We start from the raw sequence: 186,636 nt of genomic DNA, 5'->3' as shown, positions 1-186,636 counted from the left end.
AACAGGCCCAGCGAGTCGTGGTCGTTACGGTCACCCAGGTGACCCAGGTTCTCCAGCTTCGACTCCTGCAGACTCGTCGCGATCGAGATCACCGCGGCCCGCTCCGGCAGACCAGCCTTCTTCGTCGCGGCGATGATCGCCTTCACGTTCGCGGTCTGCTCATCGTTCAGCGGAATCCGGGACTGCTCGCCCTGCGGCTTGGCGGTCTGGACCGCGACCGCGGCGGGCTTGCCCTCGGCCGGGGTGGCGGCGTGGGCGGCGATCGGACCGGCGAACACACCACCGGCGAACGCGAGACCAGCAACAGACAGCACACTCTTACGAATAATCGTGTTCATGGGTTAGCTCCTTCGGGGGTAAGAACACCCACCCACCAGGGGACGGTGGCGCGGGTGTGAGCACCTCGTCCGGCGCTGCACAAACGGGGGAAAGTCTTAACGTCGGCGGCCTACGGGCGGGGGGCTCGTGGCGCCGGGTCCATGTGTAACGACCGGCGGGCCAGGCACATTCCGGGGGGCGGCCCATCCACACGCCGAACCGGTGCGGCCGGTCGTGGGGGATGTAACGACCGAGGGGCCGAGGTCATTCCGGGGTGGCCCGTCGAGCCGGTGCGGTCGGTCGTAGGGATTACAACGACCGGGCCCGGCCTGGCATTCCAACCCCGGGTGCGGGGCGGGCCGGCGGCCGGTGGTGCTGCGATCGTCAGGGTATGTAACCCGTCCGGGGCCGCCACCATTCCGGCCTCAGGATGCCACCGGTCACACCCAGAAACCACCCATAATCAGACATCCCGCCCGGCGTGCGTGGTGCGGTTCCGGTCAGACCGGCTGTGCGAGGGGTGATCCACTCGACATCGCCGATATCGGTGTATCGACGGCACCCGGATACCCCGATATCGGCGATGTGGAGTCGATCAACTTTGGGACGGCCCAACCAGACCCGGACGACGGCTGAAGTACTGGGCCACCAACGCCCCACAACTGCCCATACCGGACAAACTTCTGCATCGGGCGCGTGGATCCAGCCCGACAGGCAGGCGACAACTCTGCCCGACGCACGACGCACGACGCACGACGCCCACCCTGACGCCCGACCCCGACCACTCCTGATGCCCGGCACCGACGACCCGACGACCCGATGACGCCCGACGCCCGGAACGCCGGATGTCGGACGCCGACGACGTCTGATGCTGATAGCTGACGTCCCGACCGACCGCCCGGCAACCGGCGCGCTGCGCGGTGCCGCCAGCCGAGATCCTCCCGACTGCCGGCTCTGGGTGACGGTACGGCGTCAGCGTCCGTTCGGGGTCCACCCGCCGCTGCGGTACAGGGTTCCCCGACCGCCCGGGTCGGGCACCCCGCGCTGCCCCAGGCCGGCGGGCTCGGCGGGCTCGGTGGGTTCGGGGTTGCGGGCGGCGCGGCGTGCCCGCACCACGCGGGAGCCGACGAACCAGGCGACGGCCGCCACGCAGGCCACGATCACCAGGTTCTGGAGGACTCCGACGTACCCCTCGACGAGGTGCCAGTTGTCGCCGAGCAGGTAGCCGGCGAGCACGAAGGTGGTGTTCCAGATGAGGCTGCCTAGCGTCGTGTAGAGCAGGAAGATCCGCACCGGCATCCGCTCCACCCCGGCCGGGATGGAGATCAGACTCCGGAAGATCGGAATCATCCGGCCGAAGAAGACGGCCTTCACGCCGTGCCGGAGGAACCACGCCTCGGTCCGGTCCACGTCGCTGAGCTTCACCAGCGGCAACCGCTCCACGATGGCGCGCATCCGGTCCCGCCCCAGGGACGCGCCGATCATGTAGAGCGCCAGTGCGCCCACCACCGAACCCAGCGTCGTCCAGAAGATCGCACCGACCAGGCTGATCCGACCCTGCGCGGCGACGAACCCGGCCAGCGGCAGGATGATCTCGCTGGGGATCGGCGGGAACAGGTTCTCCAACGCCACCGCCAGGCCGGCGCCCGGCCCGCCGAGCCGTTCCACCAGGTCGCTGACGTAGCCGACAAGGCCATCCTGGGGCGGTTCGGCCGCAGCGATGGGGGTTCCGGCGGCGAGCACGGCGTGGGACGTTCGAATCATGCCCCTACGCTACGAAGCGATCCTGAGAGTCGACCATGAGGGCGACAGTCCGGCCGAGCGGGCCGACAGCGCCGTAGGGGGTGCGCAAGACCGTACCCCGCTGCGGATCGCGGTGGCGCAGCCTCCGTGCGTACCCCTGGATGTCGAAGAGAACGCGCGGGCGCACGCCGCCGCGGTCCGCGCGGCGCGCGCCCGGGTGGTGGTCTTTCCGGAGCTGTCACTGACGGGGTACGAGTTGGACGGCCCGGTCGTGTCGGTCGACGATCCCCGGTTGGCGCCGCTGGTCGAGGCGTGCGCCGAGGCGGGCACCCTCGCTCTCGCTGGCGCTCCGGTCGCTGGTGAGCACATCGCGACGCTGGCCGTGACCGGCGACGGCGTGACGGTGGCGTACCGCAAGATGTGGCTGGGGGACGCGGAGGCCCGCCGGTTCCGGCCGGGCGGGGCGCCGGCGGTGCTCGATGTGGACGGTTGGCGGGTGGGCCTGGCGATCTGCAAGGACACCGGCGTCGCCGAGCAGGCGGCGGAGACGGCCGCGTTGGGGATAGACGTGTACGCGGCGGGCGTGCTGGAGTCGGCGCGCGACGCCGCCGTGACCGACGAGCGGGCACGGCGGATCGCCACGACGCACCGGGTCTGGGTGGCGGTGGCGAGCTTCGCGGGGTCGACCGGCGGTGGCTACACCGAGGCGGCCGGCGGGTCCGCGATCTGGTCGCCGGGCGGTGACGTGTACGCCCGGGCGGGCACCGAGCCCGGCGAGCTGACCCGGGCCGACATCGGCTGACCGCTTCGGCGGAGCAGGCGGTCACCCCCTTCGGCGGAGCAGACTGGCCGCCAGCTCGGCTGAGCTGTGGTCGGGCTCGACTCCGTCGACCAGGAGCACGTCGCCGGCGAGGTGCCGGGTCCGCAGGGGCTTGATCTGCTGGTAGTCGCTGGAGTCGTACCAGGATCGGGCGCTGGGCAGGTCCGGAAACTCGATGATCACCAGGTTGCCCGGCCAGTTGCCCTCCAGGACGTCGACGGCGCCGCCGTGGACGAGGAACCGGCCGCCGAAGGGGGCGAGGGTGGCGTCGATGCGGTTCAGGTATTCCAGCACGTCGGGGTGGGTGGATGTGGTGCGCAGGTGAGCAAGCGCGTACGCGGTCATGAGGAGATGATTTCGGGGTCCTGGCGCGCTGTCGATTACCTCGCGGGTAATGGTGGGTGCGCCGCTGCGGTCACTAGGGTCGAGGCGTGACGACGATGGCCCGGCCCACGCGACCAGTCGGGGAGCTGCTGCGCGACTGGCGCCGAACGCGCGGGATGAGTCAGCTCGACCTGTCGATCGAGGCGGGGGTGTCGGCCCGGCATCTGAGCTTCGTGGAGACCGGCCGGTCGCGTCCCAGCCCGGAACTGCTCCTGCGGCTGGCCGAGCAGCTCGACATGCCGCTGGCCGAGCGCAACGCGATGCTGCTCGCCGGGGGCTACGCGCCCGCCTACTCCAGTCACGAGCTGACCGATCCGGAGCTGGGCCCGGTGCGTGCGGCCGTACGGCAGATCCTCGACGGGCACAGCCCGTACCCCGCGCTGCTGGTCGACCAGCACTGGCACCTCGTCGAGGCGAATCCCGCCGTCGCCCTGTTCACCGCCGGCGCCGCGCCCCACCTGCTGAGCCCACCGGTCAACGTGCTGCGGCTCAGCCTGCACCCCGACGGCATGGCCCCGCGCATCCTCAACCTGCCCCAGTGGCGCGCCCACCTGCTCAGCCGGCTGCGCCAGCAGGCCGTGACCACCAACGACCCGATCCTGCACGACCTGCACGAGGAGCTTCGCGGCTATCCCGGCGGCAACTCCCGCACGGCGCCGATCAGCGCGGCGGTGTCGCGCGTCGTCGTCCCGCTCCGGTATCGCCACGACGACCAGGAGATGTCCTTCCTCAGCACCACCACCCTCTTCGGTACGCCGCTGGACGTCACCGTCGCCGGGTTGGCCGTCGAGGCCTTCTTCCCGGCCGACCCGGCGACCACCGAAACACTGCGGGCCCTCGCCGGGTAGCAGGCGGGTGGTCCTAGGCTTCGGGCATGACCTCCTTTCCGCCGACCTTCGCCATCGACGTGGTCAACGCGCCCGATCGGGCGCAGTTCGAGGCGTTCATAGAGGAGCACCGCAGCGCGCTCGACGGCTGTCTGGACGGGTTGACCGAGGAGCAGGCGCGCCGGTCGTTGGTGCCGTCCCGCACGACGCTGCTGGGCCTGGTGAAGCACGCCACGTTCGTCGAGAAGGTGTGGTTCGACGAGGCCGTCACGTGCCGGTCCCGCTCGGAGATCGGCATCCCGGCGAACTCGGAGGATTCGTTCCTCCTCGACGACGGCGACACCATCGCCAGCATTCAGCGGGCACACCGCGAGGCGTGTGCGGCGTCCCGCCTCGCGACGGCCTCCCTGAGCCTGGACGACGTGCTGCGCGGCAACCGGCGAGGGCCGTTGCCGCTGCGCTGGGTCTATCTCCACGTGCTCCGCGAGCTGGCGCAGCACTGCGGGCACGCGGAGATCCTCCGGGAGCAGATCCTGAACGAGTAGGGCGGCCGCGCGTCGATCGTCGAGGACGACCGGACGCGCGCTTCAGGCCACGCCGTGGGTGTCGCCGAAGCGCCGGAGCGTCCAGCGGGCCGGGGGCCAGCCCCCGGTGTCGTGGTCGGTGGTCCATTCGGTGATCGAGGCAGGCGCCACCGCCAGGTCGAAGGGCCGGTGCAGCGGCTGGGCGGCGAGCGCGTGGAAGGCCCCTTCGACGGTCGCGGTGTGGCCGACCAGCAGAACGGTGGAGTCGCGGTGCCGGTGTGCGATCTCCGTGATCGCGCGGCTGACGCGGACGACCAGTTCGGCCCAGCTCTCGTTGCCGTCCTCGAACGGCCGGAACAACCCTCCGCCCACTGTGGCGTGCTCGGCCCGGAAGCGGGTGATCGGCAGCCCGTCGGCGTACGGCGGCGTGTGCCAGGTGCACAGACCGCAGTCGGCCACGGGGCGGACGCCGAACGCCTCGGCGATCGGTTGCGCGGTCTCGACGGTGCGGCGCAGCACCGACGAGTAGACCGCCGCCGGCCGGTCGGCGCCGTAGTCGTCGACGAGCCGCCGAGCCAGCCGATGTGCCTGGTCGTGGCCCAACGCGGTCAGCCCCCGGCAACCGTGCGGGCCGCCCACGACCCCGTCGACCTGGTGGACCGACTCGCCGTGCCGCACGAAGATCAGCCGTGTCCGCATCGGACCATCATGCCAGTGAGGCAGGCAGATGGATCAGTCGTCGGTGCGGCCGGTGGAGACGGTGTTGGCCTGGGTGAGCAGAGCGTCGAGCTGAGCTGCCGTACGCGCTGGCAGCTCACGCCGCTCGACCAGCTCGGCGATGCGTTCCCGCAGGTCGGCGACGTTTCTGGCCCGGTCGCGCGGCCGACGGTCCAACTCGTCGAGGTCGTCACGCAGGTCCTCGGCGGTCCTGCGGTCGATGTCGCCACGCGCCAGGGCCTGGGCGAGCACCGCGGCGAACTCGCTGGTCACCTGCCGCAGGCTGACCGGCACCTGCTGGCCGAAGGCCGGAGTCGGGGTCAGGGTCGGAGTCGGTGCGCTGCTGGTGGAGGGTGGTGCGGACGGTGCTGCCGGCGTCGGCGACTGTGTGGTGGCCGAGGGCGCCGGGGTGGAGGTCGCCGACGGGCCGGCGAGCGGCGGGGAACTGGACGAGTTGAGGCCCTGGGCGAGCAGCGCGCCGAGCCCGACCACGGCCGCGAGGCCGCCAGCGGTCAACACGGCGAGCGGCCGACGGGACCGACGCCGACGGGGTGCGACACCCTCCGGCGCGAGGGCCGGAGGGGCCGCCGAACGGTCGATCAGCGTGGGCGGGTGGGCTGCCTGGGCCGACGGCGGGACGCGCAGCATCTCGGTGGGCGGGTGGGCTGACGGCAGCAGCGCGGTGGGTGGCTCGACCGGCTGGGCGGCGCCGAACCGGCGGGCGAGCCGCGCGGCGCTCGGCCGGCGGGCCGGGTCGGCGGCGAGGCACGCGACGGTCAGCTCGGCGATGTCGGCGGGCAGGCCGGGCACCCGCGGCGGCGTCACCGGGGTGCGCTGGCGGTGCACCTCCAGCGCGTCCTCCCAGCTCTGTACGGGCAGCGGCGCCCGGCCGGTGAGGGTGCGGTAGAGCAGCGCGCCGAGGGCGTACACGTCACTGGCCGGGTCGGGTGGGCCGGCGGCGAGGCGCTCGGGGGCGAAGTAGGCGGGTGTGCCCATCACCGGCTCGCCGGACCGGCTGTCGAGCCCGCCGAGCGCGGCGATGCCGAAGTCGAGCACCTTGGCGCCGGTGTCGGTGAGCATGACGTTGCCGGGCTTGATGTCCCGGTGCACGACGCCGATGCGGTGCGCGGCGGCCAGCGCGGCGGCGATCTGCCCGGCCACCCGGACGGCCTCCGGCCAGGGCATCGGCCCGGAGCGCATCCGGTCGGCCAGGTTGTGCCCCTCGACCAGCTCCATCACCAGGTACGGCACGACGACCCCGCCGGCCAGGGTCGCCTCGGCGTAGTCGTACACCTGGGTCACGTGCGGATGGGTCAGCCGGGCGGCCGCGCGGGCCTCGCGCCGGATGGTGGCCCGCAGGTGCGGGTCGGCGGTGAGTTGCCCGGCGAGCACCTTGACCGCGACGGGCCGGCCGAGCACCTCGTCGTCGGCCCGCCACACCTCGGACATGCCGCCGAGACCGATCCGCTCGTGCAGCACGTAGCGGTCGTGGAGACGGAGAGTGGGCGTGAACGGTGACATGGCCTCACCAGTTTGCCTGGCCATGCCCCGCTCGACCACCCGCGATGCCCGGTGCGTACCCGCTCATCCCGTGCGTACCGAAATATGAGGGGTTATGCGGGTGGCACCGGGCCTGGCGAGCTGGTCAGGAGCAGTGGGTGGTGGCCGGCAGCGGTCGCGGCTGGATCCGGTCGGCCAGCCGGCGCAGGGCGCCGGCGGTGGCCTGGCGGGTCGGGGCGAGCAACGGCCGGCGGGGCCGCTCGACCTGGACCGGGGCGTCCGGTCGGGCCGAGTTGATGTGTCGGTTCATCGCGTCGAGAGCGGTGACGTACCCGGTCGGGAATTCCATGGTCAACTCCTCGGGACAGGTCCGGTGGAGGCCCGGACGACGAGTGCGGTGGGCAGCAGCACATGACCGGCTGCGGGGTCCGTGGGTGGGTCGAGCAGCAGTTCGGCGGCGATCCGGCCCTTTTCTTCGGCCGGTTGCCGGACGGTGGTGAGGCCGGCCGACGCGGCCTCGGGAACGTCGTCGAACCCGGTCACCGAGACCGGCGGGTTGTTGCCGCCCGGCCGCTGGGCCAGCGCGTCGAGCACGCCGAGGGCGAGCACGTCGGAGCCGGCGAGCACGGCGGTCGGCGGCGCGGGCCGGTCGAACAGCCCGGCGACGGCGGCGGCCGCGGCCTGGCGGCTGTTGCCCGGGGCGCTGACCAGGGTCAGCTCGGCCCAGCCGACGCCGACCTCGGCGAACGCGTCGGCGAAGCCGGCGAGCCGGCCGCGGGTGGTGGGGTGCCACACCTCGTGCACCCCGGACAGGGTGAGTGGGCCGGCCGGCGCGTCGGGCAGCACGCCGTCGGCGAGCAGGGCCACCCGGCGGTGACCGAGACCGGCCACGTGCGCGGCGGCGCTGTGCGCCGCGGCTCGCTCGTCGATGCCGACGAACCGCTCGTCTGCGCCGGCGTCGTCGTGGGGAGCCGTGCTGACGTAGGGCAGCCCGCGATCCCGGATCACGTCCAGCGCCCATTCCTCGTCGGCCACGCAGTAGACGCAGAAGCCGTCGACGGCGGCGTTCTCCACCGCCCGTCGGGCGTCGGTCTGCCCCGGCGGCAGCGGCACGAGCAACATGCTGGTGCCGTGCCGCTCGGCGGCACCACTCACGCCAGCGAGGAAGCGAATCGCGAAGGGGTCGGTGAAGGCGTACGACAGCTGCGAGGTGAACAGCACCCCGATCGAGCCGACGAAGCCACGTCGCAGGGATCGGGCGGTGGGGTTGGGACCGGGGTAGCCGAGCTGGCGGGCGGCGTCGAGGATCCGCTCGCGCAGGGCTGCGGAGAGCTGGTCGGGACGGCTGTAGGCGTTGGACACGGTGCTGCGGGAGACACCGACCGCCTCCGCCACGGCTTGCAGTGTTGGCTTCACCCGGCACCTCTCTGCATCGATTCAGAACTGTATCGATCCAGAGACTAGCGTCACGGGTCGGCATCGGTCAATGCCACAGTCCGGCGCGTCACGGCACCAGCACCAGACGGCTACCGGCTGACGCCGCTGGGCGAGAGCCTGTTTCCGGCGCAGCGGGCGATCAGGGCGTGGGCCGAGTCGCACATCGCCGAGGTGCACGAGGCCCGAGCACGCTACGACGGCACGGACGCCTGAGACCGCGGGCCCGCCCCGTCACTCCGGGTAGGCGTCCTTCAGCAGCCGGCCGAGGATCTCCGGGGTGCGCTCCGGCGGCTCGGCCTCGACACAGAGGCGCTCCATGGCCACGGCGTAATAGTCGAGGTCGTCGCGCTTGTCCAGGTAGATGGCGCTGGTGAGCTGTTCGATGTAGACGATGTCGGGCAACTCCTGGTCGCCGAAGCGCAGGATGGTGAAGGCACCGCCGGCCGCCGCGTGGCCGCCGGCCGCGAACGGGATGACCTGGAGCCGGATGTGGGGCGACCGGGTCGCCTCGATGAGCGCCTCGACCTGCCCGCGCATCACCTCGACACCGCCGATCGGACGGCGGAGCGCCGCCTCGTCCACCACGGCCCAGAGCTGCGGTGGATCGTCGCGGCGCAGCAGTTGCTGACGTTGCATCCGCAGCGCCACCCGGCGTTCGATCTCGGCCGCGTCCGCCGTGCCGTGCCCGAGCAGGACGACCGCGCGGGCGTACTCCCGGGTCTGCAACAGGCCGGGTACGAATTGCACCTCGTAGCTGCGGATCAGCGCGGCCGCCGCCTCCAGGCCCAGATAGGACTGGAACCAGCTGGGCAGGACGTCGCCGTAGCGGTGCCACCAGCCGGGGCTGTTGGCATCCCGGGCGAGCTTGAGCAGCGCGTCGCGCTCCTGCCCGTCCGTGACGCCGTACAGGGTGAGCAGGTCAGACACGTCGCGTTCCTTGAAGCCGACGCGACCCAGCTCCATTCGACTGATCTTCGACTCAGAGGACCGGATCTCCCAGCCGGCGCCTTCGCGGGTCACCCCGCTGGCTTCCCGCAGCCGGCGCAGTTGGGCACCGAGCAACATGCGCAGCACGGTTGGCCCGGTTGTCGGGCCGCCCTCGGCGGGAACCATCGTCACGTGCGGACCTCCGCATACCGACCACAGGGTCGGGCATCCGGCCCGGCCGACGTGTAAGCATGCCATGGACCAACAGTGAGATGTACTCCTCCGGGCCGGCGATTCAGTCCCATCCCCGGGACGGCCTGTCCGACCGCTCAGTTGATCAGATGATCGAAGTCTCCGTCGCGGGCGCCGAGCACGAAGGCCGCGATCTCGTCCACTGTGTAGATCAGGGCCGGCCCCTCCGGATGCCGCGAGTTGCGGACGGCGATGCCCGCCCCCCCGGGCAGTTCGGCGATTTCGACGCAGTTGCCGCTCGGGTTGCTGCGACGACTTTTCTGCCAGCTCAGCGGGGGCAACTGATGGATCGGAACGCCATTGGGTGGCTGCTGCATGAGAGGCGTCTTTCTGGTCACGAGCCCGCCGATGCCCGTGGGGAGGAGCGGTGACGGCGAGGGTGCGGTATCAACGACGGACAGTTCTGCACGTGCATCTGCTATTGCATCTGCACCGGACGGCGAGCATGATAACGCACGTGATCGGTGCTTATCCGTTCACTTTGAGTGACCCCAACTGGGGCGCCAACGGGGACAACTGGGCCCGACGCGGCAACCGCGCCGCGTCGACCGACGGCTGGAGGCGGTCGCGGCGATGGGAGGTCTCGTGCCGGATCCGATGAGTGTCGCCTCCGGCATCTGTGCGGCGGGAGCGCTGCTGTCCTCCTGGCAACTGCGTCGACGGGCGCTGCGGGCCGAGGCCGAGATCGAGCACCTCCAGGCCGAGCTCGCCGCGGAACGGCACGCCGCCAGCCACGACCCACTCACCGGGCTACCGAACCGGCGGGCCTTCTACCGGCTCGCGGCCGCTCTCCTCACCGACGCCGCAGGCCAACCGCTGATCGCCATCGTGCTCGACCTCGACGACTTCAAGCAGATCAACGACCGGTACGGGCACGCCGCCGGTGACCAGGTGCTGATCAGCGTCGCCGACCGACTGGCCGGCTTCGCCGGGGACAACCTCGTCGCCCGCCTCGGCGGCGACGAGTTCGCCGGCCTGCTCGCCAGCCCGACCATCGACCGGCGCTGGATCGAGCACGCCACCCGACGGCTCAGCGAGACCGTCGCCGCACCGATCCGGCTCAGCGGGTGCAGCGTCCGGGTGACCGCCTCCGTGGGGCTCGCCCCGGTGACCGGCCCCGCCCAACTCACCGAGGCGCTCAGCCGCGCCGACGCGGCCATGTACCAGGCGAAGAGCCTCTCCGGCGCCCGGCCGGCCCACCAACTCACCGACCGCACCCGCCTGGTGTAGCGCGCTGACCGTCCTGACGTCCCCTACCGGGTCGGCGAGGCACTGCACACGGTGGACTACCGCGACGCCGGCCCCAAGCCCGACACCACCGGTCGCACCACGAATGCCCTGGCCCTCAACAGCGCGCACCTGGCCCGGCTGCTCGCCGAGCAGCCGTACCCCCCGCCGGAGGCCCAGGACGCCGCCGGAGGCCCAGGACGCCGCCGTCGGCCCGAGCCGCGAGACGGCCTGACCGGCTTTCACCGGGGTACGGTCAGCGCCAGCCGTAACCGGCGCGCAGCGCCTGCCCGACCCGGTCGAACCGAGGCCGGTCCAGCACAGCGCCCTCCCGACGGATGCTGTCCTCGCGCATGGTGAGCACCCGGTCCAGCCGGACCCAACTGGGCCGGTTGTCCCGGTCCCACTCGCCGGGGCCGAGCGCGAACCAGTGCCGCTGCCCGTCCCGGTCACTCTGGCTGGACAGCATCAGCCCGAACAGCGTCCGGCTGTGCCTCCCGACCACCAGCACCGGGCGGTCCTTGCCCTGGCGGGGGTCGTCCTCGTACGGCACCCAGGTCCAGACGATTTCCCCGGGGTCGGCCTGACCGTCCTGCTCGGGGGCGTACGTCAGCTCCCGCCGCTGCAACGCGTTGACCTGCCGGGGGCGGGCCACCCGCGCGGGGGCCGGCCCGGACCGTCGGGGCGACGGGATAGCCGCGCCCACCCGGGAGATGCGTTGCGCCATGTTCCTCAACAGACCAGCCACGGCGGGCAGCCTACCGGCCCCGCTGCGGGCGACCGGAGGCGGCGCTACGGGCGACTGGAGGCGGCGCTACGGGCGACTGGAGGCGGCGCTACGGCAGGGCTGGTCGGCGCTACGGCGGAGACGGCGGCGCTGCGGCAGACTGGCCCGATGACCGAGCTGCCCGACGACCTGCCCGCGTGGGAGCGACGCGCGGTGCGCGTGGTGGTCTGTGACGGCGGCGACCGGGTGTTGCTGTTCCACACCCGCGACCCGGACCATCCCCGGCTCGGCACCTGGTGGGAGCTTCCCGGCGGCGGCATGGACCCCGGTGAGACGTACCGCGACACGGCGGTACGGGAACTCCGCGAGGAGACCGGCATCGTGGTCACCGCCGACCAGGTGGGTGCGCCGACCTGGCGACGACGGGCGAGTTTCCTGCACCGCCAGCTGCGCCACGTCCAGGACGAGGTCATCGTCGCGGTACGGCTCGCCGGCCCCGGGCCGGACGTGGACGAGGCGGACCGGCTCGACTACGAGCGGGAGGACTACTTCGGTTTCCGCTGGTGGCCGCTTTCGGAGGTGGTGGCCAGCCGGGAACGCTTCTACCCCGGGCAACTCCCCCAGCTCATCACACCCTTCCTGGCCGGCGAGACCATCGACGAGCCGTTCGAGCTGTGGTCGTGAACCAGGGTCGGTGAGGATGCCGGAGCGGGCGGCGGCGGGCAGAGTGGGGGCATGACGACCGACCTGCACGGGCCGCTCTGCGCGTACGCCGAGCGCCTGCACGCCACGATCGGCGACCGGCACCACGTCGCCTCCCCCCTCGGTGCCTGGCTGCTGCTCGCCCTCAGCGCGGCGGCGTCCAACCCCGACCCGACAGCCGAGCACGCCGGCGTGCCCGACACGGCCGGCGACCCCACGGTGGCCGACGCGCCCACGGTGGCGGGCGAGCGCGAGACGGTGGCTGCGGAGCTGGCGGCGGCCCTGGGCACGGACCTGGCCAGCGCGGCGCAGGTCGCCCGCGCGCTGCTGGACGCGCCGCACCCGCTGGTCGCGTCCGCCACCGCGCTCTGGCACCGACCGGGCCGGGGCCTCGACGGTACCGCCGGGCGGCCGGCGGCCCTGCCCGCGACCCGACCGGGCCGGGGCCTCGACGGTACGGCCGGATGGCGGGCGGCCCTGCCGGCGACGACCGAGGTCGGCGCGCTACCCGACCAGGCCGGGTTGGACGCGTGGGCGCGCGAGCACACCGACGGCCTGATCGACACGTTCCCCCTGAAGGTCAGCCCGGACGTGGTGTTCGCCCTGGCCAGCGCCCTCGCGACCCGGATCTCCTGGGCCGAGCCGTTCGAGGTCACCGACGCCCGCGCGCTCGGCCCGGGCAGCGCCTGGGCGCGCGACCTGCGCCGCGTCCTGCGCAGCCCGAGCCACGGTCACCGCGGCGCCATCGCCACGACCACGCGGGCCGGTGACGTGATCGTGCACGCGGCACCAGCCCAGACGGCCGACGGCTCAGGGCTGGTGGTGCTGTCGGTCGCCGCCGCACCGGACGTGCCGCCGGGCGACGTGCTGGCCACCGCGTACCACCTCAGCGCCGGCGCGGCCGACGGCGCGCAACCGGCCGGCCGGCGGTCGCTGTTCGACCTGCCGCTCGGCGACGCTCCGCTGTGGACGATCCGGGAGGAGCGAGTCCGGACCCGGGCCCGCGACGGCCGCGAGGAGCGGCACAGCGCGGTGCTTCCCTGCTGGTCGGCGCGCAGCGAGCACGACCTCACCGCCGAGTCGCTGGGCTTCCCGGCCGCCACGGCGGCGCTGGCGCGAGCGCTCGCCCAGCCGGCACAGGGCTTCGAGGCGCGGCAGGTGGCGATGGCCCGCTACGACCGGTACGGCTTCGAGGCGGCGGCGGTGACCGGCATGTTCGGGACGGTCAGCCTCCCGCCGGAGGGCGTGGCACGCACCGCCGAGTTGCGCTTCGGCCACCCGTACGCCGTCGTGGCCGTCGCCACCGAACGCCGGCCGGACGGGACCACCGGGCCGTGGCACGGGGTGCCGGTCTTCTCCGCCTGGGTCGCCGAGCCCGAGGAACTCTCCGACGCCGCCCCAGATCCGGACCGACGTCCCGGCTCGGCCTCGCGTCGCGCGTGATCGACTCCAGGTCGCCGACATGGCGGTATCCGATTGCCTGGATGCCGCGACATCGCCGATCTGGAGTGGATCTCGACGCGCCGGCCGCGCCGGCGGCATTCGCGACGAATCAGGGCCCGTACGGGTCGGGCGAAACGGGCGCGGCACCGCCGTCATCGTCGCTGGGCAGTCGCGCGACCATCTGCCGGAACTCCCCCACCGTGACCGCCTCGCGCAGGGTCGCGAAGACCGCGCCGGTGCCGGCCCCTGCCGTAACCGGGTCCACGCCGGCTCGCTGGCCCACCCGGCGAAGAAACTCCGCCGGCCCAGCGTCCACCGGCGGCCGGGTCGCAGCAGGCCCACCGACGTCGAGGCCGACGCCGGTGTCGAGCCCGTCGACGCCGCTGGCCGGGCCCGGAGTCAGGTCCGAAGGCAGGCCGGTCGGGCCCGAAGGCGGGCTCGGCACGGCGCCGTCCAGGTAGCCGTCCACCTCATCGGGGAGGTGCCCGACGAGGTCGTCGGGCACGCCGCCGGTGACTCGTTCGGCCATCGTCTGGAGCACCGCGCGGGCGAGCGCGGCGGCCTGCTCGGTCGGTAGGCCGGACCGTCGGGACACCGCCTCGATGAAGTGCGGGAACCCGTCGCCGCCCAGGCTGTCGGTCACGCCCGGGCGGTTACCCACGGCCGGTGCCGGCAAACGGCACCGGCCGCGCGGGAGTCCGCAGGTTCACGGTTGGGGCTCGTCGGCCAGCAGGTCGAGCAGCAGCGCGGCGGTCCAGCCGAACGCCGGTGAGCCCAGCCCGGCGCCGGTGTCCGGGTGGAAGTACTCGTGGCAGCCCGCCCCGGCGACCAGCCCGATCATCGACCGTCGCAGCCCGGCCGCCAACGCCGGGTGCCCGTGCGCGAGCAGCCCGCGCCGCACCAGCCAGCCGATGTTCAGCCAACTCGGCCCGCGCCAGTAGCGCAGCGGCTCGAAGTCGGGCGCGGTCCGGTCGTGGCTGGGCAGCGGGCGGTCCATCCGCGCGGCCACCCCGAAGCGCGCCGACCGTGCCTCGACGACCAGCGCGTCGGCCTGCCGGGCGGGCAGGTCGGGCAGGATCAGCGGCGTCAGCCCGAGCACGGTACGCGCGCCGAGCAGCCGGCCGGCGCGCACGTCGCGGGGCTGGAAGGTGCCGTTGACCGGGTCGTACAGCCGACGTACCAATGCCTCGGTGATCCGGCCCGCGCGGACCCGGTGCGGCTCGGGGTCGGCGCCGATCAGCGCGGCGATCTCGGCGAGGGCGTGTTCGGCGGCCCCGAAGGCGGCGTTGAACAGCGGGCACTCCACCAGGAACGGATGGCCGTCGGCCAGCGCGCGGTCGGCGTAGCCGTGGTCGCGGTAGGCCGCGACGATCGCCAGGTAACGCGCGTAGTCCAGGTCCGTGGGGCGGTGCGCGGCGTCGGCGTGCGCGGTGTCGTGCCGACGGTACGCGCGCATGACCGCCGCCTCGGCCGGCACCGCGGCCATCGGCTCGTCCCACGCGGGACTGTTGTCCAGGCCCGACTCCCACGGGTGCACGACGCAGATCAGCCCGTCACCGGCCACGTCCCGGTGGTCGGCCAGATAGCGCTGCTGCGCGACCAACGCCGGGTAGAGCCGGTGCAGCGCGGCCAGGCCGGCCTGCCCGGGTGCCCGCCGGTACGCCAGCAACGCGGCGAGCGCGTGCACCGGCGGCTGGACCAGGCCGGAGGTGTGCACGGCCGGCGAGCCCTGCGCGTCGGCGGAGCGCCACAACTCCGGGCCGGGGAAGTACGCCCCGACGCGCAGCGCCGGGTTGAACACGATGTGCGGCACCCGCCCGTCGGCCCACTGCGCCCGGAACAGACTCGCCAGCTCCTGCCAGGCCCGCTCGGGACGGACGTGGGCCAGGCCGATCGCGATGAACGCCGAGTCCCAGCTCCACTGGTGGGGATAGAGGGTGCGCGACGGCACGGTGTGGTCGTGTTCCCAATTGGCGTCGAGGGTGGCGGCGGCGAGTCGGCGCAGCCCGGCGAGATCGGCCGGACCGCCGGTGCGCGCCGGGGCGGCGGTCATGCCGCGGCCCGCCGGGGCAGCGCGTGCCGCAGCACCGTGGCGGCCTGTTGCAGGGCCCGCACCGGGTCGCCGCGCAGCCGGCACTCCAGCGCCAGCCAGCCCCGGTAGTCCAGCTCCAGGAGAGTCCGCACGAGCGCCGGCCAGTCCAGGTGCCCGGCGCCCGGCTGGTAGCGGTTGGAGTCGCTGACCTGCACGTGCCCGAGGTACGGCGCGGCGGCGCGCAGCGCCCGGTGCACGTCGTCCTCCTCGATGTTCATATGAAAGGTGTCGGCGACCACCCGGACCGAGGGCAGGCCGACCGCAGCGCAGAGGGCGACAGCCTCGTCGAGACGGTTGACCATGTGGTCCTCGTACCGGTTGAGGGGTTCGAGAAAGAGGGTGACTCCCTCGGCGCGGGCGTGCGCGCCCAACTCGCCGAGGGCGTCCAGGAGCACCAGCCGGTCGCCGGCGGGCGGGCGCGGTGGCTCGAACGGCGGCAGCCGCCGCGAGAACATCCCCCAGGACGCCGGGGTCATCACCCCGACGCCGCCCAGCTCGGCGATCACCGACAGTTGGGAGCGCAGGTTGCGGACCGCGTCGGCGGAGCGGGCCGGGTCGAAGTCGCCGATGAAGTGGTCCATCTCGACGCAGACGGTGGGCATCACCACCCCGGCGGCGCGGGCCCGGCGTAGCTCGGGAAGCCGGCGGGCGAACGCGCCGTCGCCGCGCCCGCGTAGCTCAATGCCCTGGTAGCCGAGGGCGGTGGCGAGGGCGTACTTCTGGATCAGGTCGGTGCCCGGCAGGAGCTGTTCCTGGCAGGCCAGCGCGATGGTGGTCATCTAGAACCTCAACACCACTTGGAGGACGTCACCGGCGCCGCTGTCGAGCAGCGCGAGGGCGTCGGCGACCGCACTGGCGTCGACGATGTGGCTGACCAGCGGCAACGGGTCGACCCGATGCTCAGCCACCAGCTCCATGAAGGTCTGCGCCACCCGGTCGCCGGTCCACCGGCCGGCCATGCTCGGCGCGGGGGTGGGGCCGGAGACCTGGGCGGCCACCAACTGGATGCGGTTGTGGTGGAACTCCTCACCGAGGCCGAGCCCGTCGGCCTGGCCCTGGTAGAAACCGGCGGCCACGACCCGGCCGGCGTGTGCCGTGGACCGGATCGCCTCGTGCAGCGCCGGGTACGCCCCGGACAGCTCCAGGCAGACGTCCGCGCCTCGGCCGTCGGTGGCCCGGCGCAGAACGGTGGCGGCGGATTCGGCGTCGGCGTCCACTGTGGCCCGTGCGCCGTAGCGGGCCGCGTGCTCCAGTCGGTCGGGCACCCGGTCGACGGCCACCACCCGGGCCCCGGAGAGGACGGCGAGCCGGGTGGCGAGCAGGCCGATGACGCCCTGCCCGAAGACGCCCACCCAGTCGCCGAGGTGCAGGTCGGCGGCGAGCACGGCGGTCAGCGCGATGGCACCCGGCCGGGCGAAGACCGCGGCGAGCGGGTCCAGGTCGGCGGGCAGCGGACGGACCGCGCCGGCGGCGAGCACGGCCTCGGCCCGGTGCCCCCAGATGCCCCACACCAACTGCCCCGGGTGCTGGTCGGTGACCTCCGGTGCCACCTCGACGACCTCGCCGACTTCCTCGTAGCCGAAGCCGATCAGCGGGTAGGGCACCGGGGTCTGCCGGGGGACGAACATCCGGGCGGCGTCGTCCCAGTCTTTGCTGAGCCGGGGATTGCTGCCCCGGTAGAGGGTCAGCTCGGTGCCGGCGGAGATGCCCGAGTAGCAGGTGCGGACCCGGACCTGGCCGGGGCCGAGCGGATCCGGTGGGCAGGGCTCAAGGCTGATCTGCCGAGGCCCGGCGAGGGAGACGACCCAGTTGCCCATGTGTCACATCCCGGTAGCACTGGGCTCCAGGATAGCAAAAAATCGCCATATGTCTTGTCATTGATCAATCGAAGGCGTTGAATCCGGCATGTACCCTTCGAGAGGAGTGCCACCGATGTCAGCACCTCCGAGGCGGATACTCTCCCATTACTCTCCGTCATCCTCTTCTTCGCCAGCGAGCGGCTGCTCACCGAGGGGCTGACCAGCGGCGCCGAGAAGGGCTGAGCCGCCACGGTGGCCGGGCCGGCTGCTCCGGGTCGCCCGTCGCGCCCCGGTCGGCCCGGCTACCGTGACCGTATGGCCAACCCGACCCGCTGGGCGACCGACACCGGCCCCGAGCACTCGCAGTGGTACATCGAGCGGTTCCGCAAACTCGCGGCCGAGGGCGCGGATCTGGCCGGCGAGGCCCGTCTGGTGGACACGCTTGTCGCGCCCGGATCGCGGATCCTCGACGCCGGCAGCGGCACCGGACGCGTCGGCGCGGCCCTGGCCCAGCGAGGGCACACCGTGGTCGGTGTCGATGCCGATCCCGCGCTGGTCGACGCCGCCCGCGCCGACTACCCCGGCCCGCACTGGCTGGTCGCCGACCTGGCCGAGTTGGACCTGCCGGCGCTCGGCGAGGCGGAGCCGTTCGACGCGGCGGTCCTGGCGGGCAACGTGCTCGCCTTCGTGGCCGCCGGCACCGAGCCGGAGGTGCTGCGCCGCATCGCCGGGCACCTGCGCCCGGACGGTGTGCTGGCGGTGGGTTTCGGCACCGAGCGCGGTTACCCGCTGACCGCGTTCGACGCCGACGCGATCGCCGCCGGGCTGCGCCTGGAGCACCGCTTCGCCACCTGGGACCTGCGCCCGTGGCGCGACGACGCGGACTTCGCGGTCAGCGTCCTGCGCCGCCCGGCCGGCTGACACCTGGGTTGGCCTGGGTCACGCCGGAGCGGCCACCGCCCGCGCGGCGGCCGGATCCAGGGTTGCGCCGGCCGGCACGAGGCTGACCAGGCCGGCGGGCAGCCGCACCGGTCGCACGTCGCGGTAGCCGAGCATCGCCAACACCTCCCGGTCGGCCAGCACGTACCGCCGGCCCAGGTCGGTGACCACGGACACCGCGCCGCCGGACGCGCCGGGCGCCGCGGCGGCCTCGACGACCGCGCCGCGGCCCGGCTCCACCACCACGTGGTCGGCCAGCACGGCACCACCGGCCGGCGCGGTCCGCGGCACGGCGGCCAGGTCCGGCAGGTGTACGCCCCAGCGCACCTCGCTGGCCCCGCCGTCGTCGCCGACGCGGGCGCAGACCGCCGCGTCGTCGGCGGCGGCGAGCCGGGGTGGTGCCGGCGGTGGGGCGGTCGGGCCGCTCGGCGCGAGGTCCGGCATGGTGGGCAGCGCGGCGAACCGGCCGAGCGTCATCGGCTCCGGCTCGCCCTGCCCGGTGCGGGCCAGCAGCAGCCCGGCCTGCAACTCGGTGATCCCGGCCAGCCCGTCGTCGAGCGCCACCGCGTGCTGCCGGCCGCCGCCGGAGTTGCGCACCAGGTAGACCTGACCGATCGTGGCGCCCGGCACTCCGGTGGACGGGCTGCCCGCACCGGGCAGCGCGAGCGGGGCCAGGTCGACGCCGGCGGGCAGCGAGTTGAGCAGGGCGGGCGCCACCGGCACCGCCCGAGCGCTGGTGGTCGCCAGCGCCGCCAGCACCCGATTGGGATCGCGGACCAGGTAGCGGCGTTGATGCCACACCAGGTGCAGGCCACCGTCGGGGTGGCGCAGCAGCAACGCGTCGTCGCCCAGCGGCCGGCCGCCACCCGGCTCGGTGCCGATGAGCAGCGCGGACCGGGGCTCATCGCCGCCCGCGCCCGCCGGGGTCGTCGAGCAGACCGTCCAGGGCGACGTCGCCAGCCGGCCCGGCGCGGGCAGCGAATCCGGTGCGTCGGCGATGCCCAGCGGCAACCCGCGCGGCACGCCGTCGATCGAACGGCGGGACACCAGCACGGTCTTGGACCGGTCCGCGCCGACGATCAGCAGTGCCGAGGCGTAGTTGAGCACCGGGTGCAGTCTCTGGTCGCGGTAGACGAACCGGGCACCGGACTCCTTCTCCACGATCACCGCGCCCGGATCGCGCCACCCCTTGCCACCGCCGGCGAACAGGCCGTAGAGCGCCGAACCACCCAGCCCGATCGCCGCGACCAGGACGCTGGCCAGACCCGCGCCGGCGAGTCGCCGAAACGGCGACTGGGCCGGGTCGGTCTCCCGCATGACCAGGGCGGCGACGGCCCGCTGGACGCTGAACTGGTAGGAGTGCAGCTGGTCCTGCCGCGACGGCATCGGGTCCCTTCCGGTGGATTCGGCCGGCCACAGAATATGCGTTGCGTCGATGTCCCGTGGACCCTGCGTGGCCGGGGATCAACCGAGCGGTAGCATCCGGGGACGAATCCGGCGGCGGAAGGGCACCACCCGTGGGCGCGCGTTTCGAGGAGTTGGCCTGGCGGGAGACCCCGATCGGAGCGATCAGCCTGCGTCGACGCCGGGACCCGGCACTTCAGGTCGAGGTGTACGAGGTCAAGCTCGACGACGAGTACCTGATGTCCAGCCTGTTCCCCGTCGCGGAGATCGAGCTGGCCCGCCTGGGGCTGGCCGAACTGACCGGTGACGCGCTCGACGTGGTGGTCGGTGGGCTCGGCCTGGGCTACACCGCCCGCACCGCGCTGGACGACCCGAGGGTGCGGTCGCTGGTGGTGGTGGAGGCCATCGAGGACGTGATCGACTGGCACCAGCGCGGGCTGCTGCCGTTCGCGGCGGGGCTCGCCGAGGATCCACGGACCCGTTTCGTACGCGCCGACTTCTTCGCGGCGGTGGCCGGCGACGCCGGATTCGACGCCGAGGCGCCCGGACGTCGGTTCGACGCCGTGCTGCTCGACGTCGACCACTCACCCCGCAACGTCCTGCACCCCAGCCACGCACCCTTCTACGAGCCGGATGGGCTGCGGCGACTCACCGCGCTGCTGCGCCCGGAGGGTGTCTTCGCGCTCTGGTCGGACGACCCGCCGGACGCCGAGTTCACCGCCGCGCTCGCCGAGGTGTTCGCGACCGCGCGGGCGCACGTCGTGCCGTTCGCCAACCCGCTGACCGGCGGCCAGTCCGCCAACACCGTCTACGTCGCCCGTACCGCGTCCTGAACCGGCTCCTCCGCCCGGTTGGGCATGGTGGCGGCGGGATCGGGAAGGTGACCGGCGGGTCGCCGCACGGGCGGGGCCGTCACGGGAGGTCGAGATGCGTGCCATGCTCTGGGTCGTCGGCGTGGTGGCCGGCGTGCTGATCCTGCTCGGGCTGCTCCTCGAAGCCGTCCGCTGGCTGATCATCATCGGGCTGATCGCGCTCGTCGTGGTGATCGTGCTGGGCGTGGTCAAGGGGCGGCAGGCGATGCAGCACCAGGGCCGGCGACGGTGAGACCGGTCAAGCTCCCGTTCAGAACCAGTCCGCGCGCATGTCGAGCGTGGTCCGGTCGCGGCTGTTCAGCAGGTCGAACTGGGGGCCGGTGCGGGGCAGTTCGACAGTGAAGAAGTAGCGAGCCGCCTGCCGCTTGCCGGCGTGGAACGCGTCCCCGGACCCCTCCGGCGGCAGCGCCAGCCACTGCTCCAGCCACATCCACGCGATCACCACGTGCCCGACCGCCTCCAGGTAGGCGCTGGCGTTGGCCAGGGCGAGCACCGGGTCACCGTCGGCCCAGAGTCGACGGGTGACCGCGACGATCCGGTCCACCGCGGCGGCCAGTCGGTCGGCCAACTCGGCGGCCTCCCCGCCGGCCTTGCGTCCCCGGGTGGCGGCGTCCCCCATCGTCTCGGTCAGCAGGAGCAGACCCGCGCCGTCGTGCATGGTCATCTTGCGTCCCAGCAGGTCCAGCGCCTGGATGCCGTGGGTGCCCTCATGGATCGGGTTGAGCCGGTTGTCCCGGTAGTGCTGCTCCACGTCGTGATCGCGGGTGTAGCCGGCGCCGCCGAGCACCTGGATCGCCAGGTCGTTGGCGGCCAGGCACCACTGCGACGGCCAGCTCTTCGTGATCGGGGTGAGCACCTCCAGCAGCAGGTGCGCGCGTTCGCGGTCGACCTGTTCCGGGGCGGTCTTCTCCTCGTCGAGCAGCCGGGCGCAGTAGAGCACCAGGGCCAGCGCTCCCTCCACGTAGCTCTTCTGCGCCAGCAGCATCCGTCGTACGTCCGGGTGATCGATGATCGGCACCTGCGGCGCGGACGGATCCTTCGCACCAACCGGCCGGCCCTGCGGTCGCTCCCGGGCGTACTCCAGGCTCTTGAGATAGCCGGTGTAGCCCAGCGCGGTGGCGCCGGCGCCGACGCCGATGCGGGCCTCGTTCATCATGTGGAACATCTGGGCGAGCCCCTGGTGCGGCGTACCGACCAGGTGGCCCACGGCGCCGGCGCGACCGCCCGGGGCGTGCCCGCCGTCGCCGAAGCTGAGCAGGGTGTTGGTGGTCCCCCGGAAGCCCATCTTGTGGTTGAGCCCGACCAGCACCACGTCGTTGCGGTCGCCGAGCGACCCGCCCGGCCCGACGAGCACCTTCGGTACGACGAACAGCGAGATGCCCTTCACCCCGGGCGGTCCGCCGGGGATCCGCGCCAGCACCAGGTGGACGATGTTCTCGGCCAGCTCGTGATCACCGCCGGAGATCCACATCTTGGTGCCGAAGATCCGGTACGTGCCGTCCGGCTGCGGCTCGGCCCGGGTGGTGATGTCGGCCAGGGAACTGCCCGCGTGCGGCTCGGACAGGCACATGGTGCCGAAGAACCGACCCTCCAGCATCGGCCGGACATAGGTGTCGACCTGCTCCGCGCTGCCGTGTGCCAGCAACAGGTTCGCGTTGCCCAGGGTGAGCATCGGGTACGCCGAGGTGGCCACGTTGGCCGCCTGGAACCAGGCGAAGCAGGCGGCGGCGACGGCGTGCGGCAGTTGCAGACCGCCGACCGAGGCGTCCAGCCCGGCGCTGAGCAGACCGGTCTCGGCGAAGCTGTCCAACGCCGCGCGGACCTGCGGGATCAGCCGTACCTGCTGCCCGTCGAACGTCGGCTCGGCGAGGTCGGCGGCCCGGTTGTGCGAGGCGAACTGCTCGGTGGCCACCCGCTCGGCGAGGTCCAGCGCGTCGTCGAACGTCTCCCGAGAATGCTCGGCGTAGCGAGGACGCTCGACGAGCTGCGACACCCGCAACCATTCGTGCAGCAGGAAGTCCAGGTCGCGGCGTGAGAGCAGGGTGGACACGGCACTCCTCGGTGGGCGGGGGCGGCGGGTGGGTGCGGCGGTCGGGGCGGTCGTCGGGCGTGTGCCGCTCCGGCCTCATCCTGTCGGATCGGTCGGACGGGCACCACACCGACGGGACCGGACTGACGCCCATCGACGGACGAGAATTGTCACACCGGGCGGCTAGGGTCGCTGGCCGTGACCGAACCCGGAGACGTCCCTCCCGAGGTCCTCGACCGGCTGCGGCCGATCTGCCGTGTGCTGCCGGAGAGCTACGAGGAGCCGGCCTGGGTGGGCACCCGTTGGCGGATCCGCAAACGGACCTTCGCCCACGTGCTCACCGTCGACCCGGCCCGCCAACCGGCCCACCCGCGCGCCGCCGAAATGGATCGGCCGGCCTGCCTGCTGATCTTCCGCTCGCCACCCGACGAGATCGCGGGCCTGGTGGCGAGCGGCCACCCGTTCTACAAGCCCGAGTGGGGCCCGACCGTGCTGGGCATGGTCGTGGACGACGACACGGCCTGGGACGAGGTGGCCGAGTTGCTCACCGAGAGCTACTGCCTCCTCGCGCCGAAACGGCTCGCGGCCCTGGTCGACCGCCCCGGTCCGCCACCCGCTTGAATCCAGGTCCCAGCCGCCCAGCGGCCAGCGGCCAGCGGCCAGCGGCCAGCGGCCAGCGGCCAGCGGCCATGATCGACACGAGGTCGGCGATGTCGGGGTATCCGGGTGCCGTGGATACCCCGACATCGCCGATCCCGAGTGGATCATCCGCCTGACCTCGGCCGGGCCGCTCTGAACTGCGGCGAGCGCCCACCAACGACGGCCGTGACCCGCCGGGCTGCGGCCATCGGTCGCCGGACTGTCGCAGGTCGGCGTTAGGGTCCCGGGCATGGCTGATTTCGTGCTGGTAGCGGGGGCGTGGCTGGGGTCGTGGGCGTGGGACGAGGTGGTGCCGCCGCTGCGAGCGGCCGGCCACGAGACGCACCCGCTGACCCTGTCCGGTCTCGCCGAGAGGCGGGGTGTGCCCGCCGGGCAGCAGACCCACGTGCAGGACATTGTCGGCGAGATCGAGCGCCGCGACCTGCGTGACGTGGTGCTGGTCGGGCACAGCTACTCGGGCATCCCGGTGGGTCAGGCCGCCGAGCGGATCGGTGACCGGTTGACCCGGGTGGTCTTCGTCGACTCGGACGTGCCGGTCGACGGTGAGTCGTTCGTGTCCGGCTGGTGGCAGGGGCCCGCGGCACTGGAGTCGGTGCTCGCCGACAACGGCGGCTACTGGCCGCCGCTCGGCGCGGCCGACTTCGACGGTCAGGGGCTCACCGACGAGCAGGTCGCGCGGCTGGTCGAGGGTTCCACCCCGCACCCTGGTGCCACGCTGGCCGAGCCGGCCGTGCTGACCCGGCCGCTGAGCGAGCTGCCGGCGACGTACATCAAGTGTCTGCTCGACGGGCCCGAGCCCAACGCCACCGTGACCGGGCTGCTGACCAGCGACCACTGGCGGCTGGTCACGATGGACACCGGCCACTGGCCGATGTTCTCGCAACCCGCCGAGCTGGCCCAGCTGCTGCTGGAGCAGGCCGGCTGACCTGCGCGGTCGCGGCCGGCGGGCCAGCCGGCGCCCGCCCTCCCCCGAGCCAGGGCCAGGACGGTCAGCGGCCAGGGTCAGGGTCAGGACGGCCGGGGTCAGGGCCGATGCCGGTCAGGGCATCGGGTCGTCGATGGTCGTGATGTGGCGCACCGGCGACGCCAGCAGCCAGAGCACCGCGAGTGTCCCGCCCAGGCCGGCGACGACCAGTGTCGGCCGCAGCCCGATGGTGGTGCCCAGAGCGCCGCCGACCAGCGCGCCGAGCGGCCGGATGCCGTAGTTGACGGCGCTGTACGCACCGGCCCGACGGCCCCGCGCGTCGTCGGGCGTGACGGCGGTGAGGAGGGCGTTGAGGTTGACGTCCATCAGCATCACCCCGACGCTGGAGACCAGCTCGATGGCCGCCAGCAGGGTCACCTTCGCCCAGGTAGGGCCACTGATCAGCGCGGTCAGGGCCAGCGGCGCGGGAAAGAGCACCACGCCGATCATCGCGGTGCGGCCCAGTCCGATGGCGCGCGACACCCGGGGGGCGAGCGCCGCTCCGGCCAGTCCACCGAGCGCGCCGCCGCCGAGCGCGATGCCGATGGCGCCGGCCGACAGGCCGAGCTCACGGTTGGCGTAGAGCACCAGCAGCGCGGTGGCAATGAAGGTGAAGAAGTTGACGGTGCTGGTGCAGCCGAGCGCGGCGCGCAGCACGGGGTGGCGCAGCACCAGCACGAGCCCTTCGCGGACGAGGGCGAGGGTGGACGTTCGGCGCGGCGGCGGGGGCGCCTCGGTGACCGGGATGCGGCCGATCAGCAGGGCGGAGCCGAGAAAGGACACCGCGTCGACGACGACCGCGATCGGCGCGGTGAAAGCCTGGACGAGCCCTCCGCCGACGGCCGGTCCGGCGATGAACGACAGGGAGCGGCTCATGCTCATCTTGCTTGTCGCGTCCACGTACGCCGATCTCGGCACCAGCGCCACGAAGAAGGCCTGGCGCGCCATCGCGAACAACACCGCCCCGGCGCCGGTGAGCAGTGCCACAAGGTAGAGGTGGGTGAGGGTCACCGCGTCGAAGAGGTACGCCACCGGCAGGCTGAGCAGCACCGCCGCGCGGATCAGGTCGGCGATGATCAGCAGCCGTCGCTTGTGGGTGCGCTGGTCCACCCACGCGCCCAGGAACAGGCCCAGCAGGTTGGGCAGCCAGATCAACGCGGTGAGGACGCTGACCTGCGCGGGGGTGACCACGAGGAGGGAGACGGCGATCAGCGGCAGCGCCAACTCGCTGATCCGGTCGCCGAACTGGGAGACCGTCTCGCCGATCCAGAAGGTGCGGAACCGCCGGTCGCGGTGCAGAGCCGGCGCGGCCTCGACGGTGGTCATGACGCGGCGGGGCCGTCGCCGGGCTCGGACGACAACGCGCCGGGCTCGGACGATAGCGCGCCGGGCTCGGACGATAGCGCGCCGGGCTCGGGCAGCAGGTAGCGCAGCATCCGGACGACCTGCGCGCCGGCGGGTTGCGTGTCGTCGTCCTTGCGACGTACGTACGGGGCGAGCAGTTCCTCGATCGTCTGTTCCAACTGCCGCAGCTCGTCGGCGGTGGCCACGAACCGGGTGTCGGCGAGGCCGGCCAGCCCGCGCCATTCGTCGTCGAGCCGGGGCTCGTCGTGCAGCAGCCACTGTTGCGGCGCCTCGGCGGCGCGCGCGAACGTCTCGCCGCGCAGTTGCCGGGCGGCGGCCTGACCCTCGGCGTCATCGGGCAGCTCGAAGCGGAAGCCCCGGGCGGCGGCCTGCCACCAGCGTTCCCGCTTGCTGGTGGCACCGGTGGCACTGTGCGCGTCGGTGACCAGGCCGAACGTCGCGAGGTGGCGCAGGTGCCAGCTGACCACCGACGGTGTGGCGCCGACGTGCGGCGACAGCCCGGTGGCGGTTGCCGGGCCGTGCAGCTGGAGCCGGTCGAGGATGGCCAGCCGGACGGGGTGCGCCAGCGCCCGGAGCGCCTGCGGCTCCGTGATCTCGAAATCCCCGTACGGGTTCTTGAGAGACATGTTTCGAAAGTAGTCTCTCAGATCTTCCGGGCGCAAGCCGTTGTCAGCTCACCCCCAGCCGGGCCAGCGGCTCGACCAGCTCACGCTCCTCGTAGCTGAGGTGCGACAGCAGGGCGTCGGTCAGCAGGTTCACCGCGGCGCGCAGCTCCACCAACCCGTCCGGCGCCCCGACGTACGCGACGAGCGCCTTGTCGACGCCCTCCAGCACCTCGTGGATGACGTGGTGCTCCTGCTCCAGCCGATCGACGACCGGCCGCAGGCGGGGGTCGGCCTGCCGCAGCCGCGGAAAGAGGGCCTGGTCCTCGATGGTGTGGTGGGTGGTGACGATGCGGCAGTAGGACTCGCAGTAGGCGCCGAGGGTCCAGCGGTTCTGCCGCATGGTCATCGTGTTGATCTGGGAGCGGGCCGCGCCGGCGTCGATCTCGCCCGCCGCGACCTGCTCGATCAGGTCGTGGATCTGGGCCAGTTCGCCGCGCAGGCCGTCGTGGACCTGCACGAGATGCTGGCCGTTGGCCTGCTCGTGCGCGGTGTAGGTGCGCGTCGGGTCGGGCGTGGGGCCGGTCGGGCGGGCCGACTCGTCCCAGACCTGCCGATCACTGAGCCGCCGACCGTCGTCGGGCGTCGGCACCACCGCGAAGGCACCGCTTGTCACCCTCGCGCGGGCCGGCCGCGCCGACGGCGCGGCGACCGCCAGAGGTTCGGTGACCGGGGTACGCGCCGACGAGGCGTCGCGTTCGGCGGCGACCAGTTCGCGCACGGCGGGCGCCACCTCACCGGCGAAGCGGCGCAGGTCGTCAGGGTCGTCGCTGGCGAGGATGAACGCGCTGATGCCGTCGTTGAGCGCGAGCTCGGCCAGCTCCCGCACCCACTGCTCGGCCGGACCGTGCAGGGGGCCACGTTCGGCGGTCGCGAACTGACCGGAGATGTTGAGCAGCCGGCGGACGTCCCGGGGCGACCGGTCGGCCCGCCGTGCGGCGTCGTCGATCAACTCGTTGCCCTTGGCCAGGTCACCGGGCTGGAGGTAGGCCAGCGAGGGCAGCCAACCGTCGGCCCGGCGACCGGTCAGCTCCAGCATCCGCGGCTTGTACGCGCCGAGCCAGATCGGCACCGCGTGGGCGGGGGCCGGGCCACGTTTGGCGCCGAGCACGCGGTGGAACTCGCCGTCGACGCGTACGCCGCCGCGCGCCTCGGAGTCCCAGAGCTGGCGGATGACGTCGATGGCCTCCTCCAGCGCCCGCACTCCCTGCCCGGGGGTCAGTCGTCGGCCGCCCATCGCCTCGATGGCCTCCCAGAACGCGCCCGCGCCGAGGCCGAGCTCGATCCGGCCGCCGCTGAGCAGGTCCAGGCTGGCGACGCTGCGGGCGAGCACGGTGGGCGTGCGCAGCGGCAGGTTCGTGACGTTCGCCGACAGGTGCACCCGGCTGGTCCGCGCGGCGACATAGCTCAGCAGCGTCCAGGTGTCGAGGAATCTCGGCTGGTACGGGTGATCCTGGAAGGTGACCAGGTCAAGCCCGACCTGCTCGGCCAGGACGGCGAGGCCAACGGTGCGCTCCGGGTCGTCGCTGCCTGGCGTGGTGAACGATCCGAAGATCAGGTCGTGACCGTAGTCGCCCATGGGTGAGCCTCCCGTTTCCCCGACGCCCTGGAACGGTGCGTCATGACATCAACCTTATGCCAGACAGAACATCTGTCGCCAACAAGGTATGCCGAGCCGCGCTATTGTCGGGGCATGACGGGAGCCACTGACGTACGGGACAGGCCCGATCCGCTCGACGACGACCTGGGCTGGATGCTCGGCGTCGTCTTCCGTGGCTACGTCCGGGCCGCCGAGCACACGCTCGCCGACTTTCCCGGTGGCCCGCGCGGCTACCAGGTGCTCACCGCCGCAGTCAACGGGCCGGCCCGCAACCAGGGAGCGATCGCCGAGGAGCTCGGCATCGACCGCACCGTGCTGACGTACCTGATCGACGATCTGGAACGCCCCGGCTACGTCGCGCGCCGGGCGGACCCGGCGGACCGGCGCAACCGGCTGGTGGATGTCACCGACGCCGGCCGGGCGGCCTGGGAGCAACGGCGGCGGGCGCTGCGCGGGGTCGAGTCCCATCTGTTGGGGGCCCTCGCTCCCGAGGAGTCGGCGAGTCTGCGGGTCCTGCTCCAGCGGGTCGCCTGCTCGACCCAGGCCGTCGACCCGCTGCGGGACCTGTGTGAGGTGGTGACGCAGGTCCGGCCCGAGTCGGACGAGCCGTCCCGCGACAGCCGCTCCAAGACCGCCTGAGCGACCAGCCGGACAACGAACGCGGGCCCGCCGGCACCCCCGACCGTCGTGCGTCGTGAGGTGCCGGCGGGCCCGAAGTGCCGCTCCGACGCAGGTCAGCGCACGTGCACGAACACCGGGTTCGAGTAGAACCAGAGGTCCTGCCACGGGCTCTCCAGCCCGTCCGCGAGCGGCTCGGCCTCGTCGGTGCTGGTGCCGCGGACCCGCGCGTAGGTGTCGGCCTCGACGTTGCGCAGGGTGTGGCGGATGACGTAGTCCTCGCCCTGGCGGCGCCAGTCGCGCGGGCCGAACCGGGCCACGACCTTCGTGGTGGGGTTGGTGTCGGCGTCCAGGCTGGCGCTCGGGCCGGTGATCTGCCCGACGATCAGGTCGACCCGGCGGACCTCGGGCCGGTCACCGTTGGCGTTCACGCCGTCCAGCGGGCGGAACCTGATCTCGATCTCGACGTCGGTGCGGTTGCGGCGGCTGACCGTGATGGTCTCGCCCATCCCGGCGGTCTGGCCCTGGGACGTGGCCGTGACGTCGAGGTTGCGGATCAGGTCGCCGGTGGTGACCCAGATCCGGCCGTTGCGCAGACCGTCCATGATGTCGCCGTAGTCCTGGCGTGCGTGCACGTAGGTCTTGCTGTACTCGCCCGGCCAGAAGTCGGAGCCGCCACGCGTCCAGTGCACGTGCGAGTCCGAGGTCGCGGTGATCCACCAGCGCCGGCCCTCACCGAGCAGCGAGTCCCAGAGCCCACCGACCCGCGCGGTCATCTGGTCGAAGCCGCCGTAGGTGGGGTGGTTGCCGTACCCGCCCCGCGCCCCGCCGTTGAGCGGGCCGGCCTGGTGACCGGGCGCACCCTCGAACCCGATGTAGACGTCCGGCGCGGCGTTGTTGCCGTTGCGGAACTCGCGCGGGGTGTCCTGGCCGTACACGCCGAGCCCGGGAGCCGAGCGGGACGCGTGGTGGGCGATCACCAGCGGCTTGTGCGGCATGCCCCGGGCGACCTTCAGGAACTCCACCATCTTCGCCTCGGTGTCGCGGGCCGGGTCGGTGGGGAACGCGTCGTACTTGGCGAACCGGCTCTCCAGCTCGAAGAGCTGCTTCGCCTCGTCGTCGTGGCGCGGGATCATCAGCGTGTGGTGGTCCAGCGAGGGCGCGTCGAACTCCATGCCCCAGAACTGGAGCACCTCGGGGACCAGCTTGCGCGAGCGCAGCAGGTCGGGGTACGCCTGCTCGATGTTGACCTTGGAGTGCGTCGGTCCACCGTGGTCGGTGCACATCGCCCAGGTCAGACCGAAGTTCTTGGCCATGATGGCGTTGGTGACGATCGGGTAGACCGCGTCCGCGCCCTTGTGGAACACCACAGGGGATTTCGTGGTGTCGAACTCGCCGCTGTACTCGGAGTGAACGTGGTGGTCACCAGCGCGCCACGCCCGGTTCTTCGTGTTGCCCCGGTCGGGCTTGTCGTTGCCGGGCCGACGCTCCTCGCCGGCCCAGGCCGCACCGCCGCCCACCAGCGGGCTGGCCGCGGCCAGCGTCGCGCCGACGCCCGCGTACTTGACCAGCTTGCGCCGAGACAGCTGCGCGCGCTCGACCTCTTCGGGTTGCTTGTCCCTCACGTGAGAGCCTCTCCTCGATCAAGCGAATGCTCTTTCGATCAAGGAGCCTTGGAGAGCATCGTGAACTCCCCCCGTACGGGGAGCGGGCGCACGATGAACACCCTCGCCGTACCCGTTGAAAGGCTCGGCCAGGGCGGCGGTCGGTCACGCGGCGACCGCGTTGGGTGCCGGCAGGCCAGCGGGTGGCCGACGCGGCCGGTGCTTTCTCGGGCGCGTGTCGTCGTCAGATCCGGGCGCGGGGCAGCCAGCCCAGGAATCGGAGCTGGGCACGGGGCAGGGGCAGGGTCGGCAGGTCCTGGGCGGCGGCGACGAGGCAGGAGCCGAGGTAGACGGCGAGGGCGGCGCGCGCCCCACCGAACTCGGCGAGCAGTTGGCTCTGCTTCGTGGCGCAGGGCCACTCCCGACCGCATCCGGTGCAGGTCCAACTCGGCGGGCTCGGCAGGTGCTCGGGCAGTTTCGGCCGCCGGTACCGGCCCACGACGCTGTTGTCCGCGCGTACGTCCCGTCGCCGCGTCTCCGGGCCGGCGTTGTGGCGCGCGGGCGTGCGGGGTGCGGGCAGGTAGCGCCGGACGGTGCCGAGGAGCACCCCGACGCGGATCAGGGCATCCGGCCCGACGTGGTGCGCCAGCAACGCCGTGAGCAGGTAGTGCCCCAACAGGTCGAGAGAGTCACGGTTCAGACGCAGGTCGCGGCACAGGTCGACGAACCCGGGTGTGGCCAGCGGGACGCGGTCGTCGAGCGCACGGCGCAGCACCTCGCGCAGCGCTTCCCCGAGGCTCTCCAGCGCGTCACCCTCACCCAGTCCGAGGCTGTCCTCGTCCGCCACCCGTGCCAGCGCCTCGGCAACCGCCAGTCGAACGACGCGGTCAGGATGGATGCTGTCCAACGTTCACCTCCGCCTGTTGGCCGGACCTCCGGCAGCGACCCGGACGTCCTCGGACATCCGGGGAGATCATGAACAGGGTTTCGTCGCCGCTACCGAGACCGCTAGGACAGCAGGCGCAGGATCGTGCCGCGCGGTAGCCGGAAAGCGAAGTCGACTCACTGAATCGCGGAAATCCAGCGGCACGCCGCTCGCCTGCCGTAGGGTGGGAATCCCATCAGTGGCAGTCCACATTGGTGGGAATACCTGAGGCCCTACGGTCAGTCCCCTGGCCGCGCCCCCGCCGCAGCGCCAGGCGGGACCTGGTGCCACCGCCGTACCGCCGGGTCAGCAACGGGCGAACACCGGCCCCTCGCGCCCAGACGCGTCCCGACCATGCCGCCGGCTCTGGTCCACCATCCGGCGACACTTCCCCGGACGGAGCCAGCGGATGACCTCGACCGCGCAGTTCCAACGATTCGACAGCCGCGACCCAGCGGCCATCCACCGCTTCCTGGCCACCACGTACGACACCGACCTGCGCATCCGTGCCGGCGACACCGGGTACCACCTCGTCCACCAGCGGGTCGACGCCGGGCCGTTCGCCGTCGGCGCCACGAGTCAGACGGGGCAGCTCGACATCGTGGTGGGCGGCATGGACGCCCTGGTCGTCTGCCGCGCCCGCACCGCCCTGGTCGACCGCACCTGCGACGGGTCCGCCCACCGGTTCGGCCCGGGTGACGTCTTCCTCGCCACCCGACCCAACCGACCGTTCAGCCTGCGCTGGCAGCCTGGGGCGGTGGGACTCTGTGTCCTGGACCACGCGGTCCTGGCACAGGTGGCGGCCGCGGCGCCGGCCCGGCGACCCGGCCAGATCCGGTTCACCGACCTCGGCGCCGCCACCGCGCTTCGCGCCCGGCAGTGGCGAAAGACCACCAGCTACATCAGCGATGTCGTGCTGAGCAATCCGGACGCCAGCGCCCAACCACTGGTGATCGGCAACGCCGCGCGGATGCTCGCCGCGGCGGCACTCGCGGTCTTTCCCAACACCGCGTTCAGCGACGAGACCATCGAGGATCGCCGCGACGCCAGCACGGCCACCGTGCGCCGCGCCATCGCCTTCATGGAGGACAACGCCGACCGGGACATCAGCGCGACCGACATCGCCAACGCCGCCGCCGTCTCCCTGCGGGCGGTGCAACTGGCCTTCCGCCGCCATCTCGGGACCACCCCGATGGCGTACCTGCGCCGGATCCGCCTCGATCGGGCCCACCGCGACCTGGTGCGGGCCGACCCGAGCCGCGACACCGTGTCGGCGATCGCCAGCCGCTGGGGGTTCGCCAGCCACAGCAGGTTCACGGCCCGGTACCACGCCAGCTACGGCGTACCGCCGCGCGAGACGCTGAACGCCTGAACCGGCCGCGCCGCCCGGGTCGTCACGGCACGTCGGTGCCGCAGGTCGCGGCGCTCGGCCCCACCAGCCCGAACCCGCGAGGGCTAGCCCCGGGCGCGCTCGTGAGCGTCACGTGCGGACTGCAACTCGGGCACCGCGCTCTCCAGGAGGTCGGCGAGACCCCGTAGCCGCTCGGCGACGCGGGCGCCGAGCGGGGTGAGCGAATATTCGACACGCGGCGGAATCGTGGTGAGGACCTCCCGGGTCAGCATGCCGTCGCGTTCGAGAGCCTGCAGGGTCTGGGAGAGCATCCGCTCGCTGACCCCGTCGACACGGCGGCGCAGCGCGTTGAACCGGTACCGGCCCTCGCCCAGCGCCAGCAGGACCAGCGACGCCCACTTCGAGGTGACGTCCTCGAAGACGGCGCGGGAGGTGCAGCCGCGCGCGAAGACATCGCTGACGAGTTCCTGGGTAGGCCCTGCGGGGTCCGGGGACGGCCGGTCGGTCACGGCACCAGCCTACCTCGTGCTTACTCCTGGCCTGGTGCTATAGATTAGTAAGTGCTTTCAGATCGTCACCGCCCCATGGAGGTTGCCGTGCCCACCTATGCCGTCACCGGTGCCACCGGCCGACTGGGCCGTCTGGTGATCGAGCGTCTGCTCGACACCGGCGTGCCCGCTGCCGAGATCGCCGCCGTCGTCCGCACTCCGGAGAAGGCCGCCGACCTGGCAGCGCGCGGTGTGGAGATCCGCCAGGCCAACTACAACGATCCGGCCACGCTGCCCGGTGCCGTGGCCGGTGTACGCCGTCTGCTGCTGATCTCCGGCGACACTCCCGGTCAGCGCGTCGCCCAGCACACGGCGGTCATCGACGCGGCCAAGCTCGCCGGCGTCGAGCGCCTGATCTACACCAGCATCCTCAAGGCCGACACCACGACAAACCCGCTGGCGCCCGAGCACCGGGCCACCGAGGAGGTGCTCGCCGCCTCGGGCCTGTCCCACACCGTGCTGCGCAACAGCTGGTACACGGAGAACTACACCGACCAACTGGCGCAGTACCTGCAGACCGGCACGATCCTCGGTGCCACCGGCGGCAGCAAGGTCTCGGCCGCGACCCGCGCCGACTACGCGGCCGCAGCGGCGGCGGCGCTCACCCGCGACGAGCACGGCGACACCGTCTACGAGTTGGGCGGCACCGCGTTCACCTTCGACGAACTGGCCGCGGCCGTCAGCGAGGTCACCGGCACCACGGTCGTCCACCGGGACCTCTCCCCCGCCGAACTGGCCTCGACGCTGGAGACCGTCGGCCTCGACGCCGGCACCGCCGGGTTCGTCGCCGCCCTCGACCACTCGATCGCCATCGGCGAACTGGCGACCGACAGCGACGACCTCAGCCTACTGATCGGCCGCCCGAGTACCCCGCTGCGCGACGCCATCCGGGCCGCGCACGCGTAACCGGCGACCGCCGGTCACGTCGGCGAGCACCGACGGGCGGCGGGTTTGATCGTGCCGCCGACGCGCCTTCCGGAAATCCGGGCTGGCGCTTACGCCCGCAGCGGTCGGAAGAAGTCTCGCAGGTCGGCGGCGAGCAGGTCGGGCTCCTCCAGGGGCAGGAAGTGGCCTCCCCGGGTCGGGCCGCGCCACTGGCGCAGGTCACGGTAAACGCGCTCGGCGTACTCGCGGGGGTAGTCCCGGTCCTCCGGGGTGAGCCGGACTCCTGCTGGCACGTCGACAGCCCCGAGAGGCGGAGTCCGGGAGTCGTCGTAGTAGGGCCTGAAGGACGAGCCGATCGTCCCGGTCGCCCAGTAAAGAGTGGCGACGGTGAGGAGGAAGTCTTTGCTGAAACGGGATTCGAGGTCTCCGTGGCAGTCGCTCCAGGCCCGGTACTTCTCCACGATCCAGGCGACCAGGCCGGCGGGAGAGTCGAGCAGGGCCGCGGCGAGGGTGTCCGGTCGGGTGCTCTGGATGGCGGCGTAGCCGTCGTCGCTGCCATCGTGCTCGTTCGATCGCGCTTTCAGGTAGGCATCCTCGGCTACGGACAAGGGGTGGGCGTCGTCGAGAACCGGGTGCAGGTTCGGATGGTGGGTGTGGATCCCGACCACCTGTTGCCGGTGCCGGGCGCCGAGAAAGCCGGTGACGTGAGAGCCGATGTCACCGCCGTACGCGCCGAACGTGGAGTAGCCCAGGACATCCGTCATCAGCCGTGCCCATAGGTCAGCAACCACCGGAGGGGTCACCAGGCCGTGAGTCGGCAGGTCCGAGAACACGAAGCCGGGTAGGGACGGAACGACGACGTCGAAGGCGTCGGCCTGCTCACCGCCGTAGGCAGCGGGATCGGCCAGCCGCGCCGCGAGCGGCAACATCTCCACGAAGCTGCTGGGCCAGCCGTGGGTGAGCACCAGCGGCAGCGGGGAGCGGGTGTCGCCGGAGGCCGCGGCGCGCAGGTGCACGAAGTGCACGCTCCGGTCGTCCAGGGTGGCAATGTAGTGCGGCACCGCGTTGAGTTCGCGTTCCCTGGCACGCCAGTCGAAGTCGCCGCGCCAGTACGTCACCAACTCGCGGAGGTAGTCCGGATCCGTGCCTGCACGCCACCCGCTCGCGGTGGGGCGGGGGAAACGAGTGCGCGCCAACCGCTCGGCCAGGTCGGCGAGCAGGTCGTCGGGGACGTCGATGGTGAATGGCACCGCTTGTGGCAGGGACGACATGAGGGCCTCCGTGACCTGGGACGGATGAGATCCACATTCCCCAGGTCAGCTCGCCAGATCGGCTCGCCCGATGGCTGCAAGGGAAGCGACTCGCATGTTACCGGCCACGGCACTGCCTGAGAAGTGCTCACCACGAGGGGGTTGATCTTGGCCTAGTCTGGCAGACATGCCCGGACGCCCCTCGCACCGCCGTCATGACGGCCACGGGTGTGCCCGCCCAACGGCCTCCGAACACGCCACCCGGTCGGCCGGCTGGTGAGTGGAGCACCCGCGCCCGCGCAGCGGGGCACGCCGGCCTCGTCCCCGCACCACCGGCCCCGATGGGCTGACCGCTGCGACCGGCTCGCCCGGTCGCGCCCCTTCGAGATCGTCATCGTCATCGTCATCCTCGCCAACGGGATCGTCCTCGGCCTGGAGACGTACGACGAACTGACCTCGGCGAGCACCCTGCTGCACTCGCTGGAGCTGGCCTTCCGCGCTTTCTTCGTCGTCGAGATCGGCATTCGGGTGGCCGCCTACGGCCGCCGACCACAGGACTTCTTCCGGCACGGCTGGAACATCTTCGACTTCGTGGTGATCGCGGCGATCTTCATTCCGGGCCTGCACGGCGACTCCGCACTGCTGCGTGTGGTGCGGGTCGCCCGAATGCTGCGGCTGGTGCGGTTCTCGCCGGGCCTTCGTACCATCGTCTCCGCCCTGTGGCGCAGCCTTCCGGGCGTCGCCGGGTTCCTCGCCCTGGCCGTGGTGACGCTCTACGTGTACGGCATGGCCGGCTGGCTGATCTTCGGCAGCACCTACCCCGACGCGTACGGCGACATCGGCCGGTCGCTGCTCACGCTGTTCGTGCTGCTGTCGCTGGAGACCCTGCCGGACCTGATCTCGCAGGGCATGGCCCTCTCGCCGTGGACGCTTGTCTACTACGTCAGCTATGTGCTCATCACCGTCAACCTGCTGCTCAACATCCTCATCGCGGTCATCGTCAACTCGATGGAGGAGGCGCGCCGGTTGGAGATGACCGAGCGGCTGGCCCCCGACTACGACGAGGACGGCGACGGCGTACCGGACGAGGTCGACCGCATCGCGCTCACCCAGCGGCTGGACGACCTGCGGGCGGTCATCGCCGAGTTGGAGCGGGAGTTGCGCATCGACCGAGAGGACGGGCCCGTCCGCCCGCACCGCGACGGCAGCCACACCAGACGGTGATCCGACACTCTCGCGCAGTAGCCGTCAGGTTGGATAGTCTCAGCGTCGGTCCCACCGGTTGAGCTGAAGGGACACCCGCATGACGGCCCCTGTCGACGCCACCCACTCCACGACCGACACCACGGCCACCCTCGGCGCTCTGATCGACGACGTGATCCGACCCCAGGCAGCGACCGTCGACCGGGATGGGGTCTTTCCCCGCCAGGGCGTCGACGCCCTCGGCGCGGCCGGCCTGCTCGGCCTGGCGTCCTCGACCGACGTCGGCGGCGGCGGGCAGGGCATGCGCGCGGTCGCCGGGGTCATCGAACGGCTGGCCGCCGAGTGCGGGTCCACGGCGATGGTGGTGCTCATGCACTACGCGGCCACCGCCGTCATCGAGGCGCACGGTCCCCGCGACGTGCGTACGGCCATCGCCGGAGGCGGTCACCTGAGCACGTTGGCCTTCTCCGAGTTCGGCTCGCGCAGCCACTTCTGGTCGCCGACCGGCAGCGCGACAGCGGCCGACGACGGCACCGTCCGGCTCGACGCCCGCAAGAGCTGGGTCACCTCGGCCGGCGAGGTCAACAGCTACGTGTGGTCGAGCCTCCCCCTGGCCCCCGGGGCGGGTCCGATGACCCTGTGGCTCGTACCGGCCGACCGCGCCGGCCTCAGCGTCACCGGCGACTTCGACGGGCTCGGCCTGCGCGGCAACGGATCCCGACCGATGACCGCGGACGGCCTCCACGTCCCGGCTGACGCGATGCTGGCCGCCGACGGCGCCGGCCTCGACACCGCGCTGAGCGTGGTCCTGCCCTGGTTCCTGGTGCTCAACGCCGCGTTCTGCCTCGGCCTCGCCAGCAGCGCGGTCACCGAGGCCGGCCGGCACCTCACCCGGACCACGCTCACGCACACCGGGGCGGCCCTGCGCGACGCGCCCGTGACGCGGCGCGCCTTCGCCCAGCTGATGATCCGCACCGACGCCCTGCGCGCGTTCCTCGGCGACACCCTCACCGCGCTGGAGACCGGCCGCGACGACGCGATGCTGCGGGTGTTGCAGGTCAAGGCGCTCGCCGGTGAGACGGCCGCCGACGTGACCGACGGCGCCATGCAGCTCTGCGGCGGCAGCGCGTTCCGCAAGGAGCTGGGCCTGGAGCGCCGGTTCCGCGACTCCCGCGCGGCCCGGGTGATGGCGCCGACCACCGACGCGCTGTACGACTTCGTCGGTCGCGTCGCCACCGGGCTGCCGCTGCTCGACGAGGTCAACCGCTGATGCCCGCGCCGACGGTCCTGATGGGCGCGGTCGCGTACGACCCCAAGGTGGTGACCATCTGGGAGGGTTTCCGCACCTGGCTGCGCGGGCAGGGCCTGGACTTCGACTTCGTCCTCTACTCGCACTACGAGCGCCAGGTCGAGGACCTCGTCGCCGGCCGGATCGACGCGGCGTGGAACTCGCCGCTCGCCTGGCTGCGGGCCGAGCGGATGGCGAGGGCCGGCGGCACCGCCGTCCGCGCGCTCGCCATGCGCGACACCGACCGGGATCTCACCTCGGTCGTGGTGGTGCGCGCCGAGTCGCCCGTGCGGCAGGTCGCGGATCTCGCCGGCCGGGTGGTCGCCGTCGGAGCCGTGGACAGCCCACAGGCGACGCTGATCCCGCTGGGCCACCTTGCCGCCGCCGGGGTCCAGGTCGACGTGCGCGGCTTCGACGTCGGCGTCGGTTTGCACGGCGACCACATCGGAGGGGAACGCGACGCCGCGCGGGCGCTGATGGCCGGGGAGGTCGACGCCGCCTGCATGATCGACGCCAACCACCTGGTCTTCGTCCAGGAGGGCACGCTCGCGCCCGACGGCACCCGGATCGTCGCGCAGACCGCCCGCTACGACCACTGCAACATGACGGTCCGCGAGCCGGTGTCCGCCGGGGTCGCGCTCTTCGGCAGGCTGCTGCGTGGCATGTCGTACGCCGACCCGCAGGTACGGCCACTGCTCGACCTCGAAGGGCTGACCGCCTGGGAGGACGGCCGCACCACGGGATATGACGCCCTCGCCAGGGCGGTCGACGCGAGCGGGTTCTACGCCCCGGACGGACGGGTGACGGCCACGGGCTATCGGCCGTGAGCACCGCACCGCCCGCCGACGCCGAGCTTCACCTGGGCGGTCTGGGCTTCGGTCAGGGAGCGCACCTGCTCGTGCAACGCGCCCTGGGCGGGCTCGCACCGGGTGGTCGGCTGGCGGTCTCCGGGCACGACCCGACCCTGGCCGTCCATCTGCCGCCCTGGTGCCGGCAGCGGGGGCACCGGGTCGAGTGGCCTGCTCCAGCCGACCGGAGCGAACTGGTCGCGGTGGTCGTACGCGGCTCGGCTGTCGACGACCGCTGGTTCGGCGCGGAACGGGCCGGGCCGGCCCTGCCCTCGGCGCTCAGCAGCCACCCACCGCCACGGTGGGGTCTTGGTGCCCGCGGCGCGCTGCTCGAAGCCGGCGGCCCGGAGGCGCGCTTCGACCTGGACGACCGGGATCTGGTCTGGGCCGACGTCGCGCCCAAGCTCTACGCGCAGGCCGCCGCGCGGCAGTGGGACCCGGAGACCGCGGTGCCCTGGGACGACACGTTCGCGCTGCCGCCCGACGTCGAGGCAGCGGTGGTGCAGGTGATGACCTACCTGGTCGAGAACGAGCAGGCCGCACTCGTCGTGCCGGCGCGATTCGTCGGTCGCATCCACCCACACTTCCGCGAAGTGATGCAGCTCCTCGCCGTGCAGATGGCCGACGAGGCTCGACACATGGAGGTGTTCAGCCGCCGGGCGCTGCTGCGCGGCGCCGAGTTGGGCACGTCGTCGGCCGGCGGCCGGCAGTCGCTCTTCACCCTCGTCGCCGAGTCGGACTTCGCGCTTGCCTCGTTCCTGCTGTCCGTGCTCGGCGAGGGCAGTTTCGTCGACCTGCTCTCGTTCCTGGAACAGCACGCACCGGACCCGGTGACCCGCCGGATCTGCTGGCTGGCGATGCAGGACGAACGCCGGCACGTGGTGTTCGGCATGGCGCATCTGGAGCACCAGGCGACCGTGGACCCGCTGCTGCGTGACCGGCTGCGCGCGGCGATCCACCGCCGCCACGACGCGCTGGTGGACACCGCCGGGCTCAACGCGGACGTCTTTGACGCGTTGGTGCTGCTCGCGGCCGGCGGGTGGAGCCCGGAGGAAATAGCCGTCGGCTTCGGCCGGGTGCGGGACCTGCAGGCCGCGATGGACCAGGGCCGCCAGCGTCGGCTGGTGCGGCTGGGCTTCCGGCCCGACGAGGCGGCGGCGCTCTCCGTCCTGCACACCCGCAACTTCATGTAGCCGCGTACCAGACGGGGCAGGCGTACCGTGGACTGGCCATGAACAGGGATTTCTCCGCGACCCGCGCGGAACTGCTGGGCCTGCGCGACGCCACCGAGGCTCAGGTGCGTGCGCTCAACGGCGACCTGCGGGCCCTCTTCGAGGCGTCCCGGTCGTCCAACGCCGACGACGAGCACGACCCCGAGGGCAGCACGATCGCGTTCGAACGGGCACAACTCACCGCGGTCCTGGCCGCGGCCCGTCAACGCCTGGCCGAACTCGACGTCGCGGTGCAACGCCTCGACGCCGGCAGCTATGGCGTGTGCGAGCGCTGTTCCCGCCCGATTCCTGACGAACGCCTCGCCGCCCGCCCTTCGGCGCGTACCTGCGTGGCCTGTGCCAGCCGGCGGTGACGGCGCGCGGCCGACGGCAACGCCCCAGCCGGCGGCAACGCCCCAGCCGACGGCAACGCCCCAGCCGACGGTGACGGCGCGCGGCCGACGACGCCCGGCGGCGGCGGGACCCTCGGTGCCCGCCGGGTCGGCGGGCACCGAGGGGGGTGTCAGCTGGCGCAGCAGCCGCCGGCCTGGGCGTCGGTGGGTACAGCGACGAGCGTGAGCGGGGTGGCCAGCAGACCACCGGAAATCCCGGTGGCCAGCCCGCGTCCGGTCGGCTCGGCGGACGGCGCCGGCCCGCAGCAGCCGCCGTCGGTCGCCGAGTCGACGGGGTTGCTGTTGCAGACGCCGGTCTCGGGCAGGTCGAGCTGGACGTCCCGGGCGGCGGCCCAGTCCCCGGCGAGGGCGGCGACGACGCTGCGGGCCTGTTCGTAACCGGTGGCCATGAGGAACGTCGGCGCTCGACCGTAGGACTTCGCGCCGACCGCGTAGTAGCCGGGTTCGGGGTGGGTGAGCTGGTCGACGCCGTGCGGCGGGACGGTGCCGCAGGAGTGCTCGTTCGGGTCGATCAGTGGGGCCAGCGCCCGGGTGGCGCCCATGATCGGGTCCAGGTCGAGGCGCAGTTCGGCGGCGATCGAGTGGTCGGGACGGAAGCCGGTGGCCGCGACGACGCGATCGGCGAGCACCGTCTCCTCGCCGCCGTCGGCGTGCCGGACGACCACGGCGACGCGCCCGTCGGCCGGGGTGAGCGCGTGCACCGAGAACCCGGTGAGCAGCCGGATCCGGCCGGCGTCGACGTGCTCGCGCAGGCGCGATCCGAGGGCGCCGCGCGCCGGGAGGGCGTCGGCGCTCCCGCCGCCGTACGTCCGCGTCGGCGAGTCGGTCCGGATCGCCCAGCTCACCTGCGTACCCGGCTGCTGGGCGGCCAGGTCCGCCAGGGCCAGCAGGGTGTTGGCCGCCGAGTGGCCGGCGCCCACGACCAGGGTGTGCCGCCCGGCGAACCGGTCCCGGTCGACGCCGAGCACGTCCGGAAGCGCGTGTTCCAGGTACGCGGCCACGTCGGCCTCGCCCCGGGCGGGCAGGCCGGACGCGCCAAGGACGTTCGGGGTGCGCCAGGTGCCGGAGGCGTCGATGACGGCGCGGGCCAGCAGTTCGTCGCCGTCGGCGAGGCGGATGAGGAACGGGGTGGTGTCGCGCCCGGCGCTGCGCAGCCGGTCCAGGCCGAGGCGGCTGATGGCCTCGACCCGGGCGCCGTAGCGCAGGTGCGGTTTGAGCTGTGGTGACTGCGCGAGCGGCTGGAGGTAGTCGTCGGCCAGTTCCGCACCGGTCGGCAGGGCCTCGGGGTCGGGGGCGATCCATCCGGCCTCGTCCAGGATTCCGCGGGCGGCCGGGTCGATGTTGTAGCGCCACGGGGAGAACACCCGTACGTGCCCCCACTGCCGCACGGCGGCACCGGCGGCGTGCCCGGCGTCCAGGACGAGGAACGGCAGGTCGCGCTCGTGCAGGTGGGCGGCGGCGGCCAGGCCGACGGGGCCGGCGCCGATGACCACGACGGGCAGGTTGTCCAGGGCACTCATCAGGAACTCCTTCACGGGAAGCTGTCAGGTCGGGCAGGTGCAGGCTGGCGCGTCAGGTGACGGTGGGGCTGCGGCGTTCGAGCAGGACGACGTCCCGCCAGCGGTCGTGGTGACGGCCGACGCGTTCGCGGACGCCGACGACGCGGAACCCGGCCCGCTGGTGCAGGCGCAGGCTGGCGGCGTTCTCGGGAAAGACGCCGGACTGGATCGTCCAGATGCCGGCGGCCTCGGTCGAGGCGATGAGCGTGTCGAGCAGCAGCCGGGCGATTCCCCGCCCCTGGGCGGCCGGGTCGACGTAGACCGAGTGTTCGACCACGCCCGCGTAGACCGCGCGGGTCGAGGTCGGCGACACGGCGACCCAACCGCACACGGTGCCGACGCGGTCGACCGCCACGAAGCGGTACGCGGTCAGCCTGGTGGCGTCGAACGCGGCCCAGGTCGGCGCGGTGACCTCGAAGCTGGCGTTGCCCGCGTCCAACCCGGCCTGATAGATCGCCAGGACACGGTCGGCGTCGGCGTCGGCCATGGGACGCACGCTGATGTCGGCCATCGGCAGGCTCCGTTCGGGTCGGCCACGATCGGACACCTGTCTTGACGTCCGTCGAATCAAACACTTGCACACTGTTTAGATAACCGTCAAGCTAGAGGAATGTCGAAACAGTCGACCCCCCTCGCACCCGTCGACCCGGCCGTGGACGCGCCGTGCTGCCCGCCCCTGACCGAGCGCCGCGTGCCGGCCGAGACCGCGGCCGTGCTCGCCCCCGCGTTCAAGGCCCTGGGCGACCCGGTACGGCTACAGCTCATGTCGATGATCGCCTCCGCCGAGGGCGGGGAGATCTGCGTCTGCGACCTCACCCCGGCGTTCGACCTGACCGGTCCGACCATCTCGCACCACCTCAGGACGCTGCGCGAGGCGGGGCTCGTCGACGCCGAGCGTCGGGGCACCTGGGTCTACTACCGGGCACGGCCGGCCCTCCTGCGCCAGCTCGCCGCACTGCTCGCCATCGAGCCGACGCAGTCGTGACCGACGACCGTCGCACACCAGCCGACCGACCGGAGCACCCGTGAACACCACCCTGCGGCCCCAACCGACCGAGAGCGTGGTGGTCGGCCGACTCTCCCGGCTCGACCGGCTCCTGCCAGTCTGGATCGGGTTGGCCATGCTCGCCGGGCTCCTGCTCGGCCGCCTGGTTCCCGGCCTGAACAGCGCCCTGGACGCGGTGGCGGTCGGCGGGATCTCACTGCCGATCGCGATCGGTCTGCTGATCATGATGTATCCGGTGCTGGCCAAGGTCCGCTACGACCGGCTCGACACCGTCACCGGCGACCGTCGACTGCTGATCTCCTCGCTGGCCCTCAACTGGCTCGTCGGCCCCGCCGTGATGTTCGCCCTGGCCTGGATCTTCCTGGCCGACCAGCCGGCGTACCGGACCGGCTTGATCATCGTCGGCCTGGCCCGCTGCATCGCCATGGTCATCATCTGGAACGACCTCGCCTGCGGCGACCGCGAGGCCGCCGCCGTCCTGGTGGCGCTCAACTCGGTCTTCCAGGTCCTCGCCTTCGGCCTGCTGGGTTGGTTCTACCTGTCCGCGCTTCCCGGCTGGTTGGGCTTGCCCGGCGCCGAACTGACCATCTCGGCCTGGGACCTCGCCGGCAACGTGCTCGTCTTCCTCGGCATCCCACTGCTCGCCGGCTACCTCACCCGCCGCCTCGGCGAACGCGCCAGGGGCCGTGACTGGTACGAGAACCGCCTCCTGCCGAGGATCGGCCCCGCCGCCCTATACGGACTGCTGTTCACCATCGTGATCCTGTTCGCCCTACAGGGTGAGGCCATCACCAGCCGGCCCGTCGACGTGGTCCGCATCGCCCTGCCCCTGCTGGTCTACTTCGCCCTCATGTGGGCCGGCTCCTTCGCGCTCGGCCGGGCCATCGGTCTCGGCTACGCGCGGACCACCACCCTCGCGTTCACCGCCGCGGGCAACAACTTCGAACTCGCCATCGCCGTCGCGATCGGCACCTTCGGCGTCGCCTCCGGCGAGGCGCTCGCCGGGGTCGTCGGCCCGCTGATCGAGGTGCCCGTCCTGGTCGGGCTCGTCTACGTCGCCCTGTGGGCGCGCCGCCGCTACTTCAACACCGACTCCGAGACACCCCTGACCGGAAAGGCAACCCCGTGAGCGACAAGCCCAGCGTCCTGTTCGTCTGCGTGCACAACGCCGGCCGTTCGCAGATGGCCGCCGGGTGGCTGCGCCACCTCGCCGGCGACAGCATCGAGGTCCGCTCGGCCGGCTCAGCCCCGGCCGAGACGGTCAACCCCGCCGTCGTGCAGGCCATGCGGGAGGTCGGCATCGACATCGCCGACCAGACCCCCACGATCCTGGAGTACGCCACCGCCGAGTCGTCCGACATCATCGTGACCATGGGCTGCGGCGACGCCTGCCCGGTCTTTCCCGGCAAGCGCTACGAGGACTGGAAGCTCGACGACCCGGCCGGCAGGGGCGTCGATGCCGTCCGCCCGATCCGCGACGAGATCCGTGCCCGGGTGCAGCGACTCATCGTCGACCTGCGCCCGACCGCCTGATCGGCAGGAGGGGCCGGCACGCCGCTTCGGCGATACGGGGTGCCGGCCGGCTCCGCCTCCGGATGACCACCGGCGTCTGGGCAACGTGGCGGCCCGCAGCCCAGGTCGGCGGCCGCACGTGCTGAGAAATCTACAAAGATGTGATGTATCGAGTCAATGATCGTAACGAATGGCTCCCATAATCTGCGCTCCTCATGGGTCCGGGAGTGGTCAAGTGCCGTTGACGCCCGGATCAACGCGTCCGTATACTCCGGTTGATCATCCGATCTTTTGTCGAGTCGGGCGAGGAGCGCATGCCGCAGATCACCGCCGTCACCGTCGACGACGTCCGCTTCCCCACCTCGCTGACCGCCGACGGGTCCGACGCCATGAACAAGGACGGCGACTACTCGGCGGCCTACGTCACCCTGCACACCGACGGCGTCGACAGCGCGGGTGCGCCGCTGGCGGGTCACGGGCTGACCTTCACCATCGGCCGGGGCAACGACATCGTCGCCGCGGCGGCGGTGCACCAGGCCAACCGACTGGTGGGCATGGACGTGGCCGCGATGGCCGCCGACATGGGGGCGGTCTACCGTCACCTCACCTCCGACTCGCAGTTGCGATGGCTCGGCCCGGAGAAGGGCGTCATCCACCTCTCGTTGGCGGCCGTGTTGAACGCGGCGTGGGACCTGGTCGCCCGGGTCGCCGACAAGCCACTGTGGAGACTGCTCGCCGACATGTCCCCCGAGCAGCTCGTCGACATCGCCGACCTGCGCTATCTCTCCGACGCGCTGACCCGGGACGAGGCCCTGTCCATCCTCCGCGCCCAGGAGAGCACGAAGGCCGATCGGCTGGCCGAGCTGGCCCGCACCGGATACCCCGCGTACACGACGTCGGCGGGTTGGCTCGGCTACGGCGACGACAAGCTGCGTCGGCTGTGCCAGGAGGCGGTCGACTCGGGCTACGGGTACGTCAAGCTCAAGGTGGGCGCCGACCTCGACGACGACATCCGCCGGTGCGGGATCGCCCGGGAAATCCTCGGCCCGCACCGCCACCTGATGATCGACGCCAACCAGGTGTGGGACGTCGGGCAGGCCATCGAGTGGGTCACGGCACTCGCCCGCTTCGAACCACTGTGGATCGAGGAGCCGACCAGCCCTGACGACATCCTGGGGCACGCGGCCGTCCGCCGTGCCGTGGCCCCCATCGGCGTCGCCACCGGGGAGCACTGCCACAACAGGGTGATGTTCAAGCAGCTGTTCCAGGCCGGGGCGATCGACTTCTGCCAGTTGGACACCGGCCGGCTGGCCAGCATCAACGAGATCGTCGCCGTGCTGCTGCTCGCCGCGAAGTTCGGCGTCCCCGTGTGTCCGCACGCCGGCGGTGTCGGGCTGTGCGAGATGGTCCAACACATCTCGGTGCTCGACTACGTCGCGATCTCCGGTGATCTCACCGGGCGGGTCACCGAGTTCGTCGACCACCTGCACGAGCACTTCACCGACCCGTGTGTCGTGCGGGACACCGGCTCGGGCAGCGGCTACGTCCTGCCCGGCACGCCCGGCTACTCCACCCGGATGCGCCCGGAGTCGGTCGCCCTCTACCGCTACCCCGACGGCCACTACTGGGCGGCGACGGACCCGGCTACCGTGTCATCTCCGGAGCCGTACGTCGTCGCGGGTGGAGCAGCCACCCCGGCCGCCCGCTAGGAGGTGCCATGTCTCGCACCGACGAGGTGGTGAACGGCATCAAGCGGATGATCCTTGAGGGGTCGTTCAAGCCTGGTGACCGGCTGCCCATCGAGAAGGACCTCGCCGAGTCGCTCGGTGTCTCGCGCGGGTCGCTGCGCGAGGGCATGTCGGCGCTGTCGATCCTCGGCATCGTCAACATCCGCCAGGGCGACGGCACGTACGTCACGAACCTCGACGCGCCGCAACTGCTGGCCCCGATGGGTTTCGTGGTCGACTTCCAGGGCCAGGGCGACCCTCGGCACATCCACACCGTTCGCCGCCTGTTGGAGTGCGAGGCGGCCCGCCTGGCGGCGACCAGGATCACCGACGAGGCACTGGCCCAGGCCGAGGAACTGCTCGACGAGGCGGCCCGGATCGTCGGTCAGTCGCCGCAGGACCACGAGCGGATCATCGAGATCGACATCGCCTTCCACCGGATCATCGCGGTGCACGCCGACAACCCGGTGCTCACCGGTCTGATCGAGGCGTTCGCCGGGCGCACCGTGCGGGGGCGGCTCTGGCGGAGCCTGCACGAGGAGGGCGCCGACCGCCGTACCCACGACGAGCACGTGGCGATCCTGAAGGCCCTCGTGGCACGCGACCCGGAGCGGGCGCGCATCCGGATGGCCAACCATCTGATCGGGGTGGAGGAGTCGTTGCAGGGGTTGCCCGAGGAGTGAGGCGGGCGTCGAGCCGCCGGGTGCCCGCCCCCTCCCGGCTGCGTTCTTCACCGTTCGTCCCGCTCGACGCTCGTGCTCCCGGTCATCGCCGCGACCAGGTCGTCGGTGGAGACCTCGTCGGCGCGTAGCCGGGCGGCCCGCCGCCCCAGACGCAGCACCTCCACCCGGTCGGCGATCTCCAGCACCTGCGGCATGTTGTGACTGACCAGCACCACCGACATGCCGGCGTCGCGGGCATGCCGGACGACATCGAGCACCCGGGCGGTCTGGACGACGCCGAGCGCCGCGGTGGGCTCGTCGAGGATGACCACGTTGGTCGCCCAGATGATCGCCCGGGCGACAGCGACACACTGCCGCTGCCCACCGGACAACATCGCGATGGGGGTGGTGACCCGCGGGATCCGTACGCCAAGTTGGTCGAGGGCCGCAGCGGCGCCCTGCCGCATGGCGCGCTTGTCGAGCAGCCCCAGCCGGCCCAGCGGCCCGGAGCGCAGGATCTCCCGGCCGAGGTAGAGGTTGGCGGCGACGCTGAGGTCGTCGGCGACCGCGAGATCCTGGTAGACGGTCTCCACGCCGGCGCGGCGGGCGTCGACGGGGGTGGCGAACCGGACCGGAACGCCGCCCACCCGGATTTCGCCCTCGTCGGGTGTGTGCACTCCGGACAGCGTCTTGATCAGTGTGCTCTTGCCGGCGCCGTTGTCGCCGATGAGCGCGACGACCTCGCCCCTGCCGACGGTGAAGTCAGCGCCGCGCAACGCTTCGACGTGGCCGAACCGCTTGACGATGCCACGGGCTTCGAGCACCGGCGGCTCGTCGGGGATCCGCCGGTGCTCGCCGTCGGTGACCGCCGAGGGACTGGTCGCCATCACTGCACCGGCGGGTTGGCGCAGCTGGGTTCGAGTACGGCCTTGACCTCCGCGGAGTCGATGTTGGCCTTGGTGACGAACGTGACGCCGGTGTCCGCCGACGCCAGCGGCGCCTCGTCGCGCAGGTGCTTGACCATCTTGTCGACGCCGAAGTAACCCATCTTGAACGGGTTCTGCACGACCAGCGCCGAGATCTGGCCGCTGCGCAGCCCGGCGATCTCGTCGGGCGCGGCGTCCCAACCGATGATGACGACCTTGCCGGACTTGTTCGCCGCCTGGATGGCCTGGGCGGCGCCGAGCACGCTCTGCTCGTTGGCCGCGAAGACCCCGGCGAGGTTCGGGTTGGCGGTCAGGATGTTCTCGGTCACCCGACGTGCCTCGTTGACGTCGCTGCGGCTGGGCTGCTGCCCGACCAGCTTCAGGTTGGGATATCCGGCCAGGCCGCTCTTGAAGCCCTCGACCCGCTCGGTGTTGGTCTGCGACCCCGGCTGGAACTCGACAAGCGCCACCTCGTGGTTGCCGGGGCCCAACTCTGTTGCGAGCAACTTCGCCGCCTCACCGGCTGCGGCGCGGTTGTCGGTGGCGAACAGCGGCACCGTGGGCGGCTGCGGGCTGGTGCCGGAGTCGATCATCGCGACCGGGATGTCCGCGCCGAGCGCCTTTTCGGTGGCCGGTGCCAGCGCCCGGGAGTCGGTGGCCGCGTAGACGATGCCGTCGACCTTCCTGGTGACGAAGTTCTGGATCAGGTTGACCTGGCCCTCGACGTCCGTCTCGGTCGTCACGCCGTCCCACAGCACAGTGACGTCACCGGCGCGCTGGGCGGCACACTCGGCGCCGGCCTTCACTGTGTTCCAGTAGTCGGCGCCGACGGCCTTGGGCACGACGGCGAGCTTCAGCGGACCGCTGGCGTCGGTCGACGCGCCGTCGCCGCCGTCGCGGACCTCGACCCCGCCGCAGGCGCCGAGCAGGGCGACGACCGCAGCGGCGGCGAGCAGGGCCGGCGCGCGCAGGCGCCGTCCTCGGGTCCGCCGGCTGGTGGTGGTGTGTGCCATGGTGTGCGTCCTCCCTCTGTCGGACTGCGGGAAAAGCGGGTCAGCCCCGGGACTCCAGCCGCCCGCGGCGGTACTGGTCGAAGTAGACGGCGGCCCAGATGATCACGCCGACGATCACCTGCTGGTAGTGAATGCTGATGTCGAGCAGGACGGCGCCGTTGCGGACCAGCGCGATGAGGAAGGCGCCGATGATGGTTCCGACGATCCGACCCTGGCCTCCGAAGAGGCTGGCGCCACCGATGACCGCGGCGGCGATGACGTCGAGTTCCAGCGAGATGCCGTAGTTCGGCTGGCCGGAGTTGACCCGGGAGGCGGCGATCATGCCACCCAGCCCGACCAGGACGCCCGCCAGGACGTAAACGCCGGTCAGGTGGCGGCCCACGCGGATGCCCGAGCGCCGGGCCGCTTCCAGGTTGGAGCCCATCGCGTACGTGTACTGGCCGAAGCGCGTCTGGGACAGCAGGAACGCGACCCCCACGGCGACGACGGCGGTGATCACCACGGCGAACGGGATGCCGGCGATCTCACCGTTGCCGAGCAGTTGGAAGGACCGGGGCAGTCCGTACACCCCGACGGCTCCGGTGATGATGAAGACCAGGCCACGACCGGCGGACATCGTTCCCAGCGTCGCGATGAACGGGGGAATCCGGGCCACGGTCACCAGCAGGCCGTTGACCAGCCCGGCCAGCGCACCGACGCCGATTGCGACGGCTGTCGCCGCCAGCAGCGGGAAACCCAGGTCACGGACGACCATCGCCCCGGTCACACCGGCGAGCGCGGCGACCGATCCGACCGACAGGTCGATGCCCCCGGTGATGATGACCATGGTCTGGGCCGCGGCGATGATGGCGATCACCGCCGTCTGCGCGCCGATGTTGAACAGGTTGTCCGCCGTCAGGAAGTACGGGCTCGCGACGCTCAGCGCGACGAACAGGACGACGAGCGCGGTGGCGGCGGTGAACTCGGCGACGGCGTGGGAGACCCACTCACGGAGCCGGTCGGTGAGCACGCCGCCCCGTGCCGACGGGGTTGCCTCGGCGGCGCTCATCGTCGGGACCGACCTTTCCCGACCGACTCGCCGACGCCGGGCACGGCCTCGCCGGTGAACCGAGCACTCATCAGCAACCGGACCTCCTCAGGAAGTCACGCACGGCCCCACACCTACGCGATAGATCAGATGTTTCGGTTGATCAGGCGTTACCATGCCACGGATTCGTCGGCATTGCCAAGGTGCTGCCGCCATGTTTTGCCGCCGCCGCTCGCGTTTCGGAGCGCATACGTCTGATCAAACTCGCTCAGCCCTTGTCGGCGGGCAGCACGCGACCGCCTGATGCGCCGGGCAGCCCACGTCGGACGCACCGGCATCGCCGTGCAGCGACTCCCGGCAGCCCTGTTAGCGGTAACGCCTCATGCCCGAACCCGTCGCAGGGCGGCCGGCCCGGCGACTCCCAGTGCGCATTTTATCGATAACAGGCGATGTTCCGCCACGGCATGCCGTCGGCGTCCCCGCTCGATGCCCGACAACCCGGCGCGTCGCGGCCGTCGCACTCTCGGAGACGGCGGCAGCCGAGGGCCGGGGGCGCCGATTTCCGGCTCGGTATTGACTCTCACCCGGAGCGGCAATCATGCTCTGCTAAATCAGTTTAGCGGGCACTCGCCCGTCCCCCTCTCGATGTCGAACACCAGAGGCGGGTGCCCGCTCGAGAAAGGACTCGCATGAGACTGCGAAGAGGACTGGTCCCGCTTCTCGCCGCCCTCGTCCTGACCGTCGCCTCCGGCACCGCCTACGCCGCCACGGGCGGTGGCACCGGCCCGGCCCACGGCAGCGGAGACGGGATCCGCAGCATCACCCCCATCACCACGGTCTACACGTACGGCCAGAAGGTCTCCGCCGTGGCCATCGAGTACGGCGCGACGGTCAACCCCCGCACCCTCGACAACACCACCTTCACGGTCGCCGACACCATCTACAACTTCCGCTTCAACCCGATCGAGGACCTGCCGAAGCTCGCCGACCGGACCATCACCCACACCTACACGAACGACGCGCCGAACACCCGGACCGACCAGCGGTCGGCACCCGGCCGGTACGTCATCGTGGAGCTGAACCCCGCCGACACCGGCGGCTGGACGGTCATCGTCTCCAAGTGCCCCACCTTCCTGTGCACAGTGAAGGTCAATCCCGAGCTGCCCACCCGCGTCGTGCAGCGCAAGGACGTGCACGCGCAGCCCGGTAAGGGCGCCGGAAAGGGGCCGGTGCTCGCCAGGGCCACACCGCGCGAGTCCCGCCCGGTCACCGAGCAGCCGGTCAACAAGCTGGTCGACGAGTTCACCTACGGCTCGTTCCTCAGTGGTGGAATGGTGCTGCCCTACCACTACCACCTGCCGAAGAACTACCAGCCCGGCCGCACGTACCCGCTGATGGTCGTCCTACCCGGGCACGGCATGGGTTGGGACGGCGACAACCTCGGCGTCCAGCTCGCCGCCGACATCCCGGCGACGGCGTGGCTGCAGTCCAGCTGGACCGGCAGCTCCGAGGACGTGATCGTCCTGGCGCCGCAGCATCAGCGGGTGGGTGGGGCCGCCGAGGCCGACCTGTTGGTGAAGCTGCTCGACCAGTTCGTCCGTCAGTTCCCCGTGGACACCCGCCGGGTGTACGCCACCACCGTCTCGTACGGCTCCCAGCTGCTGTGGGAGGCGTTCGCCAAGCGTCCGGGCCTGTTCGCGGGCGGGTTGGTGACGGGCGGCTTCCCCGTCAACGCCACGCAGGCCAACGCGATCGCCGCGGGCGAGGTGCCGGTCTGGATCACCCACGGTGAGCACGACCACCTGCTCAACGTCACTGGCGCGCGGAACTCCTCCATGCTGCTGCGGCAGGCGTACCAGGCCCGGGGCAAGAGCCCGGAGCAGGCCGCGAACCTTGTCCGCTACACCGAGTACGCCGACTCGGCGTTCTCGTTGCCGGACTACCACGCCGCGTTCGGGCCGACCTACGAGGACAGCAGCATCCTGCGCTGGCTGCTCGGCCAGGCCAAGCCCGCCGGGGCTGGCGGCTGACACCCCGACAGGCGATGTGCGGCTCCCCGGGCGACGTCGCCCGGGGAGCCGCTGTCGTCGCGATCGGCGTGCGTCGTGCGCGCAACGGCCGGTGGCTCGGATGGGCTCGGGCGCGGGTCACGGCACCTGCGCGCTGATCGTCACCGGCAGCTCGGGCTGGGCGCGGTGGCCGCCTCGAAGGCCCAGGAGTCGATCTCGAAGAGTTCGGCTCCGGCCGGGCCGCTGAAGGTGAAGTAGACGTCGTGCACGCCGCTGACGCCCGTCAACTCCGCGCGTACCTCGGCCCACTGACCGGCCGGGCTGTCGACCGCGATCGTGCCGACCACCGGACCGTCGACACCATCCAGCCGGACCTGGATCCGGGCGCCGGTGGCGAGGGCCCGCACCGTGGCCGTGACGCTGCGTGCACCGTCATCGCCGAAGTCCACTGACGACAGCGCCGTCCAGTCGCCGTCGTGGATGTCGCGGACCACCAGGTTCGGTGCCGCGGCGTCGAACTGCGCGGAGGGGCGGTCGGCCTTCGCGGTCGCGACACCCTTGCTCCAGCCGAAGGTCTCGGCCTCGAAGACGCGGTATGGGTCGAAGTGGCGGACCTGGTCCACACCGGCGTACGTGCCGACGACCTGCTCGATGGTGCCGTCCGAGCGGAAGGTCAACTCCTGGATGTGCGGGCTGCGGTAGCCCTGCGTGGTGTCGCCGTTGATGCGCTTGTTCAGCGTCGGGGCGTGGTAGGTGAAGTAGTACCGCCCCTCGAACTCGAACACCGACTGGTGGTTGTTGCCACCGGTGCCGGCGCCGAAGAACTGGGACTGGTTGGGGAACAGGACGCCAGCGTAGGTCTCCTTCGGCCACGACATCGGGTCGTCGGAGATCAGGTAGCCGATCTGGCCGGCATCGGGGTAGCCGGGAAGCGGCTGCTGGCTGCCGCCGAAGTCGCTCCCGCCGAAGTGCGACGAGTACGAGAAGTAGTACCTGCCCTCGCGCGTGAACACATGGCCCGCCTCGAAGGCGACGGGGGCGTCGACCACCACTGCCGCCCCTTCGGTGGAGACCATGTCGTCGCCGAGTGCGATGACCCGGAGGTTCTTCGGGTTGTTGAAACGTTCGGCCGGCGGCATGCCCGTCGACGCGGGGCCGCCGCCGAAGTAGAGGTAGGGCCGGCCGTCGTCGTCCACGAAGGGCGTCGGGTCGAACTTCCACGCGACGTCCTCGGCACCGGGGGTGCTGTCGTTGATCAACGTGCTCGTCCGCTCGCTGGTCCACGGGCCGAGCGGGGTGCTACCCGTGATCACGTTGGTGGAGTCGCCACTGTTGGCGTAGTAGAGGAAGAACTTCTCCTCGCCGTCGACCATCGTCCTGGCGATGCCGGGCGCCCACGAGTTCGCGGTGAAGGGTGCCACCCCGTCCGGGCCCGCGACCTGGATCTCGCCGTGGTCCGTCCAGTTCACGAGATCCTCGGAGGAGATCACCGTGACCTGGTTGATGTCGCCGTAGTTGATTGCCGGCGAGACGCCGGTGACCGGATCCGGGGCGTAGCCCTGGGTGTCGTTGGTCAGGTACAGGTACACCCGGCCGTCGTGCACGAAGCCGAAGCCGTCGGCACCGAACTTGTGCCCGATCAACGGGTTGTGCTCGCCCGGCAGTTTGCCGACGACCTCGATCGTCTTCGATCGGGGTGGTGGCACGGCACCGGCCACCGCCACGTCATCCAGTGTCAAGTCCATAGGTGCGGCTCCGGGTCGGTCGAGGGGTGCTCGTTAACGGGGTCTCGCCGAACAGCCGCGCCGTGGGCGCGTTCTGCCCAGCCGGGATCGCGAACGTGAAGGCCATCGTGTTATCGCTCACATCGGCTGTCAAGGGGACCGATGACACGTGCCCGAAGTATCCCCGCAACACCAGCGCGCCATCGCGCCAGAGCCATAGCCGACAATCTTTATGGACGAATGTCTATATTCGTGACGGCGTCATCGGGTGAGGATCTTGGCACCACCACCGCGATGCCTCTGGGAGGCGCCATGAACCGTCCCCTCCTGCGGGCAGCCCTCCGGCTGACCGCACTCGCCGCGGCGACCGCCGGCGTGCTGCTCACCGCCGCCGCACCCGCCACCGCCGCCGCACCCACCGGCCGCTACGTCGCACTCGGCGACTCGTACACCTCCGGCCCGCTGATCCCCACCCAGGTCGACCTGAACTGCCTACGGTCCAACCGCAACTATCCGTCGCTTGTCGCCGCCTCCGCGGGCTCGTCGTCGTTCGTCGACGTGAGCTGCTCCGGGGCCACGACCGACGACATCCTCTACGGCGGCAGCGGCCAGTTGGGCATCGCGACCCCACCGCAGATCAACGCGGTCACCTCGAACACCGCCCTGGTGACCGTGCAGATCGGCGGCAACGACATCGGCTTCGCGGGCATCATCGGGGACTGCGCGGAGGCGAGCCTCAGCAGCCCACTCGGGTCGCCGTGCCGGGACCGCTACACGGCCGGAGGCACCGACCAACTCCAGGCCAGGATCGCCGCCACGGCGCCGAAGGTGACGGCCGTGCTCCAGGCGGCCCGCCGGGCCGCTCCCGGCGCGCGGGTCGTGGTGCTCGGCTACCCGGCGATCGTGCCGGACACCGGCTACGGCTGCTGGCCCGTCGTGCCGATCGCCTACCAGGACGTGCCATACCTGCGGACCATCGAGAAGTCGCTCAACTCCATGCTGGCCCGCACGGCCGCCGCGAACGGCGCCACCTACTCCGACGTCTACACCCCGTCGATCGGCCGGGACGCGTGCAAGGGCAGCGGCACCCGCTGGGTCGAGGGCCTCGTGCCACAGAACTCGGCGGCCCCGTTCCACCCCAACGCCCGTGGCGAGCAGGGCATGGCCACCGCCCTGCTGGGCACCCTGAACAGCTGACCGCACACGCCGCCACCGGCCCCGCCCACGCGGGGCCGGTGGCGTGTTGTCGACGCGCGAGGGCGTCAGACCTCCAGGCAGGAGCGGACGGCAGCGGTCAGCCGGTTGGCGCGCTCGTCGCCCGCCCCGTACATCTGGTTGACCACGTAGCCGAAACCCACCTCGTGCCGCGCATCGCCGAAGGCGAGGTTCCCGCCGGCGCCGTCGTGGCCGAAGCTGGCCTCGCCGAGCAGCGGCCGGGCCGGCGGCGAGTGCAGCAGGAAGCCGGTCCCCCAACGCTGCCCGGTGTCCGGCGGGCCGTGGCGCTGCTGGCCCCGCGAGCGGACGACGATCGCGTCGTCCACGGACGCGGCACTCAGCAGCGGCCCGCCCCTAACGTCGGACACGCAGGCCGCGTAGAGGCGCGCGAGGCCGTCGGCGGTGCTCACCGCGCCCGCGCCGGGGATGCCGGCGGCCTGGATGGCGGGGTCGTTGAAGCTGACCAGGCCGTCGGCGTCGGCGGGAAAGGCGAAGGCGCCGCCCATGGTGATGCCGCGTTCGGCGACGGGGTCGACGAACGGGTCGGCCTCCGGCGGTGGGGCCAGGTTCCAGGCGACGGTGTCGCGCTCGGACGCAGGCAGCCCGAGCCAGGTACGCAGGGCCAGCGGCTCCGCGACGGCGTCGCGGAAGAACGCGCCGGGCAGTTGCCCGGTGACACGGTGGATCACCTCGCCGACGAGCCACCCGTACGTCATCGCGTGGTAGCCGTGTGCCGTTCCCGGCTGCCACAGCGGGGCCTGCGCCTCGATCGCCTTGATGACCGGATCCCAGGCGAGGGTCTCGTCGAGGGTCAGTGGTCGGTCCAGGGCGGGCAGGCCGGCCTGGTGCGTGAGCAGCCAGCGAACCGGAATGTGGTCCTTGCCGTGCTGGCCGAACTCCGGCCAGTACCGCGTCACGGGCGCGTCGAGGTCGAGCCGGCCCTGCTGCGCCAACAGGTAGGCGCAGATCGCCAGGATCCCCTTGGTGCAGGAGAAGACGACGACCGGAGTGTCCGCCTCCCAGGGCCGTCCGGTACGGGTGTCGGCCAACCCGCCGTACAGGTCGACGACCTTGCGTCCCCGCACGTAGAGGGTGACTGCGGCGCCGACCTCACCCCGGGAGGCGAAGTTGTCGCGGAAGACGTCGGCGACGCGCCCGTAGCGGTCGTCGACGTCGCCGTGGATCTGCGGCTGCGTGGCCACTGCCTATCCCTTCACTGAGCCCTGGATCAGGGCCTTGATGAACTGTCGCTGGAAGATCAGGAACACGATGAGCGTCGGGGTGAGGATGAGCAGCGAGCCAGCGCACAGCAGCACCAGGTCGGTCCCCCACTGACCCTGGAACGCCCCCAGCGCGCCGGCCATCGTGCGTTTGGTGGCGTCGTCGACGAGGACGATGGCGAGCAGGAACTGGTTCCACGTCCAGAGGAACATCAGGATCGTCAGCGAGGCGATGGCCGGGCGGGCGAGCGGCACCTGGACCCGCCAGAACATCTGCCACGTGCTGGCGCCGTCCACCCTGGCCGCCTCGGACAACTCGACCGGCACGTTGGTGAAGTGCGCGCGCATCCAGAACACGGCGAACGGCATGTAGAGGCCGATCAGCGGCAGGATGATCGCCCATCGGGTGTTGAGCAGACCGAGGTCCTGCATCTGGTAGTAGAGCGGCGTGACCACGGCCTCGAAGGGCAGGGTCAGGCCGAGCAGGAACAGGCCGAAGACGAACCGGCCGCCGGGCACCCGCAACTGGCCGAGCCCGAACCCGGCCATCGTGGCGATGAGCACCGACACCGGCACGACACCCGCCACGATGAGCAGGCTGGAGCGCAGCAGAGCGCCCATGTTGGCGGCGGTGAAGGCGTCGGCGAAGTTCCCCCACTGCGGGTCGGACGGCCACGCCAGGCCGCTGGGCACGGTGCCGCGCGGCTGCAACGCCGCCGACAGCATGCTCACGAACGGCAGCAGGGTGACGAGAATGAGGGCGATCAGGAACAGCCGGCCCGTCACCTGTTCACGTCGGCTCAGGTTCACGGCTTGTCCTCCCGGGTCAGGCGCTGGATCGGCAGCACGAACGCCAGCACCAGCGCCATCAGCACGACGGCCAGAGCCGAGGCCAGCCCGACCTGACGCTGTGAGAAGGCGAGGCGGTAGATCTCCAGACCGGGAACGGTGGTCTGGAGGCCGGGGCCGCCGCTGGTGGAGATGTAGACGATGTCGAAGCTGGCGAGCGCGGCGATGATCGTCACGGTGAGGCAGACGCCGATCTCCTGCCGCAGGCTGGGGAGGGTGACCGCGAGGAACTCACGGACCGGCCCGGCGCCGTCGAGGCGGGCGGCCTCGTAGAGCGCAGGATCGATCTTGCTCATGCCGGTGACCAGCAGGATCGTGCAGAGACCGAGCAGGACCCAGGCGCCGATCACGCCCACGGCCGGCAGCGCCGTGTCGAAGTCGCCGAGCCAGGCGCGGGCGAGGCCGCCCAGACCGACCGCGCGCAGCACCTGGTTGATCAGCCCGTTCGACGAGAGCAGCCAGCTCCACGCGATGCCGGCCGCCACGAGCGGGATGACCTGTGGCAGGAACAGGATCGTCCGGACCACGGTCCCGAACGCCCCGGTGGTGATCCGCCGAACCATGCTCGCCACCAGCAGGCCGAGCGCGACGGGGATGAAGCTGAAGAAGACGATCAGGATGATCGCGTTTCCGATGATCTTCAGCAGGTCGCTGTCGGTGAACACGGTGAGGTAGTTGTCCAGCCCCGCCCAGCGGGCCACGCCGATCCCGTTCCAGTCGTACAGCGAGTACTGGACGGTCAGGGCGAGGGGGCGCAGCACGAAGATCGCGTACATCACCAGGGCGGGCAGGACGTACAACCAGCCGGTCCCGGCCGCGCGGGCCCACCGACGTCGGTGGGCCCGCGTGGACGTGGGGTGGGCGGGACGATCCGGCGACGACACCGCGTCGTCCCGCCCGGTTGGTGCGCTGCCGAGGGCAGACGTCATCGGGACAGTTCCTTCTCGTACTCGGCCTGGACCGCCTTCACGTACCCCTCGGGCGTCTGCTGACCGGCGATCAGCTTCTGCATCTCGGGCGTGATCGCGGCGGCGAAGATGCCACCGGTCGCGTTCGCGGTGAAGTCGACCGCGCCGTTCTCGGCCCCGAGCTGCTGCGACGCCTTGAGCGTCTCGGCCAGGACGGTGTTCGGGGCGGCGGCCGGCACCGGAAGGTCGCTCGGGCCGCCCGGGCTGGAGCCGCCGACCGTGACCGCGATCTCGCGGGCCTTGGCGTTGGTGTGGACCCAGTTCAGGAAGTACGCGGCGGCGTCCGGGTTCTTGGCCTTGGCGGAGACGCCGAAGGTGTTCGGTGCGGACATCGCCACGTGCTTGCCGCCGGCGGACTCGGTGGGGAACAGGAAGAAGCCGACGTTGCCGGGCATCGCCTTGTCGAGGTTGGCCGACTCCCAGTCACCGTTGAACATGAACAGGCCATTGCCCTTCTGGAACTCCCCCACCATGCCCGCGTAGTCCAGGGCGTTGGCGTCCTTCGGGAAGTAGCCGGCCTGGGCCCACTTCTGGATGGTCTGGGTGGCCTTCAGCGCGGCCGGGGTGTCGAAGGTGGCCCCCGGCTTCTGGAAGATCCAGTCGGCGACCTGGGTCGGGTCGCCGAACTGGTTCTGCAGCGCCTGGTGCGGGAAGTTGATGCCCGCGGTGTTCTTGTTGAACTGCATGATCGGCTGGACGCCGCCGGTCTTGGCCTTGGCGAGCAGCTCCTCGAACTCGGCCACCGTTGCCGGCGGCTGGGTCATGCCGACCTGCTCGGCCAGCTTCTTGTTGTAGAACACGCCGGTGACGCTGTAGCCGAGCCCCATCCCGTACAGCGACCCGGAGCCCCGGATGTTCTCGCCGACACGCAACTGCATCAGCTGCGAGGCCGGGAACTTGTCCCAGCCGTACGCGGTGAAGTACGGGTCGAGGTTCTTGAGCAGGCTGTCCTTCACCAGGTCGACCATCGTGGGCAGCCGGATGATGTCGGGCGAGTTGTCCGAGGCCATCACCCGCGGCGCGTTCTCCACGATCACCGTGAACTGGTCCTCGCGAATGTTGAACGTGACGTTCGAGTGCTGCTTGGAGAACTCGTCGGCCAGCGCCTTGGCCAGGGGGAAGCCGGTCTCCGCGTACATCTCCAGGGTGATCGGCGCGGTGCCGAGCTCGGTCTTGACGGCGGCGTCGGGTTCGGCGTTCGACGACCGGTCCGTGCCCGGTGCGCTACAGGCCGTCGCGGCCAGCCCGATGGCCAGCAGCGGCGCGAGGATCACCGCTCGACGTCGCGACAATTTTGTCAGCATTACTGCCATCTCATGACTCCTTGATTCCTCCGCGCGTCCCGCGACCGAGGCCGCGCGACGGCTCCACCGGGACCGCCGCGGCCGGAGGGACCGACACGACGCGCACGTCGCGACCGGTCGCCCCGCGGCAGCACGCGTACCGTCACCAATGACCCCTCAGTGCGGCGACCGAGAGCGCCTGCCGGCGCGCTGAAAGTGGTCGCTAAACTGATTTAGCAGAGCATGCGCGTGGCGCGGGGAGCTGTCAAGGACAACCCTGCAACGGTCTGGAAACATCGAGTTCACACCACTGCGGGCATGACCGGGGCTGGCGCTCGGAGGCGGACGCATCATGATGGGCAGGAGCGGTGCCCGTGGCGCCGCGCCTGATTCGGAGGACTGATGGGCCGCAACAGAGCAACCCTGGCCGACGTCGCGCGGCGGGCCGGGCTGTCCAAGACCGCCGCGTCGATGGTGCTCAACGGCCGGGAGGGCACCCGACTGTCGGCCGAGGCGCACCAGCGCGTGTTCGCCGCCGCCGAGGAACTCGGCTACCGGCCCAACCTCGCCGCGCGCAGCCTGCGTACCCGCAAGACGGCCACCATCGCCTTCGTCTCCGACATCGTCGCCACCACCCGCTTCGCCGGCGGCCTCATCCGCGGCGCCCTCGACGCGGCCCGGGAGCGGGACCACGTGCTGCTCATCACCGAGACGCAGGGCGACGCCACCTTCGAGCAGTACGCCATCGAGGCCATGCTCGACCGGCAGGTCGACGGGGTGATCTACGCGGCGATGGCCACCCGACGGCTCACGGTGCCGCCGGCCATCCTCGGCGGCCCGGTGGTGCTGCTCAACGCCACCAGCTCCGACACCCTGCCCTGCGTGCTTCCCGACGACGAACGGGCCGGCCGTTCCGTCGCCACCGCTCTGCTGGAGCACGGCCACCGCGACGCGATCGCGCTCATCGGCCGCAACCGGCTCAAGGAGGGCGACCCCGAGGTCTCCCTCGCCGCCCGCGCCCGGCTGCGCGGCATCCACCAGGCGCTCGGCGACGCGGGCGTCACCCTCCTGGCCGAGTGCTTCTGCACCGACTGGCTGCCCGAGCACGGCTACGCCGCGATGCGCGGGCTTCTGAACAGGCAGCAGCGGCCCAGCGCGGTCATCTGCATGAACGACCGGCTGGCCTTCGGCGCGTACCAGGCGCTCGGCGAGGCGGGGCTGACCGTCCCGGACGACATCTCGGTGATCTCGTTCGACGACGACCCGATCGCCGCCTGGCTGCGTCCCAGCCTCGCCACGACCGCGCTGCCCCACGAGCAGATGGGGCGGCGCGCGGTCGAGCTGCTCCTGGACGGCGGGGCCGCCGAGCCGACACTGGTCGGCATGCCCCTGCGCCGCCGCAAATCCCTCGCGCCTCCCGCCGGGTAATCCGGACAGTCGCTCCGGAAGCCCGCCGACGATTCCCAGCTAAAACGGTTTAGTGCTAGGTTTCCGGCCATGCTTCGTCTAGCCGACCACTGGGTGTGGGACAGCTGGTACGCGCAGGACGACAACGGCCTCTGGCACATGTTCTTCCTGCGCGCGTCCCGCGCCCTGCACGACCCGCACCGCCGCCACCACCGCGCCACGATCGGCCACGCCGTTTCGACGGACCTGCGCTCCTGGCACCTGGTCGCCGACGCCGTGGTCCCCGCCGACGCCCCCGCGTGGGACGACCTGGCGACGTGGACCGGGTGCACGGTCCGTGGCCCGGACGGGCGGTGGTACCTCTACTACACCGGGGTGGGTCGTGCCGAGAACGGGCTCGTCCAACGCATCGGCCTGGCCGTCTCCGACGACCTCACCACCTGGCACCGGTACGGCACCGAGCCGCTCGTGCGGGCCGACCCGACCTGGTACGAGCTCCTCGACAAGAACCTGTGGTACGAGCAGGCCTGGCGCGACCCGTGGGTGTTCCCCGACCCCGACGGCGAGGGCTGGCACATGCTCATCACGGCCCGCGCCAACACCGGGCCGGCGGACACCCGTGGCGTCGTCGGCCACGCCACCTCCGCCGACCTGGTCACCTGGAGCGTCCAACCACCGTTGTCGACACCGGCCGGGTTCGGCCACCTGGAGGTCCCCCAGGTGGCGGTCGTGGACGGGCAGCCCCTGCTGCTGTTCTCCACCGACGCCACCTCCAGCGCCCGGCGCGACGACCACCGGATCTGGGTGGCCCCCGGCACGAGCGTGCGCGGCCCGTGGGACATCGAGGCCGCCCAGCCGTTCACGCACCCGCACCTGTACGCGCCCCGACTGGTGCCCGGGCCCGCCGGCGACTGGTCACTCATCGGCTTCCTCGACCACGTCGACGGAACGTTCGTCGGCGAGATCACCGACCCCATTCCGGTGCGCTACCGCGCGTCGGTCGGGCTGACCGTGGACCCGGTGGGGACCGCCGCGCCACGGTGACGCCCGCGCCCGGCGTGCCAGTCTGACCAGCTGACGCACGCGTGCGGGAGCGGGCACCCACAGTGATGTGCGTGATGTCTCTCCGACATATTGATGTCGGAGAGACATCACACCTGGGACAGTGGCCGGCCCCCACCGCGTCCGCGACGCACTGAAGCCCTGCCCCGACCCCGCTGTTCGGCCGGCTCACCCGCGACCCGGGCAGTTGCGGTCGCGGCTACCTCACCCACGGGGTCGGGGCCGCTCGTCTAGCGCTGGGTCCAGCGCTGGTTGGCCGCCCCTGTGCACGTCCAGAGGATCACCGGCGTGCCGTTTGCGGTTGCGGCGTTCGACACGTCGAGGCACAGGCCCGACTGGGCGTTGCTGATGGTGCCGTTCGCGTTGACGGTCCAGCGTTGGTTGGCCCCGCCGTTGCAGTCCCAGATCTGGACCTTCGCGCCCGCCGAGGCGTTCAGCGGCGCGTCCAGGCACTTCCCAAGCGACTGCAGGGTCTGGCCGTTCGCCGTCCAGCGCTGGTTGGCGGCACCGTTGCAGTCCCAGATCACCGGCTGGGTGCCGTTGGCGGTGTTGCTGTTCGGGACGTCCAGACAACGGCCCGAGGCGGCGCTGGCCAGCGCGCTCGAGGTCGTCGGCGGCGGGGTGGTGGTGCCGCCGCCACTGACCCGGTACACCACCGTGCCGTGCGCCGGGACGCTGGCGGAGATGGTGCCGCTGCTGCTGGTGGTGGCGTTGCTCCAGGCGTCCACCAGCGTGAAGGAGTTGCCCGACTTGCCGATGGCGGCGGCCGTCGTCGAGATCGTCGTCGCCGAGCCGCCCTGGTTGAACAGGGCGACGGCCACGTCACCGTTGGCCAGCCGCTTGGCGAGCACGCGACGGGTGCCGTCGAACGAGACCTGCGTGGCCTGCAGACCGAGCGAGTCCTGGTTGATGGCGACCAGGTTGCGGTTGGTCAGGATGGTCTGGGTCGCCGACGACATGGACCGGACGTCGTTGCCGGCGATCAGCGGCGACGCCATGACCGCCCACATCGCGAAGTGGCTGCGCATCTCGGTGTCGTTCATGCCGCCCCGACCGACCTCCATCATGTCCGGGTCGGTGAACCCGCCGGGTCGGGCGTACCGGGCCAGCGGGACGTTGACGTTGATGATGTTCTGGATCCCCATCGGGTAGCCGTTGGTCTGGCCGGTGTCCCACGCGTTGGTGATGTCCTCGGTGGTCCGCCACATGTTGGACACATCGCCCCAGTCGCGCTGCGGGCCGGTCTTCGCGTGGATGCTGTTGGGGTTGATGCTGTAGACGATCGGGCGGCCGGTCGCGGCCAGCGCGTCACGCATCTTCGCGAACGTGGCCACCTGCTCGTCGATGCTGCCGTTGGGCGAGCACCAGTCGTACTTGAGGAAGTCGACGCCCCAGGCGGCGAACTGCCGGGCGTCCTGTGCCTCGTGGCCCTGGCTGCCGGTCGCACCGGGGTAGGCGCCGAAGTACTGGGCGCAGGTCTTGTCGACCGGCACCTGGTAGAGGCCGAACTTCAGCCCTCGGGCGTGCAGGTAGTCGCCGAGCGCCTTCATTCCGCTGGGAAAGCGGGTCGGGTCGCCCTGGAGATTGCCGGACGCGTCCCGGTTCGGGTTGAACCAGCAGTCGTCGACCACGACGTACTGGTAGCCGAGGTCGCGCATCCCGCTGTTGACGATGGCGTCGGCCGACTGCCGGATCAGCGTCTCGTTGATGTTGCAGCCGAACGAGTTCCAGGTGTTCCACCCCATCGGCGGTGTCCGGGCCACCCCGTTCTCCAGCGCCTGGGCCACCGGGGCGCGGATGCCCACCAGGACGGCGGCGAGCAGCAGCGCCGCTGCCGCTGCCCGCCCCCATGTGCGGGCTCGGATGATTCGCTTCATGCGCAGGCCATCCTTTCGGTGATGTCGTCCACCACGGACGGGTGCCGAACCAGGCGGACGGGGCCTTGCTGTTAGCGTTAACAGAAGCGCAGGTCATGTTACGGAGACGTTTCCAGGAATTCAACTATTTCCATGTGTTGGACCGGGTGGACGGCCCACGGCGTCGCCGTCGACCGTCCACCCGTTCACGTCACGAGAACTGCGCGAAGAACCGCCACACCTCACCCTTGGTCCAGGTGGTGATGCCACTCTCGGCGTACGTGCCGTCCACCGGGCCGGGCATGTGGCCGTTGTCGAACGCGGCCCACTGCACCGGATAGCCGGCCCGGCATCCCGAGTAGGCGGTGGTGACGTGCGTCCGACTGCCCGCGGCGGGCTCACGCGAGCTCTGCGCGGCGCAGCCGTTGTTGCGGACGAACGTGTCCCGCAACGAGCGGCCCGCCGAGATGGCGAGCACCGAGTCGCTGAGGCCGTGCAGTCCGAAGTACGCGATCGGCTGGGTCCCGCCGCTGCACCCGCTGAGCTGGGCGCCGCTGAAGACCGCAACCGCCCGGAACACGGTCGCCCGCGCGCAGGCGAGCGCGTAGCTCATGCCACCGCCATAGCTGAAGCCGAGCGCGAAACGCTGCGCCGGGTTGACGCAGAGGTCACCCTCGATCAGCCGGATCATGTCGTCGACGAACGTGACGTCCTCACCACCGGAGTTGGCCCAGCCGTTGCCGAGGCCCTGCGGCGCGACCAGGATCGCGGTGTTGTTCGACTGCTCCTGCTGCCCGTAGTAGGACCACGGTGTCGCGCTGGTGCCACCCGAGCTGACGTCGCCCGCGGTGCCACCCCGCCAGTGGAACGCGAACATCAACCGGTAGCGGGTGCCGCTGTTGTAGTTGGCGGGGATCCGCAGGATGAAGCTGCGACTCTTGCCGTTGCTCTGGATCGTGTGGTTGCCGCTGTAGAGCGTGGGGTTCTTGCCGCAGCCCCCGCCCGTCCCGCTGTCGCCGGAAACCTTGACCAACTGCCACTGCTGGTTGGCGCCGTTGAAATCCGAGTACTGCACGACGTTGGCGCCGTCGGCGGTCGAGGCGCCCTGCACCTCCACGACCTTGCCGCTGAGCCGGCTGACCAGTCGTACGTTGCCGGCGTCCGAGTCGGCCAGCCGGAACTGCTGGTTGGTGGCGTTGTTGTCGGTCCACTGCACGATCGCCGCCCCGTCGGCGGTCGACCGGTTGCTGACGTCGAGGACCTTGCCCGAGTGCCGGGACTTCAGCCGGTAGAAGCCCTCACCGGAGTCCACGAACTGCCACTGCTGGTTGGCACCGTTGTGGCGCGTCCACTGGGTCGCCCGCGCGCCGTCATTGGTGGCCTGGCCGTACACGTCCAACGCCTTGCCGCTGTTGCGGTTGACCAGGACGTACCAGGCGGTGGTGTCCACCGTCGCCGCCGAGGCCGGCGCCGGGTTGGCCGCGACGAGCGCGCCGGCGGCGAGCAGGGCCGTCGCCGCGGCGGCCAGGCCGGACCGCCAGCGACGTCGCGGTTGCGGGGTGGGACGAGCCGCACCGTTTGTTCTCATGATTCACTCCCTGGATAGGGTCGCGCGTGCGGTGCGCCGCGATGGCGCGGCCGGCCCACATTCACGGCCGCGCGTTAGCGCTAACACGCCTACTTATCAATGACGGGTATCAATTGCCTGGTGTGGACCGTGCCGACAGACGGTCCACGGCGTACGGTGTGCCCCGGCCGACCGTGAGCGACGGCCGACCGGGGCGAGCCGGATCAGCTCCGCAGTTGCCACTGCTGGTTCGCGCCGCCGTTGCACGACCAGAGGATGAGCTTGGTGCCGTTCGCCGTCGCGGCGCCGTTCGCGTCCAGGCAGAGACCCGACTGCACACCGGTGATCGTGCCGTTGGCGTTGAGGTTCCACTGCTGGTTGGCCTGGCCGTTGCAGTCCCAGATCACCACCGTGGTCCCGTTGCTGGTCCCCTGCCCGGTGGCGTCCAGGCACTTGGTGCCGTACACCATAAGTTGTCGACTGGCGGTGGCCGTCCACCGTTGGTTGGTGGCACCGATGCAGTCCCACAGCTGGGCCTGCGTGCCATTGGTCGTGCTGGAGCCGCCGATCTCGGCACAGCGCCCCGACTGGACGCCCACGATCTGCGTGTTCTGCGGGTTGGTGCCGCCGCCACTCTGGACACCGGCCGCGTTGATCACCGTCTGCGCGCCCGACGGCCAGTTGCCGTTCGAGACAGTGACGTTGCCGGAGACGACATTGCCGCGATCACCGTTGGTCACGTTCGTGCTGTTGTTGGTCGACCAGTTGTTGGTGACGGTGAAGTTGCCCATGTTCTCCGCGTACCAGTAGTTGGCGGTGGCCCAGGTGCCGGTGGAGGAGAACACGTTGTTGCGGGCGGTGTAGTAACGCGAGCCCTCGTCGAAGTAGAGGCCGAACCAGCCGTTGGTCCGCAGGCAGTGGTTCTCGTTGACGACACCGCCCGGGTTGGCCGAGAGCGTGTAGATACAACCGCCGTCGGTCATCTGCTGCATGACGTCGTGCACGTAGTTACCGATGACCTGGTTGTTGGCGGCGGTGGTGGCCGTCGTGTACCGCGGCTGGTAGTTGTACAGGCCCCGGTTCGCGTAGTGCTGGCTGCCGCCGGCATCGTTGGCGCCCCAGCCGTAGCCGACCGACAGGCCGGTGTACGGCATGTTGTAGACCTCGTTGTGCGAGATCAACGCGGTGTTCACGTAGGTGGTCAGGATCGACACGACGCCCCGGTACTCCAGGCCGAGATCGTGCACCCGGTTGTTGCTGACGGTGATGTTCCGGTTGACCATCCGCTGGTCGCTCGGGTGGTGGGCGTCGGCGCGTACGCCGCCGACCACGATGCCACCGGCCGAGTTGCGGGCGATCTCCGAGCGGGTGACCGTGATGTTGCTGGCCCCCAGGCCGACGCCGCTGGCGTGGGCGTTGGCGTCGTTGCCGATACCGATCGCGGTCTGCCCCAGGTTGACGAACTGGGAGTCGCTGAAGGTGATGGTGTTGGCGGCGGAGACCTGCACGGCGGCGGGCATCTGGTTCCAGTTGGGCCGGGTGGCCTCGAACTGGGGGCAACCCGCCTGGCAGGAGGTCAGCGCGTCCGACGGGCGGGCCCAGGTGCCGGTGATGTGCGCGCCGGTCTGCTGGTCGGCGAAGCCGTTGCTGCTGCTGGGGCCGAGCCAGCTGGTGCCGGTGAAGGTGATCCCGCTGAACGAGATGTGGTGCGCGGGCGCGTCGTAGGTGCCGCCGACGTTCACCAGGGACTGCAACTGCGGCAGTTCCACGCTGACGGTGCTCATGTTCTGCCCGGCCAGGGGGATGTAGTTGAGCTGGCCGTTGCCGGGGTTGAGATACCACTCCCCCGCTGAGTCCAGGAACTCGTACGCGTTGGTGAGGTAGAACGGGCCCGCGCGGTGCGGGCTGGAGAGGGTGTCGAACCCGAAGGTGTTGTTGTTCCACGCGGGCTGCTGCATCGTGAGGAAGTTCCCGCTGATGCTCTGCACCGGCGAGTACCGGTCGGTGAACGAGCCGACACTCTCCACCTCGACCCGGCTCTGGTTGCCGAGGTTGTTCAGGTAGTTCAGCGCGCTGTTGCTGAACCGCATGCCGCTGGTGGTGAAGGTGAAGTCGGACCGGTTCACAGCGGTACGCGCCCGCGTCGCGACGGCCCCGTTGACGTAGAGCTGACGGCTGTCGAGCCCGGCTCCGACGTTGGCTCGCCAGATGTTGCGGCCGGAGTCGACGAGCGACCAACCGGTGACCGCCCGGGCGCCGGTGATCGTCGGGCGCGCGGACGCGGCCGCCCGCCAGATCACCTGGTAGCCGTTGTTGCCGGAGTCGGCGGCGGTCAGTCGCAGCGGCGACGAGAGCCGGTACGCGCCGTCGGCCAACTCCACGACGATGTCACCGGTCATCGCGGTGTTGAGGCTGCGCACCGCGGTCTGCGCGGCCGTCAGCGAGCACGGTTGGCTGGCGGAGCAGGTGGTGCCGGTGCCGGAGGGGGACGCGTAGAGGGTGGTGGTGGCCGCGAGGGCCGGGGATGCCGAGGCGGTCACCGCGACCAGAGCGGTCAACGCTGTCGCGGCGGCGCCGGCCAGCAGTCGGCGCAGTGGCGGACTGGACGAGACGGACACGGGACGGTCTCCTGACACGAGGGGGTGTGGAGGCGACGGATCGCCTCAACGAGGTGGGGTTGGCGCGCGGCGGGGGGCCCCGAGGATCTCCCGGAGATAGCGCAGGCCATCGGTGGCGAGACGGTCCTGCGAGGGTGCCAGGGGACGCCAGATCGACGCGGCGGTCGCGATGGTCTCGTTCTCCGCCGTGAACGACTCGATGCAGACCGGGCCGCGGTATCCGGTGGCCCGCAGGACGGTGAAGAAGCGGGGCCAGTCGAAGTGGTCCGCGCCGGGCGCGCCGCGGTCGGTGCCGCTGACCTGGACATGCTTGACGTACGGGCCGGCGGCGGCGAGGGCGGCGTAGGGATCGGCCTCCTCGATGTTCATGTGGTACGTGTCGATCATGATGCCGACGTTCGGGGGCAGCCCGTCGATCAACTCGACCGTCTGCTCGACGGTGTTGACGACACTTGTCTCGTAGCGGTTCAGCGCCTCGACCCCGATGCTCACGCCGCACTCACCGGCCCGCTCGGCCACCGGGGCCAGGGCGCGCCGGAAGTCCGCGTGGCACGCCGCGCGGGCCGCCGCCGACATCCGCCAGGTGCGACCGACGGCCGCGTACACCGGCCCGCCGACGCACGGCGCGCCCACGGCCGCCGCGCTCGCCACGCACCCCATGAGGTACGCCACTGTCGACTCGACGACGGCCGGCGCGGCGTTCACCAGGTCCCGCCCGGGCGGGGTGACCGCGCAGACGCCGGCCGCGACGAGGCCGTGTGCCGCCAGCAGGTCCCGCGTGCGGACCGGATCCCAGTCGCCGGGCTGCTCGATCGGCAGCTCCACCGCGTCGAACCCGAACGAGGCGATCCGTGGGATCAGCTCGGCGAGGGCCGCGTCGTCGACCGGTGAGGCCCACACCCAGGGGTTGACGCCGACGGCGTACACCGGGCGCTACTTCCAGCGCTGCGGATAGCCGGGCAGGTCGGTGCAGCCGCACATCGCGTAGTGCAGCGGCGGCATGCTCGGGTCGAGATACCGGTCCAGGTTGTCCTGCGTGATCGTCGGCTGCGGCAGCTTCCACGGGTTGGAGACGGAGGTGCCGCCGAGGATGTTCAGCGCGGCGATGATCGGCGTACGCCACTGGTAGGTCGGGTAGGTCGGGGCGATGGCCGTGAGGTTCTTGTCCTTCCACAGCTTCAGGAAGTCGAGCTGGTCCTCGCCGTTCATCGGCGGTACGGGTTTGCCCGCGTCCTGGAACGCCTCGACCACCGCCACGGCCACCGCTCCGGCGTCCATCCAGACACCGTCGATCGTGCCGTACCGCTGGATGTAGTCGTTGACGATCTTCTTGGTCTTGGCGGGGTCGCCGTCGGTGAACTCGACGCCGACGACGTCGACCTTCGCCTTGTCGAACGCCACCTTCGCCGCCGACCAGCGGGTCTCCAGGACGTCGACACCGGGCAGGATCCGCAGGGCGAGGACCTTGCCGCCGGGCTTCATCCGTTGACTGACGAACGCGGCTCCGACGTGACCGAAGCCGTACCCGCCGATGGGGTTGATGAACGTCACCGGGCACTTCGTGTTGACACCACGATCGAAGACCACGACCGGCAGCCCCGCCGCGCAGGCCGCCTCGACAGCCGGGGTGAGCGTGGCGGTGGTGTTCGGGGAGACGATCAGGGCGTCGCAGTTCTTGCCGAGCAGGTCGTTGATGTCCGCGATCTGCTTCTGGTCCTTGCCCTCGGCGTCGACGTGCACGAACTCGCTGATCCGACTGCGCTGCGCCTCGACCTCGGCCTGCATGGTCTTGAACCCGACCTGCCGCCAGGGGTTGTTCAACGCGGCGTTCGAGAAGCAGATCTTGTGTGGACCCTTCTTCTTGAACTTGGCGGTGTCCACCATCGTCGGGTTGAGCACCTGCTCCCACGGTTTGTCGGCGGGCCCGGTCGGGGCGACGTCGAGCAGTGCCAACTCGTTGTCGTAGTCGGCCTGCACGAAGAACTTCGACTGCTCCCCCGTGCCCGCCCCCGCAGCCGCGGAGGTGGTGGCCGACGGGGACGCGGTCGGCTCGTCGGTGGCGCAACCGGCGAGCACCAGCAGGCTCACGGCTGCCAGCGCGGTTATGGAACGTCTCATCGATTTTCCTTCATCTGGAGGAAGAACGCAGGGCCGAGACCGCCACGGCAAGCAGGATGATCGCGCCCTGGACGGTTGATCTGAGGGCGCCGGAGACGCCGGTGAAGTTCATCAGCGCGAAGAGCGTCTCGAGCGTCAGTGCGCCGAGCATGGCGCCGACGACCGAGCCGCGACCGCCGCCGAGCACGACCCCGCCGAGCACGACGGCGGTGATCGCCCCGAACTCCAGGCCGACGCCGGCCTGGAACGACACCCCGCTGTACCCGCCGAGGAGGATCGCCGCGACCGCCGCCACGAGCCCGCTGAGGACGAACGCGATCGTCCTGGTACGTCCGACCCGTACCCCGCTCAGCTCTGCGGTGCGCGGGTTGTCGCCGACGGCGACCAGCGTGCGGCCGAAGTCGGAGCGCATCAGCAGCACGGCGACCACCGCAACGGCCACCAGGACGAGCAGGGCGTACGGGATGCGGCCGAGCAGCGGCACGTCCTCGATGGCCCGCCGGCCGAAGCGGCGGAAGTCCTCGGAGAGGCCGCCCTTCGGGGCGCCGTCGGACCACAGGTACACCGCGCCGACGAGGATCAGGAACATGCCGAGGGTCGTGATGAACGACGGCACCCGCAGCACGGTGGTGACGAGGCCGTTGACCAGCCCGACGAGCGCGCCGCCGACGAGCAGCAGCACGACCACCGGCCAGGTGCGCGACGGGTCGCTGTCGATGAGCCGGGCGGCGACGACGACCTGCGCCGTGACCAGGGACCCCACGGAGAGGTCGAACTCCCCGCAGACGATCACGAAGTACTGGCCGGCGGCGAGCAGGATGATCGGCGCGGAGCGGCCGAGGAACGACATCAGCGACGGCGGGGCGAGGAAGTCGGGCTGCACGGCCGCGACCAGGATCAGCAGCACCGCCAGGATCGCGGCGATCGGCACGACCCCGTCGGTGCGGATCCGCAGTGGCAGCGCACGGCGCTCGGCGATCCGCATGGCTACGATCCCGCCTTTCTCAGAGCCCGTCGGGCGTAGACGGCGACCGCCGCGATGATGATCACGCCTCGGACCACCTGCTTGAAGAAGGCGTCGACCTCGAGCTGGTTGAAGATGGCGTCGATGCTCGCGAGCAGCAGCACACCGCCGACCGTGCCGAGAACACCGCCGCGCCCACCGGCGAGGGCGGTGCCGCCGAGCACCACCGCCGCGATCGACTCCAGGTCGTAGAGGCCCTCGGTGCCGACCCGGGGTGCGCCGGAGCCGAGCCGGCTCGCGAGGTAGACCCCGGCGAGGCCCGCGCAGAGCGAACACAGCACGTGGGCGGTGACGAGGACCCGGTCGTTGCGGACACCCGACAGCCGGGCCACCTCCGGGTCGCCGCCCACGGCGACCAGGTGATGGCCGAAACGGGTACGCGTGAGCGCGAACCACGCCGCCCCGGTCACGGCGAGCAGCAGCAGGAACGACACCGGCACCGGCCCGATGCGCTGGTAGCCGAGGGTCCGCACGAGGGCGGGGGCGCTCTCGCCGGCCGGGCCGTCGTAGCCGTTGTCGAGGTAGCCCTTGAGCAGCAGCCCGACGCCGAGGGTCGCGATGAACGCGTTGATCCGCAGCTTGGTGACCAGCAGCCCGTTGAGCAGGCCGACGGCGGCACTGACCGTGAGCGCCAGGCCGATCGCCGGGAGCATCGCGCCGTCGCTGCCGCTCATCGCCTCCGCGCCGACGAGGGTGCTGAGGCTGATCACGTACGCCACCGAGAGGTCGAGCGAGCCGCCGAGAATGACCAGGGTCTGACCGACCGCGACGAGCCCCAGGCCGGCGGCGACGTGCAGCAGGCTCACCGTCGTCGACTGGTTGAAGAGCTGGCCCCCGTCGACCAGGACGACCAGCCAGCCGACCACCAGGGTGAGGGTCAGAGCCACGAACACGCCCGGGACGGGACGTCGCGCCGGCAGGAGGGATAGCGCGCTCACGGTGCCACCTCGGTTCGCGACTGCGGGGCTCGCAACCCCGGCTCACTCCTCGCGCTCACGGTGCTACCTCGGTTCGCGACTGCGGGGCTCGCAACCCCGGCTCGCTCCTCGCGCTCACTGGACAACTTCCCGGACGGTCCCGACCGCCAGGGCCACCACGTCCTCCTCGGTCGCTCCGGCGGGCAGCTCGCCAGCGACGCGGCCGTCGCGCAGGACGATGATCCGGTCGCTCATTCCCAGCAGCTCGGGCAACTCCGACGAGATCATCAGGACGGCCGCGCCGTCGCGGGCGAGACTGCGCACGAGGTCGTGGATGGCCGACTTCGCGCCGACGTCGATGCCCCGGGTGGGTTCGTCGAAGAGCAGGATCCGCGGGTTGATCGCGAGCCAGCGGGCCAGGACGACCTTCTGCTGGTTGCCGCCGGACAGGAACCGGATCTCCTGGTCGTCGCCGGCCGCGCGGACCTGGACGGCGGCGAGCAGCTCGCGGACCCGGACGGCACGGGCGGCATGGCCGGACCGGGTCGCGAAGACGGCACGGCTGGCGAGCAGCGCGTTGTCGAGCACCGACTGCCGGGCGACGATCCCCTCCCCCTTGCGGTCCTCGGTGACGTAGGCGATGCCCGCCCGCATCGCGGCGCGCGTCGACCGCAGCCGGACCGGTCTGCCGTCGAGCGTGACCTCGCCGGTCGTGAACGGGGACACGCCGAACAGCGCGCGGGCCAGCGCCGACCGCCCGGCGCCCTGGAGGCCGCCGACACCGAGCACCTCACCGGCGCGCAACTCGAGGTTGACGCCCCGCAGTTTGCGGTTCCCCGCGTCGCGGACGGTGAGCCGGACCGGACCGACATCGGCGGGGTCGGCCCGGTCCGGGTAATAGCTGGACAGCTCCCGGCCGACCATGTGCCGCACCAACTCGTCGGCGGTGGTCGTCGCGGTATCCACCGTGGTCACCCGGCGGCCGTCCTTCAAAACCGTGATCCGGCTGGACAGGTCGAAGACCTCCGTGAGCCGGTGTGAGACGTACAGCAGGCCGATGCCCCGCTCCTGGAGCCGGCGTACCAGCCCGTAGAGCAACTCGACCTCGTGGTCGGCCAGCGCCGCCGTCGGCTCGTCCATGATGAGCAGCCGCGCGTCCAGGGCGAGCGCCTTGGCGATCTCGACGACCTGTTGTTGCGCGACGCCGAGCCTCCCCACCCGGGCGTCGGCCGGCAGCGCCGTCTCCCCGATCGAGGCGAGCAGCTCGGTGGTGCGGTCGAGCATCGCCCGGCGATCGACGAGCCCGCGGCGGACCGGCTCGTGCCCGAGGTAGACGTTCTCCGCGACCGTGCGTTCCGGCAGCAGGTTGAACTCCTGGTGGATGATGCCGACGCCGGCCCGCTGGGCGTCACGGGGCCCACGGAACGCGCGCGCGACGCCGGCGAACTCGACGGTGCCCTCGTCCGGGGCGTACCCGCCCGAGACGATCTTCATGAGGGTCGACTTGCCGGCGCCGTTCTCACCGACGACGGCGTGCACCTCGCCCGGCGCGACGTCGAGGTCGACACCGTCGAGGACGCGGACGCCGAGGAAGGACTTGCCGATGCGTCGAAGGGCGAGCAGCGGTGCCGGACGCGGATCTGACATCCCGGTAGCCCTTTACAGATAGTAGTCATGGACGACATCGGTAACCGACTCGGAAGCGGCTCGGCGCACATGGGCGACGCACTTTCGTTGCCCGCCATGGATGCTTACGTCTTTATGGCGCAAACATTCTCTTGACATCGACGAAACATCACACGTATGAAGATAGATGTTTGGATGCGACCGCGCAATCCTCGGTCCGCGACAACAGCCAGGTCCACCCCTCGCATCGCCAGTGGCGTCGACACGGGGGAACCGGGGGTGCCCCCGCCACCCCGGGCAAGATCAGATGTTAACCATCCGATTGACAGATGTCGATGGCAGGCTCATTCTGGCGTCGACACCCGCAGGACCTCACACCGCCCACCTCACGCTGTGTGACGTCCTGCGGGCCTGACTGCCGTTTCGGCGGACGGCACGACGACCGGTCAGCACTCGTGCCCACACGTGTCCACACACAACCTGACGCGCTGTCCGGCACGTGGTCGCACACCCCGTTGCCCGCCCGACCTAGGAGACGGCATGCGTCGCAACACACTGATCATCGGCATGATCGCCAGCCTGTTACTCGTGCTCGGCCTCGCCCCACCACCAGCGGCGGCGGCCCCGGCCTTCCGCGCCCTGCTGTTCACCAAGACCGCCGGCTACCGGCACGACTCGATCCCCGCCGGGATCAGCATGTTCCAGCAGCAGGCGGCCGCCAACAACTTCGAGCTGGTGCAGACCGAGGACGCCAGCGTCTTCACGTCCGCCAACCTGGCCACCTTCGATGTCATCATCATGTTCCAGACCTCGGGCATGGTCTGGACCTCGGCGTCCCAGCGCCAGGCCGTGGAGGGCTACCTCGCCAGCGGCAAGGGCATCGTCGGCGTCCACAACGCCACCGACATGGGCATCGAGTCCGAGTACCCGTGGTGGGACCAGACCATCAACGGCGGCGCGCACATGCCCGAGCACTCCCCCGGCGTGCTGCCCGGCACCGCCATCGTCGCCGACAAACAGCACCCGTCGACCGTCGGCCTGCCGGACCGCTGGAACCGCAGCGAGGAGTGGTACAACTTCGACACCAACCCGCGCGGCAACGTCCACGTCCTGGTGACCGCCGACGAACGCACGTACAACCCGGGCTCCCGCGCAATGGGCCCGGACCACCCGATCTCCTGGTGCCGCAACACCGGCGGCGGCCGGGTGTGGGCCACCGCGATGGGCCACGCCATCGACTCCTACAGCGAGACGAACTTCCGCAACCACGTCCTCGGTGGCGTGAAGTGGGCCGCCGGCAACGTACCCGGCGACTGCGGTGGCACCGTCTGGGGCAACTTCGAGAAGCGCACCCTCGACGACAACACCGTCGACCCGATGGCGCTGGCCGTGGCACCCGACGGCCGCGTGATCTACGTCCAGCGCGGTGGGCAGGTGAAGATCTTCAAGCCCTCCACCAACAGCACCGTGACCGCCGCCACGCTGAGTGTCTACACCGGAGGGGAAGACGGCCTCACCGGGCTGGCGCTGGACCCGAACTTCGCGAGCAACGGCTACGTGTACCTGTACCACTCACCGGCGAGCAGCAGCACCGACGTCAACCGCGTCTCCCGCTACACGCTCACCGGCGACACGCTCAACCTGTCCAGCGAGGCCCGGATCATCGACATCCCGGCGTACCGTGACCGCACCTTCCCCGAGCCCGGCCACACCGGTGGATACATCGATTTCGGCCCGGACGGGAACCTCTACATCGCCACCGGTGACGACACGCCGCCGAATCTCGACCCCAACTGGCAGGGCTACGCCCCGCTGGACTGGCGATCGGGCAAGGCCAACCTCGACGCCGCCCGGTCCGCCGGCAACACCAACGACCTGCGCGGCAAGCTGCTGCACGTCCGACCCCAGGCCAGCGGCGGCTACACCATCCCGTCGGGCAACCTCTACGCCCAGGGCACCGCGCAGACCAAGCCGGAAATCTACGCGATGGGCTTCCGCAACCCGTTCCGCTTCTCGATCGACCCGGCCAACGGTTGGGTCTACCTGGCCGACTACGGACCGGACCGCAACCCGCCCACCACCAACCGTGGCCCCGAGGGCCTGGTCGAGCTCAACGTGATCAAGTCAGCCGGCAACTACGGTTGGCCGTTCTGCCACGGCGACAACCAGCCCTACGCGCCGTTCAACCCGGACACCGGAGTGGTCGGGGCGAAGTTCAACTGCTCTGCGCCGGTCAACAACTCGCCCAACAACACCGGCCTGACCAGCCTGCGACCGGTCGTCGCACCCAACATGTGGTACGGCTACGGCACCTCGCCGACGTTCCCGGAGCTCGGCTCCGGCGGCTCCGCGCCGATGGGCGGCCCGGTCTACCGCTACGACGCGGCGAACCCGTCCGCGACGAAGTTCCCGCCCTACTACGACGGTGTGCACTTCTTCTACGAGTGGTCGCGCAGCTACATCAAGGAGGTGCACTTCGACTCCGCCACGGCGGTGACCCGCACCAACCCGTTCCTGCCGACCGCGCGGTTCAACAAGCCGATGGACATGGAGTTCGGCAAGGACGGCTCGCTCTACCTGCTGGAGTGGGGCACCAACTTCGGCGGCGGCAACAGCGACTCCGGGCTCTACCGGATCGACTACATCCAGGGCGGCCGGTCGCCGATCGTCAAGGCCGTCGGCACGCCCACCAGTGGCAGCGCACCGCTGACCGTGCAGTTCAGCAGCGCCGGCACGACCGACCCGGACCCCGGCAACACGCTCAGCTACCAGTGGACGTTCGGCGACGGCACCACCTCCACGGCGGCCAACCCGTCGAAGGTGTACACCACCAACGGCAACTACACGGCGCAGTTGAAGGTCACCGACAACACCGGTAAGACGGGCTTCGCCAACGTCCAGATCACCGTCGGCAACAGCGCGCCGGTCGTCACCATCACCACCCCGCCCAACGGAGGCATGCTCACCTTCGGCGACAAGGTGTCGTACCAGATCAGCGTCTCGGACCCGGATGGCGGAACCATCGACTGCTCGAAGGTGATCCTCAACCCCGCGCTCGGTCACGACGACCACGCGCACGAGACCACGGAGTACCCGGGTTGCTCGGGCACCATCTCCACCGACCTGCTCGGTGGTCACCCCGATGGCGCCAACCTGTTCTACGTGCTGAACGCCCGGTACACCGACAACGGCGGCGCGGGGGGCGCGGCCCCGCTCACCGGGACCGCGCAGGTGATCCTCCAACCCAAGCAGAAGCAGGCCGAGTACTACAGCAGCCAGTCCGGGACCCGGGTCGTCGATCAGTCCGGCGCGGAGAGTGGCAAGCGCGTCGGCGACATCTCCAACAACGACTGGATCGCGTTCAGCCCGATGAGCCTGTCGGGTATCACGAGCGTCAGCTACCGGCTGTCGTCGCCGTCCGGTGGCGGCTCGATCGAGCTGCGAGCCGGCTCGCCGACCGGCACCCTGCTGGCCACGACAACGGTGCCCAGCACCGGTGGCTGGGACAACTACCAGTCCACCGCGCCGGTGAGCGTTGCCGCCACGAGCGGGACGCAGACGCTCTACCTGGTGTTCAAGGGCAGCGGCAACAACTGGTTCGATCTCGACTCGCACACCTTCGGGGGCTCCGGCGTCGGCGTCCCCAGCAGCGGCGGTGGCGTGGCGGGCAAGACCTGGACGCTCACCGCGCAGCACAGCGGCAAGCTGATGGACGTCAGCGGTGTCTCCACCGCCGACGGCGCCCAGATCACCCAGTGGGCGGCCACGGGAGGCAACAACCAGAAGTGGCAGGCCGTGGACGCCGGCAGCGGCGCCGTCTACCTGAAGGCGGTGCACAGCGGTAAGTGCCTCGACGTCGTCGGCGGGTCCACCGCGCAGGGCGCCTTCCTACAGCAGAGCACCTGCACGAACGCCAACCAGCAGAAGTTCCTCGTCACGGCGACGACCACCACCGGTGTTTACACGGTCAAGAGTGTGCCGAGCGGGCTCTGCATCGATGTCAACGGCGCGTCCACGGCCGACGGGGCCCGGCTGTTGCAGTGGGGCTGCCACAGCGCCACCAACCAGCAGTGGCGGTTCAGCGCGGTATAGCGGCAAACGCCGGCCACCTGATCGTGAAGGATCGGGTGGCCGGCGCGCCGGGGTTCAGCCGGGTGTCGGCGCCCCGAGCAGCCCGGCCGCGCGCAACGCCGGCCAGAGCTCGTTCGGGACGTCGACCTCGGACCGGCGTAGGGTCTCGGTCACCTGGGCGGCGTCGCGCAGGCCGACCACCGTCGAGACCACGGCCGGGTGCTGGCGGACGTACGCCAGCGCGGCCTGCGGCAGGGTGACGCCGTACGCCGCACACACGTCGGCGATCCGCCGGGCCCGCTCGATCAGCTCCGGTGGGGCCTGCTCGTAGTTGTAGACCGCGTCGGCCGGCGGCCGGTCCCGGGCCAGCAGCCCCGAGTTGTAGACCCCCGCGATCACCACGCCGACCCCGCGGGCCTGCGCGGCGGGCAGCAGGTCGGCCAGCGCACCCTGCTCCAGCAGCGTGTACCGGCCGGCGCACATCAACACGTCGACGTCGGTCTCCTCGACGAACCGGGCCAGCATCGCCGACTGGTTCATGCCGGCGCCGATCGCGCCGATGACGCCCTGGTCGCGCAGTTCGACGAGCGCGGGAACCGCCTCGGTCGCCGCCTGCTCCCAGTGCTCGTCCGGGTCGTGCAGGTAGACCACGTCGACGCGGTCCAGGCCCGTGCGCTCCAGGCTGGCCTCCAACGACCGGCGTACGCCGTCGCGGCTGAAGTCCCAGACCCGCCGGTGGTCGGCCGGCACGTCGAATCCCTCGGTGTCCCGCTGGTGTGCGGTCTCCGGCGACGGTACGAGCAGCCGCCCCACCTTGGTCGACACCACGTACTCGTCGCGGGGGCGGGATCGCAGCGCGGCGCCGAGGCGCCGTTCGGACAGCCCGAGCCCGTAGTGCGGCGCGGTGTCGAAGTAGCGGATGCCCGCCGCCCACGCGGCGTCCACGGCCGCCGCGAACTCGTCATCGGTCGTCGCCCGGAACAGGTTGCCGCCCTGTGCGGCGCCGAGGCCCAGGGCGGTGAGACCGACCGCCGGCCGGCGCGGCAGCGCCCGGGGGGTCACCACTCCCCCAGCCGGTAGGCGCGGCGGGCGGTGTCCCGCCAGATCGCCGCCCGCTCGGCGTCGCCGAGCGGTGCCAGCAGTTCGGCGAGCACCCTGACCCACCCGGTGTACGAGCTGGCGAGCAGGCACACCGGCCAGTCGGAGCCGAACATGAGGCGCTCCGGGCCGAACGCGTCGAGGGCGTGGTCGACGGCGGGCCGCAAATCCGCGGCCGACCAGGATGGCACGTCCACCTCGGTCACCAGGCCGGAGAGCTTCGCGGTGACATTCGGCTGGGCCGCCAACGCCCGCAGGTCGCCGGGCCAGTCGCCGAGGCTGCGCCGCCCGAGCGCGGGCTTGCCGAGATGGTCGAGGACGAACGGCACCTCGGGCAGGCCGCGGACGAGTCGGGTGGCCGCGGGCAGTTGACGGTCGCGGACCAGCAGGTCGAAGGTGAGGCCGGCGGCGCCGACCGCCGCGATGCCCCGCCGAACGTCGCGCCGGTCGAGGTACGCCGGGTCGGGTTCGGACTGGACCAGGTGACGGATGCCGACCAACCGGTGCCCGCCGCGTGCGGCGCGGAGCCGGTCGAGGCGCTCGTCGATGTCGTCGGCGGTGAGGTCGACCCACCCGACGACACCGCCGATGAGGGGGTCGTCGGCCGCGACGCCCAGCAGATGCTCGGTCTCGGCCACGGAGGCGATCGACTGCACGACGACGGTTTCGGTGACGCCGGCAGCGCGGGCCGCCGGGGCGAGGTCCGCCGCCGTGAAGTCGTTGTCGATCACCGCCATGGTGTCCGGGTCGATCCACGGTTGCGGGTGCCGCGCGCGGATCCAGAGGTGGTGATGGGCGTCGACGATGCCGGATCGTCCGGCCTGCTGGGTCGCGGTCATCGGCCGAGCCAGCCGCCGTCGACGGGCAGGACGGTGCCGTGCACGTAGTCTGAGGCCGGGGCGGCCAGGAAGACGACGGCACCGGCCAGGTCGTCGGCCCGTCCCCACCGGCCGGCCGGAATTCGGCCCAGGATGGCCTCGTTGCGGTCGGGGTCGTCGCGGAGCGCCTGGGTGTTGTCGGTGGCGACGTAACCGGGTGCGATGGCGTTGACGTTCACTCCGCGCCCCGCCCACTCGTTGGCCAGGGCCCTGGTCAGCCCGGCCAGGCCCGACTTCGCTGCGGTGTAGCTCGCGACGTTGACGCCGCCCTGGAAACTGAGCAGCGACGCGGTGAAAATGATCTTGCCGCGACCTCGGTCGACCATCTGCCGACCGATCTCCCGGCTCAACACGAACTGGCTGGACAGGTTCACCTGCACCACCCGGTCCCACATCTCGTCGGGGTGATCCACCGCCGGTGCGCGGGCGATCGTGCCGCCGTTGTTGACCAGGATGTCCACCGACCCGAGCGCGGCGACCTCCTCGGCCAGCCGGTACACCGCCGCCCGGTCACCCAGGTCCGTGCGGAAGCCGGTGAACCGGCGACCGGCCGCCCGGACCCGCTGCTCCACCTCGCTGCCCTCGGGCTCCAACTGCGCCGACACCCCGATGATGTCCGCGCCAGCCAGCGCCAGGGCCTGCGCCATCGCCAGGCCGATGCCCCGCCGGGCGCCGGTCACCAGCGCGGTGCGTCCGGACAGGTCGAACAGCGCGCTCATCGGCCCTCCTCCCGCCAGTCCAGCAGCACCTTGAGTACGCCCCCGCCACCCTCCAACGCCGTGAACGCGTCGGTGACACCCTCGACCGGCAGCACCCGGGAAATCAACTCCCGGGCCGGAACGACGCCCTCCGCGACGAGCCGGATCGCTTCGGCCACATCGGCGCGCTGGTACAACCGCGCACCGACCAACTCCAACTCGCGCCAGAAGAACCGGTGCAGGTTCACCGCACGGGGCTGCGGGTGGATCGCCACCAGCACCAACCGGCCCCGGGTCGTCAGCACGTCGACGGCCGTACCAACCCCGCCGGCCGAACCGGACACCTCGAACGACACATCCGCGCCCGCACCGCCGGTCCGTTCGTTCACCAGCGCCACCACGTCGGTCGGCCCCGGATCGACCGTCTCGATCCCGATGCCCGACGCCACCGACCGGCGGAAGCCGTCCGGCTCGACGAGGAGGACCTCCGCGCCGCGCGCCCGGGCCACGGAGGCGATGAGCACACCGACCGGCCCACCGCCCACCACCACGACCTGCTCGCCCGGCGCCACCCGGCCCCGGCCGACGTCGTGCACGGCGACCGCCACCGGCTCGACGAGTGCCGCCTGGTCCAGCGGCAGGTCGTCGGGGAGCGCGAGCACCAGATCCGCCGGGACCGTCCACGACGACTGCATGGCGCCGGGCGAGTCGATGCCCAGGAAATCCATGGCGTGACAGATGTGCGAGTCGCCCCGGCGGCACGCCGCGCACCGCCCGCAGGCGCGCGTCGGCATCACCGTGACGGCCTGCCCGACCGACCAGCCGGTCACACCAGCGCCGAGCGCGGCGATCCGGCCCGACATCTCGTGCCCGAGCACCGCCGACGCGCCCACCCGCGCGTCCATGTCGCCGTGGAAGATGTGCAGGTCCGTACCACAGATCCCGGTGTACGCCACCGCGATGCGTACCTCCCCGGGACCCGGCGCCTGCGGGGTGCGCTCCTCGATCGCGAGGTCCCGCGCCCTCCGGTAGACGACTGCCTTCACCGCTGCTCCGTCTCGACGTGGCGGGTTTCCGCCGCTGCGTACGGTCGCGGGTGCGTCGTCGACCGGCGTACCCGTGAGCTGAGGTTCGCCGTCCCGGCCCGGGCGGTGCCGGGGTGGCTCGGCCGGGTGGCCCCGGCCGGCGTGGCGGGCGGCCGGGCGTCGGCGACCGCCGCCGCTGATGTCCGTCTGGAGGCTACGCGCGTGGGTGGCACTCAAGATCCTTTCGGGTACGGGTGGCACGGGTCCAAGAGGTGTGGCCCGGTGCGGTCAGTGCCGGACAGGTGCGGCGCCCTGGCGGGCCGCGACGGAGTTGGTGAGCAGGGATTCGACCCTCAGCTCCGGCACGGTGTGGTCGGCCTCCGCCAGCAGCCGGAGGCCGGCCCGCTCCGGGCGGACGTTCGGGCTCTGGGCGGTCGGGCTGCCCGGTCGGTGTCCGGCCGCCACGATCGCCGCCTCGTCGACCCGGACACCGAGGCCGGGTGTGTCGCCGAGGACAAACGCGCCGTCCTCGATGTGCAGATCGACGCCCAGGCCGACCGGCGGCCTCAGGTCCTGCAACTCGCTGACCAGGTGGTTGGGGACCGAGGTCGCGGCGTGCAGCAGGCCGATCGGGATGTTGCCGATGGGGCTGACCGGCAGGTCGTGGGCGTGCGCCAGGGCCGCCACCCGCAGGAAGTGGGTGACGCCCCAGACGGCGGCCATCTGCACGATGTCGACCGCGCCCGCGCCGATCAACGGCCGGTACTGCTCCAGCCCGGTGAGGTTCTCACCGGTGGCGACGGCGGCCCGGACTCCCCGACCGACGGCGGACAGACCCTCGGCGTCCCACCGCCGGACCGGCTCCTCGATCCAGACCAGATCCAGGGTGCGCTCCAGTTCGCAGACGTGCCGGACGGCCTGCTTGCGCGACCACGCCTCGTTGACGTCGAGCATCAGGCCGGGTCGACGGCCGTGGCCCGCCTCGGTGAGCACGTCGCGCACCAGGGCGAGCCGCTGCCGGTCCCGCTCGATGTCGAGGCCACCCTTGAGCTTTGCGGCACGCAGGCCGTACCCGGCGTAGACCTCGTACTCCGCGACGAGTTCGTCGTCGGTCAGGCCGATGTCGAGACCCGAGGCGTACGCGGGGACGTGCCGGTCCCGGCCGCCGAGCAGCCGCCAGAGCGGCTCACCGGCAGCCTGCGCCTTGATGTCCCACAGGGCGGTGTCCAGGGCGCCGATGGTCCCGAACACCAGGCCCCCGTGGCCGGCCTTAAAGCTCTGCCGCAGCATCCGGTCGTACAGGGTGGTCACCGCGCGGGGATCCTCCCCGTCGATCGCCGCGAAGATCGTGTCGATCTCCACGTGCGGCCCCAGGCCGACGCCGGTGATCCCCTCGTCGGTCTCGACGATGACGATCGATACCGGTGTGACACCGTGCGGAAGGATGCCGTTGGCGTCGCCGACGGGCCGACCCCACTGCTGGACGGTGGTCAGGGTTCGATACCCGGTGATGCGCATATCAGCCTTTCGTGGAACCAGCGGCGACGCCGTCGGCGATCTGGCGCTGAAGGAACAGGTAGACCGCCAGGACGGGAATCGCGGCGATGAGCACCCCGGAGGCGAACGTGGGGATGTCCTCGGAGTACTGCCCGCGCAGCGAGGTCACCCCGACCATCAGGGTGCGGTGGTCGGCCGAGGGCATCATCAGCAGTGCGATGAGCACGTCGTTCCAGCAGAACAGGGTGTTGAGGATGCCGACCGACAGCAGCGCCGGAGCGCCCAACGGCAGCATGATCCGGCGGTACACGCCGTACACGCTGTTGCCGTCGATCCGGGCCGCGTCCACGATCTCCGCCGGGATGGTCCGGTAGTAGCTGGTCATCAGGAAGATCGTGAACGGCAGGAACTGCGCGACGTACGCGAGGACCAGCCCCGGGTACGTGTCGACGAGACCGCTGTCGGCCATGATCCGGGCCAGCGGCACCATGATCACCTGGAAGGGCACGAAGAGCGCGGCGAGACAGCCGATGAACAGCGCCGACGAGCCGCGGAACCGCAGTTGGCTCAGCGCGAAGCCGGCCATCGACCCGAACAGCAGCAGCAGGAACACCGAGCAGGCCACCACGAGAACCGAGTTGGCGGCGTATCGGGCCATGCCGACGCTGCTCCACGCCGTGGCGATGTTCTCCCAGCGCAGGGAGCCCGCCAGTGCGAAACGGTCGAGAATGTACTCCCGCCGGGTCTTCATCGCGACGTTGGCGGTGAACAGCAGAGGGTAGATGGTCGCGAGGGCGAGGAGCCCCATCGGGATGACGAGCAACCAACCGCCCAGTCGGACGCGGGACATCAGTCCTCCCTCCCCGCTCGGCGGAGCAGTTTGAGTTGCAGCAGCCCGACGACGAGCATGATGACGAAGAGCACCGTCGACGCGGCCGACGCGAGCGCGGGACGGTTCATCTGGCCCTGCTGGATCCAGATGTAGTACTCCGGCAGGTACGTCGACCCCTCCGGCCCACCGCTGGTCATGACGTACAGCAGGCCGAACATGGAGGTCAGCATCCCGATCATCGTGGTCACGAAGACGAACTGGATGGTGCGGGTGAGGCTGGGAATGATCACGTGCCAGATGACCTGGCGCAGTGACGCGCCGTCCACCCGGGCGGCGTCCAGCAGCGCGGCGTCCAGGGTCGCGAAGCCGGCGAGGAACACCACCAGGGCCATCCCGAACGTCGCCCAGATGTGCACGCCGACGACGGCGAACATGGCGACGTCCGGGTCGCCGAGCCAGTCCACCGGGCCGATGCCGACGGCGCCGAGCACGGTGTTGACCGGGCCGTCGTAGGAGAGCAGCAGGTTGAAGATCGCGCCGACGATGACCGGGGACAGCACGGCCGGGAAGAAGTAGACGCTGCGGTAGAACCGGTGCCCCGGTACGCGCAGGTAGATGAAGGTGGCGAGGATGCCTGGGATCGCCACCGCCACCGGCAGGAGCAGCACCAGCAACCCGACGTTGCGCAGCGCTCCCCGGAACAGCGGGTCGTGGAACAGGTCGACGTAGTTGTCGAAGCCGACGGCCGCGCCGTCGCGCTCGCCGTCGCCGGTGAAGGAGAAGTTGACGCCGAGCAGCAGCGGCCACAGCCGCAGCAGCACGAGGATCAGAACGGCCGGGGCGACCAGCACGAACGGCGCGAGCAGTTCGGCGCGGCGACCACCGGCGACGCGGCGGGCAGCGGTACGACCGCGGGGTGCCGGCGGTGGTGTGGGCTGCACCCCGCCGGTCCGTCCGGTCGAAACCGGACGGACCGACGGGAGCGACTTTCCGATCGGCACGAGATCAGCCCGCCGCGTCGGAAGCGGCCATCTGCTTCGCGACCTCGTCGACGGTGACCGAACCGCTCAACAGCTGCTGGGACAGCCGCCCCATCAGGTCGATGGTCTTGGAGGAGAGCGCCACGTGCGGCGCGGGCTTGCCGGTCTTGATCTCGGAGACGAGCGTGGTCACGGCCGGCCCGCCCTGCGACACGTCGATGGTGGTGTCGGCGGTGATCGCGCCGGCGTTGGCGTAGAACGCCGTCAGCGCGTCGGTGGAGGTCAGCGAGCGCACCAGGTCGGCGGCCATCTTCGGGTCCTTGGTCCACTTGGCGACCGCGTAACCGATACCGCCGTCGTACGGCAGGCTCGGGGTGGTGCCGGCGGTCACGACCGGGGCCGCCATGACGCCGAGCTTCTCGGGCGTGACGAACTCGTTGAAGTCCTTCCAGTGCCCGATGTCGGACATCAGGCCGATGATGTGCGCGGCCTTGGCGGACTGGAAGACGGCGAACGCGTCGTTGAACATCGCCGTGGAGTTCGCCCCGTCGTTGTTCAGCCCCGCCGTGCCGGTGTCCTTCCACAGCTGGAAGATCCGCTTGACGTTGGGCGAGTTCCAGTCCCGCTTACCGGCGATCCAGTTGTCGTACTCCTGGGCGGTGAGGATGCCCGACGCCATGGCGGACAGGAAGAACTGGATGCCGATGCCCTCCTTGTTGCCGACGGCGAAGCACTTGGCACCTGTCGCCTTGGTGATGGTGGAGCAGTTGGCGAGGAAGTCCTGCCAGGTCGTGGCCGGTTTCGCCGGGTCGAGGCCGGCCTTCTCGTAGAGCGCCTTGTTGTAGTAGATCGGGTGCCCCTGCAGGGTCACCGGGGCGGCGTAGGTCTTGCTGTCCTTGGCGAACGCGTCCCAGCCGGCCAGTCGCTGCCGGTCCTCGGCCACGTACTCGTCCAGCGGCAGGAGCGAGCCGACCCGGTCGCGGATCTGGCCGCCGCCGTTGAACAGGATGACGTCCGGCCCCTTGCCGGACTGGATGGCCGCGCCCAGCAACGTGTAGTACTGGTCGAACGGCTGGGCGACGAACTCGACCTTGACGTCCTTGTGCTTCTTGGCGAAGTCGGCCTTGGCCTTCTCCACGTACGCGGCGGCGTTGGCCTCGCCGGACTTCCAGTCCCAGACGACCAGTTTGTCGGCCGAGCCCGAGGATGACGAGCCCGATCCGGTCGCGCTGCCACAGCCCGTCAGGGCCAGCCCCGCAACGAGGACTGCGGCCCACACTGCTCGTTGCTTCATCGTTGCTCACCTTCATATGGAGAGTGGCCGCAGAACCGGCCATCGATGCAAGATTGACCGAGAACGTAACTCGTATGACGTATCACGTCAACGTTTACCCGTACACTGGGGCGGAATCGTGGCTCCGGGCGGCCACGCGGAGGTGGACATGGCGGCATCGAACGAGACGACCGTGAACGGATCGGCGACACGCACGTGGGCGCGCCGACCGACCAACCTGGCACGGGCGATCACCGCCGAGTTGGTGAACCGAATCGTCCAGGGGGTTCACCCCTCGGGCACCCCGCTGCCCCCCGAGCCGGTGCTCTGCGAGACCTTCTCGGTGAGCCGGACCGTCATCCGGGAGGCGGTGAAGATCCTCCAGGAGAAGGGCCTCGTGCAGGTCCGCCAGGGCAGCGGCACGCTTGTCACGCCACCATCGTCGTGGGACATGCTCGACGAACTCGTCCTCGCGGCGACCATCGCCGAGGACGACAGCCTGGCGATCCTCGACGACCTGGTGGTCACCCGACGGGTGCTGGAGTCCGACATGGCCAATGTGGCCGCCCGACTCGCCGACCAGGAGACCATCGACCGGCTGCGCGCCCTGGTCGACCGGATGGACGAACTCGTCGACGACCACCTCACCTACCAGGAGCACGACCGCGCCTTCCACGACACCGTCATGCAGGCATCCGGAAACCGGATCGCGCGGGGCGTCGTCCGGTCGTTGGAGAGCCAGGTCGTCAACACCGCGCGGTACATGGGCCAGCCCGAGCGGGCCCTGTGCGTGGCATCGAACCAGGGGCACCGGCGGATCTACGAACGCATCGCCGCCCACGACCCGGACGGCGCCGCCCAGGCGATGTTCACCCACATCACCGAGGCCTGGCTCGTGCGTCGCAGCGGGCCGGGCAGCCCGACGCGGCTGCAGCGCTGACGACAGGGCGCGACTGGCGGTTCGGGCCGTCACGACCGTGACGTGAGCGGTCGACAACCGGGCGGGTACGGATTCAATGCCGTCCATGTCTTGTGAATGTTAGCGATAACAGACTACCCTCGGGCCGCAGAGGCGAAGGGCACGCTTCACCGCTCCAGCCGACCCCCGGGCCGGTGGAGCCGAGCACGAGCAACGCCCCGCTGGCGGGTGTCCGGGCCTCTCCACAGGACGTTGAGCACCGCCGTCGACACCTGCGGCCCGCCCCGCGCGGGAGCCACGGTGGGCATCCGACCAACCCCGTGTCGATCCGCGACACCGCCACGCGCCGAGTCGAGCACCGTCCCGACGACCGGCCTCCGGGCGGTGCCGTCACCGCCCGCCTACCGCCCGGGCGGTCCCCCGCCGTGTGAGTGGCGGACCTGTGCGCTGAGCCAATCCCGATCAGTCAGGTGAGCGTCCCATCCCTGGGAGGTACCGATGCAATCCACACCCACACCGCCGACGAGGACCCGACTCCGGCGCACGGCCGCCTGGCTGGTGAGCCTGCTGCTCGTCTCGACGTTGCTGCCGGCCACCGCGGCGCGTGCGGACAATCCCATCGTCCAGCACATCTACACGGCCGACCCGGCACCGCTGGTGCACGACGGCCGGGTGTACCTCTACACCGGCCACGACGAGGACGGCTCCACGTACTTCACCATGAAGGACTGGCGGGTGTGGTCCTCCGCCGACATGGTCAACTGGACCGACCACGGCTCACCGCTGAGTGTCAGCACCTTCAGTTGGGCCAGCGCCAACGCGTGGGCCGGCCAGGTCATCGCCCGCAACGGAAAGTTCTACTGGTACGTCCCGGTGACCGCCCGGGCCACCAACTCGATGGCCATCGGCGTGGCGGTGGCCGACAGCCCCACCGGGCCGTTCCGGGACGCCATCGGACGGCCGCTGGTGGGCAACGGCGAGATCGACCCCACCGTCTTCGTCGACGACGACGGCCAGGCGTACCTGTACTGGGGAAACCCCAACCTGTGGTACGTGAAGCTGAACGCGGACATGATCTCGTACAGCGGCAGCGCCACCAAGATCCCGCTCACCACCGCCGGCTTCGGCGCCCGGTCCGGCAACGCGAACCGGCCGACGCTGTACGAGGAAGGCCCGTGGGTCTACAAGCGCAACGGCGTCTACTACAACGTGTTCGCGGCGGAGTGCTGCTCCGAGTTCATCGGCTACTCGACCGCGACCGGCCCGACCGGCCCGTGGACGTACCGGGGAACGATCATGCCTCGGCAGGGTGCGAGCTTCACCAATCACGCCGGGGTCATCGACTTCAACGGCGGCTCGTACTTCTTCTACCACAACGGCGCGTTGCCCGGCGGCAGCGGCTACACCCGCTCGGTGGCCGTGGAGAAGTTCACCTACAACGCCAACGGCACCATCCCGACGATCAACATGACCACGACTGGCGCACCGCAGATCGGCACGTTGAATCCCTACGTGCGGCAGGAGGCCGAGACGATCGCCTGGGGTTCCGGCATCGAGACGGAGCCGGCCAGCGAGGGCGGGATGAACGTCGGGTTCATCGAGAACGGCGACTACATCAAGGTCAAGGGAGTGGGCTTCGGCGCCGGCGCGACGTCGTTCAGCGCCCGGGTGGCCTCGGCGACGTCCGGCGGCACCATCGAGCTGCGCCTCGGCAGCCCCACCGGCACGCGGGTGGGCAGCTGTGCCGTGCCGGGCACGGGCGGGTGGCAGAGCTGGCAGACCGTCTCCTGCGCGGTCACCGGCGCCAGCGGCAACCAGGACCTGTACCTGCGCTTCACCGGGGGCAGCGGCAATCTGTTCAACGTCAACTGGTGGCAGTTCCAGACCGGCGGCAACCCGACGCCCACCCCGACGCCCACGCTGTCCCCGACTGCGGCCCCGACGCCAACCCCGATCCCGACGCCAACCCCGACTCCCCCGCCCACGCCCACGCCGACGAGCCCGGGTGGACAGTCCTGCGCCGCGACCCACACGGTGGTCAACTCCTGGCAGGGCGGCTTCGAGGGACGGGTGACGGTCACCAACGCCGGGTCCATCCCGATCAACGGCTGGCGGGTCACCTTCACCCTCGCCAGCGGGCAGACGGTGGCGCAGAGCTGGAACGGCACCTTCACCCAACAGGGCAACCAGGTGACCCTGGCGAACGCGACCTACAACGGTCAACTCGCGGCGGGATCGTCGACCACGGTGGGCTATCTCAGCGCGAGCACCGGCGGTAACCAAGCGCCGAGCAACGTGGCCTGCACGCCGGCCTGACGTCGGCGGCGCTGGCCCGCCGCGTCGGGGCAACGACGAGGCGGGCCAGCCCCCGTCGGCCACTCAGGCCCGTAAGCATCATATCTTTTCCATTGAAATTGCTCTATGGTTTCGTCATTGTGACGAGCGCATGACGAGGCTCCACCCATGCACACCTGCGCAGATAGCCAACGGGGAGCCCATCAGCCCCGACGAGCCCCGCCCTGAGGAGGCCCGAGATGTCAGATGTAACGCGTAGGCAGGCGCTCACGATCGGGGCAGCGGGCGCCACCGGAGCGCTGCTGCCGCTCTCCCTGCTCGCCGACGACCCGGCCCCCGCGTCGGCCCAGGCGGTGGCCGCCAACGAGCTGGTGCTGTGGTACGACGAATCGGCCGGCACCGAGTGGCTGCGAGCGTTGCCGATCGGCAACGGTCGCCTCGGCGCCATGGTCTTCGGCAACGTCGACCGCGAAACGCTCCAGCTCAACGAGGACACCGTCTGGGCCGGCGGGCCACACGACCCCAGCAACACCCGGGGCGCCGGATCGATCGCGGAGATCCGCCGACGGGTCTTCGCCAACCAGTGGACACAGGCGCAGGATCTGATCAACCAGACGATGCTCGGCAACCCGGTCGGGCAGTTGGCGTACCAGCCGGTGGGGAACCTGCGCCTGACGTTCGGCACCTCGGGCAGCGCGTCGCAGTACACCCGACGGCTCGACCTCGCCACGGCGATCACCTCGGTGGCGTACGTGCTCAACGGCGTACGCCACGAGCGGGAGGTCTTCGCCAGCGCGCCGGACCAGGTCATCGTGGTGCGTCTGACCGCCGACCGGGCGGCCTCCCTCACCTTCTCGGCCACGTTCGACAGCCCGCAGCGCACCACGGTGTCCAGCCCGGACGGCGCCACGATCGCCCTCGACGGCACGTCCGGCAGCCAGGAGGGTGTCACCGGGACGGTCCGCTTCTACGCCCTGACCCACGCCACCGTCACCGGTGGCACCGTCACCAGCTCCGGCGGAACGCTGCGGGTCTCCGGCGCCACCAGTGCGACGCTGCTGATCTCGATCGCCTCCAGCTACGTCACCTACCGCAACGTCGGTGGCGACTACCAGGGCATCGCCCGCCGGCACCTCACCGCCGCCCGCGCTCGCGGTTACGACGAACTCCGCGGCCGGCACGTCGCCGACTACCAGACGCTGTTCGGGCGGGTGAGCCTCGACCTGGGTCGCACCGCCGCCGCCGACCGGACGACCGACGAACGGATCGCGCAGCACAGCACCGCCACCGACCCGCACTTCTCCGCGCTGCTGTTCCAGTACGGCCGGTACCTCTTGATCTCGTCGTCGCGCCCCGGCAGCCAGCCGGCGAACCTCCAGGGCATCTGGAACGACCAGATGGCCCCCTCGTGGGACTCGAAGTACACGATCAACGTCAACCTGCCGATGAACTACTGGCCGGCGAACTCGACGAACCTGGCCGAGTGCCACCGACCGGTCTTCGAGATGATCAAGGATCTCGCGGTGGCCGGCGCGCGAACCGCCCAGGTGCAGTACGGCGCCGGTGGATGGGTCACCCACCACAACACCGACGCGTGGCGGGCCACCTCGGTCGTCGACGGCGCGTTCTGGGGCATGTGGCAGACCGGCGGCGCCTGGCTGAGCACGCTGATCTGGGACCACTACCTGTTCACCGGTGACGTCGAGTTCCTGCGGTCGTACTACCCGGCGATGAAGGGCGCCGCGCAGTTCTTCCTGGACACCCTGCAGACGGAGCCGACCCTGGGTTGGCTCGTCACCAACCCGTCGAACTCACCGGAGCTGTCGCACCACTCGAACGCCAGCGTCTGCGCCGGACCGACGATGGACAACCAGATCCTGCGTGACCTGTTCGACGGCTGCGCCCGGGCCAGCGAGATCCTCGACGTGGACCCCACGTTCCGGGCACAGGTCCGGGCGACCCGCGACCGGCTCGCGCCGACCCGGGTGGGCTCGCGCGGCAACGTCATGGAGTGGCTGTACGACTGGGTGGAGACCGAGCCCTACCACCGGCACGTCTCACACCTGTACGGCCTGCACCCCAGCAACCAGATCACCCGCCGGGGCACCCCGCAACTGTTCGAGGCCGCGCGGCGGACCCTGGAGCTGCGCGGCGACGACGGCACCGGCTGGTCGCTGGCCTGGAAAATCAACTTCTGGGCCCGGCTGGAGGACGGCGCGCGGGCACACAAACTCCTGCGCGACCTCGTCACCACGGCGAGGCTGGCGCCGAACATGTTCGACCTGCACCCGCCGTTCCAGATCGACGGCAACTTCGGCGCGACGGCGGGCATCGCCGAGATGCTGCTGCACAGTCACAACGGTGAGCTGCACCTGCTGCCGGCGCTGCCCGCCGCCTGGGGGCAGGGCCGGGTCAGCGGCCTGCGGGGGCGCGGCGGGTACACCGTCGGCATCGCGTGGAGCGGGGGCCAGGCACAGGAGCTCCTGATCGGCGCCGACCGTGGCGGCACGATCCGGCTGCGCTCGCGTCTGTTCACGGCGACCCACTCGGTCGTCGACGCGGCCACCGGCGCGCCGGCCCGCACCACGCGGATCGAGTCCGACGTCATCGAACTCACCGTGCAGGCGGGACAGTCCTACCGGGCGTACGCCGGGACCGCGCCGACACCGACGGCCACGCCGACACCGACGCCCACCCCCACTCCCACCCCGACGCCGTCCGCCACCACTCCCCCGCCGTCCGGGTCGGCGACCGCCGCCTACGCCATCGTCAACTCGTGGGCCGGCGGCTTCCAGGCCACCGTGACCGTCACCGCCGGTTCCACGTCGATCAACGGGTGGACCGTCTCCTGGACCTTCCCCAACGGGCAGACCATCGGCCAGCTCTGGAGCGGCACCCACACCCAGAACGGATCGGCCGTCCGCGTGACAAACGCCGCCTACAACGGCGCGCTCGCCGCCGGCGCCTCGACCACCTTCGGGTTCACCGGCGCCTGGAACGGCACCAACAACCCGCCGACCAGCCTCACCTGCACCACGAGCTGAGTCGCCGATACCCCCGCGCGGGAGCCGGGGCTCGGCCACCCGCCGACCGGGCGGCGGGTGGCCGAGCCCCACGCGCAGACCGCCGGCTAGAAGTCGTCGTCGAAGGCGACCGCGCCCGTCACCCCGACCTGGTACGCCGACACCCGCCGCTCGAAGAAGTTGGACAGCTCCTGCACGTCCTGCAACTCCATGAAGGCGAACGGGTTGGACGACCCGTAGTGCGGCGCGATGCCGAGCTGGGCGAGGCGGCGGTCGGCGACGTGCTGGAGATACTCCCGCATGTCGGCCAGGGTCAGGCCGGGCACGCCGTGGCCCACCAGGTCCTCGGCGAACTGCACCTCACACTCGACGGCCTCGGTGAGCATCTGACGGACCTGGTCGGCGAGGTCGTCGTCGAACAGGTCCGGCTCCTCGGCGCGGACGGTGTCCACGACGTCGAACGCGAACGCCATGTGCATGGACTCGTCGCGGAACACCCAGTTGGTGCCGGAGGCCAGGCCGTGCAGCAGACCCCGGGAGCGCAGGAAGTAGACGTAGGCGAACGCGCCGTAGAAGAACAGCCCCTCGATGCAGGCGGCGAAGCAGATCAGGTTGAGCAGGAACGTGCGCCGGTCCTGGCGGGTTCGCAGCTCCCGTAGGTCGCTGAGGGAGTCGATCCAGCGGAAACAGAACTCGGCCTTGCGTCGGATCGAGGGGATGTTCTCGATGGCGGCGAAGGCCTCGAACCGCTCGGTCTCGTCGGGGACGTACGTGTCGAGCAGGTTGAGATAGAACTGGACGTGCACGGCCTCCTCGAACAGTTGCCGGGACAGGTAGAGCCGGCCCTCCGGGCTGTTGACGTGCTGGTACAGGTTGAGCACCAGGTTGTTGGCGACGATCGTGTCGCCGGTGGCGAAGAACGCGACCAGGCGGCTGACCAGGTGCCGCTCGGCCGGCGAGAGCCTGTCGAGGTCGGCGAGGTCGGCGTGCAGGTCGACCTCCTCCACCGTCCAGGTGTTGCGGATGGCGTCGCGGAACCTGTCGAAGAAGTGCGGGTAGCGCATCGGGCGGAGGGTGAGGTCCATCCCGGGGTCGAGCAGCATGTGCGTGGTCCTCGTGTCGGTGACGGTGTCGGTAGTGGTGTCGGCGGCGGTCACTGGCAGGCCTCGCACGACTCGGGGTTCTCCAACGAGCAGGCCAGCGCGTCCGCGTCGGTCGTCGACGGCGCGAGGACCGCGACGGTGGCCTGCTGGATCCGCGTGGCGGGGCGGGAACGCAGGTAGTAGGTGGTCTTCAGCCCGGCCTTCCAGGCGTACAGGTACATCGAGGAGAGCTTGCCGATGGTCGGCGAGGCCAGGAACAGGTTCAGCGACTGGGACTGGTCGATGAACGGGGCACGAGCGGCGGCCAGGTCGATCAGCGCCCGCTGCGGCAGCTCCCACGCGGTGCGGAACAGCTCCCGGACGTCGGCCGGCAGCTCGGTGATGCCCTGCACCGACCCCTCGGCTCGCTTGATCGCCGACCGGGTCCGGTCGGTCCACAGGCCACGGGCCTTGAGCTCGCGTACCAGAGCGGTGTTGACCTGGAGGAACTCACCCGACAGGGTCTCGCGCTTGAACAGGTTGGACACCTGCGGCTCGACGCACTCGTAGCACCCGGCGATCGAGGCGATGGTCGCCGTCGGGGCGACCGCCACGAGCAGCGAGTTGCGCAGCCCGTTCGCCCGCACCCGCTCGCGCAGCGCGGCCCAGCGCGCGGTCTGCGTACCCTCGATGCCCCACAGGTCGGGTTGCAGGTTGCCCCGCGCGGCCCGGGTCTGCCCGAACGCCGGGTGCGCGCCGAAGCGGTGCGCCAGGTCGGCGGAGGTCTCCAGCGCGGTCAGGTACAGCTCCTCGCTGATCCGGGTGGACAGCTCCCGCGCGGCCGGCGAGTCGAACGGCAGCCGCAGCGCGAAGAACACGTCCTGGAGGCCCATCAGCCCGAGCCCGACCGGCCGCCAGCGGGGGTTGCTCGCCGCCGCCTGCGGGGTCGGGTAGTAGTTGATGTCGATGACCCGGTCGAGGAACGTCACGGCGGTGCGGACCGTGGCGCGCAGCCGATGCCAGTCGATGCCGTCGGCGGTGAGGTGCGCGGCGACGTTCACCGAGCCCAGGTTGCACACCGCAGTCTCGGCGTCGCTGGACACCTCGATGATCTCGGTGCAGAGGTTGGACAGGTGCACGACGTTGCCCGGCTCGGCCGTCTGGTTGCACAGCCGGTTGGCGGCGTCCTTGAACGTCATCCACCCGTTGCCGGTCTGGGCGAGGGTCCGCATCATCTTCCCGTACAGCTCCCGCGCGGGGACCTGCCGCACGTAGCGGCCCTGCGCCTCGGCCTCCCGGTACGCGGCGTCGAACCGCTCCCCCCACAGGTCGGGCAGCTCCGGCACCTCGTGCGGGTCGAACAGCGACCACATCTCGTCGGCCTCGACCCGGCGCATGAACTCGTCCGGGATCCAGTTGGCGAGGTTCAGGTTGTGGGTACGCCGGGCGTCCTCGCCGGTGTTGTCCCGCAGTTGCAGGAACTCCTCGACGTCCGGGTGCCACGGCTCCAGGTAGACGCAGGCCGCGCCCTTGCGCCGGCCGCCCTGGTTGACCGCGGCGACGCTCGCGTCCAGCGTGCGCAGCCACGGCACGATCCCGTTGGACTGCCCGTTGGTGCCACGGATCAGCGCGCCCCGGGACCGGACCCGGGAGTACGCGATGCCGATGCCACCGGCGAACTTGGACAGGTTGGCGACCTGCGCGTACCGCTGGTAGATCGAGTCCAGCTCGTCGCGCGGCGAGTCGACCAGGTAGCAGGAGGACATCTGCGTGTGCCGGGTGCCGGAGTTGAACAACGTCGGGGAGCTGGGCAGATAGGCCAGGCTGGACATCAGCCGGTAGAAGCCGACCGCCTCGTCCGGCGTACGGGACAGGCCGCAGGCCACCCGCAGCAGCCAGTACTGCGGGGTCTCCAGCACCAGCCGGCTGGTGGGGTGACGCAACAGGTACCGGTCGTACACCGTGCGCAGGCCGAAGTACTCGAACCTCCGGTCGCCGTCCGGGTCGATCGCGTCGTCGAGCATCTCGGCGTGCGTCGCGACGAACGCGGCGGTGCCGTCGCCGATCAGGCCCTCGGCGTGGCCGATCCGGATCGACGCGCTGAACGAGGTGACGCCCTGCCGACGCACCTCCTTGTCGACGTAGCCGGACAGCAGCCGGGCGGCCAGGCGCGAGTACTGCGGTTCCTCGCCGATCATCTCGGCCGCGGTCTGGATGGACAGCCGGTCCAGCTCGGCCGTGGTCGCGCCGTCGTACAGGCCGCTGATCGTGCGGGTCGCCACGCGCATCGGGTCGACGTCGGCCAGGTCGTCGGCCCACCGCTCGACCGCCCGGACGATCCTGTTCACGTCCACGGGCTCGGTGGCGCCGTCGCGCTTGCGGACCTGCATCGGCGTCCGTCGCAGCGCCGTCTCGCCGCTGACCGGGGCTACCTCGGTGACTGTCACCACTCACTCCTCGCGAGTTCGAGACCAGATGGCCCTCGGACGCGAGGAGACAGACACCGGCGGACGCCACGCTGGGCGTGGGTCAGGTGGCGTCAGCCGTCCCACGCGGCCTCGGACCGCCGCGCACCCGGGTGCGGGTACGCGGCGCGCTGGCAGGTCTTCGGACTCGTGGGCACGACCGGGCTCGCCGGTCTCCTACTGGCCGTCGCTTCCCGGGCCGATTGGTGGCCCAGTGCCGATGACGGCTGTCGTTCCCACTCACCGCTGCGGGACAGTCCCGGATTCCCACCGGGTTCCCTCTTGCCTCGACCACTCCGAACGAGCGGCCGAACCAGCTGCGCTCGACACCATATATAGGGGCAGCAGCGTTTGTCACACCCCACATGTCGACGTCGGCGTGTCGGCGGCACCGACGCCCACCACCATCGATCGACGGGTCAGCCCGCGAGTGCGACTGTCTCCGCGGCCCGCGTGCGTCGCTCGACCGAGAAGCTGATCCCCGCCAGGCCCAGGCCGGCAATCGCAAGGACCACGCCCACCCAGGCCGGCGCGAGGTAGCCGAAGCCCGCGGCGATGACGACGCTGCCCAGCCCGGCACCGAGGCTGTTGGCGATGTTCATGGCGGACTGGCTCATCGCCGCGCCCATCAACTGCGCGCCCGGCGCGACAGTGATCAGGCGCGCCTGCAGGACCGGCCCCAGGTAGAGGCTTGTCGCGCCCACCAGGAACGCACCGACGAACAGGCCGACGCCGTTCGATGCGACGAGGCCGAAGACGGCGATGCTGACGATCATGGCGACGAAACCGACGTACATGCTCCGGCGCAGGTCCCGGTCCGCGAGCCAACCGCCCAGGGCGTTGCCGACTGTCATGCCCAGGCCCACCGCAACGAGCACCCACGGCACGGTCGTGGCCGAAAGGCCGGCGACGTCGGTAGTGACCGGCGCGAGGTAGGTGTTGACAGCGAAGAGACCGGCGAGGCCCACCGAGCCGGTGGCCGCCACGAGCCACACCTGCGAGGTCCGCAGGGCCCGCAACTCGGCGGCCGGCGAGGCGTCGACGGCCGCCACGACCTCCGGAACGACAGCCAGCACCGCCAGCAGCGTGAGCACGAACACACCGGCGATGACCAGGTACGCGGCTCGCCAGCCGACCGCCTGCCCGAGCCGCGTGACCGCCGGCACGCCCACCAGGTTGCTCACGGTCAGACCACCGAGCACGGCGGCGAAACCCCGGGCCTCGTTGCCGGGGCCGAGCAGGGCCGCCGCGAGCAGACCCGCCGCGCCGAAGTACGCGCCGTGCGGCAGTGCCGCGACGAACCGGGCCACCAGCACCAGGTCGAACGTCGGCGCGATCGCCGAGGCGACGGTGCCGACGATGAAGAGGACGAGCAGACCGAGCACCAGTTTCTTGCGCGGCAGTCGGGCGGTCAGCGCGGCGATCAGGGGCGCGCCCACCACCACGCCGAGCGCGTAGGCGCTGATCGTCCACCCGGCGCGGGCCACCGCGTCCGACGACGACTCGGCGTACTGCTGCGGGAGCAGGCCGCGTGCGATGTCGGGCAGCAGGCCCATCGCCGCGAACTCGGTGAGGCCGACCGCCACACCGCCCAGCGCCAACGCGAGAACCGCCCCCAGGCGTCGATTTCTGCTCAGTGCATGCACCGAGCGAATTTAGCAACAGCGTTGCGTAATAGGGTGGTGAGATGACGCGCACCACAGCCGACGTCACCTTCCTGCGCGGCTACAACCAGGCGTTGGTCATGGCCGTGGGACGTACCGTGCGGACGTTCGAGCGGTCGACCGTGGTCGACGCCACCGGCCTGACACCCCAGGCGGTCTCCAAGGTCATCGCCCGCCTGACCGCCGACGGCCTGATCCGTCCCGCCGGCGTCCGCCGCCCCGGCATCGGCAAGCCGGCGATCGTCTACGAACTCGTCCCCGACAGCCGGTACGCGATCGGCGCCCACGTCGCCCGCCGTACGCTGCGGCTGGTCCTGGTCGACCTGGCCGGCACCGTGCACCACTCGACGGTCAGCCCACTGCCCGGCGACTTCACCCCGGCGCAGCTCCTCGACGCGCTGAGTTCCGGCATCGACGCGATACCCGGCAGCACCGACCTGCGGGGCAGGCTGACCGGCGTGGGCATCGGCATGATCGGCCCGCTGGACCACGCGCGGGGCCTGGTCCGGGACGCCCACGGGCTGCGGCACTGGCACGACATCCCGCTGCGCGAACTCGCCGAGGCGCACCTGGGCCTGCCCGTGCATCTCGACAAGGACGTCACCGCGGGGATCACCGCCGAGGCATGGCGGCACGGCGGGACGTTCGGCGACGCGGTCCTCATCATGGTCGAGTCCGGCATCGGCGGGGGCTTCTGGCTGGGCGGCACGGCCCACCGGGGCGCGCACACCAACGCCGGGGAGTTCGGCCACACCGTCGTCGCCCTGGACGGGCCGCCATGTGTCTGCGGGCGGCACGGATGCCTGGAGATCGTGCACCACCACGCCGCCGAGGCCGGCGACATCGAGCGGGCGGCCCGCGTCCTGGCGGTCGGCGTGGTCAACCTGCTCCAGACCCTCGACCTCTCCCGCGTGGTGCTGGCCGGCGCCGACCTCCTGCGGCACGCGGATACCTACCTCGCGGCGGTCGAGGAGGCCGTGCACACCGACGTGCCCCGCGCGGACTGGCTCACCACGGACGTGACCCTGTCCAGCCTCGGCGCGGACGTGATCGCCGCAGGCGCCGCCATGCAGGTCCTCGACCAGCACTACGGCGTTCCGGATCTCGCCCCGCTCTAGAGCTGTTCTGCCCGCGGCGAGCCGCGTGGGGCAGGCCGTGGTCACGGCCCGCCCCACGCGGCTGCGCTACCCCCGGCTCAGTTCGCGCCGGTGACGGTGAACGGCCGGGACACCGTCGTCGCCGACGTGGCGCCGCTGAGCGTGACGCTTGTCGCGCCCGCCTTCGCCGCACCCGGGACGACGACAGTCGCGCCGGAGATCACACCGTCGCCGTTCGCCCGCACGGTGGTGCCCGCGAGGCCGTCGCCGAAGGTGATGGTGACCGTCTCGTTCGGCGCGAACCCGAAGCCGTCGACCGTGATCGACGTCCCGCGCGGAGCCGCAGTGCTCAGCAGCGCCACCCGAGGCTGGTAGCTCGGCGCCTCCGCCCGCCCGGTCACCTGGACGGTGGCCGTGGCCGGCGTACGAGTGGACGCGCCCGTCGCGGTGACGGCGTACCGTCCGGGTTGCGCGTCGCCCGAGGTCGGGACCGAGGCGCGGACCGTTCCCGTCGCGGAGGCCGCGACAGTCGTGGTCCGGGACGGGTCGGTGCCGACGCTGACGGTCACCTGCTCGCCGGCGGCGAACCCGCTGCCGTCGACGGTGATCGCGTCGCCGGTGGTGACGGTGCCGGCCTTCGACAGCGCGATCGTCGGCTGGGATCCGCCCCGGGCGACGGTCACGGTGAAGGCCGTGGTGCTGCTCGCCAGCGTGTCCCACGCCGTGACGTGCACCGTGTAGGTGCCCTCCCGCGCGTAGGTGTGCTGCCCGCTCATCGCGCCGGACGACCCGATCGTGACGTCCTCCGGAGCCGTGCCGTCACCCCACTGGACGCGGGCGCGGTAGCCCGTCGTGCCGGGAACGCCGCCGCTCACCGAACCGAGGTTCGCCGCGAGGGCCTGCCCGGCGTTCGCCGTCTGGTCGGCCGGGGCGACGGTCGCCAGCGCGGGGGCCTGCGTGCCGTCGTTGGCGACGGCGAACACGTGGATCCGGCCCGCCGAACGGGGGTCACCGGTCTGCGTCGGCAGGGTCACCGACACCAGCGTCTTGCCCGCCGGGATCTGGTACGGCGCGGTGGCGAACAGGAACGGCTGGGCGCCGTCCCGGCTCGTGCCGGACAGCCGGTACGCCGTCTTGGCGACGACGATGTTGCCGTAGGACGGGGTGCCGTTGGCGTTGCCGCCCAGCGTCCAGTCACTCATCTGGATCGGGATGCTGGCGGTGCTGCCGTCGCTGAACCTCGCCGTGCCGGTGGTGCTCTGGTTGCCCTGCGTTCCGGCGCCGATGAACGAGATGCTCGTGGCGTCGTCCGGCAGGTCGAGCACGACCGTCGCCCCGTTGCCGGTGGCGTTGTCCGGCTGCCCGGCGGGGATCACCGGCAACGTGAACCGCAGCGCCGTGCCGGGGACCTGCTGCTGCTGGCCCTGGACCGCGCCGCCCTCCCTCAGGGCTGCCCGCGAGTACGCCCACGACTTCGCGTCGCAGTCCGCCGCGAGGACGCCTTCGTCACCGATGCAGACGCTGTCGAACGCGGCGGTGAGGCCGGACTTCGGCACGTACGCCACGTCGACGCCGACCGTCGCGGAGCTCTGACTCGTGCCGTCGCTCACCGTGACGTTCGCCTGGTGGTAGCCCGGCGTGGCGTACGTGTGCGACCCACCGATGCGGTAGACGGCCCGCGAGTTCAGCGTGATGGTGCCCTCGGTGACGGGTGTGCCGTCACCCCAGTCGATCGTGGCCCGGTAGCCGTCGGCGTTGCCGCCGGTGACGGTCGCCAGGGGCACCGACGCGGGTACGCCGGCCGTCGCGTGCGCGCTGTCCGCGGCCGTCACCGCGATGTCACCGCCCCCGAGTTCGACGTCACCCCCGGCGAGCAGTTCGACCTCGGCGAGGGTGGTCTGCGCGGCGCCCACGGTCTTCGTCACGGCGAGACGGAACTGGGCGAACCGTCCCGGCTTGTCGATCGTGTACGGGCGGGTCTGGTTGCGCCACGGGAACACCTGGTCCTTACGGGAGTCCACAGTGGTCCAGGTGATGCCGTCGTTGGAGCCCTGCAACCGCCAGTCCGCCGGATCGCCCGCGCCCGCACCGGACGTGACGGTGTAGAAGGTCGGCTTCTGCTTGCCACCACGGAACGCCCAGGTGATCTGCGGCGTCGCCGAGGCGAAGGTCAGCTGCGTGGTCGACGAGTCGTCGAACAGCTTCGACGCGTCCTGACCGCCGGTGGCGGTCGCGGTGCCCAGACCTGGGCCGGTGGTGTCCTGCAACGGCTTCGGCGCCTTGTCGCCCTTGGTCAGCGACGGCGGGGCGTCGTTCTTGCCGCTGCCCCACGACGACGGGTTCGGGCCCATCTGGAAGTCGATGGTGCCGCCCTTGGCGAGCGCGGTCACGTCCAGGGACAGCCCGCGTTGCTTCTTGCCGTTGACCTTCACGTCCTGCACGTAGACGTTGCGGGTGCTGTTGTTCGGCGCGTTGACCACGATGTCGCCGCTGGTGCGACGAACCGTCATCTTGGTGAACTGCGGCGAGCCGATGGTCCACTGGGTCGACCCGGCCTGCAGCGGGTAGATGCCCAGCGAGCTGAGGACGTACCACGCCGACATCTCGCCGTTGTCCTCGTCACCCAGGTAGCCCTGGCCGATTTCGCTGCCCACGTAGAGGCGCCGCAGGATCTCGCGTACCGCCGACTGGGTCTTGGCCGGCGCGCCCGCGAAGTTGTACATGTACGGGATGTGGTGCGACGGCTGGTTGCTCATGCCGAGCTGACCCATCCGCACCGCCCGCGCCTCGACCATCTCGTGGATGATGCCGCCGTACCCACCGGGGCGGTCGGCGTTCTCCGGGGTGGCGAAGAACTCGTCGAGCTTGTCCCGCAGCGCCTTCTGACCGCCGTACAGGTTGGCCAGGCCCTGCCCGTCCTGCTGCGCGGTGAACGCGAAGTTCCACCCGTTGGTCTCGGTGTAGACGCCACCCCAGTCCAGCGGGTCACCGGCGAGGAAGTTGCCGGAGTCGTCGCGGCCCTGGAAGAGCTTGGTCTTCGGGTCGAACAGGTGCACGTAGTTGCGGGCACGCTCCAGGAAGTAGCGCGACTCCTCCTTGAGCCGGTCACGCTGCGACTTCGGCGTGGCCGGGTCCTTGGCGAGAGCTGCGGCCATGTTGCCGATGCCGTAGTCGTTGATGAACCCCTCCAGCGCCCACGACACCGACTCATGGGTGGAGGTCGGGGTGTAGCCGAGGAACAGGGAGGTCTCGATGCCCTTGCGGCCGACCGCGCTGCGTCCGGACGCGACGGTCGCGTCCTTGACCGCCGCGTCGTAGGCCGCCAGCGGGTCGGGCAGCTTGACCCCGCTGAGGTACGCCTGCGCCAGCGCCACGTTCGCGCTGGTGCCGGTCATCAGGTCGGCGTAGCCGGGGGACGACCAGCGGGCGATCCAGCCGCCGTCGCGGTAGTGCTGGACGAACCCGTCGGAGATCTTCGCGGCGACGTCCGGGTACAGCAGCGCGTAGGCGGGCCACACGGTGCGGTAGGTGTCCCAGAAGCCGTTGTTGACGTAGATCTGCCCGTCGACGATCTTCGCGCCGGTCCGGGTGGCGGTCGACGTGCCGGTCGGCGCCGACACCGGGCTCGCGTACTGCCAGCGCGGCTTGGCGGCGGTGCCGGTGTTCTCCGACTGCGAGTTCGGGTAGAGGTTGAGCCGGTACAGATTGGAGTACATGGTCACGAGCTGCGACTCGGTGGCGCCGCGCAGTTCAACCCGGCCGAGCCGGTCCTTCCACGCGGCGGTGGCGGCGGCGCGGATCTGGTCGAAGCTCCGGCCGGTCGCCTCCAGGTCGAGGTTGCGGCGGGCCTGGTCGACGGAGAGGAACGACGTCGCGAGACGCATCGTCACCTGGCGGTTCGCCGCGACGTCGAAGGTCGCCGAGGTCGCCGACGACGCCGTGGGCGCGCGGTCGAAGGCGCCGGACACGAACATGCGGCTGCGTCCGGCCGACAGGCCACTTCCGTTGTCGACCCAGCCGGTGAACGTGCCGTCCGTACCGATGGTGAAGGTGCCGTTGTGGAAGACGAGGCTTCCGGTCGTCGGCCCGGACGGGAAGGTGAACCGCATGATGCCGGCGTGGTCGGTGGGCGACATCTCCGCGACCAGGCCGTTCTCCAGCGCGACCCGGTAGAGGTCGGGCTGTGCGGTCTCGTCGGCGTGCCGGAAGGCGAGCGCCCGGCTGGCGGGTGCCCCGGTCAGCGGACCGTCGCCGGCCACCGGCATGACCGACATTTGGTTGCGGTCACCCATCCACGGGCTGGGCTCGTGGGAGATCGCGAGGCCCTGCAACGTGGGCAGGTTCGCCGCGTTGTTGGTCCGGTGGTAGTGGTACTCCCACGAGTCGGACGTCGCGTCGGTCACCGGCGTGAAGAAGTTGAAGCCGTTCGGCACGGCGGTGATCGGCAGGTTGTTGCCGCGCGAGAAACCGCTCGTCGAGTTGGTGCCCCGGCGGGTGTCGACGTAGTTGGTCAGCCGGGAGCCGTCGATCGGCGCCGGCGCGGCCGTCACCTCGATGTCGTCGAGCCAACCGGTGAACCGGGTGTCCCCGGTGGCCTGCGGGTTGTCGTAGGCGAGCAGGATGCGGTCGATGGTCTTGCCCCGGGCGACCGCGCCGATGTCGGCCCGCACCGCGTTCCACTGGTCGGCGAAGAGCGCCTTCGAGGTGCCCTGGCCGGCGGCCGTCAGCGGGTTGCCGTGCTGGTCGACGATCGCGCGACCACTCAGGTAACTGCCGTCAGTGAAGTGCAGGTCGAGGGCCGCGAAGGTGGACGGGTACTGGGCGTCCGAGCCGGTGAACTCGGGGAAGATCTTGTAGGACAGGCGGGTGTTCGGACCGACCGGGATGGCGACGTCGAACAACTTGTTTGTCGCGTACGAGCGGCCGTCGTCCTCGGCGCCGCCCGCGTACCGCAGGGCGGCGAGCCCGGTGAAGCCGACGCCCGGCTTCGTGGTGTACCCGCCGGCCGGGCCGGTGCCCACGACGCTGACCATGGGCGGGGCCGGCGGCCGGACGTCCGAGCCGTCGCTGATGTCCCAGCCGGCGAGCTGCACGATGGTGGCGCCGGAGTTCGCGGAGATGGCCAGCCGGTAGTACGCGTAGGCGGTCGTGTTCGCGACGGCGTACGTCTTCGTGGCGAACCGCTTGGCGAAGCTCTGCCCCGCCTGCCGGTCGAGGTCGGTCCAGGTGTTGCCGTCGGTGGACCCCTGGAGGGTGAAGTCCCGGGGGTCGCGGGTCGGCTCGTCGTCGGCCGAGGTCAGCGCGTACCGCTTGACGACCGTCGGCTTGCTGAGCTGGTACGTCACCGAGCCGATCCGCGCGAACGCCAGCCACTTGGTCGCGGGGTCGCCGTCGGTGAGCTTCACGGCGGTCTCGTTCGGAGGGTTCTCGGCGCTCGCGGTCACCGCCGCGACCTGGCCGAGCAGGCTGCCGGGCAGCATCCGGCGGTTCGATCCGGTCAGGTTCGACTGGATCGGCTTGCCCTTCGCGTCGACCTCGACGGTGGTCGCGGCGGGCTGCGGGTCGGCCGACTCGAACGACGAACTGAAGGCGCCGGGCGGCGCGGCGCCGGGTGCGGCGCTGGCCAGGGGCGCGGCGACGACCAGCCCCACCGGCAGTAGGGCGACGGTTGTCGCCGCGACCAGCCGGAGGGACACGGTGCGCGCACGGGGGAGATACGGCATGGGGGCGGGGCCTTTCGACTCGAACTGGTCGAGCAGGTCGTACGTCTGGGTTGAGGGACTGTCGAGGGTGGTCGGTCCCGGCCTGACATCGTTGTCATCGGGCTCGACGACAAGCGACAGCAGGACCAGCGGATGGTGGCAGATGTTTCCGGCAGACCCTTGCCGTGTCAATGGGTTGACCGGAAGGAAACTTAACGAACCCGCCCCTTGTGGATGTCAGCGCCGCGTCCCGGCGCCTCACCGGCCGCCCGCGGCCAACTCGGCGAGCATCCCCTCGCAACTGCGGACGACCACCTCCGCGCCACGACGCTGGGCCAGCGGGAGCCCCGGGTCCTGGGCCCGGTCCCGCCACCGCCACTGCGCGTCGGAGGCGACCTCCCAGAGCCGCCGCACGGTCGCCTCGTGCTCCACACCGAGCCGGGCCGCCAGGCCAACCCCGTCGCCGCCGATCAGCCGTCGCGCCTCGGCGGCCAACTCGGCGTCGAACCCGAGGCGGCTGTTGCGCAGCGCCACCAGCAGGCGCAACTCCCGGAACTCGTGCGCGCCCGCCAGGATCTGCTCGATCGCGCCCACCAAGTCGTCGGCGCCCCGGACGGGCTCCGCCCGCAGCAGGGCCTCCACGGCGGACAGCGCGGAGCGCGCCTTGAGCGCGTCGCGCCGGTCGATGAAACAGCGGGTCACCGACTCGCGCAGCTCGGTGAGCCCACTGCGCCGGATCAGCTCGGCGGACAACGCCACCCGACTGTCGAACCCGCCACGGACCAGCGTCGTCGCCAGCCGGATCCCGAAGAGCCCGAACCGGTCCAGCAGCGCGGCACGCACCTCGGAGTCCAGGCGTACCGGAAGGCCGCCACCGACGAAGCGATCGGCGGAGAGCAGGTGGGCCTCCAGCTCCGCGCGGGGCACCCCGGCCAGCGTCGCGAGCGCGGCGAAGTCCGACTCGCTGAGCAGCCGGCCCGCCAGGCCGACCGATCCGCTGCACGCCACCACGGTCACGGCCACGGCACCCACCCGAGGATCACGCTGGTGCCGTCGGGCCAGTTGGCGGGCCGTGAGCAGCCCGTCGATCCGGCCACCGCCGACCTCGTCCGCCCGGGACAGCACCATGATCACATTCACCGGTGCGGCCTGCCCGACGGCACCGTCGCGGCCGGACTCCAGCACCCGCAGATCGCTGTCGCGGCCGTCGCGGGTCAGAAACAACACGGCGTCGGAATCCCGCAGGACCCGGTCCATCACCGGCACACGGCCCTGCTCGCCGGCACCGCTGAGCGCCGGGGTGTCGATAAGCGTGACCTGCCGCAGCGCCCGCGTCGGCCACCGCACCACGATGTCCCGCACCTCCCCGGCCCGCCAGCCGAGATCCACCCGCATCCCGGTCGCCGACTTGACCACCGCCAACTCCTGTGGAGGCTGGCCCGCCGGGTAGGCGGTGGCACCCGGGTGCGCGCCGTCCTCGTACCAGGTGACGATGCCGTCGGCGCCCTCGACCGGCGCGACCTCCTCCCCCATCAACGCGTTCAGCACCGTCGACTTGCCGGCCCGCCAGGGGCCAGCCACCGCGATGCGCAGGGGCTGCTCCAACCGCGCCACCTGGTGCCGCAACTGGTCGACGGCCCGAGGGTTGTGCTGGTACAGGTCGATGGCCTGGTGCAACAACCCCCACGCCGCCTCGTCCAGCCGCACGCCGACGGTCATGCCCGGGGCTCCAGCAACGCCGGGGTACGGGCGTCGGTCAGCTGTTGAGCCTGCTCGTGCAGCGCGGCAAGGCGGGTCATCCTCAGCCGGATCTCCCGTTGCCGCTGCTCCCGCAGGGCGGCATCGGTGTCGGCCTCCTGCTTCGCGCTGCGGAACGACTGGACGATCGCCTCCTGCAACTCCTCGGTCAGCCCCGTGAAGTGGTCCCGCAGCATCCGCTGCACCTGCCGGGCGGCATCCCGGCAGTCTCTGATCATCCGGACGAAGAAGTCGTCGACATGCCGCTGGATGGCCGTCTTGACGGTCGCCTGCCGACGGCGGAGCAACTGCTTGCTCTCGTCGCGGATGCTCTTGCCGCCGAAGAGCGCGCCGATACCCACCGAGACCGGATTGATCATCGGCATCCCGGCCAGCGTGGTCGCCAGACCGAACATCAGCATGCCGCCGTAGGAGCCCTTCATGCCGGTGAGCAGCTTCTGGCCGGTGGTGAACCGGTCGATCCTCGGACGTTCCAGCTCCGGCAGCCGGTCGCCGAGATCGTCCGGCATGGTCATCGACCAGGGCGGCAGCACGTCGTAGCCGTACCGGGTGAAGTTGGCGGCCACCCGGCGGGCGACCCAGTCGCACCGCTGGATCAGCCACTCGTGGTTCGCCTCCGCAGCCTCGGTGAGGCTGCGCTCCAGCCAGTCCTGGAACGCGTCCCAGGCCACCAGCGGGTCGGACGCGTCGAACGCCTCGTCCACCGTGCGCAGGATCTGCCGGGTCCGGTCACGCAGGTCGTACTCGATGTCCGAGAGCAGGTCGGCCATCTCGTCGGTGAGGGTGTTCTGCCAGCGGGTGGTACAGCGGCGCAGCTCGTCGACCTCGCGCTGCGCCGCGTGCAGCCGGGAGATCGGCCCGGACTGCTCCTCGGCCTCGTACGTCGCCAACTCGGCACGCAGCGGCGCGGCCAACTGCTCCACCACCGTCCGGGCCACCGCCTGCACCGACGCCCGAGCCAACTGGTCGGCCTTGCCGGCCAGGTCCCGCCGCAGACGGGCGATCAGCGCCGGGAAGCCGGACTCGGCGTTCACCGCCCGATCGTCGGCCGTGGCCGCGCGCAGCCGCAGCGTCGCCGAGACCGGGATCAGCGGCGCCGGCACACCCGCGTCGGCGAGGTGCTGCCGGTTGCGCTCGGCGACCGTACGCCAGCCCGCCACGAGGTCGGTCTTGCTCTGCACCACGACCACGTTCGGTTGCGACCGCATGACGTGCAGCAGCACGTTCAACTCGGCGACCGAGAGTTCGCGGGTCGAGTCGGAGACCAGCAGCACGGTGTCCGCGCGGGTGGCGGCGGCCACCTCCACGCCACCGCCGACCGTCGCGACCTCGTCGGTGCCGGGGGTGTCCACCAGCACCAGTCCGGCACCGAGCAGCGCGCGGGGCACACCCACCTCGACGTACGCCGGCCCGCCCCCCGGTCGACGACCGACCGTGCCGGACACGCCGGCCGCGACCTGGTCGAGCGGCAAGGGGGTCCGCTCGACCAGAGTCGCCGCGGTGTCGGCGGGCCGGCCCGGGGTAGGTGGCGGCGCCTGGACGACGGCGGCGGTCGCCGCCTCGGCGTGCCGCACCACGGTCGGCAGGACGGTGGTGCGACCGTCACCAACCGGGCAGGCCGGCGCGTTGATGATCGCGTTGACGAGCTGGCTCTTGCCCTGGTTTGGCTCGCCGAGGACGAGCACGCGCAGCGTCGGGTCCAGCAGTTGGGCCCGCTTCTGCCGCACCGTCTGGAGCAGGTCACCGCGATCGTGTGCGGCGCACGTCCGGGCGATCTCGTCCAGCACGTCCAACCAGATCCCCGCCATCACCGCACCAAGTGTGCGGATTTCGGCTCAATTATCAAGAGGGACCGGCCGGACCGCCCGAGGCGGGCCGGCCTCCCCCTCCCGCCGGGCGTCCCCGTCAGAGCAGACCGCCGGTGATGCCGCCCAGCAGCCCGTGGTCCGACGAGGCAGGCCCCCCGTCGTGCGCGTCGCCGGTCACCCCATGGGTGAGCCCACCGGTCACGTCACCGACCGTGCCGGTCACACCGGGGACGAGACCGTCCACCTGGTGCGTGACACCGCCCACCACCGACGGAACGTCCAGCGGCGGGACCACGCCGCTGCCGTGACCCAGGCCCAACCCGCCCAGCGTGTCGTCCACGCCGAGGGAGCCGACGAGGCCGCCGACCTGACCGTGTGCTCCGGAGAGGACACCGCCGGTCAGGTCGCCGCCGAGCAGGCTCGGATCGGTGCCGCCGAGCAGACCGGTCGGGTCGCCGACGGTGCCGGTGACGTCACCGAGCAGCGGGTCCGCGATGCCGTCCACCGGCTGCACCACGTCGGCGTCGAGGGTGTGCGCCACGTCGGCCACACCGGTGAGGTCGGTGTCGAGGCCGCTCGGTCCGACACCCAGGCCGATGCCCGGCAGCACGCTCACGCCGGCGGCCACGGTCGACGGGTCGACGGCGAGCGCGCCAAGCACGCCGGCCTTGACGTCCACCCCGGTGGGCGAGCTGGTGAGGCTGATCTGCTGCGCCACGCTCTGCAGCTGACCGACCACGTCCGTGGTGTCGGTCACCAGTGGGTCGAAGCCGAGCTGCCCGACGGGCGGGGCCAGCGGCGCGAGGCCCTGCCCCGGGGCGTAGTCGACGACGAGCGGGACCACGTCCTGCACGTCGGCGGCGGTGATGTCGGTGAGCCCGGCGGCGTGCAGCGCACCCTCCGGGTCGAGGTCGAAGGCCGACCGCGCGTCCGGGTTGGTCAGCAGGTCGAGCACGAAGTCGTGGAGGGTCTGGTGCGAGTCCATGTGCCGGTTTCTCCTCGGATTGGCATCGGCGACCGTCGTTCGTCGACAGTGACGCTAGGGCCGGGTTCACCCCCGGACATCGGGGCTCGACCCGCATTCGAACCCGCCACGCTAGGGTGTTCGCCGCCTCGTACGTTAGGGGGATTGGGGGAAACCGTCCCGGTCAGATTAGGGTCCCGACCAGGGAGCGATCTCTGGTACGAACGTAGGAGCCCGCGGGGTTCGCCGGGGGTGGGGCGCCGGGCAGCGCCGACGCCATCGCCACCGGCCGGACAGCTCACGGGGAGAGACGAGACGGATGCCGTACGTCCTGGGGATAGACATCGGAAGCACCAACACGGCTGCCGCCGTCGCGCGACGCCACGGCGGCACCTGGACGCGCCCGGAGGCTGTCCCCCTCAACGGCGGCTCCCCTCTCGTGCCGTCGGTGCTGCACCTGGCGGCCGACGGCGCGCTGCACATCGGCGGGCCGGCCACCGACGACGGCAGCCGCACCACCCGGGACTTCGTGCGCCGCATCGGCGACGACGTGCCCCTGCTGCTCGGCGGCGAGGCGTGCGCGCCACAGACCCTCACGGCGGAACTGGCCGCCTGGGTGGTGGAGCAGGTGCACGCCCAGGAGGGCGGCCCGGCTCAGGCGATCGTCCTCAGCCACCCGGCGGGCTGGCGCCCGTACCGGCGGGAGTTGCTGCACCGCGCGCTCGTCGACCTCGGCCTGCGCACCGTGACGCTGCTGCCCCGCACGGTCACGGTGGCCGAGAGCCACGCGGCCCGTGGGTTCGCCGGCGCCACCGCCGCCGTCTACGCGCTGGGCGGCGCCAGTTTCGAAGCGGCCCTGGTACGCCGCACCCCACGGGGCACCTTCGAGAGCTTCGGCACCTCGCAGGGTCTCGACCCGGTTGGCGGCGCCGACTTCGATGAACTGCTGGCCGGCCACGTACGGACCGTGCTGTCCCGCGAGCTGGCCGCCACCGCGCGCCGGGACCGCGACGCCGCCCTGCGCGGGCTGCTCGCCGAGTGCGAGCGGGTCAAACGGGCGCTGACCGTCGATCTGGCCGCCGACGTGGTGCTGACCCTGCCCACCGGCCCGGCGCGGGTGCCAGTCACCCGGGCCCGGTTCGAGGCCATGATCCGACCGACCGTGCAGGCCACTGTCGACCTCCTGCTCCGCACCGTGCACGGCGCCGGCCGGGCGTCGACACGGCTCGACGGCGTCCTGCTGACCGGCGGTTCCGCCCGCATCCCGCTGGTCACCGAGCTGATCACGGCGGCCCTTCCGGTCCCCGTCGAGGTGGAGCCCGACGCCCAACTGACCACCGCCACCGGGGCGGCGATGGCCGCCTGCCAGGTGGTGTCACCGCGCCCCCGCCCGCCGGCCAGGCTCGCCGACCCGGTGCCGGCCACCGGCCGGGCCACCCTCCCGGCGCCACGCCGCCCCCGACACGACACCGCCGTCCCGGGCGACCCGCCACCCCGCCCCCCGGTCCGGATCCTCCCCCTGGACCTGCCGAAGGCGTCCCGCCTGGCACTGACGCTCAGCCGGGGACGCGAAGGATGACCACAATGATCATGAATGACGTCGGCGCGTCCACGCTGGTGCTGGGCCGAGGGCCGAAGGCCCTGCTGGACCGGGTCACCGAGGACCCGACCGGCCCGCTGACCGTCGGTCTGTCCGGTCCCGCCGGCCACGGCAAGACCGCACTGCTCACGGAGTTGGCGCGGACCCACCAGAGGGCCGGCGTGACCGTCCGGACGGGCGCCCCGGACCCGGGTGAACCGATCGACCCGGCCACGCTGCTGCTGGTGGACGACGCGCACCTGCTCGACGACGACCGGCTCGCGGCGCTGCTGCGACTGGCCGCCACCCGCGACCACCGGCTGGTGGTCGCCCACCGCCCGTGGCCCCGGTCGGCGGCCCTCACGGAGCTGGCCGACGCGCTCCGGCGCGACGGTCAGGCCGTGCTGCTCACCCCGTTCACCCGGGAACAGACCGCCGCCCACCTCGCCACTGCACCCGAGCTGGCCCGGCGCGCCGACCTGGTCGACTTCGTACACACGCAGACCGGTGGCGTGCCCCGCGACGTCGAACGGCTCGCCCGCGGCCTGCGCGCGGCCCCGACCGACGCCCCGACCGAGGCACCCCGGTCCGTCATCGTCGAGTTCCTACCGGACCTGGAGGCCCAGCCCGCCGACATCCGCCGCCTGCTCCTCGCGCTCGCGGCGGGCGTGCCGCTGCCGGTGAGCCTGCTCGGCGCGCTGCTGGGTCGGGAGCCGGAGGCGGTCGACGAGCTGATCGCCACGACCAGGGCGGCCGGGTTGATCGGCGCCGACGGCCGACTCGCGCCGATCGTCCGCCGGGCCGTCACCGCGCTCAGCCCCGCCGCAGATCGCAACGCGGTGTGGCGCCGCCTCGGCGAGTTGCAGCTCGCGCGGGGCGGCGCGGTGCTGCCGCTGGTCCGCTCACTGCTCGGGCTGGGCATGGCCGGCGACTGTCCACCCTCGACCCTCGCCGCCGCCGCACAGGAGGCGCTGGCCGACGAGCCGGCCCTCGCCGCCGACCTGTTCGCCGCCGCCACCGTGGCCGGGCACCCCGCGAGCGCCCGGCAGGCCCTCGCCACCGCGCTCGCCGGCAACCTCGACGACGCGCTACGCCTGGCGGACCGGCTGCTGGCCACGGCCGACCCGAGCGACCGCGCCAGGGCCGCCGCGGTGGCCGCGAGCGCCCTGGCGCACCGCGGCCAGGTCGGGCGCAGTGTGGAGCTGTTCACGTGGTCGGGCAGCGCCTCGGCGGTGGCGTTCGCCACCGTCGGCAAACTCGCCACCGGCGACCTGACCGCCGTCGCCGCGCCGCCGGTGGACGACCCGCGCGGTGCACCACCCACCCTGCACGCCAGCGCCGCCCGACTGATGGCCGAGGGGGTACGGGAGAGCGTCGTCGGCACACCGACCGCCGCGCTCTCCGCGCTCGTACAGGCCGCCGCGCTGCTGGAGCCGGACGGGCGGGCGGCGCTGCTGCCGGACAGCCCCGCCGCGCTGGCCGCCCTGACCGCTGTGCACTGCGGCGAGTTGGACATCGCCGAGCGGGTGCTGCACCGAGCCCAGGCGGCCGGTGTCGGTGGCCCGCTGCTGGCGCGCCGGCACCGGCTGTTGCAGGCGTGGATCCTGATGGTCCGGGGCCAGACGCTCGCGGCGGCCGAACGCCTCGCCTCGGTGACCGCCGACGGACGACCGCTGGAGTCGCGGGACCTGCTCTTCGCCGCCGCCCTACGGATGGGCATCGGCCGACGCACCAGCGACCTCGGCGCGCTCAAGCGCGGGTGGGGGCAGGCGCTGGAGGCGGTGGTTCGGCATCCCGTCGACCTGTTCACGCTGCTGCCGCTGGGCGAACTCGCCATCGCCGGCGCACGCCTCGGTGACCTGGCCCGGTTGGAGCCGTACCTGCGGGAGGGCTGGGCACTGCTCGGCCGGCTCGACACCCCGGCACTGTGGAGCGTCCCGCTGCACTGGAGCGGGCTGCACGCCGCGATCCTGACCGACGAGCCGACGGCCGCCGACGACCACGTGGCCGCCCTGCTGGCCGTCGCGGACCACAGCCGTTACGCCGCCGTCGTCGCCGCGGCCGCCGAGAGTTGGGTCGAGGTGCTCCGGGGCGTCGTCGACCCGGTCCGGGTGCAGGCCGCCGCCCGGGGACTGCACGACACCGGGCTGTGCTGGGACGGTGCCCGCCTCGCCGGGCAGGCCGCCATCCGCACCGCTGACCGGCGGGCGATGACCACCCTGCTGGAATGCGCCAGGGTGCTCCAGGGCCGGCCGGCCGGCGTCACCGGCGGGCCGCGACCGACACCCGGCGAGAGCACCACGCAGGTCGCCGACGCCATCGCCGGCCCCGCGCAGCAGGGGCTCAGCGACCGCGAGTACGAGGTGGCCGAGCTGGTGCTGGCCGGGCTGACCTACCGGGAGATCGGTGCTCGGCTCTTCATCTCGGCGAAGACCGTGGAGCATCACGTGGCCCGCATGCGCAACCGACTGAACTGCGCCAACCGGGCGGAGCTGCTCGCCCTGCTGCGAACCGTCGTCGCCGACCGGGCCAGCAACGCGGCCGGGCAGCCGTGGCCGCAGCGGTCGGCCCGATGAGCCGGCGGCACGACGGATGGCGGCTGACGGCGCGGAGCCGACCGTGACGCGACCCGAGGAGCGGCATCTGCGCGCGAGGCTTGTCGCGGTGGCGGCCGTGCTGGTCACCCTGTGGTCGTACGCGGCCTATCTGACCTGCCAGGACGCGGCCGACCTGCTGCGGGTGCGAGCCCTGGCCGACACCCTCGGCCAGCCCATCGACCGGCTGATCCTGGGCCTGCAGACCGAGCGCCGGTTGACCGTCGACACGATCGCCGGGGCCGCGCCGACGGCGACCGGGCTGGGTGGGGCACGCGAGGTCACCGACCGGGCGGCGGCCGACGTCCGCGCGTTCACGGCGGGCAGCGACCTGCGCCTGCTCAGCGCGGGAGCGGTCCGCGACCGGGCCGACGAGCTGGTCCGGCGGCTGAACGGCCTCGGCACCGTCCGGTCCCAGGTGGACGGCGACCGGCTCGACAGCGCCGGGGCGGTCGACCGGTACGACCAGCTCGTCGACGCCGCCTTCGACGTGTACGGCCCGGAGTGGGGCGCGTACGAGAGCAGGCTGGCCGCCGACACCCGCGCGGTGATCGCGCTGGCCCGCGCCCGCGAGGTGCTCGCCCGGGAGGACACGCTGGTCACCGCCGCCCTGGCCGGCGAGCGGATCACGGCCGAGCAGCGGCGGCGGCTGGTCGACGTGGTCACCATCGGCCGGTACACGCGGGCCGCGGCGGTGACCGGGCTGCCCGCCGACGGCCGGGCGGCGCACCAGCGGCTCCTGGCCGGCCCCGCGTTCACGGGCGTACTCGCCGTGGAGGACGCGCTGCTCGGGACGGACCGGGCCGACGCCCTGCGCGGCGTCAGCGCGGCGGACTGGCGGGCGGACGCGGACGCGGCCCTCGGCGCGCTGCACGCCCTGGTGACCACGACCGCCCGCGACAGTGTCGAGCGGGCCACGCCGGGCGCCGCGGTGCTCGTCGCGCGTACCGGCGCCGTGGTGGGGCTCGGGCTGATCGCCATCCTGGTGGTCCTGCTCGGCTGGGCCGGCGCCGTGCGCCGGCTGACCGGCGCGCTGGCGAACGCCGGCGTCGGCCAACCGGCCCGCGTGGACGCCCGGCAACCGGACGGCCCGGTCGCCGAGCAGCCGGCCTACCCGGACGCCGGCCAACCGGCTCCTGTGGACGCCGACCTCGACCGGTGGGGGTCGCCGGGCGACGTGGCGTCGGCCGGCGCGGCCGTCACCCCGACGGTCGGCGAACCGGACCGGGACCGCGCCGGCCGGGAGTTGCTCCTGCGGGTCACCCGACGCAACCAGGTCCTGCTCCGCGAGCAACTCGACCTGCTGGACGGGATGCAGCGGCGGGAGCGCCCCGACGACGAGACCGACGAGCTGTTCCGGCTCGACCACCTCGCCACCCGAATCCGCCGCAACGTGGAGAAGGTGATCGCGCTGGCCGGCGCGACGCCGGCACGTCGCTGGCGGCGTCCGGTGCCCCTGCTCGACGTCGCGCGCGGCGCGGTCGCCGAGGTGCCGGACTACCACCGGGTCCTGGTCGCGCCGCACTGGCCGTGGTCGCTCGCCGGCCCGGCCGTCACCGATGTCGTGCACCTGCTGGCCGAGCTGATCGAGAACGCTCTGGTCGTCTCGCCGACGGGCACGACCGTCCGCGTCGCCGGTGAGCACCGACCGCAGGGCTGCGCGGTGATCATCGTCGACGACGGCCCGGGCCTCGACGCGGCAGCGCTGACCGAGGCGAACCACCTGCTCGACAACCCGCCGCCGGACGGGCCGCCGGCCGGCGCGGCCGGGCTTTACACGGTCGCCCTGCTGGCCGCCCGCTGCGGCGCCCAGGTCGCGCTGCGGCCCAGCCAGCGCGGCGGGACGGCGGCGATCGTGCTCCTGCCACCGGAGCTGGTCACGGTGACCGGCGACGGGTCGGGCACGCCCGCTCCCGGTCCCGCGTCCCCGCCCGGCCGGAGTCGGTCCGGAGCGCCCGAGGCGGGCGGTCACGGCGGGTTGCCGATGCGGATCCGCCAACCCGGGCCCGAACCCGGCATCGCCGGCCCCGACACCGTAGAACTGCCGGTCGCGAGAGCAACGAGGAGACATCCATGACGCATGCAGTGGTGACCGGAGACAGCCTGACCGGCGCGCTGGACCGGCTGGTCGACCGGGTACGCGGCGCGGAGTTCGCCGTGGTGCTCTCCCCGGACGGGCTTCCGCTCGGCAGTTCCCGGCAGGTGGAGGCGAAGCTGGCCGAACAACTCTCGGGCGTGGTCGCCGGTCTGCTGGCGTTGGGGTCGGCCGCCACCCGGACGTGTGACGCGGGCGGGCTGCGTCAGATCGTGGTGCAGATGTCGCGGGCGTTCCTGTTCGTCGCCACCATCGGAAACGGGACGATCCTCACCGTCCGCATCGCCGGCGACGAGGTTGAGGTGGGCGACATGGCGTACGAGGTGGCGCTCTTCGTGGGGCAGGCCGAACGGCACCTGCCGGTCAGTCTGGAACCGGCCTCCTCGGCGATGAGCGGGGACGCGGGTGCACACCGCCGACTCGGCTGACGAGGCGTGGTACGACGACGACGCCGGCCCGGTGGCCCGTCCGTACACGATGACCGGTGGGCGTACCGCACCCGAGCGCGGCCGGTTCGACCTGATCTCGCTGGTCGTCGCCCGGCGGGCGGTCACACCGCGCACACCGCTCTTCCCCGAGCAGGCGCGGATCGTGCAACTGTGCCACGATCCAGTGTCGGTGGCCGAGGTCGGCGCCGAGTTGGACCTGCCCCTGGGGACGGTCCGGGTCCTCCTCGGTGACCTGCTCGCGGCAGGGCTGATCGAGACGCACGAACCGCCGGCGCTGTCGGAGCTGCCGTCGCAGGAACTGCTCGAGTCGATACTCGTCGGGCTGCGCGCCCTGTGACCGGTCGGGTGCCACCCGCGAGGTCGCGAGCGGGTGTCCGGTGACGAAGTGAAGGGGAGACAGGCAGTGCCGGCAACACCGCCCCAGCCACGGCGAACTGTGGCGATCATTCTGCTGGACCGGATCGTGGCCGTCGCCGCGGCCGTACGGCGGGTGTTCACCGGTCGTGGTGACGTCTCGCGGGCGACCTGGGTTGCCGTGATCGCGGCGGTCGGGGTGCTTGTCGCGACGGCGGTCTCCGTCATCGGCGTGCTGCGGACGCCGGAGGGGTTGGCTCCGGTGACGCTCAACCCGCCCCCGTCGGCCGATCAGGTGGGCACCCCGGCGGCCGGTACGCCCCGAGGTCAGGCGCAGCCGGCGGCGACCAGCCCGACGCCGTCGGCGCCGTCGACGGTCACGACGGCGCCGCCACCGGTCGAGCCGCCGTCCAGCGCGCCCGCGTCGAGCGCCTCGACGGCCCCGCAGACGCCGTCCGCCCTCGCCGCCGATTTCGCCGTCGAGGACAACGCCCTGCTCAGCTATGGCGCCGCCGTGACGGTCCGCAATCCGGGCCCGGTGCCGTCGGCGCGGTGGACGCTGGCCATCACGCTGCCCCGGGAGTCGCTGCGGGTCAGCTCGGTCGAGGGCGCGCAGGTCACCCACGATGGTCCGGTGTGGACGTTCGTGCCGGACGGCGGCACCGGCCAGGTGCCCGGCGGCGCGTCGGTGCGCGTGACGTTCCGGGTGAACGGCTCGACGGTCGGCGCCGCCCCCACGGCGTGCACGATCGACGGGGTCTCGTGCGGCGGGCTACCGGGCTGATCCAGCGCGGTACACCAGGCGTTCCGACGGTAGCTGCGGAGTCCCCGCCATCGGCCCGGGCGGCCGGGCTCCGGTTGCGAGCATCGCTCATGATTGGGGGGTGATTCGCTTCGTGCTCAACGTGCTCTGGCTCATCTTCGGTGGTGGCATCGTGCTGGCGTTCGGCTACGGCCTCGCCGCGCTGATCTGCTTCGTCCTCGTCGTCACCATCCCCTTCGGCGTCGCGTCGCTGCGCCTGGCCGTCTACTCGCTGTGGCCCTTCGGCCGCACCCTGGTGCCCAAACCGGGCGCCGGCGTCGGCTCCGGGCTGGCGAACGTCCTGTGGGTGGTCCTGGCGGGCTGGTGGCTCGCCCTCGCCCACGTCCTCGCCGGCATCGCCCTCTGCGTCACGATCATCGGCATCCCGTTCGGCATCGCCAACTTCAAGCTCGTCCCGGCCGCCTTCTGGCCGCTGGGACGCGAGGTGGTCGACGCACCCTGACCGCCCGCCGCCACTGAGCGCCACCGCGTGACCGCGCCGCGCGGCATCGACGGACGTCGCTTCCCCACGGGCGGCCCGGCGTCCACGAACGCCGTCGATAGTGGACAATCCGTGGGGCGGTCCCGATCCGCCGCGGTGGTGACCGCCACCGATGCCCCACTCGATAGGAGCCTGGCATGGCCGGCCCGGATGCCGAACTCACCGCGAAGCTTCAGCCCGACGTGCCGCACGCGGCGCGGATCTGGAACTACTGGATGGGTGGCAAGGACAACTTCCAGTCGGACCGGGCGGCCGGCGACGCCGTGGCCGAGGTCTACCCGGAGATCGTCGTGATGGCGCAGCAGTCCCGCGGGTTCCTGGTGCGGGTCGTGCGCCACCTAGCCGCCGAGGCGGGCATCCGGCAGTTCCTGGACATCGGCACCGGCCTGCCCACCATGCAGAACACCCACGCGGTCGCCCAGGGCATCGCGCCCGAGTCGCGGATCGTCTACGTGGACAACGACCCGATGGTTCTCGTGCACGCCCGGGCACTGCTGGCCAGCACGACGTCGCAGGGCGTCACCACGTACGTACCCGCCGACTACCACGACCCGGAGAAGATCCTCGCCGAGGCCGCGCAGACGCTCGACTTCGACCAGCCGATCGCCGTGATGTACATGGGCGTGCTCGGCTACGAGCCGGATCTGGACGTGGTGCGCTCGATCATCGGGCGGACGATGGACGCGACCGCCTCCGGCAGCCACCTGGTCTTCTGGGACGGCACGAACACCAGCCCGGCGGTGGTCGCCGGCGCGCAGCGGCTGGCCGACAACGGCGGCGTCCCGTACATCCTGCGCAGCCCGGAGGATCTCGCCAGCTGCTTCGCGGGGCTGACGATGGTAGATCCCGGTCTGGTGCCGATCCCGCTGTGGCGTCCGGACGACGCCGACGCGAAGGGGATCGACGCCTACGGCGCGGTGGCCCGCAAGCCCTGACCGACGCCGGCCCCCGGCGTCCTGTCGCATCCGAGCCACGGCACGTAGCCTGCTCGGATGCGGCACACCCTCACCCCCGGTGACGAGACCCTGCACGGTCACTTCCGCGCGGACGCCACGCCGGTGCTCACCGTCGACCCCGGCGACACCGTCACCTATCGCACCCTGGACTGCTGGTGGTCGGCCGGCCCGTACCCCGGCGGGCACAACCGGGACCGACCCCGGGTCCCGCAGCGCCAGCCCGACCACGGGCACGCGCTGATCGGCCCGGTCGCGGTCCGCGGCGCTCGCGCCGGTCAGACCCTTGAGGTACGCCTCGACGCGATCGTTCCCGGCACCTGGGGAACGACGGTGGCCGGTGGTTGGCAGAGCGGCTTCAACCAGCGCTACGGCGTCGAGGAGGAGGGTGTGGTGCACGCCTGGGAGCTGGACCCGGCGTCGATGACCGGCCGCAACCAGTACGGCCACACGGTGGCGCTGCGCCCGTTCATGGGGGTGCTCGGGATGCCGCCGGCCGAGCCGGGACGCCACTCGACGGTCCCGCCCCGAGCCTGCGGCGGCAACCTGGACTGCAAGGACCTGACCGCCGGCAGCACGCTGCTGCTGCCGATCCCGGTGGACGGTGCGCTGTTCTCGGTCGGGGACGGGCACGCCGCGCAGGGCGACGGGGAGGTCGGCGGCACGGCGATCGAGTGCCCGATGGACGAGGTGACGCTGACCCTCGACGTACGCGACGACTTTCCGGTGACCGGCCCGGTGGCCCGCACCGCGGACGCCTGGCTGACCCTCGGCGTCGGCGCGTCCCTCGACGACGCCACGTTCATGGCCCTCGACTCGATGCTGACCCTGATGCAGCGGCTGCACGGCCTCAGTCGCCCGGAGGCCGTGGCGCTGGCCAGCGTCCTGGTCGACGTACGGGTGACGCAGATCGTCAACGAAACCGTCGGCGCGCACGCGGTGCTGCGCCACGACGCCCTACGCTGACCGGCGCGGCGGGGTGGCCGGGACCAGGGCCGGAAGCGGGGTTTGGTCAGCGGAGTTGGCGGGCGGTGAACCGGGTCGGCGGCACGGCGATCGCCTCCTGCGCGGCGACCAGCTGGATCTCCCGGGTGCCCGCCGCGAGGGTCGCTTCGAGGACGGCGAAGATGGAGGCGATGGTGTGCTCCAGCGCCGTCGCGGGTGAACCGGTCGTCCACAGGTGGGCGAGGTACAGCGCCGCGGTGACGTCGCCCCCGCCGTTCGGGTTGATCGGCAGCAGCGGGGTGGTCACCGCCCAGGCACCCTCGTCCGAGACGGCCACCACCTCCAGGGAGCCCTCCGGCACCTCGTCGTGCAGGACGCTGGTGACCAGGACGTGCCGGGGCCCGGTCGCGCGGACGACGTCGACCGCCTCCAGCACCTGCGCCAGCGAGTTCGTCGTGCGACCGGCCAGGAAGTCCAGCTCGAAGTGGTTCGGTGTGATGATGTCGGCGCGCGGCACGACGGTGTCGCGCAGGTACTCCGGGATGCCCGGCCGGACGAACATGCCGCGCCCGGCGTCGCCCATCACCGGGTCGCAGCAGTAGACCGCCTTCGGGTTGGCGGCCTTGACCCGGTCCACCGCCGCCAGGATCACCGCGCCCATCGCCGGGTCACCCTGGTAGCCCGACAGGACGGCGTCGGCGCTGCCGAGGACCTCCCGGTCCGCGATGCCGGCGATCACGTCGGCCACGTCCTCCGGTGCCAGCATCGGCCCGCGCCACGCGCCGTACCCGGTGTGGTTGGAGAAGTGGACTGTGAGGACCGGCCACACCTCGTGCCCGAGCCGTTGCAGGGGGAAGACGGCCGCCGAGTTGCCGACGTGACCGTAGGCGACCGACGACTGGATGGACAGGATCTTCACCGGCCCATCATGGCGGTTCCCGCCGGTGCCGCACGTCCGGCCCGCCGAATCTGTCGGATGACCCACTCCGGGCCGCTGGGCCCGACACCGGCCTACACGTCACTGGGGGCGTCGTGCTGGACGTACTCCTGGCTCTGGCGTTCCTTCGGGACCACGAGATCGGGCGTGCTCCAGGACCGCCACAGCTGGCTGTACCCTCCCCCGGTCTGCAGCAACTCGTCATGGGTGCCCTGCTCGGCGACGCGTCCGTGCTCCAGCACGACGACGCGGTCCGCGGTTGCCGCCTGGCTGAGCCGATGGGCGACGATCAGGGTGGTACGGCCCTCGGTGGCCGCCACGGCGGCACGGTCGAGGTCCCGCGCGCCCGCGCTGCCGGCCTCCGCGGTGGCCTCGTCGAGGATCGCGACGGAGGGGTCGGCGAGGACGAGGCGGGCGAGGGCGAGTTGCTGGGCCTGGGCGGCGGTGAGGTGCCGACCGCCCTCCCCCACGCCGGTGTCGAGGCCGTCCGGCAGGGTACGCAGCCAGGAGGTGGCGCCGACGAGGTCGAGCGCGGAGGTCATCTCGGCGTCGGTGGCGTCCGGGTCGGCGAGGCGCAGGTCGTCACGCAGCGGCCCGGCGAAGACGTGCACCTCTTGGCTGATCAGGGCGATCTCCCGGCGGACGCGGTGCTCACCCAGATGCGCCAGGGGCACGCCGCGCAGGCGTACCGAGCCGTCGGCGGGCGCGATGATGCCGGCGGTGATGCCGGCGAGCGTGCTCTTGCCCGCTCCGCTCGCTCCGACGAGGGCGACGCGTTCGCCGGGCGCGAGTCGCAGGGCGATGTCCCGCAGCACGACGGGCCCGTCGTCATAGTGGTGCCCGGCGATGATCACCTCCAGCGCCGCGGGCTCGGTCTCGGCCGCCACCTCGGACGCCTCGGACCGGGCGGGCTCGGAGCCGTCGGAGGCGGCGGGCAGTGACGTGACGCCGACGAGCCGGGCGAGGCTCGCCCCGGCCTGCAACACGGAGTCCGACTGGAGCAACAGCAGGCCGATCGGGTTGAACAGCCGGTGGAAGTAGAGCGCGGCGGTGGTGGCGGCACCCACCGTGGACAGGCCGTCGCGCACCAGCAGGAAGCCGACGAGCAGCACGGCGGCGAGCCCCACGAACTCCGACCGGTTGATCCGCAGCCCGAATCGCGTGTGCAGGTTGAAGATCTCCAGCGACAGGTCGCGGGCGGTGGCGGAGCGGTCGGCGATGCGGGCGACGTGGGCGTCCTCCATCCGGTACGCGCGCACGGTCGCCGCGCCGCGAAGCGCCCCGGCCATGGCCTGTGCCCGCTCGCCGGTCGCCACCCGCTCACGCGCGTAGTACGGCACCGACCGCTTCAGGTACCAGCGCAGCGCCACCGCGTACGCCGGGGCCGCGGCCAGCCCGGCGAGGCCGAGCCGCCAGTCGAGGACGAACAGCCCCGCCGCGGTCAGCACGATGGACAGCAGCGCGCCGAGAAAGGCCGGGCCGCTGGTGGTGATCACGTTCGTCACCACTGCCACGTCGTCGCCGGCCCGTGCGATCAGGTCCCCGGTGCCGGCCCGTTCCAGGGTGGCCGATGGCAGGTGCAGGGCGCGGTCGAGGACCCGCTCCCGCAGCCGCGCGAGCACGGTCTCGCCGAGGCGGGCGGCGACGGCGGCCCCGGCGGCGGTGAGCAGGCCGGCGAGCACCGCGGCGCCCGCGATCACACCCGCCCAGGCCACGATCCGTGCCGTGCCGGAACCGGCGATGACGTCGTCGACGAGCCGGCCGAGCACCCAGGGGGCCACGAGCCCGGTCGCGGACGCGGCTACCAGCAGCGTGACGGCGATGGCGCTGAGCCCGGGCAGCCGGGCGAACTCGGCGCGCAGAGCGGCCCAGGTCTGCCCGGAGGTGGCCGTCGGCAGCAGTCGCCGGGATTGCGTGTCGGTCATGGTCGGCTCGTCGGTCACCGCAGGACCTCCTCCCGGTAGCGGGCGTCGCTGGCGAGCAACTGCTCGTGCGGGCCCTCGGCGATGACCCGCCCACCGTCGATCACGGCCACCCGGTGGGTGACCCGCAGCAGGGCCGGACTGTTGGTGATCAGCAGCGTGCCCCGGCCGGCCGCCGTCCGGGCGGCGGCGAGCCCCTCGGCGAGCAGCACCTCGGTCACCGCGTCGACCGCCGTGGTGGGGTTGTGCAGCACCAGCACCGGCGGGTCGGCGACGAGCGCCCGGGCGAGCCCGATCCGCTGTCGTTGCCCGCCGGACAGGTTCGCCCCCCGCTCGGTGAGCACGCGGTCGATGCCGTGCGGGTGCGCGGCCAGCACGTCCTGCGCCGCCGCGGCCCGCACGGCGGCGTGCAGGACGGTCTCGTCGACGCTGGAGCCGGCGGCGAGGTTGGCACGCAGTGTCCCCTCGAACAACGCCACGTCGTGCTGCTCGACCAGGACCGTGCCGCGTACGGCGTCGATGTCCAACTCCTCGGCGGGCACGCCGTCGACGTACACCGTGCCCTGGTACTCCTCGCGGGACACCCGGCCGGACAGCAACGCGACGAGCGCCTCGGCCTCGCTCGGGTCGTAGGCCAGCACGCCGAGGACCTCACCCGCGTTGACCTGCACGCAGACGCCGTCGAGCCCGGCGTACCCGACCTTGTCGAGGGTGAGCCGTGCCGGGCTCGGCGCGGGCTGCCCGGCGGTGCCCGGCCGGATCACCGGCGCGGCGCCGAGGATCCGGGCGACCCGTCCCGCCGACGCGCGTGCCATGGCGAACAACTGCACGCAGTAGCCGAGTGTCTGCACGGGTTCGGCGACGAACTGGGCCAACCCGACGACAGCGACCAGCTCACCGATGGTGAGCCGGCCCTGCAACGCGAGCCAGCCGGCGACGCCGGCGACCGCCGCGAGGAAGAGACCGTTGACCATGGTGGTGAGGCCGAGGTGCAGGCCCTTGGTGGTGGCCGCCCGCAGGGTGACGTCGAGGGCGTGGCGGCTGGACGCCGCGTACTGGCCGGCGGCGTGGTGCTGCGCGCCGATGCCGCGCAGCACCCGTAGACCGGTGACGAGGTCGACGGCGAGCGCGGTCGTCGCGGCGAGAGCCTCCTGCTGGGACGCGCTGCGCCGGGTGAGCAGCGGCGCCATCCGCTGCAGGACGACGACCACCAGGGGTACGCCGATGAGCACCCCGAGCCCGAGCGGAACGTCGACGACGAGCAGCGCGACAGCGGAGACGACGAGGGCGGTCACCGCCGCGGCGGAGAGCCCCGCGACCCGTACCACGAGCGCCGACAACTCGGCGTCGGAGGCGGTGACGGCGAGCAGGTCGCCGTCGCGCATGCCGGATCGGTGTCCGCGCGGGTCCAGGGCGCTCCGGGCGATCTCGACGCGGACGGCGTGCGCCTCCCTCTCCACGGCGGCGTAGGTCAGGCGGGCGCCGGATCGGTAGGCGTAGGCGAGAACGGTGAACAGCACGGCGAGACCGGCGAGCGAGAGCAGCAGCGCGGGCACGTCCCCGGTGGCGACCGCCCGGTCGATGATCACGCCGATGGCGACCGGGACGAGAGCCTCGGTGGCCTGGTGGGTGCAGAGCAGCGCGGTGCCGGCCAGCACCCGGCCGCGCTGACGGCGCAGGGCGCGGCGCAGCACCACACCACCGCCGTTGTCGTCGCCCGCCATGACGTCAGGACCCGGCGGACGGGGAGAGCGCGTCCGCCGACCGGTCGGCGGACGGGATGACGTGGTGGCGGCCGATCGGCAGCATGAGCGGCTTCTCCGACGTCGGATCGATGATGACCTGGCTTTCGAGACCGAACACGGCGCGGACGCACTCCTGAGTCAGGACCCGCGTCGGCTCTCCCGCGGCGTGCAGCTTACCGGCGGCCAGCGCGATGAGGTGATCCGCGTACCGGGCGGCGAGGTTGAGATCGTGCAGCACCATGACGATCGTCGTGCCGCGGGTCAGGTTGAGGTCGGTGAGCAGGTCAAGCACCTCGACCTGATGGCTGACGTCGAGGAACGTCGTCGGCTCGTCGAGCAGCAGCAGGTCCGTCTGCTGGGCCAGGGCCATGGCGATCCAGACCCGCTGCCGCTGGCCGCCGGAGAGTTCGTCGACCGAGCGGTCGGCGAGGTCCGCGGTCTGTGTCGCGTCCAGGGCCGCCGCCACAGCGGCGTCGTCCTGTTTGCTCCAGCGCGAGAGCACGCGCTGGTGCGGGTTGCGCCCGCGTCCGACCAGGTCGGCCACGGTGATCCCCTCGGGCGCCGTGGGTGACTGGGGAAGCAGGCCGAGGGTACGGGCCAACTGCTTGGCCGGCAGCCGGTGCACCTCCTTGCCGTCGAGCAGGACGTGGCCGGCGCGCGGCGCGAGAAGGCGCGACATCGACCGCAGCAGCGTCGACTTGCCGCACGCGTTGGCGCCGACGATCGCCGTGATCTTCCCCGGTGGCACGACGAGGTCGAGCGAGGAGATGACGACACGATCCTTGTAGCCGAGCATGAGACTCTCGACCGCGAGCGTATGAGTGGTGGTCACAGCGAGCCTCCCGCGCGGTTCGTCCGGATGAGCAGGTAGATGAGGTACGGGGCGCCGAGCACACCGGTGACGACACCCACCGGATAGCGCGTGTCGAAGGCGAACTGGCCGACGAAGTCCGCGACCAGCACCAGCAGAGCGCCGACCAGGGCGGACGGCACCAGCAGCGACCCGGCCGGACCGATGAGCCGGGCGGCGATCGGCCCGGACAGGAAGGCCACGAAGGCGATCGGCCCGGTTGCCGCCGTGGCGAAGGCGATCAGGCCGACGGCCGCGACGATGACCAGGATCCGGGTGCGTTCGAGGCGGACCCCGAGCGCCGCCGCCGTGTCGTCACCCAGCTGCATCGTGGACAGGTTGCGGGCCTGGCTCAGCAGCACCGGCGCCAGGACGGCCACGGCGAGGGCCACCGGAGCGGCCTGCTTCCAGGTCGCGCCGTTGAGGCTGCCGGTGAGCCAGCGCAGGGCCTCCTGCAGGTCCCACTCGGCGGCCTGGGTCAGGACGTACGCGGTGAGGCTGTCGAGCATGGCGGCCATGCCGATGCCGATGAGGACGAGGCGGGTGCCGGCGACACCGTCCTTGAACGACAGCACGTAGATGACCAGCGCCACCGCCAGCCCGAGCACGATCGCGAAGGCGGACACCCCCGCCTCGCCGAGATTCAGCACCACGATCGCGAAGGCGGCCGCGGCGCTCGCGCCGGAGCTGATGCCGATCATGTCGGGGCTGGCGAGCGGGTTGCGCAGCATCGTCTGGAAGGTGACGCCGCCGAGCCCGAAGCAGGCGCCGGCCAGGATCGCGAGGACCGCCCTCGGCAGGCGGAGCGTGCCCACCGTGAAGGAGGCCCCGGGGACGTCCTCGCCGGCGATCACCGCCAGGACGTCGGCCGGCGGGTAGAAGGTGCGCCCCGCCATCAGCGAGCCGGCGAACGCCGCGACGACGAGCACGGCGAGGATGGCGAGGACGCCACGCCGTCGACGCGTACGGCGGACCCGGCCCTGGGTGACGGCCTGGAGAGTCGCAGTGCTCACAGCTCGCGCACCTTCTGCCGCCGGACGATGTAGATGAAGAACGGGGCGCCGATCAGCGCCGTCACGATGCCCACGTCGATCTCGGCCGGGCGGGCCACCACCCGGCCGACGACGTCGGCGGCGGTCAGCAGCGACGCGCCCAGCAGCGCGGAGAACGGCAGCAGCCACCGGTGGTCGAGCCCGATGAGCAGGCGGCACACGTGCGGCACGACGAGACCGACGAACCCGATGGGCCCGGCGACCGCCGTGGCGGCGCCACAGAGCAGCACCGAACCGGCGCCCGCGACGCCCCGCACCACGGCGACCCGCTCGCCGAGCCCCGCCGCGAGGTCGTCGCCGAGGGCGAGCGAGTTCAGGGCCCGGCCCGACAGGAGGCAGACCACGAGACCCACGGCCAAAAACGGCAGGGCATGCCGGATGCTGTCGTAGGTGGCGCCGCCGACCCCGCCGATCTGCCACGAGCGGAAGTTGCCGGCGACGTCGTTGCGGGGCAGCACGAAGGCTCTGATCAACGAGGCCAGCGCGGCGGAGGTGGCGGCGCCGGCGAGCGCGAGTTTGAGCGGCGTCGCGCCACCGCGTCCGAGGGAGCCGACGGCGTACACGAAGACCGCCGCGAGAGCGGCACCGAGGATCGCCACCCACAGGTAGCTGGTCGGCGCGGAGAGGCCGAACATGACCATTCCGGTGACCACGGCGAGCGACGCCCCCATGTTCACGCCCAGGATTCCGGGGTCGGCCAGCGGGTTGCGGGTCACGCCCTGCATCGCCGCGCCGGCAAGGCCGAGCGCCGCGCCGACGAGCACGGCGAGCAGGGTGCGCGGGATCCGTTTGGTGACGGCGGCCTGCTCCATGGTGTCGTCCGCGCCCTCGAACGCGGCGAGGATGTCGGACAGGCCGACGCTGCGGGAACCCAGCGCGACCGACGCCGCCATCAGCGCCAGCAGCACCGCGACGGCGACGAGAAACCACAGCAGGCGTACCCGTGCCGGACGCCGCACCACGGCGGCGTCCGGCACGGCACGCGTGTCCAGCGTGGTCATGACACCTGATCGGCAGCCTTGGCGAGCATCGCGACGTAGTCGTCCAGCACGAACGGGATGGCCAGCGGGGTCGGGTTCGCGGCGGTGCCGAGCGGGGTGGCGCCGGAGAGCATGACCACCGAGCCGCGCTTGATCGCGGGGATCTTCGACAGCAGCGGGTCGGCCTGCGCGGCGGCGAGGAGCTTGTCGTCACCGTAGGCGACGATGACGTCCACGTCGTTGAAGACCTGGATCTGCTCGGCGCTCTGGGTCAGGCTGAACTTGTCGGTGCCGGCGGAGAGCGTGGCGATGCTGGCCGGCACCTTCAACCCGAGGTCGGCGAAGAACTGGGCCCGGGTGTCGTGCGTCGTGTAGAAGCCGATCTTGCTCAGGTCGGTCGGGTCGATGTGCGTCATGAACATCGCCGACTTCCCGGCCAACTGCGGGTGCTTCGCGGCGGCGTCGGTCATCTGCTTCTCGAAGTCGGCGATCAGCGCGTCGCCCTCCTTGGCGAGGCCGAGCGCCTGGCTCTCCAGCTTGATGGTGTCGCGCCACGCCGTGGCCCAGGGCGCCTCGGGGTAGGCGACGACCGGGGCGATCTTGCTGAGGGTGTCGTAGTCCTGCGCCGTCAGGCCCGAGTACGCGGCGAGGATGACGTCCGGCCGGGTGTCCGCGACGGCCTCGAAGTTGATGCCGTCGTTCTCGTCGAACAGCACCGGCGGGGTCCCGCCGAGGGTCTTGAGCTTCTCGGCGACCCACGGCAGGATGCCGTCGCCGTCGTCGTCGCCGAAGTTGGCCTTCGCCATGCCCACCGGGACGATGCCGAGGGCGAGCGGCACCTCATGGTTGGCCCAGGCCACGGTCGCGACCCGCTTCGGCTGCTCCTTGATCGTCGTGGTGCCGAGCGCGTGCTTGATCGTGACCGGGAACGTGGCGGAACCGCTGGCGGCGGAGGCGTCCTCCGGCTCGGTCGAGTCGCCACAGGCGGCCAGCGCCAAGGTCGCGGCCAGGGCGACGAACCCAGCCAGGAAGCGGTGTGAGCGCATGCCTCTAAACTCCATCGTTTGGTTAGGGGAGGCTAACCTAACATAACGATGTGAGTCGTTCTCGCAACCCGGGGTCACCGGCCGATTTTGCCGGAAGAGCCGGCAAGCAGGGCACGCGCCGGCGGGCGGCCCGGACAGTCGTCCGGGCCGCCCGTGGGACCAGCGTCGAGGGGGCCGCTGACCCGTCGATCAGGTCACTGTCGCGGTCAGCCGCCGAGGCTCGCCGCGGCGGAGGCGATCGACGAGGCGAAGTAGCTCACCTGCGTGTAGACGCCCGGGTAGTTGGGTCGGGCGCAGCCGTTGCCCCAACTGACGATGCCGACCTGGATCCAGGCGTTGGCGGCGTCGCGGCGGAACATCGGGCCACCGGAGTCTCCCTGGCAGGTGTCCACCCCGCCGCTGGCATAGCCGGCGCAGATCTCCTGGGCGGCGATGACCTGACCGCGGTAGTAGGAGTTGCAGGTGGAGTCGCTGACGAACGGGACGGTCGCCTTGAGCAGGTACCGCTGCTGCGCGCCGCCCTCCCGCGCGGCGCCCCAGCCGGCGACGGTGAAGGTGCCGCTGTCGTACGCGGTGGTGGTGGCGATCTTCAGCGTGCTCAGCCCGGTGACGGGGGTGGCCAGCCGGATCAGCGCCCAGTCCCGGCCGCTGCCGTTGTAGCCGGGCGCCCGGTAGACGTAGTTCGACCGGACGGTGATCCGGCTGGACGACTGAAGGTCGACCGTGCCGAGCGTGGCGGTGATGCTGGTGTTGGTGCCGGTGGCGCCCACGCAGTGTGCGGCGGTGAGCACCAACTGGGGGCTGTACAGGGCGCCGCCGCAGCCCATCGAGAGTCGCACCATGAACGGGAACTCGCCCTGGGCGGCGCGGCTGCCACCGACGACGTTCGGCGTGATCGGGCTGTCAGCCGCGGCCGGGGCGGCGAGGGTGAGGCTGGCCGCGGCCAGCGCGGCGGCCAACAGGCCGGTGAGGGTACGCCAGCGAACCATGATTCCTCCGCATCAGGACGGCACGCCTCGTGAGCGCACCCCATTCGAGATAGCGGTCATCATATTGAAGTGCATGGATTTTCTACGTCATCTTCTCTTGGTCGTACCCCGGCGTTATGACACCGTCCGGCGCCGCAGCGGGCACCGCCGGGCCGGTGTCCGGGCTCACCGGGGATAGGACTCCTGGCCGGCCAGTACGACCAGCTCCTCGGCGCGGACCGACAGCGGCGCTGTCGCCCCGTCGAGCCACACCAGATAGCCCGCCGGCGGACCTGGCGCACCCCACCTGGCGCCGACGATCGTGGCCAACCGAGCCTCGTCCGGCCCGGTGAGCAGGCGTACCCGGGTGCCCGGCGCATGTCCGTCGTCGGCGACGATGCGCAGCGCGTCGAGGATCTGCCGGACACCGGCGATCGGCAGGCCCTGGACCTCCGGCTCACCCGCGTACCCGACACGCGGCGTCATCATCGCGCGGACGTGGGCGGTCTGCCGGATCGCTTCCTGGCGGATCCGCCGGTCCGCGCCGCGTTCGGCGATGGCCAGCGCCTCCTCGATGACCGGCCAGAGCATCAGCGGCTCCCGGTCGAGCAGCCGGCGGGCCTCGCGGTCGACTTCGGCGCAGGCCGTGTCGAGCGCGGTGTCCTCGCCCAGCTCCGCGATCCAGGCAAGGTCGCCCACGTCGGGCAGCAGCCCTGGCGACTCGACCGCCACCACGAGGTACACCATCGCGAGCAGGTCCTCGCGGCCCTCGCCGTGGTAGAGCGCGCCCACACCGGTGCCCGCGCGCCCACGGCTGGGCGGGAAGCGCTCGGCGAGGTGCCGGGCGCGGCCGTCCGGCAGCACCGAGGCTCGCCGCGTGTCCGCCACCCGCTCCTGGAACGAACGCCGCTCACGGCGTTCGACGAGCAGCTGACGGTGTGGGTCGAAGCCGATCGGATAGATCGTCCGCCCGTACGCGGAGAGGGTCTCGCCGGGTTGCAGACCGACCGACTCGATGTGCCGGGCGGCCACAGAGTAGGCGACGCCGGCGCGGGCAGCCTGCTCGCGGATCGCGCGCTTACGGGCACGGCCCGGGGTCGGGGTGCGACGGGGGTTGTGATCAGACATGGCGCCTCCGGTGCAGCCCCACGCACTCCACCGAACAGGCGGCGTGGTCGGCACGCCGGACGTCGACACGACGGCGCGGAGTCGGAGACTCTTGGCCCCAGCATGCGGTCGGGCGTGGGCCACCACATCGGGCGCTGGCAGGCGCTCTGCCGTGGCCAGCATATCGCGAACCGCGCTGTCAGCCGCCCCGCCCGCACCCCGGTGTCAGGTCGTGTCGGTGGTCGTGTCGGTGGCGTGTCGGCGCGGTGTCAGGCGACCCGCGCACGCTGTGCGGCATGACAGTTGACCTGGTGATCGAGGCCGAGGGCCTCGTCAAGACCTTCGGGAAGACGAGGGCGCTACAGGGCGTGAACCTCGCCGTCCCCCGCGGCACGGTGCTGGGGGTGCTCGGCCCCAACGGCGCCGGCAAGACCACCGCCGTCCGCATTCTCTCCACGCTCCTGACCCCGGACGCCGGAACCGCCCGGATCGGCGGCTTCGACGTGGTCCGCGACGCCGAGCGGGTCCGGCAGAGCATCGGCCTCACCGGCCAGTACGCCTCGGTCGACGAGGACCTGACCGGGCGGCAGAACCTGGAGTTGTTCGGCACGTTGCTGGAGTTGGGGCGCACCGGCGCCCGACGGCGGGCCGCCGAACTGCTCGACTGGTTCGACCTGACCGACGCCGCGAACCGGCAGGCCAAGACGTACTCCGGTGGTATGCGGCGGCGGCTGGACCTGGCCGCCAGCCTGGTCGGCTCCCCCGACGTGATCTTCCTGGACGAGCCGACGACCGGCCTCGACCCGGCCAAGCGCGAGGACATGTGGGGCGTGGTCCGGTCGCTGGTGTCGAACGGCTCGACCGTGCTGCTCACCACGCAGTACCTGGAGGAGGCCGACGCGCTCGCCGACGCGATCACGGTGATCGACCACGGGCGGGTCATCGCGCACAACACACCAGAGGGGCTCAAGCGGGTGGTGGGCGGCCAGACGCTGGAGGTCCGGCCGAGCGACCCAGCGCAGCTGCCCCGGATCGCGGCGATCCTGTCCGAGGTCGGCTCCGGCGCGCAGGCCGACGAGATCCGCAAGGGCGTCCTGGCGGTGCCGGTCACCGACGACGCGGCCCTGACCGAGAGCGTCGCGCGATTCGCCACCGCCGGCATCGCGGTCACCGAACTCTCCCTGCACCTGCCGAGCCTCGACGAGGTGTTCCTCACCCTCACCGGGCGTACGGCATCCGACGACGACACCACCAACCGCACGGAGGTCGCGGCATGAGCACCCTTGTCGACACCGCACCCACGGCAGGGCCAGCGTTCTCGGCGGCCGTGCCGCGACCACGCCCGTTCCGGCTCCTGCGGCACTCCCTGGCGCTGACCAAGCGGAGCCTCATCAAGACCTGGCGTACGCCCGAGGCGCTCGTCGACGTCACGGTGCAGCCGGTGCTGTTCCTGCTCATCTTCGTCTACATCTTCGGCGGCGCGGTCGCCGGCTCCACCCACGACTACCTGCAGTTCCTGCTGCCCGGCATCCTGGCGCAGACCATCGCCACCGGCGCAATCGCGATCGGCGTCAACCTCAACACCGACATCGCCAAGGGCGTCTTCGACCGGTTCCGGTCGCTGCCGATCCCCCGCTCCGCGCCTCTGGTGGGCGCGGTCCTGGGCGACGTCGTCCGGTACGTGATCGTCACGGTCTCGACCCTCGGAATCGGCTACCTGATGGGCTTCCGGATCGACACCGACGTGTTCCGGGCGGTCGCCGGGTGTCTGCTCGCGGTGCTGTTCGCGCTCTGCCTGAGCTGGCTGCCGGTCTACGTGTCGATGAAGGTACGCACCCCGGGCGCCGTGCAGGGCCTGATGTTCGCCCTGATCATGCCGTTGAGCTTCGCGTCCAACGTGTTCGTCGACGCCGACACCCTGCCGGGCTGGATGCGGGCGTTCGTCGACGTCAACCCGATGACCCACCTGGTGGCGTCGGTACGCGGCCTGTTCCTCGGCACCCCGCTCGGCTCGCACGTGTGGTGGACGCTCGCCTGGTGCGCCGCCTTCGTGGCGATGTTCATGCCGCTGGCGCTGCGGGCGTACCGCAGGAAGATCTGACCTCAGGCGAGCAGGTCGCCCATCAGCTCGCGGATCCGGCCGGTGGCCACGGCCACCGGCCGATCCCGCCACACGGCCAGCAACGGCTCACGCTGCTCCTCGTCCCCGAGGGTGGCGATGAGCCGTTCGCCGTATCCGGGCGGGAAGAAGGACTCGACGTGGCTGCCGATCCGCGTGGCGAGCGCGGCCAGTTCGCGGGCGACGCCCACGTCACCCCGGTACGCCGCGAGTTCGGCGCCACCCAGCGCCCACGCCCCGAACACCGGCAGGTCGCGCGAGGCCAGCGCGTCGTCGCGGGCGAGCGCCAGCAGGGCGACCGCCCGGGAGTCGACGTCACCGGCCGACTCCGGTCGCACCTCGGCGATCCGCAGGTGCAGACCGGCCAACCCGACCCGGAGCATGACACGCGGCTGCGGCGGCGGCCCGACCCACTCGGCGAGTGTCCGGTTCACCTCGTCGGCGTGCGCGAGCGCCTCGTCGTAGCGGGCCTGCTGCCAGGCGAGATGCGCCAGGCCGAGACGCGCCTGCGCGATGTCGCCCTGCTCGGCCTGGCCCGATGTCGCGGTCTCGCGCAACCGCCGCGTCGCCTCCGGATCCCCGCCGAGGGCAAGGTGCATGTCCAGCCGCACCCGGATCGACCGCGCGTCCTGCGTGGCGCCGACGAGTTCCATGTGCCGGACGCTGCGCGCCAGCCATTCGGCCGACCGGGCCTCCCCGGCCGGGATCAGGAACTGCCCGACGGCCCCGGCCGCCATCGCCATACCCCAGTGGTCACCGACGGCCTCGAAGCGGAGGTACGCCTGCTCGGCGTCGACCATCGACGCCTGCGGCATGCCGCCGTTCTCCCGTACCGCCGCGCGGGCGAACAGGCCGAGCCCCTGCACGTACGGGTCCGAGTGCGCGACCAACTGGGTCGCGCTCGTCAGGCTCTTGTCCAGATCGGACTCGTCGAAGCCGGGCAACGCCGTCGCGAGCGCGGTCAGCCGGGACGACATCTCGGGGGACCGCTCGGCCAGGAGCCGCCGCAGGGCCCGGCGGCTCAACCCGGCGAGGCGCAGCTCGCCACTGATGCCGGCGTTCAGGCCGATCACGAGGCACATCCAGGCGAGCCGGTCGGCGTCGGGCAGTGGTCGGCCGGCGACCCGGCCCGACTGGATCGCCGAGTGCCGCCGCCGCTGCGGATCGTCGACGTGCAGCAGACCCCGCGCCCACCCGACGACCTCAAGGTGCAGGCCGCGCACCGTCCAGAGGTGCAGCAACGCGGTCGCGACATCGACCGCCGCCGGCTCGTCGTCGTGCCCGAGCGCCCAGCGCAGGCCCGCCATCAGGTTGTCCTGATCGGTGGCGCAGCCGTCGAGCGCCTCGACCTGGCCGGGGCCGATGAACCGCTCGCCGAGGGCGACGGCCCGCTCCCGGGCCCAGTCGACCAGGCCGACCATGGCCCGGTCCCGCTCGCCGGCCGCGTCGAGGCGGGCTTCGCCGTACTCGCGGACCGTTTCGAGCATCCGGTAGCGGGGCGGGCTCTCGCCCTCGACCAGGGTCAGCAGGGACTGTTCGACGAGCGTCGCCAGGCCGCGTCGGACGTCGGCGCTCTGTGCGACGGCGGCGGCGAGGTTCGCGGTGAACGGCGCGGGGATGACCGCGAGCCGCTGGAGCAGCGCCTGGTCGTCGGGGGCGAGCAGTTCGCGGCTCCAGTCGACCATCGCCCACAGGCTGGCGTGGCGTTCGGGCAGGCCCCGCAGGGCGTCGTCGAGCAGCGCGAACCGGTCGGTCAGCCCCGCGAGCACATCGTCGATCGGCATGTGGCGCAGTCGCGCGGCGGCCAGTTCGAGCGCCAGCGGCAGGTTGTCGAGCCGATGGCACAGCGCGAGCGCCCGCTCGGTGTCCCAGGTCGGCACGGCGCCGCCGGCCCGCGCCCGGGACTCGATCAGCCCGAGCGCGTCGGCGTCGGGCAGGACGGACAGTCGGTGGACCGTCTCGCCGGCCAGGCCCAGCGGGGCCCGGCTCGTCGCGAGCACCGCGACCTCCGACGAGGTGACGGCCAGCAGATCCGCGACGACGGTGGCCGCCGCACCGAGGACGTGCTCGCAGTTGTCCAGCACGATCAGCCCGTCGACGTCGGGCGCCAGGGCGCGCAGCCGCTCCTGCGGGCTGAGCACCCGCCGTTCGAGGCCCAGGGTGCCGCCGCCGGTGGTCGAGGTGTCCGCGCCACCGAGCACGGCGAGCACCGTGGGCAGCACCTCGTGGGGCGAGCGGAGGCCGGCGAGTTCGACCACCCGTACCGGCTGCCCGGCCGTCACCGCGCGCCGCGCCACCTCGGCGGCGAGCCGGGTCTTGCCGGCACCGCCGGTCGCCACCACCGTCACCAGGGCCGCCTCGGTGAGGGCGGCGCGCACGGCCTCGACGTCCCGCTCCCGACCGACGAGGGCGGTCACCGGGCGCCGCCACGCGGCGGGCAGGGTGACCCGTGCCGGCTGCCGGTGCGGCGTCGCGGCGGCCGGCGCGGTGAGTTCGCCGCGCAGCAACTCCAGGTGGACCTGTGCGATCACCGGTGACGGGTCGGTGCCGTACCGGTCGGCCAGATCGTCGCGGAGCCGCTCGACCACCTCCAGCGCCTCGGCCTCGCGCCCCTGTGCGGCGAGCACCCGCACGAGCAGGGCGGCGGACGGCTCGTGCGGGGGCGTACGCGCCACGAGCCGACGCAGGTCGACCTCGTCGAACGGCCCCGCGCCGGCGAGTGCCGTCTGGGCGCGCAGCGCGGCGATGTCCGCGAACAGGTGTGCGTCCTCGGCGCTGACGAGTTCGGGCACCTCGGGGAAGAGGGCGCGGGCCTCGTCGGCAAAGGCGCGGGCGGCGCGGACGTCACCGCCCCGCAGCGCGGCATGCGCCTGGTCGGCGAGCGTTCGCGCCCGCACCGCGTCGACGGTGACCTCCTCGGCGGGCAGCCGGTAGCCGCCCGGCACCGCGAGCACGGGCAGCCCGAGGCGGCGTACTCGGGACACGAGCGCCTGGACCGCGCCGGTGGCGTCGTCGGGTGGCGTGCCGTCCCAGACGGCCTCCACGAGCAGGCTGCTGGAGACCGCCCGGCCCCGCGCGTCGACGAGCGCGCGGACCACCGCCGCGAGCCGTTCACCCCGGACCGGCCGGCCGTCGACCGCGAGCGCGCCGAGGATCGTGATCTGCACGGACACAGCATCCCTCACCCGTTCGAGGGGCGGGGCGGGGCCAGGTCAGGGAAGGGCTTGACAGTTCATCATCAAGTTAGGTTAGCCTCTCCTCATGCCAGGCACTCTGACCCAGACCCTGCCCGTTGCGCCGTGGCGCGCGTTTGCCGTCACCGTGCGCGCGGTACGCCGGCTCAGCCCGTCCTTCACCCGGGTGACCTTCACCGGGGCGGACCTCGACCGCTTCGCCGACAACGGTAACGACCAGCGAATCAAGCTGGTGCTGCCGCTGCCCGGCCAGCGTGGGGTGCACCTGCCGCAGGGGCCGGACTGGTACGCGGACTGGCGAGCCCTACCCGAGCACCAGCGCAACCCCATACGCACCTACACCGTGCGGGCGGTCCGGTCGCACCTGGCCGAAGTCGACGTCGACCTGGTGCTGCACGGCGACAGCGGGCCGGCGACGCGCTGGGCCCGACGGGTGAGCGTCGGTGACGAGATCGCCCTCGTCGGGCCGAACGCCGGCTACGACGGTGACCACGGCGGCGTCGAGTTCCGGCCGGCGGGGACGGGATGCCTGCTGCTGGCCGGCGACGAGACGGCCGTGCCGGCGATCAGCGCCATCTGCGAGCGGCTCGCGCCCCACACCCGGGGCGTCGTCCTGCTGGAGGTGCCGGACGCCGACGACGTGCTGCCACTGACGACTCCGCCCCGCGTCGAGGTCCGCTGGCTGCCCCGGGGTGCGGGTGGGCACGGCAGCCGACTGGTGCCCGCCGTCGCCGCCGCGGCGGAGGAACTGCTGGCCGTCGGCACGGCCGGGACCGCCCAGCCGGTCGTGGACGTGGACGTGGACACCGAGATCCTGTGGGAGGTGCCCACCGAGGTGCCGACGACGCCGCTGTACGCGTGGTTGGCCGGAGAGGCCGGGGTCATCCGTGCCCTGCGCCGGCACCTGGTCGCCGAGCGGGGTGTGGACCGGCGGGCGGTGGCCTTCATGGGCTACTGGCGACTCGGCCGCGCCGCCTGAGGCCGCCGCTCGTATCCGCAACCGCCCTGCCGGATGTTTCGGCATCGCCCCCCGGCCGCGTGCTCTCCGGGCGGTAGCGGAGCGCCGGGTGCGTCCGACGGCGGGTGGTGCGTACAGTTTCGGGTCGGTAGTTGGGGTGGGGCCGGCTGACCCGGCACCGGAAACGGGACGAGACACAGACGCATGACGGCGGACACACAACCGGAAAACGGTCAGCACGCGATCGACCGAAGCCGACTGGAGACCTGTCTCAGCGTCTTTGCGGCGTTGGAGGCGCTGCCTCCGGATCACCCCGACGTGGTGCGGGTGCAGCGGGCCACCGCCCGGCTCTACAAGGTGATCAAGCAGCGGCGACGTGAGGAGCGGCGCGACGCCATCCTGGCCGCCGACCGGGCCGTGACCGAGGCCACCGCCACCGGCGCCCCCGGCCGGATCGACGACGAGACCCAGGGCATCCCGCTGGCCTCGCCCACCTCCGGCACCACGGCGGGCGTCCTGCACAACCCGCGCGGCTGCTACGTCTGCAAGCAGCGCTACCGCGAGGTGGACGCCTTCTACCACCAGCTCTGCCCGTCCTGTGCCGCGCTCAACCGGGAGCGCCGGGACGCCCGCACCGACCTGACCGGCCGCCGCGCGCTGCTCACCGGCGGCCGGGCGAAGATCGGCATGTACATCGCGCTGCGGCTGCTGCGCGACGGCGCGCACACGACGGTGACCACGCGGTTCCCGCACGACGCGGTGCGCCGGTTCGCGGCGATGCCGGACAGCGCGGACTGGCTGCACCGCCTGCGGATCGTCGGGATCGACCTGCGCGACCCCGCTCAGGTGATCGCCCTGGCCGACTCGGTCAGCGAGCAGGGCCCCCTCGACATCCTGATCAACAACGCGGCGCAGACGGTCCGCCGCTCACCCGGGGCGTACGCGCAGCTCGTCGCCGCCGAGGCCGCGGCCCTGCCGGACGGTCCCCTGCCGGAGCTGATCACGTTCGCCAAGCCGGCCGGTGGTCCGGCCGGGAGCCTGACCGTGGGCCCGGAGTCGACCGCGCTCAGCCCGCACGCGCTCACCGCGTTGGCGTTGACCAGTGGCTCCGCCTCACCGGAGCGGATCGCGGCGTCCACCGCCATCGACGCCGGCGGCCTGGTGCCGGACCTCGACTCGGTCAACAGCTGGGTGCAGCGGGTGGACGAGGTCGATCCGGTCGAGCTGCTCGAGGTGCAGTTGTGCAACGTGACCGCGCCGTTCGTGCTGGTCAGCCGCTTGCGGCCGGCGATGGCCGCGGCGACGGCCCGCCGCAAGTACATCGTCAACGTCTCGGCGATGGAGGGCCAGTTCGGGCGCGGTTACAAGGGCCCCGGGCACCCGCACACCAACATGGCCAAGGCCGCGCTGAACATGCTGACCCGCACCAGCGCCGAGGAGATGCTGACCGACGGCATCCTGATGACCAGCGTCGACACCGGCTGGATCACCGACGAGCGGCCCCACCCGACCAAGATGCGGCTGGCGGACGAGGGATTCCACGCGCCGCTGGACCTGGTCGACGGCGCGGCCCGGGTGTACGACCCGATTGTGCGCGGCGAGCAGGGCGAGGACCTGTACGGCTGCTTCCTGAAGGACTACGCGCCCTGCGCCTGGTGACCGACGTCCCCACCCATACGACGAGGAGAAGACCAGATGGCATCTGACCAGGACCCGTGGCCGACGCTGGACGAGCTGCTGCGCGAGGAGTCGGAGCTGGAGCTCGCGGGCCTGTCCGAGACCGACGCGTACGAGCTGGGTATGCGTGCCGTCGCCGCCGCGAGTGAGCAGCGGCTGCCGGTCGCGGTCGGTGTGTGGCGTGCCGGGCGTCAGCTGTTCCACTGCGGCCTGCCCGGCTCGACCCAGGACAACGACGCGTGGCTGCGCCGCAAGGGACGCGTGGTGATGCGGTTCGAGCACTCGTCGCTGTACATGGCTCGGCTGTGCCGGGACCGGGACGTGACGCTGACGCAGAAGTACGGCCTGCCGGCCGCCCGGTACGCCGCGGCCGGGGGCGCGGTGCCGTTGCGGGTGCGGGGAACCGGCGTCGTCGGCTGGATGGGGATCTCCGGGCTCCCGCAACTGGACGACCACCGCTTCGTCGTCGACATCCTCCGCGAGACCCCGCGCTAGCCGGCGGTCAGCGCGCACGCCGGTTCGCGCGGACCGCGCCCAGGATCACCCCCGGGGTGACCAGCGAGAACGGGTGCTCCTGCATGGAGACGACCCCGTTGAACCGACGCGCGATGGCCACGTCCGTGATGGTCGCCTCGATGATCTGCCGGCTGGCCCAGCTGGAGATCCGGTACCCGCGCGGGTAGGGCCCGTCGACGTGCGGCAGCGCCAGGTCGGCGGAGGTCGATGTCGACCAGGCGGCGTCGACCACGACCTTCTGCAGGTCGAGAAAGCGGCGGGCGGGCACGGTCAGGTCCGGGTTCGACCGCAGGTACGTCGACAGGCAGGCGGCGTGCAGGGCCGCCGCCGTCATTCCCTGCCCGTAGACCGGGTTGAACGAGGCGACGGCGTCACCGACGCTGACGAGCCGCGCCGGAAACCTCCGCAGCGCGTGGAAGTCCCGCCGCCGGCTGTCGGCGTGACGGTAGGTCTGCACGTCGCCGAGCATCTCGTTGGCGGTGATCTCGCCGAACTCCGGCGGGAACTGCTCCCGCAGCCGGCGGACGAAGTCCTGGGCGGTGCCCCCCGGTCGGTCGTCGCCGTAACCGGCCATCATGGCCATCCAGCGACCATCCTCGATGGCGAAGAACGCCGCGCCGGCCACGTCCGTCATCGTCTGCGGGGTGTTCAGCGCCAGGACGACCTTCGACGCGGGATTCTCCTCGGTACGGCGGAACAGGGCGGTCGCGTAGTTGAGGTGCACGGGCATCCGCCGCGTGACGGGCCGTTCCCAGCCGGCCCGCTCCAGCCAGTCGGAGAGCCGGCTCGACCGCCCCATGGCGTCCACCACCAGGTCACCGCACTCGACGCCGGGCACCCCGTCGACCTCGCAACGGATGCCGGTGACCGCGTCGCCGTCGAAGACCAGGCCCGTGGCACGGGCGGTGACCGTCTTGACGTTGGGCAGTCGAAGAACCTGCTGACGGATCAGCCCCTCCAACAGGGGCCGGCTGCCCGCCAGGCTGTCGGCGTCGTCCGGGACGAGCACCTTCAGGCGGCCGTCGAGGTAGCTCCGCCGGGAGGCGGGTGGCGCCTCGACCGCGCCCTGGGCCACCGCCCGCGCACGGAACCCGGGAAACAGGCGTTCGAACTGGAAGAGACCGCCGGGCAGCAGCGCGTGCAGCTGCGTCCCCTGCGGCACGCCGGGCCGCGCGCCGCTCACCTGCGGGTCGTCCCGGTCCACGATGACCACGCTCTCCGCGTGGTCGGACAGGACCCGGGCGGCCAGCAGGCCGGCGACACTGCCGCCGAGCACCACCGCCTTACCCAGGACCGGAGATGGCTGGTCGGGCGGTCGCACGGCGTTCAGCGCGGCAAAGACCCGAACCGGGGAGAGGGACATCTTGCTCTCCAAGGGGTACGTGGTGTGCCCTCCCCGTGTCTGCCAGCGAACGGTGCGGGACAGGCCGGTGGACGGTCGTTCGGCGTGAAGCCCGTCGATCGTCGCACAACCGCCGAAGGCCCACTGACCGTGTCCACAAGGCGACATCCGGCGAGCCGATCGGGCGCGTGCGGTCGACGCTCGGGCACGTCGATTGGATTGCGCCCGGTCCAACTGTCACGATCTCCGGCATGCCCGTCGCTCGTCGTACTCTGCTCGGGGTCGGCCTGGCCGCCGCGACCTCCGCCCTCGCCGGCTGCGGCGACAACGGCGCGCCAGCCCTCGGTTCGGCCGATCCCAGCGACGCGGTGACCTCGACCGACGCCGCCGGGAACAGGGTGGGGTTCGGCTCGGCCGGAAACACGCCGCCGCCGTCCGGCGCACCGAGCGCCACCGCGTCCCCGAGCGGTGGTGCCGCGCCAGCCGGCCAGGCCCGGTACGCGCAGGACGTGACCGCGCTGCTCCGCAAGCACCTGCCCGCCACACCGCAGACCGTCCAGCACAAGGGCTTCCCCGGTGCCGTCGCTGTCGTCCTGGTCGATGGGAAGACGACGGTGCACACCGCTGTCGGGGAGGCGCTGCGCTACGGGGCGGGCCCGAAGCTGCTCGCGGCGGGCCAACGCGTCGCGATGCGCCCCGACTCCATCTTCGACCTCGCCTCGGTCACGAAGGTGTACACGGCCATCCTGCTGCTCCAGCAGGTCGACAAGGGGCGTGTCGACCTGACCGCCCCGGTCCGCGACTACCTGCCCGCCTTCACCAGTGCGGGCAAGGACCGGATCACCGTCGAGATGCTGCTCACCCACACCAGCGGCCTCCCCGTCGGCGCGAAGGTCACCGGCCTTCCCGACAACGCGGCACGGTGGAACGCCGTGCTCAGCACGGGGCTGGTCTCCGGTGCCGTGCCCGGGGACACGTTCCGCTATTCCAGCGTCGGGCTCATGGTCGCCGGCAAGATCGTCGAGAAGGTCACCGGTCAGCGGCTCGACCAGGCGCTCAAGAGCAACCTCACCGGCCCGCTCGGCCTGCGCGACACCGGCTTCAACCCCAATACCTGGCTGTCGAGCAGCGCGAAGGCCAGTCGCCTCGTCGCCACCGACGCCCGCTCGTCCCGGGGGCTGCTCCGGGGCACCGTCCACGACGACGTCGCCAACCACCTCGGCGGCGTCGCCGGTCACGCGGGCATCTTCGCCACCGCCACCGACCTCGCGGCCATCGGTCAGATGCTCCTCAACGGGGGCACTCACCAGGGCAGACGGATCCTCGCCGCGGCGACCGTGCGGCGGATGCTCACCAACCTCAACGCCGGCAAACCGGCCGTCGACCCCGAACGGCCCAACCGCACCGCCGCGCACGGCCTCGGGGTCGTCCTCAACCAGAGCTGGTTCATGGGCAGGCTCGCCTCCACCCGGACCTTCGGCCACACCGGCTTCGCCGGCCCGTCGCTCCTGGTCGACCCCCACCGCAAACTCGTCCTCGCCCTGCTCACCAACCGCGCGCACCCCAACTGGAGCTGGGCGAACCCCGATCCGGTCCGCGCCGCCGTCGGCGACCTGCTCGCCAAAGAGGTCAACTAACCACAGTGCCAGTGCACCATCGATCCGCACCGGCCCCCGAATTTCGGCAGGACGGGCCGGAAGCTGTGGACCACCACGCCCCACCCTGACACGATGCTTGCGCTAGTAGTGCAAATACTTCGTCGCTCAAGGTGGAGGATCGATGCACACGTCTCGCCGGAGATTGCTCTCCCTGACGGCCGGGGTCGCCCTCGCGGTCGGCCTGTCCGTCGCACCCGTGCCACGCCCCGCCGAAGCCGCCGCCCCACCGGCGTACCGGCCGGTGATCTTCGTACACGGCAGCGCCGGGTCGGCCTCGCAGTTCCAGTCCCAGGCCAGGCGTCTCGCCAGCAACGGCTACCCGATCGACATCATCGAGGCCCATGAGTACGACTCACCGAACATCGCGACGATCCTGCCCCAGGTGTACGCGGGGCTCGACGCGAGGATCTCCCGCCTGCTGGAGGCGACCGGCGCGGATCGGGTCGACCTGCTCGCGCACTCCCTGGGCACCTTCGTCATGCAGGGCTATCTCACCAGCTCACCGACGCGCGCCGCCCGGGTCGCGCACTACGTCAACCTGGACGGGCGCACCGCGACCTCCCCGCCGGGCGGTGTGCCGACCCTCGCCATCTGGGGTGAGGGCGACCCGGCCCGCGCCATCGTGGGCGCGACAAACGTGCACCTGCCGGACCAGTCCCACACCCAGACCGTGTCGTCGCCGGAGTCGTTCGGCGAGATCTTCCGGTTCCTCCAGGGCCGCGCGCCGCACACGACGCGGATCGTGCCGCAGATCCTCGGCACCGCCCGGGTCTCCGGCCGCGCGGTCCTCTTCCCGAGCAACGTCGGCGTCACCGACGCGACCCTTGAGGTCTACCCGGTCAGCCACCTGACCGGTGGTCGGCTCTCGTCCTGGCCCGCGCATCGGGTGCCGCTGGCGGGCGACGGCTCGTTCGGCCCCTTCCCGGTGCTCGCCACGGCCCGCTACGAGTTCGCGATCGTGCGCTCCGGCGCCCCGACGCACCACTTCTACTTCCAGCCGTTCCTCCGCTCGGACTCGTTCGTACGCCTGGCGACGAGCGTGCCGGGGGAAGGTCTCGGCGCGCTGGTCGACACCAGCGACCGACACACGGCGCTGACCATCCAACGCCAGAAGGAGTGGTGGGGCGACCAGGGCGATGCCGGCGACAACCTCTGGATCAACGGCCGGGATGTCCTGAACCCAGCGAACGCGCCGCGCGCCAAGAGGACGATCGCCATCTTCGCGTTCGACGACGGCAGCGACGGCGTGACCGACCTGACCGCCCCGTTGCCGGAGTTCTTCAGCCAGACCTTCATCACCGGCATGGACCTGTTCATCCCTGCCACGCCGGCACACCTCGGCGTCGTACGCGTCACCGTCGGTCAACGCGGCGGCGGGTACGACGTGGTCAACGTGCCCAACTGGCGGTCGAGCGCCCACCGCGTGACGGTAAACGTCGACGACTTCTGACCGCCCGCCGAGCGGCCCGGCCACCTGACCTCGTGACGGTGGCCGGGCCGTCGCGCGTTGAGGGTTGATCCTGGCCGGCACCCTCGTGCGGCCTGCGACACCAGCTGGTCGGCATCCGCGCGGGCGTGTCCCCATGTCGACGCCGGAGTGTTCCGTTCTGCCGGCGAGACCGGCGGGGCCGGCGGCGCTGTTCGGGCGCGCACAACACCGCCCACGCCCTTCTCGACGTCGGCCGACCCAGCCGCCGGTTCACGCTCGTCCGAACGCGATGACCGCGCTCCGGACATCGATCATCGCCGAACGGTCGGCGGCCAACCGTTTCGCCACCCGATCCGCCTGAACAGCCCTCCACGATGGCCGAACCGCCGAAAGTGCGGCATCGCACGCCCTGAATGTTCGTCCATTGAAATGCGTCTAGCGCATGGCGAACATTTCGGCTAGGTTTCGCGACATCGCCTCCCCGCCGAGGACGGCGATGTGAATGTGCCCGACACCCTCACCCGAGGGGTCCGCGAACCGACGGCAACGGATTGGGTGTGAGCATGAGACGTGTGACCGGTTTGGCTACGGCGCTACTCCTGATAGCCGGTGTGGGCATCAACCCACCGGCAGCATTGGCACAACCCGCACGCACGGCCACGAACGCGGCCGTGTCGACGACGACGATCAACACGTTGGCCCGCGATGTCCAACGGGTCGAGTCCCTGCGCGAGGTCAAGGACGTCCAGCGCACCTACACCCACCTGGCCCAGTTCGGGCGGTGGGCCGAGATGTCCGAACTCTTCGCCACCGATGGCACGTTGCAATGGGGCGACCAGACCACCGCCGGACGCGACGCGATCGCGGCGTGGCTCGAGGCCGACGCCGGTGCCATGAACGGCATCCGGCCAGGCTCGCTGCACACCGTGGTCATCGACCAGCCACTGGTGAACCTCTCGGCCGACGGCACCACGGCCAAGGGCCGCTGGTCGGGCCTGCGCTTCCTGGGTGACGGCCAGGGCGAGGCGCGGATCGAGGGCGGCATCTACGAGAACGAGTACGTCCTCAAGGACGGCCGCTGGCAGATCGAGCTTCTTCGCTACTACCCGCAGTACGCCGGCGCGTACGCCACCGGCTGGCGAAACGTCGGTGGGGCCCTGCCGATCGTTCCCTACCACTTCACCCCCGACCAGGCCGGCGTACCCATTCCGCCGCCCTCGGGCGCCGCTCCGGCCACGACGGCGACCGCCGCCGAGCTGGCGGCCAGGATCAGCCGACTCAACGACGAGGACGCGGTCCGCAACCTCCAACACTCCTACGGCTACTACGTCGACCGCCGCATGTGGTCCGACGTGGTCGATCTCTTCGCCCCGAACGGCAAGGTCCAGATCGACGGCGTGGGCGTCTACAACGGCAGCGCCGGCGTTCGCCAGGCGATGGAGCGGATGGGGCCGGAGAACCTCTCCCAGGGCATCCTCAACGAGCGACCGCTGTTCGACACGATCGTCGAGGTCAACCCCAACGGGCAGGAGGCCATCGCCCGCGGCATCGAGTTCGCCATGGTGGGCGATGCCAACACCCGCGCGGCCTCGTGGGAGTTCTCCGTCTTCCGCAACTCGTTCGTCAAGGACGGCGGGCTGTGGAAGCTCAAGGACATGACGATCACTCCCCTGATCGTCGCCACCTACGCCGAGGGTTGGGGCAATGGCGGCGTCGCCGCGCCAGCCACCGTCGTACCGGCGTTCCTCGACGTCGCCGGGCGTAGCGCGAAGCCGGCGGGTACCGCGGCGTCGAACACCGACCTCGTCGACCTCAAGCGTCGGCTCGACCGGTCGCAGGCGTTCGACGGCGCCGAGAACGTCTCGATGGCCTACACCGCCTACCTCGACGATCTGCGGATCGTGGAGATGTCGCAGATCCACGCGGCGAGCGGCCACAAGCTCTCGCCGTTCGCGGGGTACTTCAGCGGGCCCGAGCGCATCGCGCAGGCTGGGCTCACCGTCTACGGGAGCAACCCGTCGACGATGCGGAACAGTCTGTCCATGCACTGGCGTCCGCAGCCGGTGGTCATCGTGTCGGAGGACGGCCGGTCGGCGAGCCTGCGTGCGCGGCTGCTCCAGCCCCGCACGTCGATCAACAACCCGGGCACCTTCAACGGCGCCATGTACAACGACGAGTTCGTGCTGGAGAACGGCATCTGGCGGGTGTGGAGCCTGACCATCGACGAGTTCTACTGGCAGTCGGTCAACTGGGCCGGCGGCTGGGCGGCCGCGAACCCGCGCAACCCCGCCCTGGCGGACCCGGCGCCGAGCACTCTGGTGACCAGGTACCGGCCGGATGTCCTGCTCAGCGAGATGGGCGTACGCGGGGAAGGGTTCCAGGGCGGCACCGGCAAGTTCATCACCTGGCCGGCGATCGTGCCCATGTGGTTCCACTACCGCAACCCGGTGAGTGGGCGGCAGCCGGCGCACTACTGGCCCGACTGCGCTCCGTGTGAGGTCCGGCCCGACTGGCGGATGACGGCGCACGGCTACCAGAAGCCGCCGACCGGGCCGCAGATCGACGGATGGGACCTGGACGCGCCGGCGCTCAACAAGGTCGCGCCCAGCGTCAGCGGCTCCGCATTGTGGGGGCAGCGCCTCACCTCCTCCCCGGGCACCTGGAACGTCAGCGGGCTGTCGTTCGCCTACCAGTGGCTGCGCGACGGCGAGCCGATCAGCGGCGCGAGCACGGCCACCTACACCGTGCAGCACGCCGACATCGGGCACGAGGTGCGGGTGCGGGTCACCGCGACCGCCGATGGACGTCCAGCGGCGACCGCCACGAGCGGCCCGGTGAACTCCGCCTACCCGGCGTGGGATTCCCGAACGATCTACACCGGGGGTGAGTACGTCACCCACGGCGGCGCCGTGCACGTGGCGCAGTGGTGGACGCAGAACCAGGCGCCGGGAGCCTCACCGTGGGGCTCGTGGATGCAGGTCGGCGTGTCGACGACATGCGCGACAGGCACCCACCTGAGCTGGACCACGTCGTGGGTCTACACCGGTGGCGAGACCGTCGCCCACGGCGGCAAGCTCTGGAAGGCCCAGTGGTGGACGCGCAACCAACTGCCCGGCACCCCGAACGGGCCGTGGCAGCAGGTCGGCACCTGCTGATCTGATCCCGTCAAGACGAAACCGCACCGGGTTGGCCGAAGCTCCAGCCAACCCGGTGCGGTTTCGCACTGTTGTCACGCGGTCAGTGCGATGTACTTCTCCTCAAGGAACTCCAGGATCCCCTCGGAGCCGCCCTCCCGGCCGAGGCCACTCTGCTTGACTCCCCCGAACGGGGCAGCCGGATCGCTGACGACGCCCCGGTTGACCGCCACCATTCCGGCTTCGAGACGGCGGGCGACGGCGACGGCCTCCCGCTCCTCGCCGAAGACGTACGCCATGAGGCCGTAGACGGTGTCGTTCGCCATCCGGACGGCCTCGTCGACGTCGTCGAAGCGGACCACCGCGGTCACCGGCCCGAAGATCTCCGTGGCGGTGATCGTCGAGCCGTGGGTGACGTCGGTGAGCAACGTCGCGTCGTAGAACGCGCCGTCGGGCGACGACTGGCCACCGCGCACCAGCGTCGCCCCCTGCGACACGGCGGTCTGCACGAGGGCCGCGACCTTGTCCCGCTCGTGCACAGAGACCAGAGCGCCGAGGTCGTTGCGGCGGTCGAGCCCACGCCCCACCGAGATGGTGGCGAGCGCGGCGTCCATCCGCGCCACGAACTCGTCGTGTACGGAGCTGTGCACGTAGAAGCGATTGGCCGCGGTACAGGCCGAGCCGCCGTTGCGCATCTTCGCCAGCAGGGCACCCGCGACAGTCGACTCCAGATCGGCGCCGGGCAGCACGATGACCGGCGCGTTCCCGCCGAGCTCCATCGAGGCGCTCACCACACTGTCGGCGCAGGCGTGCAGCAGTTCGCGGCCGACCTCGGTCGAGCCGGTGAACGACAGCTTCCGGACCTCGGGGCGGTCGATCATCCGCTTCACGAGTGGGCCGGTCGGGACCGGGGTGACCAGGTTGACGACGCCGCGTGGCACCCCGGCCCGGCGCAGAACCTCGACGATGTACGCCGCGGTCAGGGGTGTCTCCCGAGCGGGCTTGAGGATCGTGGTGCAGCCCGCGGCGAGGGCGGGGCCGAGCTTGCGGGTGGCCATCGCGGCGGGAAAGTTCCACGGGGTGATGAGCAGCGAGACACCGATCGGCTGCCGGTCCACGATGATCCGCTTGTCGCCGCCGGGCGAGAGCCGGTAGTCGCCCGACACCCGCACGGCCTCCTCCGCGAACCAGCGGAAGAACTCCTTCGCGTAGTTGGCCTCCCCGATCGCGTCCGCCCAGGACTTGCCGTTCTCGCGCACCATCAGCTCGGCGAAGACGTCGACCTCGGCGGTGAGGATCTCGTAGGCGGCGCGGAGCAGCTCGCCCCGCTCGCGCGGAGCGGTCGCCGCCCAGGCGTCCTGCGCGGCGGCCGCCGCGTCGACGGCGTCCATGCAGTCCTGTTCGGAGGCGACCGCGAAGCGGGCGATCGTCGACAGGTCGGCGGGGTCGATGACGTCGAAACGCTCACCGCCCGAGCCGGCCCGCCACTGCCCGTCGATGAACAGGTCCGTGTGCAGGGTCATTGGACACTCCGATCCGCCAGGGCTCCCGCGTGGGCTCGTTCGAGGATGTCGAGCAGCAGGTCGCGCGACGGCGCGACCGGGGCTATCGCGATCAGGCGTGTCGACCCGAGCGCCAGGTCGACGAGGCCCGGCAGGTGGGCACGCTCGACGCCGATCTCGGCGAGGCTGGCGGGTACGCCGATCTCGCGGTTGATCCGCGCGATTCGGGCGATGGTCCGCTCGGCCGAGGCCGCGCCGGACGGGATCCCCTCGATCGCGGCGCCCAGCGTCGCGATCCGCTCGGCGACGTCCGCCTCGGCCCGCAGCGCGTCGAGGACGTACGGGAGCATCAGGCCCGTGCCGAGGCCGTGGGGGGTCTTGGTGAGCGCGCCGATCGGATACTGCAGGGCGTGACACAGGTGGGTGCCGGTCGAGCCGAAGGCGACCCCCCCGAGGAGCGCGCCCATGGCGACCTCCTGGCGCGCCCGCCGATCGGTGGGTTCCCGCACCGCGATCGGCAGCCACGGGCCGAGGTGCCCCGCAGCCCGCAGCGCGATGGCCTCGGTGAGGGCGTTGCGACCGGTGAACACCGGCAGTTGAGCGGACCAGTCGAGGTCGAACGGCCGCGCCGTGTACGACTCGACCGCGTGCACGAGCGCGTCGATGCCGGAGTACGCGGTCACCGTCGCGGGCGTCCCGATGGTGAACTCCGGGTCGACGATGGCCGCGACCGGCACCAGGAAGGGGCTGGAGATGCCCACCTTGAGCTCTCTGGTCGGGTCCGAGACGACCGCGACGGGTGTCACCTCCGAGCCGGTCCCGGCGGTCGTCGGCACCGCCACGACCGGGACCACCGGGCCGGGCACGAGGTTCTCGCCGTAGTACCGGCTGAGCGGGCCGTCGTGGGCGCAGAGCAGCGCGATCAGCTTGGCCGCGTCGAGCGCGCTGCCCCCGCCGATCGCCAGGATGACGTCCGCGCCGTACGCCCGGGCAGTCGCGCCGGCGGCGTCCAGGGTGTCGACGGGCAACTCCGGTGTGATGTCGGAGTAGACGCGCACGTCGAGCCCGGCCGCGGTCAGGGCGCCGATCGTCTCGTCGAAGAACGGGGTCCGCACGAGGAAGGGATCGACGACGGCGAGCACCCGCCGGCCGTGCACGCCGACGGTCTCCGGCAGTTGGGTCCGGGCTCCGTACCCGAAGTGCACCCGTGGCGGGAGCCGGAGGGTCCCGACGACGTCTGTTCCCGGGTCAGGCACTGAAACCGCCGTCGACGGGCAGCACGACGCCGCTGAGGTGACTGGCCCGGTCGCTGAGCAGGAACGCGGCCGTGACGCCGACCTCGGTGCCTGTTCCCACCTTGCGCAGCGGTGTCGCGGCGACCCGCGCCTCCACACCACCGGGGATGGCCAACCGGGTCTTCGCGAGCATGGGAGTCTCGGTGGGGCCGGGCGCGATCACGTTCACCCTGATGCCGAGCGGACCGAAGTCGTGCGCGGCGGTGCGGGTCAGACCGATGACGGCGTGCTTGGTGGCCTGGTAGCCGCCCATGCCGGAGCTGCCGCGCAGGCCGCCGATGCTGCTGACGTTGACGATCGAACCCGCGCCCTGTCGCCGCATCACCCGCACCTCCTCGCGGATGCACAGCCACGTGCCCTTCACGTTGACCGCCAGGATCCGGTCGAAGTCCGACTCGGAGACCTCGTCCAGGCGGCCGGACTGCGTCATCGCCGCGTTGTTGAAGGCGCCGTCGAGCCGGCCGAAGCGCTCGACCGTGGCGTCGACGAACCGGGCCACGTCCCGCGCGTCCGACACGTCACCTGTCGCGTACGCGACGTCGTGCCCCGCCGAGGTGAGCTCGGCGGCGATCACGGCCAGCGGTTCCTCGGTGCGCGCCACCAGCATCAGCGCCGCGCCGTCGGCCGCCAGGACACGCGCCGTGTCGGCGCCGATCCCCGCGCTCGCGCCGACCACGAGGACGACCTTGCCGCTCAGCGGCGGTCGGATCGTTGGTGCGTCAGTCATGGACCCTCCAATTCGTATGTCACGGTCCTGGCCGCGTCGACGGCTGCCTTCGCGGCGGCGCCGAACAAACTCGCGTCGTTGCTCAAGGCCGTGAACCGGAAACCCGCGTCCACGGCCGCACGGACGGACTCCACAGTGGCGCCGCCCGCATTGCCCACCGGAACTCCCGCCACGCGCCCGTGCGCGACAGCCACCGCGATCAGGGCGGTGATGTCCGGGTCGGACTCCGTCTTGCCCTCGCTCACCGAGAGGTCCGCGGCGCCGACGAGCAGCGCGTCGACACCCTCGACCGCGGCGATCGCACCGGCGTTGCGTACTCCGACGGCGCTCTCGATCTGCGCGATGAGCACGACCTCCTGCTGGCCGTACCGGAGGTAGTCCGCGCGGGAGCGGGCACCCCACGCGCCGGCCCGGCTCGTCGAGCCGACCCCCCGCGACCCGAGCGGCGGGAAGCGTACGAGCGACACCGCCGCTCGGGCCTGCTCGACCGTGTCGACGTGCGGCATCATGATTCCCTCAGCGCCGGCGTCGAGCATCCGCTGCACGACACCCGCGTCGGCCGCCGGCACCCGGACGAGGGGCGCGACGCCCAGATAGAGCGCGGTGCCGATGAGCTGGTACGCCGACTCCAGGGTGATCGGCGAGTGTTCGAGGTCGATGATGGCGAAGTCGAAACCGGCCAGCGCGACCAACTCCATGATCTCCATCGCCGGGATCTTGACCCAGGTGCCGAGGGCCGGCGCGTGGACGTCGGCGAGGGCTTCGCGGAATCGGCTCGACTGCCCCGACAGACCGGTCACCTCATCGGGTAGTCGTCGGCGTTCAACACCCATCCCGAGACGGAGAAGTCCTCGCGCGGCGGGGAGAAGATGTCGATGAGCTGCTGGTGCGGGCCGATCCCCTGGGTCGTGTGCACGGTCGGCGGCGGGATGACGCAGATCGACGGAGTGGCGATCTCGCGGCTCTCGTCGGGCCGCCAGCGCGTCGAGTCGGGCCCCCACGGGTAGCGGATGTGGTGCATGAACCTGCCCTTGACCGCGAGCGAGACCTGCTCGAAGTCGTCGTGGTGGTGCGGCGACAGCTTGTGGACGTCGCGGGGCTTCGGCTCCTCGGCGAGGAAGTTGACCATGAGGTTGGTGGTGCGGAAGATCCGCCCGAACCGGCCCTCCGCGATCGGCGTGTCCGCCAACCGGTAGACGCGCAGCGCGAACCCGCCGACCGGGTCGGGCCACGGCTGAAGTGGGGTCACCCGCTCGTCGGGTTCGGCGTAGGCCGCCGCGTTGATTGCGCTCGCGCTCAGGTCCTCCGCGCGGGTGGAGAACAGCCGGATGAGGATGCCGTCGCCGTCGACACGGATCTCGCTGTCGCCCGGCGGCACGACCACGAACGCCTCCTCGGAGACGGATGCCGTGCTGCCGGCGGCGGACACCGTGACGGGAGCGCTGGACGAGTACATGAGGACGGCGTACTCGTCCGGTTGCGCGGTGCGGACGAACACGTCGCCCGCCCTGGCCTCGGTGTAGGCGATCACCACGTTGGCGGCGCGGGCGATCCAGGTTCTGCTTCCGTTCGGCCCGACCATGGACGGGGCGAACGTGAGGAACTCGATCCACTGCGCGGGCCGGATGGGCGTGGAGACGTCCACCGCCCGGGTGGGGGCCGAGGTCGTCAGTCGCGACCGGATGTCGTCTGCGGCGTACGTACTCATGTGCGTGCGCTCCCTTCGGAGGTCTCGATGCCGCGCAGCGCGAGCATGGCGCGGGCATCGGCTGGCGTGGCGATCTCCTTGCCGAGATCCTCGATCACGTCGCGGATCTTGCGGACCTGCTGCGCGTTGCTCTCCGCGAGCCGTCCCTTGCCGATCCAGAGGCTGTCCTCAAGACCCACCCGCACGTGCCCGCCGAGCCAGGCGCTGTGCGTGCCGAACTGCATCTGGTCGCGCCCCGCGGCGAACGCGGAGAACGAGTAGTCGTCGCCGAACAGCTTGTCGGCGATACGCACCATGTGTTCGAGGTTCTCGTGGTCGGCGCCGATGCCGCCCAGGATGCCGAAGACACCCTGGATCAGCAGCGGCGGCGTCGCCAGGCCCCGGTCGACGAAGTGGGCGAGCGAGTACAGGTGACCGATGTCGTAGCACTCGTACTCGAACCGGGTTCCGTTGGCGCCGAGCGTGCGCAGCGTGTGCTCGATGCGGTCGAACGAGTTGATGAACGGCTGGGAGTAGGTGTTCAGCACGTAGGGCTTCTCCCACGCGTACCTCCACTCGGTCACCCTGTCGGCGATCCCGGAGTACACGAAGTTCATCGATCCCATGTTCATCGAGGCGAGTTCGGGGCGGAACCGGACGGCCGCCGTGAGCCGCTGCTCCATCGTCATCGCCGACGAACCGCCGGTGGTGATGTTGATGACGGCGTCGGTGCGCTCGGTGATGCGCGGAATGATCTGCTCGAAGATCTCGGGTTCGAAGGCAGGTCGTCCGTCCGGATGCCGAGCGTGGATGTGGACGATGGCCGAGCCGGCCTCCACCGCCTCGACGGCGGCCTGCGCCACGTCCGCCGCGGACAGCGGCAGGTAAGGGCTCTGCGAGGGTACGTTGACCGAGCCTGTCACCGCCGTCGTGATGATGACCTTCTCAGCCGTACGCATCAGTTGGTCTCCTCAAGACCGAGCAGGTAGGCGGTGTTGCGGCAGATCATCTGGCGGATGGCGTCGGCGGAGATGCCGTGGTCGAGCAACTGCTGGACGATCAGGATGTAGGCGTCCACCGGCAGCGGGTTGCCCTGCTGGCCGAGGTCCGAGTCGAGCACCGTGCGCTCCGGGCCGATCTTGTTGATCCAGTCGACGAGTCGCTGGATCGGCCAGCGGGGAGCGGGCACCTGCGGGTGGTACATCGAGAGTTCGTGCTCGACGAACGCGCCGTAGCCGAGCATCGCCTCGATGTCGGGTTCGGAGACGTCGACGATGAAGTCGGGGTGGTGCAGCAGGATGCGCTTGACCCCGTTCGCGCTGGCCGTCTTGAAGTAGGCCTTCATCGACTCGCCGTCGAGGTGGCCCCCGGTCAGCAGGATTCCGGCGTCGGCGACCAGGCGGGTGACGAGGTCCGCCTCCTCGGACACGTCACCGGCGGCGTTGAAGATCGACACCTCCGATTCGTAGAGGTTGCCGGTGGCGCTCGGGAAACCGTCGTCGTGGCTGTGGGCGCGGATGTGCTGGCCCGCCGACACGGTCGGCCCCCACACGCAGCGGCCACCCATGTTGATCGCCACCGCCACCGCCGAGGGGTTGACTCCACCGACCTCGGAGTTGAGCGCGACTCCGCCGTACATGGGGGTGGGTGCGCTCGCCAGTGGCGTTCGCATGGCGAGCAGATCCATCACGGTGTTGTGGTGGTGGGACTTGCACAGAATGGCGCGCATGTTGATCCGGGCCGCGTCGTAGGACGCCTCCACGTGGTCGAACCGCCGGGGGAAGGGGCTCGGGCCGGAGTGGCAGTGGAGGTCGACGGCGCCGTCCAGCACCTTCAGTAGCGCGGGCGTCGGCGTGAGCGTCTCCTCGGACATCCGAGTACCTCCTTGGGTCGGTGGTGCGTGTTCGGAATGCGTAATGAAAGTTCAATATACGGATCACGTTCATGTGTGTCCACAGCGTCAAGCGCCTGCGGAGGCTCGGCGGCAGCCGTTTGGTGTTCACAATACGAAGCCGAGGGTTGCCCTATGAACTTTCGGCTGCTCTACTTGCACGACACAGACCGGACACATGCACGACACGGGCCCGAAGTGGCTCTCGGAGGCGGTGTGAGATGAGAGGTGAGCGGCACGGACATCGCGCACGCCGCGCCGGCAGTCAGGGTGCCGCGGCCGCTCCAGCGCGGGCAGGCACAATCCAGTCGATCGATCGCGCCGCCAGCGTGCTCGCGCTCCTCGACCAGGACACGTCCAGCCTCACGCCAGCGCTCGTGGCGGATCGGCTCGGCCTGAACCGGACGACCGCACACCGGTATCTGCAGTCGTTGCAGAGCGCCGGCTTCCTCAGCGCCTCATTCGGGCCGGGACCGCTGCTCGACCAACTCTCCGCGCTGGTGTCGGTACGCCAGCAGATCCTCACCCTCGCGCCAGCGGTCATGCGTCAGCTCTCGGAAGCGACGGGACTCACCACGGTACTGAGCTTCCTGGGCCGCTCGGGGGCGGTGGTGACCCTCGTCGAGGAGGCCAACCAGGGCACCATCCTGCTCACCGTGCGCATCGGCACGGTGCTCGAACACCGGGCGGCGCAGACCCGTGTCCTGCTGGCGTTCCAGTCCGATCCGGCCGCGGTGGCCCGCGCACACGAGCGGCTCACCCCGGCGGAGGCCGCCGTGGAGCAGCACGCGCTGGTCGGCGTACGGCGACACCGGGTCGCCTGGGCGGATCTGGATCGCGAGGGTTTCGCATCGGTCGCGGTGCCGATCTTCGCCACCCGCAACGTCCAGGCCGCCATGGCGCTGCTCGGCACGACCGCGATGCTGCGCCCCGCGGACCAGTCGAACGAGCGCGTTCACGCGCTCGAACAGGCGGCGCAGACCCTGGGCTCGCTGGTCGCGAGCTGACCCATGCATGACAGGCGAGCCCGACATGACGGGCGGAAGGCGGATGTGAAGATGCCAGGTACCGCGAAACGGCGCACCCCGAGCCCTCAGTGGCTCCTGCTGGTGCCGGCGTTCGCACTGATCACCGTGATCCTGCTCGTCCCGCTCGGCCAGAGCCTGGTCCGCAGTGCCGGAAGTCCCGACTGGACGCTCCAGCACTACCAGACGCTCTTCACCGACGGGGTGACGCTGCGGGTGCTCGCCCGCACCGCGATGACGGCGGCCATGGTCACCGTCATCGCCTTTCTGCTCGGCTACCCGTACGCGTACCTGATGACCCGGGTCGGGCCGCGCCTGCGCGGCGTCCTCCTGGTGATCGTCCTGATCCCGTTCTGGACCTCGGTGATGGCCCGCAACTTCGCGTGGATCATCATCTTGCAGCGCAACGGGCCCGTGCACTCGTTCCTGGAGCAGTTCGGCCTGGACATCGTGCTCTACGGCACGGTCGGCGGGGTGACCATCGCGATGAGCCAGGTGCTGCTCCCGTTCATGGTGCTGCCACTGTTCAGCGCGCTCAGCGGCATCGACCGGCGACTGCTGCTGGCGGCGCGCGGTCTCGGCTCCCATCCGCTCGCGGCCTTCTGGAAGGTGTACTGGCCGCTGTCGCGGGGCGGTGTCGTGGCCGGGCTGATCCTCGTCTTCACGCTGAGCCTCGGCTTCTACGTCACGCCGGCCCTGCTGGGCTCACCGCAGCAGTCGCTCGTCGCGCAACTGCTCGGCCAGCGCACGACCCAGCTCCTCGACTTCGCCGGGGCCAGCGCGCTGGGAATGCTCGTGCTCGTCGTCACCCTCGTCCTCGTGGCCTGGGCGAACCGCCTCGGGGGCACGATCTCGGCTATCGGCGTCGTCGCCGCCACTCGTACGAAGGACCAGCCATGACCCGCGCGTTGAGTGACATCGAGACGGAGGCGGGCGAGCCGCCGGCGCCTCGCCCGCGCCGCACCCGCCGAAGCACGCGTGGGGTGGACCCGATCCCGTGGTGGCTGTTCGTCATCGTGTTCCTCGTCGGGCTGTACTTCATCCTCCCCACCCTGATCGTCATCCCGATGAGCTTCAGCTCCGCGACGACGTTCCAGTTCCCGCCGAAGGGCTTCTCGCTCAAGCTGTACGAGAACTTCTTCACCAACCCGGTGTGGCTGACCTCGCTGCGCAACTCGGTGCTGGTGGCCGTGCTCTCGGCCACGCTCGCGACAGTGGTCGGGACCGCCGCCGCACTGGGCCTGCACAACCTGACCGGGCGGCTGGCGCGTTTCGCGCGGACCGTCCTGATGATCTCGATCGTCACGCCGGCGATCGTCATCGCGGTGGCGGTCTACATCTCCTTCCTCAAGTGGCAACTCGTCGGGACCATCACCGGCTATGTGCTCGCGCACGCCGCGATCGCCGTGCCGTTCGTGCTGGTGTCGGTGACCAGCGCTCTCGGTGGGTTCGACCCGAAGCTGCTGCGCGCGTCCGCGTCGCTGGGCGCCCCGCCGCACCGGACCTTCCTGCGGGTGACGATGCCGCTGATCAGCCGGGGAATCATCACGGGCGCCATCTTCGCCTTCGTGACATCGTTCGACGAGGTCGTGATCGCCCTCTTCCTGCGCTCGCCGCTCTTTCAGACGCTGCCCGTGCAGATGTACAACAGCGTCACCGTCGAGATCGACCCGACGATCGCCGCGTCATCCAGCCTCGTGGTCACCGCGGTCACCATCATCTGCCTCGTCCTGCAGTTCGTGGGCAACCGAGGAAAGACCCGATAGGAGTTCGCATGCCTGCAACGCCGTCCCCCACTGTCGCGCACGCGCCCGCGTCCATCCCACCGCGGGCCGGTACGCAGATCCGCCTCAACGGTGTGACCAAGGACTACGGCCTGGCTATCCCCGCCGTGGCGGACGTCTCGCTCACCATCGAACCGGGCGAGTTCATGACGCTGCTCGGGCCGAGTGGCTCCGGCAAGACCACGACGCTCAACCTCATCGCGGGATTCGAGACGCTCACCGCGGGAACGATCTCGTTCAACGGGGCCGACGTCAGCGCTCTGCCCCCGCACAAGCGCAACCTGGGAATGCTCTTCCAGAACTACGCGCTCTTTCCCCACATGACGATCGCGCAGAACGTCGCCTACCCGCTGCGCGAACGCCGGGTGCCCCGGGCCGAGATAGCGCGCAAGGTCGCCGAGGTGCTCGAACTCGTCCAGCTGACCGGCCGGGACGACAACTATCCCGCCCAGTTGTCGGGGGGTCAGCAGCAGCGGGTCGCGCTCGCCCGCGCTATCGTCTTCGGCCCGACCGCGCTGCTCCTCGACGAGCCGCTGGGGGCGCTCGATCGCAACCTGCGGTCCTCGTTGCAGATGGAGATCCAGCGGATCCACCGCGAGGTGGGCTCGACCTTCGTGTTCGTCACCCACGACCAGGAGGAGGCGATGAACCTGTCGGACCGCATCGCCCTCTTCAACGACGGCCACATCGAGCAGGTGGGCACGCCCGAATCGCTCTACGAGGCCCCGGAAACTCTCTTCACCGCGCGCTTCCTCGGCGACTCGAACGTCTTCGAGCTGTCGCAGGGCGTGGGCGACACCGCGGTGTGGGAGAGCAACGTCTGGGCGCTCGATCCCCGCACCGTGTCGGCGCGGGCGAGTGCCGGCGGGCGGGTCGCGCTGGTGGTACGGCCGGAGGACGTCCGCGTTGTCACCGATGCCGGCGCGGTGCCGGCCGGGGCGAACTCGGTGACCGCCATCATCCGGGATGTCGGCTACATGGGCTCCTACCGCACCGCCGTCCTCTCGCTCGGCCGGGGCGGGACTGTCGGACGCGCGAGGTTCGACGCGGCGCAGACGGACCTGAGCGTCGGCCAGTCGGTCGTCGCCTGGTGGCGTGTCGAGAAGCAGCGCGTCGTAGCCGCCTGATCGTTCACTAGGCGAACAGCGATCGACGTATTCCAAACATCTCGCCTGAACGGCCCTTGCAAACCCGCGCTCGCCCCGCCTAGCGTTCATATTACGAAGTCAAGACCCACACTTTGAACAATCACGGCTGACGAACGAACCTATTACCGAAGGAAGTGACGATGGTGACCAGAACTAGTCGCGGCCTCGCGGCCATCAGCGCGATCACCGCCGTGGCCCTGCTGGCCGCCTGTGGCGGCGAGACGGCCGCCACGACGGACCCCAATGGGCCGGTGAAGCTGACCTTCGTCGCCTACGGCGGCGTCGGCCAGGAGGCGATGATCGAGCACTACCAGAAGCCCTACACCGCTGCGAACCCCAACGTCACGTTCGTCAACTCGTCACCCCCGGACGTCTCCCAGGTCAAGGCCCAGGTGCAGAGCAACTCCGTGCTGTGGGACGTGGTCGCGGTCGCCCCCGCGGCCGCCACCCAGAACTGCGGGACGCTCTTCGAGAAGCTGGACTTCTCCGCGGTCGACAAGAAGGACCTCGTCGAGGGGACCATCGGCGAGTGCTACATCGGCAACTTCATCAACGCGTCGCCGTTCGCGTACCGCACCGACGCGTTCCCGGACGCCGCCACGGCGCCGAAGACGATCGAGGACTTCTTCGACGTCCAGAAGTTCCCGGGCCGGCGCGGCATCCTCACCAACATCCAGAACGGCATCCTCGAATATCCGCTGCTCGCCGACGGCGTGGCCCCGAAGGACCTCTACCCGCTCGACGTCGACCGCGCGCTCAAGAAGCTCGACACCATCCGCAAGGTCACGACGTTCGCCCCGAACGTCGGTGCCCTGCAACAGGCGGTCGGCTCGAAGCAGGTCGACATGTTCCTGCTGGCCGACTCGCGACTCGTGCCACTGATGGAGGACGGCACGGACGTCACCGTCGTCTGGGACGTGACAGTCACCTCCATCAACGCCTTCGCCGTCCCGAAGGGTTCGTCGAACGTCGAGGCCGCACAACGGTTCCTGCCGCAGGTCGTGACCCCAGAAGCGGTCGCCGGCATCTCCGAGGCCCTCGGCACCGCGCCGGTGAACAAGGCCGCCAAGTCGAACCTGTCGCCGAACGCGAAAAAGGTCGAGGTCTATGGCCCCGCCAACACCGGCGAGACCGTCCTGCAGGACGTCGACTGGTACGCTGCCAACTTCAATGAGGTGACCACGAAGCTCACCAACTGGTTGGCGGGATGAAGCCGCTCCCCCACGGCTCACACTGAACCCTGAACGTTCCCCCTGTGAACTACGATTCAGCGATGGTGAACTTTGATCCGACCGATGCATCGAGCTCCGACATCCGGGCCGTTGCACGTGTCGGCCAGATCCTCGCGCTGTTCGGCCCTCGGGTCCTCGAGCTCACAGCGGCGGACGTTGCCGAACGCACCGGACTGAACCGCACCACGGCCTACCGGTACTGCGCGTCCATGGTGGCCGCCGGCATCCTCGAACGAGGCACCCGTCGAGGGACGTTCGCGCTCGGCGGGCTGATGCTGGAGTTGGGAATTCAGGCTCTGGGACGCCAGCGCATCGTCGAGATCGCCGGCCCCCACCTGCGGAAGCTGCGCACCGCCGTCCGCATGACGGCGGTGCTCAGCATCCGCGGCGCACAGGAGCCGGTGGTCGCCCTCGTCGAGGAGGACACGAGTCGGATGGTCGTGGTGACGGTGCACGCCGGCTCGAAACTCGACATGACCGCAGCCCAGACCCACCTGTTCCTCGCGTACGCCGACCCGTCCGCGCTGGACGCCGCCGCCGCGGGAATGTCGGCGGTCGACCGCGCCCGGCTGGAGTCCGAGATCTACTCCGCCCGCCGGCAGGGGTTCAGCATCGCCCGGCACAGCGGCGGCCTGTTCGCCATGGCGGCGCCGGTCTTCGACGAGCAGGGAATGTGCGCCACCGTGGCAATCCTCGGGGCCGGGGAACTCGACCTGGCCACCGCACTCGAGCAACTCCTGGCAACCGCCACCGCGCTCAGCGACGAACTGAAGGCTCCAGGTGAAGGGCCACATGCCGACCTATGACGAACTCTCCTCCGCCGACCCACCCCACTCAAGTTGGGACGTCTTCGGCCGTGACGACGAACTGGGCACCATCAACCTCCTGACGCCGGAGCGCGTCGCGGCGGCCGCGCGACTGGTCCGCAGCGGCCGGAGGTTCAACCTCGACTACCCCGTCAACGCGTTCGACCCGTACCCCACCGGCACCCGTCCCGCCACCGCGCACCACGTGTTCGCCAACAACGAGTTCCACCGCGACGACTGGCTCGACTCGTTCTACCTCCAGTCGACGTCCCAGGTGGACGCGCTGCGCCACATCGGCCACCCGCGACACGGTTTCTACAACGGGCTCGCGGCCACCGACAACACGAGTGACTCGACCCGGCTGGGCATCCACAACTGGGCCGAGTCGGGCATCGCGGGACGGGGCGTGCTGCTGGACGTACCGCGCTTCTTCGCCGCGCACCGCCGCGAGTACGACTGCGAGACGACCGTCGTCCTCGACGCGCCCACCCTGGACGCCATCGCGGCGGACCAGGGCGTCCAGTGGCAGGGCGGTGACATCCTGCTGCTGCGCACCGGCTGGGCCGAGAACTACGTGTCGAAGTCGCGCCCGCAGCGCATCGAGTTCAACACCCGCAACAGGTCCCCCGGGCTGGCCCAACGCGAACAGACGCTGCGCTGGCTGTGGGACCACGAGATCGCGCTCGTCGCGAGTGACACGCCCGCCGTCGAGGCCGATCCCGTCATCGACTCGGATTTCCGGATGGCCGACGAACGCGCACCCGAGCGCGGAGTGAACCACAGCGGCATGCTGCACCGACCGTTGATCGCCCTGCTCGGCATGGCCATGGGCGAGCTGTGGAAGCTCGACCAGCTCGCCGCGAGCTGCGCGCAGGACGGCCGCTACGACTTCTTCCTGACCTGCAAGCCACTCAACATCCCGGGTGGGGTCGGCTCCCCGCCCAACGCGCTCGCCATCAAGTGAGTCGGCAACGGCGGGCGGGAAGCCGGGGGGTGACCTGCTCGGCGGTCAGGAGAGCCCCGCCGGCACCCGGGCCGCCATCGGCCGACCTGCCAGGCGGCGCAGAGCGAGGTAGCCGACGCAGCCGAGGCAGAGGTCGAAGGCCGCGTTGAGGAACGCGGCGGCCAGTGCCGCACCGGTCGCGGCGAGACCGAGCGCCGGCACGCCGGCCAGGAACCCGATCGCCGCGACCACCACGAAGACCAGCCCGACGAGCTGCGCGAAGCGCACCGGGGCCGCCGGTTCGAACTCGGTGGGCGCAGCGATCCGGGGTGCGACGACGGCGCGGTACAGCAGACCGTACAGGCCGAAGCGGGGATTGGCCGCCGTCACCGCGAAGATCACCGCCTGGACGGTCAGCAGCAGGGTCGAGCCGGTGATGAGGGCGACGGCGAGGACAGCGGTGGTGATGGCCGCGGCGAACCGGGGCGCACGAGGGTCGAGCAGCATGGGTGGGTTCCGTTCGGCGAGGACGCCGGGGCACGCGAGGGTGGGCCCGGCGGAGGCGAGAGGCGGCTCAGGCGGAAGGGAACGCCGGACAGAGGCTCGCCGACAGCCGACCGTGGTCCACGATCCGCCGACGGATCAACGCGGTGCGCGTCAACGCGGTGCCGGTCAACGCGGTGCCGGTGGACACGGTGCCGGTCATCGCGCGGCTCCGCTGAGCAGCGGCCGGAGCCCGGCCATCAACTCGTCGCGGCCCGGCACCCCGGACACGCGCTGAACGATGCGGCCCTCGGCGTCCACCACCAGAACCGTCGGCGTACGCCAGATCGCGAGCTCGCGGACCTCGTCGAGGTGCCGCTCGGCGTCGATCTCCACGACGTGGACCCCGTCGACGCGGCCCTCGACCTCGGTCAGGAGGCGGCGGGTGGCCCGGCAGGGGGCGCAGAACGCGGACGAGAACTGCATCAGGGTGACCGCACCGGGGCGTGCCCCGAGCGCGGCGAGCACCGGCGACGCGGGATCGGGGCCGGAGTCGGCGAGCTGGTCTTCGCGGGCGACCGGGCGGATCCGGCCGTCGCGTCGGCGCCACCACCAGCCGAGGGCGGTCGCGAGGGTGAGCACGCCGACGACCACCAGGAGGCCGGTCAGGTTGGTGTGCTGCACCGCCCAAGCCTGCCACAGTCCGAGGGCGGTCAGCCTCCGCCGTGTGGATGACCACACCACGTCGACCTGCCCACCGCCGGGAGCCGCCAACCAGCACCGGGAACCGCCAACCAGCGCCCGGAGTCGCCGACCAACGCCGGGAGCCCCCGACGAGCGCCGGGAGCCCGCCGACGAGCGCCGGGCCGGACGCCTGATGACGTCCGGCCCGGCGTGACCACCCGGCGTCTACAGCCGGGCGGCGCCCGCCTCGCTGGCCTCCCGCTCGGCCGAGGTACGCCGAACCTCCGCCCGCTGCTCGCCGGCTTCCTCGCGGTCCGGGTTCGCCACCCGGGCGGCTCGGTTGGTGGTCGCGGTCGCCTGGTCACCGGTCACGCCGCCACGGATCCGGTTGTTCTCGGCCACCTGGGCCGCCGGGTTGTTGGACGTCACCGTCAACTGGCCGTTGATGATGTTGTCGTCGACGGTGACGCCACCGGTGGTGCTGGTGATGCTGACGTCCCCGCCCCAGTAGCCGCCGGAGGCGCAGCTGTCGAGGCCGCCGTTCGGGCCGAGTTGCACACCGCCCAGGTTGCCGGCGAAGGTGGCCCGGCCCCGGACCGCACTGCCGCACACCACACTGCCGGTGGCGCTGTTCAGCACCGACAGCGTGCCGTCGACGAACGAGTCGTGCACGTCGGTGTAGTAGGTGCCGGTGCTGCTGACGTTGCGCTGCACCTGGGTTCCACGGTCGAGCCGGACCTCACCGGCGCTCGCGTTGACATGCCCGGCGATCGTCGACTCCTCCACGAACAGGAAGCTGTCGATGGTCGCGGAACCCTTCGGTCGTACGGTCACGGTGCCGGTCTGGGCGTCGGAGAGGAAGACGCCGTACCCGCCGGCGGCCAGCACCACTGGGCCGTCGACGGTCGTGTCGGTGGCGTCGAGGTAGCCGTCGGCGGCGACGCGTACCTCACCGCTGACGCGGCCACCGGTGACCACCAGGTTGCCGCCGGCCGCGACGGTGACGTTGCCGGTGATCGTGGTGCCGGTCAGCGAGCAGGACTTGCCGGCCGGCACGAGCAGGTCGTTGGGGACGGTCACCGCGCCGCCGGTGCCGACGCAGTGGGTGACCAGGTCGGCGTGCGCGGTGGGCGCCACCGCGAACACCGAGGCGGCGACGACGGCGCTGACGGTGGCCAGCTTGACGACGGTACGTCTGGGCATCGTTGTACTCCCTGTCGGTGAGGTTCGGGGACTCATGCGCCGACGTCCGATCGGGCCGCGGCCCGGACGATGGCGCCCTGCTGCCGCCGGTCGAGCGTGCCGCCGGTCACGAGCGCGGCGGTGACCGCTTCGACGTGCCGGACGAACTGGGCGTGGCCGGGGTAGTCGGCGTGTTCGTCGATCAGATCGTTGATGGTGCAGCCGTCGCCGGTGTCGACGTTGGCCACCCCGGTGTCGTCGCCGTCGATGATCACCGTGGCCCGGGTGTCGGACTCGGGGCAGGCGTCGGTGCCGTCGGCCACCACGGTGAACGTCGTCGACTGCTCGGTGGAGGTGTTTCCGGCGGTGTCGGTCGCCCGGTACCGCACGGTGTGTGCGCCGGGGGCACGGACGACGACCGGGCTGGTGTACGCGGTCCAGGCCCCGGTGCCGAGCGCGTACTCGACCTTTGCCACGCCCGATTCGTCGTCGCTGGCGGTGACGGTGACTGTCGCGCCGCCGACGTACGCGCCGTCGTCGTTCTGGTCGCCGGCCACCGTGGCGGAGACCGTGGGTGGCGTGGTGTCCTCGGCTGGCGGCTCGACGACGGTGAAGTGCGCCATCTGCTCGGCCGACGTGTTGCCGGCTACGTCGGTCGCCCGGTAGTGCAGCATGTGCATCCCCACCGCGTTCACCACGATCGGATTCGCGTACGTGGTGAAGGCGCCCCCGTCCAGCGAGTACTCGATGCTCGCGACACCGGACTCCGCGTCGGTGGCGGTGAGCGTGGCGGTGGCCGTACCGATGTAGTTGCCGTCGCCGTCGCGGTCGCCGGACAGCGCGGCCGTGACCACCGGCGCGGTGGTGTCCTCCTCGGTCGGCTCGACGATCCGGAACGACACCGAGCCGACCGCACTGGTGTTGCCGGCCTGGTCGGTGGCGCGGAACTGCACCGCGTGGTCGCCGATCGCGGTGACGCGCACCGGCTGCGTGTACGGGTGGAAGCTGGTGTCGTCGACCTGGTATTCGATCGTGTCCACCCCCGAGTCGGCGTCGGTGGCCGTCACGGTCACCGTCGCCGCACCGAGGTAGCTGCCGGCCTGGTCGCGGTCGCCCGACACGGCGGCGGTGACCGTCGGCGGCGTGGTGTCGCCGCCACCTCCCCCGTCGGTGACCACCAGTTCACCGACCATCTGGCCGTGGCCCGGAATGGAGCAGAAGTAGCGGTAGCGGCCCGGGGTCAGCGTCACGGTCGCCTGGTGTCGCCCGTCGTTGGCGTCGAACGGGCTGGCCAGGATGTTCAGCGTGACGTCGTGGTTGTAGCCGTCGGTGGTGGTGTCGAAGGTCAGGGTGTGCGGCATCCCGGTGGTGTTGCCGGTGGCCGCGCTGTTCTCCCAGATGATCGTCGTCTGGCCGGCCGCCGCCTGGGCGGGCGCGGACTTGTAGCGGGTGATGTCGTCGTCGGCGGTCCAGGTCAGCACCTGTTCCGCGGCGCGTGGCGCGGCGGTGGCGGGCGTCGCGGCCCACGGGATCACCGTGAGCAGGAGCGCCGCCAGCGCGGCCGTCAGTCGTCGGGGCATCGTCTCTCCTAGAGTTCGCGCACGCGGATATTGCGGAACTCGGTCAGGTCGTTGTCACCGTGGTTCTGCAGGCCGATGAAGCCGCGCAGGAACTGCCGCAGATCGGTCGGTGGGTCGCCGGCGCGGGAGGACTGTTTGCCCGGCGTGTTGTCGAACTCGTTGATCACCACACCGTTGCGGATCATGGTGTAGTGCTGGCCGACCGCGCGGATCTCGTAGTCGTTCCACTGGTTCTTCGGGGTGACGCCGGCCTGGGCCAGCGGCACGGGGTCGAAGTTGTAGACCGAGCCGGTCTTCTGCGGCTCACCGGTCTCACCGTCATAGATCTGGATCTCGTGTCCGCAGTAGATCGCCATCCACGCCGGCGAGGTCCGGGCCGATCCGACAGTGCCGCAGCTGCCCGGCGGGCGCTGCTCCAGGGGGGTCCGCAGGTCGGGGAACCGGATGAAGACGCCGGTGTTGGCCCGACCCGCGCCGGGCGCGATGTCGCGGAACTGCACCTTCAGGGAGAAGTCGCCGAGTTCCTTGGTGTGCCAGAGCATGCCCAGGCCACCGCTGGAGCGCAGCGCCCCGTCCGGCTGGATGCCGAACGACCCGGTCGGCGCCTGTTGCCACCCGCGGAGCGACTCCGCGGTGCCGTCGTAGAGTGGCTCGTACCCGGTGTGTCCGTCCCGACCGATCTCCGACGCGGCGGCCAGGCGGGTGAGGGTGCCGGACTCGCGGGCATTGAGCAGCTCGTCGTCCTGAAGCGCGCGGGTCACGGCTGTCACGTGTCGGACGAAGCTGTTGTGGTCGGCCCAGGTGCTCTCGTCGTCGATCAGGTCGTTGATGGTGCAGCCCTGCCCGACCGTGCGGTTGGGCACCTTGCTGTCGGTGTCGTCGAGCCACACGGTTTGCCGACCGTCCGGCACCGCGCAGCCCACCGTGACCGTGGACTGCACCGTCGCCGTCTCACCGTCGGCGTACGTGACGGTCAGTTTGGCGGTGTAGGTGCCGACCTTGGCGTACGTGTGCCGGGGGTTCGCCTCGGTCGACGTGGTGCCGTCGCCGAACTCCCAGCGGTGGCTGACGCCGCCGGAGCGGGAGCCGTCGAAGGCGATGGTCAGGGGCTTGTTCTGCACGGCGACCGAGTTGGCCGTCGGTGCCGGAGTGGGCGCGCCACCGGTGTAGGTGATCCGGATCAGCTTCTGGTTGGGGTGCAGGCTGAAGAACCCGCCTCCGTAGTCCAGCAGGTAGAGCGCGCCGTCCGGGCCGAACGTGGCGTCCATCCAGCTCTGTAGACGGGTGTCGCCGTTGCCGCTGGGAATGATGGCCCGCAGCGTCTCGGCGTACACCGGCGGGGTTGCCTGCGGCACGCCGGCGGGGTCGACGGTGACGGCGACCCGGTTGTTGGCGTTCGACTGGTCGCCGATGAACCACTTCTCGTCCCAGTACTCCGGCCAGGCCACGCCGCTGTTGGTGTCGACGCGGTCGCGGTGGTAGGTCGGGCCGGACATGATGGCCTGCCCGCCGCCGCGCAGGTAGGGCTGGGTGTAGGTGGCGTCGGCCGCGACGTAGGTCGGCAGGCCACTGCCGTCTGTCCTCTTCGGGAAGACCGGTCCCCCGCCGTCGGGCGAATACCAGATCATGTTGTCCCGGGCCGCCGGGATGTCCACCAGACCGGTGTTGCGGGGAGACTCGTTCTTCAGGTTGTCGCAGTCGTACCAGCCGGTCAGCACTGTCGCGTCGGTGTTGCTGCGGTCCCGGTACGGCTGCCGGTTGCCCATGCAGTACGGCCAACCGTGGTTGCCGGCCGAGGTGATGATGGTGGCGGTCTCGTACTTGGCCGGGCCGAGGGTGGGGCTGGGCGACGAGGCGTCCGGGCCGACCCAGCCGGCCGTCAGCCACTGGTGCTCCGGGTCGACCTGCAGTCGGGCGATGTTGCGCACGCCCATCACGTAGATCTCCGGACGGGTCTTCTCGGTGCCCGGTGGGAACAGGTTGCCCTCCGGGATGGTGTACGTGCCGTCCGCCTCCGGGTGAATCCGGATGATCTTGCCGGCGAGGTCGTTGGTGTTACCCGACGTACGACGGGCGTCCTGGAACGAGATCCCCTGGTACTCCTGGGTCCAGTTGTTGCCGGAGTAGCCCTGCGACCCCTCGGAGGAGTTGTTGTCGCCGGAGCCCACGTAGAGGTTGCCCTTGGCGTCGAACGCCATGCCGCCACCGGCGTGGCAGCAGCTGTGGATCTGCACCGGGAACTCCAGCAGATCCTTGCGGGTGCCCTGGTCGATGGTCTGCGCCTCGCGGTCGTAGGTGAACCGCGAGATGGTGCGCTGCCCGACCCGCTTCACCCGGTCGATCGAGTCGTGCGGCATCCAGTAGACGTAGAGCCAGTCGTTCTCGGCGAACTTCGGGTCGGGCACGATGCCGAGCAGACCCTCCTCGTTCTTCACCAACTCGGAGCCACTGCCCCGGTTGCCCATCACCTCCAGGGTGGTGAGCAGCTTGGCCTGCTTGGTGCGCGGGTCCCACGAGTGGATGGTGCCGCAGCCCTTACCGACGTTCGGGTTGTTCCAGTCCGCGATCGGGCCACTCGGGCAGGCCGCCTTGCCGACGTAGAAGACCGTGCCGTCGGGGGCGGTGGTCAGCCCGTGCGGCTCACCGATCTGGTCCAGCTGACCGGTCTGGTTGGCCGCGGTGAGTCGCTCCACCTTGTAGTTCGACGCGATCGTGGCCTGGCAGTCGCCGCGGACGCGGCCGGTGGTCCAGTTGAGGGCGCCGGTCAGGTGCGCGCGGAACGCCTCCTCGCCGTAGCTGCCCTCGGTGTGGCCCATGCCGGTGTAGAACGACCGGCCTCCGTCGTAGTCCCGGCACCAGGACACCGGGTGGAACGGGCCGTTGGCGCCCGGTCCCGGGTTGTAGTGCCGCTCCTCGACCTGGGCGAGGGTGTGCACGGTGCCGATCGGGTTCGGGTCCCAGTTGTCCCAACGGTCCGACCGGGTGATCGTCATCGGCAGGGACTCGGTGGCCGGGTGCTGGCGGTCCAGGATGTTGACCACCGCCTGGTTCACCGGTGGGATCTGCGGCGCGCTGGTGTCGCCGGTGAAGAGCCGCAGGTCGGCGAGCTGGATCAACGGCTCCCCGCTGTTCGCGGTGATGTTCAGCCGGAAGTGCGTGAACTCCCGCGGGGTGGTGATGTCGAAGCGGCGGGTCTGGAACCGCTCCGGGAAGACCTGACCGGTGCGCCGGTCCAGGTCGGTCCAGCTCTGGCCGTCCGCCGAGCCCTGGAGCGTCCAGTCCTTCGGGTCGCGGCCGGTGAAGTCGTTGGCCGACGTCAGCGCGTACCCGGTGATGCGCTTGGGCGCGCTCAGCTCGTAGGCCACCCAGGCCGTCGGGGTGCGGACCAGCCACTTGGTGTTGGAGTCGCCGTCGGTCAGCTTCTCCTTGGTCTCGGTCGGTGGGTTCTCGCCGCTGGCGGTCACCCGGGCGACCGGCTCGGCCACCGGGATGGCACCCGCCGGGCGGGTGCCGATCAGGCCGGTGAACCAGGCCGAGTCGACCTGCGCGCGGGCGGCGTCGGCGATGCCGACGAAGCCGCCGCCGGCCTTCATGTAGCTCTGTAGCGCCGACTCCTGGTCGCGGTTGAGCGCGGCGCCCGTCGCGGAGAGAAAGACCACGCTGCGGTACGCGGACAGCCCGGCCGCAGTGAAGACGCTCGGGTCGGTGGTGGTGATGACATCGATGTCATGACCGGCGCCAAGTTGCCGGATGGTGTCCGCGGCGCGTGCCACCGGGTCCTGCTGCTCGGCCACCGGCCCGTGGAACACGAGGACCGCGGTCTTCGGTGACTGCGCCGCCTGCGGTGCCGCCGCCGTTCGCGGTGCGGCTGCCGCCGTCGTCGCCGGGATCAGTGTCACGATGGCCGCTACCGCGGCGAGTGCTCGTCGAATGTGTCTGGTCATGCCCGTCCCCACTCTCGGTTTCGGTCAGCTGCCATGCGTGTGGGTGTGGCCCTGGAACCGGTGGATCGCCTCCTCGGCGCCCGGCGGCATGCTGCCGTCGGCGTTGCGCACCAGGAAGATGCCGGCCATGCCGCCGTCGGAGTGGGACTGCACGTGGCAGTGGTACATCCACGCGCCGGGCCCGACGCCCTCTCCGGCGAGGACCTGGAAGCCGAAGGAGCTGCCCGGGTTGAGGTCCTTGTTGTCGATCACGAGGCTCGGATCGGCCGGGCCTTCCAGCATGCCGGTGCGGTTGTCCGCCCAGCGGTGGGCATGCAGGTGGAAGGTGTGGAACAGGTTTCCGTGCCCGATGGCGATCCACTCCACCCGCTGGCCCAGGTTCGCCTCGAACATGGGCGTGGCCGGCGCCATCCTGTTGTTGATCGTCATGTCGTGGAACACGGCGGTGAACTGCTTGTCCGGCAGGATGTCGCCGCGCCGCCGGACGATCAGCGCCCCGTACAGGCCCTTCGCCACCCCGGCGGTGCCGTGGTCGGTGCCCATGGCGTGATCGTGGTAGTGCCAGTAGCCGGCGCTGCCCGGCATGAACCGCCGGCCCGTCGCGGCGAACATCTCCCGCGAGCGCCAGACGTACGTGCGCGTCTCACCCGGGTTGTTGAACGAGGCGTTGAGCGGGCTGCCGTCCGAGTCGGTGCTGTAGTCCACCCCGTGTGGATGGATGGACAACCGCTGGTTGGTGGTGTTGACCAGCGTGATCTCCAGGGTGTCACCCTCGTAGATCTCCAGCACCGGCCCCGGCACGGTGGCCTGACCGGGTGCCAGCCCGTACCCGAACAGGTTGCCGGGCAACTGCTCGGCGTAGATGGTGACCTTCTTCGTGACGCCGGAGGCGGCCTGTGCGGGGCTACCTCCGAACGCGGTGCCGATCGCTGGCGCGGACGCGCCCAGCGCCCCGGCGGCCAGCGCCCCGGTGGCGATCAGCGATCGGCGGGACAGTTGGCGGTGGGAGCCAACGGCATGATCGTCCATGGGTCTCCGTTCCCGACCGGGCGAAGACGCGACGAGGGCAGGGTGCAGCAACCGCCGAGCACAGGGCGGAGGCACGACTGAGGTGAGGCTCGTCGCGGGCTTTGCTCGGAAGACTCAGAACTTTCGGTGGATGACAGCAACTTATGTAATCCATCGACGAAAGTACAGGGTCTGATTGCAAAAAGATTACCTTGACATCACGGCAACCATCGATTGACAGAAACCTGCGACGCAGGCCGGGGCACGCCTCAGCCCGTCACGCCGCGCGTGATCCGCTCAACATCGCCGATGTGGCGGCATCCCGAAGGCGCGGCACACCACTTCGGCGATGTGGCGGCATCCCGAGCGCGCGATACCCCCACATCGGCGATGTGGGGGATCCGGAGCGCGCGATACCCCCACATCGGCGATGTCGTGTCGATCATGGGGGCGACGGCCGAGCGGCCCGACCGGGGTCCGGCCGAGGGCGGTCCGGGGCGGCCCGGCGTGGGCGTCAGAGGTTCCGGCGTGGGCGTCAGAGGTTGTGGCGGTTGTCGGCCGGGAGGCTGGGAGCCGCGGGCGGCTCGGGCGACTGGGCGGGCTGGCCAAGCTGCGCGACGTGGGTCGGGTCGAGGACCCGGGAGAGGAACGCGCGGGTCCGTTCGTGCTTCGGCGCGCCGAGCACCTCGTGCGGCGGGCCCTGCTCGACCACCACACCGCCGTCCATGAAGACGACCCGGTCGGCGACGTCGCGGGCGAACGCCATCTCGTGGGTGACCACCATCATCGTCATGCCGTCCTCGGCCAGCTTGCGCATGACGGTGAGCACGTCGCCGACCAGTTCCGGGTCGAGCGCGGAGGTCGGCTCGTCGAAGAGCATCAGCTTGGGCTCCATCGACAACGACCGGGCGATCGCCGCCCGCTGCTGCTGCCCGCCCGAGAGCTGCGCCGGGAACGCGTCGGCCTTGTCGGTCAGCCCGACCCGCTCCAGGTTGGCCCGCGCGATCCGCTCGGCCTCGGCGCGACCGCGCCGCAGCACCCGCCGCTGCGCGATGGTGAGGTTGTTCAGCACGGTCAGGTGCGGGAACAGGTTGAACGACTGGAACACCATGCCGATGCCACGGCGTACCGCGTCGATCTCGACATCCGGGTCGGTCATCTCGACGCCGTTCACCCAGATCTTGCCGGCGGTCGGCTCCTCCAGGAGGTCGACGCAGCGCAGCAGCGTCGACTTGCCGGACCCGGACGGCCCGATGACGCAGACCACCTCACCCTGGCCGACCTCGAAGTCGATGCCCTTGAGCACTTCCAGTGGCCCGAAGGATTTGTGCAGGTCGCGGATCTCGACGGCGGGGCGGGGCGGCGTGGTCATCATGCGGGTCACCGGGCCTTGGCGTAGCGGAGTTCGAGGCGTCGTACCACCTGGGACAGGGGCAGGGTGATGACCAGGTAGGCGAGACCGGCCACCAGCAGCGGAGTGGCGTTCACCCGGTCGTTCAGCATGTCCCGGCCGAACTTGGTGATCTCGATGGTCTGTGCCGTCACGCCCAGCACGTAGGCCAGCGACGAGTCCTTGGTGAGCAGGATGAGTTCGTTGGTCAGCGGCGGGATGACGATCCGGAACGCCTGCGGGATGACGATCGTTCGCATGGCGGTGAAGTGCGACATGCCGAGGGTGCGGGCCGCCTCCATCTGCCCCTTCGGCACTGCCTGGATGCCGGCCCGGATGGTCTCGGCCATGTAGGCCGCCGCGGTCAGACCGAGGCCGATCGCGATCGAACCGAACACGCCTCCCGGAATCTCGCGCTCCGGAAAGGCGATCGGGATGCCGTACCCGACGAGGAAGAGCACCAGCAGCGCCGGCAGACCCCGGAACAGCTCGATGTACGCCGTCGCCACCCAGCGGTACGGCGCCACCCGGGACAGCCGCATCAGCGCGAGGATGGTGCCGAACACGAGGCCGAAGGCGAACGCGCCAAGCGTGTAGAGGACGGTGTTTCGCAGCGCGACGGTGATGATCGTCGGGAACATCGACTCGATGATGTCGACGCGGAAGAACGCGTCCTTCAGCCTGCCCCAGTCGGCGGCGTAGGCCACCGCGGCGATGATGGCGATGAAGACCAGGTACTGGAGCCCGAGGGACAACCGCTCCCGCTGGCGGCGTCGCAGCTTCACGTTCGCTCGTTGCCTTCCCGGAGGTTATCGACGAGGAGGGCGCGCGGGACGCGCACCCTCCTGCACTGCGCTTCGATCAGGCGCTCGGACGCTTGCCGATCCACTTCTCGTAGACGGTGTCGTACGTGCCGTCCTGCTTGGCCTTGGCCAGCGTCTCGTTGATCTTCTTGAGCAGCTCCGGGTTGCTGTCCTTCTTCACCGAGAACCCGTACTGCTCGCCGGTGTCGAACTCGGCGGCCACCTCGAACCCACCCGGGTTCTTCTTCAGGTACTCGGTCCAGACCGGCAGGTCGTTGATGGCGGCCTCGACCTGACCGTTGGCGACGGCCTGCTGCAGGGCGGCGAGATCCTCGAACTCGACGAGCTGCAGGCCCTTCTCCTTCTCGAACTTGCGGGCGTAGTCCCGGCCCGTGGTGGACGCCTGGACGCCGAGCTTGCGGTCCTTGAGGTCGTCGAGCGACTTGTACGGCTTCCCGGTCTTGACCAGCAGCGCCTGAGTGGCGTCGAAGTACGGGTCGGAGAAGTTCATCACCTTCTGCCGTTCCTCGGTGATGGTCATGCCGGCGGCCGCCGCGTCGCACTTGCCGGTGTTCAGGTCCTGGCCGGACTTGATCCCCTCGAACGGGGTGTCGACGATCGTCTGCTCGACGCCCAGCTCCTTGGCGACGAGGTCCATCACCTCGACGTCGAACCCGGTCACCTTGCCGCTGGCGTCCTTCGACTGGAACGGCGGGTACGGCAGGTGGGTGCAGACGGTCAGCTTGCCGGCCTGGACCAGCTTGACCCCGCTCGCCTGGACCTCGCTGTCGTCCTTCTTGGCGCAGCCCGCGCTCAGGGCGAGGGCGGTGATCGCCACGACGAGGCCGGCCTGCCGGACTGCGCTCTGGAACCTCACGACGGTGTCCCTCCGGTTCGGCTGCCCCTGTGACAGGCAGCCAGGTTGGTGCGAAGACGAGTTTCGACACGGGGACGGTACTCGCCTCGACGAGGCGTATCCAAGATCACACCGGACGGGTGAGGCAACCGTCACAGCAGCGGGCCCGGCACCCGGACGGCGGCGCCCCGGGGTACGTCGGCCATCGGCGATCAGCGGTTGAGTAACCGCCCAACCTCGAACGAGTAAGGGAGTGGGGCCGGACGACACGGCACGACGCCATCAGCTGCGAGAAGATCACATCAGGGCCGAGCGCCGCACGCGGAGCACCACAGGACCGAGGGGGGCACCTCCGATGTCGGACACTACTCCCACGACGCCCCAGATGGCGTTCGCGCAGTTCGTTCGCCAGGCCGTCGAGGACGCGCGGGATCAACGCGGTTGGACGGTGGGCGACATCGCGCGACACACCGGCATCAGCCGCTCGACGCTGTTCCGCTGGCTCGCCGGCGACTGGCAGCGCTATCCGGAGCTGGCGAAGGTACGCAGCCTGTGCGCCACGCTCGGGCTCTCCATCGCCGCCGCGATCCGGCCGCTCGCGATGGCGGGCACCGCCGCCCCAGCCAGCCCTCCGGCGGCGCTCAGGCAGGTCGAGGCGGACATGGGCAGCATCCGCGAACGGCTGCTGGACGAGTCCGTCCCCGCCGCGGACAAGCGCCAGATCCGCGCCCTGCTGCACCGCCTGGCCCGCCGAGACGTACCGCTGAACGCTCGGCCGTCATCGGCGGCGCAGGTCGTCCGCCGCAACGCCCCGCCCCAGCCTCGGGTGTCACGTCTGTAACCTCCGGGTGCCGCGGGCCGCACGGGTCAGTGGGCGGTGCCGCCCGCCCGAGCGGGGCCGGCCCCGGAGGGCCGGTGACCGATGCGGGGCGCCCGCACCACCGAGTTGTTGCCCGACGCCGGGCGGAAGTCCCGTGCCGCCGAGGCCACCATCTCGTCCGGATCACGCTCCAGTGCCTGGCGGATGTGCGGCGGGACGACCTCGGAGGTCGCCATCGCCAGTCGGACCTGCACCGAACGGTCGTCGACGAGGCGTTCCAGATCCGCCTCGTCGAGTTCCACCGAGCGGACCAGCGCGGCACGGACGTCGACCACCGGGTCCGTGGCCAGTGCGCTGCGCTGCGCGGCGGTGGTCCGCCGGTTGCGAGCGAGCCCCTTGCGGACGCGTCCGGTGCGGTCGGCCATCAGCGCGGTGATGACGTCCGGGTCGTGGGTGTGGGTGGCGAGTCGCTCCCGCACCTCGGGTGAGACGTCGTCGACCAGCCGGGCCGCCAGGTCGGGCTCCAACTCGCGGCTCTCGGCGAGGAGGCCACGAAGCTCCTTGTCGGGTGCCTCGGCCATGGCCCGGCGTACCGACTCGTCGCACGCCGGGTTGCCGGCCACTGCCCAGCGGACCCACCGGTCCGCGTCCTTGACGAGACGCAGGAGGTTGCCGACCGACGTCGACGGGTTCCTCGCCACCGCCTCCCGGACATGACGATCATGGTCCCGGGCCAGTGGTCGCAGGGCCTGCGCGGGCGCGTCGCTCCGACCGGCGACCGCCTTGCGGACCACGGGCGACGGGTCGGACGCCAGGTCGATGAGGGTCATCTGTGACGTCGCCGGGTCCTGCGCCACGCCGAGGCGCGCATCACCACCGGTCGCACCGGGGGCGCTACCGCCCGGCTCGTTGTGCCGGTCGGATCCGCCGACGTGCTGCTGCTTGCCCATGCGCGCAATCATGGCACGAGCCGATCGGGGCACCGTCGCTCAGTGATCCTCGCCGCTGAACAGCCCAGGATGACCGAAGAGCCCCGGCAGACCGCCGGTGTGCAGAAAGACCACCCTGCCGCCGCGCGGGAAGCTGCCGGCCAGCAGCGCCGCCATCGCCCGGCCCGTGTACGTCGGATCCAGGAAGACCCCCTCCGCCCGGGCGGTCGTCGCCAGCGCCGCCCGCACCCCGTCGGTGAGGGTGGCGTAACCCGCACCCACCTGCGAGCCGTCGATCCGCAGCGCTGCCGGCTCGACCTCGCCGGCGAGCAGGCCGGCGACTGTCGCCCGAGGGTCGGGCAGGGCACCGACGTCCACCCCGACCACCCGCTCTGCGCCCAGTTCGCGTACGAGCCCGGCCATCGTCCCGCCCGAGCCGAGCGCCACCACGACCTCCGCCCCGTCGATGTCCGGCAGCTGGGCGCGCAGCTCCCGGCCGCAGTCCACGTACCCCTGGACCGATGCGGGTGAGGTGCCACCGAAGGGGATGGCCCACGCCGACCGCCGCTGCGCCTCGACCGCCAACACCTCGGCGAGCGGGCTGTCGCCGGCCCAGACGATGTCGGCACCCGCCAGTTCGTCGAGCAGCAGGTTCCCCCGCCGGTCGGTCGGGGGCGAGCCGGCGAGCACCAGCACGCAGGCCAGGCCGAGCCGCGCGGCCGCCGCGGCGGTCAGCCGTGCGTGGTTGCTCTGCGGCGCGCCCGGCGTGATCACCGTGGTGGCGCCGGCGGCGACCGCCTCGGCGCAGGTGTAGCGCAGCTTGCGGACCTTGTTGCCGCCGCCGCCGAGCCCGCCGAGGTCGTCACGCTTGAACCACAGCTCGTCCAGCCCCAGCCGGGCCGCGAGCCGGGGCGCGGCCTCCAGCGGAGTCGGCCACGTGCCGAGGGAAACAGGTGCGATCATGCCGACAGCTAATCACCGCGCCGGCCCTCGGGGGACGCCCCCCGCCCTCAGCGCGGACGCGGGGCCACCAGGCCGCACTCGTACGCGATGACGACGAGTTGGGCGCGGTCCCGCGCGTGCAGCTTGGCCATGGCCCGGTTGACGTGTGTCTTCGCGGTTAGCGGGCTGATCACCATGCGGTCGGCGATCTCGTCGTTGGAGAGGCCCCGCGCGACGAGGGCGACGGTTTCCCGTTCCCGGTTGGTCAGCCCGGCCAGACCGGCGTGGGCACGCAGGTGGAGCGGCTCGGTGACGTACCTGTCGATGAGCCTGCGGGTGATCGACGGTGCGAGCAGCGCGTCGCCGCGTGCGGCGACGCGGACGGCGTGCAGGAAGTCCTCCGGCTCGATGTCCTTGACGAGGAACCCTGCGGCACCGGCGCGCAGCGCGTGGAAGACATGTTCGTCCAGGCCGTAGTTGGTCAGGATGACGACGTGCACCCCGACCAGGGCCGGGTCCGCGGCGATGAGCCGGGTCGCCTCGATGCCGTCCATGACCGGCATCTGGATGTCGACGAGCGCGATGTCGGGCAGGTGCTCCCTGGCCAGGGCCAGGCCCTGCCGGCCGTCGGCGGCCTCGCCCACCACCTCGATGTCGTCCTCGACGTCGAGGAGCGCGCGGAAGCCGCTGCGCAGGAGCGGCTGGTCGTCGACCAGCAGGACGCGGATCACGAGGTCGGCCCGACCGGGAGTTCGGCGTGGACGGTGAAGCCGCCTTCGTCACGGGGTTCGGCGCGGAGCCGACCGCCGAGGGCGGTGACCCGTTCGCGCATTCCGAGCAGCCCCACGCCGGGCGTCGGCGTCGTGCCGACCGTGGCCGTGCCGTCGTCGTCGACGCGGATGGCGAGAGCGTCCGGACGGTAGTCGACGCGGACCGACGCCGTCGCGGCAGCGGCGTGCCGGGCGATGTTGGTGAGGGACTCCTGAACGATCCGGTAGGCGGTCCGGTCCACCGCGGCCGGTACGTCGTGTCGCTGCCCCTCGATCGTCAACGTCGCGTCCAGGCCGGCCATCCGGGCCCGCTCCACCAGCTCCGAGAGGTGGTCGAGCCCGCGCTGCGGGTTGCCGCCATCCTCGCGCAGCGCCTCCAGGGTCGCCCGCAGCTCACGGCTCGCCTCACGGCCGGCCTCCCGGATGGCGAGCAGCGCCTCCGGCACCGCCTCACCCCGCCTGCGGGCCAGGTGGACGGCCACCTCGGCCTGCACTTTGATGATCGAGATCTGGTGGGTGAGCGAGTCGTGCAGCTCCCGCGCGATGTGCAGCCGCTCTTCGTCGGCGCGGCGGCGCGCGGCCTGCTCCCGGGTGCGTTCGGCTTCGTCGGCCCGCCGCTCGGCCTGCCGCAGCGCCTCGCCCGCGGCGGCGGCGGCGACCAGCCACGCGAGCTCAAGCGCGCCCCTGGCCCGCGTGAGTGCCTCGCCCACCGGCAGGTGGTGCGGTGGGGCCAGGGCCGCGAGCGGCAGGGCGACCAGCATCAGCACGGCCGCGACGATCGTGACGGCGCGATGCCCGGCCCGTACGGCGGCGTACACCGCGAACAGGAAGGCGACGGTGGGCACATCGAACCCGACCGCCTGGTAACCCACCCCGCACATCCCGCTGACCGCCAGGACGGCGACGGGAGCGTGACGGCGCGCGGCCAGAGCCAGACCGCTGGCTGCCAGCAGCGCGAGACCGAGCAGGTCCAGGGAGATGCGGGAGCGGTCCTCGGAGAGCCCGGCGGCCAGCAGCGCCGCCGCCACGCACACGGCGATTCCGATGTCCCGGACGCCTGGCCGTCCCGTGCTCATGCCGGAACGGTAGCCCCGGGCACGTCACCCGCGACTCCCCCTGGCGGACGAGCCACCACTACCGCGCCTGCGGTAGCGCGTGCGGCGCCCGCCCCGTCCGCAGCAGCCGGGTACGCCCTCGGCGGCAGCCGAAAGCGCGTCCGGCTGCCGGACGACCGGCGGCCTGCCCGGCGACAGGATCAGACCACAACGCCGTACGACGAAGGAGTGGAACATGAACGCGCCAAGGAACCCGAAGTCCGCCCGGCTGGTGGTCGCCGCCGTCGCGTCCGCGCTGTCCGGCGTGGTCGTGCTCGCCGCTCCGGTGGCCGCGTACGCGTCGGACCAGCAGGCCGCCGCCAGCGTCACCACCATGAGCGGCGGGCGCGTCGGCGCCTCCGTGGCAGCGGTGCTGGGCCTGGCCGGCGTCATCGTCGGCGCGCTGTCACTGGCCCGTCCCGGAAGTCGCCTCGGCACCGGCAACGGCCGGCTCGGTGCCACCATGGCCCTGGCGGCGGGGCTGATCGGCATGGCGCTCGGTGCCCTGGTGGTGGTCACCTCGGACAGCGGGATCGGCACCGGCAACGGGCGAGGCGGGGCCTACGTCGCCCTGGTGGTGGGCGTGCTCGCCCTGGGCCTCGGTGTTCTCGCGCTCAACCGCTCCCGGCGCACCGGCTGACGTGCCAGGCGCCGGGTGTGGTCATGGGCGGGCCTGGTTCTGCCGCAGGGCCTCCTCGAGCTGGTCCTCCAGGATGATGATGCGGCAGGCGGCTTCCAGCGCCGTGCCCTGGTCGACCATCTCCCTGGCCCTCGCGGCCAGCCGCAGTTGATAGCGGGAGTAGCGGCGGTGCCCGCCGGCCGAGCGTTGCGGGTCGATCAGCTTCGCCTCGTCCAACCTGCGTAGGAACTCCTGGGTGGTGCCGACGATCTCGGCGGCACGGCCGATCGTGTACGCGGGGAAGTCCTCGTCGCCGAACATGTCCTCGGGTCCTTGGCCCATCTGACCTCCATGTCGAGGGCCCCGGCGCTGATGCGCCGGGGCCCAGGGTTATGGGTTTGAACACCATCTACCGACGAGAACGTCGGCTTGTCCTTTCCGCACCAGCCTGCTGTGCAGGCAACGGGTGCGAGGATCGCATAAGCGTGACCGGAGACCACCTCTCGTTCGATGGAAACTGCGGTGTCCGCCCGGCCCGAACAGCGGCCGGTAGCGGGCGATCCAACGGTGTGGAACCCTCCCTTTCCTCTGCTTCCATTGCCTGAACTGCTCGCCCGCGTGGAGGCCCCACGCAACTTCGTGGCCCCACACGTCGGCGACGAACTGTCAGCTGGAGCCCTGAACGTGCCTCGGCCCCACCTGCGACGCCCCGTCACATCGACCGGAGCTTGCCTATCCGCACTGCCGTGCGGGCGAAAGCGGCGATGTGCGCCGGCTCTCAGCCCGCTGCCCGTCTCGTGCGACGAGCCCGTCCGCGTCTTTACGTTCCTCTGCTGTCAACGAGAGATACCTTAACCGACCCTGCCGAGAATATCTACGACAACGGGCACAAGTTTTTTTTCTTCCTGTTGCGCGCTGCGGCGGGTGGTGACGTCGCACCGGCAGCAGCGCTATCACGGCCGCGCCGTCGCCCGGTCCGGACCGGTGTCCTATGGTCTGGCGGGGAGGTGCGGTGGCGATCGAGGACTGGGCCGGTGGCAGGCGTTTCCACGCCGGCCGGCGTTACCTGAACGACCGGATACGTCTCGCGGTCGATGCCCTGGAACACCTCGTCGGCGGGCTGAGCACGTCACTCCTGGCGCTCGGTGGGCTTGCCCATGTCATCGGCATCGGATTCCTCCTCCCGTCGCCCACCCTGCGGATGGTGCGGGCGGTCGCCAACCGTGAACGGGACCGCCTGTCCCGCTGGGGTCCGAGGGTCATCGATCCCGGGCCGGTGCCGGCCGGACTGCGCGTGGCGTTGCGGGACTACGCCGTGCGGCGGGAGTTGGGCTGGCTGGCGGTACACGCCTTCGCCGGCTTCCTGATCGGCCTGCTCGCCCTCGTCATCGCCCTGTACGCGCTGCAGGGCGTCACGTTCCCATTGTGGTTCTGGCTGCTGCCGCCCGGCTCCACCGGGCCAGGGTTGCTGACCTGGCGGATCGACGGGTTCCTGGACGCGCTCGGGGCGGGAGTTCTGGGCATCGGCTGGCTGGCCGTCGGCCTGGCCGTCGGGCCGGGAATGGCCCGCCTCCAGGCGTGGCCCGGCCGTCGTCTGCTGGCGCCACCCCCCGGCGCCGACCTGTCGCTGCGGGTGGCGCAACTGACCGCCACCCGCGCTGCCGCGCTGGACGCCCACGCCGCGGAGCTGCGCCGCATCGAACGGTCACTGCACGACGGGACACAGAACCGGCTGGTGGCGGTCAACGTGCTGATCGGCGCGGCCCGTCGGGCGCTGACCCGGGATCCGGACTCGGCGGCGGCCGTTCTGGAGCGTGCCCAGGACGCCGCCGAGCAGGCGCTGGCCGAGTTGCGTACCGTCGTGCGCGGCATCCTGCCGCCGGTGCTGGCCGACCGTGGCCTGGCCGACGCTCTCGGCGGCCTGGCCGCCGGCAGCGCCGTGCCGTGCCGGCTCGACATCGACGTGCCCGGCCGGTGCGCAGCCTCCGTCGAGGCCACCGCCTACTTCGTCGTAGCCGAGGCGCTGACCAACGTGAACAAGCACAGCGGCGCCACGTCCGTCACCGTCACGGCCCGGCGGGAGAGCGCACAGATCCTGCTGCGGGTGAGCGACGACGGCCACGGTGGCGCCGCTGAGCGCGACGGTTCCGGGATCGCCGGCATCCGCCGGCGGGTCGAGGCGTACGACGGACGGTTCTCGCTGATCAGCCCGCCCGGCGGGCCGACGACGATACAGGTGGAGCTGCCATGCGGATCGTGATCGCCGAAGACGATCCCCTGCTGCGCGAAGGGCTGGCCCTACTGCTGCGGGCCGAGTCGCTCGACGTGGTCGCCACCACCGACTCGCCGGGCCCGTTCCTGGCAGCCGTCTGCTCGTACGCCCCGGACGTCGCCCACTTCCTGTCCACGGCGCACTGATCGCCGGCCTGGCCGGCTGCTGTTGGTGACGCCCCGGCTTCACCAACAGCAGCCGGGGCTCAGGGCCGCTCGACCTCCGCGGACGCACCGGTGATCATCGAGACGATCTCGTTGCGGCTGGTCTCCTCGATGTTGCGCACTCCGACCTGGCGCCCTCGGCGCAGCACGGCCACCCGGTCGGCGATCCGGAAGACCTGGTCGAGGTTGTGGCTGACGATCAGCACGGCGGCGCCCCGTTCCCGCAACTTCATGATCAGTTGCTCCACCTTGGCGGTCTCGGCCACCCCGAGCGCGGCGGTCGGCTCGTCCATCAGCACCAGGCCGCTGGCCCAGTGGGTGGCACGGCAGATCGCCACCGCCTGCCGCTGCCCACCGGAGAGGTCCCTGATCGTCGCCTTCGCGCTGGGGATGCGGACGTCCAGGGCATCCACCAGCTCCTGGGTCTCCCGCGCCATCCGGCGCCGGTCCAGCAGCCGCAGCGGGCCGCGGACCAACTCCCGTCCGAGGAACATGTTCATGTAGACCGGCTGTGAGTCGGCCAGGGCGAGGTCCTGGTAGACCACCTCGACACCCTGCTTGCGGGCATCGGAGGCGTCCCGGAACGACACCGGCCGGCCGTGCATCCGCAGTTCGCCCTCGGTCGGCTGGTACACCCCAGAAATGATCTTCACGAGGGTGGACTTGCCGGCGCCGTTGTCGCCGACCAGTGCGGTGATCTGGCCGGCGGCCAACTCCAGGTCGAAGCGCTCGATCGCGACGACCCCGCCGAACTGCTTACGGATGTCGCGCAACTGCAACGGCGGTGCGCCGGTTGCGGCCTCGCCACCGGCCGGGACGGTGTTCCGGGTGACCGTGCTCATGATTGCCTCCCTGTGCCAGCCGAGTGGGTGCTCGCGTCGGTGTCGTCGATCCGGATCGGCGTCGAACCGTCGGCGGCGTAGACGCCGGTCACGGCCGGGGCACCGGACCGGACGCCGGTCACGCCCGCGGTCAGTGCCCGGGTGACGAAGACCTGCGGCCGGAATCCGAACAGGACCGTGTCGCCGGGCGCGACGGACGGCACGGCGGAGACGTCGGCCATCGCGTAGTAGTCGATCGCCTCCGGTGCGGGCATCTCCACGTCGACCAGGTGCGCGTCGTCGAGACCGCCGCCCCGGGGCACGATCAGGGCGCGGGTGCCGCCCAGACCGAGCACGGGGTCGACGTAGAGCCCGCCACCGAAGACGTAGGCCCGGCCGCCCCACAGGTGGGACACCTCGCTGACGTAGAGCACCGCCGGCTCCTCGACCAGGTCGGTGACCGCGTGCCAGGGCGTCGTGCCGGTCAGCCCGTGACCGGGCTCGACCTGGGTGGCGCCAGCCTCGGCGAGCATGCCCAGGATCGCGGCGGACGTCGTACCCGGGGCGTTGATCTCGACGTGCGACCGCCCGGCGGCGCGCAGCGCGGCGGCGGCGGTCCGCAGGGTGTCGAGGTTGGGCGTCGGCACCACCCGACCGGCGGCCGGGTCGAACAGTTGGGTCGGGAAGCTGGTGACACCCGCGAACCGCGCACCGGCGAGGGCGTCGAGCCGGTCGGCGACCGCGACGATCTCGTCGGCCGGGTAGCCGCCCTCGTGACCCCGGTAGAAGCGGTCGCCGGGGGCGCTGACCCGGGCGAGCAGCGCCTGCTCCCGGCCGGTCGCGGCGTTCGCGGCCGCCGCCTCGCCGGCCTTGGTGTCGTCGAACACCGTCCAGTGCTTCGGGGCGAGCGCGGCGGCGGTGGCCGCCTCGTGCCGGGGAATCTGCACCAGGTGACCGAGGTGACCGATGCCGAGCCCGCCGCGCCGGTCGGCGAGCGCGCACTGCAGGTCGACGCCGACCGCCTCGGTGATGCCGGCGTCGCGGACCGTCCGGCAGAAGTCGGGATTCCGCCCGACCTGCTTGGTCATCGCGTAGGCGGTCAGCCCGAGCCGGTCGGCCTCGCGCCGGATGGCGACGGCGTTGGTCGCCACGGTGTCCAGGTCCAGCGCGTAGCAGTTGGCCGGCAGGTCGCCCTTCTGGTGCAGGTCCGCGGCAGCGGTCAGGAGGCCCGGGTTGCGGCGTCGCAGCAGATCCAGAAACATGCGTGTGCTTCCTTCCGGGTCAGCTGCGCCGCTCGCGCAGCGAGAGGGAGACGGCCACGAGGATGATCGCGCCGCGCGCCATCATCTGCTGGGACACGGACAGCCCGGCCAGGATCAGGCCGTTGTTGAGCATGCCCATCAGCAGGCTGCCCAGCAGCGCCCCGACGATGGAGCCCTTGCCGCCGAACAGGCTGGTCCCGCCGACGATCACGGCGGCGATCACGGACATCAGGTCGGCCTCGCCGAGGGTGTACCGGGCGCCCTGGAGGCGGCCGGCGTACAGCAGGCCGGCCATGGCGGCGCACATCGCGCTGCCCATCATCACCATGATCTTGACGCGGACCACCTTGATGCCGCTGACCCGGGCCGCGGCGACGTTGTCGCCGATCGCGAGGGTGTGCGCCCCGTACCGAGTCTGCCGCAGCACGATGTAGCCGACGACCGCGGCCGCCACCGACCAGAGCACCAGGCCGGGGATGCCGAGGATCTCGCCCTGGCCGAAGAGCGAGAGGAACGCCTCGTTGCTGACCGGCACCGACTGCAGGCCGGTGACCTCGCGGGCCAGGCCGGCCACCGCGCCCATCGTGGCGAGGGTGACCAGGAAGGAGGGCAGCCGCACGAGGGTGACGAAGACACCGTTGACCAGGCCGACCGCCGCACCGGCGAGCAGTCCGGCAGCCGCGCCGAGCAGCATGCTGTCGGTCTCCCGCAGCGTCACCGCGCCGACCAGCGCGGAGAGCGCGACGACCGAGCCGATCGACAGGTCGATCTCACCGGCCGCCAGCACGAAGACCAGCCCGACGGCCATGACCGTGATCGGCGCGGTCTGGATGACGATGTTGGTGAGGTTGCTGGTGGTCAGGAAGCCGTTGCTGCCCTGCGTGATGGCGAAGAACAGGAACACGACGGCGAAGCCGATGTAGACCACATAGTCACGCCAGTTGAACCTGCTCCAGGTCGGCCCGCTTCTGGCCTTGACCGCCGCATCGGTCTGGGTCATCTATCGTCCCTCCGCTGATTCGAAAGAGGCGTTCCTGCCGGGCTGGGCCGCGACGAGCCGCGCCGGCGCATCGGGGTGGACGCCGGCCTCTTGGCGGGCGACCGCGACGGCACCAAGTACGCCGGCCCGGTCGCCGAGCTGGCTGGTCTTGATCTCCGGGGCATCCGCGCTCAGCGCGGCGACCCAGCGCCGGACCGGCTCGACCAACTCGGTCCGGGAGCCGATCCCGCCGCCGAGGACGACCGCCTCCGGGTCGAGGACGGCGGTGACCGCGACGATGGCCAACGCGATGAAGCGGGCCTCCTCGTCGATGGCCGTCCGGGCCCCCTGATCGCCGGCAGCGGCGCGGGCGAAGACGTCGGGCACGCTGGCCTGCTCGCCGCTCACCGCTCGATAGCGGGCGGCCAGGGCGGCACCGGCGACGGCCTGCTCCAGCGCGCCGTGGATCTGGTTGGCCGGGTCGAACGGGTCGGTGCCCAGCGGCAGGTAGGAGATCTCCCCCGCCGCGCCACGGGCGCCGCGGACCAGTTCCCCGTTCAACACGATGCCCATGCCGATCCCGGTGCCGACGGCCACGAACACGAAGTGCCGGTGGGTACGTCCGCTGCCCAGCCACCGCTCCCCGGCGGCCGCCATGTTGACGTCGTTGTCCAGCACCACCGGGTGTCCCAGACGGCTGGTCAGCTCGGTCCGGATGTCGAAGGCCCCGAGTTCGGAGACGTTCGGGGAGAGGTCGACGGTGCCGGTCGCCGGGTCCGGGGCGCCGGGCAGGCCGATCGCGCTGACCCGGATGTCGGACCACCGCACACCGGACCGGAGAGCCAGGTCGCGGAGCAGCGTGTCGATCTGCGCGGCGACCGCCACCCCGCCACGGGGGTCGGTGGCCTGCACGTCCTCGGCCACGATGTGACCGGCGAGATCCGCGAGCGCGGCCCGGAGCTTGGTGCCGCCGAGGTCCACACCGGCGACGTACCCGGCCGGGACGGACGGCGAATGCGCGGCCATCAGCCGACCGTCAGGAGTCGGGCCGGGTTGGCCACCAGCATCTGGTCGAGCGCCTCCGGCGGCACGCCGCGCCGGGCGAGACCCGGCACGATCTCCTGGCCCAGGTACGAGTACCCGAGGCGACCGTGCGTGCCCGGGTTCAGGTACGCCTCGGCGCCGGTCAGGTCCATCGAGAGCAGGATCCGGTCGGCGTAGCCGTCCCGAACCAACCCGGCGAGCATGTCCAGCCGGGCGTGGTCGGGCCGGTGGTACGCCCGTTTGCCGAACTCGCCCTCCGGCGGGTCCTCGGGCAGCGGGGCGAGCACGAAGTCCCAGAACTGCTTGCCGAGCGTGTCGAAGGCGATGTTGACGCCGGTCGCCAGCACCGCCCGCAGGTAGGCCGGGTCGGGGTTGATGTCCAGGTGGCCGATGACGACCCGGGAGAGGTCGGCCTTCTCCTCGCGGAGGATCTCGACCTGCTCCAGCGCCATCGTGCCGTGCGTGGTGTGGGTGTTGACCGACAGGCCGGTGGCGACGTGGGCGCGGGCGGCGGCCCGCAGGCACTTCTCCTCGTGCGGGGTGATCTCGTTCAGCCCGGTGGCCTGCTCGCCGAAGATGCCGACCTTGACGCCGGTGTCCCCCACGCCGATGGTGGCGTCGGCGACGAACCGCTCCCGCATCTCGTCCACGCTGGCCTTCAGGGCCCAGCCCGGCGAGTACGGCTCCAGGTAGATCGCCGACCCGGCGACGACGTGCAGGCCGGTGCGTTGGGCCACCTCGCGCAGCAGGGTGACGTCGTGACCCACCACTTCGTACGGGGACAGGTCCACGATCGTGCCGAAGCCCAGCTCCGGCAGGCCCCGTACCGCGTCGACGGCGAGGTCCGCGCGGTCGTCGCCGGCACCGCCGGACAGCCACGGCCCGGGCACCAGCGCGCCGAGGTGCTCGTGACTCAGCACCCGGCCGAGCGACTCGGGGGACACCGGCCCGAGGACTGTCTGGACGTACCCCATCTGGCTTTCCTTCCATCGCTTCGCCCAGGCCGAGGCCCGTGTGGCGTGGCCCAGGTGAGGTCCGGGGTCTCTCTGGAGAGGCCCCGGACCTCGTTGCCTGCTGTCAGTTGCCGCGCACCTCGGCCGGGGGCTCCTGGCCGTAGTCGTCGCGCCAGGCCTCGGCGATGTTCTCCTTGGTGGCGGCCATCGGCGATCCGACGACCAGCTCCGGGGCCTTCTTGTCGAGCAGCCCGTAGGCGGCGACGATGCCCAGGCTCTGGCCGAGCCGGGTGGAGCCGTTGGCGACGACGCCGACGATGTTGCCGCCCTTGACCAGGTCGGCGGCGAGGTTCGCCTCCAGGTCGTTGGTGACGATCTTGACGTCGGTACGTCCCTGCTGCCGGGTCGCGGCGAGCACGCCCTCGGCGGCGGTGGCCCAGGCGACGTAGACGCCGTTCAGGTCGGAGTGGCGGGTCAGCATCGCGGTGGCGATGTCCTCGGTCCGCGCCGGGTCGGAGAAGCCGGTCTCCTCGACGATCTTGATGTCCGGGTAGAGGAAGTTCAGCCAGTCCTTGAACGCCTTGTCCCGCTGGTTGGTGAACCAGAAGTCGGCGTCGTGGTAGATGTAGCCGACCTTGCCCTTGCCGCCGAGCGCCTTGCCGAGCATCTCCGCGTTGGCCTTGCCGAACGCGGTCAGGTCGGCGGTGACGATCCCGACGATCTGCTCCCCGGCCTTGTAACCCTTCGGCGGGGTGGTCATCACGACGAGCTTGACGCCGGCGTCCACGGCGGGCTTGAAGGCCGCGGCCGCCGCGGTGGGGTCGACCGCGATGGTGACGATCAGGTCGGGCTTGAGCGCCAGCACGGTCTGCACGTTGTTGGCCTGCCGGGCCGCGTCGAACTCGGCGCTGGTGCTGGCGAGCACCTTGATGCCGAGCTGGTCGAACTCCTTGCGGACCCCGGACTCCACCGCCTTGGTCAGCGCGGAACCCTCGTGCCAGACGAAGGCGGCCGAGAAGTTGCCGTCCTTGACCTTCTGCTGCTCCTCGGGGGTCAGCGACAGCTGGTCGGCGGCGGTGGGCGTCTCCCCGCCGGGGCCGACGAACGACAGGCTCGGTTCGGTGCGGGGGCCGCTCGACGCGCCGCCGTCGTCGCCGGACGTCTCGTTCGAGCAGGCGCTGACCATGAGCGCCAGGGCGCAGATTGCGCCCAGGACGGCCCCACGTCTACGGGTGAGATTCATAGCTCTTCCCTCCACAGGCAACGGGCCCGGAACCGGTGGCTCCGGACTGAGACGGGGTTCCGACGCGACCAGCACGGCACGTGACAAGGGACCCGTGCCGTCACCCCGGGATCCGGTGCGTACCGGTGGGGCGGCGGCCTCTATTTCCGTTCAGGGTGAAAGTATTACTGCGCTGGTCAGGCCCGTCAAGAGGGTTGATCAAAGATTCCACCCACTCGCTTCGACCCGAAAATCCGTTTCTGGTGAGGCGGCGTGGTGGCGCCGGTGACAGATTCGGTGCGGGCCAACCACCAAGCGGCAGAAGCAACTCGCCGATCCGACACGCGATCGGTGGTTGCCCCGACAGCACCCTGCCCTTAACATTCGGACGGAAAAGAAATAGGGGGTGGACGTGGAAGCACAAGCGCCCCGGCGCGCGAACCGGTCGACCGTGCTGGCTCACGTCCTGACACACGGGCCGGTGACCCGCACCGCCATCGGCCAGGAGACCGACCTCTCCCCCGCCACCGTCTCGCGCATCGTCGAGGTGCTGCTCGACGAGGGGCTGCTGACCGAGACCGACGGCACCCCGACCACCACCCGGGGCCGGCGGGCGACCCGCGTGGCGATCGCCACCGGACGGGGCGTGGTCTGCGGGGTCGACGTCGGCGGTTCCAACGTCCGGTTGGTGGTGGCCGACCTCGCCGCCACGCCGCTGGTCGGCCGCACCGTCCCCACACCGGCCGACTATGACGCCCCCCGGCTGGCCCGTTGGCTGGCCGACCTGATCCGGCAGACCGTCGGCGACAACCTGGCCCGGCTCGACTGCGTGGCGGTGGGGCTGCCCGGAGCCGTCCGGCAGCACGACCGCACAGTGTGCAACGCGCCGAACCTTCCTCAGGTCGAGGACCCGGAGTTCCTCCGACTGTTGGAGAAGCGGCTGGCGGTCGGGGTCGAAGTGGACAACGACTCCAACTACGCGCTCCTCGGCGAGCTGCGCTTCGGCGCCGCCCGCGACGCGCAGACCGCGGTGATGTTCACCATCGGGGCCGGGCTCGGCGCCGGCGTCGCCATCGAACGGCGGCTGTTCCGCGGCCGCAGCGGGATGGTCGGCGAGTTCGGGCATCTGCCGGCCGGCCCGCTGGGCGGCGCACTCGAACAGATCATCAGCGGGCACGGCATCCTCGCCCGCGCCCGCGATCTCGGCCTACCGTTCGACAACGCGGCCGACGTGTTCCACTCCACCGACTCCCGCCTGATCCCGGTCAAGCAGTACGTCGAGCAGGCGCTGCTGATCATCCTCACCGCCGCGGTGGTCGCCTACGAGCCCGAGGTGATCGTCCTCGGCGGCGGCATCTCCCACGCCCTCAAGCCCGACCTCGGTCGACTGGGCAGTCGGCTGCGGGAGATCGTGCCCGCCACGGCGGCAGCCGTGCAGAGCGCGGAACTCGGGGACCTCTCCGGCGCGTTGGGTGCCGTGGTGGCGGCGTTGCACAGCGCGTACGGCCGACTCGGGCTCGCCGAGGCCGACCTCGCCCACGTGCCCCAGTCGGACGCCCTCGCCGGCTGCGACCTGGGCGCGTTGTCCGCCACAGTGATCGCGTAATCCGTCCGCCGCCCTTCTGCCCGACGGCGCCGCTCGTGGGGGGGGGGCGCCCGGGGGGGGGGGGCGCCCCCCCCCCCCCCCCAAAACAAAACCCAGCGCGGGGAGTGCGCGGCGGGCGCGGGGGGGGGGGCGGCAGACGGCGAGTCAGACGGCGGCAAGC

At 71.4% G+C, this 186,636-nt stretch carries 153 protein-coding genes, 4 pseudogenes and 1 riboswitch; of the genes and pseudogenes, 62 read left to right on the top strand and 95 right to left on the bottom strand.

Going from position 1 to position 186,636, the window contains the following annotated elements:
* Positions 1-338: pseudogene (locus tag ABZ780_RS23745) on the bottom strand (hypothetical protein); the annotation flags it as partial.
* Between the two features lie 952 nt (positions 339-1,290).
* Positions 1,291-2,082: a DedA family protein gene (locus ABZ780_RS23740; RefSeq protein WP_357002023.1), complete on the bottom strand. Its 792-nt coding sequence runs from the start codon at positions 2,080-2,082 to the stop codon at positions 1,291-1,293.
* Between ABZ780_RS23740 and ABZ780_RS23735 the strand changes: the two genes are divergently transcribed.
* On the top strand, positions 2,081-2,863 hold the full coding sequence (locus tag ABZ780_RS23735; protein WP_357487534.1) for a carbon-nitrogen hydrolase family protein: 783 nt from the start codon (positions 2,081-2,083) through the stop codon (positions 2,861-2,863). The genes ABZ780_RS23740 and ABZ780_RS23735 overlap by 2 nt on opposite strands.
* A gap of 21 nt (positions 2,864-2,884) precedes the next feature.
* Here ABZ780_RS23735 and ABZ780_RS23730 read toward each other — a convergent pair whose 3' ends face one another.
* Complete coding sequence (locus ABZ780_RS23730) at positions 2,885-3,226, bottom strand: DUF1330 domain-containing protein (RefSeq protein ID WP_357002027.1); 342 nt, start codon at positions 3,224-3,226, stop codon at positions 2,885-2,887.
* Between the two features lie 95 nt (positions 3,227-3,321).
* Here ABZ780_RS23730 and ABZ780_RS23725 point away from each other — a divergent pair, with 95 nt between their 5' ends.
* Complete coding sequence (locus ABZ780_RS23725; protein ID WP_357002812.1) at positions 3,322-4,113, top strand: helix-turn-helix transcriptional regulator; 792 nt, start codon at positions 3,322-3,324, stop codon at positions 4,111-4,113.
* Positions 4,114-4,139: 26 nt separating this feature from the next.
* Positions 4,140-4,637, top strand: coding sequence for a DinB family protein (locus ABZ780_RS23720; RefSeq protein WP_357002029.1), 498 nt, complete (start codon positions 4,140-4,142; stop codon positions 4,635-4,637).
* A gap of 42 nt (positions 4,638-4,679) precedes the next feature.
* On the opposite strand, the gene ABZ780_RS23715 is transcribed toward ABZ780_RS23720, so the two are convergent.
* The 6 genes from ABZ780_RS23715 to ABZ780_RS23690 all read right to left on the bottom strand — a co-directional run bounded on the left by ABZ780_RS23715 (position 4,680) and on the right by ABZ780_RS23690 (position 9,766).
* Positions 4,680-5,315: a histidine phosphatase family protein gene (locus ABZ780_RS23715; protein WP_357002031.1), complete on the bottom strand. Its 636-nt coding sequence runs from the start codon at positions 5,313-5,315 to the stop codon at positions 4,680-4,682.
* 33 nt (positions 5,316-5,348) lie between these two features.
* On the bottom strand, positions 5,349-6,854 hold the full coding sequence (locus ABZ780_RS23710) for a protein kinase (protein WP_357002033.1): 1,506 nt from the start codon (positions 6,852-6,854) through the stop codon (positions 5,349-5,351).
* Between the two features lie 124 nt (positions 6,855-6,978).
* A complete protein-coding gene (locus tag ABZ780_RS23705; RefSeq protein ID WP_357002036.1) occupies positions 6,979-7,182 on the bottom strand; it encodes a hypothetical protein in 204 nt (67 codons plus the stop codon).
* A gap of 2 nt (positions 7,183-7,184) precedes the next feature.
* Complete coding sequence (locus tag ABZ780_RS23700) at positions 7,185-8,249, bottom strand: LacI family DNA-binding transcriptional regulator (RefSeq protein WP_357002039.1); 1,065 nt, start codon at positions 8,247-8,249, stop codon at positions 7,185-7,187.
* 252 nt (positions 8,250-8,501) lie between these two features.
* Positions 8,502-9,389, bottom strand: a complete 888-nt coding sequence (locus ABZ780_RS23695) for a helix-turn-helix transcriptional regulator (RefSeq protein WP_357002042.1) — start codon at positions 9,387-9,389, stop codon at positions 8,502-8,504.
* Between the two features lie 137 nt (positions 9,390-9,526).
* Positions 9,527-9,766, bottom strand: a complete 240-nt coding sequence (locus ABZ780_RS23690; protein WP_357002044.1) for a DUF397 domain-containing protein — start codon at positions 9,764-9,766, stop codon at positions 9,527-9,529.
* 268 nt (positions 9,767-10,034) lie between these two features.
* Here ABZ780_RS23690 and ABZ780_RS23685 point away from each other — a divergent pair, with 268 nt between their 5' ends.
* Entirely contained in the window at positions 10,035-10,679 is a 645-nt protein-coding gene (locus tag ABZ780_RS23685) for a GGDEF domain-containing protein (protein WP_357002047.1), read from the top strand.
* Between the two features lie 253 nt (positions 10,680-10,932).
* Here the strand turns inward: ABZ780_RS23685 and ABZ780_RS23680 are convergent, their stop codons facing one another.
* A complete protein-coding gene (locus ABZ780_RS23680) occupies positions 10,933-11,424 on the bottom strand; it encodes a type II toxin-antitoxin system PemK/MazF family toxin (protein WP_357002049.1) in 492 nt (163 codons plus the stop codon).
* A gap of 147 nt (positions 11,425-11,571) precedes the next feature.
* Here ABZ780_RS23680 and ABZ780_RS23675 point away from each other — a divergent pair, with 147 nt between their 5' ends.
* Positions 11,572-12,087, top strand: coding sequence for an NUDIX domain-containing protein (locus ABZ780_RS23675; RefSeq protein ID WP_357487533.1), 516 nt, complete (start codon positions 11,572-11,574; stop codon positions 12,085-12,087).
* Positions 12,088-12,138: 51 nt separating this feature from the next.
* On the top strand, positions 12,139-13,548 hold the full coding sequence (locus ABZ780_RS23670; protein WP_357487532.1) for a hypothetical protein: 1,410 nt from the start codon (positions 12,139-12,141) through the stop codon (positions 13,546-13,548).
* A gap of 109 nt (positions 13,549-13,657) precedes the next feature.
* Here ABZ780_RS23670 and ABZ780_RS23665 read toward each other — a convergent pair whose 3' ends face one another.
* From ABZ780_RS23665 to ABZ780_RS23650, 4 genes are all read right to left on the bottom strand, one after another.
* Positions 13,658-14,191 (bottom strand): DUF2267 domain-containing protein, encoded by a 534-nt coding sequence (locus ABZ780_RS23665; RefSeq protein WP_357487531.1) that lies wholly within the window; start codon positions 14,189-14,191, stop codon positions 13,658-13,660.
* 63 nt (positions 14,192-14,254) lie between these two features.
* Positions 14,255-15,601, bottom strand: coding sequence for a hypothetical protein (locus ABZ780_RS23660; protein ID WP_357487530.1), 1,347 nt, complete (start codon positions 15,599-15,601; stop codon positions 14,255-14,257).
* Entirely contained in the window at positions 15,598-16,419 is an 822-nt protein-coding gene (locus ABZ780_RS23655; protein WP_357002060.1) for a sugar phosphate isomerase/epimerase family protein, read from the bottom strand. Before ABZ780_RS23655 ends, ABZ780_RS23660 begins: the two co-directional genes overlap by 4 nt.
* Positions 16,420-17,457 (bottom strand): zinc-binding alcohol dehydrogenase, encoded by a 1,038-nt coding sequence (locus ABZ780_RS23650; protein ID WP_357487529.1) that lies wholly within the window; start codon positions 17,455-17,457, stop codon positions 16,420-16,422. It abuts the gene before it with no gap.
* A 297-nt stretch (positions 17,458-17,754) separates the two neighbouring features.
* Between ABZ780_RS23650 and ABZ780_RS23645 the strand changes: the two genes are divergently transcribed.
* On the top strand, positions 17,755-18,360 hold the full coding sequence (locus ABZ780_RS23645) for a class I SAM-dependent methyltransferase (RefSeq protein ID WP_357487528.1): 606 nt from the start codon (positions 17,755-17,757) through the stop codon (positions 18,358-18,360).
* An 18-nt stretch (positions 18,361-18,378) separates the two neighbouring features.
* On the opposite strand, the gene eccB is transcribed toward ABZ780_RS23645, so the two are convergent.
* Entirely contained in the window at positions 18,379-19,764 is a 1,386-nt protein-coding gene (gene eccB / locus ABZ780_RS23640) for a type VII secretion protein EccB (RefSeq protein WP_357487527.1), read from the bottom strand.
* Between the two features lie 131 nt (positions 19,765-19,895).
* Between eccB and ABZ780_RS23635 the strand changes: the two genes are divergently transcribed.
* Together ABZ780_RS23635 and ABZ780_RS23630 are read left to right on the top strand one after the other, a co-directional pair.
* A complete protein-coding gene (locus tag ABZ780_RS23635) occupies positions 19,896-20,615 on the top strand; it encodes a spermidine synthase (RefSeq protein WP_357002069.1) in 720 nt (239 codons plus the stop codon).
* Positions 20,616-20,709: 94 nt separating this feature from the next.
* Positions 20,710-20,886, top strand: a complete 177-nt coding sequence (locus ABZ780_RS23630) for a hypothetical protein (RefSeq protein ID WP_357487526.1) — start codon at positions 20,710-20,712, stop codon at positions 20,884-20,886.
* Between the two features lie 18 nt (positions 20,887-20,904).
* Here the strand turns inward: ABZ780_RS23630 and ABZ780_RS23625 are convergent, their stop codons facing one another.
* Positions 20,905-22,704: an acyl-CoA dehydrogenase gene (locus ABZ780_RS23625; RefSeq protein WP_357487525.1), complete on the bottom strand. Its 1,800-nt coding sequence runs from the start codon at positions 22,702-22,704 to the stop codon at positions 20,905-20,907.
* Positions 22,705-22,881: 177 nt separating this feature from the next.
* Between ABZ780_RS23625 and ABZ780_RS23620 the strand changes: the two genes are divergently transcribed.
* On the top strand, positions 22,882-23,304 hold the full coding sequence (locus tag ABZ780_RS23620; RefSeq protein WP_357002076.1) for an MmcQ/YjbR family DNA-binding protein: 423 nt from the start codon (positions 22,882-22,884) through the stop codon (positions 23,302-23,304).
* 268 nt (positions 23,305-23,572) lie between these two features.
* Entirely contained in the window at positions 23,573-24,268 is a 696-nt protein-coding gene (locus ABZ780_RS23615) for an alpha/beta hydrolase (RefSeq protein WP_357002078.1), read from the top strand.
* A gap of 114 nt (positions 24,269-24,382) precedes the next feature.
* Here the strand turns inward: ABZ780_RS23615 and ABZ780_RS23610 are convergent, their stop codons facing one another.
* The 3 genes from ABZ780_RS23610 to ABZ780_RS23600 are packed head-to-tail and all read right to left on the bottom strand — an operon-like array spanning position 24,383 to position 27,913.
* Entirely contained in the window at positions 24,383-25,633 is a 1,251-nt protein-coding gene (locus tag ABZ780_RS23610; protein ID WP_357002081.1) for an MFS transporter, read from the bottom strand.
* Entirely contained in the window at positions 25,630-26,298 is a 669-nt protein-coding gene (locus tag ABZ780_RS23605; protein ID WP_357002083.1) for a helix-turn-helix domain-containing protein, read from the bottom strand. Before ABZ780_RS23605 ends, ABZ780_RS23610 begins: the two co-directional genes overlap by 4 nt.
* A gap of 43 nt (positions 26,299-26,341) precedes the next feature.
* Complete coding sequence (locus tag ABZ780_RS23600) at positions 26,342-27,913, bottom strand: LLM class flavin-dependent oxidoreductase (RefSeq protein ID WP_357487524.1); 1,572 nt, start codon at positions 27,911-27,913, stop codon at positions 26,342-26,344.
* A 114-nt stretch (positions 27,914-28,027) separates the two neighbouring features.
* On the opposite strand from ABZ780_RS23600, the gene ABZ780_RS23595 reads away from it, so the two are divergent.
* Complete coding sequence (locus ABZ780_RS23595; RefSeq protein WP_357487523.1) at positions 28,028-28,573, top strand: MarR family winged helix-turn-helix transcriptional regulator; 546 nt, start codon at positions 28,028-28,030, stop codon at positions 28,571-28,573.
* Between the two features lie 95 nt (positions 28,574-28,668).
* Here the strand turns inward: ABZ780_RS23595 and ABZ780_RS23590 are convergent, their stop codons facing one another.
* Entirely contained in the window at positions 28,669-30,177 is a 1,509-nt protein-coding gene (locus ABZ780_RS23590) for a phosphoesterase (RefSeq protein WP_357487522.1), read from the bottom strand.
* A 223-nt stretch (positions 30,178-30,400) separates the two neighbouring features.
* Complete coding sequence (locus ABZ780_RS23585; RefSeq protein ID WP_357487521.1) at positions 30,401-31,063, bottom strand: hypothetical protein; 663 nt, start codon at positions 31,061-31,063, stop codon at positions 30,401-30,403.
* Between the two features lie 427 nt (positions 31,064-31,490).
* On the opposite strand from ABZ780_RS23585, the gene ABZ780_RS23580 reads away from it, so the two are divergent.
* On the top strand, positions 31,491-32,453 hold the full coding sequence (locus ABZ780_RS23580) for a helix-turn-helix transcriptional regulator (protein ID WP_357487520.1): 963 nt from the start codon (positions 31,491-31,493) through the stop codon (positions 32,451-32,453).
* 83 nt (positions 32,454-32,536) lie between these two features.
* On the opposite strand, the gene ABZ780_RS23575 is transcribed toward ABZ780_RS23580, so the two are convergent.
* Positions 32,537-32,941 carry a helix-turn-helix domain-containing protein gene (locus tag ABZ780_RS23575; protein WP_357002095.1) on the bottom strand — a complete coding sequence of 135 codons (405 nt, stop codon included), beginning with the start codon at positions 32,939-32,941 and terminating at the stop codon, positions 32,537-32,539.
* An 87-nt stretch (positions 32,942-33,028) separates the two neighbouring features.
* Here ABZ780_RS23575 and ABZ780_RS23570 point away from each other — a divergent pair, with 87 nt between their 5' ends.
* Complete coding sequence (locus ABZ780_RS23570) at positions 33,029-33,886, top strand: SDR family oxidoreductase (protein WP_357487519.1); 858 nt, start codon at positions 33,029-33,031, stop codon at positions 33,884-33,886.
* A gap of 89 nt (positions 33,887-33,975) precedes the next feature.
* Here the strand turns inward: ABZ780_RS23570 and ABZ780_RS23565 are convergent, their stop codons facing one another.
* Positions 33,976-35,136, bottom strand: a complete 1,161-nt coding sequence (locus tag ABZ780_RS23565; protein WP_357487518.1) for an epoxide hydrolase family protein — start codon at positions 35,134-35,136, stop codon at positions 33,976-33,978.
* A 255-nt stretch (positions 35,137-35,391) separates the two neighbouring features.
* Here ABZ780_RS23565 and ABZ780_RS23560 point away from each other — a divergent pair, with 255 nt between their 5' ends.
* The 5 genes from ABZ780_RS23560 (at position 35,392) to ABZ780_RS23540 (ending at position 40,039) form a co-directional block, all read left to right on the top strand.
* Positions 35,392-36,339, top strand: a complete 948-nt coding sequence (locus ABZ780_RS23560; protein WP_357002104.1) for an ion transporter — start codon at positions 35,392-35,394, stop codon at positions 36,337-36,339.
* Between the two features lie 79 nt (positions 36,340-36,418).
* The gene (locus ABZ780_RS23555) at positions 36,419-37,588 is read left to right on the top strand and encodes an acyl-CoA dehydrogenase family protein (RefSeq protein WP_357002106.1); all 1,170 of its coding nucleotides are present in this window, start codon (positions 36,419-36,421) and stop codon (positions 37,586-37,588) included.
* Complete coding sequence (locus ABZ780_RS23550; RefSeq protein ID WP_357487517.1) at positions 37,588-38,433, top strand: PhnD/SsuA/transferrin family substrate-binding protein; 846 nt, start codon at positions 37,588-37,590, stop codon at positions 38,431-38,433. Before ABZ780_RS23555 ends, ABZ780_RS23550 begins: the two co-directional genes overlap by 1 nt.
* Positions 38,430-39,647 carry a ferritin-like domain-containing protein gene (locus ABZ780_RS23545; protein WP_357002111.1) on the top strand — a complete coding sequence of 406 codons (1,218 nt, stop codon included), beginning with the start codon at positions 38,430-38,432 and terminating at the stop codon, positions 39,645-39,647. The genes ABZ780_RS23550 and ABZ780_RS23545 overlap by 4 nt, the downstream gene beginning before the upstream one ends.
* A gap of 38 nt (positions 39,648-39,685) precedes the next feature.
* A complete protein-coding gene (locus tag ABZ780_RS23540; protein WP_357002114.1) occupies positions 39,686-40,039 on the top strand; it encodes a TraR/DksA C4-type zinc finger protein in 354 nt (117 codons plus the stop codon).
* Positions 40,040-40,188: 149 nt separating this feature from the next.
* Here the strand turns inward: ABZ780_RS23540 and ABZ780_RS23535 are convergent, their stop codons facing one another.
* Together ABZ780_RS23535 and ABZ780_RS23530 are read right to left on the bottom strand one after the other, a co-directional pair.
* Complete coding sequence (locus ABZ780_RS23535; protein ID WP_357487516.1) at positions 40,189-41,598, bottom strand: NAD(P)-binding domain-containing protein; 1,410 nt, start codon at positions 41,596-41,598, stop codon at positions 40,189-40,191.
* A gap of 52 nt (positions 41,599-41,650) precedes the next feature.
* Complete coding sequence (locus ABZ780_RS23530; protein ID WP_357487515.1) at positions 41,651-42,148, bottom strand: N-acetyltransferase family protein; 498 nt, start codon at positions 42,146-42,148, stop codon at positions 41,651-41,653.
* A 99-nt stretch (positions 42,149-42,247) separates the two neighbouring features.
* Between ABZ780_RS23530 and ABZ780_RS23525 the strand changes: the two genes are divergently transcribed.
* The 5 genes from ABZ780_RS23525 to ABZ780_RS23505 all read left to right on the top strand — a co-directional run bounded on the left by ABZ780_RS23525 (position 42,248) and on the right by ABZ780_RS23505 (position 46,565).
* Positions 42,248-42,622, top strand: coding sequence for a metalloregulator ArsR/SmtB family transcription factor (locus tag ABZ780_RS23525; protein WP_357487514.1), 375 nt, complete (start codon positions 42,248-42,250; stop codon positions 42,620-42,622).
* Positions 42,623-42,662: 40 nt separating this feature from the next.
* A complete protein-coding gene (gene arsB, locus ABZ780_RS23520; protein ID WP_357487513.1) occupies positions 42,663-43,772 on the top strand; it encodes an ACR3 family arsenite efflux transporter in 1,110 nt (369 codons plus the stop codon).
* On the top strand, positions 43,769-44,176 hold the full coding sequence (locus tag ABZ780_RS23515; protein WP_357487512.1) for an arsenate reductase ArsC: 408 nt from the start codon (positions 43,769-43,771) through the stop codon (positions 44,174-44,176). Before arsB ends, ABZ780_RS23515 begins: the two co-directional genes overlap by 4 nt.
* 293 nt (positions 44,177-44,469) lie before the next feature.
* Positions 44,470-45,864 (top strand): enolase C-terminal domain-like protein, encoded by a 1,395-nt coding sequence (locus ABZ780_RS23510; RefSeq protein ID WP_357487511.1) that lies wholly within the window; start codon positions 44,470-44,472, stop codon positions 45,862-45,864.
* 8 nt (positions 45,865-45,872) lie between these two features.
* Positions 45,873-46,565, top strand: coding sequence for a FadR/GntR family transcriptional regulator (locus tag ABZ780_RS23505; RefSeq protein WP_357002135.1), 693 nt, complete (start codon positions 45,873-45,875; stop codon positions 46,563-46,565).
* Between the two features lie 47 nt (positions 46,566-46,612).
* On the opposite strand, the gene ABZ780_RS23500 is transcribed toward ABZ780_RS23505, so the two are convergent.
* The 3 genes from ABZ780_RS23500 to ABZ780_RS23490 are packed head-to-tail and all read right to left on the bottom strand — an operon-like array spanning position 46,613 to position 49,531.
* Complete coding sequence (locus ABZ780_RS23500) at positions 46,613-47,431, bottom strand: ATP-binding cassette domain-containing protein (protein WP_357487510.1); 819 nt, start codon at positions 47,429-47,431, stop codon at positions 46,613-46,615.
* A complete protein-coding gene (locus tag ABZ780_RS23495; RefSeq protein WP_357002140.1) occupies positions 47,431-48,483 on the bottom strand; it encodes an ABC transporter substrate-binding protein in 1,053 nt (350 codons plus the stop codon). Before ABZ780_RS23495 ends, ABZ780_RS23500 begins: the two co-directional genes overlap by 1 nt.
* A gap of 40 nt (positions 48,484-48,523) precedes the next feature.
* Positions 48,524-49,531 carry an ABC transporter permease gene (locus ABZ780_RS23490; protein ID WP_357487509.1) on the bottom strand — a complete coding sequence of 336 codons (1,008 nt, stop codon included), beginning with the start codon at positions 49,529-49,531 and terminating at the stop codon, positions 48,524-48,526.
* Between the two features lie 668 nt (positions 49,532-50,199).
* Here ABZ780_RS23490 and ABZ780_RS23485 point away from each other — a divergent pair.
* Positions 50,200-51,540, top strand: coding sequence for a hypothetical protein (locus ABZ780_RS23485; protein ID WP_357487508.1), 1,341 nt, complete (start codon positions 50,200-50,202; stop codon positions 51,538-51,540).
* Positions 51,541-51,680: 140 nt separating this feature from the next.
* Here the strand turns inward: ABZ780_RS23485 and ABZ780_RS23480 are convergent, their stop codons facing one another.
* Positions 51,681-53,264, bottom strand: coding sequence for a glycoside hydrolase family 43 protein (locus ABZ780_RS23480; protein ID WP_357487507.1), 1,584 nt, complete (start codon positions 53,262-53,264; stop codon positions 51,681-51,683).
* A 291-nt stretch (positions 53,265-53,555) separates the two neighbouring features.
* On the opposite strand from ABZ780_RS23480, the gene ABZ780_RS23475 reads away from it, so the two are divergent.
* Complete coding sequence (locus tag ABZ780_RS23475) at positions 53,556-54,440, top strand: SGNH/GDSL hydrolase family protein (RefSeq protein WP_357002152.1); 885 nt, start codon at positions 53,556-53,558, stop codon at positions 54,438-54,440.
* A gap of 65 nt (positions 54,441-54,505) precedes the next feature.
* Here the strand turns inward: ABZ780_RS23475 and ABZ780_RS23470 are convergent, their stop codons facing one another.
* The 4 genes from ABZ780_RS23470 to ABZ780_RS23455 are packed head-to-tail and all read right to left on the bottom strand — an operon-like array spanning position 54,506 to position 58,808.
* A complete protein-coding gene (locus ABZ780_RS23470) occupies positions 54,506-55,660 on the bottom strand; it encodes a serine hydrolase domain-containing protein (RefSeq protein ID WP_357487506.1) in 1,155 nt (384 codons plus the stop codon).
* Between the two features lie 3 nt (positions 55,661-55,663).
* The gene (locus tag ABZ780_RS23465) at positions 55,664-56,488 is read right to left on the bottom strand and encodes a carbohydrate ABC transporter permease (protein ID WP_357002157.1); all 825 of its coding nucleotides are present in this window, start codon (positions 56,486-56,488) and stop codon (positions 55,664-55,666) included.
* The gene (locus tag ABZ780_RS23460; RefSeq protein ID WP_357002159.1) at positions 56,485-57,456 is read right to left on the bottom strand and encodes a sugar ABC transporter permease; all 972 of its coding nucleotides are present in this window, start codon (positions 57,454-57,456) and stop codon (positions 56,485-56,487) included. Before ABZ780_RS23460 ends, ABZ780_RS23465 begins: the two co-directional genes overlap by 4 nt.
* A complete protein-coding gene (locus ABZ780_RS23455) occupies positions 57,453-58,808 on the bottom strand; it encodes an extracellular solute-binding protein (RefSeq protein WP_357002161.1) in 1,356 nt (451 codons plus the stop codon). Before ABZ780_RS23455 ends, ABZ780_RS23460 begins: the two co-directional genes overlap by 4 nt.
* A 372-nt stretch (positions 58,809-59,180) precedes the next feature.
* On the opposite strand from ABZ780_RS23455, the gene ABZ780_RS23450 reads away from it, so the two are divergent.
* Both ABZ780_RS23450 and ABZ780_RS23445 read left to right on the top strand, forming a co-directional pair.
* A complete protein-coding gene (locus tag ABZ780_RS23450; protein WP_357002163.1) occupies positions 59,181-60,206 on the top strand; it encodes a LacI family DNA-binding transcriptional regulator in 1,026 nt (341 codons plus the stop codon).
* 39 nt (positions 60,207-60,245) lie between these two features.
* Positions 60,246-61,229: pseudogene (locus ABZ780_RS23445) on the top strand (family 43 glycosylhydrolase); the annotation flags it as partial.
* 248 nt (positions 61,230-61,477) lie between these two features.
* Here the strand turns inward: ABZ780_RS23445 and ABZ780_RS23440 are convergent.
* The 8 genes from ABZ780_RS23440 to ABZ780_RS23405 all read right to left on the bottom strand — a co-directional run bounded on the left by ABZ780_RS23440 (position 61,478) and on the right by ABZ780_RS23405 (position 72,994).
* Positions 61,478-63,124, bottom strand: a complete 1,647-nt coding sequence (locus tag ABZ780_RS23440; protein ID WP_357487505.1) for an alpha-galactosidase — start codon at positions 63,122-63,124, stop codon at positions 61,478-61,480.
* A gap of 190 nt (positions 63,125-63,314) precedes the next feature.
* The gene (locus ABZ780_RS23435) at positions 63,315-64,691 is read right to left on the bottom strand and encodes an RICIN domain-containing protein (RefSeq protein WP_357487504.1); all 1,377 of its coding nucleotides are present in this window, start codon (positions 64,689-64,691) and stop codon (positions 63,315-63,317) included.
* Positions 64,692-64,894: 203 nt separating this feature from the next.
* Complete coding sequence (locus ABZ780_RS23430) at positions 64,895-67,288, bottom strand: RICIN domain-containing protein (protein WP_357487503.1); 2,394 nt, start codon at positions 67,286-67,288, stop codon at positions 64,895-64,897.
* A 45-nt stretch (positions 67,289-67,333) separates the two neighbouring features.
* Positions 67,334-68,215 (bottom strand): sugar phosphate isomerase/epimerase family protein, encoded by an 882-nt coding sequence (locus ABZ780_RS23425; RefSeq protein WP_357487502.1) that lies wholly within the window; start codon positions 68,213-68,215, stop codon positions 67,334-67,336.
* A 6-nt stretch (positions 68,216-68,221) separates the two neighbouring features.
* Positions 68,222-69,406 carry a substrate-binding domain-containing protein gene (locus ABZ780_RS23420; RefSeq protein WP_357487501.1) on the bottom strand — a complete coding sequence of 395 codons (1,185 nt, stop codon included), beginning with the start codon at positions 69,404-69,406 and terminating at the stop codon, positions 68,222-68,224.
* 10 nt (positions 69,407-69,416) lie between these two features.
* Complete coding sequence (locus tag ABZ780_RS23415; RefSeq protein ID WP_357002181.1) at positions 69,417-70,391, bottom strand: ABC transporter permease; 975 nt, start codon at positions 70,389-70,391, stop codon at positions 69,417-69,419.
* Positions 70,392-70,393: 2 nt separating this feature from the next.
* Positions 70,394-71,368: an ABC transporter permease gene (locus tag ABZ780_RS23410; protein WP_357002183.1), complete on the bottom strand. Its 975-nt coding sequence runs from the start codon at positions 71,366-71,368 to the stop codon at positions 70,394-70,396.
* A 114-nt stretch (positions 71,369-71,482) separates the two neighbouring features.
* Positions 71,483-72,994 carry a sugar ABC transporter ATP-binding protein gene (locus tag ABZ780_RS23405; RefSeq protein ID WP_357487500.1) on the bottom strand — a complete coding sequence of 504 codons (1,512 nt, stop codon included), beginning with the start codon at positions 72,992-72,994 and terminating at the stop codon, positions 71,483-71,485.
* A gap of 519 nt (positions 72,995-73,513) precedes the next feature.
* Here ABZ780_RS23405 and ABZ780_RS23400 point away from each other — a divergent pair.
* The gene (locus tag ABZ780_RS23400; RefSeq protein ID WP_357487499.1) at positions 73,514-77,065 is read left to right on the top strand and encodes a ThuA domain-containing protein; all 3,552 of its coding nucleotides are present in this window, start codon (positions 73,514-73,516) and stop codon (positions 77,063-77,065) included.
* 54 nt (positions 77,066-77,119) lie between these two features.
* Here the strand turns inward: ABZ780_RS23400 and ABZ780_RS23395 are convergent, their stop codons facing one another.
* The 8 genes from ABZ780_RS23395 to ABZ780_RS23360 form a co-directional block, all read right to left on the bottom strand.
* Positions 77,120-78,109: an aldo/keto reductase gene (locus tag ABZ780_RS23395; RefSeq protein WP_357002192.1), complete on the bottom strand. Its 990-nt coding sequence runs from the start codon at positions 78,107-78,109 to the stop codon at positions 77,120-77,122.
* Positions 78,103-78,981 carry an amidohydrolase family protein gene (locus tag ABZ780_RS23390; protein ID WP_357487498.1) on the bottom strand — a complete coding sequence of 293 codons (879 nt, stop codon included), beginning with the start codon at positions 78,979-78,981 and terminating at the stop codon, positions 78,103-78,105. Before ABZ780_RS23390 ends, ABZ780_RS23395 begins: the two co-directional genes overlap by 7 nt.
* Positions 78,978-79,739, bottom strand: coding sequence for an SDR family oxidoreductase (locus ABZ780_RS23385; RefSeq protein ID WP_357002196.1), 762 nt, complete (start codon positions 79,737-79,739; stop codon positions 78,978-78,980). Before ABZ780_RS23385 ends, ABZ780_RS23390 begins: the two co-directional genes overlap by 4 nt.
* The gene (locus tag ABZ780_RS23380; RefSeq protein WP_357487497.1) at positions 79,736-80,764 is read right to left on the bottom strand and encodes an alcohol dehydrogenase catalytic domain-containing protein; all 1,029 of its coding nucleotides are present in this window, start codon (positions 80,762-80,764) and stop codon (positions 79,736-79,738) included. The genes ABZ780_RS23385 and ABZ780_RS23380 overlap by 4 nt, the downstream gene beginning before the upstream one ends.
* 267 nt (positions 80,765-81,031) lie before the next feature.
* A complete protein-coding gene (locus ABZ780_RS23375; protein ID WP_357487496.1) occupies positions 81,032-82,261 on the bottom strand; it encodes a mandelate racemase/muconate lactonizing enzyme family protein in 1,230 nt (409 codons plus the stop codon).
* Position 82,262: 1 nt separating this feature from the next.
* Positions 82,263-83,090 (bottom strand): carbohydrate ABC transporter permease, encoded by an 828-nt coding sequence (locus tag ABZ780_RS23370; protein ID WP_357002213.1) that lies wholly within the window; start codon positions 83,088-83,090, stop codon positions 82,263-82,265.
* Entirely contained in the window at positions 83,090-84,013 is a 924-nt protein-coding gene (locus ABZ780_RS23365) for a sugar ABC transporter permease (protein ID WP_357002215.1), read from the bottom strand. Before ABZ780_RS23365 ends, ABZ780_RS23370 begins: the two co-directional genes overlap by 1 nt.
* A 64-nt stretch (positions 84,014-84,077) precedes the next feature.
* Positions 84,078-85,346, bottom strand: coding sequence for an extracellular solute-binding protein (locus tag ABZ780_RS23360; protein ID WP_357002218.1), 1,269 nt, complete (start codon positions 85,344-85,346; stop codon positions 84,078-84,080).
* Between the two features lie 148 nt (positions 85,347-85,494).
* Here ABZ780_RS23360 and ABZ780_RS23355 point away from each other — a divergent pair, with 148 nt between their 5' ends.
* From ABZ780_RS23355 to ABZ780_RS23345, 3 genes are all read left to right on the top strand, one after another.
* Positions 85,495-86,265 carry a FadR/GntR family transcriptional regulator gene (locus ABZ780_RS23355; protein WP_357002221.1) on the top strand — a complete coding sequence of 257 codons (771 nt, stop codon included), beginning with the start codon at positions 85,495-85,497 and terminating at the stop codon, positions 86,263-86,265.
* 477 nt (positions 86,266-86,742) lie between these two features.
* Entirely contained in the window at positions 86,743-88,560 is a 1,818-nt protein-coding gene (locus ABZ780_RS23350) for a family 43 glycosylhydrolase (RefSeq protein WP_357487495.1), read from the top strand.
* Between the two features lie 218 nt (positions 88,561-88,778).
* The gene (locus ABZ780_RS23345) at positions 88,779-91,583 is read left to right on the top strand and encodes a glycoside hydrolase N-terminal domain-containing protein (protein ID WP_357487494.1); all 2,805 of its coding nucleotides are present in this window, start codon (positions 88,779-88,781) and stop codon (positions 91,581-91,583) included.
* An 86-nt stretch (positions 91,584-91,669) separates the two neighbouring features.
* Here ABZ780_RS23345 and ABZ780_RS23340 read toward each other — a convergent pair whose 3' ends face one another.
* From ABZ780_RS23340 to ABZ780_RS23330, 3 genes are all read right to left on the bottom strand, one after another.
* Positions 91,670-92,665 carry a ribonucleotide-diphosphate reductase subunit beta gene (locus ABZ780_RS23340; protein ID WP_357002814.1) on the bottom strand — a complete coding sequence of 332 codons (996 nt, stop codon included), beginning with the start codon at positions 92,663-92,665 and terminating at the stop codon, positions 91,670-91,672.
* 50 nt (positions 92,666-92,715) lie between these two features.
* Positions 92,716-95,034: a ribonucleoside-diphosphate reductase subunit alpha gene (locus ABZ780_RS23335; protein WP_357002816.1), complete on the bottom strand. Its 2,319-nt coding sequence runs from the start codon at positions 95,032-95,034 to the stop codon at positions 92,716-92,718.
* Positions 95,035-95,224: 190 nt separating this feature from the next.
* Positions 95,225-95,442: riboswitch (cobalamin riboswitch) on the bottom strand.
* Between the two features lie 86 nt (positions 95,443-95,528).
* Positions 95,529-96,755: an MFS transporter gene (locus ABZ780_RS23330; protein ID WP_357002230.1), complete on the bottom strand. Its 1,227-nt coding sequence runs from the start codon at positions 96,753-96,755 to the stop codon at positions 95,529-95,531.
* Positions 96,756-96,796: 41 nt separating this feature from the next.
* Between ABZ780_RS23330 and ABZ780_RS23325 the strand changes: the two genes are divergently transcribed.
* On the top strand, positions 96,797-97,891 hold the full coding sequence (locus ABZ780_RS23325; protein ID WP_357002233.1) for an ROK family protein: 1,095 nt from the start codon (positions 96,797-96,799) through the stop codon (positions 97,889-97,891).
* A gap of 77 nt (positions 97,892-97,968) precedes the next feature.
* Here the strand turns inward: ABZ780_RS23325 and ABZ780_RS23320 are convergent, their stop codons facing one another.
* From ABZ780_RS23320 to ABZ780_RS23305, 4 genes are all read right to left on the bottom strand, one after another.
* Positions 97,969-103,593, bottom strand: a complete 5,625-nt coding sequence (locus tag ABZ780_RS23320) for a GH92 family glycosyl hydrolase (RefSeq protein ID WP_357487493.1) — start codon at positions 103,591-103,593, stop codon at positions 97,969-97,971.
* A 237-nt stretch (positions 103,594-103,830) separates the two neighbouring features.
* Positions 103,831-105,291 (bottom strand): GTP-binding protein, encoded by a 1,461-nt coding sequence (locus ABZ780_RS23315; protein ID WP_357002237.1) that lies wholly within the window; start codon positions 105,289-105,291, stop codon positions 103,831-103,833.
* A complete protein-coding gene (locus ABZ780_RS23310; protein WP_357487492.1) occupies positions 105,288-107,138 on the bottom strand; it encodes a dynamin family protein in 1,851 nt (616 codons plus the stop codon). Before ABZ780_RS23310 ends, ABZ780_RS23315 begins: the two co-directional genes overlap by 4 nt.
* A gap of 97 nt (positions 107,139-107,235) precedes the next feature.
* Positions 107,236-108,123, bottom strand: coding sequence for an IniB N-terminal domain-containing protein (locus ABZ780_RS23305; RefSeq protein WP_357487491.1), 888 nt, complete (start codon positions 108,121-108,123; stop codon positions 107,236-107,238).
* Positions 108,124-108,421: 298 nt separating this feature from the next.
* Between ABZ780_RS23305 and ABZ780_RS23300 the strand changes: the two genes are divergently transcribed.
* The 9 genes from ABZ780_RS23300 to ABZ780_RS23260 all read left to right on the top strand — a co-directional run bounded on the left by ABZ780_RS23300 (position 108,422) and on the right by ABZ780_RS23260 (position 118,396).
* On the top strand, positions 108,422-109,681 hold the full coding sequence (locus tag ABZ780_RS23300; protein ID WP_357487490.1) for an Hsp70 family protein: 1,260 nt from the start codon (positions 108,422-108,424) through the stop codon (positions 109,679-109,681).
* Positions 109,682-109,686: 5 nt separating this feature from the next.
* Complete coding sequence (locus ABZ780_RS23295) at positions 109,687-112,257, top strand: LuxR C-terminal-related transcriptional regulator (protein ID WP_357487489.1); 2,571 nt, start codon at positions 109,687-109,689, stop codon at positions 112,255-112,257.
* Positions 112,258-112,300: 43 nt separating this feature from the next.
* Positions 112,301-114,352, top strand: coding sequence for a nitrate- and nitrite sensing domain-containing protein (locus tag ABZ780_RS23290; RefSeq protein ID WP_357487488.1), 2,052 nt, complete (start codon positions 112,301-112,303; stop codon positions 114,350-114,352).
* The gene (locus ABZ780_RS23285; protein ID WP_357487487.1) at positions 114,349-114,798 is read left to right on the top strand and encodes a roadblock/LC7 domain-containing protein; all 450 of its coding nucleotides are present in this window, start codon (positions 114,349-114,351) and stop codon (positions 114,796-114,798) included. The genes ABZ780_RS23290 and ABZ780_RS23285 overlap by 4 nt, the downstream gene beginning before the upstream one ends.
* A complete protein-coding gene (locus tag ABZ780_RS23280) occupies positions 114,776-115,156 on the top strand; it encodes a DUF742 domain-containing protein (protein WP_357002251.1) in 381 nt (126 codons plus the stop codon). Before ABZ780_RS23285 ends, ABZ780_RS23280 begins: the two co-directional genes overlap by 23 nt.
* A gap of 99 nt (positions 115,157-115,255) precedes the next feature.
* Positions 115,256-115,957, top strand: coding sequence for a cellulose binding domain-containing protein (locus ABZ780_RS23275; protein ID WP_357487486.1), 702 nt, complete (start codon positions 115,256-115,258; stop codon positions 115,955-115,957).
* 100 nt (positions 115,958-116,057) lie between these two features.
* Complete coding sequence (locus tag ABZ780_RS23270) at positions 116,058-116,438, top strand: YccF domain-containing protein (protein WP_357487485.1); 381 nt, start codon at positions 116,058-116,060, stop codon at positions 116,436-116,438.
* A gap of 176 nt (positions 116,439-116,614) precedes the next feature.
* Positions 116,615-117,412 carry an SAM-dependent methyltransferase gene (locus ABZ780_RS23265; RefSeq protein WP_357002257.1) on the top strand — a complete coding sequence of 266 codons (798 nt, stop codon included), beginning with the start codon at positions 116,615-116,617 and terminating at the stop codon, positions 117,410-117,412.
* 57 nt (positions 117,413-117,469) lie between these two features.
* Entirely contained in the window at positions 117,470-118,396 is a 927-nt protein-coding gene (locus tag ABZ780_RS23260; protein ID WP_357487484.1) for an acetamidase/formamidase family protein, read from the top strand.
* 46 nt (positions 118,397-118,442) lie between these two features.
* On the opposite strand, the gene pdxY is transcribed toward ABZ780_RS23260, so the two are convergent.
* The 9 genes from pdxY to ABZ780_RS23215 all read right to left on the bottom strand — a co-directional run bounded on the left by pdxY (position 118,443) and on the right by ABZ780_RS23215 (position 129,003).
* Positions 118,443-119,294 carry a pyridoxal kinase PdxY gene (gene pdxY, locus ABZ780_RS23255; protein ID WP_357002261.1) on the bottom strand — a complete coding sequence of 284 codons (852 nt, stop codon included), beginning with the start codon at positions 119,292-119,294 and terminating at the stop codon, positions 118,443-118,445.
* Positions 119,295-119,386: 92 nt separating this feature from the next.
* Complete coding sequence (locus ABZ780_RS23250) at positions 119,387-121,237, bottom strand: ABC transporter ATP-binding protein (RefSeq protein ID WP_357487483.1); 1,851 nt, start codon at positions 121,235-121,237, stop codon at positions 119,387-119,389.
* A gap of 14 nt (positions 121,238-121,251) precedes the next feature.
* On the bottom strand, positions 121,252-122,958 hold the full coding sequence (locus tag ABZ780_RS23245) for an ABC transporter ATP-binding protein (RefSeq protein WP_357487481.1): 1,707 nt from the start codon (positions 122,956-122,958) through the stop codon (positions 121,252-121,254).
* 4 nt (positions 122,959-122,962) lie between these two features.
* Complete coding sequence (locus ABZ780_RS23240) at positions 122,963-123,811, bottom strand: ABC transporter ATP-binding protein (RefSeq protein WP_357002267.1); 849 nt, start codon at positions 123,809-123,811, stop codon at positions 122,963-122,965.
* Positions 123,808-124,842 carry an iron chelate uptake ABC transporter family permease subunit gene (locus ABZ780_RS23235; RefSeq protein WP_357002269.1) on the bottom strand — a complete coding sequence of 345 codons (1,035 nt, stop codon included), beginning with the start codon at positions 124,840-124,842 and terminating at the stop codon, positions 123,808-123,810. Before ABZ780_RS23235 ends, ABZ780_RS23240 begins: the two co-directional genes overlap by 4 nt.
* Positions 124,839-125,882: an iron ABC transporter permease gene (locus ABZ780_RS23230; RefSeq protein ID WP_357487479.1), complete on the bottom strand. Its 1,044-nt coding sequence runs from the start codon at positions 125,880-125,882 to the stop codon at positions 124,839-124,841. The genes ABZ780_RS23235 and ABZ780_RS23230 overlap by 4 nt, the downstream gene beginning before the upstream one ends.
* Positions 125,879-126,907, bottom strand: a complete 1,029-nt coding sequence (locus tag ABZ780_RS23225; RefSeq protein WP_357002273.1) for an iron-siderophore ABC transporter substrate-binding protein — start codon at positions 126,905-126,907, stop codon at positions 125,879-125,881. Before ABZ780_RS23225 ends, ABZ780_RS23230 begins: the two co-directional genes overlap by 4 nt.
* 206 nt (positions 126,908-127,113) lie before the next feature.
* Positions 127,114-127,896 (bottom strand): serine protease, encoded by a 783-nt coding sequence (locus tag ABZ780_RS23220; protein WP_357487478.1) that lies wholly within the window; start codon positions 127,894-127,896, stop codon positions 127,114-127,116.
* Between the two features lie 165 nt (positions 127,897-128,061).
* Entirely contained in the window at positions 128,062-129,003 is a 942-nt protein-coding gene (locus tag ABZ780_RS23215; protein WP_357487476.1) for a hypothetical protein, read from the bottom strand.
* Positions 129,004-129,278: 275 nt separating this feature from the next.
* Here ABZ780_RS23215 and ABZ780_RS23210 point away from each other — a divergent pair, with 275 nt between their 5' ends.
* Together ABZ780_RS23210 and ABZ780_RS23205 are read left to right on the top strand one after the other, a co-directional pair.
* The gene (locus ABZ780_RS23210) at positions 129,279-130,259 is read left to right on the top strand and encodes an ATP-binding cassette domain-containing protein (RefSeq protein ID WP_357002277.1); all 981 of its coding nucleotides are present in this window, start codon (positions 129,279-129,281) and stop codon (positions 130,257-130,259) included.
* Entirely contained in the window at positions 130,256-131,083 is an 828-nt protein-coding gene (locus ABZ780_RS23205) for an ABC transporter permease (protein ID WP_357002279.1), read from the top strand. Before ABZ780_RS23210 ends, ABZ780_RS23205 begins: the two co-directional genes overlap by 4 nt.
* A 2-nt stretch (positions 131,084-131,085) precedes the next feature.
* On the opposite strand, the gene ABZ780_RS23200 is transcribed toward ABZ780_RS23205, so the two are convergent.
* A complete protein-coding gene (locus ABZ780_RS23200) occupies positions 131,086-134,268 on the bottom strand; it encodes a BTAD domain-containing putative transcriptional regulator (protein WP_357487474.1) in 3,183 nt (1,060 codons plus the stop codon).
* Between the two features lie 106 nt (positions 134,269-134,374).
* Between ABZ780_RS23200 and ABZ780_RS23195 the strand changes: the two genes are divergently transcribed.
* From ABZ780_RS23195 to ABZ780_RS23185, 3 genes are all read left to right on the top strand, one after another.
* Complete coding sequence (locus ABZ780_RS23195; RefSeq protein WP_357002818.1) at positions 134,375-135,274, top strand: siderophore-interacting protein; 900 nt, start codon at positions 134,375-134,377, stop codon at positions 135,272-135,274.
* A 183-nt stretch (positions 135,275-135,457) separates the two neighbouring features.
* Positions 135,458-136,912 (top strand): SDR family NAD(P)-dependent oxidoreductase, encoded by a 1,455-nt coding sequence (locus ABZ780_RS23190; RefSeq protein WP_357002283.1) that lies wholly within the window; start codon positions 135,458-135,460, stop codon positions 136,910-136,912.
* Positions 136,913-136,948: 36 nt separating this feature from the next.
* Entirely contained in the window at positions 136,949-137,425 is a 477-nt protein-coding gene (locus ABZ780_RS23185; protein ID WP_357002286.1) for a heme-degrading domain-containing protein, read from the top strand.
* Between the two features lie 7 nt (positions 137,426-137,432).
* Here the strand turns inward: ABZ780_RS23185 and ABZ780_RS23180 are convergent, their stop codons facing one another.
* Complete coding sequence (locus tag ABZ780_RS23180; protein ID WP_357487473.1) at positions 137,433-138,809, bottom strand: FAD-dependent oxidoreductase; 1,377 nt, start codon at positions 138,807-138,809, stop codon at positions 137,433-137,435.
* Positions 138,810-139,039: 230 nt separating this feature from the next.
* On the opposite strand from ABZ780_RS23180, the gene ABZ780_RS23175 reads away from it, so the two are divergent.
* The 3 genes from ABZ780_RS23175 to ABZ780_RS23165 all read left to right on the top strand — a co-directional run bounded on the left by ABZ780_RS23175 (position 139,040) and on the right by ABZ780_RS23165 (position 145,030).
* Entirely contained in the window at positions 139,040-140,425 is a 1,386-nt protein-coding gene (locus tag ABZ780_RS23175; RefSeq protein WP_357487471.1) for a serine hydrolase domain-containing protein, read from the top strand.
* 142 nt (positions 140,426-140,567) lie between these two features.
* Positions 140,568-141,896: an alpha/beta hydrolase gene (locus ABZ780_RS23170; RefSeq protein WP_357487469.1), complete on the top strand. Its 1,329-nt coding sequence runs from the start codon at positions 140,568-140,570 to the stop codon at positions 141,894-141,896.
* A 542-nt stretch (positions 141,897-142,438) separates the two neighbouring features.
* The gene (locus ABZ780_RS23165; protein WP_357487468.1) at positions 142,439-145,030 is read left to right on the top strand and encodes a nuclear transport factor 2 family protein; all 2,592 of its coding nucleotides are present in this window, start codon (positions 142,439-142,441) and stop codon (positions 145,028-145,030) included.
* A 74-nt stretch (positions 145,031-145,104) separates the two neighbouring features.
* Here the strand turns inward: ABZ780_RS23165 and ABZ780_RS23160 are convergent, their stop codons facing one another.
* From ABZ780_RS23160 to ABZ780_RS23130, 7 genes are read right to left on the bottom strand one after another with little or no spacing between them, the layout of a single operon-like run.
* Positions 145,105-146,532 carry an NAD-dependent succinate-semialdehyde dehydrogenase gene (locus tag ABZ780_RS23160; RefSeq protein WP_357487466.1) on the bottom strand — a complete coding sequence of 476 codons (1,428 nt, stop codon included), beginning with the start codon at positions 146,530-146,532 and terminating at the stop codon, positions 145,105-145,107.
* Positions 146,529-147,767 carry an iron-containing alcohol dehydrogenase gene (locus tag ABZ780_RS23155; RefSeq protein WP_357487465.1) on the bottom strand — a complete coding sequence of 413 codons (1,239 nt, stop codon included), beginning with the start codon at positions 147,765-147,767 and terminating at the stop codon, positions 146,529-146,531. Before ABZ780_RS23155 ends, ABZ780_RS23160 begins: the two co-directional genes overlap by 4 nt.
* Positions 147,760-148,533: an SDR family NAD(P)-dependent oxidoreductase gene (locus tag ABZ780_RS23150; RefSeq protein WP_357002303.1), complete on the bottom strand. Its 774-nt coding sequence runs from the start codon at positions 148,531-148,533 to the stop codon at positions 147,760-147,762. Before ABZ780_RS23150 ends, ABZ780_RS23155 begins: the two co-directional genes overlap by 8 nt.
* Positions 148,530-149,333 (bottom strand): aldolase/citrate lyase family protein, encoded by an 804-nt coding sequence (locus tag ABZ780_RS23145; RefSeq protein ID WP_357487464.1) that lies wholly within the window; start codon positions 149,331-149,333, stop codon positions 148,530-148,532. The genes ABZ780_RS23150 and ABZ780_RS23145 overlap by 4 nt, the downstream gene beginning before the upstream one ends.
* Entirely contained in the window at positions 149,330-150,241 is a 912-nt protein-coding gene (locus ABZ780_RS23140) for a hypothetical protein (RefSeq protein WP_357487462.1), read from the bottom strand. The genes ABZ780_RS23145 and ABZ780_RS23140 overlap by 4 nt, the downstream gene beginning before the upstream one ends.
* A complete protein-coding gene (locus ABZ780_RS23135; protein ID WP_357487461.1) occupies positions 150,238-151,179 on the bottom strand; it encodes a 3-keto-5-aminohexanoate cleavage protein in 942 nt (313 codons plus the stop codon). The genes ABZ780_RS23140 and ABZ780_RS23135 overlap by 4 nt, the downstream gene beginning before the upstream one ends.
* Complete coding sequence (locus tag ABZ780_RS23130; RefSeq protein WP_357002311.1) at positions 151,179-152,093, bottom strand: DUF6282 family protein; 915 nt, start codon at positions 152,091-152,093, stop codon at positions 151,179-151,181. Before ABZ780_RS23130 ends, ABZ780_RS23135 begins: the two co-directional genes overlap by 1 nt.
* A 71-nt stretch (positions 152,094-152,164) precedes the next feature.
* On the opposite strand from ABZ780_RS23130, the gene ABZ780_RS23125 reads away from it, so the two are divergent.
* The 7 genes from ABZ780_RS23125 to ABZ780_RS23095 all read left to right on the top strand — a co-directional run bounded on the left by ABZ780_RS23125 (position 152,165) and on the right by ABZ780_RS23095 (position 159,070).
* Complete coding sequence (locus ABZ780_RS23125; RefSeq protein ID WP_357487459.1) at positions 152,165-153,118, top strand: helix-turn-helix domain-containing protein; 954 nt, start codon at positions 152,165-152,167, stop codon at positions 153,116-153,118.
* A gap of 51 nt (positions 153,119-153,169) precedes the next feature.
* Positions 153,170-154,036: an ABC transporter permease gene (locus ABZ780_RS23120; RefSeq protein ID WP_357002315.1), complete on the top strand. Its 867-nt coding sequence runs from the start codon at positions 153,170-153,172 to the stop codon at positions 154,034-154,036.
* Entirely contained in the window at positions 154,033-154,902 is an 870-nt protein-coding gene (locus tag ABZ780_RS23115; RefSeq protein WP_357002317.1) for an ABC transporter permease, read from the top strand. Before ABZ780_RS23120 ends, ABZ780_RS23115 begins: the two co-directional genes overlap by 4 nt.
* 8 nt (positions 154,903-154,910) lie before the next feature.
* Entirely contained in the window at positions 154,911-156,047 is a 1,137-nt protein-coding gene (locus tag ABZ780_RS23110; RefSeq protein ID WP_357487458.1) for an ABC transporter ATP-binding protein, read from the top strand.
* Between the two features lie 161 nt (positions 156,048-156,208).
* On the top strand, positions 156,209-157,279 hold the full coding sequence (locus tag ABZ780_RS23105; RefSeq protein ID WP_357002321.1) for an extracellular solute-binding protein: 1,071 nt from the start codon (positions 156,209-156,211) through the stop codon (positions 157,277-157,279).
* A 62-nt stretch (positions 157,280-157,341) separates the two neighbouring features.
* Positions 157,342-158,106 (top strand): helix-turn-helix domain-containing protein, encoded by a 765-nt coding sequence (locus tag ABZ780_RS23100; protein WP_357002323.1) that lies wholly within the window; start codon positions 157,342-157,344, stop codon positions 158,104-158,106.
* Positions 158,093-159,070, top strand: coding sequence for a cyclase family protein (locus tag ABZ780_RS23095; protein ID WP_357002325.1), 978 nt, complete (start codon positions 158,093-158,095; stop codon positions 159,068-159,070). The genes ABZ780_RS23100 and ABZ780_RS23095 overlap by 14 nt, the downstream gene beginning before the upstream one ends.
* 45 nt (positions 159,071-159,115) lie before the next feature.
* On the opposite strand, the gene ABZ780_RS23090 is transcribed toward ABZ780_RS23095, so the two are convergent.
* The 10 genes from ABZ780_RS23090 to ABZ780_RS23045 all read right to left on the bottom strand — a co-directional run bounded on the left by ABZ780_RS23090 (position 159,116) and on the right by ABZ780_RS23045 (position 171,000).
* On the bottom strand, positions 159,116-159,556 hold the full coding sequence (locus ABZ780_RS23090; protein ID WP_357487456.1) for a DUF4395 domain-containing protein: 441 nt from the start codon (positions 159,554-159,556) through the stop codon (positions 159,116-159,118).
* A gap of 67 nt (positions 159,557-159,623) precedes the next feature.
* The gene (locus ABZ780_RS23085; protein ID WP_357487455.1) at positions 159,624-159,755 is read right to left on the bottom strand and encodes a hypothetical protein; all 132 of its coding nucleotides are present in this window, start codon (positions 159,753-159,755) and stop codon (positions 159,624-159,626) included.
* A complete protein-coding gene (locus tag ABZ780_RS23080; RefSeq protein WP_357487453.1) occupies positions 159,752-160,216 on the bottom strand; it encodes a thioredoxin family protein in 465 nt (154 codons plus the stop codon). Before ABZ780_RS23080 ends, ABZ780_RS23085 begins: the two co-directional genes overlap by 4 nt.
* Positions 160,217-160,441: 225 nt before the next feature.
* Complete coding sequence (locus tag ABZ780_RS23075; protein WP_357487451.1) at positions 160,442-161,419, bottom strand: hypothetical protein; 978 nt, start codon at positions 161,417-161,419, stop codon at positions 160,442-160,444.
* Between the two features lie 32 nt (positions 161,420-161,451).
* The gene (locus ABZ780_RS23070) at positions 161,452-162,978 is read right to left on the bottom strand and encodes a plastocyanin/azurin family copper-binding protein (protein WP_357002332.1); all 1,527 of its coding nucleotides are present in this window, start codon (positions 162,976-162,978) and stop codon (positions 161,452-161,454) included.
* Positions 162,979-162,986: 8 nt separating this feature from the next.
* On the bottom strand, positions 162,987-166,922 hold the full coding sequence (locus tag ABZ780_RS23065) for a ThuA domain-containing protein (RefSeq protein WP_357002334.1): 3,936 nt from the start codon (positions 166,920-166,922) through the stop codon (positions 162,987-162,989).
* Between the two features lie 24 nt (positions 166,923-166,946).
* The gene (locus tag ABZ780_RS23060; RefSeq protein WP_357002336.1) at positions 166,947-167,951 is read right to left on the bottom strand and encodes a multicopper oxidase domain-containing protein; all 1,005 of its coding nucleotides are present in this window, start codon (positions 167,949-167,951) and stop codon (positions 166,947-166,949) included.
* Positions 167,952-168,465: 514 nt separating this feature from the next.
* Positions 168,466-169,305 (bottom strand): amino acid ABC transporter ATP-binding protein, encoded by an 840-nt coding sequence (locus ABZ780_RS23055; protein WP_357002820.1) that lies wholly within the window; start codon positions 169,303-169,305, stop codon positions 168,466-168,468.
* Positions 169,306-169,310: 5 nt separating this feature from the next.
* Complete coding sequence (locus ABZ780_RS23050) at positions 169,311-170,105, bottom strand: amino acid ABC transporter permease (protein ID WP_357002338.1); 795 nt, start codon at positions 170,103-170,105, stop codon at positions 169,311-169,313.
* A gap of 76 nt (positions 170,106-170,181) precedes the next feature.
* A complete protein-coding gene (locus ABZ780_RS23045) occupies positions 170,182-171,000 on the bottom strand; it encodes a basic amino acid ABC transporter substrate-binding protein (protein WP_357002340.1) in 819 nt (272 codons plus the stop codon).
* Between the two features lie 334 nt (positions 171,001-171,334).
* Between ABZ780_RS23045 and ABZ780_RS23040 the strand changes: the two are divergent.
* Positions 171,335-171,739: pseudogene (locus ABZ780_RS23040) on the top strand (helix-turn-helix transcriptional regulator); the annotation flags it as partial.
* A 107-nt stretch (positions 171,740-171,846) separates the two neighbouring features.
* Here the strand turns inward: ABZ780_RS23040 and ABZ780_RS23035 are convergent.
* Genes ABZ780_RS23035 through ABZ780_RS23020 form a run of 4 tightly spaced genes read right to left on the bottom strand, consistent with a single transcriptional unit; the run spans position 171,847 to position 175,516 of the window.
* Entirely contained in the window at positions 171,847-172,749 is a 903-nt protein-coding gene (locus ABZ780_RS23035; protein ID WP_357002342.1) for a hypothetical protein, read from the bottom strand.
* A gap of 39 nt (positions 172,750-172,788) precedes the next feature.
* The gene (locus ABZ780_RS23030; protein ID WP_357002344.1) at positions 172,789-173,691 is read right to left on the bottom strand and encodes a pyridoxal-phosphate dependent enzyme; all 903 of its coding nucleotides are present in this window, start codon (positions 173,689-173,691) and stop codon (positions 172,789-172,791) included.
* 47 nt (positions 173,692-173,738) lie between these two features.
* Positions 173,739-174,401: a response regulator transcription factor gene (locus ABZ780_RS23025; protein WP_357002346.1), complete on the bottom strand. Its 663-nt coding sequence runs from the start codon at positions 174,399-174,401 to the stop codon at positions 173,739-173,741.
* Positions 174,398-175,516 (bottom strand): histidine kinase, encoded by a 1,119-nt coding sequence (locus ABZ780_RS23020; RefSeq protein ID WP_357002348.1) that lies wholly within the window; start codon positions 175,514-175,516, stop codon positions 174,398-174,400. The genes ABZ780_RS23025 and ABZ780_RS23020 overlap by 4 nt, the downstream gene beginning before the upstream one ends.
* Positions 175,517-175,730: 214 nt before the next feature.
* On the opposite strand from ABZ780_RS23020, the gene ABZ780_RS23015 reads away from it, so the two are divergent.
* Entirely contained in the window at positions 175,731-176,174 is a 444-nt protein-coding gene (locus tag ABZ780_RS23015; RefSeq protein ID WP_357002350.1) for a DUF6223 family protein, read from the top strand.
* A 21-nt stretch (positions 176,175-176,195) separates the two neighbouring features.
* On the opposite strand, the gene ABZ780_RS23010 is transcribed toward ABZ780_RS23015, so the two are convergent.
* On the bottom strand, positions 176,196-176,495 hold the full coding sequence (locus tag ABZ780_RS23010) for a MerR family transcriptional regulator (protein ID WP_357002353.1): 300 nt from the start codon (positions 176,493-176,495) through the stop codon (positions 176,196-176,198).
* A gap of 670 nt (positions 176,496-177,165) precedes the next feature.
* On the opposite strand from ABZ780_RS23010, the gene ABZ780_RS23005 reads away from it, so the two are divergent.
* Positions 177,166-178,413 carry a sensor domain-containing protein gene (locus tag ABZ780_RS23005; RefSeq protein WP_357002355.1) on the top strand — a complete coding sequence of 416 codons (1,248 nt, stop codon included), beginning with the start codon at positions 177,166-177,168 and terminating at the stop codon, positions 178,411-178,413.
* A pseudogene (locus ABZ780_RS23000) lies at positions 178,401-178,544 on the top strand (DNA-binding response regulator); the annotation flags it as partial. The gene ABZ780_RS23005 and the pseudogene ABZ780_RS23000, both read left to right, overlap by 13 nt.
* Positions 178,545-178,630: 86 nt before the next feature.
* Here ABZ780_RS23000 and ABZ780_RS22995 read toward each other — a convergent pair.
* From ABZ780_RS22995 to ABZ780_RS22970, 6 genes are all read right to left on the bottom strand, one after another.
* Positions 178,631-179,431, bottom strand: coding sequence for an ATP-binding cassette domain-containing protein (locus tag ABZ780_RS22995; protein WP_357002357.1), 801 nt, complete (start codon positions 179,429-179,431; stop codon positions 178,631-178,633).
* On the bottom strand, positions 179,428-180,672 hold the full coding sequence (locus tag ABZ780_RS22990) for an alanine racemase (protein ID WP_357002359.1): 1,245 nt from the start codon (positions 180,670-180,672) through the stop codon (positions 179,428-179,430). The genes ABZ780_RS22995 and ABZ780_RS22990 overlap by 4 nt, the downstream gene beginning before the upstream one ends.
* A 19-nt stretch (positions 180,673-180,691) precedes the next feature.
* Positions 180,692-181,672, bottom strand: a complete 981-nt coding sequence (locus ABZ780_RS22985) for an ABC transporter permease (RefSeq protein ID WP_357002361.1) — start codon at positions 181,670-181,672, stop codon at positions 180,692-180,694.
* Positions 181,673-182,677 (bottom strand): ROK family protein, encoded by a 1,005-nt coding sequence (locus ABZ780_RS22980; protein WP_357002363.1) that lies wholly within the window; start codon positions 182,675-182,677, stop codon positions 181,673-181,675.
* A complete protein-coding gene (locus tag ABZ780_RS22975; protein ID WP_357487448.1) occupies positions 182,677-183,669 on the bottom strand; it encodes an aryldialkylphosphatase in 993 nt (330 codons plus the stop codon). Before ABZ780_RS22975 ends, ABZ780_RS22980 begins: the two co-directional genes overlap by 1 nt.
* A gap of 103 nt (positions 183,670-183,772) precedes the next feature.
* Complete coding sequence (locus tag ABZ780_RS22970; protein WP_357002368.1) at positions 183,773-184,891, bottom strand: substrate-binding domain-containing protein; 1,119 nt, start codon at positions 184,889-184,891, stop codon at positions 183,773-183,775.
* Positions 184,892-185,276: 385 nt separating this feature from the next.
* Here ABZ780_RS22970 and ABZ780_RS22965 point away from each other — a divergent pair, with 385 nt between their 5' ends.
* A complete protein-coding gene (locus tag ABZ780_RS22965; RefSeq protein WP_357487446.1) occupies positions 185,277-186,476 on the top strand; it encodes an ROK family transcriptional regulator in 1,200 nt (399 codons plus the stop codon).
* The last annotated feature ends 160 nt before the right edge of the window (positions 186,477-186,636 follow it).

Origin of the sequence: Micromonospora sp. NPDC047467, assembly GCF_040643095.1 — a bacterium.
GTDB lineage: Bacteria > Actinomycetota > Actinomycetes > Mycobacteriales > Micromonosporaceae > Micromonospora.
The sequence above is the reverse complement of the archived record's forward strand: the minus strand, read 5'-3'. Positions and strand labels throughout refer to the sequence as shown.

Bases quoted from the DNA above. Each gene is read 5' to 3' on its own strand.
- ABZ780_RS23735 (WP_357487534.1), top strand. From the start codon at position 2,081: ATGCCCCTACGCTACGAAGCGATCCTGAGAGTCGACCATGAGGGCGAC.
- ABZ780_RS23740 (WP_357002023.1), bottom strand. From the start codon at position 2,082: ATGATTCGAACGTCCCACGCCGTGCTCGCCGCCGGAACCCCCATCGCT.
- ABZ780_RS23730 (WP_357002027.1), bottom strand. From the start codon at position 3,226: ATGACCGCGTACGCGCTTGCTCACCTGCGCACCACATCCACCCACCCC.
- ABZ780_RS23725 (WP_357002812.1), top strand. From the start codon at position 3,322: ATGGCCCGGCCCACGCGACCAGTCGGGGAGCTGCTGCGCGACTGGCGC.
- ABZ780_RS23720 (WP_357002029.1), top strand. From the start codon at position 4,140: ATGACCTCCTTTCCGCCGACCTTCGCCATCGACGTGGTCAACGCGCCC.
- ABZ780_RS23715 (WP_357002031.1), bottom strand. From the start codon at position 5,315: ATGCGGACACGGCTGATCTTCGTGCGGCACGGCGAGTCGGTCCACCAG.
- ABZ780_RS23710 (WP_357002033.1), bottom strand. From the start codon at position 6,854: ATGTCACCGTTCACGCCCACTCTCCGTCTCCACGACCGCTACGTGCTG.
- ABZ780_RS23705 (WP_357002036.1), bottom strand. From the start codon at position 7,182: ATGGAATTCCCGACCGGGTACGTCACCGCTCTCGACGCGATGAACCGA.
- ABZ780_RS23690 (WP_357002044.1), bottom strand. From the start codon at position 9,766: ATGCAGCAGCCACCCAATGGCGTTCCGATCCATCAGTTGCCCCCGCTG.
- ABZ780_RS23675 (WP_357487533.1), top strand. From the start codon at position 11,572: ATGACCGAGCTGCCCGACGACCTGCCCGCGTGGGAGCGACGCGCGGTG.
- ABZ780_RS23670 (WP_357487532.1), top strand. From the start codon at position 12,139: ATGACGACCGACCTGCACGGGCCGCTCTGCGCGTACGCCGAGCGCCTG.
- ABZ780_RS23660 (WP_357487530.1), bottom strand. From the start codon at position 15,601: ATGACCGCCGCCCCGGCGCGCACCGGCGGTCCGGCCGATCTCGCCGGG.
- ABZ780_RS23655 (WP_357002060.1), bottom strand. From the start codon at position 16,419: ATGACCACCATCGCGCTGGCCTGCCAGGAACAGCTCCTGCCGGGCACC.
- ABZ780_RS23650 (WP_357487529.1), bottom strand. From the start codon at position 17,457: ATGGGCAACTGGGTCGTCTCCCTCGCCGGGCCTCGGCAGATCAGCCTT.
- ABZ780_RS23645 (WP_357487528.1), top strand. From the start codon at position 17,755: ATGGCCAACCCGACCCGCTGGGCGACCGACACCGGCCCCGAGCACTCG.
- eccB (WP_357487527.1), bottom strand. From the start codon at position 19,764: ATGCCGTCGCGGCAGGACCAGCTGCACTCCTACCAGTTCAGCGTCCAG.
- ABZ780_RS23630 (WP_357487526.1), top strand. From the start codon at position 20,710: ATGCGTGCCATGCTCTGGGTCGTCGGCGTGGTGGCCGGCGTGCTGATC.
- ABZ780_RS23615 (WP_357002078.1), top strand. From the start codon at position 23,573: ATGGCTGATTTCGTGCTGGTAGCGGGGGCGTGGCTGGGGTCGTGGGCG.
- ABZ780_RS23610 (WP_357002081.1), bottom strand. From the start codon at position 25,633: ATGACCACCGTCGAGGCCGCGCCGGCTCTGCACCGCGACCGGCGGTTC.
- ABZ780_RS23605 (WP_357002083.1), bottom strand. From the start codon at position 26,298: ATGTCTCTCAAGAACCCGTACGGGGATTTCGAGATCACGGAGCCGCAG.
- ABZ780_RS23600 (WP_357487524.1), bottom strand. From the start codon at position 27,913: ATGGGCGACTACGGTCACGACCTGATCTTCGGATCGTTCACCACGCCA.
- ABZ780_RS23595 (WP_357487523.1), top strand. From the start codon at position 28,028: ATGACGGGAGCCACTGACGTACGGGACAGGCCCGATCCGCTCGACGAC.
- ABZ780_RS23580 (WP_357487520.1), top strand. From the start codon at position 31,491: ATGACCTCGACCGCGCAGTTCCAACGATTCGACAGCCGCGACCCAGCG.
- ABZ780_RS23565 (WP_357487518.1), bottom strand. From the start codon at position 35,136: ATGTCGTCCCTGCCACAAGCGGTGCCATTCACCATCGACGTCCCCGAC.
- ABZ780_RS23555 (WP_357002106.1), top strand. From the start codon at position 36,419: ATGACGGCCCCTGTCGACGCCACCCACTCCACGACCGACACCACGGCC.
- ABZ780_RS23550 (WP_357487517.1), top strand. From the start codon at position 37,588: ATGCCCGCGCCGACGGTCCTGATGGGCGCGGTCGCGTACGACCCCAAG.
- ABZ780_RS23540 (WP_357002114.1), top strand. From the start codon at position 39,686: ATGAACAGGGATTTCTCCGCGACCCGCGCGGAACTGCTGGGCCTGCGC.
- ABZ780_RS23535 (WP_357487516.1), bottom strand. From the start codon at position 41,598: ATGAGTGCCCTGGACAACCTGCCCGTCGTGGTCATCGGCGCCGGCCCC.
- ABZ780_RS23530 (WP_357487515.1), bottom strand. From the start codon at position 42,148: ATGGCCGACATCAGCGTGCGTCCCATGGCCGACGCCGACGCCGACCGT.
- ABZ780_RS23525 (WP_357487514.1), top strand. From the start codon at position 42,248: ATGTCGAAACAGTCGACCCCCCTCGCACCCGTCGACCCGGCCGTGGAC.
- ABZ780_RS23510 (WP_357487511.1), top strand. From the start codon at position 44,470: ATGCCGCAGATCACCGCCGTCACCGTCGACGACGTCCGCTTCCCCACC.
- ABZ780_RS23505 (WP_357002135.1), top strand. From the start codon at position 45,873: ATGTCTCGCACCGACGAGGTGGTGAACGGCATCAAGCGGATGATCCTT.
- ABZ780_RS23500 (WP_357487510.1), bottom strand. From the start codon at position 47,431: ATGGCGACCAGTCCCTCGGCGGTCACCGACGGCGAGCACCGGCGGATC.
- ABZ780_RS23495 (WP_357002140.1), bottom strand. From the start codon at position 48,483: ATGGCACACACCACCACCAGCCGGCGGACCCGAGGACGGCGCCTGCGC.
- ABZ780_RS23490 (WP_357487509.1), bottom strand. From the start codon at position 49,531: ATGAGCGCCGCCGAGGCAACCCCGTCGGCACGGGGCGGCGTGCTCACC.
- ABZ780_RS23485 (WP_357487508.1), top strand. From the start codon at position 50,200: ATGAGACTGCGAAGAGGACTGGTCCCGCTTCTCGCCGCCCTCGTCCTG.
- ABZ780_RS23480 (WP_357487507.1), bottom strand. From the start codon at position 53,264: ATGGACTTGACACTGGATGACGTGGCGGTGGCCGGTGCCGTGCCACCA.
- ABZ780_RS23475 (WP_357002152.1), top strand. From the start codon at position 53,556: ATGAACCGTCCCCTCCTGCGGGCAGCCCTCCGGCTGACCGCACTCGCC.
- ABZ780_RS23460 (WP_357002159.1), bottom strand. From the start codon at position 57,456: ATGACGTCTGCCCTCGGCAGCGCACCAACCGGGCGGGACGACGCGGTG.
- ABZ780_RS23455 (WP_357002161.1), bottom strand. From the start codon at position 58,808: ATGGCAGTAATGCTGACAAAATTGTCGCGACGTCGAGCGGTGATCCTC.
- ABZ780_RS23450 (WP_357002163.1), top strand. From the start codon at position 59,181: ATGGGCCGCAACAGAGCAACCCTGGCCGACGTCGCGCGGCGGGCCGGG.
- ABZ780_RS23440 (WP_357487505.1), bottom strand. From the start codon at position 63,124: ATGAAGCGAATCATCCGAGCCCGCACATGGGGGCGGGCAGCGGCAGCG.
- ABZ780_RS23435 (WP_357487504.1), bottom strand. From the start codon at position 64,691: ATGAGAACAAACGGTGCGGCTCGTCCCACCCCGCAACCGCGACGTCGC.
- ABZ780_RS23420 (WP_357487501.1), bottom strand. From the start codon at position 69,406: ATGAGACGTTCCATAACCGCGCTGGCAGCCGTGAGCCTGCTGGTGCTC.
- ABZ780_RS23415 (WP_357002181.1), bottom strand. From the start codon at position 70,391: ATGCGGATCGCCGAGCGCCGTGCGCTGCCACTGCGGATCCGCACCGAC.
- ABZ780_RS23405 (WP_357487500.1), bottom strand. From the start codon at position 72,994: ATGTCAGATCCGCGTCCGGCACCGCTGCTCGCCCTTCGACGCATCGGC.
- ABZ780_RS23400 (WP_357487499.1), top strand. From the start codon at position 73,514: ATGCGTCGCAACACACTGATCATCGGCATGATCGCCAGCCTGTTACTC.
- ABZ780_RS23390 (WP_357487498.1), bottom strand. From the start codon at position 78,981: ATGACCGCGACCCAGCAGGCCGGACGATCCGGCATCGTCGACGCCCAT.
- ABZ780_RS23385 (WP_357002196.1), bottom strand. From the start codon at position 79,739: ATGAGCGCGCTGTTCGACCTGTCCGGACGCACCGCGCTGGTGACCGGC.
- ABZ780_RS23375 (WP_357487496.1), bottom strand. From the start codon at position 82,261: ATGCGCATCACCGGGTATCGAACCCTGACCACCGTCCAGCAGTGGGGT.
- ABZ780_RS23370 (WP_357002213.1), bottom strand. From the start codon at position 83,090: ATGTCCCGCGTCCGACTGGGCGGTTGGTTGCTCGTCATCCCGATGGGG.
- ABZ780_RS23360 (WP_357002218.1), bottom strand. From the start codon at position 85,346: ATGAAGCAACGAGCAGTGTGGGCCGCAGTCCTCGTTGCGGGGCTGGCC.
- ABZ780_RS23355 (WP_357002221.1), top strand. From the start codon at position 85,495: ATGGCGGCATCGAACGAGACGACCGTGAACGGATCGGCGACACGCACG.
- ABZ780_RS23350 (WP_357487495.1), top strand. From the start codon at position 86,743: ATGCAATCCACACCCACACCGCCGACGAGGACCCGACTCCGGCGCACG.
- ABZ780_RS23345 (WP_357487494.1), top strand. From the start codon at position 88,779: ATGTCAGATGTAACGCGTAGGCAGGCGCTCACGATCGGGGCAGCGGGC.
- ABZ780_RS23340 (WP_357002814.1), bottom strand. From the start codon at position 92,665: ATGCTGCTCGACCCCGGGATGGACCTCACCCTCCGCCCGATGCGCTAC.
- ABZ780_RS23335 (WP_357002816.1), bottom strand. From the start codon at position 95,034: ATGCAGGTCCGCAAGCGCGACGGCGCCACCGAGCCCGTGGACGTGAAC.
- ABZ780_RS23325 (WP_357002233.1), top strand. From the start codon at position 96,797: ATGACGCGCACCACAGCCGACGTCACCTTCCTGCGCGGCTACAACCAG.
- ABZ780_RS23320 (WP_357487493.1), bottom strand. From the start codon at position 103,593: ATGCCGTATCTCCCCCGTGCGCGCACCGTGTCCCTCCGGCTGGTCGCG.
- ABZ780_RS23315 (WP_357002237.1), bottom strand. From the start codon at position 105,291: ATGACCGTCGGCGTGCGGCTGGACGAGGCGGCGTGGGGGTTGTTGCAC.
- ABZ780_RS23310 (WP_357487492.1), bottom strand. From the start codon at position 107,138: ATGGCGGGGATCTGGTTGGACGTGCTGGACGAGATCGCCCGGACGTGC.
- ABZ780_RS23305 (WP_357487491.1), bottom strand. From the start codon at position 108,123: ATGGACTCGCACCAGACCCTCCACGACTTCGTGCTCGACCTGCTGACC.
- ABZ780_RS23300 (WP_357487490.1), top strand. From the start codon at position 108,422: ATGCCGTACGTCCTGGGGATAGACATCGGAAGCACCAACACGGCTGCC.
- ABZ780_RS23295 (WP_357487489.1), top strand. From the start codon at position 109,687: ATGATCATGAATGACGTCGGCGCGTCCACGCTGGTGCTGGGCCGAGGG.
- ABZ780_RS23285 (WP_357487487.1), top strand. From the start codon at position 114,349: ATGACGCATGCAGTGGTGACCGGAGACAGCCTGACCGGCGCGCTGGAC.
- ABZ780_RS23265 (WP_357002257.1), top strand. From the start codon at position 116,615: ATGGCCGGCCCGGATGCCGAACTCACCGCGAAGCTTCAGCCCGACGTG.
- ABZ780_RS23260 (WP_357487484.1), top strand. From the start codon at position 117,470: ATGCGGCACACCCTCACCCCCGGTGACGAGACCCTGCACGGTCACTTC.
- ABZ780_RS23250 (WP_357487483.1), bottom strand. From the start codon at position 121,237: ATGACCGACACGCAATCCCGGCGACTGCTGCCGACGGCCACCTCCGGG.
- ABZ780_RS23245 (WP_357487481.1), bottom strand. From the start codon at position 122,958: ATGGCGGGCGACGACAACGGCGGTGGTGTGGTGCTGCGCCGCGCCCTG.
- ABZ780_RS23230 (WP_357487479.1), bottom strand. From the start codon at position 125,882: ATGACCACGCTGGACACGCGTGCCGTGCCGGACGCCGCCGTGGTGCGG.
- ABZ780_RS23225 (WP_357002273.1), bottom strand. From the start codon at position 126,907: ATGCGCTCACACCGCTTCCTGGCTGGGTTCGTCGCCCTGGCCGCGACC.
- ABZ780_RS23220 (WP_357487478.1), bottom strand. From the start codon at position 127,896: ATGGTTCGCTGGCGTACCCTCACCGGCCTGTTGGCCGCCGCGCTGGCC.
- ABZ780_RS23215 (WP_357487476.1), bottom strand. From the start codon at position 129,003: ATGTCTGATCACAACCCCCGTCGCACCCCGACCCCGGGCCGTGCCCGT.
- ABZ780_RS23210 (WP_357002277.1), top strand. From the start codon at position 129,279: ATGACAGTTGACCTGGTGATCGAGGCCGAGGGCCTCGTCAAGACCTTC.
- ABZ780_RS23205 (WP_357002279.1), top strand. From the start codon at position 130,256: ATGAGCACCCTTGTCGACACCGCACCCACGGCAGGGCCAGCGTTCTCG.
- ABZ780_RS23190 (WP_357002283.1), top strand. From the start codon at position 135,458: ATGACGGCGGACACACAACCGGAAAACGGTCAGCACGCGATCGACCGA.
- ABZ780_RS23185 (WP_357002286.1), top strand. From the start codon at position 136,949: ATGGCATCTGACCAGGACCCGTGGCCGACGCTGGACGAGCTGCTGCGC.
- ABZ780_RS23180 (WP_357487473.1), bottom strand. From the start codon at position 138,809: ATGTCCCTCTCCCCGGTTCGGGTCTTTGCCGCGCTGAACGCCGTGCGA.
- ABZ780_RS23175 (WP_357487471.1), top strand. From the start codon at position 139,040: ATGCCCGTCGCTCGTCGTACTCTGCTCGGGGTCGGCCTGGCCGCCGCG.
- ABZ780_RS23170 (WP_357487469.1), top strand. From the start codon at position 140,568: ATGCACACGTCTCGCCGGAGATTGCTCTCCCTGACGGCCGGGGTCGCC.
- ABZ780_RS23165 (WP_357487468.1), top strand. From the start codon at position 142,439: ATGAGACGTGTGACCGGTTTGGCTACGGCGCTACTCCTGATAGCCGGT.
- ABZ780_RS23160 (WP_357487466.1), bottom strand. From the start codon at position 146,532: ATGACCCTGCACACGGACCTGTTCATCGACGGGCAGTGGCGGGCCGGC.
- ABZ780_RS23150 (WP_357002303.1), bottom strand. From the start codon at position 148,533: ATGACTGACGCACCAACGATCCGACCGCCGCTGAGCGGCAAGGTCGTC.
- ABZ780_RS23140 (WP_357487462.1), bottom strand. From the start codon at position 150,241: ATGAGTACGTACGCCGCAGACGACATCCGGTCGCGACTGACGACCTCG.
- ABZ780_RS23135 (WP_357487461.1), bottom strand. From the start codon at position 151,179: ATGCGTACGGCTGAGAAGGTCATCATCACGACGGCGGTGACAGGCTCG.
- ABZ780_RS23130 (WP_357002311.1), bottom strand. From the start codon at position 152,093: ATGTCCGAGGAGACGCTCACGCCGACGCCCGCGCTACTGAAGGTGCTG.
- ABZ780_RS23125 (WP_357487459.1), top strand. From the start codon at position 152,165: ATGTGTGTCCACAGCGTCAAGCGCCTGCGGAGGCTCGGCGGCAGCCGT.
- ABZ780_RS23120 (WP_357002315.1), top strand. From the start codon at position 153,170: ATGCCAGGTACCGCGAAACGGCGCACCCCGAGCCCTCAGTGGCTCCTG.
- ABZ780_RS23115 (WP_357002317.1), top strand. From the start codon at position 154,033: ATGACCCGCGCGTTGAGTGACATCGAGACGGAGGCGGGCGAGCCGCCG.
- ABZ780_RS23110 (WP_357487458.1), top strand. From the start codon at position 154,911: ATGCCTGCAACGCCGTCCCCCACTGTCGCGCACGCGCCCGCGTCCATC.
- ABZ780_RS23105 (WP_357002321.1), top strand. From the start codon at position 156,209: ATGGTGACCAGAACTAGTCGCGGCCTCGCGGCCATCAGCGCGATCACC.
- ABZ780_RS23100 (WP_357002323.1), top strand. From the start codon at position 157,342: ATGGTGAACTTTGATCCGACCGATGCATCGAGCTCCGACATCCGGGCC.
- ABZ780_RS23095 (WP_357002325.1), top strand. From the start codon at position 158,093: ATGCCGACCTATGACGAACTCTCCTCCGCCGACCCACCCCACTCAAGT.
- ABZ780_RS23090 (WP_357487456.1), bottom strand. From the start codon at position 159,556: ATGCTGCTCGACCCTCGTGCGCCCCGGTTCGCCGCGGCCATCACCACC.
- ABZ780_RS23085 (WP_357487455.1), bottom strand. From the start codon at position 159,755: ATGACCGGCACCGTGTCCACCGGCACCGCGTTGACCGGCACCGCGTTG.
- ABZ780_RS23075 (WP_357487451.1), bottom strand. From the start codon at position 161,419: ATGCCCAGACGTACCGTCGTCAAGCTGGCCACCGTCAGCGCCGTCGTC.
- ABZ780_RS23070 (WP_357002332.1), bottom strand. From the start codon at position 162,978: ATGCCCCGACGACTGACGGCCGCGCTGGCGGCGCTCCTGCTCACGGTG.
- ABZ780_RS23065 (WP_357002334.1), bottom strand. From the start codon at position 166,922: ATGACCAGACACATTCGACGAGCACTCGCCGCGGTAGCGGCCATCGTG.
- ABZ780_RS23060 (WP_357002336.1), bottom strand. From the start codon at position 167,951: ATGGACGATCATGCCGTTGGCTCCCACCGCCAACTGTCCCGCCGATCG.
- ABZ780_RS23055 (WP_357002820.1), bottom strand. From the start codon at position 169,305: ATGATGACCACGCCGCCCCGCCCCGCCGTCGAGATCCGCGACCTGCAC.
- ABZ780_RS23035 (WP_357002342.1), bottom strand. From the start codon at position 172,749: ATGGGCAAGCAGCAGCACGTCGGCGGATCCGACCGGCACAACGAGCCG.
- ABZ780_RS23030 (WP_357002344.1), bottom strand. From the start codon at position 173,691: ATGATCGCACCTGTTTCCCTCGGCACGTGGCCGACTCCGCTGGAGGCC.
- ABZ780_RS23020 (WP_357002348.1), bottom strand. From the start codon at position 175,516: ATGAGCACGGGACGGCCAGGCGTCCGGGACATCGGAATCGCCGTGTGC.
- ABZ780_RS23015 (WP_357002350.1), top strand. From the start codon at position 175,731: ATGAACGCGCCAAGGAACCCGAAGTCCGCCCGGCTGGTGGTCGCCGCC.
- ABZ780_RS23010 (WP_357002353.1), bottom strand. From the start codon at position 176,495: ATGGGCCAAGGACCCGAGGACATGTTCGGCGACGAGGACTTCCCCGCG.
- ABZ780_RS22995 (WP_357002357.1), bottom strand. From the start codon at position 179,431: ATGAGCACGGTCACCCGGAACACCGTCCCGGCCGGTGGCGAGGCCGCA.
- ABZ780_RS22990 (WP_357002359.1), bottom strand. From the start codon at position 180,672: ATGTTTCTGGATCTGCTGCGACGCCGCAACCCGGGCCTCCTGACCGCT.
- ABZ780_RS22985 (WP_357002361.1), bottom strand. From the start codon at position 181,672: ATGACCCAGACCGATGCGGCGGTCAAGGCCAGAAGCGGGCCGACCTGG.
- ABZ780_RS22980 (WP_357002363.1), bottom strand. From the start codon at position 182,677: ATGGCCGCGCATTCGCCGTCCGTCCCGGCCGGGTACGTCGCCGGTGTG.
- ABZ780_RS22975 (WP_357487448.1), bottom strand. From the start codon at position 183,669: ATGGGGTACGTCCAGACAGTCCTCGGGCCGGTGTCCCCCGAGTCGCTC.
- ABZ780_RS22970 (WP_357002368.1), bottom strand. From the start codon at position 184,891: ATGAATCTCACCCGTAGACGTGGGGCCGTCCTGGGCGCAATCTGCGCC.